The sequence below is a fragment of the Paracoccus zhejiangensis genome (genome assembly GCF_002847445.1).
Classification (GTDB): domain Bacteria; phylum Pseudomonadota; class Alphaproteobacteria; order Rhodobacterales; family Rhodobacteraceae; genus Paracoccus; species Paracoccus zhejiangensis.
The window spans coordinates 1566333-1795079 of sequence record NZ_CP025430.1 but is presented as its reverse complement, the minus strand read 5'-3'; the positions used below and the strand labels follow the sequence as shown (position 1 = coordinate 1795079).

The following is a 228747-nucleotide window of genomic DNA, read 5'->3' as shown; positions in this document are numbered from 1 at the left end:
GGTAACACAGACCCGCGCGCGCGTCGGCAGTGACGGCTCTGTCGGCGAACGAGCCGCCGCCGAGGCCCGGCTGGGGGGCGCGCTGGCTGGGCTAGTCGCCTTGGCCGAGAACTATCCCGATCTGAAGGCCAGCCAGAATTTCCGCGACCTGCACGCCTCGCTGGACGAGATCGAGCGCGATATCCAGCACGCCCGACGCTACTACAACGGCGCGGTCAGGGTGCTGAACACCAAGGTCCAAAGCTTCCCCTCGAACCTAGTCGCCGCGCGTTTCGGTTTCGGTCTGGCCGAGTATTTCGAACTCGACTCGCCGACCGAGCGGCAGGTGCCCGGCGTTTCCTTCTGACCATGCTGCGGGTTCTTCTCGCGGGGGTTCTGGCGCTGCTCATGCTGGCGGCGCAACCGGCGCGGGCCGAGGAACGCATCCTCGCTTTCGACAGTCTGGTGGAGGTTCAGCCGAACGGCGATTTCCTCGTCACCGAGACGATCCGCCTGCGCGCCGAGGGCGACCAGATCAGCCGCGGGATCTATCGCGATTTCCCCATCGTCGCGCGCGACGGGCTGCGCAACCTGCGGCTGGGGTTCACGCTGATTTCGGCCGAGCGGGATGGTCAGCCCGAGATGAGCCGGGTCATCGAGGGCGGGCGCGCGATCCGCGTCTATCTGGGCGATCCCAAGCAGCTGATCTCGACCGGCGAACATGTCTATCGCCTGACCTATCGCACCGACCGCCAACTGCGCCGCTTTCCGGGTCATGACGAGGTCTATTGGAACGCGACCGGCACCGAATGGCTGTTCCTGATCGATCAGGCGAGCGCCACGGTCCGTCTGCCCGAGGGCGCGCGGATCGACGGTCTCGCCGCCTATACCGGCGCTTTTGGTGAGACGGGAACGGACGCGGACTGGCAGCAGATCGACGCCCGCAGCACGACATTTCAGACCACCCGCCCGCTGGAGCCGCGCGAGGGGCTGACCGTCGCGCTGCGCTTCCAGACCGGGCTGGTCCCGCCGCCCGACCGCGCGCGCCGGATCGACTGGCTCTGGCGCGATCACGGTCCCGGGCTTTGGGGGCTGGCCGGGCTGCTGGGGTTGGGGCTTGCCTATCTCGCGCTCTGGTGGGGCTTTGGCCGCGATCCGCGCGCTGATATCACTGTCCCGCGATGGGAGCCGCCGGCAGGCCTCTCGGCCGCGCTGACCCGCGCCACCTGGCGCGAGATGCGGCCTGAGGGCGATGAGGCGCTGTCGCTGACGCTGGTCGAGATGGCGGCGCGCGGGGTGATTTCGGTCACGCGCGAGGGCAAGGCGATGGTGCTGGCGCGGCTGGGGCAGGAGCTGCCGAAAGACCTGCCGCCGGAACAGCGGCTGGTCGTCGCGGCGCTGGACCGGGCGGGTGGAACGTTGCGCCTTGACCGGAAAAACGGGCGCGAGATCGTCAGCCTGCGCGACGGGGTGCGGGATAGCCTGCGGGCGCAATACAAGGCGCTTGGCAGCTATCGCCGCGCCGGGTTCGGGGTCTTTCTCGGTCTCTCGCTGACCCTTGTCCTGATGATCCTGATCCCTCTGCAACTGCCGCCACGGCTCGACGGGCTGATGATCTCCTTCGGCCTGCTCGCCCTGCTGGCGGCGGTCCTCTTGCGGCTGGTGGTGGCGCGGCGAAAGGGCCGGAAGACGGCGCGGACGGTCGGGTTCTTCGGGCTATTCATGCTGTCGCCTTTCCTCGGGCTGGTGGTGCTTGGCTATTTCAAGCAGGGGGGCGATCTCCTGATGCCGCTGGCGCTGGCCGGGATGGTGCTGGTGAACATGGTCTTCCTGCCGATCCTTGGCGGCCCGACGCCCGCCGGTCGCAAGCGGCTGGACGAGATCGCGGGCCTGCGGGATTACATCGCCATCGCCGAGGAGGACCGGCTGCGGCTCGCCGATGCGCCGCCCCCGTCGCGGCTGCATTTCGAACGCATCCTGCCCTTCGCCATGGCGCTGGACCAGGAACAGCTCTGGGTGGATCGGTTCCGCGACTGGCTGGCCGTCGGTGATGCGCCGGTGGCCGGTTCGACCCTCGGGCGGATGCAGCTGGAGGATGAGATCGGGTCGCTGTCCCGGCTCTACGAGGGCGGCGCTTCCTCCGGCGGAGTCCCGAGCGTCGAGCGGCAGCTTGCCGACAGCCTCACCTCGTCCCTGCCGGTCAGCAGTTCCAGATCCTCGGGCTTTTCCTCCGGCTCCTCCTCTTCTTCCAGCCGGTCCTCGGGCGGCTCGTCCGGCGGTGGCGGCGGGGGTGGCGGTGGGGGCGGCTGGTAGGGCGTCAGTGGAAATCCCGGCTGGGGAACAGCTTCTTGGCCTGGTCCCGGGGGTGATGCGCCCGGGGGCGGTGGCGCGGCGGGCGCGGCGTGTCATCGGCGCGGGGGGCGGTGATGCCGATCAGGTGGTCCAGCGGATGGCCCAGATCGGCCAGACGGTGCGACAGATCCTCGATCCGCTCGGCGATCAGATGGGTGACGATGCCGCTGCGCTCGATCTTGCCGGTGATGCGCAGCAGGCGGCCATCCATGACCTCGCGGCGGTGACGGTCGAAGACCCGTCGCCAGACGACGATGTTCGACACCCCGGTCTCGTCCTCGAGCGTCAGGAAGACCACGCCCGAGGCGGTGCCGGGACGCTGGCGGGTGATGACGAGGCCGCAGACCGAGATCCGCCCGGTCGCGGTCATCAGCCCGGCATGGGGCGTCAGGCCGGGGATCGAGGCGCGCAGCAGCTCCATCGGATGGGCGCGCAGCGTCAGGCGGGTGGCCACGTAATCCTCGACCACCTCCTCGCCCAGATGCATCGTTGGCAGCGCCACCTGCGGCTCGGCCAGCCCCTCGCCATCGATCGGATCGGCGAACAGCGGCAGCGGCGCCGGCGCCCGGATCGCCTGCACCGCCCAGAGCGCGTCGCGCCGGCTGAGCCCCATGCCCGAGAAGGCATCGGCCTCGGCCAGCCGTTTCAGCGCGGCGGGCTGCAGGCCGGTCCTCAGCCACAGGGTTTCCGGGTCGGGATAGCCATTGCCGCGCATCGCCACGATCCGGTCGGCATCGGCCTCGCGGAAGCCCTTGATCTGGCGGAACCCCAGCCGCAGCGACAACTGCCCGTCGGCGCGGCGTTCCAGCATGTTGTCCCAATGGCTGTGATCGACGCAGGCGGGGCGGACCTCGACATCATGCTCGCGCGCGTCGCGCACGATCTGGGCCGGGGCATAGAAGCCCATCGGCTGGCTGTTCAGAAGGGCGCAGGCAAAGATCGCCGGGTGATGGCATTTCAGCCATGACGACACATAGGTCAGCATGGCGAAGGCGGCAGCATGGCTTTCGGGAAAGCCGTAATCGGCAAAGCCCTCGATCTGGCCGAAACAGCGTTCCGCCACCTCGGGGCTGTAGCCATTGGCGATCATGCCGGCGATGAACTTGTCCCGATGCTCGCCGATCGTGCCCATGCGCCGGAACGAGGCCAGCGAGCGGCGCAGCTTGTCGGCCTCTTCCGCCGTATAGCCGGCACCGACCTCGGCGATGCGCATGGCCTGTTCCTGAAACAGCGGCACGCCGAGGGTGCGGCGGGTGATTTCTTCCAGCGCCGGGCCAAAGGGCTCGGCCACCTCCAGCCCCTGACGGCGGCGGATATAGGGCTTGACCATGCCGCCCTGAATCGGGCCGGGCCGGACGATGGCGACCTCGATCACCAGGTCATAGAATTCGCGCGGCAGCATCCGTGGCAGGAAATTCATCTGCGCCCGGCTTTCGACCTGGAACACTCCCACCGCATCGGCCCGGCACAGCATGTCATAAGTCGACTTGTCGCCCTGAGGCACGCTGGCCAAGTTGTGCTCGATCCCCTCATGCTGGCCCAAGAGGCCAAAGGCCTTGCGGATGCAGGTCAGCATCCCGAGGCTCAGCACATCGACCTTGAGGATGTGCAGCGCGTCGATATCGTCCTTGTTCCATTCGATGCAGGTCCGATCGGCCATGGCCGCATTCTCGATCGGGCAGAGTTCGTCCAGCCGGCCACGGGTGATGACGAAGCCGCCGACATGCTGGCTGAGATGGCGCGGAAAGCCGATGATCTCGCGGATCAGGGTGACGGTCTGGGCCAGCCGGCGATCCTCGGGGTTCAGGCCGAGGGCGCGGATCTGTTCGGGATCGGCGCCGCTGTTCGAGATGCCCCAGATCAGTCCCGACAGGCTGGCGGTCACGTCCTGCGACAGGCCCATGACCTTGCCCACCTCGCGGATCGCCGCGCGCGAGCGGAAATGGATCACCGTGGCGCAAAGCCCGGCGCGGTCGCGGCTGTATTTCTGATAGATCCACTGGATCACCTCCTCGCGGCGCTCATGCTCGAAATCGACATCGATATCGGGCGGCTCGCCGCGATGGCGCGAGATGAAGCGTTCGAAGACCATATGGATCAGGTCGGGGCTGACATCGGTGATGCCAAGCGCCCAGCAGATGATCGAATTGGCCGCCGAGCCGCGCCCCTGGCACAGGATGCCCTGCGACCGGGCATGGGTCACGATGTCATGGACGGTCAGGAAATAGGGGGCATAGGTCATCTCGGCCACCAGCGTCAGTTCCTTCTCGGCCAGTTGCCGGTGACGCTCGGGCACCACGCCGCCCGGATTGCGATGGCGCAGCCCTTCGTGGACCAGCCGCTCCAGCCGCGCCTGCGGGGGTTCGTCCCCCTCGGCCTCGTCGGGATAGTCATAGCTGAGTTCGCCGAGATCAAAGCTGCAGCGGGCGGCGATCTCGAGCGTGCGGCGGATCGCGCCGGGGTGGCGGTGGTAAAGCCGCGCCATCTCGGCCGGGGTTTTCAGCCGGCGCTCGGCATTCATCAGCGCGCGGGTGCCGATCTGGTCGATGGTGATGTGGTGGCGCATGCAGGTCAGCACATCGGCCAGCGGGCGGCGGGCGGCGCGGTGCATCAGCACATCGCCCACCGCCACCATCGGCGTCGCCGCGCCAAGCGCCAGCCGGGCGCAGGCATCGAACCAGTCCTGATCCGAGCCGTCATAGCGCGGCGCCGCGCCCAGAAAGACATTGCGGGGATAGCGCCGACCAAGCCGCTGCAGCGGCGCCAGCGCCTCGGACAGGTCGGCAAGGGGCAGATCGGCGGGCGGCAGGGCGATCAGGATCATCCCCTGGCAGCCCTGTTCCAGATCAGTGAGCGTCAGGTGGCAATCGGCCTTGCCGGTCCGGCGCTTGCCAAGCGTCAAGAGCCGCGACAGCCGGGCATAGGCCGGGCGGTCCATCGGCAGGGCGAGCCAGTCGAGCGGGCCATCCTGCAACACCAGACGTGCGCCGACGATCAGTCGCGGCAGCTTGGTCTCGGCCGGCCCCGGCAGGTCTCGCGCCGCCCCGACCTCTTGCCGGGCGCTGGGGTCATAGCTGGTGGTCGAGCGGATGCGCAGCGCCTCGCCGCTTTTCTCGGCCAGATTGCGCAGCGCAGACCAGGCCCGGACCACGCCGGCCAGCGAGTTCCGATCGGTGATGGCGATGGCTTTCAGCCCCAGCTCCGCCGCGCGCAGCACCAGTTCCTCGGGATGCGAGGCGCCGGTCAGGAAGGTGAAATTCGAGGTGACGCCAAGCTCGGCATAGGCCGGCTCGGGCGGGGCGGGCTGTCCGGCGGGCGGTGCATCAGGAGGGGCAGGTGGAGGGGTCACGAAAACTCTCCCTGCACGAACCAGCCGGGGCGCTGCGGGGTATGGAACATCCACAGCCGCCGCCCCTGTTTCGTCTCGACCCGCCAGTAATCGCGGATGCCAGAACGCCAGTCCTGATCATCGCCCCACCATTCCGGCGCGATCCGTTCCGGGCCGGTGGCGCGGCCGGTGGTCAATTGCATCCGCCGCCAGCGGAACCGCTCGGGCGGGGTAGTGCCACGGGCGGTGACGGGTTCGGGCGGGAACAGGCGCAAGGGGCGAGGGCGCGGCGCGGACCAGTCGCGGCAGGCCGGCGCCTCGGTCGCCGGCACCAGCCGAAAGCTGCGCTCGGGGATATGGCTGTCCAGCGGCTGGAAGCGGCGGATCTGGTCCAGCCCGATGCGGGTGCCAATGCGGGTCAGCAGGTTGTCCAGCTGCTCGGGCTGGGCTGCCCGGCTGTCGCCGATCTGCTGCAAGGGCAGGGGTTCGACCAGCGTGGCCGCCAGCCGCAGCTGATCGATGCCGAAGCCCGCATCGACGCCCTCGACCATGCGGGCGAAGAGGGGCAGGATCCGCGCCGGATCACGCATCGCCACCGCCAGCCGCAAGGGCAGGACCTGGCTGTTCTGGTCAACCCGGCGCAGGGTCAGGCTCAGCGCCCGCGCCCCGGCCTCATGGGCCTTCAGCTTGACGCAGAGCGCCTGCAACAGCCGGTCCAGCCCGGCCATCACATCGGCGGTCAGCCCGATCGGCTCGGGCAGGGTCAGGCGGGTGGCGAAATGGGGTGGGTCGGACCATGGGGTGATCGCCTCGGGCTGGTGACCCATGGCCTGATCCAGCCGGGTCAGCAGGTCCTGGCCAAAGCGGCGGGCCAGGGGCGCGCGGGGGGCGCGGGCCAGCGCGCCGATGGTCGGCAGGCCAAGGCGCTGCAGGGCGGTGGTGGTCTCTGGATCGATCCGCAGGGCGGCGACCGGCAGGCCGTCCAGCGCCGCCGCCGTGGCGCCGGGGGCTGCGACACCCTGACCATGATGCGCCAGCGCCCAGGCCGCGCCGCGGCTGTCGGCCAGCCCCAGCCGCACCCCGATCCCGGCGCGGTCCAGCCGGGCGCGCATGTCGTCCAGCAGCGGCTCCTCGCCGCCGATGAGGTGCGCCGCGCCGGTGATGTCCAGCACCAGCCCGTCCTCGCCCTCCAGCCCGACCCAGGGGCAATAGCGCAGCGCCCATCGACGAAGCCCGGCCAGAAAGCGCAGATCCCCCGACGGATCGGCCGGCCGGGTCTGCAGCGCCGGGCAGAAGGCGCGGGCCTCGGCAAAGGGCATGAAGCGGCTCAGCCCCTGCGCCTCGGCCTGCCAGTTCAGGTCATAGAGACGCTCGGTATTGGCCTGTCGCAGGGTCAGCGCGAAGGGGGCATCAACCGCGCAAAGCCGCAGCGCCCGGTCGGAGGCCAACCGGGGAAACCACATCGAGACGATGCGCCGCTGCGTCCCATCGAACATGCCAGATTCCTAATGTTCCCTTTTTGTTCTTGATAATCTCCCATTGCATCAGAGTCGAGTCGGCGCTGCGTCCGGGATCGAAAACCGGGCTGCACTGCCAGCGCGTCTCGGCGGCATTGCTGCCCATGCCCTCGGGGATCAGGCACAGCCCGGTGGCACCGCCCGCCTTGGCGGCCAATTGCAGCCGCCGCCCCTCGCGCAGGTTCAGCGGCCGGGTCATCTCGGCCACGACCAGCGCGACCGCGCCATCCTTCAGCGCCTCCTCGGCAATGGCCAGCGTGTCGGTCTGGTTCGCCGTATCGGCCAAGAGCAGCCGGCCCGGATCGGTGAAGCTTGCCAGCCCGGCGGGATCCAGCCGGGCCGTCTGCCAGTCCTCGCTGATCCAGAGCAGCGGACCCGGCACCTGCGCGCAGGCGAGGATGGCAAAACCGGCCGCGCCCGGCCCGCTGGCTTCATGCACGCGGCCGGCAAGCAGGGGAAAGGGCAGGGATGCGGGCAGCGGCGCGGACATGGGCGGCGGGTTCTGACAGGGTGAATGGGAACAATAGCAGAACATTCCGATCCGGCAACGAGTCGTTCCGGTCGCGGCGATGACGCTTTCGTGGTTCGCCTCAGCCCTGCGCCTGCACGCCAGTCAGAAAACCTTCAAGGCAATCGCCGATGACCGAAACCTGATAGCCGCCTTCCTGCACCACGAGGATCGGCATGTCCAAGCTGCCGATGATCTCGCCCGCCGCACGGAAGGCGGGGGTGGTGACATGGACCATGCTCAGCGGGTCCTCGACATGGGTGTCATAGCCAAGCGCCACGACCAGCGCCTCTGCGCCAAAGCGCCGGACGGCCTCGACGCCCTGCGCCGTGGCGGCAAGGAAGGCGTCATCGCCACTGGCGGGCGGCAGCGGGATGTTCAGGTTGAAGCCCGCGCCCGCGCCATGGCCGGTCTCGTTCCCGCGCCCGGTGAAATAGGGGTAATACTGGTCGGGATCGACATGGGTCGAGACGGTCAGCACGTCGCCCCGGCGATAGAAGATCTCCTGCGTGCCGTCGCCGTGATGGGCGTCGATGTCCAGAACCGCGACCTTGCCGAAGGCCCCGCGCAGGCGTTCGGCGGCGATGGCCGCATTGTTCAGATAGCAGAAGCCCGAGGCCCGGTCGGCGCGGCAATGATGCCCGGACGGACGGCAAAGCGCATAGGCCAGCCGCTCGCCCTGGATCAGCGCATCGGCGCCCGCCGTGGCGGTATGGGCGGATCGCAGCGCCGAAGTCCAGGTCTGCGGACCGACCGGCACGGCCAGATCACCCAGATAATAGCCGGTCTGGGCCAGCAGGTGGCCCGACGGGCAGGGCGGCCGCGCCTCGCGCCCCGGATCACCGCTCCAATAGGGGAAGGTGTTGGGCAATACCTCCGGCCCGTGATCGGGCAGGTCGGTCCAGCGCGCATAGGCCGATTGCAGGTAGTCGAGATAATGCGGCGCATGAACCGCCTCGAGGAGCGCGCGGCTGTAATCCTGAGGCGCCTCCGGTATCACCCCCAGCCGGTCCAGCGCCCTCAAGAGCTCGCTGGTCCGCGCCGGCACATCGGTCGCCTTGGAGATGCGGCCGAAGCGCATGAACTGCTGCGGATCATGCAGCGCCTGATCGGGGTGATAGAATGCGCGCATCTGCGGCCTTTCCCGGTTGCGGCGTCAGACTGCCGCTTCGACCTCGCGCAGCGATTTGGCCGTGATCTCGAAGATCTCGTCGGCCTGCGCCTTGGTCAGGATCAGCGGCGGGCAGAAGGCCACGGTATCGCCCATGTTGCGCGAGATCAGCCCGTTCCGCTGCATCGCCACGTTCATCATGCCGCCCAGCTGGCTGACGGTCGTGACCGATTTCGTGGCTTTGTCATTCACCAGTTCCATCGCCGCGATCAGGCCGACGCCGCGCACCTCGCCAACCAGCGGGCTGTCGGCCAGCGTTGCCAGCCGGGCGCGCAGATGGGCGCCGACCTCGCGGGCATTCTCGACCAGCCCGCGCTCGCGGATGACAGCGAGGTTTTCCAGCGCCACCGCCGCACCAAGGGGATGGCCGCCGCCGGTATAGCCATGGCCGAAGGTGCCGATGCTGTTGCTTTCATCGGCGATGGGATCGAAGAAGCGATCATTCATCACGATGGCCGAGAAGGGCACGTAGCTCGAGGTGATCTGCTTGGACAGCACCATCACGTCGGGGCGGATGTCATAGGTGGTCGAGCCGAACATCTCGCCGGTCCGGCCAAAGCCGCAGATGACCTCGTCGGCGACGAAGAGGATGTCGTGCTTCGCCAGCACCGCCTGGATCTTCTCGAAATAGGTCTTCGGCGGCACCACGACACCGCCCGCGCCCATCACCGGCTCGGCCCAGAAGGCGGCGATGGTATCGGCGCCCTCGCGCTGGATCAGCGCCTCGAGTTCCTCGGCGCAGCGGGTGGCGAACTGTTCCTCGCTTTCGCCGTCGCGGCCGTCCTTCCAGTAATGCGGTGCCATGGTGTGGAAGATGCCCGGCAGCGGCAGATCGAAGGAGCGGTGGTTATAGGGCAGGCCGGTCAGGCTGGCCGCGGCAATGGTGACGCCGTGATAGCCGCGATGGCGCGAGATGACCTTGCGCTTGCCCGGCTTGCCAAGCGCATTGGCGCGATACCAGACCATCTTCAAGACGGTGTCATTCGCCTCGGAACCCGAATTGGTGAAGAACACCTTGCTCATCGGCACCGGCGCGATCTCGACCAGCTGATCGGCCAGATCGATCGCGGGGCCGTGGCTCTTGTGGCCGAAATTGTGATAATAAGGCAGCTTCGCCGCCTGATCGCTGAGCGCCTTCAACAGGCGCGGCTCGTTGAAGCCGACGCCCACGCTCCACAGCCCGGACATGCCCTCGATGTAACGCTTGCCGGCATTGTCGAAGACATGGATGCCCTCGCCGCGCTCGATGATCATCGGGCCGATTTCCTGATGCCGGCGGGCATTGGTGTAGCCGTGGAAATGGTGGGCGATGTCACGGGCTTCGGGGGTGTCGCCGAAATTGTTCATCTCGTTCATCTCAAGCATCCTCAGCATGTCTCGGGGGATAGACCTGTTTCCGGCGTGCCATTCTGTCGCAGTCCGGTAAAGCCCCTGCTTGCGCGGGTGGGTATCTCTGTGCTTGACCAAAGTTTGACGATTCTCAAACCAAAGCGCAAGGAAGCCGCAGATGCAGCCGCTTGGCCGGGCCTTTCGGGGCAATCTGTCAAACACCGACATCGCCAGCCTGCGCGAATTCGTCGAGATCGTCGAGGCGGGCGGGCTGACCGCGGCGCAGGCGCGCCTCGGCAAGGGCAAGTCGGCGATCAGCCTGACGCTGGGGCGGCTGGAGGAACGGCTGGCGATGCGGCTCTGCGAGCGCGGGCGTTCGGGCTTCCGGCTGACCGAGCAGGGGCAGATGGTCCATTCCGCCGCCCTGCAGCTTCTGGACGAGATCGGGCGCTTCAACGATTTCATCGGCGCGGCCACCCAGAAGCTGGAGGACGAGATCTCGTTCTTCTGCGATGACAGCTTTCTGTACGAGTTCGGCGATCCCTTGGCCCGCGCCATCGCCCGGATCAGCGACCGCTTTCCCGGGGTGAAGCTGAACCTGCGCACCACCTCGCCCGATCATGTCTGTGCCGCGGTGCTGGAAGGCTCGGCCGACCTGGGCCTGACCGCGCTGAGCCGGCACAGCGAGGCGCTGGCCGCCGTCCCGGTCTTTGACGAGCGCATGGGGATCTTCTGCGGCAGGGATCATCCGCTGTTTGCCCGCGCCGGCGAGAGACTGTCGCCTGATGATCTGCGCGGACACGGCTTTGTTGCGGCCGAGGTGACGCAGGAGGAGGGTTATTCGGATTTTGTCAGTGGCCTGTCGATCACCGCGCGCGCGCCGACCATCCTGGCACGGATGTTCCTGGTCCTGTCCTCGCGCTACCTGGGGCTGATGCCCCTCGCCTTCGCCCGGACATGGGTGGCGAATGGCGATATCCGCGAACTGTCGGTCGATGGCGCCCGGATGGTAAACAGCTGCTCGCTGATCCACCGCAAGGCGCGGCCTCTGGGCATCGGGGCCGGCATCCTGCACGGCATGATCCTGGCCGAGTTTCGCGGCGCCGGCGGCTGAGGCCCGTCAGGTCGCCACGGCCGAGGCGACGAAGATCATGTGACGGCGCACCGCATCGCCGGCGGCGTCGGGGTCATTGCTGGCAATCGCCTCGAAGATCTTCTGGTGCTGCGCGCCCAGTTCGCCGATCATCTCGGGCACGTTGGTCTTGACCCGGCGTTCGCGCCAGCCGGCCTCGCGGCGCATCCCCCGCACGAGGTCATAGATTTCGAGGAACAGCGGGTTCTGCGACAGTTCGGCGATGCGATAATGGAACACCTCGTCGGCGCGGTCATACTCCGCCGGGTCGCGCGCCTCGCGGGTGCGGCGCATCAGCGCCTCGAGCTGCACCAGGTCGTCACGGTCGGCATGGATCGCGGCCAGCTGCGCCAGACGCGGTTCAAGCTGCAGGCGCACGTCCATCAGCTGATCAAGGCTGACCCGCCCGGCCAGCAGCCGATGACGGTCCTTGTCGGGATGGGGGGCCGGGGTGACGAAGGTGCCCTGACCGTGGCGGCGGAAGACCGCGCCCTGATGCTGCAATTCGTCCAGCGCCAGCCGCAGTCGGCGGCGCGGCACGTCCAGCAGTTCGGCCATGCTGCGCTCGGGCGGCAGGCGGCCGCCATCCTTCTCGGCAGCCTTCCTCAGCAGCGGGCGCAGGGTTTCGATCAGGTCCGAGATGTCGTCGCGAAGTGCGGGCATGGGGTGATGGCTAAACAGGTCGTTGGATCTACCCCGCGAGGATAACAACAGAAATCCATCAAAAGCCAGCGGCTGTGCTTCGGGCAGGGCACAGCCGCTGCGTTAGGACTGGCCCGTTCCGTTCGTCACGCGCTGACGAAGTCCCGCACGAAGGCCGAAGCCGGGCGGGCACGAATGTCCTGCGGCTTGCCGATCTGCTCGATCCGGCCCATCGACATGACCACCACGAGATCGGCCAGTTCCATCGCCTCTTCCTGATCATGGGTCACGAAAACCGTGGTCAGTCCGGTCTCGTCATGAATGTCGCGCAGGCCCTGACGCAGCTCCTTGCGGACCTTGGCATCCAGGGCGCCGAAGGGTTCATCCAGAAGCAGCATCCGCGGCTCGATCGCCAGCGCGCGGGCCAGTGCGACGCGCTGGCGCTGGCCACCGGACAGTTGGCTGGGATAGCGGTGGCCGATCTCCGGCAGCTGGATCAGGTCCAGAAGCTTCGTCACCCGCCGGGTGATCTCGGCCTTGGGCGGGCGGCTGGCGCGGGGGCGGGCCTTCAGGCCATAGGCGATGTTCTCGAACACGGTCATGTGCCGGAAGAGCGCATAGGACTGGAACACGAAGCCCGCGCGGCGGTCCTGCACGGTCAGGCCGGTGGCGTCCTGCCCGTTGAACAGCACCCGCCCCGAGGTCGGAAATTCCAGCCCGCCGAGGATGCGCAAGAGCGTGGTCTTGCCCGAGCCCGAAGGCCCCAGCAGCGCCACCAGCGCCCCCGAGGGGATGGCCAGCGAGACCGGATGAAGCGCCGTCGACCGGCCGAACTCCTTCGAGATTTCGTCGATTTCGATATCCATGATGATGTCCCTGATGGCGTCCTTAGTGACGGCGGGTTGAGGCAAGCTGATCGGCATGGCGGATCTCCAGCGCGGTTTTCAGCAAGAGGGTGACAAGGGCGAGAAGGGTCAGGACGGCGGCCATGCTGAAGGCCGCGACCGAGAGATATTCGTTGTAGAGCATCTCGATGGTGATCGGCATGGTCGCGGTCTGGCCGCGGATCTTGCCCGAAACGACGGCGACGGCGCCGAACTCACCCATGGCGCGGGCGTTACACAGAAGCACCCCGTAAAGCAGCGCCCACCGGATATTCGGCAGGGTGACGGTCCAGAAGGTCCGCCAGCCCGAGGCGCCAAGGGTCAGCGCGGCTTCCTCTTCGGCGCGGCCCTGTTCGATCATCACCGGGATCAACTCGCGGGCGACGAAGGGGAAGGTGATGAACATGGTCGCCAGCACGATGCCGGGCAGGGCGAAGACGATGGGATAGCCGTTGGCGACCAGCCAGCCGCCGACCAGGCTGTTGGTCCCGAACATCAGCACGATGCAGAGGCCCGCGACCACCGGAGAGACCGAAAAGGGTAGATCGATCAAGGTGATGAGGAAGGCTTTTCCACGAAAATCGAACTTGGTGATGAACCATGCAGCGGCGATTCCGAAGGCCGCGTTCAACGGCACGGCGATGGCGGCGATCATCAGCGTCAGCCGGATCGCCGATTGCGCATCGCGGTTGCCAAGACTTGCGATGGCGGCCTTCCATCCTTGCGCCAGCGCCTCGGCGAAGACCGCGATCAGCGGCGCAGCAACAAGGATGCCGAGGCCCAGCACGGCAAGGCCGATCAGGGCCCAACGGGCCAGCGGGGCTTCCTCGGTGGCAGAACGGAACTTGCTCGTGGTTGCATCAGACATAGCCAATCCTCCGGCGGCTCCAGACCTGGATGAGGTTGATGACCAGAAGGATCGCGAAGCTGATCAGCAGCATGGCGATGCCGATGGCCGTGGCGGCGTCATAGTTGAATTCCTCAAGCTGGATGACGATCAGCAGGGGCGCGATCTCGGTCTTCAGCGGGATGTTCCCGGCGATGAAGATGACGCTGCCATATTCGCCCACGGCGCGGGCCAGTGAGAGCGCGAAGCCGGTCAGCGCGGCGGGCATCAGCATCGGCAGGATCACCCGGCGCAGGGTGTGGAAGCGGCTGGCGCCGAGCGTGGCCGAGGCTTCTTCCACCTCGCGCTCGATCTCTTCGACCACCGGCTGGACCGTGCGGCTGACGAAGGGCAGGCCGACGAAGATCAGCGCAATGAAGATGCCCCATTGCGTATAGGCGATCTTCCAGCCGACCGCTGCCGCCAGCGAACCGAAAGGCCCGTTCGGGGCGTAAAGCGCGGTCAGGGCAATCCCGGCGACGGCGGTCGGCAGGGCGAAGGGCAGGTCAACCGCCGCGTCGAGGATGCGTCGGCCCGGAAAGCGATAGCGCACCAGCACCCAGGCCAGCATCACGCCGAAGACCAGATTGAACAGCGCCGCGAAGAAGGACAGCCGGAAGGACAGGAACAGCGCCGCCCAGATACGTTCGCGATTCACCGTCTCCCAGATATTGCCGGCGCCGAAGGCGGCGCCCTTCAGCAGAAGGGCGCCGATGGGCAGAAGCACGACCAGGGACAGCATCATCAGGGTGATCCCCATGCTGAGGCCAAGGCCGGGCATGGGGGAGCGGTGGATCAGGGGGCTGCGCATCCCGGGTCTCACTTCGGCACATAGATCTGGTCAAAGATGCCGCCGTCACCGAAATGCTCGGGCTGCGCCTTGGACCAGCCGCCGAAATGGTCGATGCCGACCAGTTCCAGCTTGGGGAAACGTGCCACGTCCTCGGGGTTGGCGGCGGAATCGTCCCAGGCCCGGTAGAAATGCTTGTAGGCCAGCGCCTGCCCCTCGGGCGAATAGAGGAAGTTCAGATAGCCGTCGGCCAGCTTGCGCTGCTCGTCGTTCTTGATGTTGCCTTCCACCAGCGCCACCGGCGGCTCGGCCAGCACGCTGACCGAGGGCACGATGATGTCGAACTGATCCTCGCCCAGTTCCTTCAGCGCCAGATAGGCCTCGTTCTCCCAGGCCAGCAGCACGTCACCGATACCACGCTGCGCGAAGGTCGTGGTCGAACCGCGCGCGCCGCTGTCCAGCACCGGCACGTTCTTGAACAGTTTGCCGACGAACTCCTGCGGGTCCTGCCCGTTCTTCTCGGCCCAGGCCCAGGCCGCGAGATAGTTCCAGCGCGCCCCGCCCGAGGTTTTCGGATTGGGGGTGATGACCTCGACGCCCTCGTTGACCAGATCGCCCCAGTCGGTGAGGCCCTTCGGATTACCCTCGCGCACCAGAAAAACGATGGTTGAGGTATAGGGCGACGAGTTGTGCGGCAGCTTCGATTGCCAGTCCGCCGGCAGCTTGCCCGCCTCGGCGATCTTGTCGATGTCCGAGGCCAGGGCCAGCGTCACCACCTGCGCATCCAGCCCGTCGATCACCGCGCGGGCCTGCGCGCCCGAGCCGCCATGGCTGGCCTCGATGGTCGGCGCCTCGTTGCCCTGATCGGTCCACCATTTCGCAAAGACCTCGTTGAACTCGCGATACAGCTCGCGGGTCGGGTCATAGCTGACATTCAGCAGAGTTTCAGCATGGACCGGGGCGGGGGCAGCGCCGAGACCGATCAGGGCGAGGGCCAGCGCCGACAAGGTGCCGCGCAGGCTGCTGCCGCCGGTCAGGACGGTGAGGCGACGGGCTGCGGCGATCGGCTCTTGCGCGGAGGGGGGGCCGGCAAGGGGGGGCGTGACGAACATGAACTTCTCCTTGGGTGACTGCGATGGGTGCAGCCGGGTGTTGGGTGCGGCGCAGGTCTGCTGTCCTCCGCCTCTATTCACCGTAATAACGACAGGAGAAGTCGAGTATTGCAACAGAAAATTCACGGCTAATTTGGTCGTGAAAAGAGAAGATCCTTCTCCATCGAACGGGCCGGGTGGTCGATTGACGGGCAGGCGATGCGCAAAAATATCGCGTTGAAACAAGGCCGAACTTCGGGCACGCCAAGATAGACGATAAATTTGATAGACATTTTATTCGAATGGTGCATCCTCTGCATCGCAACCGAGTGCCCCGGAAAGGCTGCGACTGCGATGACAGACCTGGACCTGATCGACCGCAAGATCGTCACCGAGCTGATGAACGATGCCACCCTGCCGATCGCCCAGATCGCCGACAAGGCCGGTCTGTCGCAGACGCCCTGCTGGAAGCGCATCCAGAAGCTGGAAAGCGCCGGCATCCTGACCGGGCGGGTGGCGCTGGCCGATCCGGCCAAGCTGGGCTTCGGGCTGACGGTTTTCGTCGGCATCGAGGCGGCGGACCACTCGGCCGAGTGGCGCGAGGCTTTCGGGCGCGCGGTGGCTGCGATCCCGGAGATCATGGAGGTCTATCGCATGGCCGGCGAGATGGATTATCTGCTGCGCGTCGCGATCTCGGACATGTCGGCCTTCGACGGGCTTTACAAGCGGTTGACCGATGCGGTGGTGCTGAAGAACGTCACATCGCATTTCGCCATGGAGCGGATGAAGTTCACCACCGCCTATCCGGTCGACACGCTCAATCGCTGAGGCGCAGGGGCGACCTGTGCGGCGGTGACGGCCGTGGCGGCGATGATGTCCTCGACCGAGGCGCCGCGCGACAGGTCATTGGCGGGGCGGGCGAGGCCCTGCAGGATCGGGCCGATGGCCGTCAGCCCGCCGAGGCGTTGGGCGATCTTGTAGCCGATATTGCCCGAGGCGAGATCGGGGAAGATGAACACGTTCGGACGGCCCGAGAGCCGGCTGCCCGGCGCCTTTTTCGCGCGGATCGCATCGTCCAGCGCGGCGTCGAACTGCAACTCGCCATCGACCTCGAGATCGGGATCGGCGGCGCGGATCAGGGCAAGTGCCTCGCGGATCTTGCCAAGGCTGTGATGATCGGCAGAGCCGGCGGTGGAAAAGCTGAGCAGGGCAACCCGCGGCGTTTCGCCCAGCAACTGCTGGCAGGATGCAGCTGCCGAGCGGGCGATTCCGGCGAGTTCTTTCGCATCTGGATCGATGATCAGCCCGCAATCGGCGAAGATCATCCCGCCCTTGATCGGGGCCGAGGGGCCGCAGGAGAGCATCAGGAAAAAGCTCGAGACCAGCGCCGCATCGGGCGCGCGGCCGATCACTTGCAGGGCGGCGCGGACGGTGTCAGCGGTGGTCGCCACGGCGCCGCCAACGGTGCCATCGGCCTGACCCAGGTGCACCCGCATTGCCGCCTGACGGATCGGGTCGCGCATCTCGGCCAGCGCGCGTTCGGCGGTCATGCCCTTCTTCGCGCGCTGCTGGTGCCAGTGCTCGGAAAGCTCCACGAGATCAGGGGCTTCGGACGGGTTCAGCGCGGTGACGCCGGGCAGGTCGGGGCCGTTCATCAGCGTGATCTGCGCCAGCCCTTCAGAGACCAGCCGGGCGGCGGCTTCGGCGACGCGGGGATCATCGCCCTCGGGCAGGATGATGTGGCGCGGCGCGCTGCGGGCGGTCTCGAAGATGCGGTCGAGCGGTTTCATGGCAGGGGCCTTTCAAGGAAGGGGCCAATCTGGGGGCGGCGGCGTCAGCCGAGGAAATGCAGGCCGGTGACGACGAAGCCGCCAAGGAAGATGGTTTCGGCGACCAGCAGCAGGATCGCGCCGGTGCCGACCTCGAGCATCCGCGCCAGCGAGGTCTTGATGCCAACGGCCGCGATGGCAATGAGCAGCGCCCAACGGCTGAGCGCACCGGCGGCATCGGCCACCACCTGCGGGATCAGGCCGAAGGAATTGGCCGCCGCCAGCACCAGGAAGCCGATGACGAAGCCCGGCAGCAGCGGCGGTTTCTTGCCCTGGCTGAGATCGGCCAGACCCATCTGCCGGATGGCCAGCGAGAAGCACAGCACCACCGGCGCCAGCATCGACACCCGGATCAGCTTGACCAGCGTGGCGGTCTCGCCAGCCTCGGGGCTGATCGAGAAGCCCGCGCCGACCACCTGCGCCACGTCATGGATGGTACCGCCGAGGAACACCCCGGCATCGCGGTCATCCAGATGAAAGACCTGCGCGATCATCGGGTAAAGCACCATGGCGACGGTCGAGAGCACGGTGACCGAGAGCACGGTGAAGACCAGGTCGCGTTCGGATTTCTCGTGCTTGGGCAGCACGGCGGCGATGGCCATGGCGGCCGAGGCACCGCAGATCGCCACCGAGCCGCCGGTCAAGAGCGCGAAGCGCCAGCTGCGCCCGACGAAGCGCGTCACCAGAAGCGCGAAGCCGATGGTCAGCACCACCCCGGCGATGACCAGCGCAATGGCCGGGCCGCCCAGTTCGGCCAGCATCTCGACGCTGATCCGCGCGCCCAACAGCGCCACGCCAAGGCGCAGCACGGTGCGGGCGGTGAACTCGATCCCCGGCGCGGTACGGGTGCCCTCTTCGGCGAGGAAGTTCAGCGCCAGCCCCAAGAGCAGCGCCAGCAGCATGGCCGGGGCGCCGTAATGCTCGGACAGGAATTGCGCGCTGACGGCGACGAGCACCGAGATGGCAAAGCCGGGAAAGAAGGGCTTGAGGGTCTCGATCTTCGGCAGACGCATGTCGATGCTGGCCATGGAAATCTCCTGCAGGATCATTGCCCGGCGGCAGGTGCGCCGCCGGGCAGAGGCTTGGTCAGGCCGCGCCTTTTTGCGGGCGCATGTCGCTGGCGCTGATCCCGGCGACACTGACGGGCTTCTTCATCGCATCGCGGCGGAAGGGCTCGCCCAGTTCCTGGTTCAGCAGAACCTCGATGAAGGTGGTTTCGCCCGACTTCATCTGGCGATCAACCGCCTCGTGCAGCGCATGGGTCAGTTCCTCGGTCGAGCTGACCTGAACGCCGTGGACCCCGCAGGCCCGGGCGATGCCGGCATAGGAGGTATCGCGGTCCAGTTCGGTGCCGACGAAGTTGTTCGAATACCACAGCGTCGTGTTGCGCTTTTCCGCGCCCCACTGGTAGTTGCGGAAGATCACCATGGTGATCGCCGGCCAGTCGTCGCGGCCACAGGCGGTCATCTCGTTCATCGAGATGCCGAAGGCGCCGTCACCGGCAAAGCCGATCACCGGGGTCTCCGGATTGCCGATCTTGGCGCCGAGGATCGAGGGGAAGCCATAGCCGCAGGGACCGAAGAGGCCCGGCGCAAGGTATTTCCGGCCCTTCTCGAAGGCGGGATAGGCATTGCCGATGGCGCAGTTATTGCCGATATCCGACGACACGATCGCCTCGGCCGGCACCGCCTGCATGATCGCCCGCCACGCCTGACGCGGCGACATCAGCCCGGCATCACGGGTGCGGGCCTCGGCATTCCATTCGGTGCCGGGATCGTCCTGCTCGTGATCGAGGCTCGACAGCTCCTGCGCCCAACGCGATTTTGTCTGGCTGATCAGCGTCTTGCGATCAGCCCGGCCGGCATCTCCGGCACCCGGCGAAAGCTGCGCCAGAATGCCACGCGCGACCTTGGCCGCATCGCCCTGGATGCCCACGGTGACCTTCTTGGTCAGCCCGATCCGGTCGGCATTGATATCGACCTGGATGATCTTGGCCTCTTTCGGCCAATAATCGATGCCATAGCCGGGCAGGGTCGAGAACGGGTTCAAGCGGGTGCCAAGCGCCAGAACCACATCGGCCTTGGCGATCAGCTCCATCGCCGCCTTCGAGCCATTGTAGCCGAGGGGGCCAACAGCCAGCGGATGCGAGCCGGGGAAACTGTCATTGTGCTGGTAGTTCGAGGCGACCGGGGCATCCAGACGCTCGGCCAGTTTCGCCAGATCCGGGATCGCGCCGGACAGAACCACGCCCGCGCCCGAGAGGATCACCGGGAACTTCGCTTCGCTCAGCAGCTTGGCGGCTTCGGCCACCGCCTCCTCGCCGCCCGAGGGGCGTTCGAAGGCCACGACCTGCGGCAGGTCCACGTCGATGACTTGCGTCCACATGTCGCGCGGGATGTTCATCTGCGCCGGGGCCGAGTTGCGCCAGGCCTGCATGATGACGCGGTTCAGCACCTCGGGGATGCGCGAGGCGTCGCGCACTTCCTCCTGATAGCAGACGCTGTCGGCAAACAGCCGCATCTGCTCCATCTCCTGGAAACCGCCCTGGCCGATGGTCTTGTTGGCGGCCTGCGGGGTCACCAGCAGCAGCGGCGTGTGGTTCCAGTAGGCGGTCTTGATCGGGGTGACAAAGCCGGTGACGCCGGGGCCGTTCTGTGCGATGGCCATCGACATCTTGCCGGTCGAGCGGGTGAAGCCATCGGCCATCAGCCCGGCATTGGTTTCATGCGCGCAGTCCCAGAAGGTGATCCCGGCCTTGGGGAAGAGGTCCGAGACGGGCATCATCGCCGACCCGATGATGCCGAAGGCATGCTCGATGCCGTGCATCTGCAGGACTTTGACGAAGGCTTCTTCAGTGGTCATTTTCATCGGTGTCGCTCCTTATTTGCGTTCGTCGCGATAATGGTAGAGGTGGTAGAGGCCCCATTGGCCAAGCCGTCGGAAGGGCGTCTTCCAGCCCTCATGCGGCAATTCGGAATTGAAGATCGGCAGGTCCGGCACCTGTTCGCCGGCGACCAGCTGGGCCATGCGGCGACCGGCCATGGCGGAATACATGACGCCATTGCCGCCATAGCCGAGCGCGTAGAAGGCGCCGGGCAGGTCGGGCAGGCCGGTGATGCGGGGCATCATGTCATGGCTGACATCGACCCAGCCCCACCAGCTGTAGTCCAGCTCGATCCCGCGCAGGGCGGGGAACTTGCGGGCCATGCCCTCGCGCAGCGCCGCGAGATGCGCCGGGTTGGCGGCGTCGCGACCGGTGATGGCAGCGCGCGAACCGATCTGCAGGCGGTTGTCGGGCAGAAGCCTATAGTAATGGCGCAGGGTGCGCGTATCGGTCAGCGGCGAGAGCTTCCGGATGCCGACCGAGTCAAGCTCGGCAGGCGTCAGCACGCGGGTCACCACGCTGTTCGACATGATCGGCATCAGCCGGTCCTTCAGCCGCGGATGCAGGCTGCGGGGCGCATAGGCGGCGGTCGCCACAGCCACGCGGCGGGCGCGGACCGTGCCGCCCGGGGTGCGCAGGTGGTGGATGCCGTTCTTCAGCTGCCATCCCGTCACAGGGCTGTCGGTATGAACCTTGGCGCCCAGTTCGCGGGCGATGCGCAGGTAGCCGAAGGCCAGTTTCGCGGCATGGATGCCGGTGCCATCAGGCTCCCACATGGCGCCGTGCGCCTCCATGTCGCGGGCGACGGTGTTGTGCAACTCGTCACGGGACATCATCCGCGCGCCATAGCCGAAGGTGTCGTTCAACAGGCGCGTTTCGCTGTCCAGCGCCGGCATGGCCGAGGCCTTGTGAGCGATGTAGTAATGCCCGCCGTCCTGCGGCTCGCAGTCGATGGCATGATCGCGGATCAGGCCACGGAACAGGTCGAACGCCTCGGTGATCTCGGCATGAAGGCCCTGCGCCACGTCGAGACCCCAGCGGGCGATCCATTGGCTGCGCTTCAGCCGGCCGGAACTGATCTGCGCCTGGCCGCCATTGCGGGTCGAGCAGCCGAAGGCGACGCCATTGGCCTCGAGCACCACGGCCTTGATGCCGTGCATCTTGGCCAGGTGGATCGCAGTCGAGAGGCCGGTATAGCCCGAGCCGATCACCGCGACATCCACGTCCATGTCGCCGCGGACCGGGCCATCGGCCTCGGGGGCGGGACCGGCGGTGCCGATCCAGTAGGTGGGGGCATAGTCGCTCTGCGGACCCAGCGAGGGCGCGGTCATCGGGTCATAGAGAGGATCGTAGGGGGATGATCCGGGGCGTCTGTTCATCGCGTTCATGGCGGGCTCACTTGGCGGGAACGGCAGGGCGCTGCTTGCGGATCGCCTGTTTCTCGACGATCTGGCCGTCCTTGATGCGGAACAGGTCCACCCCCTGAACTTCGGTGCGAGTGCCATCGGGGTTGGTGGCGCGGAAGGTCCATTGGCTGACGCCGCGGCTGCCATCCTCGCTGAGGAAATGGCTGTGATCGGCCCATTGCACGTCCGGCATGGTGGTCCAGACGCCCTCGAACGCCTTGGCGATGGCGGCTTTGCCCTCAATGCGGTTGCCGTATTCATGCTCGCCCGCGACGGTGAAGAAGACGCAGTCATCGGCGAAATGGGTCATCACGCCGTCGATGTCGTGGCGGTTGAAGGCGTCGAAGGTGGCCTTCAGATCGGCGGCGGTCAGGGCGCGGCGCGTCGTGGTGGCGGTCATAGGAAAGGTCCTTTCTGTTAGTAGCCCAGCATCCGCGGCACCCAGAGGGCGATTTCGGGGAAGCAGGCGATGAGGAAAATGGCTGAGACCGAGGCGGCGGCGAAGGGCAGGGCGCGCAGGCTGATCCGCTCGATCGAGATGCCCGAGATGCCCGAGGCGATGAACAGGTTCTCGCCCAGTGGCGGGGTCTGGAAGCCCACCGACAGCGTGCAGATCATCACGATGCCGAAGTGGATCGGGTCGATGCCCATCATGTAGGCCACCGGCAGCATCACTGGCACGAGGATCATGATCGCGGCCAGTGTCTCCATGAACATGCCGACGATCAGCAGCAGGCCGATGACCATGGCCCAGATGATGTAGAGGTTGTCGGTCAGCGACAGGATGCCGCCGGCAATGACCCCGGGGATGTTGTTCTCGACCAGCACCCGGCCGAAGATGGTGGCGGCGAAAAGGACCAGCAGCACGCGCCCGGCAAGCCAGGTGGTGGTGTCCAGCGACTTGACCACTTCGTTGAGGTCCAGTTCGCGGTAGATCACAACACCGACGAAGAGGGTGTAGAAGATCGCGACGATGGCGGCCTCGGTCGGGGTGAAGAAGCCGGAATAGATGCCGCCAAGGATCACCACCGGGGCCATCAGCGCCCAGAAGCCCTTGTAGCAGGCACAGGCAACCTTCCTGAGCGACAGCGGCTCGGCCGAGCCATGGAAGCCGCGCATCCGGCAGCGGATGTAGTTCATGATCAGCAGGCCGCCCGCCATCACCACACCGGGCAGGAAGCCGGCGATGAACAGTTTCGAGATCGAGACCGACTGGAACTGGCCATGCGCTTCGATCGCGGCGGGGTCGGGCTGCAGGCCCATGGCCGAGATGCCGTAGATGACCATCGGGATCGAGGGCGGGATGATGATGCCAAGCCCGCCGGCCGAGGCCGTGACCGCAGCCGCATAGCCACCGCCATAACCCTGGCGCACCATGGCCGGGATCATCAGCATGCCGACGGCGGCGGTGGTGGCGGGGCCGGAACCTGAGATCGCGCCGAAGAACAGGCAGGCGATGACGGTGGCGGCAGAGAGGCCGCCGGTGAACGGCCCGGCGAGGCTTTCGGCAACCGCGATCAGCCGGCGCGAGAGGCCCGCGGCCTCCATCAGCGCCCCGGCGAGGATGAAGGAGGGCAGCGCCATCAGCGGGAAGGACCCCACCGAGGACCAGGCCATCTGCACCATCTTGATCGGGTTGTCGCCGAGATAGAGCATCGCGGCCAGCGCCGAGACCCCCAGCGCCACGGTGATCGGCGCGCCCAGGACCATCAGCAGGAAGAACGACCCGAACAGGATCTCGATCAGCAGGTTGTCCATCAGTGGTTCCTCCGGTCGAAGGCGCGCTGTTCGTCCTCGGCCAGTTCCAGAACGGCCTCGACGGTCACCTTGTCGGGATCGGCCGGGTCGATGCCACGGACCAGTTTCAGATAGTTCACCTGCAGGATGCGCAGCGTCATCAGGGTGAAGGCGATGGGCAGCGCGAGGTAGACGTAGCGCATTTCCCAACCGAGGGTCTGGGCCTTCACGAAGGGCTTCAGCCGGCTGATGAAGGCGATCGACTGCCAGATGAAGACGACATTGAAGGCGATCCAGAAGGCGTCGCCGATGGCCTCGACGATGCGGGCGCGGGTGCGCGGCATCATGTTCAGGTGGAACGAGACGCGGTTATGCGCCGCCATGCGGGCGGCATAGGAGGCGCCGAAATAGGCGAACCAGACAAACAGGATGACCGACAGTTCCTCGATCCAGGTGATCGAGAAGCCGAAGATCTGGCGGGCGACGATCTGCACGAAAAGCAATGTCACGAACACCGCCAGAAGGATCCGGCACAGATGGCTTTCGAACTTGTCAAGGAACGACCAGAGCATAGACATGCAGGGCCTCCGGAAAGGGGCGCGTTGGGGGAAAGTCAGCGGAGGAAAAGTGGCGCGCAGGACCAGAGCCCGCGCGCCAGTCGGGGAGGAAAGCTATTCCGCGGCGGCGGGGCGCCCCAGCGAGGTCAGGACATTGTCCAGAACCTCCTTGCCGCCGATCTGGTCATAGAATTTCGGCCAGACAGCGGCCTCGGCCAGCGCGATGAATTCCTTCTCGCCATCGGCCGGCTCGGTGATTTCCATGCCGCGGGCGACCAGTTCTTCGCGGATCTTGGTCTCTTCGGCACGCAGGAACTCGGCCGAGGCCTTGGTCGCGGCTTCACCGGCGGCCAGCACCTGCGCCTGTTCCTCTTCGCTGAGGCCCTCGAACAGGGCTTCCGAAACGATCAGCGGCTCGATCGAGAAGATGTAGCGGATATTGGTGATGTATTTCTGAACTTCGTCGAACTTCATCGCGTAGACGGTCATGTAGGGGTTGTCCTGGCCGTCCACGACCTTCTGCTGAAGCGCGGCGAAGGTCTCGCCCCAGGCCATCGGGGTCGGGTTGATGCCCCAGCTCTTGTAGGTCTCGATCATGATCTCGTTCTTCGGCACGCGGACCACCAGACCCTGCAGGTCGGCCACGGTCGAAACCGGCTTCTTCGAGTTGGTCAGAACGCGGAAACCGGAATAGCCCCAGCCGATGATGCGCACGCCGGCATCCTCGATGGTCTGTTCGACCATCTGCTGGCCGATCTCGCCCTGGGTCACCTTCTCGGCGTCCTCCTGGCTCAGGATCACATAGGGCAGGGTCAGCGTGCCGACCGAGGGCGAGAAGGGGGTGATGTTGTTGATGGCGAGGATCGAGAAATCCAGCGTGCCGGTGGCGGCGGCGGTCACCGTGTCCTGCTCGTCGCCAAGCTGGCCGTTCAGGAAGAGTTTCGCGGTCATGTTGCCGCCGGACTGTTCTTCCAGCGCGGCGACGAAGGCCTTGCCCAGGGCCTCTTGCGTGCCGCCGGCGCCATCGCCCACGGCGACGCGGTATTCGGTGGCATGGGCGGGCAGCACCAGCGCGAGGGCGGTGGCGGCTCCGGTCAGAATGCGGGTCATTGCAGACATTGTTTTTCTCTCCCTGTGTATGGCCGCTGGGTGGGGGTGCGGCGACATGACACGGGTAAGATTGCAGAGCGGACAGGGCGATGATATGTCCAGTTTGATCCGAAGATAGGTCCAGATGCCGGCGCGACTTCCCGTTGATACGATCTTCCTGCGCGAGGGCGAGGCGCCGACGCTGCAGGGACGGCTGGCCGCTGCCATCGTGCGGGCGGTGCTGGAAAGCCGGGCGCGGCCGGGGACGCGGCTGCCCTCGAGCCGGCAACTGGCCGAGGTGCTGGGCATCTCGCGGATGACGGTGACGCTGGTCTATCAGGATCTGGTCAGCCAAGGTTACCTCGAGACAGCGCCACGCTCGGGCATTGCCGTGGCCGAGACGGTGCCGCACGGGCGTTTGCGGACGGCGCGGCCCGACCAGCCCCCCGCCCGGTCGCATGGCCAGCAGCCCGACTGGCGGGACTGGCTTTCGAGCCATCACATGCCGCGCCGGGTGATCCGCAAGCCGGCCGACTGGCGCGACTATCGCTTTCCCTTCATTTACGGGCAGGCCGATCCGGCGCTGTTTGACCACAATGCCTGGCGCGACTGCGCCCGCCGGGCGCTGGGCACCCGCGATTTCGCCGATCTGGCCGCCGACCGCTATGGCGCCGATGATCCGCTGCTGATCGATTACATCTGTTCGAACACCCTGCCGCGACGCGGGATTCATGCCCGGCCCGATGAGGTTCTGGTGACGCTGGGGGCGCAGAACGGGCTGTTCCTGGCGGTGGAACTGCTGTCGCGCGTCGACCGGCTGGCAGTGTCCGAGGAACCCGGCTATCCCGATTTCGCCGAGACCCTGCGCAGGGCGCAAAGCCCGACCACCTTTTTGCCGGTGGATGAAGGCGGGCTAAACCCGTCCGACCTGCCCGAGCAGACGCGGCTGGTCTTTGTCACCCCCAGCCATCACATCCCGACCGGCGTGACCATGCCGCTGGACCGCCGCCGTGACCTGATGGCGCGGGCCTCGGTGCAGGATTTCCTGATCATCGAAGACGATTACGATTTCGAGATGTCCTATCTCGCCCCGCCCGCCCCGGCTCTGAAATCCATGGATGAGGACGGGCGGGTGATCTATCTGGGCAGCTTCTCGAAGTCGCTGTTTCCGGGGCTGCGCATCGGCTACATGGTCGGCCCGGCGGAACTGATCGCGCAGGCCCGCGCGCTGCGCTCGATCATGCTGCGCCACCCGCCCAGCCATTTGCAGCGCATCACCGCCTATTTCCTCGCGCTCGGTCACTATGACGCCCATATTGCCCGGCTTCGAGCGGCGCTGAAGGGGCGGCGCGAGGTGCTGGAGGCGGCGCTTTATGCCCATGGCCTCCGCATCGCCGGGGCGCCGGTTGCGGGCGGGTCAAGCGTCTGGATCGAGGGGCGTGAGGGCATCGACGCGGGTGCGCTGGCAACGGCGCTACGCGAGGACAGCGTGCTGATCGAGCCGGGGGCGGTCTTCTTCGAAAGCCAGCCCGTCCCCTGTCCCTTCTTCCGCCTAGGCTATGGCTCGATCGCCGAAGAGGCGATCGCCACGGGGATCGGGCTGATCGCACGGCGGATGGCGCGGATCTAGCGCCTACTTCCCCTGCCAGACCGGATCGCGGCCCTCGGCGAAAGCGCGCGCGCCCTCGTGCAGATCCTCGGAGCCATAGAGCCGGTCGATGGTCGGCAATTGCCGGTTCATCATCCGCGCCATACCGGTGGCGAAATCCTCGGCCTCGGACACCCGCAGCACCTCCTTGATGGCGGCGAAGACGAGGGGCGGACCCGAGGCCAGCAGCCGGGCGACCTCCCAGACACGCGCCTCCAGCCGGTCCTGAGGCAGCACCTCGTTCACCAGCCCCCAGCGCAGCGCCTCCTCTGCCTCCATCCAGCGGCCCATTAGCAGCATCTCCATGGCGACGTGATGGGGGATGCGGCGCGGCAGCTTGATGGTGGCGGCATCGGCGATGGTGCCGGCGCGGATCTCGGGCAGGGCGAAGCGGGAATGGTCGGCAGCATAGATCAGGTCGCAGGACAGCGCCAGTTCGAAGCCGCCACCGACCGCCATGCCCGAAACGCAGGCAATGACCGGCTTGTTCAGATCAGGCAGCAGCTGCAGCCCGCCGAAACCGCCGATGCCGTAATCGCCGTCGATCTCGGCCCCCTCGGCCGCCGCCTTCAGATCCCATCCGGCCGAGAAGAACATCTCGCCCCCGGTCCTGACGATGGCGACCCGCAGCCCGGGATCGTCGCGGAAGGCGGCAAAGGTCCGCCCCATGGCGCGCGAGGTGGCAAGGTCGATGGCATTGGCCTTGGGCCGGTCCAGCGTAACCTCGAGGATCGCCCCCTCGCGGCGGGTGGTGATGAAGGCTTCGGCGGCGTCGGTCATGGTTCGGCCCCTCGTCAGGTTCTGCGACCCATCCTTGCCGACCACGGCTGTCCCGGACAGGGCAAGAACGACGCCTCGGCACAAGAAGGCGGTCAGACGATCCCGCGCTGCAGCACCTCGGCGCGCTGGCCGTCGGCCAGTTCGACAAAGGCGATGCGCAGCCCCGGCCCGGCTTCACGCGGGCCGATGATAATGCTCCCGCCCTCGGCGGTGACTGCGGCCAGATCGCTGTCCAGATCGTCGCTGGCCATGGCGAGATGATCGATGCCGGTGCTGCCGTCCGGGCTTTGCTCGACAAACAGGCTGAGGCCGGCGAGGTCGAGGACGATGCGCAGGCCATTGGCGGTAGTCACTTCCCTGACGCGCCGCGCGCCAAGTTGCAGATAGCCCGCCGCGCTGGCTTCGGGGTCAGTGGCATAGATGTGCAGGTGGTCGAGGCGCAGCGGCATGGCAGGTCCTTTCATGGTCAGGGCCAGCTATGCACGGATTGGCCGCAGAGGCCAGTTTCCGGCTGCGAGGTGGGTTCAGCGCCCGGTGATCGCCCGGACCAGGCCCGCGATCGGCGCGGTGGCCTGCGACCAGAGGCTGGTAAAGCCCTGGTCGGTCTCGATCCCGGCGCAGAGATTGCCGAGATCGGGGTTCTCGGGCGGCTGTGGCAAAGCGGGCTGGGCGATCCTGTCGGCGCAGACCATCAGCTCGGTCGGATCGAGGTGATAGTCGAACAGCTCGTTGGCGCGGATCGCCAGTACCTGCGGGCCGTCGCTGCGGAAGGCGATGCCGGTGGCATTGCCGTCGAAATCGGTGATCGTGCGGGGGCGGGCCTGCGCCTCGGGGTCCAGCACCCGCACCTCGCCATTCTGGATCATCGCGATCCAGCGGGCCTGGTCGCTGCCCCCGGTCGGCGGGCTGAGATCGAGGCTGCTGCGCCACAGATATTGCCCCTCATCCTCGAAAAGCCGGGTGACCTTGATCGTCTCGTCATCGCTGGCGCTGGCAAGGAAGCGGCCATCGCCGGTGAAGCTGAGATCGTTCACCGGCTCGAGATGCTGGGCGACGATGCGCGAGGAGACCGGGGCGCCGGGGCCAAGCTCGACATTCCAGGCCGACACGCGCCCATCCCAATCGCCGGTGGCGATCAGCGGACCGCCGGTCTGGTGCCCCAGCCGCGAGCGTGCCTCGGGTGTGATCGCCAGCGACACGACCGGCGCGCCATGTTCCAGCGTCTTCAGCAATTGGCCGTTGGTCACGTCCCAGATCCTGACCGTGCGGTCCCAGCTGGCGCTGGCCAGGTTGGCGGCCTCGCCTTCGCCGGGCAGGAAGCGCAGGGCCGAGACCCGGCCCTCATGCGGCAGGACCTGCAACAGACGGCCCGTCCGCCAGTTCCACAGCCGAACCACCTGGTCCCATCCCGCCGTCGCCAGCAGATCGCCGTTGAAGGCCAGCTCGGTCACCGCCTCGGCATGGCCGTCGAGGCGGCGCAGCATCAACCCGCTGCCGCTGTCCCACAGCGTCACCGACCCGTCCCAGCTGCCCGCCGCCAGCACCGCGCCATCGCCGCTGAAGCCCAGCACGTCGATCCGGGCGGGCCGGTCGGGCAGAGCCATCGGCTGCGTGGGCACGCCCGACGCCGTCAGCCCCCCGATCCGCAGCGATCCGTCCTCGCCCGCCGCCGCGATGCGGCTGCCGCCGGGCGCGATGGCAAGGGCCGAGACCTCGGCGCTCAGCTGCAGAACCGCGACCGGCGCCGGGGGCGGGCCAGAGGCCGGGATGGCCTGCAGGGTCACACCCCCGCCCGGCAGGCCGGCGGCGATCAGGCGGCTGCCGGGATCGCCGGCGATCTGGCTGGCGCGGGGCAAGAGCGGCTCCTCCGGCAGAACGCCCGAGCATTTCGGCGCGCCGCTGCCGGGCAGGGTCCAGAGCAGCGCGGCATGATCCAGCCCCAGCGACACCAGCCGCTCGGTCGTGGCCGGCTGGCCGCCCCCCGCCTCGGGCAGGAAGATCAGGCGCGAGACCGCGCGGCTGTGGCCGGTCAGGCTGCGCTGCTTTTCCAGCGCATTGACGGCGCGGTTCAACGCGCCTTCGGCCTCGGGCAATACCTGCCCATCATGGATCTGGGTCATGCAGATGGCGGCCTCGGCGGTGCGAATGCTGGCCAGCGGTTCGGTCGCCAAGGTGCCGATCGCCCGCAGCGCCTGTTCCCGCGCCCATGAGGCGCGCTCGGCCGACTTGGCCTCGTCCTCGTTCTTCAGCGCATAGCCGAGGAAGCCCAGCAGCAGCGCCGCGACCGTCAGGACCAGGTTGCGGCGGCGGCGGCCCTGCCGCTTGCGCATCGACTCGCTGGCCAGCACGAAGGCCTTGCAGCGGCGTTCCTCCTTCGAATTGCCCTCCAGCCCGCCGCGCCCGACCAGTTCCACCGCCTCGGACAGGCGCGCGCCGCGCCACAGGTAGTCGGGCTGGTGCCGGTGTTCCTCCCAGGCCGCGGCTGAATGGCGGATCTGCTGCTTCAGCTGCAACTCGCTGCGGTGATCCTCGAGCCATTGCGCCAGCGGTGCCCAGGCCCGGAACAGCGCCTCGTGGGCCACCTCGACCACCCGCTGATCGCCCTCGGCGCGCGAGATCAGCAGGCGGCGCTCGATAAAGCGGTCGATCAGGTCCTGCACCGGCACCAGTTCCGGCTCGTCCAGCGCCAGAGGCTGGCGGGTGAACTGGCCGTCCTCGGCCAGCCGCACCATCTCGAGGAAGGCGGCGCGCAGTTCAGGTTCCTGACCCCGCTGGCGGGCGGTGGCGAGGATGGCATCGGCCTCGTTCGCCACCGCGCCTTCCAGCCCGCCAAGCCGGTCGTAATCGGCCAGCGTCAGCCGGCCCGCCTGATGCCCGTCTCGCCAGAGAAGATAGAGCGTGAACGAGAGAAGCGGCAGGGCGTCGGCGCTGCTCGCATCCGCCAGCAGACGGTCGGCAAGGCCCGCTTCCAGCTCGATCGCACCCAGCTTCGCCGGCGCCTCGATCACCCGCCGCATCCCCTCGACCGGCATCGGCCCCAGCGACAGAGTGGCGAAATCCATGCCGTGATGGGCGTTGACGGTCTGGAAGCTTTCCAGAAAATCCGACCGCATCGTCGCCACCACGGTCAGGGGCGAGCCCTCGGCGGCGAGCGAGGCGGCGATGAGGCCAAGGAAGCGCGCGGCCTCGCCCTCGGGGCTGTCGGTGCCCAGAAGCTCCTCGAACTGGTCGATGACCAGCAGCACGCGGGCGGTGGTGTGGCCGGCGCTACGGCGCAGGTCCGCGATCAGGTCCAGCAGCGGGGTGGCTGCGCTGCCGCCATGACCCGGGGCCGGATGGCGACCGAAGATGCGGCGCAGGTCAGTCAGGCTCCAGTCGAGGAATTCCAGCAGCGAGGCCTCGCGCGAGGCCGGCTCCTGCCGTTTCAGCGCCTCCAGTTCGCTGATCAGCCGGCCAAGCCGCGACGGATCGACGGGAGTGGCACCGACCTGCGCCGGCTCGGCACTGCGCCGCTGTTTCGAGACCTCCTGCCAGTCGCGCAGCCGGTCGCCAAGTGTCCCGGCCTCGTGCAGCGCCGGGGGCGCATCGGGGGCATAGCGGCGAAAGCCCTGGCCGATGACCTGCGCCAGCTCGGCAAAGGGATCGCGGCCCGGTCGGAACGGGTCGAGCACGATCCAGCGCTCCGGCTCGCGGCGCAGGCGCGGGATAAGGCCGGCGCGGGCCAGCGAGGATTTGCCGCTGCCCGACGCACCGATCACGAGGATCAGCCCCGGCGCGCCGCGGTCGACCAGCTCGATCGCGCCCCGGATCTCATCCTCGCGCCCGAAATAGACCGGCGCGTCCTTTTCCTGATAGGCGTTCAGGCCGAGATAGGGCGAGGCAGTCGGGTCCCAGTCCCCGACCGCGCCCAGAAGGTCCAGCTCCTTCAGCCCGCGCCACAGCCGCTGATAGCCGGTTTCGGGATCGCGGCGCAGGTCGATGAACTGCCGCTCGGTCAGGATCGAGGGCAGGCGGCCCGGGTCGCTGATCGGGTCGGCGACCAGCGCGATGATCTGCTTGCCCTCCATCCGCGCCAGCGCGATCTCGGCAAAGCACCAATGCGAGGCCAGGTAGCTGTCGGTGCAGATGGCGATGACCGCCCGGCAGGCGCGCAGCTTGCGATAGAGCGTGCGTTCCCAGCTGATGCCGGCGACGATGCCCTTTTCCGGGTCGAGGTCCAGAAAGACGCAGGTATGGCCCTGCGCCCTCAGCCGCGCGGCGAGATCCTGTGCCAGCGTATTGTCGGCCGAGCTGTGACTGAGGAACAGCGTGCTCATCAGCACCCCTCCTCGTAATAATGGTCGGTGGCGCGGGCAAAGGCCTCGTAAAGCGGTGGCAGGGTCAGCCCCCAGCGGGCCAGAGTGGGGGTGCAGACCTGCACGATGAATTGCTTGGACACCACGACTGGCAGGCTTGCGGGGGGCGTGCCGTCCAGCAGCTCCAGGGCCAGCGCGGCGGCGACCTCGCCCTGTTCGAAGGGCGAGACCGACACGGTCAGCATCGACCCGTCCTCGCTGTTGGTGGCGCCCATGCCGATCGCCGGCACGGTCGCATGTTCGGCGGTCCATTGCATGACCTGCGCCGCCGGGCGCAGGAAGGGGCCATCCGCGCCGTCGCGGATATTGCGGTAATTGGTGACAAGGATCACATCGGCCTCGCGCCCCGCCCGCTCGACTGCCACTTGCCAATCGGCGAATGTGTCGACCTGCACCGGCGGCAGGAAATCGGCCGGCGACCAGTCGAAACTCTCGTAAGAGGGAATCTCGGCGGTGATGGACGAGGAATGATCGCCGATGAACTGGATGCGCGGGCGGGCGCGGGGCGGTCGTGTCGCGCTTTCCAAGGCGATGGACAGCGCGGCATCGCGGATCGCCGGCAGGGGTTTGCGTTCAAGGATGCCGGTCACCTCGGCGCCCGGCGGGTAATAGTCTGCGGGCTCGCCATTCACCCCGCTGAAGACCACCCGCACCCCCGGCGCGCCCGGTGCCGGCGCGACCACCGCCTTGCCGACCAGCGCCTGCGCCTCGTCATCGACCAGCACCAGCACATCGGGCGCCCAGCTGCTGACCGCGTTCAGCGCCAGCGTCGCCGCGCGCTCCTTGAACGCGGCATCGGTATGGTTCTTCAGGTCCATGTAGTGATAGCGGAACAGGATGTTCCGCCGCCCCTCGAAGCCGCGCGTGAGCCCCTCGTTCACCGAGGCGACCCAGGGATAGGCCGGATCGTTGCTGTGGATGATCAGGATGCGCGCGGTCTGGGATTTCTGCACCACCACCAGCGCGAAGAACAGGCAGGCAAAGACCAGCATCACGGCCAGCCGCAGATGGCGGCGGGTCATGACAGCAGGTCCAGATGCTGCCAGAAGCGCAGGCTGCCATAGATTGCCCCGATCCTCAGCGCGATCATCACGACATTCGCGGCGATGATCCGCCGCTCGTCCAGGACATGGGCGAGGCCGCGGGCCTCCAGATCGCTGCGCAGCTTGAGGTAATAGGAGCTTTGATAGGGAAAGACATAGGTGTCGGCCACGGCGAGGATGATGAAGCCGATGAGCCAGAGCGACAGCCCCTGCGCCGCCGCCAGTGGAAACAGCGCCGTGGTGAAGAGGATCACCGTCACCCCGGTCGGCAGGGCCAGCCGCACCGCGAGGATCATCCCCGAGACCATCAGGATGAAGCGCGGGAAATCCGACCTCATCGACTCGCCCAGCCATGTCAGATGCGTGACGATCACCTGATCGAGGCCGGTGATGGCCGCGACCGGGACCCAGCCGATGATGGTGCCGAGATAGATCAGGATTGGCCAGTCGATCTGCGCCCGGATCGCCTCGCGGCCAAGCGTGCCGAACATCATCAGCGTGACAAAGATCGCCAGCGCGATCCACGCGACGTCGATGCGATGCGACGGCCCGGTCAGGATGCCGCCAATCATGGCGAGCACCGCCAGCGCCGCCGCCCATTCCGGCGCCGAGACCGGGCCCAGCAGCCGGCGCTGTTCCCGGATGGTGGCGCGCGGCAGGCTGAAGCTGCGCGCGCGGCCGAAGATCAGCGCCGAGACCAGCCAGAAGCTAGCCAGCACGATCAGCCCGAAGACCGAGGCGGCGTAGAGCCAGGCGATCCAGCCGAAGGCGAACTGGGTCTGCGCGTCGAAAAGCCCATAGACCACGAGGTTCGGCACCGCCGCCGTCAGGAAGATCGGCACGAAGATCGAGGCGCCCGAGAGCAGGCTGAAGATCAGCCGGTTGGCAAAGCGATCGTGCGCCTCGGGTCTGGAGATCTCGATCAACTCGATCATCAAGGGCGTGATGATGCTGACCCGCCCGACCACCGAGGGGATGACGGGCGACAGCACCATGCCGATGCCGAAGAGGCTGAGGTTATAGCCGAAGGGCGTCGCCGGAACCTTGCCCAGCACCCAGAGCGAGAACCGATAGGTCAGCCCCGACGAGACCATCAGCGCGCCGATGCCGAAGATGCTGAGCGTCACGAAGAAACTGTCCGAGCGGAAGCCCGACAGCACCTCGGCGGGCGGCGCCACATCCAGCAGGATCATCGCCAGCGCGGCAAAAAGCGGCGGCACGTATTCCGGCACCAGCCCGAACAGCCACATCACCACGGCAACCATCACGATGGCCAGGAAATCCGTCGCGGCAGGGTCCAACGGCAGCCGCTCTGCGACGAGGTAGACGGCGAGGGGCAGGGCGATGGTCAGCAGCCAGCCCAGCAGTGGGCCGAGGCCCTCGGCGGTGGGTTGGGGCTTGTCGGGCGCTGCGTGGGGCGTGGCCTGAGCCTGTCCGTCATAACGTCCGGCATAGGCGCGAAAGAACGCCTCGCGAAGGTCGCGGCGGCGGCCGGCGAGATGGGCCAACTGGCCCGCCGGGATCGCCAGCACCGTGGTCTCGGTCTCGGCCATGGCGCTGGCGCTGTGGCTGCCGAGGCCCAGCAGCGCCTCCTCGCCGGCGCAGCCCTCGACCTGTCGGGCGCTGCGACCCTGCCCGTTCTCCAGCCGCAGCGCGCCGTTCTGGATCAGGAAGACGGTATCGGCTGGCTCGCCGGCGCGGTAGAGGAAGTCCCCGGCGGCGATCACCCGGCGCGTCACATGCGGGATCAAGGCCGACAGCGCCATACCCTCCAGCCGCCCGAGGATCGGGTCGGCCAGCAGCGCGTCTGCGGGCAACGGCAGCGTGGCCGGCGCAGGGGCGGGGGCGGGCGTCAGTTCTCCCTCCCTCGCGAGACGCGGTAGATCGGGCGGGTGACCGGGCCAACATGGGTCGGGAAGCGGCCGATCAGCTGAAAGCTCAACCCCTCGCAGGTGGCAAAGATCGCCAGTTCGTCCTCGGGCAAATGGCGCGCCCAGTCATAGCCGGGCGGTGGCACCTCGGAGCGCAGCGCCAGTTCGACATAGAGGACCGGGATGCGCGCGGTCAGCGCCTGCATCATCGCCTGCACATAGGCCAGTCCCCGTGTCTCGATCACATGGTGCAACATGCTGAAGAGAAAGCCGTAATCATGGCTGCCCGGTTTCATGGCCTCGACCATCTCCCGGGACAGTTCCCCTTGTTTGAACCGCGCCTCGCCCGGCGTCCATCGGCTGATCTCGCGGCATAGCGCGACATTGCGCGGGTCGATGTCGATGCCGGTGCCGGTCATGCCGCGATCGACGAACCACAGTGTATTATAGCCAAGCGAACAGCCCATGTCCCACAGCCGCCGCCCGGCGACGGCCCCGCCCATGCTGGCCTCGACCGCGCGGCAGCGGTCGGCGCAGGGGCGGAGCGCCGCGAACGCCTGCGGATAGGGATAGTTGTAAAGCGGTTGGTAGACGTTCTTGCCCTGCCGCAGCAACGCATCGACGCGCTGGCGGTGGGCGAGGTCATCATCGGTTGCCTGATCGGTCATCTTGTCTCACACATGGGTTCCGGTTGGGCAAAGCTGGGGCTGGCGGACCGCCGTGACCCGGCGCCCCGCGTCGATGGACAGGACCAGATCGGCCCTAGCTGCATTGGGCGCGACCCAGTTTGCGATGCTGGGGCCAAGCGCTTCGTCCCAGAAGGCCTGCATCACCTCTTCGGGAAAGCCGACCGTGCCGTCGCTTGCGGCGCGCAGCTTGCGTTCCCGCTCGAACCGCCAGCGTTTCAGCAGCGGCGTGGGCAGGTCGAGGAAGATGAGAAAGTCGAGCCGCCGCGCCAGCCGGTCATAGCCGGGCAGGGGCGAGCCCACCATCGCGCCGTCGAAGATGCAGATGTCGGGTTTGCCGCTTACCACCTCGTCGGCCCTTGGGACATCGCGCCCGAGATCATAGCGCGGCACAGTCAGGGTGCCAGTACCGGGCCGGTCCAGCGCCGCAAGAACATCCGCCATCCGCTCGGTGTCATGGGTTCCGGGCAGGGTGCGCCATTTGAAACCGCGGCGCAGGCGTTCCTCTTTCGGGCGGTAGAAATCGTCGATGGAGAGGCTGAGGCAGCGGGGCGCGGGCGCGATCATCGCCTGCAGACAGCAGGAGAGGAGCCGCGACAGCGTGGTCTTGCCGGCCCCCGGCCCTCCCGCCAGCCCGATGAGATAGGGCGCACGCCCGGCGGGGATACGCTGGCGGAAAAAGCGGGTCAGCGGCAGGATCAGGTCGAAGAGATAGGCGTCCTGCGGCTCTGGAAGGCCCAGATCCGCCATGGCCGCGCGATAGACCGGCAACAGCGCGTTGAAGCCCTGCAGGTGATCGGCGAGCCGGTCGGCATCAGCGCCGAACAGCGCCCGCATCAGCGGATTGCCTGCCAGCCGCTGCGCCAGCAGCCGGCTGGCCTCGGGGTCACCCGCCTCGGCGCGCAGGGCAAGCCCGGCAAGGATTCGATCGCTCATGCCCGCCTCGTCACGGGCTTGGCGACGCTGCGGCGCCGTCCTTCAGGCATTCGCGGTATTCGCGGATGCTGTTCTGGAAGAAGGCGTTCAGATCGGGCGTCGAGCAATAGGCATTGGCGATATCCTGATCCTGGTACAGCACATCCATGTATTCCGCATGGTTGAAGGCCCGGAAGCTGTCGGAATCGAAGGCCTTGCGGAACACCCATTCCAGGAACTGCCGCCGCTCGGGTGGCACGTCGGCGGGGATGAAGAAGCCGCGATAACGGTAATAGATGGCGCAATGCTCGCTGCCCTTCTCGGGGAAGGATGCGGTGGCACCAAGCCTTGCGCGCAGGTCGGCGGCAACCTCGCGGTTCAGGTCCTGTTCGGGCAGGAAGGTGAAGATCGGCTTGATCAGCCCGCCATTGATCAGCCGCGCCACATCGCCCGGCTGCTCGATCAGCGCGTCGACCCGGCGCCCGGTCTCGGCCGAGGCGCCGAATAGCGAGAAATAGCGCGCCGATCCGCTTTCGAACCCCACCGGCCCCAGGGCCAGTTCCGGGGCGGGGGGCGTGGTCGCGGGGGCTTCCCCCGCTGCATCGGGCGCGGCCTCGGCGACGCTGGTGGCGGTCAGCGCGCCGGTGGCGAAATTGTCGGCGAATTTCTCCAGCAGGATATCCTCGAGCCCGAACTGCTCGCCCTTGGTGCCGAACAGGGCGATCTGCACCGGCGCGGCCTCGGCCTCGGAGCCGCGCGCCGAGGCATAGCTGATGAAGCCATCGAGATCCGAGAAATTCGGATCGTTCCTGCGGATGTAGAGCTGGCTGAGGGTGATCTGCGCCAGCGCAAGCGGCACCAGCCGGTTATCCGCCGCCCCGGATTCCGCCGCCCCCGACTCGGCCAGCGTGCTGGCATAGGTGTCGGTCAGCTGGATGACGTTATAGCCGTTCGGCGGCAGGTCGAAGAAATAGTCCAGCGCCGCATGCAGGTCGCCGCCGAACTTGAACAGGGTGTTGACCCGGATATTCAGATCATTGCCGTTTTCATCCTTCAGCCCTCGGATCGCCTTGGCGATTTCCTCGTTCAACCCGAGGGAACCCGAGGCGCTGCTGCGCGGAATGAATATGTTTATCGGCTGATCTGGAAAGTCCGCTGGCTTCACCGGATCGGCAAGGTCGCAAATCTGTGCCGATGCCGGAAAAGTTCCGGCTAGGACAAAAAGCGACATAAGCACAATATGTCGAAGTGTATTCATCCTCCCGAACTCGACTTTTCTGGACAATGAAACTCTCCGGTTTATTCTAGTTTTCGCGCGTAAGATGTGTTACGTCAAGGCTGAACTTGACCTAGGGTAAGGCGGTTCGGGCAGGGTTTCCGATGTGGCGGGGGGGTGAAGGAAATGCCACATCAACGCGGAAGTCCAGCGCCCGGATGCGCCGTGCTTGACGAAGGTGCCGACCCTCTGGCCTAGTTAAAAAAACAAATTGTCATAGATGGTTAGCGATTCGCATTGCCGATTGACGCGGGTGCCGGGCGAGGGCGCCGGTGGATTTTCGCGGGTAGAACCCATCCGCCCGGTCAGCCGGTGGGCTTGGGCGGCGCGGGCAATGATCGCTGACATGAAACGGCAATGCCATACTGAAAGGGCTGCAAGCATGTGTTTCCGTCGTTTTTCCCTATGCTCGACCGCTATCATCCTTGGGTTGTATCCGCTGACGGTTTCGGCCAATGGCTATCAAAACCTTCACCAAAGCGCGCAGGGGCTGGGAACGGCCTATGCCGCAAATGGCACATCTATCGACGATATTTCCGCGATTTATTCTAACCCGGCCTCGCTGACGCGCTTTCCGGGTACGCATGGATCCTTCGGCCTGACCTATATCATGCCAAGGGATACATTCGAAAACCTCTCGGCAACGGCGCTTGGCGGCGCGCCGGTCACCGATGGTTCGCCCGCGGTGCCGTCGCAATTTCTCGACAATACCGTTTCGGGCTACTGGTATCTGGGCCGCCAGCTGAGCGACCAGCTGTATTTCGGCCTCTCCTTCAACGCGCCCTGGGCGACGGAATCCGATTACACCGATACGGCCGCCTCGCGCTATACCGCCACCACCACCGCGCTGACCGCCTATAACCTCAGCCCGATGCTGGCCTACAAGGTGAATGACCGGCTCAGCGTCGCGGCGGCGCTGAACATCCAGTATTACACCTCGGAATTCGCCACCAACCTGGCCCTGAACCCTGCAGCGCCCTCGGCCGATACCGATGCCTCGGCCGATTTCGAGGGCAATGACCTGGCCTTCGGCGTGACCCTTGGCGTCGAGTATCAGGCGAACGACCAGTGGCGCTATGGCCTCTCCTATCGCTCGAAGATCGACCACGGCTTTGACGGGGATGTGGTGCTGTCCGGCCCCGACGCGACCATGGGCGCGCTGGCGCTGGCCGGGATCTCAGCCGAGGGCAGTGCCAGATACGACATCGCCACGCCCTGGATGCTGCAACTGGGCACGCATGGCCAGTTGACCGACAAGCTGGAAGTCTATGGCTCGGCCACGCTGACCGGCTGGAGCGCCTTCAAGGATACCGTCATCGAGACCTCGAATATCGGCACCCTGCGGGTCCGGAATGGCTGGGACGATGCCTGGTATATCGCCGTCGGCATGGGCTACCAGGTCACGCCCGAGACCAAGATCTTCGGCGGCATCGCCTATGACGAGACCCCGACGCCCACCGAGGTGCGCAACCCCCGCGCCCCCAATGCCGACCGCTACTATGTCGCGCTTGGCGTGGCGCATGAGTTTCGCCCCGGGCGGACGATCAAGCTGGGCTGGTCGCATACCTTCTTTGACGATGCGCCGATCCGGCTGACGGATGAGAACAACCCGGGGCGCGGCACGCTGAACGGCGATATCAAGATCGATGCCGACATCATCATGGCGCAATACATCCACGAGTTCTGATCCCGTGGACCGGCAAGGCGGCAGGCGGTCAGAGCGCGGCCGGGTCGATGATGACCCGATGCCGCCAGCCTTCCGTCGCCTCGGCGATCTCGGCGGTGCCGCCCTTGCCATCGGGATCGCGCCCGTCCCAGACGATCAGCGCATAGGGCTCATCGCCCCCGGCGGCTTTCCGGGCCTCGGCCAGCATCCGCGCGTTATTGGCGGCGAAGGGATGGGCGCCGTCATCTGCCTCCGGTCCCTCGGCCGGGCAGTCATCAAGCAGCCCGAAGAACCGCGCCTCCCAATCAGAGTCGAGTTCGTCGGGCAGGCGCACCGAGGCCTCCAGAAAGGTCGCGACCGGCAGCGGCAGGAACAGCGACACCCGCGCGCCGAGCGCAAGGCACTGTTCGGCGAAGATGATATCCCCGCCGCGCGCCGCACCGCAGATGCCGGTATCACCGGGTCCGACCTGCCAGTCTTGCAGCGCGGACCGGATCGCGGTGCGGACCTGCGGCTCGAGCCAGGCCGGAAAGCGCGGTTCGGGCCGGTTCGGCCCGTCGGTCATATGCCCGCTGAAAAGAATGATCTTGCCCAATCCGATGACCTTTCCCTGCCGCATCGCCGGGGGAGACCCTGTTTCATCGCCCCAGCGGCGTCAACCGCCTTACCCAAGCATCCCTGCCGGGCCGACCGTGGCCGGCGTTGAAAGGACCAGAGACATGTCGAAAGACCTGAACGCGCATCTGTTCGGCCCCGGCCCCAAGCGGATTCTGGCGTTGGATGGCGGCGGCATTCGCGGCATCCTGACGCTGCAGATGCTGCGCAAGATCGAGGCGCTGGTGCGGGAACGCAGCGGCAATCCCGATGCGGTGCTGGCGGATTATTTCGACCTGATCGGCGGCACCTCGACCGGCGCGATCATCGCCGCCGCGCTGGCGCTTGGCTGGCCGGTGGATCGGGTCGATGCGATCTATAGGGAACTCGGCAACGACATCTTCAAATCCAGCATGTTCCGCAAGGGTCTTCTGCGACCGAAATTTTCGGCCAAGGCCATCCGCGAGGGGCTGGAGCGCGAGTTCGGCGAGATCTGTCTTGGCGGACCCGAGCTGAAGACCGGCCTTGCCGTGGTGGTGAAGCGGCTGGATACCGGCAGCCCCTGGGTGATCCACAATTGCCCGAAAGGCACCTATTTCAACCAGCGCGAGGGCACGGGCTCGATCGCGAACAAGGATTTCCTCTTGCGCGAGGTGGTCCGGGCCAGCGCCGCCGCGCCGACCTATTTCGAGCCCGAGCGTATCCGCGTCTCGGCCGATCTTGAGGGCGCTTTCGTCGATGGCGGGGTCAGCCCGCATAACAACCCGGCGCTGCAACTGCTGATGCTGGCGGCGCTGAAACGTCACGGGCTCGACTGGCCGACCGGCAGCGACAAGCTCCTGATCGTCTCGCTGGGGACCGGCACCAAGACCGCCGCGCTGGACCAAGAGAAGGTGATGATGATGCCCGCCGCCGAACTGGGTGTGCGCGGCCTGACCTCGCTGATGGACGATGCGGCGGCGCTGAACGAGCTGTTGCTGCAATGGATGTCCGACAGCCCGACCGCGCGCGAGATCGACAGCGAGATCGGCGATCTGAAAGAGGATCTGCTGGGCGGGGGCAATCCGCTCTTGACCTATCTGCGCTACAATGTCGAGTTCGATCAGGACTGGCTGAAGGACCGGCTGGACCTCGATTTCACCGCGGACCAGCTCGACTCGCTGGCGCAGATGGACAAGCCCGAGAACATGGACCAGCTGATCCAGATCGGAAAGGCGGCCACCGCGCTGATCGACCCCGCGCATTTCGACGCCAAGTTCGACATCGCCTGAGCAGGGGGCAGCATGACCGACCCGCAACTGACCTGCTTCTTGGTCACCGGCTTTGGCCGAAAGACCGATTATCCGACCGGCCGGGTACTGAACCTTGACCAGACCTTCCGGCAACTGGTGCAACCGGCCTGCGATCTGGCCGGGATCAATGCCTTCCGCGCCATCGATGCCAATCTGACCGGGCAGATCGATGCGGTCATGTATCGCTGGATCTTTCAGGCCGATCTGGTCATCGCAGACCTGTCGACGCTGAACCCGAACGTGTTTTACGAGCTGGGCGTGCGCCATGCGCAGCGCCCGAACACCACGGTCATCATCGCCGAGAGCCTGCTGCTGCAGCGCATTCCCTTTGATCTCAGTTCCTTCGTGATCCACCAATACGCCCATGGCGGGGACGAGATCGACGGCGAGGAACAAGCGCGCTTCGTGCCCTATCTGGCCGATCTTCTGCGCAAGATCGCCTCGGTCGAGGAGCGGCGGCGCGCCGCCGTGCCGGGGCTGCAGGCCGAATCCGACAGCCCGGTCTTCAAGTCGCTGATCGGCATGACCCCGCCCGCCTATGCCGCTGACAGCTTCATCCTGCCTCCGGATTATGTCGACCCCGCCACGCGCCAGCAGGCCGCGCCGGTCAGCGGTCCGAACCTTGCCGCGATGATGGACCGGGCCGAGGCGGCGATCCGGGCCAAGGATTTCGAGACGGCGATTGCCGAGTTGCGACAGGCGATGGCGATGCAGGCTGGGCCGGATGGCCGCCGCAAACCCGATCTCTTTCTGGTGCAGCGCCTCGCACTGGCGACCTACAAGGCCGGAGAGGTGCGCGATGCAAACGGGCAGATCGACCGGAACCGCGCGCTGGCGGCACTGACCGAGGCCGAAGCTTTGCTTGAAACCCATGCCGCGCCGCGCCTGTCGACCGCGCCGGAGACGCTTGGTCTGTCGGGTGCGATCAGCAAGCGGCTTTATGATCTGACCGGTGACGCGGGCGATCTGGACCGGGCTATCCGCTTCTATGAGCGTGGCTTCCACATCGCGCAGGATTATTACAACGGCATCAACCTGGCCTTTCTCTACACGCTGAAGGCCAGCCTGACCGAGGATGATACCGATGCCATCGTCAGCCATGGTTACGCCAATATCGTCCGTCGGCAGGTCGCGGAAATCTGCGAGGGGCTGATCGGCGACGAGGATGGATTTGCCAAGCGCGGCGATCGGGAATGGATCTATCTGACGCTGGCCGAAGCCTATCAGGGCATGGGCCGCAGCGCGGACGAGGCGCGGCTGGACCGCAAGATCGAGGGCCTCGCCAGCCCCTTCGCCCGCGCCAGCCGCGAGGAGCAGCGGCAGAAGCTGGCGGTGGCGCTTGCTGCCTATGAACAGGCGACGCCGACGGCGGCACGGTTGCGGGCGGCCTCGACGGCCGAGATGCCGTCAGCCTCAAATCATCGCGCGGAAACCGGGCCGGACGGGCTGATCACCATCCGCCCCGTGCTGGAACCGGGCAGGGCGGTCCGTTCGATCGATCTCAGCCTGCATATCGACTACGATTGAGGCCGTTCAGCGGTCGAACTCGAGACGGAAATGCTGCGGATGGGGCGTCGGGCCGGTGTCGATCTGGCCCGCCGCACCCCGCGCGCGGCGCAGGTTCTTCTGCGCCAGCACCGGCTTCAGCACCGCCGGGATCACCGCCTCGTTGATGGCCGCGCCAAAGCAGGTATGCATGCCATAGCCCCAGATGATGTAGGTCTCGAACCGCCGGTCGGTGCGGAACTCGTTCGGGGCTTCGACGGCATATCGGTCGAACATCGCCGAGGCCGTGGCGGCAAAGACCATCTGGCCCTTCGCCACCTTCACCTCGCGCAAGGTATCGCGGGCGATCACCGTATCCCGCGCCGCGCGGCGATAGATGACCGGGTTATGCGGGGTGAAGCGCAGCGCCTCCCAGATGCAATTGGCCAGCAGCGCGTCATCGCCATCAACCGCCGCCTGATGCGCGCGGGCCAGCATGTCCGGGCGGTTCAACAGCTCGTCCATCGCATAGCAACTGGCCTTGGAAATCGTCGGGATCGCGCCGATCAGCAGGCCCAGCAGGTTGTTGCGGATGCCCAGATTGCTCATCCCCGGCGTGCCGGCGGATTGCAGCGAAAGGCAGCGGTTCAGGATGTCGGGCGTCTCGGTGGGGCTGGCCTTGCGTGCGGCGATGGCCCCGTCGAGATAGTCGCGCATCCCCTTGGCCGCCGCCATGGCGCGGCGGTCCAGTTCGGGATCGGCGGGCAGGTCCTCGAAGAGATACCAGAAGAGGATGGTGGTCCATTCCTTCATCGTCGCCGCATCCGGGCCGCCCACGCCGAAATAGCGGTCGGTCATGTCCCAGGGCACCTGCAGTCCCAACTGCGCCGGCAGGTCCAGTTTGCCGCCACTGGCCGCGACCAGTTCGCCCGCCAGTTCAGTGGCGCGGGGCAAGACGATCTCGGCCACATCGGTCCGCCGCGCGGCAAGGCGCATGGCCGAGGTGTCGCGGGTATAATCCCAGCCCGGCTGCATCCCGAGAAAGAAGTTCTCGCCATCCGTCAGCTTGCGCATCCGGCTGCCATAGACGACCTCGAAATCCTCGTTGCGGTTCAGCACGTCGAGGCAGTCATCGCTGCGGGTGACGATGACGGTGCCGCTGTTGTCATAGGCTTTCACCAACTGCCGCTTCAGCGACAGGTTCGGCCAGAAGGCGCGCAGCACCTGGAACACCTTGCGCTGCGTGGCCGGCTGCTTGAACGTCTCGGCCAGCTTGGCCTTGCCGCCCATCGCGGCCTTCGCCCCAAGGGCTAGCACCTGCAGCAGCCCCCACAGCCCCTCGAGCCAGACGGTCAGCACCGCGAGGGGCGTCATGACCGCGTTGCGAATGGCAGAAATCATGCCCGTCTCCTTGTGGGGGGCTTCAGGTCGGGTCGATGATGCCCATCGCCATCATCCTCAGCGATGTCAGCGAGGGGACGAAGAAGTAATCCCCGCCCCGGCATTCCACGAAGGTTCGTAGTTTGCTCATGATGAAGGGCGGCTTGCCCGAGGCCGGGTCGGACTGGATCGAGAAGCGCTTGTGCTGGTGGTGATTGCCCAGCATCGGGCAGGTGTCATTGCCCTGATGGAAATCCAGCCCGTATTGGATCCATTGCTGCTGCACGAATTCGAACTGCCGCTGCAGGCTGGCGCACATCGAGATCATCGCCACGCCCTGTTCAGTCTCGTCGGTCTTCTCTGCCCCCGGCGGCGGGCCGTAGGGCAGGCCGCGGCGCAGGATGCGGCGGCGCTTGTTCAGCCCGTGGGTGGCATTCGGATTGGCGAACTGGCAGCCGGTCGCCGGGTCGATGCCGGTCTGGTTCAGCGGGTCCATGTAGTCGCGGGTGTTCATCCGCCGGATATGCGCGCCAAGCGGGGTCTTGTAGCCCAGCATGTCATCGGCATAGCGGAAATTCGACGCCTCGGGCGAGCGGATGTAGTTCAGCTTGTTCCACAGCGCCTGAACCGGATCGGCGACGTTGAAGCCCAGCTTCTCGCTCATCGCCTGCCATTCGGCATAGGTCGGCGCCTGCGCCAGCGGCACCCCGTCCGACCAGCGCCCGCACATCTTGGCGCGCAGGGTCTCGCGCGCCTCGGGCTCGTCGATGGCCTGCAACTTGGCATAGGTCCGGGCTTCTTCCGCCACCACCGCCTCGAACGAGCCGACATTCTGGTGCAGCTTGCGATAGGACATGAAGGTGCCGTTGGTCATGAATTCCGGCGGCCGCGCGATGGGCGGCAGTTCCTGGCTTTCATCGGGATGACCAAGCACGAACTCGCCCGGCTCGATCGGCTGCCAGCCGGTCTTGGCGTTCATCCATTTGCCGGTGCCGATGACGGCGTCCTTCGCTTCGGCATCGCTCAACTGCCCGCGAAAGACCGGGTCGCCGATGGCGTCGGTAAAGCCGAAATGCTCGTTCGGCGTCGGGATCAGCTTGTCGCCGCGCTGGACGAAAAGAACCGAGCCCTCCTGGTATTCCTGATCGCCCGCCCGGCCGTTATGGGGAATGATGCGGACGCCGCCGGCCAGATGGTCGCAAAGATCGCGCAGCCACTGGCATTCCTTTTCCAGCTCGTCGACCGGCTCGGCCTTGCCGAGTTCCTTCAGCTGGGCGTTGAAGGACACCCAGATATGGACGTTGTCATTGCCGATATCGCCGTCACCGATGCGGTTCTGCTGCCAGATCGGGTCCCAATGCGCGTCCCAGCCCTTGGCCTCGGCCTCGGTCTTGCCGGGGTCGCGGTCACCCAGCAGGAAGGCCCGGTCGCGCATGCCCGAGATGAACTCTTCCGGCATGTCGCGCAGGGTACGCTGCGGCACCAGAAGCTTGTAGAGGCCGAAGAAGGTGAAGCCGATATTCACCGTGCAGCGCGGCTTGGTGGCCTCGGTCCAGGTCGCGCTGGTGGTGACCTTCTTGCGCACCGCATCGACGAATTGCCGGCCCTTGCCGCAGTCCTGAATGTTCAGGAAGAAGGATCGCGAGAAGGGGAAGGCATAGCGCCCATAGGCGCGGGTCACGTTGCCCTGTATGTCGTCCAGGTCCAGGCTGCGTTGCATAGGCGAGGTCCAGTCTTAGAGGGTGATGCCGCCCTCGGCCCTGATCGAGATCACGCCGGGGGTCTGGGTCGGGGACATCTTGTTCTCGGGTCGGTGCCGGGCGAGGTAATCGCCAAAGGCGCGGTGCAGCTCGTTCGGCTCGGCGGCCTGATGGTCGATGACGAAATCCGAGAAGGTCTGCTGCACATATAGCCCCTTCAGAACCGAGGGGAGGTCGTCATGTTTCGCCGGTGGCAGGGGCTTCGCCCCGTTTCGCAGCGCATAGGCGATGGCCAGCAGCGCCACGACCACTGTCACCACGGCGGCGACCACGAAGGTCCAGAAGGTACTGAAGCCCAGCATCGGCAGGTGCAGCATCCCGAAGATGCGCAACAACAGCGACAGGACGGCAATCGCCGCCGGCACCAGGACCGCGCCCAGGAGAAGCTTGGTGTTCAACTCGTTGAACTTGGGCAGGTCGAGGTAATAGTCGTGGAAGGGCATGGTGGTCTCGACATGGCATTTGTCGAGATAGGCGGCGAAATCATCCGCCGTCTTCACGCCCTCGAAGCCGACGCAGTTCTGGTAGATGTCCTGCAGCTCGTCTCCCATCGTATCCCACAGCTTGCGCGCATAAGAGGCCCGGACCGCCTTTTGCTGCGCCTTCGTCAGGTTGTGGGGCAGGGGGTCGCCGTCATTCACGATGGCATCCACATCGGCGCAGAAGACCAAGTAGGCGGTGCTCAACTGGTCGATGGGCAGAGGGTCCACCGGGTCGATCCCCTTGGCCGTGGCGACCAGCGGGTTCTGAGGGTTGCGGCCGTTATAGACGATATCGCTCAGCACGAACATCCGCGCCAGGTGGGTGCGCCGGTTCCGGGCTAGGGGGCTGTTGATGCCAATGCCTTGCGTTGCCGGTGATTGCAGCGCGGTGGGCAGCTGCGCCAGCGCAATCCGCACCCGCTGCTCGTGCGAGATGCCGGTGCCGCTTTCGGCATTCACGCCCTTGATCGGGGCGAGCGTGGTCAGGAAGATGTGCCCGCTGTCAAGATCCGCCATGTCAAAGCCCCTGCATGTGGTTGCTCATGCGCCGTAGCTATCGTCGCTGCGATAGGCGCCGCGGTTGATATCGGCGCGCTCGGTATCGAGGCTGGCCACCGGGCCCAGCCCCGGTTCGCCCAGGGAATGCTGGATCTTGAACATGGCGGTGCGATAGGTTTTCGCGAACTCCTCGGGCGTCTGGGTCTTGTGGGCCTCGGCCAATTCCAGCACCGCGTCATAAACGCGCAGCCCCGCCTTCACGTCGCGCTGCGCCGAGCCCGGAGTCGCGTTATAGTAGAAATCAGTATTGATCTGATTATAGGTGATATAGCGTTTGAAATCGGTGATCGGAATCGATTGCGGATATTTTGTCGCAGAGTACCAGAACAGGTTCAGCCCCTTGGGGATACCGTCGGAAAACGCGTCGATATATTGATCCCAGGTACCGTTGAAGTTCGAGCAGAACAGGACATAGTCGTTTTTCAGGTTCTGCTTGCCCTGTCCCAGATCGGGCCAGTCCTTCGGCCGGATGATCACCCACCGGGCGAAGTGAATGATCGAAAGCCCCAGCAGTCCAAGCAAATTTCGCGGCAGGCCGCGCGCCGCCATAAACAGAAGCCGGTTGGTCCAGGTGATCCTGGGGCTGCTCGGCGTGATGACGTTCATGGCATAGGCTTTACCAGCGATGTTCGACATGAACGTCCCCTGCGCGGAATTTACGGCCTTTGGCCGGGCCGGATTCACCTTTTTCCGGTGATTAAGTCATTGTAATTAACGTAAGGTAAACCGTCAATGGCCTAGCCCGTCAGGATTGTGCAGGATCTGCAATACTCGCGTTGAATGGATCGCAGACATGATACAACCTATGGTAATTGAACAAATCAGGCGTCCGGCCGAGTGAACCGTGACGGCACTGCGCGCTGCAGTTGTGATCCATTCCGTTAATTCCCTTGACTCGAATCGTCATTTTCTTGACCATCCGGCCAGAATTACCCCTGATTTTTCACCGCTCGCGCAGTCACGGCCCCGGAACCCTTCGCGGAAGTCCCGGCAGTGGCTTCTCGATCTGTGGGATCAGGGGCGTTTGGGTAGACAGCAGTCCCCGGTTGCCGCGTTGCTCCGCTTTCGCATCCAGAACTTGTCTCGACAACCGGGCGGGCCGGATCGGCGCTGACGGTGCCTTTGCTTGCACATGCTGCACTTCACAGGACGGGAGTCACGAAGATGGCCGTATCCGTTTCCTATCCCGGGGTCTACATTCAGGAGGTGCCAAGCGGGTCGCGCGCGATTGCCGCGGTGCCGACCTCGATCGCGGCCTTCATCGGCTATACCGCCCGCGGCCCGGTCGACGAGGCAAGGCAGGTGTTCAGCTTCGCCGATTTCGAGCGCGCTTTCGGCGGCCTCGATCTCGACAGCGACCTGTCCTATGCGGTCAGCCATTTCTTCCTGAACGGCGGCGGCACGGCCTGGATCGTCCGCGTGGCCGAAGGGGCGCAGGCGGCCTCGGTCAGCCTCGAGGCGGCGAACGGCTCGGTAACCCTCGTGGCCGAGGCGTCGAGCGAGGGGGTCTGGGGCAACAACCTGATCCTCTCGGTCGATTACGCCACCGCCGATCCGGTCAATAGTTTCAACCTGACCGTGGCCGAGCTGGGCGAGCGGAACGGGCGGCTGGTGGCGCTGCGGACCGAGACCCATCGGAACCTGTCGATGAACGACCTCGCGCCGACCTATGCCATCGCTGCCGTCAATGCCGCCTCGGACCTGATCCGGCTGACCGATGGCGGGCTCGCCGGCACCATCAATGCCAGTTCCACCAGCGGCGAGACGCTGACCAATGCCGACGTGACCGGGCTGACCGCCGATACGCGGCGGCTGAATGTCTCGATCGATGGCGGGCCTTCGACCGAGATCCGGCTGTTCGATGCGGCGAATGATCTGGCCGATGTGGCGGCGCTGCGCGCGCGGCTGGAGCAGCGGATCAACGCCATCGACGGCGTGACCGGGGTGACGGTGACGAATACTGCCGGCGTGCTGTCGGTCGTCTCGGGCAGCAGCGGGCGGCAATCCTCGGTCATCCTGCGTAATGCGGCCAGCCAGAATGCGGCGGCGGTGCTGGGGCTTGGCACGGTCAATGGCGGGCACGAGATCGCCGGCGCGCGCGAGACCCGGCCGGTGGCCAGCGGCACGACGGGCGACCGTATCCCGGATTTCTCGGCGCTCGGCCTCAGCCTGAATGACCCGGTGAACATCCATCTGGTGAACCTGACCGCCGCCGGCGCGGTCTCGGGCGCGGCCATCGCCACGGTGACGGTGCTGCTCAATCCGGTGCCTGCCTCGCTAGGCGCAGCGCGGGCGCAGATCCAGGCTGGGCTCGCGGCCAGCGGTCTGCCGGGGTTTGCCGGGGCGCGGGTCGAGATCGTCGATGACACGCTGGTCCTCATCCCGGCGCAGGCCTCGGTGCCGGGGCAGGGCTTCGACTGCGACGGCGCAGGGGCGGCGGAACTGGGGCTGACCGGCGGAGCGGCGGCGCCTGACAACACGTTCATCCGCAACATCGCCGCGTGGCAGCCGGGGATCGGACTGTCGGCAGGCTCGCAGCAGGCGGGAACGCCCGGCAGCGACGGCGCGCCGCCCGCCGCCGATGCCACCTTCATCGGCGACCGCACGGCAAAGACCGGCACTTTCGCGCTGGAGGATGCCGATCTCTTCAACATCCTGCTTTACCCCGGCACCCATTCCATTCCGGTTCTCGCGGCTGGCGTCGCCTATGCCGAGGAACGCCGGTCGATGCTCATCGTCGACATCGATCCCAATGTGGACACGCTGACCGAGGCGCGGGACTGGGTGAATGATGCGGCCAATACCTCGCTGAAATCAAACAACGCAGTGGCCTATTTCCCCCGCATCCGCCTGTCCGACCCGCTGCAGAACGGCCGGCTTCGATCCTTCCCGAATTCCGGGCTGATGGCCGGGCTCTGGGCGCGGACCGATGGCGCGCGGGGGATCTGGAAGGCACCCGCCGGGATCGAGGCAGGCCTGAGGGGCGTGCAGGCGCTGGATTACGTGCTGACCGATCAGGAAAACGGCGTGCTGAACCCGTTGGGGCTCAACTGCATCCGCAGCTTCCCGGTCTTCGGCACCGTCAGCTGGGGCGCGCGGACGCTGGTCGGGGCGGATGCGCGGGCGAGCGAGTGGAAATATGTTCCGGTGCGGCGCGTCGCGCTGTTCATCGAGGAAAGCCTCTATCGCGGCACGCAATTCGCGGTGTTCGAACCCAATGACGAGCCGCTCTGGGCGCAGATCCGGCTGGCCGTGGGGTCGTTCCTGCAGAACATGTTCCGCCAGGGCGCCTTTCAGGGCGCCACCCCGCGCGAGGCCTTCTTCGTGAAATGCGATTCCAGCACCACCACGCAGGCCGATATCGATCTGGGCATCGTCAACATACATGTCGGCTTCGCGCCGCTGAAGCCGGCGGAATTCGTCGTCATCTCAATCCAGCAGATTGCTGGGCAAAGCCAAGTCTAGCGCGAGGGAGCAGGTCACATGGCCGAATTCAGCGTCAATACGCAGCGCTTCGACCCTTATAAGAACTTCAAGTTCCGCGTCCGGTGGGATGCCCGCTTCGTCGCCGGCATCTCCAAGGTCAGCGCCTTGAAGCGCACGACCGAGGTGGTGGAACACCGGGTGGGCGGCGATCCCTCGACCGGGCGCAAGTCGCCGGGACGGTCCAAGTTCGAGCCGATCACGCTGGAACGCGGCGTGACCCATGACCCGGAATTCGAGGCCTGGGCCAACAAGGTCTGGTCCTTCGGCGCGGGTCTGGGGGCGGAAAGCTCGCTCAGCAACTTCCGCAAGGACATCATCCTCGAGATGTATAACGAGGCCGGGCAGCTGGCGATCGCCTACAAGATCTATCGCTGCTGGGTGTCGGAATATCAGGCGCTGCCGGAACTGGACAGCAACGCGAATGCCGTCGCCATCCAGAGCCTGAAGCTGGAAAACGAGGGCTGGGAACGCGACGTGGACGTGCAGGAACCGGCCGAACCGGCCTTCTGACGCCGCCCGTTGGGGCGGCGGATTGATCCAAGCAAGAAGAGGCCATCATGGCGTCGCGCCTGTCCGCATCGGGATGTCTCGCCGCATGGGAAACCGGCGCCGGGCGAAGCCCGCTGGACCGGGCGCTGGCGATGCTCTGGGCCGCCGAGGATGACCAGCCTTTCGCAGGCGATCCGGCCGACCTGCCGCTGGCCGAGCGGGATCGGCGCCTTCTGGCGCTCTGGTGCGGCAGTTTCGGCCCCTCCATGGCGGGGCGTGCAAGCTGTCCGGATTGCGGGGCGGAGTTGGAGCTGGATCTGGAGGCGAGCGCGCTGGCCGCGCTGTTGCCTGACGAGCCGGGGCAGGGGCTGCGCCCGATCAGCAGCCGGGATCTGGCTGCCGTGGCGGAGCTTTCCCCCGAGCGGGTCGCGGCGGGCCTGCGTGACCGCATCGCCGGGCCGGGGCTCACCGGCACTGCAGCTGCCGAGGCCGAGCGCGCCATCGCCGAGGCCGCCGAACGCGCCGAGCTGTGCATCCGCCTGACCTGCGCCGCCTGCGCCCGCGAATGGACCGAGATTCTGGACCTGCCGCACTTCCTCTGGGCGCGGGTCGAGACCTCGGCTTTGGCGCTGATCGGTCAGGTCGCCACCCTCGCCGCCGCCTATGGCTGGGCCGAGCGTGACATCCTCGCCCTCAGCCCCGCGCGGCGGCTGGCCTACCTGCAACGGGCAGTCGGGCCATGAGCGGGATTTTACAGCGGCTGGTCGGGCGGGCGACCGGGGCCGAAACACCGGGCCTGCGCCCACGCCTGCCGGGGAGGTTCGAAGGCGGCGCTGGCGAGCTGGGTTTTCGCGAAGTCGCCGACGAGGTGGTCGCGCCGCAGATTCCTGACGCAAAGCAGGCTGAGGAAGTCCCGGCAGAGGGACAAGGCCGCCCTTCCGCACCCGCAGAACCCGCCGCCTCGCCAATCCGCCCTGCGCCGCTTCTTCCCCCGGCTCACGCCCCATCACAGCCGCGCGTCGCCGCAGCAGAGCCCGCCACCGCCGAGCCTCCTGCCATCGCCGGTCACGCGCCCGCCGCACCGCTTGAGGCCGCAGAGCCCCGCGTTTCGACTGTGACCCCATCCCTCGCACCCGATCCGATACGCTCCGCGCCGCCGCCGCTTCTGCCGGTCCAGCCCCATGAACGCCTCGAACAGGCCATCACCACCCGTCTTGTCGAGCACACGCCCGCGCACCCGCATTCCGTCCCGCTGCAACTCACCGAGGCCGCCCCGGAACCCGAGATCACCATCCATATCGGCCGGCTCGACATCCGCTCGGACACCCCGGCGCCCCGGCCGGCTTCCCGCGCACCGCAACAACCCAGCCTGCCCAGCCTCGCCGATTACCTGCGCGGGGGGCGAAGATGAGCAATGTCCTCGCCATCGCCGCCGTCACGCAGCTCTTGAAGGATCTGCTGAACGACACGCTGATCAACGGCGATGTCTCGACCGCGCTTGGTGCCGATTTCACCGTCACCGCGCTGCCGCTCGACCGGGTGGTGACCGAGACCGGCGACCAGCCGACGCAGCTGAACCTGTTCCTCTATGGCGTGGCGCCCAATCCGGCGCTGCGCAATGCCGACCTGCCGACGCGGGGGCGCGACGGCACGCTGAAGCGGCGGCCGACCCTGGCGCTCGACCTGAACTATCTTCTGACCGCGCTCTCGGGCGAGGAGCTTCATGCCGAGATCCTTCTGGGCTATGCGATGCAGCTGTTCCACGAACAGCCGATCCTTGCCCGCGAGACCATCCGCGCGGCGTTGGCCGCCGCCGCCATCGACCAGATCCTGCCGCAGCAGTTCGACCCGATCCGCGCCTCCGAGCTGGCCGACCAGATCGAGCTTCTGAAGATCACCCCGCGCCCGCTGTCGCTGGATGACATGTCCAAGCTCTGGACCGCCTTTCAGGCCAGTTACCGCACCTCGGTCGCCTATGATGTGAGCCTTGTGCTGATCGAGCGCGAGCTGCCGGTGCGGGTGCCGTTGCCGGTGCTGTCGCGCGGCGGGCTGTCTGATCCCCTGACCGGGCGCGATCCCGGGGTGCTGGTGCGGCCGAGCCTGCTCGGCTCGGCGCCGGTCATGACCGCAGCGCGCGCAGGTGACGGCCATCCGGTGATGCGCCTTGGCGGGCGGGTCGAGATCACCGGGCTGCAACTGGATGGCGGGCAGGGGGCCGAGGTCACGGTCCGCTTCTTGGAACCGGGCGGCGGGCGAGTGCTGGCACTGGCACCCGAGATGCCGGTGGCGCCTGACCGCCTGCTGGTTCGGCTGCCCGCCACCACGCCGCTTGGCGCGGGCAATCCTGCGCTTGGGACAGCAAGCGATCCGGCAAGCTGGCGGGTCGGGCCCTATCTGGTCGATGTGCTGATCCGCCAGCCGGGCGGGCGCGAGATGGTCTCGAACGCGCTGCCGCTGGCGCTGGCACCGGCCTCGACGCCTTCGGTCGTCGCCGCCGCGCCGGGGGTGGACCTGACCCTGACCTGCGCCCCGCCGATCCGGGCGGGGCAGAGCCTTGCGATCCTTGCCGGGCAGGCCATGGCGGTGCTGTCTACGCCCGCCGCGCCGATCACCACAGCCAGCGCGCATTTCGACGGGCTGGCCTCGGGCAGCGAGGTGCCGGTGCGACTGCGCGTCGATGGCATCGACAGCCCGGTGATCGACCTGTCCGCCACGCCGCCCCGGCTCATCACGGTGACCATCCCATGACCGCCGGCATCAAGCAAACGCCCGAGATCCGCCTTGCCCTGCAGCGCCAGGGTCTGGACGAGGTGCTTGACCAGATCGCCCTGCATCTGGAGGCGCCGGCCTCGGATGAGGCGCGGGGTTTCGGTCCGATGCCCGAGGTCTCGGCGCTGACCATGCTGGGCCGCATCTTCGGCCTCGATGGCAGCGAGCAGTCCTTGCTGGCAATGGCAGCGGGGCAAGACCTGTCGCCCCGGATCGGCGCGGCGCTGGTAGGGCTGACGGCGACGGGGGTGATCGACACCGAGTTCTGCGTCCGAATCTTCGGTGCCGGTGCCTGGGACATGCTGTCACCGGGCGCGCCGCTGCGCCGCTGGCGGCTGATCGACAGCTTTGGCAATGGACCGCTGCGCCAACGCCCGCTGCGGATCGACGAGCGCATCCTGCATTTCCTTCTGGGCAGCAGCTATCTCGACCCGCGGCTCGACGGGCTTTTGCGCGTGCTGCCCCCCGCCAGCCTGCCCGCCGAAGGGGCAGTGGCCGATCTGGCGGAACGGATCGTGGTGGCTTGGGCCGGGGAAACGCTGCCGCCCGTCCTCTTGCTCGGTGGTCGCGACCGGGCGGGCAAGCGCGTGGCCTTGGCCGAGGCGGCGGCGCGGCTGGGGGTGCTGGCGCTTCTGGTCAGCGCCGATGACCTGGCTGGGCGCGAGGCGTTGGCAACCCTGCTCGACCGGGAACTGGCGCTGTCGGGTGCCGTTCTGCTGATCGAGGCCGGGCCGGATCAGGGTCGCGCCGCCGCGCGACTGGCCGACCAGATCACCGGCCCGACGCTTATTTCTGCCGATGACCCATTGCCCCCCGACCGTGACCCGCGCCTGCGGTTGGACCTCGATCCGCCCGCCGTCCCGGCCCGCGCCGCGCTGTGGCGGCAGGCGCTGGGGGACAATGCCGAGAATGCCGATCTCTCGCGGCTCGCCACGCAATTTGCACTGGATGCCGGGGGGATCGCCGCCGCCGTCGCCGAGGCCGGGGCGGACGCGGATTTCGGTTCGAGCCTCTGGCAGTCGGCACGGCGGCAGGGGCGGCGGGCGCTGGACGGGCTGGCCACGCGCATCGACAGCCGTGCGGTCTGGGCCGATCTGGTGCTGCCCGCCGATCAGATCGAGACGCTGAAGGACCTCGCCCGGCATCTCGGCCAGCAATGGCGGGTCAATCAGGACTGGGGCTGGGCGGCGAAGGGCGCGCGGGGGCTGGGTACGGCGGTGCTGTTCGCCGGGCCATCGGGCACCGGCAAGACGCTGGCCGCCGAGGTGCTGGCGGGAGAGCTGTCACTGGACCTCTATCGCATCGACCTGAGCCAGGTGGTCAGCAAGTATATCGGCGAGACCGAGAAGAACCTTGCCCGCATCTTCGACGCCGCGGAGGCCAGTGGGGCGATCCTGCTTTTCGACGAGGCCGATGCGCTTTTCGGCAAGCGCTCCGAGGTCAAGGACAGCCATGACCGCTATGCCAATGTCGAGGTCAGTTACCTGCTGCAGAAGATGGAGGCCTATCGCGGGCTGGCGATCCTGACGACGAACCAGAAATCGGCGCTGGACCCGGCCTTCCTGCGCCGGCTGCGCCATGTGGTCAGCTTTCCCTTCCCCGATGTCGAGGCGCGGGCGGCGATCTGGCAGGGGGTGTTCCCGCCCGAGACGCCGACTGCGGGCCTTGATCCGGCGGCGCTGGCCCGGCTGAACCTGTCGGGCGGCTCGATCCGCTCGGTCGCGCTGAATGCGGCCTATCTGGCGGCGGGCGAGGATCAACCCGTCACCATGCGGCATGTCCAGCGCGCGGCGCGGCGGGAATATGCCAAGCTGGAAAAACCCTTCACCGCCGCCGAACAGGGGGTGTTCAGATGACGCGGATCACGCTTCGCATCGACCGGATCGTGACTGATGGGCCGGGGCTTGACCGCGCCGCGCTGGAACGGGCGATCAGGGCCGAACTGACACGGACGGCTGTGACGGGCGGGGCAGGGGCCTTTGGCGCGGGTCGCGCGCGTCCGCTCGTCTCCGCCACCCTGCAGAAAGGCGGCGGGCCGCTGACCGCGCAGGTAGCGGCGGCTGTGGCCACGGCGGTGACGCCATGAGGGCTCATGCCGCCGTTACAGCTGACACCAGCCCCGCCGTGATCCGCCGGTCCTGCGCCTGTCACGCCAAGACCGCGAGCGATGATCTCTGCCCCGACTGCGCCGCCAAGGCCGCCGGGGTGCAGCCCCGTCTGGCGATCGGTCCGGTCGATGATCCGTTTGAGCGCGAGGCCGATGCCATGGCCGAGGCCGTGGTGGCCGGGCGGCCGGCGCCCGCGCTGAACCATGGCGTCGGCCCGGCGCTTCAACCCAAGGCCATCGCTACACCACATCAGTCCGCAGCCCCCGCCGCTGCCGGGGCGGTGGCGCAGGGCGGCAGGCCGCTGTCGCCCGCCGAGCGCGGTTTTTTCGAGCCGCGCTTTGGCCGCGATTTCGGCCATGTCCGGCTGCACACCGATGCGGCGGCGGGGCAGGCGGCGCGGGCGATCGGCGCGCGGGCCTATACGCTGAAAAACCACATCGCCTTCGGCGCCGGCGAGTTCGCCCCCGCCACCCGCGAGGGGCGCCAGCTGATGGCGCACGAGCTGACCCATACGCTGCAGCAATCCGGGGCAACCCTGCGGCGCTTGCCAATCGATTTGCTGGCCGACCAGCCCTTTGAAGGCTCGGTCGATCAGGGCTTCGGCATGGCGGGACCGGGCGGCGGACAGAAACAACCCGGCAGGCTGATCATGACCTATGCCGAGGCGCGGGCGCTGATGGAGTGCCAGAAGGTCATGGGCTTTGACGACATCGCCAAGGCGGAATGCGCCGCGACCGTGCTGGGCGTGCCGGTGCCCGAATGGAAGACCGTGCCGGGGATTTCCTCGCCGGTGCCGTTCCGCGCCGGGGTCGCCGCCACCGGCGAAGCGACGACGAAGATCGGCACGGTCAACCTGACGATCCTTCCCGACACCACCTCATCCGACCCGGCCATGGCCAACGGCGCCAAGACCGACATCAACCTTTCGCCGCTGCCGGCGGGCATGAATTTCGTTGACTGGGTGCTCTCACCGCGCGGCACGATCAGCAGCTTTACCTTCAATCAGGATGTCTTCTCGATGAGCATCCAGACCACCTATGGTCCGGGGGCAAGCACTGGCGGCACCTCGGGCTATGGCCGCGGCACCACCACCGAGGACAAGGCCTCGAGCGGGACCAGCACCCTCGGCTTTCACGAGGGCGAGCATGGCCGGGATTTCATCACCCATCTGCAGAACAACCCCTATCCGGTCTTCGCCGGCAAGACCGGGCAGGCGGTCGCAACCTTCAGCACCCATGCAACCAATTTCAGCAATGCCATCACCGCCTATATCAAGACGATGGTCCGGATCTCGGAATTGCGCACCGATTGCGCCGGCAAGTCTATCGACACCAGCAATGCCGAGAAGGGCAAGGTGACCACCATGTGCGTCCGCAAGCCGGGCGATCCGACGCCATGAGGTGATGATGAGCGGGTTGTCCTCCTCTCCCAGACTGATCCGTGCCGGCCTTGTGCTGATGGCGCCGGATACGGGCGCGGTCAGCCGCATCATCGCGCTGCAATACGCGCCCGAGACGCTGACCCGCGAGGTCAAGGCGCAGGCCATCGCCGACGGCCAGAACCGCTCGCAGGCCCTGCGCCTGACCGGGCCGGCCAGCGAGACGATCAGCCTCGATGCGGTGATCGACGCCACCGACCAGCTGGAATTTCCCGACCGCAATCCCGATGCCGCGCGGCTGGGCATTTTTCCGGCACTGGCGGCGCTGGAGACGCTGCTTTACCCTACGTCAGCCCAGCTTGAACGGCAGAAGGCGCAGGGGGCGGCGGGCAGCTTCGAGATCACCCCGGCCGAGACGCCCTTGGCCCTGTTCGTCTGGTCGGCGCAGCGAATCGTGCCGGTCCGGCTCGACAGTCTGCAGATCACCGAGGAGTTCTTTGACCCGAACCTGAACCCGATCCGGGCCAAGCTGTCCTTGTCGATGAAGGTGCTCTCGGTCGATGATCTGGGCTTCACCCATCGCGGCTCGGGACTGTTCATGGCCTATCTGCAGGCCAAGGAGCAACTGGCCGCCAAGGCGCAGGCCGGCACGCTGGATGCGCTTGGCGCGGGAGGTTTGCGGTGAAGAACCCGATCCAGGCGATGTACGAGGCGGGCGTGGTCGAGGCCACGGATTTCCCCGCCGACAGCCGCTATCACGGCATCCCGACACGCAGCTTCACCGCCCCCGACGGGCGGCAGTTTCCCTATCTCGCCCGCCGCTTCGCCCCACCGCCCGAGGTCTTTGCCACCATCGGCTGGCGGCAGCTGGCCGAGGGCGAGCGGCTGGACCAGATCGCGGCAGAGACCATCGGCAACCCCGAGGCCTTCTGGCTCATCTGCGACGCCAACCGCGCGCTCTGGCCCGAGGATCTGGCCGCCGCCGGAACCGAGCTGCGCCTGACCCTGCCCGCCGGCGTCCCCGCGCCCGAGGAGGAGTGATGATAAAGGGCATCGACCTCACCGTCCTTTTCGGACCCGGCGTCCCGCTTCCCGCGCCCCGCGCGGTGATCGAGGCGCTGCAATCGGTGAAGATCGAGGAGAACTCGGGCGAGGTGCAATCGGGGTTCGAACTGGTCTTCGCGCTGGAGAAAAACTCTCCGCTGAACACGCTGTTCCTGCTGGCGGGCGGTGCGGCGTTGCCGATCCTCAGGGTGGCGCTGGTGGCGACGATGAACGGGCAGGCCATCTCGCTGATGAACGGCGTCGTCACCAAGGCCGATCTCGCCCCCGGCGCGGGCGGCGCGCCCGCCACGCTGTCGGTGAAGGGCAAGGACCTGACCGCGACGATGGAGACCTTCGACTTCTCGGGCCTGCCCTATCCGGCCATGCCGCCCTTTGCCCGGGTGGCGCTGGTGCTGGCGAAATATGCGTGGCTGGGGGTGATCCCGCAGGTGATCCCCAGCATGGAAAGCGCGCCTTTGCCGACCGAGAAGATCCCCCGGCATCAGGACAGCGATCTGGCCTATATCCGGGCCTTGGCGGCCGAGGCGGGCTATACCTTCTTCCTGAAGCCCGGACCTGCGCCCGCGACCAGCTTTGCCTATTGGGGTCCCGAGATTCGCATCGGCGAGGTGCAGCCGGCGCTGACCGTCGACAGCGGCTTTGCCACCAATTGCGACGAGCTGTCCTTCTCGTTCGACAAGTCCGAATTCGAGATCCCCATCGTGTTCATCCAGAACCCGCAGACCAAGGCGCCGATCCCGATTCCCATCCCCTCGGCCATCCCCTTCTTGCCGCCCCTGGGGCTGGTGCCGCCCTTGCCACCCAAGATCAACCGGATGAAGGACACCGCGCGGCTGAACCCGTTCGAGGCGGTGGCACGCGGTTTCGCCCGCGCGGCGCAGCGGAGTGACGCGGTGCGGGGGCAGGGCTCGATCGACGTGGTCCGCTATGGCCGCATCCTTCGCGCGCGCAACCTCGTGGGGGTGCGCGGGGCCGGCATGGCCTTTGACGGCATCCATTACATCGACAGCGTCACGCATGACCTGTCGCGCGGCAGCTACACGCAGAAATTCACCCTGAAACGCAGCGGGCTTCTGCCCTCCAGCCCTTCGGTGGCGGTATGACCGAACAATACTTCGGCAAATTCCGCGGCACGGTCATCAACAACATCGACCCGATGATGGTCGGCCGGATTCAGGCGATGGTGCCCGATGTCAGCTCGGTGGCGCTGACCAGCTGGGCGATGCCCTGCTTTCCGATGTCGGGCATCCAGACCGGGGTGCTGGCGGTGCCGCCGATCGGCGCCGGGGTCTGGGTCGAGTTCGAGCGCGGTGATCCCGATTACCCGGTCTGGACCGGCTGTTTCTATGGCACCGTGGCCGAGGTTCCGGCGCTGCACCAGCTGACCCCGCCGGGGCTCAGCGCGGTGACCATCCAGACCATGCTGCAGAACGGCATCACCGTCACTGACCTGCCGGGACCGACCGGCGGCATCGTCATCAAGACCGCGACCGGCGCCTCGCTGATCGTGAACGACACCGGCATCTACATCCAGAACGGCAAGGGCGCCTCGATCATCATGACCGGCCCGACGGTCACGGTGAACAATGGCGCGCTGGTGGTGATCTGAAGAGGAAGGGAGAGAGCGATGAGCGGACCCATACTGCATCTCGGCGCAACCGTCATGTGTTCGCATGGCGGGCAGGCCCTGCCGACCACGCCCTCGGCGCGGGTGCTGCTGTCTGGCCAGCCGGCGGTGGCGCAGAGCTCGGTCTGGACCGTGGCCGGCTGCCCCTTCGTGCCCTCGGCGGGCAATGGCCCCTGCGTGACCGCCACTTATGTCGTCGCCGCGACAAGGGTGCTGATCGAGGGCGCGCCCGCCGTGCTGATGTCGTCTACCTCCGTCTGCACGCCCACCGGCACGCCGCTGGTGCCGGTGCAGGCGCAGACCCGCGTGATCGGGATCTAGGCCATGCAGCTTGATTTCCCCTATCATTTCGACGGCAGCCAGCGAACCTCGGGCACGTCCGAGGCCGACCATATCCGCGACCTGATCGAGCAGATCCTGTTCACCAATCCGGGCGAGCGGGTGAACCGCCCTGATTTCGGCGCCGGCATCTATCGCCTGCTGTTCGCGCCAGTCAGCCCCGAACAGGCCGCGACCACCGAATTCGTCATCCGCGCGGCGCTGCAGCAGCATCTGGGGCGGCGGATCGAGGTGACCGAGATCCGGGCCGAGGCCGTGGATGCCGCCATCCTCATCACCATCACCTATCGCCTGTTGCGGAGCGGGGCCGAGGCCTCGGCCAGCTTCCGGCTGGGGGATGGGTCATGATCCATCACAGCTGCGATCCCCGCCGCCGCGAACGGGTGCTGACCCGGATCGGCGAGGGCATGGCGATCAACGGCATCGATTTCCTCGAGGTGCTGGACCGCGAGGCCCCTTCGGACACCCCGGCGCAGCGCACGCTGCTGCTGCGGTTTCTCGATGCCGCCCCGGCGCTGACGCTGGACAATTTCGAACTCTCGGGCGGCGAGCGGATCGCCGATGTGACGCTTCTTTGGGTCACCCGCGCCGATGCCCCCGACGCCACCCTGGCCGAGCCGGGGCTGATCGGCTGGCTGGCGACTCTGCCCGACCCGGCGCAGGTGCTGGTGCTGCGCACAAGCTCCTCGGGTGATTTCTCGCCCTATCTCCTGCGGCTGGTCGCCTCGCCCGGCGCGCTCAGCCCGCCGGCGGGGATCGACCGGGTGCTGTCCGAGGTCAGTTTCTCGTTCAAGGTCGAATGCCCCGCCGATTTCGACTGCGCCCCCGCCGAGATCTGCCCCGAGGAGGTGCCCGAGGCGCCCGCGCTCAGCTATCTGGCCAAGGATTACCAGTCCTTCCGACGGCTGATGCTGGGACGGATGGCGCAGATCATGCCCGACTGGCGCGAACGCTCGCCCGCCGATCTGGGCATCACGCTGGTCGAGGCGCTGGCCTATACCGCCGATCGCCTCTCCTATGCGCAGGACGCGGTGGCGACGGAAGCCTATCTGGCCACGGCAAGGCTGCGCAGCTCGGTAAAGAAGCTGGCGCGGCTGGTCGATTACCGGATGCATGACGGCGCCAATGCGCGGGTCTGGATTCAGGCGGCGACCGGCGTGGATGGGATCACGGTTCCAACCGGCACGCGCTTCCTGACCCGGCTGCCGGGCTTTCCGCCGGTGGTTGTGTCGGGCAATGCCGAACGCGATGCGCTGAACCTGCGCCCCACAGTCTTCGAGGCGCTGCACGACAAGGCGCTGCACCCGTCGCTGAACGCGATGGCCTTCCACGAGTGGTCCGATGCGGAATGCTGCCTTCCCAAGGGCGCGACGCGGGCGACGCTGGCCGGGGACATCCCCGATCTCGTCGTGGGCGATGTGCTCATCTTCGAGGAGCGTCTGGGGCCGCGAACCGGTCGCGCCGCCGATGCCAACCCCGCGATCCGTCACGCGCTGCGGTTGACGGCGGTCGAGGCCGGGTTGACCGACGATCTGGAAGGCGCGCCCATCACCGAGATCCGTTGGGCCGAAGAGGATGCGTTGCCCTTTCCCTTCTGCCTCTCGGCGCGGCTGGACGAGGCGGCAGGCGGCGGCTTGCAGCGCGGGATCAGCCATGCGCTTGGCAACATCCTTCTGGCCGATCACGGGCAAAGCGTGACGGGCGAGGATCTGGGCCGCGTCCCGGCGCCGCATCTGCATCTGATCCCCGAAGGCTCGGATGCCCCTTGTGATCATCCCCAGCCGGTCGCCGTGCCGCCCCGCTATCGCCCCCGCCTTGCCGAAGGGCCGGTCAGTCAGGTCGCCCCCTTCGATGCTGCTGCGCCTTCGGCCTTTGCCGCCACCAACCTGTCGCTTGGCGCGCGCCAGCCTGCGGTCCGGCTGCTCTCGGGTCAGGCCCCCGCACAAGAGCTTTGGTCGGCTCAGCCCGACCTGTTGCAATCGCTGCCCGAGGACCGGCATTTCACCGTCGAGACCGAGGCCGATGGCAGCGCCCGGCTGCGTTTTGGCGATGACCAGAACGGCCGCCGCCCGGCCAGCGGCACCGGTTTCGCCGCGACCTATCGCGTCGGCAATGGCCGGCGCGGCAATGTCGGTGCCGATGCCATCGCCCATGTGCTGACCGGCTTCAGCCAGATCACCGGCATCCGCAACCCGCTGCCGGCCAGCGGCGGCATTGATCCCGAAGGGATGGAGGCGGCGCGGCAAGCCGCCCCCTTCGCCTATCGCCGGCAGGAGCGCGCGGTGACCGAGGCCGATTACGCGGCGATGGCCGAGCGTCACCGCGACGTGCAGCGCGCCGCCGCGACCTTTCGCTGGAATGGCCATGGGCACACCGTCTTCGTCACCGTCGACCGCTTCGGCAATCGGCCCGTCACGCCGGAATTCGAGGCCGAGCTGCGCGAGGATCTGAACGGGCTGCGCATGGCCGGCTATGATCTCGAGATCGACGCCCCGCGCTTCGTCGCGCTGGAGATCGCGCTGTTCGTCTGCACCCATCCCGAGCATTTCCGCACACAGGTCCGGCAGGATGTGCTGCGCGCGCTGTCGGCCACGCGCAATCCCGATGGATCGACGGGCTTCTTTCATCCCGATGCGCTCAGCTTCGGCACCCCGGTCCATCTCAGCGCGATCTATGCGCGGGTCATGGCGATCGAAGGCGTCACCTCGGTCAAGGCCACGCTGTTCCGGCGCCGGGGCACGACCACCACCGTGCCGCTACAGGATGGTGTCCTGACCTTTGGAAGGCTCGAGATCGCCCGGTTGGAGAATGACCGCAACTTCCCCGAGCGCGGTTCGCTCGAGGTGACGATGGGAGGCGGGAAATGAGTCAGGCACCGATCCGCATCGGCCATCCCGACCTGCCGCTGGGGGATGGCTGCGGCTGCTGCGATGGCACCGAGCTGTCGACGCTGCGCCCGACCGAGAACCGCCCGAACCTGACCGCGATTGCCTTCCGCGTCGGCGATCATGCCAGCTTCAAGTCCTCGATGCTGACCGGCCTTGCCTCGGCGGCCCACCCGGCGCTGGCGGGGCTGGGCACGCGCGCGGATGATGATTTCTCGATCGCGCTGATCGATGCCTGGGCCGCGGCCTGCGACGTGCTGACCTTCTACCAAGAGCGGCTGGCGAACGAGGCCTATCTGGGCAGCGCGACCGAGCGGCTGTCGGTCGCGGAACTGGGCCGGCTGACCGGCTATCGCCTGCATCCGGGCGCCTCGGCCGAGACCGATCTGGTGATCCTGATGGAGGACCCGCCGGGCGCCCCCCCGGATGTGACCGATCTTCTGGTTCCCGCCGGGACGCGGGTGCAGTCACAGCCGGGGCCGGAGGAGGTGGCGCAGACCTTCGAGACGATGGACGATCTCGACACCCGCGTCGCCTGGAACCGCCTCACCCCGCGCCTCTCGCGTCCGCGCCTGCCGCGAAACGGCGACAGCGCGGCATGGGTTGTGGGCCTGCCGTCGCTGGCGGTGGGCGATGTGATCCTCTTCGTCTCGCGCGAAAGGGGCGACCCTGCCTTTGCCGGGTTCGACGATGATTCCCCGCTCTGGGACCTGCGCCGGATCACCGGGGTCGAGCCGGCACGCGACGGCAGCCGCACCCGGATCACCTGGAACGCGGCGCTGGACAGTGTCGACAGCGGGCCTGACGGGCCAACGCCGGGGCTGGTGCTGCACCACTTGCGCGACCGGGCGGCGCTTTTCGGTTTCAACGCTCCGCATCCTCTGGTGCTGACCGCCGACCAGCGGGCGGGTTTCGGCTATGCTGACGCGCCCATCGCCACCTCGCCCTCGACCATCGGCGGCAGCGCGGCGGCGCCGGGGGATTGGGTCTTTGCCTTCTCGGGGACCACCCGCATCCATCTGGATAATCTCTACAAGACCTTCCTGCCGGGGGGCTGGATGGTGCTCGACAGCCCGAACGGCGTGACCCAGCCGTTCCGCATCAGTGCCACCCGCGATGACAGCCGCGCCGCCTTCGCCATCTCGGGCAAGGCGCAGCGCGTCGACACGGATACCAATGGCTCGAACCTCGCGCTGATGCTGCCCAGTTATCGCGGCATCGCAGCCTATGGTGGCAGCGCCGAGATCGCGCTGGCCGAGACGCCAGAGACGGTCTGGATCACCGGCAGCGAGATCGAGCTGTCGAACCGGGTCGATGACCTGCCTGAGGGCCGGCGGCTGATCGTCCGGGGCCGGCGTGCCGTGTTGGAACTGGTCCTGCAAACGCTTGCCATCAGCTATGACGACGGCGGGATAGGGCAGCTTTTGCGCGGGGACCGCATCACGCTGATGGACGGACCCACGCCCGCGAACCTCTGGCCGGTCCGCGACGGCGAGTGGCGCAGCGGCTGGGTGATCGCCGAAGAGACCGCCTTCCGCATCATTCCCGCCCCCGAGGATGCAGAGATGCTGGCGATCCCGGTGCTGCTGCGCGAGGGGCAGGCGAGCGATGCCAGCCATTCCACATTGATCCTCGAGGACGCGCTGGGTGCCGCGCTCGACCGGGCTTCGGTGGTGATCCATGCCAATGTCGCCCGTGCCGCCCATGGCGAGGGCAGCGTGGAAATCCTTGGCGGCGGCGATCCTGCGCGCCCGTTTCAGAAATTTCTGCTGAAACAGGCACCGGTCAGCCAGCGTCAGGCCCCGACCGAGACCGGCGTGGCCAGCACCCTGACCCTGAGGGTCGACGGGGTGAAATGGGACGAGGCGTCCGATCTCTACCAGCGGGGCGCAACGGCGCGGGTCTATCGGACCTCGCTGACCGACACGGGCGAAACGGTGGTGGAATTCGGCGATGGGGTGTCGGGCGCGCGTCCTCCGGCTGGCCGCGACAATATTCAGGCCGAATATTCGCGCGGGCTTGGCGCGGCGGGGAACCTGCGCGCCGGGCAGTTGAAGCTGCCGCTGGACCGCCCGCTGGGGCTGAAGGAAACCGACAATCCGCTGCCGGCGACGGGCGGGGTCGATGCCGAAACCGCCAGCGACGCGCGGCGCAATGCGCCCTTGCACACGCTGACCTTGGGCCGGGTGGTGTCGCTGACCGATTACCGCGACTTCGCACTGGGCTTTCCCGGCATCGCCAAGGCCGAGGCGCGCTGGATCTGGCAGGGCGATCTGAGGCGCATCGTGGTGACGGTGGCGGGCGAGGGCGGCAAGACCATCCCGCCCGGCTCTGCCCCCCATGCGAACCTGCTGGCGGCCTTCCGGGCGCTTGGCGATCCGCTGGTCTCGGTCGATCTGCTCAGCTATGCGCCGGCAAGTTTCCGGCTGGGGCTGCGGGTCAAGATCGATCCGGCCCATGACAGCGACACGGTTCTGGCCGCGACCGAGGCGCATCTGCGTGACGCTTTCGCCTTCGCCGCGCGCGATTTCGCCCAATCGGTCCAGCTGAGCGAGGTGGCGCAGGCCGCCCATCAGGTCGCCGGGGTCGCGGCCATCGATGTCGATCTGCTCTACCGCAACGCCGCGCCCCAGACCGCCGCCATCGCCCATGACCGGCTGGTCTCGCTTGGTGGGCGGAGCGGACCGGGCGGGGGGCTGCTGCCGGCCGAGATCCTGACACTGGATCCCGCCCCGCTGGCCAAGCTGGAGATCATGGCATGAACCGGATCACGCCCGAGGCGCTGTATACCCTGCTGCCCGCCATCCACCGGCTGCGCGATGCCGGCGAGGGCGAACCGCTTCGCGCGCTGATGGCGGTGCTGGCCCGCGAGGGGGCGGTGGTCGAGGAAAACATCGAACAGCTGCTCGACAACCTCTTCATCGAGACCTGTGCGGACTGGGCCGCGCCCTATATCGGCCAGACCGTCGGCTATCGGGCGCTCTACCAGATCGAAGGCAGCGATGTCGGCACACGCGCCGAGGTCGCCAATACCATCGCCTATCGCCGCCGCAAGGGCACGGCGGCGGTGCTCGAGGCGCTGGCCCGCGACGTGACCGGCTGGCCCGCCCATGTGGTCGAGTATTTCCAGACCACGGCGACCTGCCAGCGCATAAATCATGTCCGGCCCGATCACCCGTTTGCCCCTGACCTGCGCGACCCCCTGCCGCTCGAGCCGGTGGAACGGGCGTTCGACCGGGTGACGCAACTGGCCGACATGCGCTCGATCCAGCAGGTGCCGCCGCGCCGGTCCAGCGGCGGCCGGCACGGCTTCCCGAATATCGGCCTGTTCCTCTGGCGGCTGATCCCGATGGCGCAAACCCGCGTGCCGGCGACGCGGGTGGACAGTCGGCGCTGGCGCTTCGATCCGCTCGGCGCCGACCGGCAGCTGGTGAACCTGCCCGCGCCCGAGGCCGGGATCGGTTCGATCTCGCGCCCCGAACATGTGCCGGGGGCGATCACAAGACGGATGCTCGATGCCGATCCAGCCCTGTGGTATCCCCGCGCCTTCCAGATCTTCGTCGATGACGTGGCGGTGCCGGTGGCGCTGATCAAGGCCTGTGACCTCTCGGATGATGGAGCCGGCTGGAACCATCCGCCCCATGCGGGCGCACGGGTCCGCGTCGACCCGATGCTGGGCCGGATCGCCTTTCCCGCCGATCAGGCCGGACGCATCACCGCCTCGTTCCATCTGGGCTTTCCGGGCCGGATCGGCGGCGGGGAATATAATCGCGCCGCCACCCTGACCATTGACCCGGGGCAGGCGATCTTTCCCTGCCCGACGATCGAATTTCCGACAGTGCAAAGCGCCCTCGACGCCGCAGCCCCGCTTGGCGGCATTGTCGAGATCACCACATCGGACATCTTTGCCGAGAACATCACCTTGACCGCCACGGCGGGGACCGAGCTGATCCTGCGCGCCGCCAATGGCCAGCGCCCGATCCTGCGGCCCGCGCAGCCGGTGGCGGTGTCGGGTGGTGAGGATGCGCGGATCATTCTTGACGGGCTGGTCATCGACGGCCAGCCGGTCGAGATTGCGCCGAATGGCGACGGCGCCTCGCCGGCCTCGGTCACGCTGCGCCACCTGACGCTGATCCCCGGCCTGTCCTTCACCGCGACGGGCGACCCCGCCAGCCCCGGCGCGACGAGCCTCATGGTGACGACCACAGGGGTCGAACTGCTGCTGGATAAGGTCATCACCGGCCCGCTGCGTCTGGACCAGACCACCAATGCCACGATCCGCGACAGCATCGTCACCGCGGCCGCCCTGCCGGCACGCGACAGTGCCGAGGGGCTGGCCATCGCCGGACCGGCGGGCGAGGGCGATCCGGGCGCTGCGCTGACCATCATCGCCTCGACCGTGCTGGGCCGCATCCTCGCGCGCAGCTTCCCGCTGGTCTCGGACTCGATCCTGCAGGCCCGCACCACCGACGGAAGCCCGCCCATCCGCGCCATCCGGCGCCAGCAGGGCTGCATGCGGTTCTCCTTCGTCCCCGAGGGCTCGATCACCCCCCGCCGCTATCGCTGCCAGCCGCAGCTGGCCATCGACAGCGCCATTGCCTTGGCCGAGGAGGCCGCCGGCGGTCCGATCCCGGCAGCGGCGCGCGCGCTGATCCGCACCCGCATCCGCCGCAGCCTGCGCCCCGGCTTCGAGGCGCAATCCGCGTCCCATCCCGCTTTCTGCCAGTTGCGCCGCGCCACGCCCGCCGAGATCCGCATGGGCGCCTCGGACGAGGGCGAGATGGGCGCATGGCACCTGATTGCCGCCCCGCATCGCGAGGCGAACCTGCGGATCCGGCTTGAGGAATACCTGCGCTTCGGACTGGAAGCCGGGATCTTCTTCGAGACATGACAGTGAAGGAGTGAGCCGATGAGTGGCGACTATAGCCGGGACAGTTTCGACGCGCTGCGCAGCTTTGCCGGCGTTTTCCTGCAGCAGGGTCGCGCGGTTCTGGACAGCGACTGGAACGAGATGGTCGCCATTTTCGAGCGCCGCATCCGGGCCGAGACGGTCGACATCATCGGCCGCGCCGTGGTGCCGCGCGAAACAGAACAGGCGTTCGAAATCTCGCTGACGCCCGGCGGAATGCAGTTCGGGCGGGGCCGGATCTATGTCGACGGGCTGCTGGCCGAACATTTCGGAACCGCCGATTTCGATGGCAGCGATCCGGCCCGTCCGGCGCCGGTCTTTGATCGCGGGCGAATCGAAGCGGGCCGGGCCGAGGGTGTGCTGGACGAAATGATCTCGCCCGCCGCCGGCGATCTGACCAACTATCTCGAACAACCCTTCTGGCCGACGCCGACGCCCCTGCCGCAGGGCGGGGGGCCGCATCTGGTCTATCTGGCGGTCTGGAACCGCGAGGTGACGCCGACCGAAAACCCGGCGCTTCTGGAGCCGGCGCTGGGGGGGCTGGACAGCACGACCCGCTGGCAGACCGTCTGGCAGGTGCGGGTGCTGCCGAATGTGGGCGCCAATGCGACCTGCCAGACGCCGGGGGGCGAGCTGCCGGGCTGGGTCGCGATCACCGCGCCCTCGACCGCGCGGCTGACCACGGCGACCATCGATATCGACGAGCCGGAAAACCCCTGCCTGGTGCCGCCGACCGATGGCTATACCGGTCTGGAAAACCAGCTGTACCGGATCGAGATCCATGCCCCGCTGAACGCCAATGGCGATCCCGCCGCGCAGACCAGCTGGGGCTTCAAGTTCAGCCGCGAGAATGCCTCGGTCCGGGCTGCGGTCAAGGCCATCGCCGGTGATGGCGAAAGCCTGACGGTCAGCCGGATCGGGCGCGATCAGGTGCTGCGCTTCGCGCCCGGCGACTGGGTCGAGCTGACCGACGACCGCCGCGAGTTCAACCACCTCTCCGGCCAGATGCTGCGCGTGGCCGAGGTCGATGCCGAGACGCGCGAGATCAGCTTTGAAACCACCATCGCCGCCGATCTGCGGCCGGGGGGCGTGGGCGAGGACACGCTGGCGGCGCGGCATACAAGGCTGATCCGATGGGATCAGCAGGGCATCATCCGGCGCGCCAATGGCACGCAATGGGTCGATCTGGACGCTGCCGGATCCAATGGGCTGATCCCGGTGCCGCCTGCCGGGACCGTGCTGGTGCTGGAGAGCGGCATCACCGTCAGCTTCTCGACCGCCGCCGGGCCGGGGCGATTCCGGGCGATGGATCACTGGCGCTTTGCCGCCCGCACCGCCGGCACCCAGATCGAGATCCTGCGCGCCGCCCCGCCCGAGGGGGTGCAGCGCCATCACGCGAGACTGGCGATGATCCGCCCCGCCGCCACGGGCGCAGGGGGGCAGGTGCTCGACTGCCGCACCCTCTGGCCGCCGCTGATGCAGGGCGGGGACGAGTGCTGCGCCTGCACCGTCTGCGTCACTGCCGAGAGCCATAACTCCGGCGCGCTGACCATCCAGCAGGCCATCGATCAGGTGGGCGGTAATGGCGGCACGGTCTGCCTCGAGGCCGGGCAATACCGGCTGGCCGAGCCGGTGCGGATCATCGGCCGACGGGCGATCACGCTGCAGGGGCAGGGGCTGGGCACCCAGCTTCTCTATCAGGGGGCGGGCGGAGCCATTCAGGTGACCGGCTCGGTGGACATCCAGCTCGAGCGGTTCACCGTCTTCGCGGTGCCAGCGGATGGCGGGGTGCCGGTGCATGGCATCGCGGCGCAGAACTGCGCGCTGCTGGCGCTGCGCCGGCTCGCCGTGCTGGTCATCGGGCCGAACCCCGAGGACAGCTTTGCCTTTGGCATCGCGCTGGACGGGATGCAGATCGGCTGCAAGATCGAGGAATGCCTTGTCATCGCGCCCCATGCGCTTGGCTCGCGCTCCTCGTTCCTGCGCGAGACCGACGACCCGCCGCCCTTCGCCGCCTTTGCCGAGTTGCGGGTGCTGGACTCGATCCTTTTCGGCGCGCGTGCTGGCGTGCTGATCGACCGCGCCGCGCTGAATCTGGCCAGCGCGATCCTCTCGCGCAATCTGGTGCTGTCGCGGGGCAGCGGCGTTCGGGTCAACTGGGTCGAGCTTCCGGCGGCGGGGCTGTCCATCGACGCCTCGACGGTGATCGCGGATGCCACGGCGATCAGCCTTTCCGCCGGGACCATGCGGGTCACCGATTGCGAGATCTCGGGCGGGGATGAGGCGGGGGACGGCATCATCCTGACGCCCAACATCCTGCCGCAGATCCGCACGTCGGGGCAGATCATCGGCAATACCATCTTCGACCTTGCCGGGGCGGGCATCCGGATCGCGGGCGCGCATGACACCCTTTTCATCAAGCGCAACATGATCCGCGACACCGGACAGGCGGGCATCGTCACGGATCCGGCGGCGACCGTGCGGCATCTGGCGGTGGACAACAATTCCATCCAGCGGATCGGGTTGAATACCGGCGCGAGCGCCATCGGCATCGGCCTCACCTCGGTCGAGACCGCGCAGGTGGTCGGCAATTCGGTCCGAACGGTCGGCAATGCCGGTGGCAATGGTCAGATTCATCTGGGCATCGGGGTGCAAGGCGTCGGAAGCGTCGATATCGGCTCGAATGTTCTGTCCGAGATCGGCGGTGGGCAGGTGGAAAGCCGGGCGGTCGGCATCCTCGGCATGGCGCCCTATCTGGGGCTGGTGCTGGGGGGGAACCGGATCTTCGGCGATGCCGAACAGGGTGAGGGCCGGTCGGACTGGCGTGCGATCCGCGTGGGCCAGCTGATCGAGGATGCCGATCTTGACCGGGGCGATCCCGGCGTGGCGGCCAACGGCTTTCCCGGCGCGCTGCCGCAGGCGGGCGGGGGCGACTATGCCTATGTCAATGTCGCGGGCAACAGCTGGGCGGCCTCCGCCAGCCATTTCGCCGTCTTCCAGCCGGTGCGCGCGGGGCAAGTCTCGGCCAGCGCCAATCAGATGCGCTGTGGCCAGCAGGTAACCGGGGCGATCGTGTCGATGGTCGAGCCGCACGGCGCGCTGTCCTTCGCCGGCAACCAGTGCGAGTTGCAGTCGCAGAGCGGGCTGCGCGAGGTGGTGATGCTGGCCGCGCCGCGCGTCTCGGCGCAGGGGAACACCGTCACCCATGTCTCGGACAAGATCTCGCTGCACATCCTGACCGGACGCACCGGTGCCGCCACCCCGGTCGGCAATATCGTCTCGTCCATGGTCGAACTGCGCCCGAACGGGCTGAAACCGCCCTTCGACGCGCTGAACATCAAGGTCTGAGGAAAGGAACGTGCCATGTCGACACGCATCGCAAAGCTGGGCCGCGAACGCACCATCGCCACCCTGGTCAAGCGGGTTTACGAGATCCCCGAAGGGGCCACGCCTGATCTGCTGCGCCGGGCCGAGGCGCAGCTTCTGGCCGCCAATCCAAGGCTGGCGACAGCCGAGGGTTTCGCCTCGGGTGCCAGCATCCTGGTGCCGGCGGTTCGAGGGCTGAAGCGACTTGGCCCCAAGGCCGAGGCAGAGGTTTCGGGCGAGGGGCTCACCGGCGAGATGGCGGCGCGGCTCGAGGCGTTGCAAAGCCGGATCGACGACGCGCTGCACCGCGCCGCGCTGACCCGCCGCGAGACGCAGGAGCGGCTGGGGGACCGCGCCTTCGTGGCCGAGGCGCGCAAGGCCCTGCCGCAAGTGACGGAATTCATGTCCGCCGCCAAGGCCCGGCTGGCCCGCGAGGAGGCCGAGGAGGGCGAGACCGCCGAACGGCTGAAGGCGGCGGTCTCGGGCGCGCTGGAAGGGCTGAAGCAGCTTGATGCGCTGATGCGCCGGGGCTGAGGCCCGCGCTCAGATCAGCCCGTCGCGCACCGCCTTGACCACCGCCGTCATGGTGTTGCGGCTGCCCAGCTTCTTCTGCGCCCCGGACAGCCGCAGCTTCAGCGCCGAGACACTGATATCCAGCTTCTCGCTGGCCTCGGCATGGGTCAGCCCGTCGCGCATCAGCCGAAGCGCCTCGATTTCCTTCTCGGACAGCGCGACATGGCTGCGGGCGAAAAGATGCGCCCAGAGGTCCAGCTTGACCCCCAGCATCGCCATCTCGGCATCGGTGAATTCACGGTCGGGACGGGCCATGGACATGAAGGACCGCTTGCGGTCGACCTTGGCCACGAAGGTCGCGCCATAGCGCAGCCCGTATTTCGCCGCCTCGCTCATCACGTCGAAGGGATCGGGGATGCTGACCTCGGACCAGCGGGTCTTGCCGATCCGCGCCATCGTCCAGATCGCCAGCGGGTCGCGGAAGAAGTAGTTGTCCTCTTCGTACTTCTGCGTCCATTTCGCCGGATAGCGGTTGATGATCAGGTCTGGGCGACCGAATCGCAAACCGAAACCCATGAAATAGCCCGATGGCGCGAGCAGGGCGATCTCGGCAAGTTCCTGCTCGTGGTTCGGGATAATCGCTTCCAACATCTTCCAATACCGTTCTTGCGGGCCGCAACCCGTGGTGTCTGGCCAATGAGACTGGCTAATCAGACAGGTGTCTGTCAATTGCAAATTGTATGGGATACGGTCAATTTACCGCAACGAAAGCGCGGACCATTGGGGGTGTTATGGAATCCATATCTGACAGGGTGACCGTTGGCTATTTGCCGCTAGTCGCGAAAGCAGACTTTACCATCGACATGGTCAGGAACCTGCTTTTGATGTTCGAGGTTCGCGAAAGCGATAATCCCGTCACCATAGAGCTTCGAGAATGGGGCGTATGGGCGGTTACGGCAGAGGGTGTGCGGCTATTTATCGGTGCAACCAAGGAAATGCCCAATCATGCTGCTCGAGAAACACTTCCCAATTGAATGGAAACAGAACCCAGGCCTTTCTCCTGAATATAGCGTCAAGATCGTCAGAATCCCGGATGATATTTCATCCTGGCATTTGGTTCATGACTATCTGAAATTGCGAAAACAGGTATTTGTCGATCGGCTGGAATGGCCGCTCTTTTATGCCGATGATGTCGAATTCGAGCAATATGATTCGCTCGACACGACTTATGTGATTTGTCTCGAGGGCGACGAGGTCATCGGCGGGGCGCGGTTGCGCCGGACCGACCATTACAGCGGGCATGGCAGCCTGCGCTATTCCTACATGATCCGCGATGCCTGCCTGGGTCATCTGCCGGGCCTGCCGGACGATCTGTGCGACGAGGTACCGCCGTCCGATTCGCGGACCTGGGAGCTGACGCGGATGATCGTGAACGGTCCGAAATCGCTGACCGAGCGGGTGCTGGAAGAGGTGAACCTGTTCCTGCTGAGCGAGGGGGCGACGACCTGCCTGTTCCTCGGCTCGCCCGCCTTCCTGCGCATGGCCCGCCGGCTCAGCTGGCCGGCACAGCCGCTGGGGCCGGTCTGCGGCAATGCCGATGGCCGCTTCCAGGTGATCGAGGTGCCGGTGCGTCCGCTGGCGACCCCGGTTCATCCGCATCTGGCCGAGACGCGACTGAGGCCTGTCCCGGTCTCCTGACGGGGCCATGATCCATGCGCGGCCCTGTCGGCCTCGCGCCTATCCTATCTGGTTTGTGCCGAGTTTAGGCCCGCCCCTTACCGGGCGGGCTATTTCTTGGCGCCGATGCGGGGCTCGGTTCCGTCCAGCAGGCGCGCGATATTGGCCTTGTGGCGGATGAAGATCAGCACCGTCATGAACAGCGCCGCGGCCATCAGCTGCGGTTTCCCCAGAGCCCAGGCATAGACCGGCGCCATCGCCGCCGAGATCAGCGCCGAGAGCGAGCTGATCCGGGCGATCAGCGCCACCAGGGCCCAGGTGGCGCAGCACATCAGCCCCACCCGCCAGTCAAGCGCGATCAGCGTGCCAAGGAAGGTGGCCATGCCCTTACCGCCGTTGAAGCCCAGCCAGACCGGGAAGCAATGGCCCAGAAAGGCCGCCGCGCCCGCGACCAGCGCGGCGCTCTCGCCGGCGAAATGGCGCGCCAACAGCACAGCGATGGCGCCCTTGCCGGCATCCAGCAGCAGCGTCGCCAGCGCCGCCGGCTTGTTGCCGGTGCGCAGCACATTGGTTGCGCCGATATTGCCCGAGCCGATCTGGCGCAGGTCGCCAAAGCCAAGGGCGCGGGTGATGACCAGCCCGAAGGGCACGGACCCCAGCAGATAGCCCAGCACCGCCCAGATCAGAATGCTCATCCAAAGACCCTTTCGCCTGCCACCCAGGTGCCGAGCACCTTGCCCTGCATCCGGGCGCCGTCAAAGGGGGTATTCTTCGATTTCGAAAGAAGCGCGAAACGGTCCAGCACGAAGGGCGCATCCGGGTCGAACAGCACCAGATCGGCGGGCGCGCCGACAGCCAGCCGTCCGGCCTCCAGCCCCAGCCGCCGCGCCGGGTTCAGCGACATGGCGCGCCACAGTTCCGGCAGCGCCAGCCCGCCCTGATGGTAAAGCCGCATCGCCGCCGGCAGCAGCGTCTGCAGGCCCACCGCGCCGGGGGCCGCGACCTCGAAGGGCAGGCGCTTGCTTTCCTCGTCCTGCGGCGTGTGGAAGCTGGCGATCACGTCGATCTCGCCCTCGGCCACGGCCTCGACCATGGCCAGCCGGTCATCCTCGGACCGGAGCGGCGGGGTGAAGCGGAAGAAGGTGCGGTAATCACCCACGTCGAATTCGTTCAGCGTCAGGTGGTGGATCGAGGTGCCGGCGGTCACATCGAGCCCGGCGGCCCGCGCCCGGCGCAGGGCGGGCAGGGCCGCCGCCGTGGTGATCTGGTCGGCATGCCAGCGGCAGCCGGTCATCGCCACCAGCGCCAGATCGCGATCGAGCCCCATCACCTCGGCCATGGGCGAGACGGCGGGGATGCCATAGAGCGAGGCGAACTTGCCGCTGGTCGCCGCCGCGCCCTTGGACAGGCTCGGATCCTGCGGATGGCCGACGATCAGCGCGCCGACGCCCTTGGCATAGCTCATGCAGCGCCCCAGAAGCTTGCTGTCACCCACGACCCGCACGCCATCGGTAAAGGCCACGGCACCGGCATCGGTCAGGAAGCCGATCTCGACCATCTCGCGCCCCTCGCGGCCCTTGGTCAGGGCGGCCATGTGGCGGATGTTCACCGGCGCTGCCGAGGCGCGGCGGGCGACGAATTCCAGGTCCTCGGGCGTGTCGATCGGCGGCAGCGTGTCGGGCCGCACGATCATCGTCGTCACCCCGCCCGCCGCAGCCGCCAGCCCGGCGCTGCGAAAGCTCTCCTTGTGCCGCTCGCCCGGCTCGCCGATCTTGACGCCCCAGTCGACGATCCCCGGCGCCAGCGCCCGGCCGTTGCAGTCGATGACGGTGGCCCCCGCCGGGGCCTCGCCGTCGCGGGCGACGATCCGGCCCTCCTCAACGGTCAGCGAGCCGCTGGCGTCAGATTGTGCCTCGGGGTCGATCAGGCGGGCATTCTGGAAGTGGATCATCTGGGTACCTCTGTTTGCCCGGTGCGCATGGTCCTTGCGGTCTGGATGGCGGCGAAAAGCTCTCGCTGCACCGTCTCGGGAATCTTGCGGATCAGGGTCCTGCCACGTGCCTGCGGCGGCTCGATGCGCAGATTGCCGTATTGGATCACCATGGGACCTTCACGCAGCGAGAAAGACTCGATCGATCCATCCCAATCGAGGCGCAGCAGCCGGGTCGGGGTCAGCAGGTAGCTGCGATAGGAGTTGAACCTGTTGTCGTTCAAACCCGACAGCAGGTCACGGACAAGGGGGTGATTGCCGAAGCCGAACAATTTCATCACCGCCAGGAATATCGTGACAACGGCCAATCCGGCCCAGAACCCGCCTCCGCGGCAGCGCCGCTCGAGGCAGTAATCCGAGCCGTAATTCAGCCAGACCGCAAATCCCGCGATCGCCAGCAAGACGGCGAGATGTGTCCAGCTGAAGAGTTCCCGGCGGACCGGCGGCGTACGATCATGCTGGCCGTCGGCGGACCAGCGCCAGAGGATGGGTTCGTTCACGGCGAAACTGTCGCCCGGCAACTCACTCATCCCGGGCGCCTCGGTGTCAGCGCCGCCTGCCGGATCGTTGCCGCCATTCCGCCGATATCCGGCACGCCGCGCACGGTCAGCGACAGCCGGCCCTGCTGGCGCAGGCGCAGGGCGAAGATCAGCGGGCGGACCTTGAGGTCCGGGCCGAGGTCGAGGCTGCGGCCATTGGGGGCGATCACCCGGCGGTCGGTCATCACCCATTCGCGGTTGCGGTCCAGAAGGAAGCCCGAGGCCAGCATGATCGCGGCAAAGATCGCGATCGAGATCAGGAAGCGCCGCGTGTCAAAGCCACCCTCGGCGTCGCGCGCGATGAACAGCAGCAGCGCGGTCACCAGCGCAGTGGCAATGCCGACGCTGCGCAGGATGGCGGTATCGCTGCTGCGCCAGACCTGCACGACCTTCTCGCCCGGTTGCAGATCAGCCATCCCACAGCCCCGGTCCGGCCAGAACGCGGCCGCGTTCGGTGCGCAGGTTCCGCGCCAGAAGGTCCATCGCCGCCATGCGCACGGCCACGCCCATCTCGACCTGATCCTGGATGACAGAACGGTTGATGTCATCGGCGATGGTGCCGTCGATCTCGACCCCGCGATTCATCGGGCCGGGATGCATGACGATGGCGTCAGGCTTGGCCAGCGCCAGCTTCTCGGCATCGAGCCCCCAGCGGTGGAAATACTCGCGCTCGGACGGGATGAAGCCGCCATCCATGCGCTCTTTCTGAAGCCGCAGCATCATCACCACATCGGCGCCTTTCAGCCCCTCGCGCATGTCCTCGTAGACCTCGCAGCCGAGATCGGCGACGCCCGCCGGCATCAGCGTGCGCGGCCCGATCAGGCGCAGGCGGTTCTCCATCTTGCCCAGAAGGATCAGGTTCGAGCGCGCCACCCGGCTATGCGCGATATCGCCGCAGATGGCCACGGTCAGGCGCTGGATGCGGCCCTTGGCGCGGCGGATGGTCAGCGCATCCAGCAGCGCCTGCGTCGGATGTTCGTGCCGGCCATCGCCCGCATTAATGACGGCGCAGTTCACCTTTTCCGCCAGCAGGTTCACAGCGCCGGAATTAGGGTGCCGCACGATCAGCAGGTCCGGATGCATGGCGTTCAGGGTCAGCGCCGTGTCGATCAGCGTCTCGCCCTTCTTCACGCTGGAATGGGCGACCGACATGTTCATCACGTCGGCCCCCAGCCGCTTGCCGGCCAGTTCGAAGCTCGATTGCGTGCGGGTCGAGTTCTCGAAGAACAGGTTGATCTGGGTCATCCCGGCCAGCGCATCGGCATGTTTCACCGTGCGCTGGTTCAGCTCGACATAGGTTTCGGCCAGATCGAGAAGGGTGGTGATCTCCTGCGGGGCAAGGTGATCGATGCCAAGCAGATGGCGGGCGCGAAAGGTCATGTCGGGCTCCGGTGTCGTCGGGGCTGTCTATCGCAGATGGCGGCGGATGCGGCAAGCACTTGCCCAAGGATGTCATGCCGCTTGCTGCCTGCAGATTGTGCAGATATGGGCGAGGGATGGATATCGCCCGCCTTCGCCCCGAACTGACCGCCACGCTGGCGCTTGGCCTGCCGATGATCGGCAGCCATGTCGCGCGCATGGCCATCGGCGTGGCCGATACGGTCATGGTCGGCTGGTACGGGGTCGAGGCGCTGGCGGCGCTGGTCCTGGCCAGCTCGCTTTACATGCTGCTGTTCCTTCTGGGCGGTGGCTATTCCATCGGCGGATCGGGGCTGATCGCCGGGGCCCGCGCGCGCGGCGATGATGTCGAGGTGCGGCGCGTGACCCGCATGGCGATCTGGCTATCGATGCTGCACGGCTTGCTGATGGCGCCGCTGATGTGGTGGTCGGGGCCGATCCTGACCTTTCTGGGGCAACAGCCGCAGATCGCCGCGCTGGCGCAGGATTATCTGCGCATCATGATGCCGGCCATGCCGCTGGTGCTGGGCGGGATGGTCATCAATTCCTATCTCTCGGCGCTTGGCCGGCCCAATGCGGTGATGTGGATCACGCTGGCGGGGCTGCCGCTGAACGTGTTGCTGAACTGGCTGCTGATCTTCGGCAACTGGGGCTTTCCGGAACTGGGCGTGGCCGGCTCGGCCATTGCCAGCCTGATCGTGAACGGGCTGCAATTGGTCGGCCTCTTGGCCTATGCGCTGTGGCTGCCCGAGGCGCGGCGCTATCGGCTGATGCAGCGATTCTGGCGTCCCGACTGGCCATTCTTCTTCAGCGTCTTCCGCCTTGGCCTGCCGATTGGTCTGGCGATCGTGGCCGAGGTGGCGCTGTTTGCCGGCAGCAACGTGATGATGGGCTGGATCGGCACCACCGAACTGGCCGCCCATGGCATCGCACTGCAGATCACCTCGATCGCCTTCATGGTGCATCTGGGCCTGTCCAATGCCGCAACCATCCGCGCCGGCGAGGCTTTCGGGCGCCGCGACTTCGCTGGCTTGCGCGACGTGGCGGCAGCGGTGATCCTCATGTCGCTGGGTTTCGCGGCGGTGGTGATCGTGATCTTCATCCTCTGGCCCGCGCCGCTGGTGCAGCTTTACCTCGACCAGACCGACCCGAGCAGTGGGGCGATCCTGGTGGTCGCGGTGGGGCTGATGATCTGGGCGGCGATGTTCCAGATCGCCGATGCGATGCAGGTGATCCTGCAGGGCTTGCTCAGGGGCGTGCAGGACACGCAGATCCCGCTCTATCTCGCCATCGTCGGCTATTGGGCGGTGGGGATGACCACCAGCTATGTCTGCGCCTTCACCCTCGGCATGGGCGCGCCGGGCCTCTGGGCCGGGCTTCTGGCGGGGCTCTCGGTCTCGGCGGTGCTGCTCTACTGGCGCTTCTATCACGGACTGCGGCGCGGGGGCTGGACCCGGGCGGCGGCGGCGGGCTAACCTGCCGCCATCACCCCAGTCCGAGGTTTCCGATGCGCCCCGTCTTCGTCCAGTTCCGCTGCACCCCCGGCAAGACCTACGAGGTCGCCGATGCCATCTATGACCGCGAGGTCGTCAGCGAGCTTTACTCGACCAGCGGCGAATATGACCTGATGGCCAAGGTCTATATCCCCGAGGAGGAGGATGTCGGCCGCTACCTGGCCGAACGCCTGTTCGATATCGAGGGCATCAGCCGGACCCTGACGACGATGACTTTTAAAGCATTCTGAGGCGGGCCTGCGGCCCGCGTATCGGGCCCGGGCTGGTTGAAACCCCCGCCCTGCCTTGACGCAGGACAACCCCCTCTGGCAGCATCCGGCGCAGAGGAGAGCCGCCATGCCGAAAAACAACGTGACCGTCGACGGACGGGATCTGATGATCTCGCGCCAGATCAATGCTTCGCCCGAGAAGATCTGGCGGGCCTGGACCACGCCCGACCTGTTGAAGCAATGGTTCGCGCCGAAGCCGGTCGAGGTGACACGGGCCGAGATCGACCCGCGCCCCGGCGGCGCCAGCAATATCACCATGCGCCTGCCCGATGGCACCGAGATGGATAATCCCGGTTGCGTGCTATTGGCCGAGCCTAATCACAAGCTGGTCTTCACCGATGCGCTCGGCCCCGATTTCCGCCCGACCGGCGGCGGCTTCATGACCGCGATCATCCTGATGGAGGCGGACGGAGAGGGCACCCGCTATTCCGCTCGGGTGCTGCACAAGGACGAGGACGACCGCAAGCGGCACGAGGAGATGGGCTTTGCCGAGGGCTGGGGGCAATGTCTCGACCAGCTGGCAGAGCTGGTCGAGAAGTAGGCTTCAGATCGTCCGGCCGCCATCCACCTCCAGCACCACGCCGGTGATGAAATCCGCCTCGTCCGAGGCCAGGTAAAGCGCCGCATTGGCGATGTCGCGGGGCTGGGACAACCGGCCCATCGGGATGGTGGCGATGAAGCGTTCGCGGTTCTCGGGCGTGTCGGGCACGCCCATGAACTGCTCCAGCAACCCGGTCGCGCCCATCACCGGGGCGATGCAGTTCACCCGGATCTTGTCGGGCGCCAGTTCCACCGCCAGCGAGCGGCTCATCAGGTTCACCGCACCCTTCGAGGAATTGTACCATGTCAGTCCCGGTCGCGGGCGGATGCCGGCGGTCGAGCCGACATTGATCATCACCCCGCCGCCCTGATCGCGCCAGACCGGCACGCAGCTTTTGGTCATGTGAAAGATCGACATGACGTTGATGTCGAGGATCTTGCGATAGGTTGCTTCGTCCGTCTCCATCAGCGGACGGTTCGGATTGGTCCAGCCGGCATTGTTGACCACGATGTCCAGCCGGCCAAAGGCGGCGCGGGCGGCCTGCACGGCAGCCTCGACCTGATCGCCCTTGGACACGTCGCAGGCGATGGCGATGGCGTCACCGCCCAGTTCCGCCGCCACGGCCTGCGCCCCCGCCTCGTTCAGATCGACCACCGCCACCTTCGCGCCTTCCCGCGCGAATGTTTCTGCGATGCCCTTGCCAAAGCCCGAAGCCGCGCCGGTCACCAGTGCCGTTTTTCCCTGCAATCTCATATCCCTGCCTGCCTTTCTTACCCGTGATTGTTCACGATGGTCTTGATCTGCGAAAATTCATACAGCGCCGCAAAACCCTTCTCCCGGCCATGCCCGGATTTGCGCACCCCGCCGAAGGGCAGTTCAACGCCCCCGCCCGCGCCGAACCCGTTGATATAGACCTGCCCACAGCGCATCGCCTTGGCCACCCGCTGCTGCCGCCCGCCATCGCGGGTCCAGACGGCGGCGACCAGCCCGTATTCGGTGCCATTGGCAATGCGGATCGCCTCGGCCTCGTCGTCGAAGGGGATGACGGCGAGGACCGGACCAAAGACCTCTTCCTGCGCCAGCCGCGACGCCGGATCGACCGGGCCAAAGACCGCCGGCGCGACATAGAAGCCGCCCGGTGGCGCATCGGCGCGGATGCGGCCTTGCGCGATCAGCGGCGCGCCCGCCTCGGAGATATAGGTTTCCACTCGCTTTTTCTGCCGGGCAGAGATCAGTGGGCCGAGCAACGCTTCTTCGCCCGAGGCCGAGGCCTCGATCTCGGCAAATCGTTTTGCAAGCAGCCCCGACAGCTTGTCCAGAATGCCGCGCTGGACCAGAACCCGGCTGCCCGCCGAGCAGGTCTGACCGCCGTTCTGGACGATGGCATTGACCAGGTAGGGCAGGGCAGCGTCCAGATCGGCATCGTCGAAGACGATCTGCGGCGACTTGCCGCCCAGTTCCAGCGTGCAGGGGATGAAATTCCGCGCCGCCGCGATCTGGATCATCACGCCAACCTCGGGCGAGCCGGTGAAGGTCAGGAAATCCAGCCCGCGATGTTCCGACAGGGCCTTGCCCGCGACCTCGCCCCGGCCGGTGACGATGTTCAGCGCGCCAGGCGGAAAGCCTGCCTCGACCGCCAACTCGCCAAGCCGCAGCACCGACAGACAAGCATCCTCGGCCGGTTTCAGCACCATGGTATTTCCCATGGCCAGCGCGGCGGCGACCACCCGGCCATAGATCTGCGCCGGGTAATTCCACGGGATGATCGCGCCGACGACGCCATAAGGTTCGCGGTGCACGGCCACGTCATAGCCATTGAGAAAGGGGATGATCTCGCCATGCACCTTGTCGGCGGCCCCGCCATAGAATTCGAAATAGCGCGCGGTGGCGACCATGTCGGCGCGCGCCTGCTTGATCGGCTTGCCATTGTCGCGGGTTTCCAGCTGTGCCAGCGCCTCGATGTTGTCGGCGATCAGCCGGGCATAGGTCATCAACAGCCGCCCGCGTTCCGTCGCCGTCAGGCGCGACCAGTCGCCACCATCGAAGGCGGCGCGGGCGGCGGAAACGGCGGCATCGACATCGCTGGCATCGCTGTCGGCGATCTCGGTGAAGGGCGCGCCATCGATCGGTGACAGCACCGGCATCGACCGCCCCGAGCCGGCGGGAACCCACACATTGCCGATCAGGTTCAGCGGCTGCGGCAGGGTCAGATTGTCGGGCTTCCTGTTCATCGCGGGCTCCTTCTCCTCGGCAGCGGCGGGACCATGGTTCGACGTTCTGCGGGGAATTGCAATCCGCCCGGCCGGCTTTCGCCTAGTCCTAAGGGTGGACCTTCCCCGCCTGACGGCTGGCCCGCCGCGAAATCCTCCCTAAGGTGGGGAAAACGGCAGGAGGAGCCGAATGGAGGATGCCCGCACCGAATGGGATGCCGTCGCCAGCCTGCGCGAGCAGGTGGGGGCGGGGCTGATCGGCCATGCGCGGATGGTCGAGCGCCTGCTGATCGCGCTGCTGGCCGGTGGCCATGTATTGATCGAGGGGCCGCCCGGCGTGGCCAAGACCCGCGCCGTCACGCTGCTGGCGGCGCATCTGCCGGGCGATCACGCCCGCATCCAGTGCACGCCCGACCTGCTGCCCTCGGACCTGACCGGTACGCAGGTGTTTCGCCCCGAGACCGGAGCCTTCGATTTCGTCCCCGGCCCGGTCTTTCACAGCCTCGTGCTGGTCGATGAGATCAACCGCGCGCCGCCCAAGGTGCAATCGGCGCTGCTCGAGGCCATGGCCGAGCGGCAGGTGACCGTGGGGGGCGTGACCCGGCCCTTGCCCGATCCCTTCATGGTGGTGGCGACGCAGAACCCGATTGAACACGAGGGCACCTTCCCGCTGCCCGAGGCGCAGCTGGACCGCTTCCTCTTGCACCTGTCGCTGGACCTGCCGGATGCCGAGATCGAGCGGCAGATCCTCGATCTTGTCGAGGCCGAGGCGATGGCCCCGCCGGTGCTGGCCGGGGCGCCCCTGACGGCTGCGCAGATCCGGGCCGCGCGGGCCGAGGTGGCGCGGGTGCATCTGGCGCCGTTGCTGAAGGACTACATCATCCGGCTGGTCATGGCGACGCGGGCTGGGGGCGCGGTGGCCGCTGATGTGGAACATGCGGTTTCGCCGCGCGGCACGCTGGCGCTGGCCGCCGCCGTGCGGGCGCGGGCCTGGCTGAATGGCCGCGATCACGGGCTGCCCGAGGATGCCGAGGAGCTCGCTGGCGACGCGATGTCGCACCGTCTGGTGCCCAGCTGGGCCGCCGCGAGCGAGGGCCGCAGCGGCCGCGACCTGATCGCCGCGGCACAGGCCGGGATCAAGCCGTGGTAGCCCTGCCTTCGGCGCTGGACCGGCCCGGCCTGCGCCTGCTGGCCGCCGAGATGCTGGCCTTGCGCAGCGAAGCGCAATCGACCGCCCGCCACCGCCCGGCCACCCGCCGCCCCGGCGCGCTGCCGGCCCGGCCACCGGGCGCGGGCATGGATCTGCGCGAACTCAGGGCCTATGTCGAGGGCGACGATCCCCGCCGCATCGATCCCTCGGCCACCGCCCGCACCGGCATTCCCCATATCCGCAGCTTTCACGAGGATCGGGACGACACCACCCTGCTGATCGCTGATTTCCGCGCGCCGATGCTGTGGGGCACGGGAACGGCACTGCGCTCGGTCCGGGCCGGACTGGCGCTTGCTCGGCTTGGCTGGCAGGCCGTGATGCGCGGCGGCAATGTCGGCGCGCTGGCGTTGACCGAGGCCGGGATCGGCGCGATCGCTGCGGGGCAGGGCGACCGGCAGATGGCGGCGATTGCGCGGATGTTTCAGGGCGAACATGATCTGGCGCTGACCCGGCCCGAGCCGGCGGGTCTCGGGCTGGCGGCGCTGGCGGGGCGGGCCGCGCGCATGGTGCCGCCGGGCAGCCGGCTGCATCTGGCGACCGAGGCGCAGGCGATCACCGAGGCTGATGCCCCGGCGCTGGCACGGTTGGCGCGGGGGCGGCGGCTCACAATCTCGCTGATCGTCGATCCGGCCGAATCCGCCCCGCCCGCAAAGGCGCTGGCCGTGACCGATGGCGCGGGTTTCCGGCTGGGGCGGCTCAGGGCGCTGGACCTTGCGGGCGATCTCGCGCGACTGCGCGCGCTTGGCGCGACGGTCGAGCAGGTGCTGCCATGACCCGCGAGGACTTGCTGGAGGCGCTGGCCCCGATCCGCCTGCCCGCCGCCATGCGGGTGCTTGAGGGGCGCGAGATGCTGGCGCTGCTCGGGCTTGGCCTGCTGGCAGCGGCGCTGATCGCGCTGGTCCTCGGCCCGCTGCTGACCCGCCGCGCCTCGATCCGCCAGCGCCTTCGCGCCACCCGCGACCTGCCGGCGGGCGAGCGTCTGCTGGCCATCGCCCGGATCACCGGCCGCCTGCCGCCTGATCTGCGCGAAGCCGCCTATCGTGCGACCCCGCCAAATGCCGACGAGATCGAGCGCGCCAGCCGCAGGCGGTTTCACCGATGAACCTTGCCGCGCCCTTCGTCCTGATCCTGCTGCCGTTGCCGCTGATCCTGCGCTGGCTCTGGCCCGCACCGGAACGCCCGCGCCCGGCCTTGCACGTGCCGGCGCCGGTCTTTGCCGGAGCCGAGCCGGGGCAGGGGCGGCAGGCCGACCGCGCCGGGCTGCTGATCGCGGCGCTCGCCTGGGTGGCGCTGGTGATCGCGCTGGCAGGGCCACGGATCAGCGAGGTTTCGGACATGCTGCCGGCCTCGGGGCGCGAGATCGTGCTGGCGCTGGATCTGTCGGGCAGCATGGTGAAAGAGGATTTCCGGCTGGACGGCCAGCCGATCTCGCGGCTCGAGGCGGTGAAGCGCACCGCCAGCGCCTTTGTCGAGGCGCGGAAGGGCGACCGGATCGGGCTGGTGATCTTTGGCGACCGCGCCTATTTCGCCGCGCCCCTGACCTTTGACGTTGGTACGGTGTCTCGGGCCATCGACGAGGCGCAGATCGGCATCTCGGGCCGCTCGACGGCGATTTCCGACGGGCTGGGGCTGGCGCTGAAGCGGCTGGCGGACAGCGAGGCGCCAAGCCGAGTGGTGGTGCTGCTGTCCGACGGGGTGAACACCTCGGGCGAGGTGCCGGCGGTCTCGGTGGCGCGGCTGGCGGCGGGAAAGGGCATCCGGGTCCACACCATCGCGCTGGGGCCGGACGATCTGGAAAGCCAGCCGCAGTCACGCGATGCGGTCGATGCCAAGACCCTGCGCGAGGTGGCCGAGGCCAGCGGCGGGGCCAGCTTCCGGGTTCGCGACATGGCCGATCTTCTCGCCATGGCCCGCACGCTGGACCGGCTGGAACCGGGGCAATCCGAACGTCCGCCCTTGCGCTTCTGGCGCAGCCTCTGGGTCTGGCCCGCCGGTCTTGCCGCTTTGTGCCTGCTGGTCCTTGGCCTCAGGAGGCCGCGATGAGCGGGCCGCTGATCCTGCTGCGCCCGGGATGGCTGCTGCTGATCCTGCCGCTGATCGCGCTGGCGTTGTGGCAATGGCAGCGGCGGCCCGATGCCGGGGGCTGGCAGGCGGTGATGCCGCCGGCGATGCTGGAGGGGATGCGGCAGCTCGGCCATCTGACCATCGGCGGCAGCGGCTGGCGGCGCTTCCTGCCGCTGATGGGCGGGGCGGCGCTGATGATGGGGCTGGCGGGACCGGCCTTGCCGCGCGGCGATGCGCCGGTGCTGGCGCAGGTCGATGCGGTGATCCTTGCGGTGGACCTGTCGCCCTCGGTGGCCGAGGGGCCGGCTCTGGCCGAGGCCCAGATCGCCACCGCCGGGCTGGTGCAGGCGCTGGCCGGGCGGCCGGTCGGGCTGATCCTCTATGACGGCGAGGCCTTTGCCGTCTCGGCGCCCACCATGGACGGGCGGGTGCTGGAAACCCAGATCGCCGCCATGGCGCCGGGGCTGATGCCGGGGGATGGCAGCCGTCCCTCGGCGGCACTGGGCCTTGGGGGCGAGATGCTGGCGGGGATGAAGCGGGCCGATCTGGTGCTGATCTCGGATGGCGGCGGCATCGATGCCACCACGCGCGGCGCCGCCGACCGTCTGGCCGAGCGTGGTATCCGCCTGTCGACGCTGGCGCTGGACCGGGTAGCCCCCGATGCGCCGCAGCCCGCGCCCGAGGCGCTGGCCGAACTGGCCCGGCTTGGCGGCGGGGCTTCGGGCAGCGCCGCCGATCCGGCGGCGGTCGAGCGGCTGCTGACCCGCCCCGGCCTCAGCGCCCGCGATCCGGCGCTGGCCGCCACGCAATACCGCGATCTCGGGCCTTTCCTTGCCGCGCTGGCCCTGCTGCCGCTGCTGTCGCTGCTTCGGAGGGCGAAATGAACCGGCTCTGGCTCATCGCCGCCGCGGGCCTTGCCTGCCTTGCCCTCGCCGGTCCCGATGCCTGGGGTCGGCTGGCGCTGCGCGCCGGGGCCGAGCGGCTGGCCATGCCCTTTCTCAGCGATCCGGCGGCCGAGGGCATGGCGCTCTATCGGCTTGGCGACTGGCAGGCGGCGGATGACGCCTTTGCCCGCGCCGGGCGGTCCGAGACCTATAATCGCGGTCTGTCACTGGCCGCCACCGGCGATTACCCGCTGTCGGTCGCCTATTTCGATGCGGTGCTGTTCTCGAACCCCGCCGATGCCGAGGCGCGGCGGAACCGCGATCTGGTCGCGGCGATGTATCCGCCGGAACAGGGCGACAGCGTTGCACCGGGGCGGCTGTTGGGGGCAGGCGGGAAACAGGGCGATGGCACGCCGCCGCTGCCCGGCCTCGCCAATCCGATCGGGCGCAGCAACCCTGACTGGCGGCGGATGATGCAGGCGCGCGGCGTTGCGGCCAGCGAGGACTGGCTGGCGACCATTTCGGACGACCCGGGCGAGTTTCTGGCGCTGCGGCTGCAGGCCGAATACCGGCGGCGCGAGACGCTTGGTCTGATCCGCCCGCGCGAGGGTCAGCCATGGTGAAATGGTTCGTTGCCCCGCTGATCGCTGTGCTGGTGCTGCTCATCTGGTCCCTACGCCCCGCCCCGGCGCAGGAGATGCGGCTGGCCATCCTGCATCCGCATGGCAACCCGGTCGCGGGCGAGATGATCCCGCTGACGCTGAGGGCCGAATATGATGCGACGGTGAACCTGTCGGAACTGATCTTTCCAGACAGCCCCGGCTATGACTGGATGCAGCTGGATACTGACAAATGGTACCGCGAGCGGATCAAGGGCCGGATGTGGCAGATTTTCGAGCGCAAGCTGGCGGTCTTTCCACGCGAGGCCGGGCCTTTGACCATCGGGCCGCTGACTCATGACCTGACCATCACCGGGGAGGATGGACGGCAGCGCAAGATCCAGGTGACTTCGCCCGCCATCACCATCGAGGTGAAACCCTTCCCGGCGGATGCGCCGCCGCTTTCGGCCCATCGCCTGACCCTGACGGACGAGCTGTCCACCGATCCGGCCAAGCTGCAGGACGGTGAATTGCTGATCCGCCGGGTCACCATCCGGGCCGAGGGCGCGCTGTCCCATCAATTGCCGCCGCGCCCCGACCTGCGCGAGCGCTGGTTGAAAAGCTTTACCCAGCCCGAACAGCGCAGCACCCAGCCAACGCCAGAGGGGCCGGTTTCCACTGTGGTCTGGGAATGGACAATGCAGCCGATCACCGGTGAGCCGGCGGTGCTGAAGGCCTTCGCGTTCCCCTGGCTCGATACGGAAACCCGGCAGATCGAGGTGGCGGCGATGAAGCCCATTCCCTTCGGCTTCGCCAGCTTTGCCGCCAATATTGCCGATGCAGGTCAGGCCCGGATGCGGCTGGCGCTGACCGCCACGGCGATGCTGCTGCTGGGCGGGGCTGCAGGGCTGGTGCTGCTGTTCTGGGGGCGCGGCTTTCGCCCACCGGCGGCGATGCGGCGCGCGGTCCTGCGCTGGCGCCCGAGTCCGCATGTCGGGGAGATGCGCAAGGCGGCGGGCGAGGGGCGGCTGATGGAGTTGCTGCACGCGGCGGGGGCGCATCTGCGGCTGCGCGGGCATGATCCGCAACAGGCGCCGGTGATCCGGGCGCTGGAGCGGCAGATCTATTCCACCGATCCCGACCGGAACTTCGATGCCGCAGAGACGGTGCGCGCGGTCATCCGGCAGGGGCGCAAACGCCCGCCGGATCAGGCCGAGGGAGCGCAGACCCTCTGGTCGATCAGCAGCACGCCGCCAAAGCGCACGGCCAGCAGGACGACGACCGGCTGATTCGGCTGGCCGCTGATGCCAGACAGATCGCTGGCCCGGCAGATGTCGATGGTCTGCACCTCACCGCGCGGCTCGCCCGCCAGCACCGCCACCACCTCGCGCCGGATGGCGGCGATGGTGCCGCCGCTGGCCGCGACCTCTTGCGCGCGGTCGAGCGAGCGGCTGAGCACCGGGGCCGCCGCGCGATCCTCGGGGGTGAGGCGCTGGTTGCGCGAGGACATGGCGAGCCCGTCGGCCTCGCGCACGGTCGGCACCGCGATGATCTCGACCCGCGTGTTCAGGTCGCGCACCATCTGCCGCACCAGCGTCAGCTGCTGGTAATCCTTCTCGCCAAAGGTTGCCGCATCGCAGCCGGTGATGTTGAACAGCTTGGTCACCACCGTCGCCACGCCGCGAAAATGACCGGGGCGCAGCTTGCCCATCAGCACGCGCGAGAGGCCGGTCACGTCAACGATGGTCTGCGCGCCGGGCAGATAGATATCGGCAACACCCGGCAGGAAGATCGCATCCACCCCGGCGCCAGAGAGCAGCGCGGTATCGGCCTCCTCGGTGCGGGGATATTTGGCCAGGTCCTCGGCCTCGCCGAATTGCGTCGGATTGACGAAGATCGAGGTGACGACCCGCCCGCCGCCGCGTTCGCTGAGCCAGTCCCGCGCACGGCTGACCAGCGTCAGATGTCCCTCGTGCAGCGCGCCCATGGTGGCGACCAGCACGATGGGCTTGCCCTCGGCCCGCCAGCGATCAGAGAGCGCGATCATCGAGCCCGTGTCGCGACAGATTTCCATGGCTGCACCTCCCCCGCGCAATTCCGGGAAAGATAAGGGAAATTAACGGATTCGCGCAAGTGCTGCATCGCAGCATAGGTGCGGGTGACGGAGGGTATGTCGTTTTCGCGCCGGGATATGTCGGGCCATGCTATGCGCCTGCGGCCTTGTCTGGCACTACGGTTTGCAAGATCTGAGCAGGGGATTCGCGCAATGAAGACGCAGGTTAAGGTTCTGGTGGTCGGTGGCGGCGCCGTCGGATGTGGCATCGCCTATCATCTGGCCAAGGCCGGCTGGGACACGCTGCTGGTCGAGCGCGACGAGCTGACGGCGGGCTCCACCTGGCACGCGGCGGGCCTGCTGCCCTTGTTCAACATGGGTTACGCCACCAGCCATATCCACGACTATTCGGTCAAGCTCTATGCCAGCCTCGAGGCCGAGACCGGTCTGAATGCCGGCTTCACCCGCTGCGGCAACCTGCGCATGGCGCAGACCGATGCGCGGATGGATGAATACATGCTCTATTCCGCCACCGCCGAGACGGTCGGGGTGGAACATGAATTCCTGACGCCCGCACAGATGAAGGACCGCTGGCCGCTGCTGCGCACCGACGATCTGAAGGGGGCGCTGTTCCACCCGACCGACGGCTATATCAACCCCGCCGACGTGACCCAGGCGCTGGCCAAGGGCGCGCGCATGGCGGGGGCGGCGATCGAGCGCAAGGTGCAGGTCAACGGCTATCGCTGGAGCGGCGATGACTGGGTCGTGACCTGCGAGCGCATGGTCGAGAAGGGCGGCCGGCTGGTGCCCTCGGGCGAGGTCTTCGAGATCCGGGCCGAGCATGTGGTGACCGCGACCGGCAACCACGCGCAGCGCACCGCGCGCCTTCTGGGCATCAAGATCCCGGCCATCCCGGTCGAGCACCAGTATATCGTCACCGAGCCCGACCCGGCACTGGCCGCCTGGCGCGCGGCGGGCAACCCGGAACATCCGGTGCTGCGCGATGCCGATGCGAAATGGTATGTGCGCGAGGAACGCGGTGGCTGGATACTTGGCCCCTACGAGGAGGGCGCACCGGCGCGCTTCCCCTATGATGTGCCCGAGACTTTCCGCGCCGACCTGTTCCCGCTGGACCTCGAGCGGATCGAGGAAGAGTACATGTCGATGATCCACCGGCTGCCCTCGTCGGAAACCGTGGGCCTGAAGGACGATTTCAACGGCCCGATCTGCTATACCCCCGACGGCAACCCGCTGGTCGGCCCGGCGCCGGGCCTGCGCAACATGTGGCTGGCAGAGGGTTTCAGCTTTGGCATCACCGCAGCGGGTGGGGTGGGTCATTACCTGACGCAGATGATGACCCAGGGCGAGGCCGAGATCGATATGGCCAGCCTTGATCCGCGCCGTTATGGCAAGTGGATGACCACCGAATACGCGGTGACGAAGAACGAGGAATGCTATTCCCATGTCTTCATCCTGCACCATCCCGATGAGGAGCGTGAGGCCGCCCGGCCGCTGCGCACCGCCCCCGCCTATGACCGCCAGATCGCCGCGGGCGCGCAGATGGGGCAGGTGAATGGCTGGGAGCGTCCGAACTATTACGGCCCGAAGGACGCGCCGGCGGATTTCGACCACAAGGCCCGCAGCTTCCGCCGCGGTGGCTGGTGGCAATATGCGCGCGACGAGGCGCAGGCGATCCGTGACACCGCCGGGCTGATTGACGCCTCGGCCTTTGCCAAGCATTCGGTCTCGGGTCCCGGCGCGACGGCGTTCCTCGACTGGTTCACCACCAACAAGCTGCCCAAGCCCGGCCGCATCAACCTGACCTATGCGCTGACCGAGGCCGGCACGACGCGGACCGAATACACCATCGTCCGGCGCGGCGAGAATGAGTATTACCTTGTCTCGGCCGGGGCCTGGGCGGATTACGATTCCGACAACCTGCGCAAGCTGGCCGAAGAGATGGGCGGCGAGTTCGGGCCGGTGCATATCCATGATGTGACCAACCAATATGGCGTCTTCGCGCTGGCGGGGCCGAACAGCCGCGCGATCCTGGCCGAGCTGATCCGCGATGCCGACCCGGCCACGGCGCTGTCGAACAAGCGGTTCCCCTGGCTCTCGGCCAAGGATATCGAGCTGGGCATGTGCCCCACCATGGCGATCCGCGTGGCCTATACCGGCGAGCTGGGTTGGGAATTGCACCACCCGGTCGAATTCGGCCGCTATCTCTGGGACCAGCTGGTGAAGGCGGGCGAGAAACACGGGCTGAAGCTGGTCGGCGCGCGGGCGCAGAACTGGCTGCGTCAGGAAAAATCCTATCGCGCCTTCGGCACCGAACTGGGCCGCGATGCCACGCCGCTGGAGGCGGGGCTGGATCGTTTCGTCGATCTGGACAAGGAGTTCAACGGCAAGGCCAAGATGCTGGCCAAGGGCATTCGTTCGAAATGCGTCACCCTGCTGATCGACGGGCCGGCGGATGCAGATCCCTGGGGTCGCGAGGGGTTGTTCCTTGATGGCGAGCGTGTCGGGCGGCTGACCTCGGGCGGCTGGTCGGTGGCATTCGGCAAGCAGATCGGCATGGGCTATGTCCGCCCCGAACTGTCCGTGCCGGGCACGAAGCTGAAGGTCCGCATGTTCCGCGAACTCTATGACGCTGAAGTGGCCGAGGACAGCCCCTTCGATCCGTCGAACGCTCGCATCCGCCAGGACGGCTGATCAGCGCGCTGGTTCGCCCTCGGGGCGGACCAGCATCCGCAGCAGGGTCTCGTAGGACGGCACCTGGGCCGGGGCGTTGGGCCTCGGCTCGGCCATGCCAAGCGCGACATAGCCATGGGTCAGCGCCCAGACCGCGCTTTCGAAGGCCGCCGGATCGCGATCACCGCAAAGCGGCCGGCATTTTTCCTGCAGCACGCCATAGCAGCGCATCGCCGCCAGCCGCAGCGGCGGGGTGGAATGCTCGACCTCGACGAACATCAGCTGGAACAGCGCGCGGTGGCAGCGCGCGAACTCGACATAGGCGCTGTTCGCCGCCATCAGCTGCGCGAAGGGGTCATCCGAGGTCTCGGCCTTGCAACGCTGGTCCAGATGGGCGTGGAACATCTCGAAGCCGCGCAGGGCAATCTCGGCCAGCAGGCCGGGCAACCCGTCGAAATGATGCGCCGGGGCGGCATGGGACACGCCCGCCCGCGCCGCCGCCTTGCGCAGCGTCAGGGCGCCGGGCCCGCCCTCGGCCAGCAGCGCGATGCTGGCCTCGACCAGCGCCTCGCGCAGATTGCCGTGGTGATGTGATTTTGTCGCAGCCATCACCGGGTCCTGCAGTCTGCGCAATTGACAGTGTAAAGTTCGGTGCTAGAAGGACCGCGCCCTGACGTTTCCCGAGTCAGCAGCCTGCTGTGGCAAGTAGGTCCTGCGATCAGTGTACGGGTTGTGGGCAACTTGCCGCTCGCCTCGGTTTGGTTTGGTTCACGCTCGCATCGGTAAAAAGTCACCAGACCGGGGCGAGTTCCCTGTCCTGTCCCAGCATAGGCCGGAACCTGCCACCACACCTTGCTGCAAATCAAAAAAGCCGGCCTTGCGGCCGGCTTTTTGAATTGGAGCGGGCGATGAGATTCGAACTCACGACCCTAACCTTGGCAAGGTTATGCTCTACCCCTGAGCTACGCCCGCACTCCGTCCCGGTGGTCTTTCATCCGCCGGTGGAGGGTCATCTATAAGGGCGCGCGGGGGGCTGCAAGAGGAAAATCCGACCATCGGCGAATTTTTTGCAGGTTGACTTGGCCTGCCCCTGCGGCATCGTTCCCCGGACGCGAGAGAACGTCATCGGGAGGCGTGATGAAGGCAGCCGAGGCCTTGTCGGAATTCGTCCATGCGGGGCTGGCCAGCGGCGCAGACCGGCCGGCCATGGTGCAGGCGCTGAAGGGCGCCGGATGGGCTGAGGCCGAGATCGAGGCGGCGCTGGCGCAATGGGCCGATGCGCCCGGCCTGCCGCCGGTGCCGCGCCCCAGCGCCTATGTGTCGGCGCGCGAGGCGCTGCTCTATGGCCTCCTGTTCATCGCGCTCGGCGTGGTCAGCTCGCATATCGTCATGCTGGGATTCGGCATCATCGAATATCTGCTGCCCGATCCCTACGAGTCCTATCCGGGCGATGGCGGCTGGCTGCGCTGGCCCATCGCCACGCTGATCGCTTTCCTGCCGCTGTTTCTCTATCTCAACCGTCAGGCCAACCGCCACGGCGCCGACGAGACCCGGCGTCAGCGCTCGCTGGTCAGGCGCTGGGTCGCTTCGGTCACCATGCTGATCGCGCTTCTGGCGCTGCTCTGCGACGTGGTGACGGTGGTTTACGTGTTTCTTGGCGGCGACCTGTCGGCGCGGTTTCTGGCCAAGGCGCTGCTGGTGGCGGTCATGGGCGGGCTGGTGCTGGCCTATTACAGGGACGAGATGGAATGAGAGGGCTGAGCAAGGGCTGGGCGACCCATGCCATCACCGCGCTTGGCGTGGCGGCGATCGTCGGCGGCTTCCTGATCGCCGGCGGGCCGGGGCAGGGCCGGGCGGAACGCCGCGACGACATGCGGCGCAGCGATCTGTGGTCGCTTCAGGCGCAGCTGGATTGCCTCGCGCGCGAGCGCAGGGTGCTGTCGCCGATGATCGAGAGCACCGCCGCCTGTCCGTCCACCCCGCGCCTGTCGGACCCGGCCACCGGGCAGGCCTATGTGGTCGAGCAGATCGATGACGAGAACCTGCGGCTTTGCGCCAGTTTCGAACTTGCGCCGGAAGATCCGAACCGCCCGCGCTATGCGGGGCAGGCCGGGTTCGACGAGCGGGGCTGCATGGTGATGAACCTGCCCAGGTCGCAATACCAGCCCGGCGGCTAGCCCTCGCCGCGCCCGATCCGGCCCAGATGGGTGATGCGAAACCCCTCGGGTGATTTCAGCCCATAGCCAAGTGCCCGGTCGAAGCCGATATGCGCCAGCCATAGCCCGCCGATGGCAATGAGAATCGGCAGGCCCGAGACCACGCCCAGCACCGCCAGCATCAGTGCAAGCCCGTAGAGATGCGCGGCGTTATACAGCGCCGCGCCGAGACGCGGCCCGGCCAGATAGCCTGTGATTGCCAGATCGGGCGCCAGCAGGATCAGCGGCCAGAGCCACCAGGGCCAGCCGGGCTGCACCGCAAGGGCGATGCCCAGACCGGCCAGCGCGACCAGCGCGCCCTCGGCCTTCTGCCAGCCAACAGCGATCACTCGGCGGCCTTGATCCGCGCCGGGCGCAGCATCGGGCCGAGATAGCGGCCGGTATGGCTGGCCTCGATCCCGGCCACGTCTTCGGGCGTGCCGGTGGCGACGATCTGCCCGCCGCCATCGCCGCCCTCGGGTCCGATATCGATGATCCAGTCGGCGGTCTTGATGACGTCAAGGTTATGCTCGATGACGATCACCGTATTGCCCTCGTCGACGAGGTGATGCAGCACCTCGAGCAGTTTGCGCACATCCTCGAAATGCAACCCGGTGGTCGGCTCGTCGAGGATATAGAGCGTCTTGCCGGTGGACCGGCGGCTGAGCTCCTTCGACAGCTTCACCCGCTGCGCCTCGCCGCCTGACAGCGTCGTCGCCTGCTGGCCGACCTTCACATAGCCAAGCCCGACCTGCATCAGCGCGTCCATCTTTTCGCGGATCGAGGGTACGGCGGCGAAGAACTGCTGGGCATCCTCAACCGTCATGTCAAGAACGTCGGCTATGCTCTTGCCCTTGAAACGAATTTCCAGCGTCTCGCGGTTGTAGCGCTTGCCCTTGCAGGTCTCGCAAGTGACGTAGACATCGGGCAGGAAATGCATCTCGATCTTGATGACGCCATCACCCTGACAGGCCTCGCAGCGGCCACCCTTGACGTTGAAGCTGAAGCGGCCGGGCTTGTAGCCGCGGGCCTTGGCCTCGGGCAGACCGGCGAACCAGTCGCGGATGGGCGTGAAGGCGCCGGTATAGGTGGCGGGGTTCGAGCGCGGCGTGCGGCCGATCGGGCGTTGGTCGATGTCGATGACCTTGTCCAGCTGTTCCAGTCCCTTGATCGTCTCGCAGGGAGCCGGGGTCTGGCGCGCGCCATTGAGCCGCATCGAGGCGGTCTTGAACAGCGTCTCGATAGTCAGGGTCGACTTGCCGCCGCCCGAAACGCCGGTCACGGCCACGAATTTCCCCAGCGGGAATTCGGCGGTCACGTCCTTGAGGTTGTTGCCGGTGGCGCCGACCACGGTCACGGATTTGCCCTTGCCCTTGCGGCGCTCCGAGGGCACCGCGATCTCGCGCGTGCCCGACAGGTATTGCCCGGTCAGGCTGGCTGGGTCGGCGGCGATCTCCTCGGGCGTGCCCTTGGCGACGACGGTGCCGCCATGGACGCCCGCGCCCGGACCCATGTCGAAGACGTAATCGGCATGGCGGATGGCATCCTCGTCATGTTCCACCACCAGCACCGAATTGCCCTGATCGCGCAGGTTCATCAGCGTTTTGAGCAGCCGGTCATTGTCACGCTGGTGCAGACCGATCGACGGTTCATCCAGCACATAAAGCACCCCGGTCAGGCCCGAGCCGATCTGGCTGGCCAAGCGAATCCGTTGGCTTTCGCCGCCCGACAGCGTTCCGGCGGCGCGCGACATGGTCAGGTAATCGAGGCCGACATTCACCAGGAAACCCAGCCGTTCGCGGATCTCCTTCAGGATCGCACGGGCGATCTCGTTCTTCTGATTGCTGAGGCTGGCGGGCGCCTTCTCGACCCAGTCCAGCGCCTCGCGGATCGACAGTCGCACCACCTCGCCGATATGGGTTCCGGCGATCTTGACCGCCAGCGCCTCGGGCTTCAGGCGATAGCCGTGGCAGGCGCCGCAGGGGCGGTTGTTCTGGTAGCGCTCGAATTCCTCGCGCACCCAGGCGCTGTCGGATTCGCGCAGACGGCGCTCCATGTTCGGGATCACGCCCTCGAAGACGCGGGTGACCTCGTAGACGCGGCCGGCATCGTCGAAGCGGAACTTGATCTGTTCCTTGCCCGAGCCATAGAGGAACAGTTTCTGCGCGGTTTCCGGCAGATCCTTCCACGGGGTCTTCTTGTCGAAGCCATAATGACTGGCCAGCGCGTTGATGGTCTGGGTCAGATAGGCGGATTTCGACTTGGCCCAGGGCGCGATGGCGCCCTTGGCGACCGACAGGGCGCTGTCAGGAACGATCAGGCGTTCGTCAAAGAACAGCTCGACTCCCAACCCGTCGCAGACCGGGCAGGCGCCGAAAGGCGCGTTGAACGAGAACAGCCGCGGCTCGATCTCGGGGATGGTGAAGCCCGAAACCGGGCAGGCGAAATTCTCGCTGAAGGTGATGCGCTCGGGATCACCCTCGGCCGGGGCCGTCTCCAGCACGGCGATGCCGTCGGCCAGATCCAGCGCGGTGCGCAGACTGTCGGCCAGCCGCGTCTCCAGCCCCTCGCGCACGACGATGCGGTCGACGACCACGTCGATGTCATGGCGGAATTTCTTGTCCAGCACCGGCGGCTCGTCCAGTTCGTAAAACTGGCCATCTACCTTGACCCGCTGGAAGCCCTGCTTCCTGAGCTCCAGAAATTCCTTCTTGTACTCGCCCTTGCGGTCGCGGACGATCGGGGCCAGCAGATAGGCCCGGCTGCCCTCTTCCATGCCCATGATCCGGTCAACCATGTCCTGCACCTGCTGCGCCTCGATCGGCAACCCGGTCGCCGGCGAATAGGGCGTGCCGGCGCGGGCGAAGAGCAGCCGCAGGTAGTCATAGATCTCGGTGACGGTGCCGACGGTCGAGCGGGGGTTCTTCGAGGTGGTCTTCTGCTCGATGGAAATGGCCGGGCTGAGACCGCTGATATGGTCCACATCCGGCTTGCCCATCATGTCGAGGAACTGCCGCGCATAGGCCGACAGGCTTTCGACATAGCGGCGCTGGCCCTCGGCATAGACCGTGTCAAAGGCGAGGCTGGACTTGCCCGAACCCGACAGGCCGGTGATCACCACCAGCTGATCGCGCGGAATGTCCATATCCACGCCCTTCAGGTTATGCTCGCGCGCGCCGCGCACTTCGATGAACTTCTGTTCCATAGGCGTGCCCCAATCGACCAAGCGCATCACATAGTCACCCCGGACCAAAAGGCAACATGAAACGCGGAACATAGCAAGAACAAAACATCATTTGCGGCGGGAACGCGCCCGGCGACGAGCGCGGGCAGGGCGCCGCCGCGGGGATGTGCCGGCACGCAGGAGAGCCGTTGACCCGGTTTCCCGAACGGGGCAGCCTTTGCACGACAGGAGGAACGACAATGGCGAAACAGCATTATTCCGGCAGTTGCCAATGCGGCGCGGTGGCTTTCGAGGCCGATCTGGATCTTGACCGCACGGTCACCTGCAACTGCTCGCGCTGCCGCAGGCTGGGCTCGGTCCTGACATTCACCCCGGCGGGTGATTTCAAGCTGACCAGCGACGGGACGACGACCGAATACCGCTTCAACAAGGAGGCGATCTCGCATCGCTTCTGCCCGGTCTGCGGCATCCAGCCTTTTGCCTTTGGCGAGAAGGACGGGGCGAAGATGGTGGCGGTGAATGTCAATTGCCTCGACGGGGTGGATGCCCGCGCGCTCGACTCGCAGCATGTGAACGGGGCGGCGAACTAGCCGGTTGGCCGCGCCCCGCATCTGTCGGGAAACAATCTTCCGCTGCCGAACGAGATGGTTTTCTTTTCTTGCGCCGCACCGCCGCTGGCGGGTATCTGCGTTGCGATTATCCGTCGCGGATGCCCGGTGAAAGCTTGCGCTGCGTTGCAGCATCGCTAGGATGCCGCGAACTTCAGAAGGGGGACCGGCATGTTCAACAAGATCCTTGTTGCCAACCGTGGCGAGATTGCCATCCGCGTCATGCGCGCCGCGAACGAGCTGGGCAAGAAGACCGTCGCCGTCTTCGCCGAAGAGGACAAGCTGGGCCTGCACCGCTTCAAGGCCGATGAGGCTTACCGGATTGGCGAGGGGCTGGGCCCGGTCGCGGCCTATCTGTCCATCCCCGAGATCATCCGGGTCGCCCGCGAAAGCGGCGCCGACGCGATCCACCCGGGCTATGGGCTTCTGTCCGAGAACCCCGATTTCGTCGATGCCTGTGCCAAGGCCGGCATCACCTTCATCGGCCCCAAATCGGAGACCATGCGCGCCCTTGGCGACAAGGCCAGCGCCCGGCGCGTGGCGATTGCCGCCGGCGTGCCGGTGATCCCGGCGACCGAGGTGCTGGGCGATGATTTCGATGCGATCAAGCTTGAAGCCGCCGAGATCGGCTATCCGCTGATGCTGAAAGCGTCGTGGGGCGGCGGCGGTCGCGGGATGCGACCGATCAACGGCCCTGAGGAGCTGGTGGAAAAGGTCCGCGAGGGCCGGCGCGAGGCCGAGGCCGCCTTTGGCAATGGCGAGGGCTATCTGGAAAAGATGATCCTGCGGGCGCGCCATGTCGAGGTGCAGCTTCTGGGCGATACCCATGGCGGGCTCTATCACCTCTACGAACGCGACTGCACCGTGCAGCGCCGCAACCAGAAGGTCGTCGAGCGCGCGCCCGCGCCCTATCTGACCGCCGAACAGCGGGCCGAGGTCTGCGAGCTGGCGCTGAAGATCGGTCGCGCCGTCGGCTATCAGAACGCCGGCACTGTCGAGTTCCTGATGGATATGGACAGCCAGCAGTTCTACTTCATCGAGGTGAACCCGCGCGTCCAGGTCGAGCATACGGTGACCGAGGAAGTCACCGGCATCGACATCGTGCAATCGCAGATCATGATCGCCGAGGGTGCCACTCTGGCCGAGGCGACCGGCGTGCCGAGCCAGGACGAGGTGCGGCTGAACGGCCATGCGCTGCAATGCCGGGTGACGACCGAAGACCCACTGAACAACTTCATCCCCGATTACGGCCGGATCACCGCGTATCGCAGCGCAACCGGCAACGGCATCCGGCTGGATGGCGGCACCGCCTATTCGGGCGGCGTCATCACCCGTTTCTACGATTCGCTCTTGGTCAAGGTCACCGCCCATGCGCAGACGCCGGAAAAGGCCATCGCGCGGATGGACCGGGCCTTGCGCGAGTTCCGCGTGCGCGGAGTGGCGACGAATATCGAGTTCGTCATCAACCTCTTGAAGCATCCGACCTTCCTTGATGACAGCTATACCACCAAGTTCATCGACACCACGCAGGACCTGTTCACCTTCCGCAAGCGCCGTGACCGGGCGACCAAGATCCTGACCTATATCGCCGACATTTCGGTCAACGGGCATCCCGAGACCGCCGGCCGCCCGCTGCCCCCGGCCGAGGCGCGCATCCCCGTGCCGCCCGCCGCCAAGGCCGATCCGGCCCCCGGCACGCGGCAATTGCTCGAGGAAAACGGCGCGCAGGCGGTGGCCGACTGGATGGCCGCGCAGCAGCGCCTGCTGATCACCGACACGGCCATGCGCGACGGGCACCAGTCGCTTCTGGCGACGCGGATGCGCTCGATCGACATGATCCGGGTCGCGCCCAGCTATGCGGCGAACCTGCCTCAGCTTTTCAGCGTCGAATGCTGGGGCGGGGCGACCTTCGACGTGGCCTATCGCTTCCTGCAGGAATGCCCGTGGCAGCGGCTGCGCGACATCCGCAAGGCCATGCCCAACCTGATGACCCAGATGCTGTTGCGCGCCAGCAATGGCGTGGGTTACACCAACTATCCCGACAACGTGGTGCAGGCCTTCGTGAAGCAGGCGGCGACCACCGGGATCGACGTGTTCCGCGTCTTCGACAGCCTGAACTGGGTCGAGAACATGCGCGTCGCCATGGATGCCGTGGTCGAGAGCGGAAAAATCTGCGAGGGTACGGTCTGCTATACCGGCGATATCAACGATCCCGACCGGGCCAAGTATGACCTGAAATACTACGTCGAGACGGCGAAATCGCTGCGCGAGGCCGGGGCGCATGTGCTGGGCCTGAAGGACATGGCAGGCCTCTTGAAGCCCACCGCCGCCGCCAAGCTGGTGCGGACGCTGAAGGAAGAGGTCGGCCTGCCGATCCACTTCCACACTCATGACACATCGGGCATGGGCGGCGCGACCATCCTTGCCGCCGCCGAGGCCGGGGTGGATGCGGTCGATTGCGCCATGGATGCGCTGTCCGGCAATACCAGCCAGCCGACGCTCGGCTCGGTGGTCGAGGCGCTGGCGCGCACCCCGCGCGATACCGGCCTCGACATCGCCGCCATCCGCGAGATCAGCAATTACTGGGAGCGCGTGCGCGAGAATTACACCGCCTTCGAATCCGGCCTGCAGGCCCCGGCCTCCGAGGTCTATCTGCACGAGATGCCGGGCGGCCAGTTCACCAACCTCAAGGCGCAGGCGCGCAGCATGGGGCTGGAGGATCGCTGGCACGAGGTGGCGCAGACCTATGCCGACGTGAACCAGATGTTCGGCGATATCGTCAAGGTCACGCCCTCGTCCAAGGTTGTGGGCGATATGGCGCTGATGATGGTGGCACAGAACCTGACGCCTGCGGATGTTATGGACCCGGCCAAGGACGTGGCCTTCCCCGATAGCGTGGTCGACATGCTGCGCGGCAATCTTGGCCAACCGCCGGGCGGCTGGCCCGAGGCGCTGCAGAAGAAGGTGCTGAAGGGCGAGGCTCCGATCACCGATCGCCCCGGCGCGCATCTGCCGCCCGTCGATCTGGAGCAGACCCGCGCCCGCGTCCGCGACGAGCTGGAGGGCAAGGAGGTCGATGACGAGGACCTGAACGGCTATCTGATGTATCCGAAGGTGTTCATGGATTACATGGGCCGCCACCGTGTCTATGGCCCGGTCCGCACCCTGCCGACGCGCACCTTCTTCTATGGCATGGAGCCGGGGGAAGAGATCACCGCCGAGATCGATCCGGGCAAGATCCTCGAGATCCGGTTGCAGGCGCTGAGCGAGACCGACGAGAAGGGCGAGGTGAAGGTCTTCTTCGAGCTGAACGGCCAGCCGCGCAACATCCGCGTGCCGAACCGTCTGGTGAAGGCCGAGACCGTCGCCCGCCCCAAGGCCGACCCGGCGAACCCCTCGCATATCGGCGCGCCGATGCCGGGCGTGGTCGCCTCGGTCGCCATCGCGGCGGGGCAGGCGGTGAAGCAGGGCGATCTCTTGCTGACCATCGAGGCGATGAAGATGGAAACCGGCCTCTCGGCGGAACGCGACGGGGTGGTCAAGGCCGTCCATGTCAGCGCCGGACAGGGGATCGACGCCAAGGACCTGCTGATCGAGCTGGAGTGAAGCAAAGGTTAGGCCCGGAGCAAGGTACGCGGTGCCGCCGGGCCTGACTTTGCGAATCTGTCGTATTGGTTTCTGTGGCGAGTCCGTCGAGGCCGGGGCTGCGATCCACTCCCTTGTGCCGACGCCGGTTGGCCTGATCATCCAGCAAAAGACCGCCCAATCGGGCGGTCACATTTCTCTACCCACAGCGCCGAGCAGCCGTTTGGTGATCCGGCACCATAGTTGACCCTGTTTACGCGCAGGCAACGGCCACCGCTTTGGCCGCTGCCCCTCTGTCGCTCTTACGCGGCCCGCGCAGCCACAGTCGCCTTGGTCCACCACACCAGATCGGCCAGCGTCGCGTCGAGCGAGCCTTGCAGGTGATCCTCGATGGTCTCGATCGGCTGGTTGCCACCGAGCGGCGAGGTGGCGAAGAAATCGCCGCCGCCGATATGCACGGCGCTGCGCACCGGCACCATCTGCAGCTCGACCGCCATCAGGCGCAGCTGTTCCAGCGCGCGGGCACCGCCCATCGCGCCATAGGCCACCGCCGCCATCGGCTTGTGGTTCCATTCCTTGTAGGCTTGATCCAGCGCGTTCTTCAGCGCCCCGGTGATCGAGCGGTTGTATTCCGCCACGATGAAGACATAGCCGTCATATTCCGCCAGCTTGTTCTGCCAGGCGACGGCATTGGGATCCGAGGAAGGCATCCACAGGTTCGAGGCCGGCTCGTCGAAGAACGGCAGGTTGAAATCGCGCAGGTCGAGCAGCTCGAAATCCAGATCGGGATTGTCCTTGACCTTGCTCATGAACCAGTTTGCCGGCTTGTCGGCAAAGCGGGTGGCGCGGGTCGAGCTGATGATAACGGCGATTTTAGGTTTGGTGGCCATGGAATGTCCCCTGATCTCGTGCTGTGACGTTCTGTCGCGGTGAACATGGCGCGAGGATTCAGTTTCTGCAATCCGGTCGCGCGCACAACCGCCCCTGCAGCCGCGCACAGAGCCCCGTTGACCCTTGCTCCGCGCCGCGCAGGGTGCTCTATGGAAGGCATGAAAAAGTCCGACAACCCCGCCGATCCGTTCAAGAAGGCGCTGACCGAGGCGACCCGCGCGCTTGCCGATGATGCCGAGCTGAACGTGACCTTCACCGCCGACCCCTCGGGGGTTGCGGGCGACCAGATGCGTCTGCCGCAGGTCAGCCGGCGGATGACGCGCGACGAGGTGCTGCTGGCGCGGGGCACGGCGGATGCGCTGGCCATGCGCTTGCGCCATCACGACCCGGCCACCCATGCGAAATTCGCCCCCTCGGGGCCGATGGCGCGCGAGCTTTACGAGGCGCTGGAGACGGCGCGGGTCGAGGCGCTTGGCGCGCGCGAGATGCCGGGCGCGCTCAGCAATATCGACGCCAAGATCGCCGCCGACGCCGAGAAGAAGGGCTATGCCCAGATCAAGGCGCCCTCGGATGCGCCGCTGTCGGTTGCGGCGGGCTACCTGGTCCGCCAAGCCGCCACCGGGCGCAAGCTGCCGGCGGGGGCCGATCACGTGGCGGACCTTTGGCGTCCCTTCGTCGAGCAGCAGGCGGGCGCGACGCTGGAAAGCGTTCGGTCGGCGCTGGCCGACCAGGCGGCGTTCTCGCGCCTCTCGCGCCGGATCATCAGTGATCTCGGCTATGGCGACCAGCTGGGCGACGATCCCGACGAGCCCGAGGACGACGACGCCGACGAGAATGCCGAGCAAGACGAGGAATCGGGTGACAACCAGTCGCGCGAAGAGGATGACAGCGATGATGCCGAATCCTCTCCCGAGCGCAGCCAGGAACAGCAGCAGGACGAGCGTCAGGCGCAGGTCAGCATGGATGACCAGTCCGACGACGAGTTGGCCGACGAGGCCGAGATGCCCGAGGCGGAAAGCCCGCCCGACATCCCGCCCCCGGTCAGCGAGGCCAGCGCCGATTACAAGGTGTTCAGCCAGGCCTGGGACGAGGAGATCAAGGCCGAGGATCTGGCCGAGCCGGCGGAGCTGGAACGGCTGCGCGCCTACCTGGACAAGCAGCTTGAACCCCTGCGCGGTGCGGTCTCGCGGCTGGCGAACAAGCTGCAGCGCCGCTTGCAGGCGCAACAGAACCGCAGCTGGGAATTCGACAAGGAAGAGGGCGTGCTGGATGCCGGGCGTCTGGCCCGCGTGGTCGCCAACCCGACCACGCCGCTGAGTTTCAAGGTCGAGAAGGATACCGAGTTCCGCGATACCGTCGTCACCCTCTTGATCGACAATTCCGGCTCGATGCGCGGACGCCCCATCTCGATCGCCGCCATCTGCGCCGATGTCATGGCCCGCACGCTGGAGCGGATCAGCGTGAAGGTCGAGATCCTCGGCTTCACCACCCGCGCCTGGAAGGGCGGGCAGGCGCGCGAGGACTGGCTGAAACAGGGTCGCCCGGCGCAGCCCGGCCGCCTGAACGACCTGCGCCACATCATCTACAAGGGCGCCGATGCGCCCTGGCGGCGGGTGCGGCCGAATCTCGGCCTGATGATGAAAGAGGGCCTGCTGAAGGAGAACATTGACGGCGAGGCGCTGGAATGGGCTCATCGCCGGCTGGCCCGCCGTCCCGAGGCGCGCAAGATCCTGATGGTGATCTCGGATGGCGCGCCGGTCGATGATTCGACCCTGTCGGTCAACCCGGCGAACTACCTGGAAAAGCACCTGCGCGACGTGATCGCCATGGTCGAGAAGAAGAAGCAGGTGGAACTGCTGGCCATCGGCATCGGCCATGACGTGACCCGCTACTACGACCGGGCGGTGACCATCACCGATGTCGAGCAACTGGGCGGGGCGATGACCGAGCAATTGGCAGCGCTCTTCGACAACGACCCGAGGAAGCGCGCGAGGGTGCTGGGGATGAACGCGGCGCGTCGGCTCGGCTGAAGAGGGCGCGCACCCCGCGACCAACCGCCCCCTTGTGCGAAGACCCGGCCCGCGCTTTCATGCGGCCTCATGAGCAGCCGCAGCGCCACCCACATCCTGACCGGCACGCGCATCCGCGAAAGGCGGCTGGCGCTGTCGCGGAAGCAGGCCGATGTCGCGCAGGCGGCAGGCATTTCGCCCGCCTATCTCAATCTCATCGAGCATAACCGCCGCCCGGTTGGGCAGGAATTGGTGGCGCGGCTGGCCGCGGCGCTGGACGTGCCGCGCGCGGAATTGGAATCAGGGCGGGAAGAGGCGCGGCTGGCGGCGCTGCGCGAGGTGGCGGCGGGGCTTGACCAGCGGCCGGAACCGGCGCGAGGCGGCAGCGCGCCCGAACTGGACCAGATCGCCGAGTTTGCCGCGCGTTTCCCGGGCTGGGCCGATGCGCTGGTGACGCTGTCGGGGCAGAACCGGGCGCTGTCGCGGCGACTGGTCTCGCTGTCCGACCGGATGACGCAGGATCCCTACCTGCTGACCACGCTGCACGAGGTGCTGTCGGCGGTGACGGCGCTGCGCTCGACCGCGGCGATTCTGGCCGAGGGCGACCAGGGGCTGACGCCCGAATGGCGGGCGCGTTTCCATGCCAATCTCGACAGCGACAGCCAGCGGCTCTCGACCACGGCGCAGGCGCTGGTGGCCTATCTCGACAGTTTCGAAGCCGACAGCACCATGCTGACACCGCAGGATGAGGTCGAGGCCTGGCTGGCCGCCGGCGCGCCGCCGCTGGATCAGGCGACCGACCTGGCCTCGGATGCAGCGCGGGTCATGGCGGCGGCGCATCTGGAACGGCTCGCGCTCGAGCGCCGGCTCTTGGCCGATGCTGATCTGGCCAGCGCCGCGGATGTTGCGCCCGATCCGCTGGCCATCGCGCAGCGCCTCGGTCGGCCACTTGATCTGGTCATGCGGCGGCTCGCCGTGCTGCGGCCTGTCGGCTACGAGGGGGCCGGGCTTCTGATCTGCGACGGGGCCGGCGTGCTGACCCTGCGCCGCGCGGCCGAGGGTTTTGCCCTGCCGCGGCAGGGCGAGGCCTGCGCGCTATGGCCGCTGTTTCAGGCGCTGGCAAATCCGCAGGCGGCGATTCAGGCGAGGGTCGAGATGCCCGGCGGAGCGCGCTTTGACACGCTCAGCTTTGCCACCCGCGCCCAGCCCGGCGGGCTCAGCGGCCCGCTGCTCAGCACCGCGCAGATGCTGATCCGGCCGGCGAGTGCCGAGACGGCGGCCGAGCCGGTGCTGCGCATCGGCCCGACCTGCCGCATCTGCCCCCGAAGCGCCTGCCCGGCGCGGCGCGAGCCTTCGATCCTGCAGGCGGGCTGAGGAGGGACGGGCATGGCACGAACAGCTTTGACACATTGGCCCTCCCTTCTGCACAATGCCACCGGATCTGGCGTCGGGCCGGGACAGAGGGGCAAAGCGGATTGAGCGACAGGACCGACATCCTGCTGGTCGAGGACGAGCCCAATATCGCCGAGGCGGTGCGGTTCATCCTGTCGCGCGCCGGCTGGCAGGTCGAGGTCATCGACGATGGTGCCAAGGCAATGCCGGCCATTCGCACGATCCGGCCCCGGCTGGTGATCCTTGACCTGATGCTGCCGCACCGCTCGGGCCGCGAGATCCTGATGGAGTTGCGGCGCGAGACCGATCGCGCGCTGGCCGCGACCCGGGTGCTGCTGCTGACTGCGCAGGGTCAGGCGGCGGATACCGCCCGGCTGGCCGAGGCCGATGCGGCGCTGTCGAAGCCCTTTGCCAATGACGATCTGAGGGCGCTGGTCCAGCGCCTGATGGCCTAGCGCGGCGCCGGGATGAAGCAGCGCCAGCCCCTGTTTCTCGAACGCGCCTCCTATCGCCGGCGGCGGCTGGGGGATGCAGCACGGATCCTGCCGGTGCTGGCCTTGATGCTGCTGTTGCTGCCGGTCTGGTGGATGCCCGGGCTGGTCAGCCTGACCGGCGGGGCGATCTGGCTGTTCTGTCTCTGGGCCGGGATGATCGGTTTGACCGCGCTGCTGCACGCGCTGCTGGGGGCCAGCGACCGCAAGGCCCGGTGGGCGGCGGATGCCGGCGGCGATGCCGAGGACGAGGGCGACGATGACCGTTGATCTCCTGGTCGGGGTCTGCCTTGGCTATGTCGTCCTGATGTTCATCGTGGCCTTCGCTGCCGATCGCGCGGCGCTGCGGGGCCGCGTCCGCTGGCTCGATTCGCCGGTGGTCTATACCCTGTCGCTCTCGGTCTATTGCTCGGCCTGGACCTTTTTCGGCGCGGTCGGATACGCCACCCGCTCGGGTCTGGAATTCGCCACCATCTACCTTGGCCCGACGGTGATCTTCTGCGGGGCGTGGTGGGGGCTGAGGCGGCTCGTCAGGGTCTCGCGAATGCATCACGTCACCTCGGTCGCCGATCTCGTCTCGGCCCGCTTCGGGAAGTCCAACCCCTTGGCGGCGCTGGTGACGCTGATCGGGGTGATGGCCGCAACGCCCTATATCGCGCTGCAGTTGCAATCGGTCAGCCTTTCGTTCCGCGCCTTCACGGTCGAGCCTGACAGCGCCAGCCAGGGTGGCACGGCGCTGTGGGTTGCCTCGGGGCTGGCCTTGTTCACCATCCTCTTCGGGACCCGCAACCTGGCCGCCGACGAGCGTCACCACGGCGTCGTCACCGCCATCGCGCTCGAGGCGCTGGTGAAGCTGATCGCCTTTCTGGCCTTGGGGATCTTCGTCGTCTGGGGGCTGGCGGACGGGCCGATGGATATTGTCGCCCGCATCGCCCATGCCACCGCCACCGATCCCGATCTGGCCGCCGGCTGGCAATTGCAGCCCGACCGCTGGACCGCGCTGATCGTGGTCTCGGGCATCGCCGTGGTGACCCTGCCGCGGATGTTCCAGGTGATGGTGGTCGAAGCCGCCGACGAGGACCGGCTGCGGGTCGCTGGCTGGGCCTTCCCGGCCTATCTCTTCGCCATGTCGCTGTTCGTCTTGCCCATCGCCATTGTCGGGCGCGAGCTGTTGCCCGCCGGTTCGAATCCCGACCTGTTCGTCCTCAGCCTGCCACTGTCGCAGGGCCAGAACGCGCTGGCGCTTCTGGTCTTTCTGGGCGGCTTCTCGGCGGCGACCTCGATGGTGGTGATGAGCGCGATCGCGCTGGCCACGATGATCTCGAACCACTGGCTGGTGCCCTTGTGGCTGTGGATGCGGCGGCGGCCCGATGTCGGCGATGCCGAGGATCTGGGCGAGTTCGTGCTGAACGCGCGGCGGCTGGCGATCTTGGCCGTGGTCGGTGGCGGCTGGGTCTATCATCAGGCCTCGGGCGGGTCGGCGGCGCTGGCGGCGATGGGGCTTGTGGCCTTTACCGGCGTGGCGCAGGTCTTTCCGGCCATGCTGGGCGGGCTTCTGTGGCGCGGGGCCACGCGCACCGGCGCCTATGCCGGGGTCGGCACCGGGCTGGTCTTGTGGACCGTGCTGATCTTCCTGCCCTCGGTCGGCATCGGCGCGCTGCCACGTTATCCGGCGGGCGTGGATTCGCTGGCCGGTTCGATCGCGCTGTCGATGGGGGCCAATATCCTCGCCTTCCTGATCCTGTCGCTGACCAGCTTTCCTGATCCGGTCGAGCGGCTGCAGGGCCTGTCCTTCGTCCATGCGGTCGAGCCCGATGCCCCCGGTCGCTCGGGCAGCGGCTCGGCGCGGGGGGCGGAATCGCTCCTCGCCCTCTCGCGGCGCATCTGGGGTGCCGATCCGGCGCTGCGCTTCTTTCAGGCCGAGGCGGTGGCGCAGGGGAAATCCGGCTTCCTGCCCGATCTGACCCCGCGCTTCCTGACCCGGCTCGAGCGGCGGCTGGCCGGCTCGGTCGGTGCCGCAACGGCGCACGCGATGATCGGGCGGGTGGGTGGCGGCTCGGGCCTCAGCGTGTCGGACCTGATGGAGGTTGCGGGCGAGGCCAGCCGCGCCAAGGAAGAGGCGCGGCGGCTGGAGACGGCGCGCGCCGAACTGGCCCGCACCGCCATGCAATTGCGCGAGGCCAATGAGAAGCTGACCGAGCTCTCGGTGCAGAAGGACAGCTTTCTGGGGCAGGTCAGTCACGAGTTGCGCACACCGATGACCTCGCTGCGCGCATTCTCGGAACTGCTGAAGCTGCCCGATCTGCCCGAGGCCGATCGCAGCCGCTTTGCCTCGATCATCCATGACGAAACCGCGCGGCTGACCCGGCTGTTGAATGACCTTCTGGACCTGTCGGTGCTGGAAAGCGGGCAGGTGCGCTTGGGCATCTCGGCGGCCAACCTGCATGACCTGATCGACCGGGCGCTGGATGCGGCTTCCTCCAGCGGTCCGGGGCGCGATTTCACCATCGACCGCGACCTGCCGGGCGAGCATCTGCCGGTGCTGACAGATACCGACCGGCTGCTGCAGGTGCTGATCAACATCATCAGTAATGCCCGCAAATACTGCGACGCGCCGCGGCCCGAATTGCGCATCCGCGCGCGCCGCCGCCCCGACCGGACCACCGAGATCGACTTCATCGACAATGGCTCGGGCATCGACCCGGACCGGCAGGCGCTGATCTTCGAGAAGTTCTCGCGGTTGAACGACCCGATGCGGGCGGGCGGCGCAGGGCTGGGGCTGGCCATCTGCCGCGAGATCATGACGGCGCTGGGGGGCAGCATCACCTATCTGCCGGGACAGGGGGGCGCGGCCTTCAGGGTGACGCTGCCACGCCGGCCGCCGACGATGCGGCGGGACGGCGACGCGGCGGCAGGTGCAGGACGATAAACGGAATCTCAACCTGTCTCGCCGATGATCCGCACATGGATGATCGCGATTCGGCAGGGTGATGGCAGAGGATCAGGGGCAGGAGAGCGGGCACGGCGTTCTGGGCCGGCTGCTCAGGATTCGTGACCAGTCGCGCCTTGATCAGGGCGCCGCAGCTGCGCTGCCCCGCCCGCAACCGGTCACAGCCATCCGCGCCGCGACCAACGCCGTCGCCCGCACGGTCGAGGGGCTTTACGGTCTGCCGGTTGCGCCTCTGGAGGTCACGCCCGCCGCGATCACGCTGGCCGAGATGGCCGAACTGCTGCCTCGCCCGGCGCTGCTCTCGGTGGTCGAAGGTGCCGGCGAGGCCATCGGTGTCGTCGCCCTCTGCCCGACCCTGATGACCGCGCTGATCGAGGTGCAGACACTTGGCCGAGTCACCTCCCGGCCGGTCGAGGCGCGCCGGATCACGCGCAGCGACGCGATGATCTGCTCGGATTTCGTCAATGCCCTGCTGGCCAGACTGGGCGACGAGATGACCCGCATCGATGGGTTCGATGGGTTCGGCGGCTTTCGCTATGCCAGCTTTCTGGACGATCCCCGGCCCTTGCTGTTGATGCTCGAGGACAGCCCCTATCGCAGCCTGCACTATCGCCTGCGCCTCGGACAGCCTCCGGGACGCGAGGGCGAGATTTTCGTTGCGGTGCCGCAAAGGATCTCGGCTTCGTCGCAAGCCCCGGCGAAGGAAGCCCAGACCGGGATCGGGCGGGACAGGGGCGAGGCAGCGTCCATCGCGCCGGCCGAGCCGGGACCGCTCGACCCTGATCTTGCGCTCAGAGTGCGTGAGGCACCCATCGAGGTCGTGGGTGTGCTTTGCCGCCGGCGCCTGCGTCTTGGTGTGCTGCGCCAGTTAAAGCCCGGGCAGATCCTGTCGCTGCCCCGCGTCGATCTGGCCGAAACACGATTGGAAACCCGTCTCGGAAAGGTTCTTGCCACCGGGAAACTGGGCGAAGCTGGTGGCTATCATGCCGTCCGGCTGAGCGGCGCGGGTGAGGTTCCGTTCGCCTCGGCGAGCCTTTCGGCCCGGGCCAGCAACGGTGAGGATGGCGCGTGGTCCGGCAGGGACGGCGGTGCCGGCGTCTCGAGCGTCGCCGGCCTGCCGGTCGAGCCGCCCATTGCCGATCTTGATCGCCCCGACAGTTTCCGCGCACCCTTGCGAGACGCTGCTTCGTCGGAGGATTTCGCGGATGCGGCACGGAAAAGCGCATTATCCGGCTGAGCCTGTGCTTTGCCCTTGAAAAAAACATGTTTCCGCCGCATGTAACAGCGGCCTCGCAGAGTCGGGGGGAAATCAAGACGGAGTGACCATGGCCAAGGAAGAAATGCTCGAATTTCCCGGCGTCGTGAAGGAACTCCTGCCGAATGCGACGTTCAGGGTCGAGCTGGAAAACGGCCATGAGATCATCGCGCATATGGCAGGAAAGATGCGGAAGAACCGCATCCGGGTTCTGGCCGGGGATAAGGTCCAGGTGGAAATGAACACCTATGACCTGTCCAAGGGACGCATCAACTATCGCTTCAAATAGGGCAGCAATGCCGGATTCATGCCAGCCAGGCCTCGCCCCCGCGCGGCCCGTTTTGCGTTTGATTCTGGGCTCTGCCAGTCCGCGCCGGCTGGAGCTGCTGGCCCAGATCGGCATCGTGCCGGCCGAGATCCGGCCCGCCGATATCGACGAGACGCCAGGGCGGGATGAAGGCGCCCGCGACTATGTCCGCCGCATGGCGGTGGAAAAGGCCGCAGCCGTGCCGCTGTCGCCGGGCGAAGCCGTGCTGTGCGCGGACACCACTGTGACCGTCGGTCGCCGCATCCTTGGCAAGCCCGAGGACGAATCGGAGGCTGCCGAGTTCATGCGGCTGATGTCGGGCCGCAGGCACCGGGTGCTGACCGCCGTGGCCCTGCGGGATGAAACCCGCAGCCGCGTTCGTCTGGTCGAGACCACGGTGAAGATGCGGGTGATCGATCCGCCGTCGCTGGCGCGCTACCTCGCCACGGGCGACTGGCGCGGCAAGGCCGGCGGCTATGCGATCCAGGGCCCGGCCTCGGCCTTCATTCCCTGGATCCAGGGCAGCTATTCCGCCGTGGTCGGCCTGCCTCTGGCCGAAACGGCCACGATGCTGGCCGCAATCGGCATCACCGGAGGTGAAGCATGAAGGGTCGCCAGATCGTACTGGGCGAATTGTTCGGGGCCGAGGCCGCCGCGCTGGTGGTGGATGGCCAACTGACCGACCTGATCGCCGATGCATCGCTGCTGACGCCGCTGGTCCCCGGCGCGATCTGCCGCGCCGTGGTCGACCGGCTGGTCAAGGGGCAGGGCGGCGTCTTCCTGCGCCTGCCCGATGGCGCGCGCGGCTATCTGCGCGACCGCTCGGGCCTCAGCGAAGGCCAGCGCGTGCTGGTTCAGGTCAGCGGCGTGGCCGAGGAAGGCAAGGCCATCCCGGTCACCTCGCGCCTCCTGTTCCGTGGCCGCTTCGGCATCCTGACGCCGGGCAAGCCGGGGGTAAACGTCTCGCGCAGCATCAAGGACGAGGACACCCGCGCAGCGCTGACCGCACTGGGCGAGGGGCTGGTCGCCGACGCGCCGGGTCTGGGCGAGGATTGCGGGCTGATCCTGCGCTCTGCCGCCGGGCTGGTCGATGATGCCGAGATCCGCGACGAACTGGCGCCGCTGGTCGAACTGGCTGCGAGCATCCTGTTGGAAACCGAGGGCGCGCCGGAACTGCTTCTGGATGCGCCCGGCCCCCACATGGCCGCCTGGGTCGATTGGGCCGAGCCCGCGCCCGACCAGGTGGACGAGGGCGAGGATGCCTTTGACACCCTTGGCGTGACCGAGATGGTCGACGCCCTGCTGTCGCCCGAGATCGCGCTGACCGGCGGCGGGTCCGCCCTGCTGCAGCCGACCCGCGCGCTGCTGGCGATCGATGTGAATACCGGCAGCGACACCTCGCCTGCGGCGGGGCTCAAGGCCAATATCGCGCTGGCCCGCGACCTGCCGCGGCAGTTGCGGCTGCGCGGTCTTGGCGGGCAAGTGGTGGTCGATTTCGCCCCAATGCCCAAGCGCGACCGGGCGACGCTGGAGCAGGTGCTGCGATCCGCCTTCAAGTTCGAGTCGGCTGAAACCGTTCTGATCGGCTGGACCAAGATGGGCCTCTTCGAGATCAGCCGCAAACGCGACCGCGCGCAACTGGCCGCATTGGCCGCCGCAGGCGGCGAGGGGGCGTGATGGCTGGCTGTCCGATTTGTGGCAAGCCCGGTGCGCCGGACTATCGCCCCTTCTGTTCGCGCCGCTGCGCCGATGTCGATCTGGCCCGCTGGCTCAGGGGCGACTATGTCATCCCCGGACCGCCCGCCGACACCGCCGATGGCGAGGAAAAGCCGAATCCTGACGGCAACTGAAGAATTGTCGATTTCGGGTCTGGACAGCGCCGCGAGCCACCACTAAACACCCCACACCCAAGGTCGAGAGACCCCCGGGGCCCGGATAGCTCAGTTGGTAGAGCAGCGGATTGAAAATCCGCGTGTCGGCGGTTCAAATCCGTCTCCGGGCACCATTATTTCAGATAGCAAACGGCATTATCCGCGGCGATCACGTAGCCTTCTGGCGTGTCACGCGATGCGGGCTTGCAATCATGCCCGTCAGTCTGTCCGCTGCCTCAGCGCCTCCATGATGACGCGGAAGGCCGGCCGGTTCTGGCGCCGGCTGGGGTAGTAGAGGAAGTAGCCGTCGAAAGAGGGCGACCAGTCGTCCAGCATCAGGATCAGATCGCCTGAGGCGACGAGGTGATCGGCCATGCTGTTCGGGACAAAGGCAATGCCCAGCCCGGCCAGCGCCGCATCGACCATGGGATAGGAATTGTTGAAGGTCAGCTGGCCACTGACCCGCACATTCAGTGCCTGCCCGTCCTTCTCGAACTCCCAGGCATAGATGCCGCCTCGCGTCGCCTGACGCATTCGCATGCAATTATGGGCCAGCAATTCCTCGGGGTGCCGGGGCAGGCCGTGGGCTGTGGCATAGGCGGGCGAAGCGACGGCCAACATCCGCCAGTCGGGGCCGATCCGGACCGCGATCATGTCCTTCTCGACGCTTTCGCCAAGCCTCACCCCGGCATCGAACCCGTCCTCGACGATATTGCGAAAGCCGGTGTCGAGGCTGAACTCGACCTGGATGTCGGGATAGGCCGCCAGCACCGGCGCGAGCTTCGGCCAGACCACCGTGTTGAGCGCGTGGTCCGACAGCGTCAGCCGCACCTCGCCCGAGGGCCTGTCGCGAAATTCCATCAGGGTGGCGATCTCGTCCTCGATCTCGGCGAGCCTCGGGGCGATGGTGGCCAGCAGGCGCGCGCCGGCCTCGGTCGGGGCGACATTGCGGGTGGTGCGGGTCAGCAGGCGGATGCCCATGCGGGTTTCCAGCCGCTTAATCGTGTGGCTCAGCGTCGATTGCGCCACGCCCAGCTTGGCGGCGGCGCGGGTGAAGTTCTGCTCCTCCGCCACCACGCGGAACCACATCAGGTCATTGAAATCGGTGCGGGGCATCGGGGGACTCGGCTGTGGCTTTGCGCCAGATTAATCGATGCCGTCGATTAGTCCATGCCGTTTTGCCCGGCTAATCTGATCGCCTGACATCCGCTATCTCCCTCGTCGAACGACAAGGATGATAACGATGACATATGCAACCTATGGAGATTTCGAGGCCCGCCCCGCCGCCGCCTGGGGCGCGGTCCTGTCGATGACGCTTTGCGTGGCACTGCTGATCGCGGCCGAGTTCATGCCGGTCAGCCTGCTGACTCCGATGGCCGAGGGGCTGGGCGCGACCGAAGGCCAGACCGGGCAGGCGATCTCGATCAGCGGGCTTTTCGCGGTGCTGGCCAGCCTGCTGATCACCACCCTGGCCGGCCAGTTGAACCGCAAATGGGTGATGGTGGGGCTGACCGCGCTGATGCTCGCCTCGCTGGTGCTGGTCGCGCTGGCGCCCAGTTTCACCGTGCTGATGGTGGCGCGCGCGGCGCTTGGCATCTGTGTCGGCGGTTTCTGGGCGCTGGCGACAGCGGTGATCATGCGGCTGGTGCCGGAACGCGACGTGCCGCGCGCGCTGTCGCTGATGTTTGGCGGGCAGGCGATGGCGGCGGCCTTTGCCGCGCCGCTTGGCAGCTATCTGGGCGGGATGCTGGGATGGCGCGAGGTCTTCTGGCTGTTGACCCCGCTGGTTGCCGCCAATCTGGTCTGGCATGTGATCGCGCTGCCCTCGCTGCCCGCACGCGGCCGCCAGAGCCTTGGCGCGCTGACCGGCTTGCTTAGCCGCCCCTATTTCCGGCGCGGGCTTCTGGCGGCGATGCTCAGCTGGGGCTCGGCCTTCACCATGTTCACCTATCTGCGCCCGTTCCTGGAGCAGGTGACGGGTGTCGATGTGACGGTTCTGTCGGTGCTTCTGCTGGTCCTCGGTCTGGCCGGCTTCATCGGCACCTGGGCGGCGGGTCGCATCAAGGGCGCCCATGTCGCGCGGCTGTTGATGCTGCCCGCGCTGGTCATGGGCGGGGTGACGCTGGCCCTGCTGCTGGTCGGCGGCTCGGTTCTGGCCACCGGCGCGCTGCTGGTCGTCTGGGGCGCGATGAACACCGCCATGTCGGTGATCTGGATGAGCTGGATGGCGCAGAATGCGGGGGACGCAGCCGAGGCGGCGGGCAGCCTGATGGTCGCGGCGATCCAGATCGCGATCCTGCTGGGCGCGGTCGTGGGCGGTCTGCTGCTGGATGGGCTGTCGATCAGCGCGACCTTCCTTGGCAGCGGCGCGCTGGCGGCTGCGGCGATCCTGCTGATCGGCAATGGTCAGCGCCTGTTGAGGCCGGCCCGATGACCGCGCGGCCCCACCGCCGGGCGATCCTGACCGCAGCTCTGGCCGGTCTCATCGCCCCCCGCAGCCTTTCTGCCCAGACAAGGAACAAACCCATGCGCCTTCGCTGCCGCTTCGCCGATCAGGATTTCACCTATCGCCTGATCGACAACCCGACCACGCGCGACCTGATCTCGCTCCTGCCGCTGGAGCTGACCATCGAGGACTTTTCCAGCAACGAGAAGCTGGCGCATCTGCCGCGCCGGCTGGATGAGGGCGGGCTTGCCGACTACGCCGACGAGGCCCCGGGCGATCTCTGCTATTTCCGCGGCTGGGGCAATCTGGCGTTCTTCCACGGTGATTACGACTATCGCGGCGACCTGATCCGGCTTGGCCGCATCGAGGGCGGCACAGCGCCCCTGCTGACCCGTGGCAGCCATGCGCTGCGCATCGCATTGACTGAATAGGAGACCATCATGCTTGCCACCGTTCTGCACGGCCCCGGCGACATCCGCTTCGAGCGTGTCGAGGACCCGAAGATCCTGAAACCGACCGACGCCATTATCCAGCTGTCTGCCACCTGCATCTGTGGTTCGGATCTTTGGCCCTATCGCGGGCTGCAACCGCAGGCTCAGCCCATGCATATGGGCCATGAATGTGCTGTCAGTTTAATGCGAACTGGTCTCTGTTTCTGTTGGTGCGCCGTGTTCAGGCTGCAGCCAGTTGCCGCCACTCGGCCAGTGCGGCGGTACGGTTCTGTTTGAAGTGCTGGCGGCGGGCGAGGGATCGATCAAGGTTGAAGTGGTTGGAGACGGAGGCGTGGATGGCGACGAATTTCTGCAGGCTGCGCATTCGGCGAAAGCGCAGCATCGCCCGCTCTCGTCGCCGGAAGGGCAGATGGGAATTTTCGGCCCGGTTGTTGAGATGTTTTCCCGTGACATGCAGGTGCGAGGCGCCGAGTTCGCGCAGCGCGGCGCCATAGGAGCGCAGCAGATCGGTGACGATCTCGCTGGGAGATCCGTATCGCTTCATCATTTTCCGGAGGAATTTCAATGCGGCCTTGCGATCGCGGGACTTGCTGACAAACCCCTCGAGCACCTCGCCCTCGTGATCGACGGCGCGCCAGAGATAATGCCGCTCGCCATTGATCTTCACGAAGACCTCGTCGAGGTGCCAGCGCCATTGCGGTCCGGCGCGCAGGCGGGAGACGCGCTTCCTGCGGATCTCTGCGGCGAAGATCTGTCCGAATCGCATCCACCATTGCCGAACGGTTTCATGGCAGATGTCGATGCCGCGCTCGTGGAGGAGATCCTCGACATCGCGCAATGACAACGGGAACCGGACATAGAGCATGACCGCCAGGCGGATGACTTCGGGCGATGTCTTGAAATAGCGGAATGGCGAGCGCTGGGTCATGGCCGGAAGGCTAGGGCGGTGCCCGTCGCCCCGCAAGCCCGGTTCCCTTGACAGAGCCCTTCCGAGCCAAGCCGAAGCATGAATGTCAGTTGGACAAACTTCCTCTGCCAACACCGGTGCCGCGAAATGCGCGACCGATCCGAGACATGAATGGTCGCTTGTCGTCTCGTACGTTATCCGTCGGGTCAACTTGAGGAATTCCGGCCGAAGATCTCGAGAACGCAAGCGAGACCTCGGCGGCCAACTCCTCTGGTGCAAGGAAGGAAAGATCGATGATTTGGTTGCGCAACCTGAGCAGCTTGGTGGCTCGCCTCATGACATCTTCCATCCGAGCCCGACCAATTCGATCAGCCGTAGTCAGCCAGCCTTCAGCAATGGCGCGGGCAAAGTTGGGATCGGACGCAATGGAAGCGCGCTCGAATATCTGGACCATTGCATCCTCGCTAAGGCCCTCGAGCAATCGCCATCGCCTCGAACCCGCCTCTTCGCCCAGATCAAGTGTCCGCCCACGCATCCAGAGCCTCTGCAGGGTGTTTCTGACGCCGCCAGCAAATCGTGCTCTCTGCCGCGCCGAGTAGCGCCAGACGACCAGTTCCTGGAGCATCACGCACGTCTGAAAAGCCCAAACGTCGTCGCGCAGCAATTCCGGGGATGCAAGGTGTTGATGTCCTGCAAGCCATCTGGCCGCATCGAAATCAAAACTGGACTTCTTTTTTTCGGAGGCTCGCTCAGGATACCCATGACGCGTCGCAATCGCGGTCTGTTGATTTCCACCCAGAACTGACCCGGGTTGGCGCGTAATTTCCATTGAGATTTGACCCATGTGACCCTTCCCCAACGCGATCAGCGGCGGGGAGCAACGGAGTGATCCACATGGGACTTTTGAATATCATCCGGCGGATGGCGCTGCGTGAGAAGCTGCCGATCCGCGAGATAGCCCGCCGGACCGGGCTATCTCGGAACACCATCAAGAAGTATCTGAACGCGGGCACGATCGAGCCGAAGTTCTCGGTGCCTGAGCGCCCGAGCAAGATCGATCCGTTCGCCGAGAAGCTCGCGGCTTGGCTGAAGACTGAGACGACGAAGTCGCGCAAGCAGCGCCGGACATTGAAGCAACTCTACGCCGATCTGGTCGCGCTCGGCTATACCGGTTCCTACAATCGCGTCGCCGCCTTTGCTCGTGACTGGCGCGCCGACCGGCAACGCGAGCAGCAGACCACGGGACGCGGTACCTTCGTGCCGCTGGCCTTCCGCCCGGGGGAGGCCTTCCAGTTCGACTGGAGCGAGGATTACGCGGTGTTGGGCGGAGAACGCACCAAGCTGCAAGTCGCCCATATCAAGCTGTCACACAGCCGGGCTTTCCTGGTTCGCGCCTATCTGCTGCAAACCCACGAGATGCTGTTCGACGCCCATTGGCATGGCTTTCGCGTCTTCGGCGGCGTTCCTGGGCGGGGAATCTACGACAACATGAGGACCGCTGTGGATCGCGTTGGCCGCGGCAAGGAGCGTCAGGTCAATATGCGCTTCCTCGCCATGGCCAATCACTATGTCTTCGAGCCGGAATTCTGCAATCCGGCGTCGGGCTGGGAGAAGGGACAGGTCGAGAAGAACGTCCAGGATGCGCGCCCGCGGCTGTGGCAGCCAATGCCCAACTTCCCGGACCTGGCAGCCCTGAACGCCTGGCTGGAGCAGCGCTGCATGGAACTGTGGCGGGAGATCCCACATGGAACCCGTGCCGGCAGCATCGCCGATGCCTGGACCGAGGAGCAGGCCGCGCTGATGGCCCTGCCGCCTGCCTTCGATGGCTTTGTCGAGCAAAGCAAGCGCGTCTCACCGACCTGCCTGATCAGCTTCGAGCGCAATCGCTACAGCGTGCCGGCGTCTTTTGCCAATCGCCCTGTGAGCCTCAGGATCTATCCCGAGCGCCTGGTCATTGCCGCCGAAGGGCAGATTTTGTGCGAGCATGAGCGGGTGATCGAGCGCTCGCACCACCTGCCGCCGCGCACCATCTACGACTGGCGGCATTACCTCGCCGTCATCCAGCGCAAACCCGGTGCCCTGCGCAACGGAGCCCCGTTTGCCGAGTTGCCCGCTGCCTTCAAACGGCTGCAGGAGCAGATGCTACGGCGGATTGGCGGTGATCGCGAGATGGTCGATATCCTGGCCTTGGTCCTGCATCACGACGAGCAAGCGGTGCTGACCGCGGTCGAACTTGCCCTGTCCGAGGGCGTCGCGACCAAGACCCATGTGCTGAACATTTTGCACCGCCTGATCGACGGAAAGACCGACGGACCACCCATCGACACGCCCCAGGCTCTGCATCTGCGCCGAGAGCCCAAGGCCAATGTCGAACGCTATGATGGCTTGCGCGCGCACATGACCGGAGGCCGCCATGCGTCATGATCCTGCCAGCGGCGCCATCGTGATCATGCTCCGCAGCCTCAAGATGCATGGCATGTCGCAAGCCGTCACCGATCTGATCGAGCAAGGCGCACCAGCCTTCGAAAGCGCCGTGCCGATCCTCACCCAACTGCTGAAGGCCGAAATGGCCGAGCGAGAAGTTCGCTCAGTCGCCTATCACATGAAGATCGCCCGCTTTCCCGCCTATAAGGACCTGTCAGGCTTCGACTTCTCGGCCAGCGAAGTCAATGAGGCGACTGTGCGCCAGCTGCATCGCTGCGAGTTCATGGGCGGCGCCGAGAACATTGTCCTGATCGGCGGCCCAGGCACCGGGAAGACCCATGTCGCAACCGCCATTGGCATTCAGGCCATCGAGCATCATCGCCGTAAGGTCCGGTTCTTCTCGACCATAGAACTGGTCAACACGCTCGAGCAGGAGAAAGCGAGAGGCAGGACCGGCCAACTGGCTGAAACCCTGATGCGGCTGGATCTCGTGATCCTGGACGAGTTGGGATACCTGCCGTTCAGCGCATCAGGCGGCGCATTGCTCTTTCACCTGCTGAGCAAGCTTTACGAACGCACAAGCGTCATCATCACCACCAATCTCAGCTTCAGCGAATGGGCGACGGTCTTTGGCGATGCCAAGATGACCACCGCGCTACTCGATCGCCTGACCCACCGCTGTCACATCCTGGAAACCGGCAATGACAGCTTCCGCTTCAAGGCAAGCTCGGCTGCTGCGACCAGAAAAAAGAAGGAGACCTCTGATGTCTTGACCCGGTCATGACCCGACCAACATAATCTCAAGGTGGGTCAATTCTCGATGGAAAACCCGGGTCAGTTCTGGGTGGAAATCAACAACGTTCACGTAGGATGCCGGTCCAGAAGAAACGGGCGCGGGCGCCCGGACCTGAATGCTACGTTGTGCGCATTATGTAGCCTACGGAATCGTACATGTCAATCACCGTCACGGGAACCGCCGTCTCCTTCGGAGACCGCTTGGTCTCCGCTCGCGAAGCACGCCGGTTGAACCAGAGCGAACTGGCCCGCAAGGCCGGGCTGCAGCCGGCCGCCATCGGGCATTTCGAGAAAGGGCGGCGCAACCCGTCCTTCGCCAATATCCGCGCGCTGGCGCGGGCGCTCGATGTGTCTGCGGACTATCTGCTGGGGACGAGCGCTAGCCTCACCGGCGCGACCACGGCGTTTCGCAACGAGGAGCACCTGAGCGGTGCCGATCGCGCGCGTATCCAGGTCATGATCGATGCGCTGGCCGCGCAGGGAGTGTCCGGGTCGTGACCATGCGACCCGCTGCGGCGCGGGAGGACCTGGCCCAGAAGACCGGTGAGCGCGTGGCCCGCGCTTATGGGATGACGCAATTGCCGATCGATCCCTTTGCCATCGCCGCCGCCGAGCAGATCGAGATCTCCGCCCTTCCTGCAGGGGAAGGCGGGGTCAGCGGCGTGTTCCTGATGTCCGGTCTCCAGGCGGCGATCCTCTATCGGGCCAGCCCGCGCCATCCCGGCTTCGAGCGGTTCTCGGTCGCCCATGAGCTTGGGCATTACTTCATCGAGGGTCATCCCGAGATGATCCTGTCTGGCGGCGGACGGCATGAATCGCGGGCCGGGTTCCGTGGCACGCGATCAGCGGTCGAGGTGGAGGCCGATCATTTTGCTGCCGCATTGCTGATGCCGCCGCCGGCGGTCCAGGCGGTCCTGGCCCGTGCTCCGATCGGATTGGAGGCGGTGCGGCGGCTGAAGGCCGAGGCCATCGTGTCGATGACGGCGGCGGCGATTGCCTGCGCGCGCCATGCCGCCCATCCGATGGCGATCATCGTGAGCCGGGGGCAGGCGGTTGATTATGCCTTCCTGTCGCCAGGATTCCGTCGGCTTGGGCGGCTGATCTTTCCGCGCAAGGGCGATCCGCTCCCGGCCGGGGCGACGGCGTCGTTCAACCTGGATGCGGCAAAGGTGCGCAAGGCGGCCACCGCCACCGGTCACTGCCGGATCGGCGACTGGTTCGACATCGATCGGGACATCGATCTCGACGAGGAGATCATCGGGCTCGGTCGCTCGGGCCGGACGCTGACGGTACTGAGCAGCGAAGACCTGCCGGCGGAAGACCTGTTCGGATCAGAGCCGCCCGGTTCGGACCAGCCCTGGTCGCCGCGGTTTCGGTAGACCGGCCTTGTGGGGCGAGGTGAGGGGATTGCGTCGCTCCCCGATCGTATCCGATGGTCCGATCGCCCGATGGGGTGTCGCCGGATCGTGCCTGTGGCCTCGGAATGCGGGTGGATCACGAACTGAACCGATGCGTTCAATATTCATCGCCTTTGCATGCAGGGGACAATTCGTCGCCTTGGCCATGGTCGAGACTGGACTTCGTGGCGGGTGTGAGCGTGACTGGATGGAGGCCCGGGTGAGATTCGGGCCCGTCTCGGTAGCAGACCGGCGCGGGTGCCGGTGGCAACCGGAGACAGAAGATGAGCCCAGATCGAGGCGAGACGGCGGTGCTGCCGCAGACGGCGCAGATGACAGCGAAGGATGAGATAGCGCACCTTGATCGGGCCGGTCTCGCCGGGCTGTGGCAGGAATGGCATGCGGCGCCGCCGCCCCGGTCGATCAGCCAGCCGCTCCTGCGCCGGATCCTGGGCTTCGACGGGCAATTGCGAGCCGCCGGCGGCTGGCCTGCCGGCATGGAAGCCCGACTGGCGCGCGCCGGGGCTGGGGGCGGCAGGCCTCCCGCAGCGGTGCCTGCTCCCGGAGGCCGTTTGCTGCGCGCCTGGAACGGCACGACCCATGTCGTCGAGATCACCGATGGCGGCTATCTCTGGCAGGGTCGGACCTGGCGATCGCTCTCGGCCATTGCGCGCGAGATCACCGGGGCGCATTGGTCGGGGCCACGGTTCTTCGGGCTGGCCGGGACGCGCGGCAGCCAGCGACACGCTGCACCTGCCAGCGGGGATGCCCGGCCATGACAACGATCCGTTGCGCCATCTACACCCGCAAATCCAGCGAGGACGGGTTGGAACAGGGGTTCAACACGCTGGATGCCCAATATGAGGCCTGTGCCGCCTATGTGGCGAGCCAGAAGCATGAGGGCTGGCGGCTGGTGAAGGAGCACTATGACGATGGCGGCTTCTCGGGCGGCAATACAGAACGACCGGCGCTTCAACGATTGCTGACGGAGGTCGATGCCGGCCGAATCGGCATGATTGTGGTCTACAAGATCGACCGGTTGACCCGCTCGCTGGCGGATTTTGCGCGACTGGTCGAGCGGCTGGAGGCGAAGGGATGCTCATTCGTCTCGGTGACGCAGGCCTTCAATACCTCAAGCTCGATGGGCCGGTTGACGCTGAACGTGCTGCTCTCCTTCGCGCAGTTCGAGCGCGAGGTGGCTGGCGAGCGCATTCGCGACAAGATCGCGGCATCGCGCAAACGCGGTCTGTGGATGGGTGGCACCTTGCCCTTGGGATATGACCGTCACCCCGATCCGCGAGAGCAGGTGTTGGTGATCAATGCAAGCGAGGCCGGCACGGTGCGCCGGATCTTCGATCTCTACGAGGAGACCGGTTGTATGCGCCGGCTGACCGAGGCGACGGCGCAGTTGGGCCTGCGCTCGAAGTCGCGCAAGGGGCGGGATGGCCGTGAGATCGGCAATCGGCCCCTCGCCCGGGGCCAGTTGTATTACCTGCTGACCAACCCGGTCTATCGCGGGCGGTCGCGCCACCGCGGCACTGAGCATCCGGGCCAGCATCCGGAGCTCATCGGGGATGACCAGTGGCAGCGGGTGCAGGACCGGCTGCGGGCCGGGGCGGCCCGGTCGCGGGCGAACGGACCGGACGGGGCCATCGACACCGCCCCGTTGACCGGCAAGCTCTTCGACGAGACCGGTGACCGCCTGACACCGAGCCACACGAGCCGGGGCCAGCGGCGCTATCGGTATTACCTATCCAACCGGATGATCTCGGGCCCGGCCGATCCGTCCGGCTGGCGGCTGCCGGCCGGGATGCTGGAAGAGCAGATCGCGGCCTCGATCTCGATCCATTTGCGACGCCTGCTCGATGCACATCGACTGCTGGCCGATCCCGACCTGTCGCTGCAGGCCGCTCTTGTCGATCGACTCGCCGGCCTGACCGATGAGGCAATTCTGCGAACCTCCGAGGGACGTTGGCGCTTGCTGGACCTGCTCGAACAGGGCACGATTCAGCCGGAGCAGAGCATCCTGCGGCTGTCCCGGTCGCCGCTCGCCGCGGCCGCGGGGGTTACGCCGGACCTGCTGGCGGAGGATGCGCTGCGGATCGAGGCACCGACGCGGCTGCGACGACGCGGCGTCGAGGCGCGCCTGGTGATCGGCAGTCCCGCACGTCAGCCGGATGCGAAGCTGGTCGCCGCTCTCGGTCGTGCCCATCGCTGGCTGGCAAAGCTGCGGGCGGGTCACGATATCGCCAGTCTCGCCCGCGCCGATCATCTCTCCGAGGGCTGCCTGCGGGTCCATCTGCAACTGGCTTTCCTCGCCCCGGTCATCCAGGAGGCCATCCTCAACGGGACGCAGCCCGAAGCGCTGACCCTGCACCGTCTGACCCGACCCGAGATGCCCTCAGACTGGCAGGCGCAATATGCCCGCACCGGGATCCGACCGGGCTGATCTGGTCGAGTCCCCCGTCGTCGGGGCTTTCCCTGTTATTCCCTGCAGGCTTCCCTGTTCGGGTTGAATTTATTCCCTGTTCGACCCGATTTAATTCCCTGTTCGTGCGCGCAGGGAACTTGCACGTCAGGGCATTGAAAACGCTGCTACAATCTGAGGTCGTGAGGCGAGCCGGGCGGAGTCTGCGAAGCTATTTCCCTGTTAATTCCCTGTTCTCGCCAAGCGCCACGCAAAACCGCACGACCAGAACGCGTCTCCGAGACGAGGCGGGGCAATGCGTCAAACTGCAGGGAAATCACCAGTCTCAGATAGAAATGACCAGGCACAAGGCCCGGAAAACGCGGACCTATCCGCGCAGGGACGTGTGGAGATCAAGTTCAGGAAAACGGTTGGCTGGGGCGGTAGGATTCGAACCTACGGTACACGGTACCAAAAACCGATGCCTTACCACTTGGCCACGCCCCAACTGTGGGGGGCTGTCTAACCAAGCGCGCGGGGGGCCGCAAGTCGAAAATTCGCCGCCTTGCCGAACAATTGTGCTGCGGTTATGGCCGGCGCATGGATCAGGCGGATGTGGTCATTCTGGGGGCTGGGGCGGCGGGGCTGTTCTGTGCGGGCGAGGCGGTCGGGCGCGGCTTGCGGACCGTGGTGATCGAGCGTGCGGCGCGGCCGGGCGAGAAGATTCGCATCTCGGGCGGGGGGCGCTGCAACTTCACCAATCTCGCCACGGCGCGGGATCGGTTCCTGTCCCGGAACGCGCGCTTCTGCGCCTCGGCGCTGGCCGGGTTCAGCGCGCAGGAGTTTGTCGCCATGGTCGATCAGGCCGGCATCGCCTGGCATGAAAAGACGCTGGGGCAGCTCTTTTGCGACGGCAAGGCCACGCAGATCATCGACCTGCTGCTCAGCCGGATGCGCGGTGCCGATCTGCGGCTCGGCACCGCCGTGACCGGGGTCGAGCGGCGGGGCGAGGGGTTTCTGGTCGCCACCTCGGCGGGGCCGATCCTGGCGCGTCAGGTGGTGGTGGCGACCGGCGGAAAATCGATTCCCAAGATGGGTGCGACCGGCATCGGCTATGACATTGCCAAGGATTTCGGGCTCAGGCTGGTCGACACCCGGCCCGGTCTCGTGCCGCTGACCTTTGCCGAACAGGACCTGGATCTCTGCCGTCCGCTGGCCGGGGTCTCGGTCGAGGCCGAGATCGCCCATGGCGGCGGGCGCTTCCGCGATGCGCTGCTGTTCACCCATCGCGGGCTGTCGGGGCCGGTGATCCTGCAGATCTCCAGCTTCTGGCAGCCGGGCGAGGCGATCACCGTCGATCTCGCGCCGGGCGTGGACGTTGCGCGGCAGTTGAAGGAGACGCGCGGGCAGGCCGGACGGGTGGCGGTGGCGACGGCGCTGTCGCGTCTGCTGCCCGAGCGACTGGCGCAGGCTATCGCGTCCGAGGCGGGGCTGCCCGAGGCGCGGCTGGCGGACCAGCCGAATGCCGTGCTGGACCGGCTGGGGGCGCGGGTCAATCGCTGGGTGCTGCGGCCGGTCGGGTCCGAGGGCTATCGCACTGCCGAGGTGACGCTGGGGGGCGTCGATACGCGCGATCTGGACGCGAAAACCCTGCAGGCGCGTGACGTGCCGGGGCTGTTCTTCATCGGCGAATGCGTCGATGTGACCGGCTGGCTGGGCGGCTACAATTTCCAATGGGCCTGGGCCTCGGCGCGGGCCGCCGGTAAGGCGCTGGGGCAGCTGGCCTGACCTGACGGTTCAGCTGGCAGGCTCGGTCGCAGGGCGTTCCGGTCCGCGGCGCAGCAGATCGCGGCGGTCGCCGGTATTGTTGCGGCTGACCATCTCCTCGAAGGCCTGATCGGGGCGCAGATCGGTTTGCACCGGAATATCCTCGGGCGAGATTTCGGTCTGCGGCTCGGGGGCTGCGGGTTTGGCCGGCGGCTCGACCGCGACGCGATAGATCGGTTCCGGCACCGCAAATCCCGCGCCGTCCAGCGTCTGGCGCAGCACCCGGAAGGCCTCGCCGCGTGCCAGCTCGAAATCGGTGCCATCCTGCGAGACCCAGGCCGCGACCTTCAGGTCGATGCAAAGCTCGCTCGGGGCCTCGAACCAGGCGATGGGGTCGGGCTGTTTCAATACGAAATCCAGCCCCGAGACCGTGGCCAGCGCCAGTTCCCGGGCGCGATGGAAATCGGCGGTGGGGTCGATGGACAGATCGACGGTAAAGCGGCGTTCGGGGTTGCGGGTGAAATTGGTGACGACGGCCTTGTAGACGATCTGGTTCGGGATGCGGATATGGTTGCCGTCCAGCGTCAGCAGCGTGGTGCCGCGGCTGGTCATCCGCACCACCCGGCCGCGCTGGTTCTGCACCTCGATCAGGTCATTGTGGCGGAAGGGCTGGCGGATCGAGAGCAGCACCGAGGCCACGAAATTCTCGATCGTGTCGCGCATGGCAAAGCTGAGCGACAGGCCGAGGATACCGGCGGCGCCCAGCAACGTGCCCAGAAGCGCCGTCGCCTCCATCAGCCCCAGCGCCACGACCAGCGCGACGACCCAGCTGGTCAGCCGGATGAACTGGCCGACGAAATCTGAGATGAAGGGGTTCGGCGCGATATGGCGCAGGAAGGCCCTGCGCCGCGACAGCCAGCCGCCCAGCCAGACGATGACGGCACCGACCGCCAGTCCCAGTCCGATGAAGGGTAGCGCAGCCACCACCTGGTTGACCCGGGCCAGAAACCTGTCGCGGACCGAGACCAGCCTGATGCCGATATTCGTGGTCATGGTGACCTGGTTCTCGATCGCGACCACGCCATCGACGCGCGAGATCAGCCGGCTCAGCCGCTCGCGCGAGGCGGGGTCGGTCACCTCGCCGGTCAGGGTGACGATGCCCGCCGCAACCGTTACTTGGATATGGTCGAAATCGGGCACGCCGGCGAGGATGCTCTCGATCCGGTCGCGGATCGGGGCATCGGTGGTGGTGTTGTTGCCGACGGCGATGGTGCCGCTGGGTTGGCCGGGATTGGGGATGATCTCGGCATCCTGAGCCACCGCCGGTCCCGCGAGCACAAGCGGGGCGAGGCACAGCGCCAGCATCAGGGCCAGAGCCCTCAGCCAGTCGCTGGCCCGCCGCCTGCTCATATCCGGATCGGGTCCGCCTTGGCGAGGATGTCGAAGCGCATCAGCGTGCGCACCAGCGCCGGCATCTGATCGAGACGGATCATGTTCGGCCCGTCCGAGGGCGCATTGTCGGGGTCCTGATGGGTCTCGATGAAGACCCCGGCAATCCCCAGCGACACCGCCGCCCGCGCCATGACCGGGGCAAATTCGCGCTGCCCGCCCGAACTGCCGCCCTGGCCGCCCGGCTGCTGCACCGAATGGGTGGCGTCCATGATCACCGGATAGCCGGTCTTCTCGAGGATCGGCAGCGAGCGCATGTCGGTGACCAGCGTGTTATAGCCGAAACTCGAGCCGCGCTCGGTCAAGAGGATCTTGTCATTGCCGGTCGAGGCCACCTTGTCGGCCACATTGGGCATGTCCCAGGGAGCCAGGAACTGGCCCTTCTTCACATTGACCACCGCGCCGGATTCGCCGGCTGCCAGCAGCAGGTCGGTTTGCCGGCTGAGGAAGGCCGGGATCTGGATCACGTCGACGGCCTGTCCCGCCGCGCGCGCCTGTTCGGCGTCGTGAACATCGGTCAGCACCGGGCAACCGATGCGCTCGCGCACAGCGGCCAGCATCGCCAGCCCCTCGTCCATGCCGATGCCGCGCTTGCCCTTCAGCGAGGTGCGGTTGGCCTTGTCATAGCTGGCCTTGAAGACATAGCTGGCGCCCGCGTCCTCGCAGGCCTTGGCCATCGCCTCGGCGATCATCAGCGCATGGTCCAGCGTTTCCAGCTGGCAGGGGCCGGCGATCACGGTCAGGGGCAGGTCATTGCCGACCTGCAGACTGCCAACGGGGACGGTTTTCATCATGTCGATACCTGTTCGCGTAGGACGGAGGCTGTCAGAGACAGCATGAGATAGATACCCGAGAAGATCAGGAAGGCGACCAGCGTGTTCTGGAAGGCCTTCGGATAGCTCGGCTCGTCGGGTGGAATGGGGGCCACCGACATAGAGAGATAGCGAACCTGCTTGTTGGCTTCAATGCGCGCGGTCTCCAGCTGGGCGGCAGAGGCGGCCAGAAGCCCTTGCCGCGTGGCCAGATCGCCCTCGGCAATGCGCAGTTCGCCCGAGATCGAGGCCAGCGACGAGCGGGTCTCGTTGCCTTCGGTCAGCTGCAGCCGGGTATCGGAGATCATCTGCTGCAGCCGGACGATCTCGCCCCGGGTCGATTCGACCCGGCTCTGCTGCGGCCGGGCATTGGCCTCGAGCTGGCCCAGTTCCAGCTGCTTCTCGTTCAGCTGCATCTCGAGCTGGCTGATCTGCTGCATCACCACGCTGCCCTCGGCCACCGGATCGAGCACGCCAAGATTCTGCTGCAGCTGCTGCACGCGGGTCTGGGCGTCCAGCACCTTGCTTTCGGCATCGGCATAGGAGGCCAGCGCCCCTTCCATCTGGTCGTCGCGCAGGCGGGCGGTCATCTGGTCGACCTGGCCCTCGGCATATTTGATCAGCGCCAGCGAGAAATCCTGGCTCAGCTTCGGATCGGGGGCGATCACCTCCATGTTGATCATCCCCTCGGTCGGATCATAGCCGATCTTCACCGAATTCTGGTAAACCTTGTAGGCGGCCTCGTTCGTGGCATCGGGAGCCAGCCGCTGGATCGGGTCGATGGCCGGGTCCTGGAAGGCGCGCTTGAAGCCAAGGTCCTGGTCCAGCCGCAGCATGGCATCGCGCGAGGTCAGATAGCTTTGCACCCCGACGGAATCGGGGTTGGTCGCAAGCTGGGTGCCGGAAAACAGCCCGCCCAGATCGCCCGAGCTGGCGCTGTTGGCCTGCTGGATCTGGAACTGCGACTTGGTGGCATAAAGCGGCGTGGCGACGCTGAAGTAATACCAGGCGGCGATCAGCGTCGGCAGGAAGACGAAGAAGCCGAGCCGCAGGAAAACCATCGCCATGCGGCGGCGGCGTCGGCGGGCGATGTCGCGCTGGATGCGATAAATCTCGGCCGCGCGCTTTTCCTCTGTCAGTTCCTCGCGCGAGGGCAGGGGCTTCTTGGGGGCCGTCGCCGGGGGCGTTTCGGGCATCTCGGCCGGCAGGGTCGGGCGCTGCGGCACCACGCTGGGGACATTGGCGGGCGGCGCTGCCTGCGCCCGCGCGCCCTCGGCCGACAGAATGCGGCTGACCGCGCTGCGGTGCGAGGGGTCGATGCCGCGTTCGCGCAGGCGCAGCACCGCCTCGTGATCCGAGGCGACCTCGATCTGGTGCAGGCCGGCGATGCGGCGGGCGATGCGCAATTGCCGCTCGGTCAGGTTCTCGGCGCGGATGGCGGCCAGCTTCTCGGCCAGCGCCTCCGGAGTCTCGGCCGCAGACCCTGGCGTTGCGCCGGTGGTGGCCCTGGCGGGCTCGGCGGTCGCGCCCCCGTGCTGTTCGGCCCCCGGAAAGCGACGGTCGCCAAATCCGTCATCGGTCGGGCCGGTCTGCATCATCGCCTCGGCCGCGGCCCGGTCGGCATTGGGATCGGCACCCGCCGCATGATCGGGCTGGATCTGCTCTGCCCCGGTCTCGGCATTGCGCCGCACCGTCAGCCGGATGCCCGAGGGCGAGAAGGGCGCGCCGGTTGCATCCGCCGGGTGATCCTGCGCCCCCTGTGCATCATGACCCGCCGTGCGGGCCTCGCTGCTGTCGGTCGCGGGACCGACGCGGTCGATATGGAAGCGGCTGGCCTTAGGCGGTGTAGTCATAATACTGCTTGGCCTCGTCAAGTGTCTCGAACATGTACAGTTTTCCGTCGCGCATGATGGCGGCCGAGCGGCAGAATTTCTCGATCGTGCTGGGCTGGTGCGAGACGACGATCACCGTCGCCTTGCGCAGGCGGTCATAGAGGACCGAACCGGCCTTTCGGTTGAACTCGGCATCCGTCGATTGCGGCATTCCCTCGTCGATCAGGTAGACGTCGAAATCCAGCGCCAGCAGCAGAGAGAAGGTAAATCGCTGCCGCATCCCGGTCGAATAGGTGCCGATGGGCCGGTCGAAATATTCGCCGATATCGGTGAGCCAGCGGCAGAAGGCCTCGACATAATCCGGGTCCAGACCATAGATCCGGGCGATGTAGCGTGCATTTTCATTGGCCGAATGGCGATTGACCACCCCGCCCATGAAGCCGAGCGGGAAGGAAATCCGGCACTCGGCGCGGATATCGCCCTCATCGGGTTTCTCCAGCCCGCACATCATGTTGACCAGCGTGGTCTTGCCAGTGCCATTGGGGGCGAGGATGCCAAGGGAATTGCCACGCTCGACCCGGAAAGAGGCGCGGTCAAGGATCACCTTGCGCTGCTTGCCGGTCCAGAAGGACTTGGAAACATTGTCGAATTCCAGCATTCGCGGCGGTGTCCGTCATTCCTTGCTTGCCCGTTGCGGGGCCATTGCACCAATTGCCCGGCGGCTGCCAGCTGACCATAGGTCGCGGCCCCCATCCTGTCCAGTTTTGACCTGCCAGCTGCTGAGAAAACGTTACTGCCCGGGCGTTTTCTTGTGGAGAATGCAACCTATCTTGGAGCCATGATCGAAACCTCTGCCCCCGCCCTGCCGGCGCGCATCGCCGACTGCCGCCTCTGCGCCGGCAGATTCGCGCTGACCGCCACCGCCCATCGCCCGCGCCCGGTGGTCTGGTTTCGGCCCGGCGCACGGCTGCTGATCGTGGGCCAAGCGCCGGGGCTCAGGGTGCATGAAAGCGGCAGGCCCTTCACCGATCCTTCGGGTGACCGGCTGCGCGACTGGATGGGGCTGGACGAGGCCACCTTCTATGCCCGCGACCGGGTGGCGATCGTGCCGATGGCCTTCTGCTTTCCGGGCTATGACGCCAAGGGCGCCGACCTGCCGCCGCCGCCGCTTTGCGCCGAGACATGGCGGGCCGAGGTGATGGCGTGCCTGCAGCCGCGGCTGACCCTGCTGGTCGGCGGTTCCGCGCAGCGCTGGCATCTTGGAACGCGGGAGGTCACCGCCACGGTGGCGCGCTGGCGGGACTTCGGCCCGGAGGTCATCCCGCTGCCGCATCCCAGCTGGCGCAATACCGGCTGGCTGAAGCGCAATCCGTGGTTTGCCAACGATCTTCTGCCCGATCTGCGAAGCCGGGTCGCCGATTGTCTGGCCGATCAGACCGAGGCCGCGATCCGCCCGGCCAGATCCTGAAGGTAATCGCGGTAGCCGGTCCGGGCCGAGGGCTGGTCGGGGTCCGAGGTCATGGCGATGGCCAGCGGCGCGGCGCGGCCCTGGCGCGGGAAGACATAGATCATCTGCCCGCCATAGCCCCAACCATAGCGCAGATCGCGCCCGCCCGCCCGCGACAGGAACCAGCCATAGCCGTAACCCTGACCGCTGAAGATCGAGGCGGTGCGGCGCTGCCAGCTTGCCGCGATCCACTCGGCCGGCACCACTTGGCGACCCTGAACTTGCCCGCCATCCGCGTACATCGCGCCGAACTGCATCAGCGAGCGGGTGCTCATCGCCATCTGGTTGCCGCCCAGATAGATGCCCTGCGGGTCGCGCTCCCATCCGGTGATGGCAAAGCCGGGCAGGGGGGCGAGCCAGTCCTGCGCCAGGGCCAGCGTGCTTTGGCCGGTGGCGCGGGTCAGGATGGCCGAAACGAGATGTGTCGAGGCGGTGGAGTATTGCATTCCGCTGCCGGGGTTCTGCGTGAAGGGCGCGGCCAAGGCAGCGCGCACCCAGTTGCGGCTGCTGACCCAGCGACCGTAATTCGGGCCCGATTGCCGCTCTAGCCCCGCCTGCATCGATAGAAGATTGCCAAGCGTCACCTGCGACAGGCGGGGATCGGGATCCTGCGGCAAATCGTTTTGCAGCAGCGGGGCTATCGGCTGGTTCGGTCCCTGCAGCGCACCCTTGGCGATGGCGATGCCAGCCAGTGCCGAGACGATGGATTTCGAGGCCGACTTGATGTTGGTCGCGCGGTCGGGCGTCCAGCCGTGATAGCCACGGGCGGCGATCTCGGTCCCGTTCCGCCAAATGGCGATGGCGCGAAAGCGGTCCTGCGCCTCGATCTCGTCGAGGATCGGTGTCAGCCGGTCCTGCGCCAGCGCAGGCGCGGCGAGAAGGGTCGTGAGGAGGGCGGAGGCGATCAGGGTTCTACGCTGCATATGTCCGTTTTACCCATGCTGCGGCGAGGGCGGAAATCACGCCTGCGTGCGGCTTGCCCTTTGCCCGGTCGCGGTCTAGGCGGGGGCGGACCCTTGCATCCGGACCCCTGCCATGACCGCGCTGGACGATCTTGCCGCCATCCCCTTCCACGATGCCGATGCGCCCGCCCGCGCACGGATGCTGTCGCGTCTGGCCGACACGCAGTTGATCGTGGCGCTGGCGGCTGACCCGGTCAGCGATGATGTCGAACTGAAGCTGTTCCCGCTGGAAGGTGGTCAGGTGGCGCTGGCCTGCGATACCGAGGATCGGCTGGCGGGTTTCTTTGGCGCCGCCACGCCCTATGCCGGGATGCCGGGGCGAGTTCTGGCCGGGCTGTTGTCGCAGGCGGGGGCGGGGCTGCTGGTCAATCCGGGCCAGCCCTCGGAAATGCTGCTGGACCAGTCCATGCTGGCATGGCTGCAAACAGCGCTGGCCGCCGCGCCGGTCGAGGGCAGTGCGGCGCTGACCTTGCGCGCCCCCGCTGCGGAAACAGTGGCGGCACTGGCCGAACCGCTGGCCGAGCGTCTGGCCGACCTGCGCGGGATGATCGCCGGCGCGGCGCTGGTGGGTGCGGGTGATGCGGGCGAAAGCCCCGAAAGCCACGTCCTCATGATCGCCGGCGCGCCGTCGGAGGAACAGCCGGCTATCGCCAAGGCCCTCGCGGAAACCCTCGCCTTCCTGCCGCCGCAGCCGGGCGGAGTGGATGTCAGCTTTGCCGAGACCGCGCCGCCTGCCTTTGCCCTGCGCTTCGATCTGAGCATCGAGCAGGCAACCCCGGCGCCCGCGCGCCCGAAAGGCCCGCCGATCCTGCGCTGATCGGTTGCCTCTGATCCTGCAACCTGCGAGAACGGCAGTATGAATCCGCGTCTCAAGGCCCTGTCCGTCCATCTGCTGACCGCCACCGGCGTGCTCTTTTCGATGCTCGCCATGCTGGCGGCGGTCGAGGGTGACTGGTCGGAAATGTTCCTGTGGCTGCTGGTGGCCTTCGTGGTCGATGGTGTCGATGGCCCGCTGGCGCGGCGGTTCGATGTCAAGACCAACTGGCCGGCCTATGACGGCGTGCTGATGGACCTCATCATCGACTACCTGACCTATGTCTTCATCCCGGCCTTCGCGCTGTTCACTTCGGGGCTGCTCTCTGGCTGGACCGGCTGGTTCCTCAGCTTTGTCATCGTTTACGGCAGCGTCGTCTATTTCGCCGATACGCGCATGAAAACGAAGGATAATTCCTTCGCCGGCTTCCCCGCCTGCTGGAACATGGTGGTGCTGGTCCTCTTCGCCATCAAGCCGCATTGGACGGTGATTGCCTTCATCGTCATCACCCTTGCGGCGGCAATGTTCACCAATATCAAGTTCATCCACCCCGTCCGCACCGAACGCTGGCGGGCGATATCGCTGCCGATGGCGATCGCCTGGATGCTGTTCGCGCTCTGGGCCATCGCGGTTGATTTCCACCCGGCCAGTTGGGCGGTCTGGGGGCTGGTCATCACCTCGGTCTGGCTTCTGGTCGCGGGCGCGGTGCAGCAGCTGATCCCCGAAAGGGCTTGAACCCCGCACCCGCCCGGCCAATGATCCCTGCCAAACGGATCAAGGGGGCCGCCATGTTTCACAGAATGACATCCTCGGTTGCGGCGCTGGCGCTGATGGCCGGCACCGCATGGGCCGCGCCCGACGCGATCACCCTCGGCATGGTGCTGGAGCCGCCAAATCTCGACCCGACCGCCGGGGCGGCCGCCGCGACCGACGAGGTGGTCTATGCCAATGTCTTCGAGGGGCTGACCCGCTTCGGCAGCGACGGCGCGATCCTGCCCGCGCTGGCGTCAAGCTGGGATGTCGAGGAGGACGGCAAGGTCTATGTCTTCCATCTGCATCCGGGGGTGAAGTTCCACGACGGCGCCGATTTCACCGCCGAGGATGTGGTCTTCTCGCTGGACCGGGCGCGGGCGGCCGACTCGACCAATGCCCAGAAGGTGCTGTTCGAGGGCATCGAAAGCGTCGAGGCGGTGGACCCCGAGACAGTGCGCGTGACGCTGAGAGCGCCCGATGGCAATTTCCCCTTCAAGATGGCATGGGGCGATGCGGTCATGGTCGATGCGGCCAGCGCCTCTGATCTGGCGACGAAGCCAGTGGGCACCGGGCCGTTCCAGTTCGGCAACTGGGTGCAGGGCGACCGGATCGTGCTGAATGCCTTCGACGGCTATTGGGGCGAGAAGCCGGCACTGAAGACAGCCACCTTCCGCATCATCAGTGACCCCACCGCCGCCTTTGCCGCGATGATGGCCGGCGATGTCGATGCCTTCCCGAACTACCCCGCGCCCGAGACGCTGGCCCAGCTTCAGGCCGATCCGCGCTTCAAGGTGCTGGTCGGCACCACCGAGGGCGAGACTATCCTGGCGATGAACAACACGCAGCCGCCGCTAGACAATGCGAAGGTGCGCGAGGCCATCGCCCATGCGATCAACCGCGAGGACATCGTACAAGGCGCGATGTTCGGCTATGGCACGCCCATCGGCAGCCATTTCGCCCCGCATCATCCGGACTATGTCGACGAGACCGGCAAGTCGGCCTATGACCCAGAGGCCTCAAAGGCGCTTCTGGCCGAGGCCGGGGTCAGCGATCTGACCTTGCGGCTGGCGCTGCCGCCACCTCCCTATGCGAGGCGCGGCGGCGAGATCATCGCGGCGGAATTGCGCGAGGTCGGCATCCAGACCGAGATCACCAATATGGAATGGGCGCAATGGCTGGAAACGGTGTTCAAGGGCGGTGATTTCGACCTGACCGTCATCAGCCATACCGAACCCATGGACATCGATATCTATGCTAGGCCGGATTACTATTTCCACTATGCCAAGCCCGAGTTCGTGGCGCTGATGGACCAGTTGAAGGCCACGACCGATCCCGCAGCGCGCAGCGATCTGCTGAAGCAGGCGCAGGACATGATCGCCGACGATCACGTCAACGCCTTCCTGTTCCAGCTGGCCAAGACCGGCGTGGCCAATGCCAAGATCGAAGGGCTGTGGGAGAACGCTCCGACCCAGGCCAATGACCTGACCAAGGTGCATTGGATCGACTGAGGCGGATAGGGGCGGGGTGTCAGGCTCCGCCGCTCATCGCCAGCGCCGGACGGCGGCGCGGGGCGGTCAGCACCGCGAGGCATCCAATGATCAGCGCGATCCCGGTCCAGCCGATCGGCGACAGCCGCTCGCCGACGATCAGGATGGCAAGGATCGCCGCCACCACCGGCTCGGTCAGCGTCAGCGTGGTGGCGGTGCTGGCCGGGATGCGCGCGAGGCCATAGCCGAAGGCGAGATAGCCCAGAAACATCGGGACAAGGGCCATGTAGATGCCGACCGAGGCATTCTGCCAGGAGTGCAGGAATGGCCCGCCGGTGGCGATCAGCACCGGCAGAAGCAGCAACCCGCCAATGCCGAAGGTCGCCCCCATCGCCACGTCGGAGCGGATGCCGCCCAGCATCACCCGCCGCGCGGTCCAGGAATAAAGCGCATAAGTCAGCCCGCCGATCAGCCCCAGGAGGATACCCAGCAGCGCCTGATCGCCGCCCGCAGCACCGCCGCCGTGGCTGCCACCCTTGTCGAGACACAGAAGCGTCATGCCCAAGAGGCCGATCAGCGCCGCCGTGACCCAGCGGGCCGTGAGGCGGGTGCGGTCAAAGGTGAACTCGATCAGCGCGGTCAGGATCGGGGCCGAGCCGATGGTGACGACCGTGCCGATGGTGACGCCGGCCATCCGCATCGAGCCATAGAAGGCCAGCGGATAGATCGCCACTGCCAGCCCGCCCAGCAGCAGCATCACCCGGTGCTGCGCCAGCGCCGGCAGGTTGGCGCGGATGCTGCGCCCGGCATAGAGCGCCTGCATCAGCCCGCCGAGCCCCATGGCCGCCGCGCCGATGGCGGCGGCGCTGACCTCGGGCGCGAAGGTCGCCGCCGTGCCGGTCGTACCCCAGATGACCGAGGCAAACAGCACAGCACCGACGCCAAGCGCGTAGTCGCTGCCAAAGCGGCTCACAGCGTTACCAGCAGGTCGGCGGCCATCGCGCGCGCCTCGAGCAGTTGCGCGCTTGACCCTTCCAGCCCCGCCCGCGCCATCGCGCCTTCCAGAAGGAAAGACAGTTGCCGCGCCAGCCGCCCGGCCCGCGCCGGATCACCGGGCAGCAGTTCGGAGAGCGGCGCCAGCAGCAGCGCCTCGACCTCTTCCTTGTGGCGGCGCACCACCTGCCGACCGGGATCATCGGCGGTCAGTTCCGCCGCCGCGTTCAAGAGGCCACAGCCGCGGAAGCCGTGCTCATAGGCGAATTCGGCGTGATCACGATAGGCGTCGAAGACCGCGAGGATCTGGTCCTGCGGGGTCTGTGCACCCTCTTGCCGGGCATCGTTCAGCGCCAGCCATTCGGCATGGCGGGCCTCGAGATACTGGCTGACCAGATCGGCCTTGGAGGCGAAATTGTTGTAGAGGCTTTTCTTCGCCACACCGGCGCGCTGCACCACCGCATCGATGCCGGTGCCGGTGATGCCGTTGTCATAGAACAGCGCGGCCGCGGCGCGCAGCAGCTTGTCATGGGCGCTGGGGGGCTTCTGGGGTGATTCCATGGCGGTCTCTCGAAATAGGTAGGTCGGTATACCTATATCTCGGGCGAGATGGCAAGTGAGTTCAGAAACCCGCGCCGCAAAGAAAAAGGCCGGGCAGATGCCCGGCCTCGTCCTCAGGACCGAATGTCCCCGCTGGCGCGGCTCAGCGCGCGTTCAGCGCCGCGATCTCATGCGGCAATTGACCCATCCACCAGCTGCGGCGGGTCTTGCGGCTGCGCAGCATGTCCGAGAAGCGACCGCTGTAAAGTGCAACATAGCCAAGCATCGGTTTCTCCTTCCTGTGCTGTGGTTTCTGACAGGACCAAGGTCGATGCTGCGGCGCAGAAAATCAAGCGCCGGCGGTGGGAACCCGCCTTGCGCCCGGTGCAAGGGACATCACGTCTGGCTCACATGCTCGCGATTTTCGGACCTGAGATCGAACAGCCCGAAGCCTGCGACGACCAGGAAGCACAGCCCCGGCACGACATAGGAGAAGGCCGCGCCATAGGCATCCATCACCGCGCCATGAACCAGCGGCATCAGCGCGCCGCCAAGGATCGCCATGACGAGGCCAGCCGCGCCGAACTTGGTATCCTCGCCCAAGCCGTGCAGCGCGATACCATAGATCGTGGGGAACATCAGCGACAGACAGGCCGAGATCATCACGATGGCCCAGATGCCCGACATGCCGGGATTGAACGCGGCATAGAGGCACAGCGCGGTGCCGCCGAGCGCCATCATCGTCAGAAGCCCGGCAGGCCGGACAAAGCCCATCAGCCAGACCATGACGAAGCGCGAGATCAGGAAGACGATCAGGCTGGCTTGCAGGTACCAGCCCGCCTGCGCCTCGTCGCCGCCGATCGCCTCGATCACGTATTGAATGGTGAAGGTCCAGACGCAGGTTTGCGCCGCGACGTTGAAGAACTGGGCGATGACACCGAAACGGTAATGCCGGTTCCCCAGCAGCCGCCCCAGCGTGGCGGTGAAATGCACCTCGCGCGGGCCCTCGGCGCGGGCCTCGCGCTCGGTCGGCATCCGGGTCAGAACAATGGCGATCCAGATCGCCAGCAGCACGAAGGCAAAGCCGACATAGGGCGTCATCACCGCCTGCAACTCGTCGGTCTGGACCGCGTGCAGCGCCTCGGGCGCCATCGCCGCGCGCTCCTCGGGCGTGGCGGGGTTCAGCCGGGGCAGGATTAGCGTCGCCGCGAGGAACACCCCGATATTGGTGCCGACCGGGTTGAAGGCCTGGGCAAAGTTCAGCCGCCGCGTGGCATTGCCCTCGGGCCCCATGGCGATGACGAAGGGATTGGCCGAGGTCTCGAGGATCGATAGCCCGCCCGCCAGCGTGAACAGCGCCAGCAGGAAGAAGCCGAAGGTCATCGCCTGCGCGGCCGGGTAGAACAGGAAGGCCCCGGCAATGGCCATGCCCAGCCCGACCAGCACCCCGGTCTTGTAGCTGTAGCGGCGATTGATGAAGGCCGCCGGCAAGGCGAGGCAGAAATAGGCGCCGTAATAGGCAAACTGCACGAAGGACGCCTGAAGCGTGCTCATCGAGAAGATCTTGGAGAACACCTTGACCAAGGGGTCGGTCATGTTCGCGGCGATCCCCCAGGCCGCAAAGCAGGTCACGATCAGGATGAAGGGAAAGCGCATGTCGTCAAAGACGAATTTGCGTTCTGTGCTCATGGCATCGATCCACGGTTGAAAAAGGCCACTGTGGGTCAACCTTGGCACGGATCGGGGTGGGGCGCTTGCTTTTTCTGCAAGTTTTTTGGGGGGAGGGGGAACTCGGATCCGACGTGACGGATGCCGCGCCAACGAATAAACGGGAACACTGTGCATGAGCAGCACGCTGCGAAGTGTCGAACTGTCGAACTTTAGGCGCCTTGCAAGACATGCGCCCTACTAAGTATGCGGGAGAAAATTTTGATCTATTACGATGAGTTTGGAACTTGGGAAGCTTCTTTTGGAGACCGCATGAGGGATTTGGTCGGTCAGCCGACTATTGACGGTTTGATCGCTTCTGATTTCAGGTACGTTGAAGATGCAGGTGATTTTATTTCTAAGAGCACGAACATTGAGACCATCTCAACCGCAATCGGCGAATGGCTAGAAGAAAATGAGTTTTGTATTTTCCATGGAACCAGATTGCTTCCGGAAGAAAAACGTTCTGTTGTGCGTGATGGGCTTCGTCCCTTGGCGGCAACTGATCGCGAAGCGCGCCTAAAAGAAATCTTCAGCAGTCATCCCAGTTGGGTCTCTGTTGAAGGAAACCTTGCTTCGGTTATCGAGGATGTTGGACCAGGGGAACAGCAGGGAGGAAGGGAGGGACAAGTCCATTTTAGCCTATCCCGCGCAGGATTGGTCGACGGTTTCAATCACTATCTGACCCACGGGTCGGAGTTCGATCAGTGTGTGGCTAGGCGGTTGTTTCCTGATGGTACTGGTCTCCAGCTGCTTGAAGCACGGACAGATCCAGTTCTTGTCCATGTCCGGATTGAAGGTATTGAGCTTATTAAAGGTGCTCATCCATATTTTAGTTACAGAGAGATTGTGGAAATGGGGGAAATACCAGGGCTCGGGAGCACGTTCTTGAACACTTGGGCGTTTAAGGTTGCGAAACCAAGTTTTGATATTGCAACTTTGAAAACCGACTGCTGCATGATGCAGCGGCATCCCACCTCTCCGGAGAGAATTCTGAGAACTGAAGCTCTTGACCATCTGCTTTTGAAATAATCAGGTTGGCCGTTGAAAATTGAAAATTCCATTCGACTTTCAAGTCTTGAAGTTCAGGGTTAGCCAGAGGTGCATTATTTGCTAAAAAAGGTGTTGGCGAATTTAGGCCCCCAACCCAAAAAAACCCGGCCACCTCGCGGCAGCCGGGTCCATTCTCCAGTCCGTCCCGGCCCTCAAGCCGGATCAAACCCTCACTGGAACTTCTTGATCTCGCCCGACTTCAGCCGCGAGAGATAGCTGTGCATCTCGCGCTTCACGATCGGCATCAGCAGGTAAAGCGCGATGATGTTCACCACCGCCATGGCAAAGATCGCCGCGTCCGAGAAGTCGATGACCGGGCCGAGATTGGCGGCGGCACCGATGACCACGAAGGTGCAGAACATGATCTTGTAGGCCAGTTCCTTGGTCCGGCCCTCGCCGAAGAGGAAGGTCCAGGCTTTGAGCCCGTAATAGCTCCACGAGATCATGGTCGAGAAGGCGAACATGATCACCGCGATGGCCAGCACATAGCGGAACCAGTCAAAGGCGCTGCTGAACGCGGCCGAGGTCAGGCCGACGCCGCCGCTGCCATCCACGGTCTTGATCGCGGTGCCGGCCTCGTTCAGCACGAAGAGACCGGTCGCCGGGTCAGAGACCAGCTGGCCGGTGATGATGATGACCAGCGCCGTCATGGTGCAGATGACCACCGTGTCGATGAAGGGTTCCAGAAGCGAGACGAAGCCCTCGGTGATAGGCTCCTTGGTGCGCACCGCCGAATGGGCGATGGCGGCCGAGCCGACGCCGGCCTCGTTCGAGAAGGCGGCGCGGCGGAAGCCCTGGATCAGCGCGCCGATGGCCCCGCCGACTGCCCCGTCCCAGGTGAATGCGCCGACCCAGATCTGCCGGAAGGCGGTGCCGATCATGTCATAGTTCATGAAGATGATGATCAGCGCGGTGCCGACATAAAGGACGCCCATGAAGGGCACGATCTTCTCGGTCACATTGGCGATGGACTTGATGCCGCCGACGATGACCGCAAAGACCACGCCGGCAAAGACGAGGCCGGTGATCCAGCCCGGAAACTCGCCAAAGACGTTGACCAGCTGGGCATGGGCCTGGTTCGACTGGAACATGTTCCCGCCGCCAAGCGAGCCGAGGATACAGAAGATCGCGAACAGCACGGCAAGGATCTTGCCGCCGGGCAGGCCACGCTCGGCAAAGCCCTTGGTCATGTAATACATCGGACCGCCCGAGACGGTGCCATCCGCATATTCGTTGCGGTATTTCACGCCCAAGGTGCATTCGGTGAACTTGGACGCCATGCCCAGAAGACCCGCGAGGATCATCCAGAAGGTCGCGCCCGGTCCACCCACGCCCACGGCCACGGCGACGCCGGCGATATTGCCAAGGCCGACCGTTCCCGACAGCGCCGTTGCCAGCGCCTGGAAGTGGCTGACCTCGCCGGCGTCGTTGGGGTCGGAATAGTCACCCTTCACCAGCGCGATGGCATGGCCGAAGGCGCGGAACTGGATGAAGCCGAAATAGACGGTAAAGATGGTCGCGGCAACGACCAGCCACCCAACGATCCAGGGGAAGGTCGTGCCCGGGAAGTTCGAGAAGATCAGGTTCACGAACCAGCCGGTCGAATTGGCGAAGATGTGGTTCACCCGCTCGTCGAGGGTCATGGCCGCAGCGTCGGCGGCGGCCTCCTGGGCGAAGGCGGGGACGGTGGCAAGGGCGGTCGCCAGCAGCGCGGCGCCGGCAAAGCCGGTCTGTCGGATAAAGTGATTGGCCATTCTCTGTCCTTTCGCTCTGCTGGTCACGGTACGATGGTCACGGGGGCGGGCGCGATCTGCGCCAGCGATCCGGCGACCGATCCGAACAGGCGCGAGGCCATGTTGGAATGGCCGGTCCGGCCGATCACCACCTGCGCTGCCTGATGCTCGCTGGCGATCTTGCACAGGGTTTCGGCGATATGGCCGTATTTCAGCTCGGTCTCGATCGAGAGGCCGCTGCCGGCCAGCTCCTTGACCACCGGGGCGATCAGCGCGTTCTCGGCCCGGGAAAGCTCGTCGGTGCGGCGCTTGTGCCTCTCTTCCAGCTCGGTGGGCGTCAGGAACGAATAGGGCGACCATTCCAGCACGTGGGCGATCACCAGAGTTGCGCCGATGGCGCGGGCTCGATCAGCCGCGAAAGTCAGCGCGCGATGCGAACTTTCGCTGCCGTCGTAGCCGACGACAATCTTCTCAGCCATGCAGTTTCCTCCCTTGAATTGCATGTTGATCGGCGGCGTATGCAGGGCATTTCCCCATGCGCCAAGACAAAAATCACGCGTCTGTGAACGTGAACAAAACCGTGCCGATATGCGCAACTATCTGACCCAAACTAACAGATTTTTTACTCTTTTCATCCCCGCAGCTTGGCGGCATAGTCTTGGCCATGACTCGGACGCGACACATCGCCTCGGCCCAACACGCGCAAAACAGCGCGCCTTTGGCCGTGCACCTCCGCGGTCTGCTGCTTCTTACGCTGCGCTGAGCGGGTCCTGCCGGGCCGCCGCTCAGACAAGCGCAGCGCCCGGCGACCCCTGACAGCCTGAAGGAAGCACATCCATGACCGATCCCGATTACGTCCGTATCTTCGACACCACCCTGCGCGACGGCGAACAGTCGCCCGGCGCCACCATGTCTCATTCCGAGAAGCTCGAGATCGCCTCGATGCTGGACGAGATGGGCGTGGACATCATCGAAGCCGGTTTCCCCATCGCCTCGGAAGGCGATTTCGCTGCCGTCAGCGAGATCGCCAAGCGCTCGCAGAACAGCGTGATCTGCGGGCTGGCCCGCGCGCAGATCCCCGATATCGACCGCTGCTGGGAGGCGGTGAAACACGCCCGCCAGCCGCGTATCCACACCTTCATCGGCACCTCGCCGCTGCACCGGGCCATTCCCAATCTGGACATGGACCAGATGGCCGAGCGCATCGAGCAGACCGTGACCCATGCCCGCAACCTCTGCGAGGACGTGCAATGGTCGCCGATGGATGCCACGCGGACCGAACATGACTATCTGTGCCGGGTGGTCGAGATCGCCATCAAATGCGGCGCCACCACGATCAACATCCCTGATACGGTCGGCTATACCGCGCCGCTGGAATCGGCTGACCTGATCCGCATGTTGCTGAACCGGGTGCCGGGTGCGGACGGGGTGATCTTCTCGACCCATTGCCACAACGATCTGGGTATGGCGACGGCGAACAGCCTGGCTGCCGTGGCCGGCGGGGCGCGGCAGATCGAATGCACCATCAATGGTCTGGGCGAGCGGGCCGGCAATACCGCGCTGGAAGAGGTCGTCATGGCGATGCGTGTCAGGAATGACATCATGCCCTATGCGACCCGCATCGACACCACGAAGATCATGGGCCTGTCGCGGCGCGTGTCGCAGGTCTCGGGCTTTGTGGTCCAGCCGAACAAGGCCATCGTCGGCAAGAACGCCTTCCTGCATGAATCGGGCATCCATCAGGACGGCGTGCTGAAGAACGTCGAGACCTTCGAGATCATGAAGCCCGCCGATATCGGTCTCAACGAGGCCAATATCGCCATGGGCAAGCATTCCGGCCGGGCCGCGCTGCGCGCCAAGCTGAGCGAGCTGGGATATGAGGTCGGCGACAACCAGCTGAAGGACATCTTCGTCCGCTTCAAATCGCTGGCCGACCGCAAGAAAGAGGTCTTCGACGAGGATCTGGTCGCGCTGATGCAGGACAGCGCCGCCAATACCGCCGAGGATCATCTGCAGGTCAAGCATCTGCGCGTGGTCTGCGGCAGCGATGGGCAGTCAGCCGATCTGACCATGCTGGTCGATGGCGAGGAAAAGACCGTCCATGCCAGTGGCGACGGCCCGGTCGATGCCTGCTTCAACGCGGTGAAGCAGATCTTCCCGCACCAGGCGCGGCTGCAGCTCTACCAGGTTCATGCCGTGACCGAGGGCACCGATGCGCAAGCCACGGTTTCCGTGCGCATGGAAGAGGACGGTCGCATCGTGAACGGGCAGGCGGCGGATACCGACACGATCCTCGCCTCGGTCAAGGCCTATGTCGGCGCGCTGAACCACCTGATCGTCCGGCGCGAGCAGCTGGGCAAGGACGGCGATTCCAAGCAGATCAGCATGTATTCGCACTGATCCGCCTGACCACCAGTCAGGCTGCCGGGGGCGCCGTTCGGGTCTCGCCATCGCGGGGCCGATCGGCGCCCCCGCGTGTTTCCGGCCCCAGCAGGTTCAGCGGCGCGAGATAGGGGAATTCCTTGCGCAAGGCCCGGCGCAACTCCTGCTCGCCCGCCTCGCGTTCGGCCTTGCGGTTGATGCCCGGTCCCTTGTCGGTATCGCTGCCGGTCCAGCGTTGGTGGAAGAAATTCACATCGCGCGGATCCTGCAGCGAGGGCAGGTTGCGCGACAGGCCGACATGGCTGAAATGAAAGATCGACAGCCCGCGCGGCATCCGCGCTGCCGTGCCGATGCCGACGAAGGGCAGATGCGTCATCCTGAGCGCGCGCGGCGCGCCATCCCAGTTGTGCAGCGTCAGGCCCCGGCATTGCGAGATGGCATAGGTCTTGAAGCCGGCCATCTTGCGGGCATTCTCGCGCAGCCGGGCGATGAAGTTCACCGAGATCCCGTCATCATCATCGAGCCGCAACTGTACGAGGTGATCGGTCGTGGCGTTGAAGGCATCCAGCGGCTCAAGCAGGGCCTCCTCGACCGAAGGCGCGTCCGAGACCAGCAGCGTGGCGCCGGGCAGCGGCGCGATCAGGGCCGCCAGCCGATCCTGATGGTGCCGGGGCATCTCGGGCGAGGTCAGCAGGACAAACAGGAACTCCTTGTCGGTCTGGTTCATGAGAGAGGGCAGGGTGATGTGCTCGAAGGACCAGAAACGCCGCGCCATCCGCGCTTCGGTATAGAGCGCCGCGGCCACCGTTTCGGCATCGGTGCCGCCATGACCCTTCTTGCGCCAGCGCATCCAGTCACTGTGACCGATGAAGGAAAAGCGGATGAAGATCACGAAAACCGGGTTTGCTGTCACTGTCCTAGCCGCCAATGCCAAATCGGCCACCAGCTTCACCAAGCACCGCGCCGATTGCAACAAGCCAATGTGATCGCCGGGTGCCGTCGTGATCCTACGTCGGGTTCTCCCGGTCCGGAATGAGGGCTTTCGCCCGGGGTCCCGTGCTTTTATATGAGGCCAGTCGTGAGCCGGGGCCGATTCCCCCGGCCTGATGGCGATTCAGACGGGGCAGAGGCCGGGTCAACCGGCACGAAAGGATTACGGGCATGGCATTCGGCGGGTTGTTTTCGACCGATATCGCGATTGATCTGGGGACGGCGAACACGCTGATCTATGTCAAGGGCAAGGGCATCATCCTGAACGAGCCCTCGGTGGTCGCCTATCACGTCAAGGACGGCAAGAAGCAGGTTCTGGCCGTCGGCGAGGATGCCAAGCTGATGCTGGGCCGGACCCCGGGCAGCATCGAGGCCATCCGCCCGATGCGCGAGGGCGTCATCGCGGATTTCGACAGCGCCGAGGAAATGATCAAGCATTTCATCAAGAAGGTGTTCAAGCGCACGACCTTCTCGAAGCCGAAGATCATCGTCTGCGTGCCGCATGGCGCCACCCCGGTCGAGAAACGCGCCATCCGCCAGTCGGTCCTGTCCGCCGGTGCCCGCAAGGCAGGCCTGATCGCCGAACCTATCGCCGCAGCCATCGGTGCCGGCATGCCGATCACCGAGCCGACCGGCTCGATGGTCGTGGATATCGGCGGCGGCACTACCGAGGTCGCCGTGCTGTCGCTGGGTGATGTCGTTTACGCCCGCTCGGTCCGCATCGGCGGTGACCGCATGGACGAGGCGATCATCAACCACCTGCGCCGCAGCCAGAACCTGCTGATCGGCGACAGCACCGCCGAGCGCATCAAGACCTCGATCGGCACGGCCCGGATGCCCGAAGATGGCCGGGGTGCGACGCTGATGGTGCGTGGCCGCGACCTGCTGAACGGCATCCCCAAGGAAATCGAGATCAGCCAGGCGATGGTCGCCGAGGCGCTGACCGAGCCGGTGCAGGCCATCTGCGAGGCGGTGATGGTCGCGCTGGAAGCCACGCCCCCGGACCTCGCCGCCGACATCGTCGATCGCGGCGTGATCCTGACCGGTGGCGGCGCCATGCTGGGCGAGCTGGACCTGGCGCTGCGCGAGCAGACCGGCCTGTCGATCAGCCTCGCCGACCAGCCGATGAGCTGCGTGGCGCTTGGCACCGGCAAGGCGTTGGAATTCGAGAAACAGCTGCGCCACGTGATAGACTACGACAGCTGATCCAGCCCGTGCGGAGGCGCTGAATGGCGCGCAAGGGATATGATTTCGCCACACCCGTCCGGCGCGTGCTGATCGCGCTGCTGGCGCTGGTGTTGATCGCGCTGTTCCTGTTCTGGCGCATCGACAGCCCGCGGGCCGAGCGGATGCGCACGCAGATGATCGACCGCTTCGTGCCCGGCTTCGAATGGGCGCTGGTGCCGGTGACGCAGGTCTCCGAGATGATCTCGGGTTTTCAAAGCTACGCCCGTCTTTACGAGCAGAACCAGGAACTTCGCCGCGAACTGCAGAAAATGTCCGCGTGGAAGGAAGCCGCCGTCCAGCTCGAGCAGGAAAACGCCAAGCTTCTGGCGCAGAACAATGTCCGCATCGACCCGGCTCTGACCTCGGTCTCGGGCATGGTGCTGACCGACAGCGGCACGGCCTTCCGGCAATCGGTGTTGCTCAACGTGGGCCAGCGCGACGGCATCGTCGATGGCTGGGCGACGATGGACGGGCTGGGGCTGGTGGGGCGGATCTCGGGCGTTGGTCGCCAGACCAGCCGGGTGGTGCTGCTGACCGATCCCTCGTCGCGGGTGCCGGTGACGATCCAGCCCTCGGGCCGGCGGGCGCTCTTGACCGGCGACAACACGCCGCTGCCAGTGCTGGATTTCCTCGAGGGGATCGAGAACGTGCGGCCCGGTGACCGGGTGGTGACCTCGGGTGATGGCGGGGTCTTCCCCTCGGCGCTGTTGGTCGGGCAGGTGGTGCAGGCCAGTGACGGGCGCCTGCGCCTGCGCATGGCGGCCGATTACGACCGGCTGGAATTCCTGCGCGTGCTGCGCTCGCACCCGGCCGAACTGCTGGAGGATGCGGGCGCGCTGATCCCGCCGGGCGATGCCGGTTTCATCGGCCCGATGATGCCCGAGAACCCAGCCGCCGAGGATGCCACGGTCGGCAGCATCGGGGCCGGCAGCGATGGTTGACCCGCAGCTGCGCGAGGTGCTGGGGGGCGCGGCGCTTTATGTCCTGTGTTTCATGGCGATCCTGTTCCTGCGCATCCTGCCATTGAACCTCGGGTTCATGGGCTGGCCCGGACCCGATCTGGCGTTGTGCCTGACCTTCGCCTGGGTGCTCAGGCGACCGGACCGGCTGCCGGCGCTGCTCATTGCCGTGATGTTCCTGGTCGAGGACATCCTGCTGATGCGCCCGATCGGCCTCGGCGCCGCCATCGTGCTTGTGGCGACCGAGACCGCACGTCTGCGCGAGGCCCGTTGGCGGGACCAGCCTTTCATGGTTGAATGGCTGCGCGTCGGGCTGCTGCTCGGGGCGATGATGCTGGGCTACCGTTTCGTGCAGATCCTGTTCCTGCTGCCGGTACCGGCGCTGGGGCAGGTGATCCTGCAATTCATCGCCACGCTGGCCGCCTATCCGCTGGTGGTGGTCACGGCGCAGTGGCTGTTCGGACTGCGCCGTGTCAGCCCGGCGGAAGCCGACATGAACCGATACCGCTAGGAAGCAGGACGCCGCAGGATGCGCAAATCGCCCGCCGAGATTCTGGAAAGCACCCGCCTGATCGGCCGGCGCGGGCTGATGCTGGGCGGCATCCAGCTGGGCGTGGTCTCGGCGCTGGGGCTGAAGATGCGCTCGATGCAGCTCGACCATGCCGATGAATACCGGATGCTTTCCGACGGCAACTCGATCAAGCTCAGGCTGATCCCGCCGGCGCGCGGGCTGATTCATGACCGCAATGGCATCATCGTCGCCGGGAACGAGCAGAATTACCGCGTCACCCTGACCCGCGAGGATGCCGGCGGCGATGTCCGCACCGTGCTGGACCGGCTGGCGCATCTGATCCCGATCACGCCCGAGCGGATGGACGAGCTTCTGGCCGAGTTCCGCAAGCGCAGCGCCATCACCCCCATCGCCGTGGCCGACCGGCTGAACTGGGAGCAGTTCTCCTCGATCGCGGTCAATGCCCCCTCGCTGCCCGGCGTGACGCTGGAGGCCGGCCTGTCGCGGGTCTATCCGCGCGGTGGCGACCTGGCCCATGCGATGGGCTATGTTGGCCCGGTCTCGGATTACGACCTGTCGAAGATCGAGGACCCCGACCCGGTGCTGATGCTGCCCGAGTTCCAGCTGGGCAAGGTCGGCATCGAGGCCAAGCTGGAAGAGGTGCTGCGCGGCCATGCCGGCGCCCGCCGGGTCGAGGTGAACAGCGCCGGGCGCGAGATGCGCGAGCTGAGCCGGCAGGAGGGCCAGCAGGGCGCCACGGTGCAGCTGACCATCGATGCGAGGCTGCAGAATTACGCGGCGCAGCGGCTGGGGCAGGAAAGCGCGGCGGCCGTGGTCATGGATGTGCAGACCGGCGATATCCTGGCGATCTCCTCCTCGCCGGTTTTCGATCCGAACCTCTTCGTGCGCGGCATTTCCGGCCCCGACTACCGGGCGCTGATGGAGCACGACCACCGCCCGCTGGCCGACAAGACCGTGCAGGGGGTCTATCCCCCCGGCTCGACTTTCAAGATGGTCACGCTGCTGGCCGGGCTCGATTCCGGCGTGATCAATGGCGGCGCGGGCTATTACTGCCCCGGCTATACCGAACTCGGCACCCGGAAATTTCACTGCTGGCGCAACGGCGGACATGGCCATGTCGGCATTGTCGCCAGCCTCGAGCAAAGCTGCGACGTGTTCTATTACGAGCTGGCGCAGCGCGTCGGCATCGACCGCATCGCCGCCATGGCCCGCAAGCTGGGGATCGGTGTGCGCCATGACCTGCCGATGTCCGCCGTGGCCGAGGGCATCGCCCCTGACCGCGAGTGGAAGAAGGCCCGCTATGACCAGGAATGGCGGATCGGCGACAGCCTCAACGCCTCGATCGGGCAGGGCTATGTGCTGGCCTCGCCGCTGCAACTGGCGGTGATGGCGGCGCGCGTGGCGACCGGGCGCAATGTCCAGCCGCGGCTGATCCGCGCCATCGACGGCGTGCCGCAGCCCATGACCGAGGCCGAGGATCTGGGCCTGAACCCGGCGCATCTGGATCTTGCGCGCAAGGGCATGGATGCGGTGATGAACTCCAATCGCGGCACGGCGCAGCGCTCGCGCATCATCGCCCCGGAATGGCGCATGGCCGGCAAGACCGGCACCAGCCAGGTCCGCAACATTACCACCGCCGAGCGCGCCCGTGGCGTCACCAAGAACGAGCAATTGCCCTGGAATCGCCGCGACCACGCGCTGTTCGTCTGCTATGCCCCCTATGACAACCCGCGCTACGCGGTGTCGCTGGTGGTGGAGCATGGCGGCGGCGGCTCGGCCGTGGCCGCACCGGTGGCCCGCGACATCATGCTGTTCGCGCTGGCCGGTGGCCTGCCGCCGCTCTCGGCCGTGCCCGATGGCGAGCGCGCGGCGATGGAAGAGCGCCACAAGCTGATGACCCTGATTGCCCCCGACGACCAGCCCGCCTCGGGCAGCAGCCGGGCCTGAGAAACGCGTCATGTCCTATCTCGACTACAAGGTCGCCCAGACCCCGACCGGCATCCGAAAGATCCTTTACCTGAACTGGCCGCTGGTCTTCCTGCTGACCGCCGTCTCCTCGGTCGGTTTCCTGATGCTCTACTCGGTCGCCGGCGGCGATATCGACCGTTGGGCCCGCCCGCAGATGGAGCGGTTCGCCGTCGGCATGGTGGTGATGATGGCCCTGGCCTTCGTGCCGATCTGGTTCTGGCGCGGCATCTCGGTCGCGGCCTATGTCGGCTGCCTGCTGCTGCTGATCGCGGTCGACCTCTTCGGTGCCATCGGCATGGGTGCGCAGCGCTGGATCGACCTTGGCCCGATCCGGGTGCAGCCTTCGGAGCTGATGAAGATCGCCATGGTGCTGGTGCTGGCCGCCTATTACGACTGGCTGGATATCAGCCGGGTCTCGCGTCCGCTCTGGGTGCTTCTGCCGGTGGTGCTGATCATGCTGCCGGTGGGGCTGGTGCTGGCGCAACCCGACCTCGGCACCTCGGTCATGCTGATCGCCGGGGGAGGGATCGTGATGTTTGCCGCCGGGGTGTCGCTGTGGTATTTCGGCGCGGTCATCGCCATGGTCGTGGGACTGGTCACGACGGTGATGAAAAGCCGCGGCACCGACTGGCAATTGCTGCATGACTACCAGTTCCGGCGCATCGACACCTTCCTCGACCCGACCTCGGACCCACTCGGCGCGGGCTACAACATCATGCAAAGCCAGATCGCCCTCGGTTCGGGCGGCTGGTCGGGCAGGGGCTTCATGCAGGGCACGCAGTCGCGGCTGAACTTCCTGCCCGAAAAGCATACCGACTTCATCTTCACCGTGCTGGCCGAGGAATTCGGCTTCATCGGGGCCATGTCGCTTCTGGCGCTTTACGTGCTGATCCTCGGCTTCTGCCTGCATTCGGCGCTGACCAACCGCGACCGCTTCGCCAGCCTTCTGACCATCGGCATCGCCGGCACCTTCTTCCTCTATTTCGCCATCAACATGGCGACGGTGATGGGGATGCTGCCGGCCAAGGGCTCGCCCCTGCCGCTGGTCAGCTATGGCGGCACGGCCATGATCATCTTGCTCCTCGGCTTCGGCATGGTGCAGTCTGCGCATGTCCATCGGCCAAGATGAGGGGGCGAGGTAATCCATGAAAGTCCTGTTCGCCGCCCCGGAGAAACTGTGGTCGGACTGGTCGGATGCCATCGGCAATGCCTGTCCCGAGGCCGATCTGCAGCGCGCCGGCGATCCCGCCAGCTTTGACGTCATCATCTATGCCCCGGGCGGCGAGATCGAGGATCTGTCGCCCTATGTGAATGCCCGGCTGGTGCAAAGCCTCTGGGCCGGGGTCGAGCGGATCGTGACCAATCCGACGCTGACTCAGCCCTTGGCCCGCATGGTCGATCCCGGGCTGACCGAAAGCATGGCGGAATATTGCACGGGCTGGGCGATGCGCGCCCATCTGGGCATGGATCGCTATCTGCAGGACGGCAACTGGCGCAATGGCGTCATCCCGCCGCTGGCGCGCGACCGGCGGATCACCGTCATGGGCATGGGTGTTCTGGGCGGGGCGGTGGCGCAGATGCTGAAGGGGATCGGCTTTCGCGTCGCCGGTTACAGCCCCTCGGGCCGTGGCCCCGATGGCATCCCGGTCCTGGCCGATCTGGCGGCGGCGCTGGCCCGGGCCGAGATCCTGATCACCCTCTTGCCCGACACGCCCGGCACCCGCGACCTGCTGAATGCCGAGACCCTCGCGCGGCTGCCCAAGGGCGCATGGATCATCAATCCCGGTCGCGGCACGCTGATCGATGACGCGGCCCTGATCGCCGCGCTGGACATCGGTCACCTCGGCCATGCCGTGCTCGACGTGTTCCGCACCGAACCGCTGCCGCCCGACCACCCCTTCTGGTCGCACCCGCAGATCACCGTCACCCCGCATATCGCCGCCGAGACCCGCCCCGGCACCGCCGCCACGCTGGTCGCGGAGAACCTGCGCCGGGCGATGGCGGGCCAGCCGATCCTGCATCTCGTCGATCGCCAGAAGGGCTACTGAGCCTTAACTGTCGCGGGAACTGTCCGGGGCTGTCGCAGGGGGGACCGCGCTCCCCGGCCGCGCTTCCGCCTGCGCCGCCTGAATGGTCTTCAGTCGGGCGATCCGCTCTTCCATCTTCTTGGCGCGGCGCTTGTGGTAGGCGCGGATGATCGGCACGGTCAGGTAATGGCAGAGGGCGCCGAAGATCGTGCCCCAGATCACCCCGCCGATCATGTAGGGCCAGAAGATCTGGTCGAAGAAATCCGCCAGATGCCCCCAATGCGCCACCCGTGGCCCGAAGGGGGCGAGGACGTTGTTCCACAATTCCTCGCTGGCGCGGGCAAATTCGCCAAAGATCATCTGCGGTCCCAGATCGCCATGCTGCCCCAGCAGGAAACGGCCGGTGGTCAGGGCGAGGACGGCGACGAAGGGCACGGTGACCGGGTTGATGGCGAATGTCGCCAGCAGTGCCGCCAGCACATTGCCGCCGATCAGCCAGCCGACCGCGCCGGCCGAAACGAAGTGAAAACCGAACAGCGGCGTGAACGAGACCCCGATCCCCGCCGCCACGCCACGGGCGATGCGATGGGGCTGGTCGGGCAGGCGGCGCAGGCGGTGCCAGACATAGGTGCCCGCCCGGCGCCAGCCGCCGCGCGGATAGATCATGTCACTGGCAATCTGCCCGTAGCTGCGAGGATCTCTGCGTTTGAACACGTCTTATTCTCTTTGACTGCTGCCGGGCCAACGCAGGCCGCAGGTCTAGGGTTTCAACGCCGGGTCACGCACACGGTGAACCTGCGCCACGTCGCTTTCCGCCTCGAGCGCGGTCAGCAGGTTGTGCAGATGCTCGCGGTCGCGCAACTCGACCTCTACCCTCAATCTGTAAAAATCCGGTTTCCGGTCGATGAACTCGAGATCCGAGATATTGGCGCCTTGCGTGCCGATCAAGGTGCAGATCCGCCCGAGGACCCCGGCGTCATGGCGGATGGTCAGCGACAGGAAGGTCGAATAGGCCGCCGGATGGCGTCCCTCGTGCCATTGCAGGTCGACCCAACGCTGCGGGCTGTCCTCGAACTCGGCCAGCACCGGGCAGTCGATCGCGTGGATGACCACGCCCTTGCCGCGATAGGTGATGCCGACGATGCGCTCGCCCGGCAGCGGGTTGCAGCAGGGCGCGCGGGTGAAGGAGGCATCCGCATCCAGCCCGGCGATGGGGCGGGTGGCGTCGATGCTGTCCTGCTTGTCGGCCAGTTCCGGGTAGAGCGCGGCCAGCACCTCATGCGCCGAAACTTCGGCGCTGCCGATCCGCGCCAGCAACTCCTCGGCCGAGGTCAGGCCCATCTGCTTGGCGGCAGTGCGCAGTGCCTTGTCGGTGACTCGGCGCCCGACATGTTCGAAGGCCACGCGCGCCAGTTCGCGCCCGAGCCGCACGAAGCGGTCGCGGTCCTCGTCCCTCAGCGACTTTCGGATCGCGGCCTTGGCCCGGCCGGTGACGACAATGTCGAGCCACGTCGCCTGCGGCCGCTGACCCGAGGCCGAGATGATGTCGACCGATTGCCCGTTCTTCAGCCGCGTCCACAGCGGCACGCGGATGCCATCGACCTTGGCGCCGACGCAACTATTCCCCAGACGGGTATGAATTGCATAGGCAAAATCGATCGGTGTCGCCCCGCGTGGCAGCTGGATCACGTCGCCCTTGGGCGAGAAGCAGAAGACCTGATCCTGATACATCTCGAGCTTCACATGCTCGAGGAATTCGTCGTGATCCTCTTCGCCGAAGCGGTCGGTCAGCGCCTCGATCCATTGCCCCGGATCGACGGCGAAGGGGTTCTTGGTGCGCACGCCATCGCGATAGGCCCAATGCGCCGCGACCCCGGCCTCGGCAACCTCGTGCATCTGCCGGGTGCGGATCTGCACCTCGACCCGCTTGCCGTCGCGCCCCGAAACCGTGGTGTGGATCGAGCGATAGCCGTTCGATTTCGGCTGGCTGATGTAATCCTTGAACCGCCCCGGCACCGCCCGCCAGCGATGGTGGATCACCCCCAGCGCGCGATAGCAATCCATCTCGCTGCGGGTGATGATGCGGAATCCATAGATGTCCGACAGCCGCGAGAAGGCGAGCTGCTTTTCCTGCATCTTGCGCCAGACGCTGAACGGACGCTTGGCCCGGCCAAAGACATCGGCCTCGATCCCCTCCTTCTCCAGCACGCTGCGGATATCGGCGGTGATCCGGCTGATCACGTCGCCCGATTCCTTCTGCAGGCTGACGAAGCGGCGGATGATCGAGTTGCGGGCCTCGGGATTGATGACCTTGAAGGCCAGATCCTCCAGCTCCTCGCGCATCCATTGCATCCCCATGCGCCCGGCGAGCGGCGCGAAGATGTCCATGGTCTCGCGCGCCTTCTGCACCTGCTTGTCGGGGCGCATCGACTTGATCGTGCGCATGTTGTGCAGACGGTCGGCCAGCTTAACCAAGATCACCCGAAGATCGCGCGACATGGCCATGAACAGCTTGCGGAAGTTCTCGGCCTGCTTCGACTGCGCACCCGACAGCTGCAGGTTGGTCAACTTGGTGACACCATCGACCAGGTCGGCGACTTCCTTGCCGAACAGCTGGCTGACCTCGCTATAGGAGGCGCGGGTATCCTCGATCGTGTCATGCAGCAGTGCGGTCACGATGGTCGCATCGTCCAGCCGCATCTCGGTCAGGATGGCGGCGACGGCGACGGGATGGGTGAAATAGGGTTCGCCGGAATGGCGGAACTGCCCCTCGTGCATCCGCATGCCGTATTCATAGGCGTCGCGGATCAGCGTCGAATTGCTGCGGGGGTTATAGTTGCGGACAAGCGCGATAAGGTCTTCGACGTCGATCATCTGATGCCGAAGACCCCGCTCGTTCCTGTCAGCCGCGCTCGTTGGCTTCCAGCATCATGCGCAGCATGCGCTCTTCGCTTTCATCGTCAACGGGCTTCGGCCGGTCGATCTCGGCACCCAGAAGCAGCGCCATGGCGTCTTCCTCGGGCTCGTCAACCTCGATCTGGGTCTGGGTCGACTCGATCATCCGCTCGCGCAGATCATCGACGGGCTGGGTCTCGTCCGCGATCTCGCGCAGCGCGACGACCGGGTTCTTGTCATTGTCGCGGTCGATGGTGGGGGCGCTGCCGGCAGCGATCTCGCGCGCACGATGGGACGCCAGCATCACCAGGTCAAAACGGTTGGGAACCTTGTCGACGCAGTCTTCGACGGTCACGCGGGCCATATCTTACCCCTTTGGCTTGCGAATCGGATATCCAGTGCGAAACCGGATAAGTGATGGCGGATCGGCGGAATGTCAAGTTTTGTTGCGCAGATCGCCCAGCATTTCCGCCACCGTCCGCCCGATCAGCGGGTGGCGCCAGCCCGGGGCGATCTCGGCCAGCGGGGCCAGCACGAAATCGCGGTCCTGCATCCGGGGATGGGGCAGGATCAGCGCTTCGGGCGCGCGGCGTGCCTGGTCCCCCGGCGCAAGCGCGCGCCAGGCCTGCTGCACGCTTTCGTCGGGCAACACCCGATCTCCTGCAGCGATCAGGTCCAGATCGACCGGCCTCGCCTGCCAGCGCCCGCCATCTTCGCGCCGTCGGCCAAGTTCCGCCTCGACCTCGTGCAATCGCGCCAACATCGCCTCCGGCACAAGCATAGATTGCAGCGTCAGGGTGGCATTCACGAAGTCCGGTCCCGAGCCCGGCGGAAAGGCGGAAGTCCGGTGAAACCGGCTCAAGGCGGTGATTGTAATATCCTGATAAGAGTGCAAGATTGATACTGCTGCCCGCAGCGTTTCTGCAGGGCCGCCAAGGGCAGAGGGCAAGTTGCCGCCAAGAGCAACACTGTAGTCGATCACCTGTGTCATCCGTCTTCTCCTCCGCCCCGGTCTGACTGCCCATCCGCCGAGGGTGCCCTCACGCCTGACCCGGATGTCTATTCAATGGCTTCATTTCGGAAGGCTATACAGATGTTCTACAAGGATGACAGGTTGGCCCTGTTCATTGACGGTGCCAATCTGCATGCAGCGGCGAGGTCGCTGGAGTTCGACATAGACTACAAGCTGCTGCGGCAAGAGTTCCAGCGCCGCGGCAAGCTGGTCCGGGCCTACTATTACACTGCCCTGTTGGAGAGCGAGGAATACTCGCCGATCCGGCCGCTGATCGACTGGCTGAACTATAACGGCTACGCCCTGGTGACCAAGCCCGCCAAGGAATATACCGACACGATGGGCCGCCGGAAGATCAAGGGCAACATGGATATCGAACTGTGTGTCGATGCCATGGAGCTGGCGCCGCGCCTGGACCATATCGTGCTGTTCTCGGGCGACGGCGATTTCCGGCCGCTGGTCGAGGCGTTGCAACGGATGGGTGTTCGCGTCACCGTGGTCTCGACCATGCGCAGCCACCCGCCGATGATCGCCGATGACCTGCGCCGGCAGGCCGACAATTATATCGAGCTCGACGACCTGCGCGAGGTGATCGGCCGTCCTCCGCGCGAACCGGCTCAGGTCAGTGCCTGATCGCCGCCGCTTGCGGTGAATTCCAAGGGCTTGCCGGGCCGATTTGTCCGGCAAGCCGATCCCAGAACGGGGCAGGCCGCGCCTTGCCGCGTTCCCCATGAGACAGCCCTTCGCCCGGCTCAACCGTCCGAAGCCGGAACAGCGTTCCTGAAATGATCGTTTCGGGCTGGCCTTCCCCGGAGCGGGCCAATAGGAAAACTCCACCCTACCTGAAAACCGGAACCGCGGCTCGGTGAGGCGGCATGCTTGAAATCCTCTCGATCACCGGCGTGATCTTCCTGCTCATGGCGACGGGCTTCGTGTCGGTTCGTCTTGGGGTGTTTTCCCCGGATGACATCAAGGCGCTGGGGAAGTTCGTGGTCAACCTCGCCCTGCCGGCCTTGATCCTGCGCGCGGTGTCCTCGCGCTCGCTCGGCGAGATTGCCAATCTCGGCTATCTTGGCGCGGTTCTTTTCGGGTCGCTGGCGGTGTTCTGGCTCGGCTATCTGTGGCTCCGGCGGGTGTCGGGCGAGACGGCGGCGGCCAGCACCTTCGGCGCGATGGGCATGTCCTGCGCCAATAGCGGCTTCATCGGCTATCCGGTCCTGCTCATGGTCCTGCCCGAGGTGGCTTCGGTTGCGCTTGCCCTGAACATGATCGTCGAGAACCTTGTGATGATCCCTCTGGTTCTGATCATGGCCGAGTATACCCGGGGCGAGGGCGTCGCCGGGGGCAAGCTGCTGCGGCAGATCGCGTTGCGGCTGGCCCGCAATCCGATCGTGATCGCCCTGTTGCTGGGGCTCGCGATCTCGGTTTCGGGGGTGACGCTGCCAAGCGTGATCGCGCGCCCCATCGACATGTTCGCCTCGGCCAGCGCCGCCGTTTCGCTTGCCGTCATCGGCGGCACCCTTGCCTCGCTGCGGCCAAGCGCGCTCAGCGCCTCGGTTCTGGCGGTGGTCGCCGGAAAACTGGTCATCCACCCGCTTGCTGTCGCCCTGGGTCTTGGCCTCATGGTCGTGATCGGGCTGGGGGTCGGGAATGCGCAGCTGGCGGCGGCGGCGGTCATCATTGCCTCCACCCCTGTCATGGCCATCTACCCCATTCTTGCGCAGCGCTATGGCGAGGATCAGTCGGCCTCGCTGGCGATGTTGGTCATGACGGCGCTGTCCTTTCTGAGCATCAGTGCCGTTCTGGCGATCCTGATCGGCTGAGGCCCCGAACAGCGTCAAACCGGTGCACCCGCTGTGCACGCTCTGTGCCTGCGAATTCCAGCATTTTCTTGCGCTTTCACCTCCGGCCCGCGCGACCGTTGCACAAGCACCGAACGTTGCGCGATCTGGACTGTCGGCGCGCTTCGCGCTAGGGGCTAGGCCATGGACCAGATGCCCAGATCGCCGCTTACCCTCTATCTCGCCGCGCCGCGTGGTTTCTGCGCCGGTGTGGACCGCGCCATCAAGATCGTCGAGATGGCGATCCAGAAATGGGGCGCCCCGGTCTATGTCCGGCACGAGATCGTCCACAACAAGTATGTGGTTGATTCCCTGTGCGAAAAGGGCGCGATCTTCGTCGAGGAACTGGACGAATGCCCGGATGACCGGCCGGTGATCTTCTCGGCCCATGGCGTGCCGAAAGCCGTTCCCGCCGAGGCCCGCCGGCGCGAGATGGTGTTCCTCGATGCCACCTGTCCCCTGGTCTCCAAGGTCCATGTCGAGGCCGAACGGCATCATTCCAATGGCTTGCAGATGGTCATGATCGGCCATGAGGGCCACCCGGAAGTCCTTGGAACCATGGGGCAATTGCCCGAGGGCGAGGTGATCCTTGTCGAAACCGTCGAGGATGTCGCGACGATCACCCCCCGCGATCCCGAACGGCTGGCCTTCATCACCCAGACCACGCTGTCGGTCGATGACACCGCCGCCGTCGTCGCGGCGCTGCAGGCGCGCTTTCCGGCGATCATCGGACCGGCCAAGGAAGACATCTGTTACGCCACCACCAACCGGCAAGCGGCGGTGAAGGCGGTAGCCCCGAAAATCGATGCGCTGCTGGTGATCGGTGCCGAAAATTCCAGCAACTCGAAGCGTCTGGTCGAGGTCGGCCGGGCCGCCGGCTGCGCCTATTCGCAGCTGGTCATGCGCGCCGACCAGATCGACTGGCGGGCAATCGCCGGCGCCCGCGCCGTCGGCGTGACCGCCGGGGCGAGCGCCCCCGAGGTACTGGTGAACGAGGTGATCGAGGCCTTCCGCGCCCGCTATGACCTGACCGTCGAGGTGGTCGAGACGGCGCAGGAAAACGTGGAATTCAAGGTGCCGCGCATCCTGCGCGAACCGGCCTGAACCGGGCAAGCTGCGGCCCGGATTTCGGGATCATTCTGACCAATGCAGGGGTGATGAACTTGCGTCTCTATTCCATGCCCTCCTCGGGAAACAGCTACAAGATCAGGCTCCTCCTCGCCCTGACCGGGCGGCGGGTCGAGGTGATCGATTGCGAATACGGCTCGCCCGCTTTGGCCGAGGCCAAGCTTGCAGGTGCGCTGCCTTATGGCAAGGTGCCGGTCCTGTCGCTGCGCGACGGCACTCAGCTGGCCGAGTCGAACGCGATCCTGTGGTATCTGGGCGAAGGCTCGAACTTCATGCCCGACAGCCCGGTGGTCCGGGCGCAGATGCTGGGCTGGATGTTCTGGGAACAGTACAATCACGAGCCGGTCATCGCCGTGCGGCAGGCGCTCTTGAACTATCCCCATCGCGCCGCCGATGCGACGCCTGCGCGGTTGGCCGAACTTCTGGAGCGCGGCCATACCGTGCTCGAGGTGATGGAGCGGCAGCTGGCCGTCTCGGACTGGCTGGCAGGGAGCGAGATCAGCTTGGCCGATATCTGCCTCTATGCCTATACCCACACCGCCGGAACGCGCGGCGGCTATGCCATGGACCGATTCCCCGGGATCAGCGCATGGGCCGACCGGATGGCATCCATGCCGGGTTACAAGGGCTTGCACGGATGATCGCGCGCACTTTCACGGCTGGCACGAGCGCATGAGCGATCTCTTTGCCTGGACCGACGGGGCCTGCAGCGGCAACCCCGGCCCCGGGGGCTGGGGCGTGCTGATGCGCGCCATGAAGGGCGACGAGGTCGTCAAGGAACGCGAGCTGAAGGGCGGCGAGGCCGACACCACCAACAACCGCATGGAATTGATGGCCGCGATCGCCGCGCTCGAGGCGCTGACCCGGCCCAGCCAGATCACCATCACCACCGACAGCGCTTATGTGAAGAACGGCGTGACCGGCTGGATCCATGGCTGGAAGAAGAACGGCTGGCGCACCGCGGCGCGCAAGCCGGTGAAGAACGAGGATCTCTGGCGCCGGCTGGACGAGGCGCAGGCCCGCCACCAGGTGCGGTGGGAATGGATCAAGGGCCATGCCGGCCATGCCGAGAACGAACATGCCGATGAGCTGGCGCGGGCCGGGATGGAGCCCTTCAAGTGAATTTCGCTGCCAACCTGTCAACGCTGGTCTGGGTGCTGGATTACGCTTCGGTGCTGATCTTCGCGCTGACCGGGGCGCTGGTGGCCAGCCGGCAGCAGCTTGATCCGGTCGGCTTCATCTTCATGGCAACAATGACCGCCGTGGGCGGTGGCACGCTGCGCGACCTGCTGCTGAACCGCGATGCGGTCTTCTGGGTGGCGCGTCCGAGCTTTGTCATCCTGACCGCGACGGCGGCGATGGTGGTCTTCTGGACCGCGCATCTGATGGAAAGCCGCTATCGCGTGCTGTTGTGGCTCGATGCGCTTGCGCTGTCGGTGGCCGTGCCCGCGGGTGTCGGCGTCGCCATGGCCGCCGGGGTGCATCCCATCGTCATCATCATCATGGGCGTCATCACCGGCACCTTCGGCGGGCTGATGCGGGATGTGGTGGGCAACGAGGTGCCCCTGGGGTTGAAGCAGGGCGAACTGTACCTCACCGCCGCCTTTGGCGGGGCGACGGCCGCCGTCGGGCTGGTCTGGCTCGGCCTTGGCAAGGCCGAATGCCTGTGGATCTGCGGCGTCGTCACCTTCGTCCTGCGCGCCGGCAGTATGCTCTGGGGCTGGATGCTGCCGGTCTATCGCCCGCGTCCGCCGCGCAGTCGCGGCTAGCGCAGGCTGGATCACCGAAGGCTGGGAATGCTGCTGGCCGGCCGAGCCAGATCCTCGACCCCAAGGCGCAGCCCGCGACCGATGCGATGGGCCAGCGCCGACCATTGCGCGGCAGGCTCGGGCGTCAGCGTCCGGCGCAGCGTCTCGTCGAACAACGCCAGCCAGATGGCGAAATGCTCGGGACGCACATCGCCCGCCGCCATATGCACCTGCATCGGATTGCCGTCATAGCCCGGCTGGTAGAGGATCGCCTTCTTCCAGAAGCTGGCGATCTTGGCCTCGTGGCTTGGCCAGTCCCTCACATGACCGCCAAAGACCGGGCCCAGAACCTCGTGCCGGCGGATCGCGGCATAGAAGACCGCGACCACGCGGTCGATCTGCTCGGCAGTGATGTCGAAACGGGACAGCATGGCGGCAATCTGGGTGCAATCACCCGGCCCCGCAAGGGGCAGGGTGACGCAGGAAGCGGGCTCAGCGGAAGACCGAGGGCAGCCACAGCGACAAAGCGGGGATGTAGGTGACCAGCATCAGCGCCACGAAGGCCGCGCCATAGAAGGGCCAGATCGTCCGCATCGCCTGCCAGATGCTGATCCGCCCGACGGCGCAGCCGACGAACAGAACCGCCCCCACCGGCGGGGTGCAGAGACCGATCCCGAGGTTCAGGATCAGGATCACCCCGAAATGCACCGGATCGACGCCAAAGGCCTGGGCCACCGGCAGGAAGATCGGCGTGGTGATGACGATCAGCGGCGACATGTCCATGAAGGTGCCGAGGATCAGCAGGATCACGTTCATCAGAAGCAGGATCACCAGCGGGTTGTCCGACACGCTTTCCAGAAGTGCGACCAGCTGCGCCGGCACCTTGAGATAGGCCAGAAGCCAGCCGAAGCAGGCGGCGCAGCCGATCACCAGAAGCACCATCGAGGTGGTCCGCACTGCGCCCTTGGTGGCCTCGACGAACTCGGCCCAGGGCAGGCTGCGATAGACCAGCGCGGTGACCAGCAGCGCATAGACCACGGCGATGTTCGAAGATTCCGAGGCAGTGAACACGCCCGAGCGGACGCCGCCGAAGATGATGGCGATCAGGATCAGGCCGGGCAGGGCCGAGACGAAGAGATGGCCCATCATGGCGAGGCCGGGGAAGGGATCGGTCGGATAGCCGCGCTTGCGGGCAACATACCATGCGGCGACCATCAGCAGGGCGGCCAGCAGCAGCCCGGGCAGGATGCCGGCGGTGAAGAGATCGGCGATCGACAGCCGGCCACCGGCCGCGATCGAATAGATGATCATGTTGTGCGAGGGCGGGATCATCAGCGCGATGATCGAGCTGACCACGGTGATGTTGACCGCGTAATCGACGTCATAGCCGCGCTTCTTCATCTGCGGCACCATCAGCCCGCCGACCGCCGAGGCATCGGCCGCCGCCGAGCCCGAGACGCCGCCGAACATCAGCGAGGCCATGATGTTCACCTGCCCCAGCCCGCCGCGCAGATGGCCGACCAGCGCCCCGGCCAGCGCCACCAGTCGCCGGGCAATGTCGCCCCGGACCATCAGGTCGCCGGAATAGATGAAGAAGGGAATGGCCATCAGCGCAAAGACCGAGATGCCCGAATTCAGCCGCTGGAACACCACCACCGGCGGCAGCCCCAGGTAGAGCACGGTAAAGAAGCTCGCGGCGCCAAGGCAGAAGGCGACCGGCGTGCCGATGAGCAAAAGGAAGGAGAAGCTGCCGAAGAGGATCCAGTATTCCATCGCCCTAACCCTTGTCGTGATGCGTGTTCAGCATGTCCCTGGCCTCCGGGCCTTGGGCATGGGCGTCGATCAATCCGTCCGCGGCATCGTCCAGCTCGCCAAAGCGCACGGTCTTCAGGCCGGCGGCGCGGCGCAGGATGCGCTCGGCCGAGAACAGGATCAGCAGCACACCGCCGCCGATCACCGGGGCGAAATCCCAGATGCGCGAGATGCCGAGGCCGGGGATGACGCCGCTTGCCGCCTTGGCGGCCAGTTGCCAGCCATACCAGCTCATGCCGAAGCCGAAGGCGGCGACGACGAGGTCCGAAAGGCTGTGGAACCACGGGCGCCAGCTGTCCGGCACCAGCATCAACCCCACGTCGAAGGAAAGGTGATAGCCCTCCTTCACGCCCACCGCCGCGCCGATGAAGATGAACCAGCCCATCAGCATGACGCTGGCCGGCTCGGCCCAGAACAGGCTGGAGCCGATGACATAGCGATAGAAAACCTGGGCAAAGACGAAGGCGGTCATCAGGACCAGCCCGATCCCCGCGACCCACAAGCCGGCGCGGGCGATCCACCCGGTCTGCTCGGCCAGTTTCAGCATTCCGTCGCGCATCGGGCGAGCTCCCCTGCAGGATGTGACCGCCCGCCGGAGGGGCGAGCGGTCGGGTCGTTTACTCGGTCGCCTGGATGCGCTCGACCAGGTCCTTGGCTTCGGGCGTGGTCACGTATTTGTCGTAGACCGGCACCATCGCCTCGATGAACGGGGTCTTGTCGATGTCCTTGATGATCTCGGCACCGGCGGCCACGACCTTCTCTTCCGAGGCCTTTTCCTGATCGGCCCACAATTGCCGCTGCACGGTCGCCGAATTGCGCGCGGCCTCGCGCAGGATCGCCTGATCCTCGGGGGTCAGCTTGTCCCAGCTTGCCTTCGAGATCGCCACCAGTTCCGGCACCATCAGATGCTGGTCCAGCGTGTAGTACTTGGCTACCTCGGCATGACCCGAACTGTCATAGCTGGGATAGTTGTTCTCGGCCCCGTCGATGACCCCGGTCTGGATCGCCGAATAGACCTCGCCATAGGGCATCGGCGTCGCGTTGGCGCCAAGCGCGGCCATCATGTCGACGAAGACATCGTTCTGCATGACACGGAACTTCATGCCCTTCAGATCCTCGATCGAGGCGATGGGCTTCTGCGAATTGTAGAAGCTGCGGGCGCCACCGTCGTAATAGGCCAGCGCCACCAGGTCGCGCTCCTCGAAGGACTTGCCGATCTCCTCGCCGATCGGGCCGTCCATGACGTTATGCAGGTGGTCTTCCGAACGGAACAGATAGGGCAGGGACAGCAGCTGCGTCACCGGCACGATGTCGTTGAACGAGCCGAACGAGGCGCGAACCATGTCGATCACGCCGAACTGGGTCTGTTCGATCGTGTCCTTTTCCTCGCCCAACTGCGACGAAGGGAAAACCTCGATGCAGATGCGGCCCTCGGTCTTGGTCTTGACCTCTTCGGCCATGGCCTTGACCCCCTCGACAGTCGGGTAGCCGTCGGGATGGGTGTCCGATGACCGCAGGGTCACCTCGCAATCCGCCGCAGCGGCGGCCGAGACAAGTGCGGCCGAGGCCAAGAGCCCCGCCAGAGTCGATGTAATGTACTTCATGTGTTCCTCCCTTGGTGATCTTGAAGCCGCTGGTTCCCTGCGGGCTGGCATCCGGCACATTCCCGGCGCTGGTCGAACCTCCCTCGTCAGCGCCATCGATTCTCCCGGTTCGACTTGCGGTCCTTCTAATCATCTAATATGCTAGTTGTAATTCGGGGTCAACCGGGAGGGTTTCACGATGCCGCAATCCGACAGCAGCACCCTGACGGCCCTGCCGGCGCTGGACGAGATCCGCCAGCCGACGGTGACCGAACAGGTGTATGACGCGCTTTACGACCGGATTGTCGATCTGACCCTGCCGCCGGGTGCGCGCCTGTCCGAGGCCGAGGTGGCGGCGCAGATGGGGGTGTCGCGCCAGCCTGTGCGCGATGCGTTCTACCGGCTCTCGCAATTGGGCTTCATCCTGATCCGGCCGCAGCGCGCCACCGTCGTCACGCAGATCTCGGAAGAGGCGATCCGACAGGCGAAATTCATCCGGCTGTCGCTCGAGCTGTCCTGTATCCGCGAGGCCGCGCAGCGCCTTGGCGAGGCGCAGCTTGACCGGCTCGCGGCGGTGCTGGACGGTCAACAAGCGGCGATCGATGCGGGTCGGCGGGACGAGTTCCATCATCTCGACGAGCAATTCCACCATGACATCGCCGCCTTTTCAGGGCTGGAATTCGTCTGGACGCTGGTGAAGGACAAGAAGGGCCATATGGACCGGGCGCGCTACCAGTCGCTGCCCTATAATGCCGAAAACGCGCTGGCCGAGCACCGGCAGATCCTCGCCGCCCTGCGTGACCGCGACGCGGAAGCGGCGGTCGCGGCCATGACCGGGCATCTGTCGCGCATCGACGATCTGCTGGCACGGCTGCGCAACGAGCGGCCGGAGGTTCTGGGCGCCTGACCGCAGGTCGACGGCAGCCGGGGTCTCAGCCCTGAACTGCCAGCGCGCGGCCTTCCTGCGCCGCGGATGCCTCGGCGCGGTCCAGCAGCACCTGCAGCGCGGCACCCCGGGCAAAATCGGGCTCGGCCGGGCCCTGACCCCTGATCGCATCGATGAAGCGGGTATAGATCGGCGGCACCGGCGGGCAATCGACCTCGTGCCAGCGGGCCGCCTCGAGATCTGGCGACAGGCAGGCGCGCAGCCGGCTGACGGCGTTCTCGAAGCTCACCTCCAGCCCGCCCCTGTCGCCATAGATCCGCAGCCGCAGGTCGTTCAGATGACCGCTGGCAAAGCGGGTCGCGGCAACCGTGCCAAGCGCGCCATTGGCCAGCCGCAGCTGCATGGTCGCGCTGTCATTTGCATCCAGCACATAATCGCCGATCCGCCCGCCCGGCGCCTTGTCGAAGGTCGCCAGCCGGCACGAGATATCGGCAACGTCCTGACCGGCGATGAAGGTGGCGAAGTCGAGAATATGGATGCCGACATCGCCCAGCACGCCCTTGGAGCCATGCGCGGTGGACAGCCGCCACAGCCATTGGTCCTCGGTCTTCCAGTCGCCCCAGGCCGGCTGGGTCAGCCAGCTTTGCAGATAGGAGGCCTCGAGATGGCGGACCGTGCCGATCTGCCCATCCTGAACCATCCGCGCCGCCTGCTGCAGCGCCGGGACATTGCGATAGGTCAGATTGACCATGTTCACCACGCCGGCCTCTGCGGCAGCACGGGCCATGGCCTCGGCATCGCGCGCATTGGTGGCCAGCGGCTTTTCGCACAGCACATGCTTGCCCGCCGCGATCAGCGGCAGGGTGGTGGCGAAATGGGCCGCATCGGGGGTGACATTGGTGGCGGCGTCGAACTGGCCCCAGGCCAACGCCTCGTCCAGCGAGATAAAGCCATGGGCGATGCCGTGGGTCTGGCAGAAGGCCTGCAGCTGTTCGGGCCGCGTATCGACGCCGGCAACGATCTCGACCCCGGGCAGCCTGGCAAAGCCATCGGCATGGTTCCTGGCCATGCCGCCGGTGCCAAGGATCAGAAGCCGGACATTCTGCATCAGCGATACCCCGCTTCGCCGTCCTGATGCAGCCGCGGGCCGCGTTCTTTGATCGGCTCCAGCGCCTCGGTCACCGGCACATTCGGCGCGGCATTGGGATCGGCAAGACGCGCCGCCGGGTTGTAGGCCCAATGTGCAGCGTTCCGCAGGACAGTCTGCACATTCGCGTCGTGATAGGTGGGATAGGTTTCGTGGCCGGGGCGGAAATAGAAGACATTGCCGGCGCCGCGCTTGTAGGTCAGGCCCGAGCGGAACACCTCGCCCCCGGCGAACCAGCTGATGAAGACCGTTTCCAGCGGTTCGGGCACGCCGAAGGGCTCGCCATACATCTCCTCGTTCTCGAGCTCGAAATGGTTGGGCAGTCCGGCGGCGATGGGGTGGTTGGGCGAGGTCAGCCACAGCCGCTCGCGCTCGCCCGCCTCGCGCCAGGTCAGGTTGCAGGGCGCGCCCATCAGCCGCTTGAACGGCTTCGAGAAATGGGCCGAATGCAGGAAGACCATGCCCATCCCGGACCAGACGGCATCGCAGACCCGCTCGACCACCGCATCCTCGACCTCGCCATGCGCGGCATGACCCCACCAGAACAGCACATCGGTCTGGGCCAGCGTCTCGGCGGTCAGCCCGTGTTCGGGCTGTTGCAGCGTGACCGTTCCGGCGCTGATGCCGGGATCGGTGTTCAGCGCATCGGCGATGGTCTGGTGCATCCCCTCGGGATAGATTGAGGCGACGATCCTGCTTTTCTGTTCATGGACGTTCTCGCCGAAAACGGTGACGCGGATACTCATTATACCCTCCTTGCTGATCGCGGCCCTGCCGGGGCTGGCTGATCCTTCGCGGATATAGCCTGCAGCTTTGGAATACCATCGTGATCGCGTGGCCCGCAGACGGGCAGGGCGCGTTCGATGAAGACGGGCAGGCGATGCCCTGCTGCATCAACCCCGCTTCCTTGCCTCGGCCATTGGCAGGCAGAAAGCGGGGCGTTCTCGATCAGGGTTTGCGCGCAGGCTCAGCCGTCTGAGCGGGCCGTCTGATCGGGATAGCTGACGGCCCGGCGATAGAGGTGCCAGGTCGCGTGACCAAGGATCGGCAGGACGATGATCAACCCTGCAAAGAACGGGATCATGCCGAGCAACAGCGCCACGGCCACGACCAGCCCCCAGAGCGCAGTGGTACCCGGGTTCTCGCGCGCCACCGCCAGCGAGGTCGCCAGCGCCACCGGGACGCCCACGGGACGGTCGATCAGCATCGGGAAGGACACGAGACTGATGCAAAGCACCACCGCCGCGAAGACGAAGCCGACGCCCATCCCGACGACGATCATTGCCCAGCCCGCGCTGGTGCTGAAAGTGTCCTGCAGGAAGGCGCGCAGGCCCACCGAGGGTTCGGGGCCAAGGGTCGCGGCCCAGATCGCATGGGCGGCGAAAAGCCAGAGCACGAAGATCGCCATCAGCAGCATCGCAAGCATCAGCACCGGCCCAAGGACCCGGCCCCTGAGCGTGGACAGGGCTGCGCGCCAGTCGGTCTCCTTGCCCTCTTCGCGCCGCCGGCTCATCTCGTAAAGCCCGATGGCCGCGACCGGCCCGATCAGCGGAAAGCCTGCCGCCAGAGGAAAGAGCAGGTGCACCTGCCCGGCATTGAAGGTCCAGACCGCAAGGATGAAGCCGATCACCGGGTAGAGCACCATGGCCGCGATCACGTCCGAGCGCAGCGCGGCGAAGTCGCTGGCCCCTGCGCGCAGTGCCGCGCGCAGGTCTGCCGGGCCGATCCGGTTGATCTTGGGTCGCGTCATCGCGTGGCTGCCGATTCCGTCGACGGCCTCGCCGAGGCCGCGACCGATACCGGCCAGGCTCTGCGCGCTCCAACTCAGCGGGTTTCCAATTGTCTGTCGGGTCATGGCTGCATCCTCCCTCTCTGGAGGGCCCGAGGCGGGTCGAGGCATCAGCCGGAGAACCCGGCTTCCGCCCGCAGATCCACCGGGCCGAACCGTCCTCTGGCCTGAGGATAGCAGATGTGGGCTGGCGTTGCACCTTCGGAGTGGGGCGCGCGATGCAGGGTGAGGGTCTGGCTGGATTTATCTCCTGAGCTCGTCCAAAATCTGGCACGCGCTGTTCCGACCCCGGTCCGCCCCTCATTCCCTGACCTATCGCAGGACTGCCCCGATGACTGTCGACATGTCGGACCTGATCGCAACGCTTGCCCTCTTCGAGGCCGAGGACCGGCTGGCGTTGCTTGACATGGCGGGTTACCCGAAAACCGGCGTGCTGCGCTGGCTGTTCGCTCTGCAGGCCGGCTTCTATTTCGGCAATGACCGGCGCGATGATCGGCGCGCGGCCATGATCGATCTTGCCGAGCATTATTACGATCGCACCGACGGGCGCTGCAATTTCATGGATCTGAACGACCGGGCGTTCAGGCTCTCCGAACGGCAGGATATTCGCGAGCGTCTGACAGAAGGGCGGACGGCCGAAGCCTATCGCGATACCCGGCAGAATTTCGGTCTTGTCATCGAGCACATGAACAAGTCGGTCATGCAGACCATGGACCCCCGGCATGACCGATTCTCGGCCCTGTTGCCGGGTGCGATATCAGGAGCCGGGCTGTTGACCTATTCCGCGCGCTTGTCCGCGCTTCGGGATGATCCAGTCGGGCAGGTCCGGGCGTTTGTCGAGGCCTGCGAACGGTTGCAGGTGTTCTACGCCGTCGCCGGCTTCAGCATCATTCCCCGCACCATGTCCTCCCGAACGCAGGGCGATCTTTACCCGGTGCTCCGCCGCTTTCCCGGGATTCTCTACGAAGACGGTGTAGGCTTCTCGTTGGAGATCGAGGACCGCACCGATGTCATTCGCGACGTGAACTGGCTGACGGCGATCGATGACGCGATGCTGGCCCACCTCGGCGGGCTCGAGCGCGTCCGGGGCAGTTTGTCGGGTGCGGTGGAGCTGCATGCCTATGCCGGCGGGATCGTGTTTCAGGCCGGCCCCGCCCCCCGGATCGGCGACGTGGAAGGCGGCGGGACCCCCATGGCTTACCAGGAGGTCAATGACCTGCTGAAGCCGCTACGCTTCAGCGATTGGGTGATGCCCTATCTCTGGACGCCCGATGGTGTGGACCGGATGGACGCCACCGAGGAATGGGTGCGGCGCTTCGACTGAGGATCGAGATTGCCATCGCGCGCGCGGCTGGCCGAGCAGGCTGTGCGGCGCAAGAAAGGCCAAGCGGTCCCACGGAACCAGAATCGTGGGACACCTGCCGCGGTTTCGGCAGATAAATCAACAATTTGGGATTAAAGTGGCAGCCCGTAGGGGAGTCGAACCCCTCTTCCCAGGTTGAAAACCTGGTGTCCTAACCGATAGACGAACGGGCCACCTTTGACGCTTTCGGACAGTGCCCGTCGGCGTGGAGCGGTGTTTAGGCGAGGGCTCGGAGAGGCGCAAGGGGAAAAATCGGCGGCTTGCGCAAAAACTTTCAGGTCCCCCGATTCAGCCCGCCAGCGAGGTTGCCAGCATCAGCCACAGTGGCAGGGTCAGGGCGGACAGAACCGTCTGCCAGGTGAAGGTATCGGCATAGAACTCGGCGTCGCCACCCATCTGCCGGGCGAGGATATAGCCGACCGAGGCGCCGGGGGCCGCCGTCAGCAGCAGCCCCGAAGCGATCTGTGCGCCTGAAAGCTGCATCAGCAGTGCCAGCATAAGGAAGATCAGCGGGCAGGCGACCAGCCGCGCGGCCACCGCGATCCACATGGCGGCGTCGCTTTTCCACAGCCGCCGCACCTCGATCCCGGCGCCGACGGTCAAGAGGCCCACCGCCAGCGCCCCCTGACCCAGCCAGTCCAGCGGCGAGAGAATCGCGCGCGGCAACTCGGCCCCCGAGAGGTTCAGGATCAGCCCGGCGGCGCAGCCGAGGACCAAAGGGTTGCGCATGATCTCGGCGCTGATGCGGCGCAGCGCCTGCGCGCGCGAAGGGCGCGGCGCCTCGGCATTTTCGGGCGGGAAGGCGGTCAGGGCGATGATGGCGCTGATGTTGAAGGCGGGAATCAGGAAGGCCATGGCGACGGCAAGGTCGCTGACCGCAGCCGGCCCCAGGCCCTGCGCCGCCACCGCCAGCACCAGGAGCGAGTTGAAACGCATGGCCGACTGGAAGAACGAGGTCAGCCGGGGATTGCTGAGCCCAAGCGGCCGACGCAGCACGAAACTGCTGACGCCGATGGCGAGGAAGGCCAGCGAGGTTGCCAGCACATAGGGGCCGACCCGGCCAAGCGACAGGTCCGAGCGATAGATCGAGGTCAACAGGATCGCCGGGAACATCAGCCGGAAGCCCAGTTGCTCGACCCCCGGCCAGTTCGAGGGCGCGATGATGTTCCAGCGCCGCGCGCCGTAACCAAGCGCCACCAGCGCGATGACCGGAAGGATGGAGAGGGCGGCTTGCATGGGGACTCCGCGGGGCGGCTGATGTTTGCAGGATGTGCAAGTTGTTTAGACTGCAGGCCGGGGGAAGGAAAAGCCGCAACGGCTGTCGCGGCTCGGATCAGGCAAAGCCTGTGTCGCCTGCGCCATCAACGCCGACTTTGCGAAAACGCGACCGCTTCTTGCACCGCCGGGACGTGGCCTGTAAATCCGCCCCAAGCGAAAGGATCACCCATGTCCATCACCGAAGACGAGGCGCGCAAGGTCGCGCATCTGGCCCGCATCCGGGTCGAGGACGCCGCCCTGCCGGCGCTGGCCCGCGAATTGAACGGCATCCTGCAATTCATGGAGCAGCTGAACGAGGTCGATGTCGAGGGCGTCGAGCCGATGACCGGCGTCACCCCCATGCGGCTGAAACGGCGCGAGGACGTGGTGGGCGCGGGCGAGATGGCCGACAAGATCCTGAAGAATGCGCCCGACGCCCGCGAGGGCTTCTTTGCCGTGCCGAAGGTGGTGGAATGAGCGATCTGAACAAACTGACCATCGCCGGGGCGCGCGATGCGCTGGCCAAGGGCGAGACCACCTCGGTCGAACTGACCGAGGCCTGCCTGACCGCCATCGAAGGCGCCGGCGCGCTGAACGCCTTTGTCCACAAGACCCCCGAGGTCGCGCGCGAGATGGCCCAAGCGGCGGATGCCCGGATCAAGGCCGGCAACGCCGTGGCGATGACCGGGATTCCGCTGGGGATCAAGGATCTCTTCTGCACCAAGGGCGTCGAATCGCAGGCGGCCAGCCGCATCCTCACCGGCTTCCGCCCGGAATATGAATCGACCGTCACCCAGAACCTCTGGGATGCCGGTGCGGTGATGCTGGGCAAGCTGAACATGGACGAGTTCGCCATGGGCAGCTCGAACGAGTCGAGCGCCTATGGCAATGCCGTGAACCCGTGGAAAGGCAGGGACGGGGCCGACCTGACGCCCGGCGGGTCCTCGGGCGGCTCTGCGGCGGCGGTCGGGGCCGATCTCTGCCTCGCGGCCACCGGCACCGATACCGGCGGCTCGATCCGCCAGCCTGCGGCCTTTACCGGCACGGTCGGGCTGAAGCCGACCTATGGCCGGGTCAGCCGCTGGGGCGTCATCGCCTTCGCCTCGAGCCTCGATCAGGCCGGGCCGATGACCAAGAGCGTGCGCGACGCGGCGATCATGCTGGGCGCCATGGCCTCGGTCGACGAGAAGGATTCGACCAGCGCCGAGATTCCGGTGCCGGATTTCGAGGCGGCGCTGACCGGCGACATTCGCGGCAAGAAGATCGGCATTCCGCGCGAATACCGCATGGACGGCATGCCCGACGAGATCGATGCGCTGTGGCGGCAGGGGGCCGAGATGCTGCGCGATGCCGGGGCCGAGATCGTCGATATCTCGCTGCCTCATACGAAATATGCGCTGCCGGCCTATTACGTCATCGCGCCGGCGGAAGCCTCGTCGAACCTCGCCCGCTATGATGGCGTACGCTATGGCCTCAGGGCCAAGCTGGGGCAGGGTGACGGCATCACCGACATGTATGAAAAGACCCGCGCCGAAGGCTTTGGCCCCGAGGTGCAGCGGCGCATCATGATCGGCACCTATGTGCTGTCGGCGGGCTTCTATGACGCCTATTACAACCGCGCGCGGCGGGTGCGGGCGCTGATCAAGCGCGATTTCGATCAGGCCTATGCCGCCGGCGTCGATGCGATTCTGACCCCGGCCACGCCGTCTTCGGCCTTTGCGCTGGGATCGATGGCCGATGCCGATCCGGTCGCGATGTATCTGAACGACGTCTTCACCGTGACGGTGAACCTGGCCGGTCTGCCGGGGATCTCGGTCCCGGTCGGGCAGGATGCGCAGGGGCTGCCCTTGGGGCTGCAACTGATCGGCCGGCCCTTTGAAGAGGGCGATCTGCTCAACCAGGCGCTGGTGCTGGAACGGGCGGCCGGATTTGTGGCCAAGCCGGAACGCTGGTGGTAGGGTTCACTGTAACAAGGACAGGGTCAGGGACAGAATGATGCGCAAATTGATCGTGATCGGGGTTCTGGCCCTGGCCGGCTGTAACGAGAACGAAGGTTGGAATCCGAATTACCGGATGTCGGATTCGGCCTATGGCAAGCATCTTCAGGCGCGTGAAGTGGCGCTGATGACCGGCTCGGAACCGCCCTCGACCATCCCGGTCGCGCTGCCGTCCCGCGCCCCTACGCCCGAGGAAATCCGCGGGCCGAAGGCGATGCAGACCGTTGCCGCCAGCTACCGCGTCGAGACCGCGCAGGCCGAGGGCAAGGCCCCGGCTGCGGCTGATCTGCCGGTCGTGACCTCGGGTGAATATCCCGGCTCGACCCCGGTTCTGGTGCGCTATGCCTTTGCGGCCCAGCACGCGCCGGGCACCCGGGTCTGGGCACGCAGCGGCGGCTCGCCGAGCGCGGCGGCGCAGGCCTGCCGCAGCTATCCCGACAGCGACCGGGCGCAGATGGCTTTCCTCGCCGCCGGCGGACCCGAGCGCGACCCGCGCGGCATGGACCCCGATGGTGACGGCTTCGTCTGTGGCTGGGATGCGGCGCGGCATCGCGTCAACCAGCTGTGATCCTGCGCAAAGGCAGCGTGGCCGGGCAAAAGATCGAAGGCTCGGCCCCGCGCATCGAGGAACGTTTCGGCGATATCGCCGGGACCCGCATCCTCGGCATCAATATCGTGACGCTGGAACCGGGGCAGAAGTCCGCCAAGCGGCACTGGCATTCGGGCAGCGACGAGTTCGTCATGGTGCTGGAGGGCAGGGCCACGGTCATCGACGACGATGGCCCGGTCGAAATCGGCCCCGGCGACATGGCGATCTGGTCGGCTGGAACCGAGAACGCCCATCACATCGTGAACCGCTCGGACGCGCCCTTGCGCTATCTCTGTGCCGGCACCAATCCCGAAGCGGAAACCGTGCGCTATCCTGATGACGGCGAGACGTTGCACTGGATCAGGCCGAACTGGCATGTGTTGGGCGATGATGGGGTTGTCCGCCGCAGCGGATCGGAATGAGCCATCCCTCGCCCAATCACGGCGACCGGCGCGGGCAGCGGGTCGAACTGATCGTGCTGCATTATACCGGCATGGCCGACGGCGCTTCCGCCCGCGACCGGCTCTGCGATCCCGAGGCCGAGGTTTCGGCGCATTGGCTGGTGCACGAGGATGGCCGGGCCGAGGCGTTGGTGCCCGAGGATCGCCGCGCCTGGCACGCAGGCGCAGGGTCGTGGCAGGGCCGGGACGACGTGAACTCGCGCAGCATCGGTATCGAGATCATCAATCCCGGCGACCGGCCCTTTCCGATGGCCCAGATGGACGCGCTGGTTGACCTTGTGCGCGCCATTGCCGCGCGTCACGGGCTTGGCCCGGCCGCGGTCATCGGCCATTCGGACATGGCGCCTGACCGCAAATGCGACCCCGGCCCGCGCTTTGACTGGGCGCGGCTGGCGCGCCAGGGGCTGGCGCTCGCGGCGGGCGAGGGTGCGGACCGGCCGCTGGCCGAAAGCCTCGACGCCATCGGCTATCCGCCTGCCGATCCCGAAATGCGGTTGGCGGCTTTCCGGTTGCGATTCCGGCCTTGGGGGCGGGGGCCTGAAAGCCCGGCGGATCGGCAGGCGGCGGCCTCGGTCGCGGCATTCGCCGAAAAAGCCGCGGCGGAGAGTTGACGGCAGCTGAGGAGGCTGAGGATGAACCCGGATATCAGCGAGATCGACGGAGCCTGTCACTGCGGCGCGGTGCGGTTTCGGGTGCGGCTCAGCGACGGGCTTAACACTGCGCGGCGATGCAATTGCAGCTTCTGCCGGATGCGCGGTGCCGTGGCGGTCAGCGCGCCGCTGGACGGCCTCAGCATCCTTCAGGGCGGCGACGACCTGGTCCTCTACCAGTTCGGCACCCGGCAGGCCGAGCACAATTTCTGCCGCCACTGCGGCATCTATACCCATCACCGCCGCCGCTCGAACCCGAACCAGCTGGGGGTCAATATCGCCTGCCTCGAGGGGCTGAGCCCCTTCGACTTCACCGAGCTGCCGGTGATGGAAGGCGTGCGCCATCCCAAGGACGGTGGCGGCGGGATTGCCGGGACGCTGCGTTACGTCCCCAGTGCCTGATCCAGCGGCTTGCGGTTGACCCGGCGAGCAATCCCGGCCATATGCGCGCTTGCGCGGAGGGCTGGATGACCGCGTGGGTCGCAAGGCCCGCGAGGAAAGTCCGGACTCCACAAGGCAACGGTGCCGGGTAACGCCCGGCGGGGGCAACCCCAGGGAAAGCGCCACAGAGAAGAGACCGCCCGCGTCCGCGCGGGTAAGGGTGAAACGGTGGGGTAAGAGCCCACCGGGGGGCTGGCAACAGACCCCGCATGGCAAGCCCCACCGGGAGCAATGCCGAATAGGGATCTCGCGCCCCGGCAACGGGGCAGGGCGGTCTTGCCCCAGAAGATCCGGGTTGGCAGCTAGATCCCGTCGGTAACGGCGGGGGCAGAGGAATGGTCATCCAAAGGGGGCAACCCCTTGGACAAAATCCGGCTTACAGGCTCTCCGCGCGTCTCTGGAATTAACAAGAGTTTCATATCCATTGCGGCATGAAACTGCTAACCTGCATGAGATTGCTGCTGCATCATCCAGCGAACCGGGGGAGAGAGGCCATGAGCCTGTCAGGTGCCGATGGGGCGAATCTGCATGTCATTTCGGGGACCGACGACAGTTCTCTGCGGTCGGCGCGATCGGGCGACGATGGCGGTCGTCTGGTCGGGGCATCGCTGGCCCTGGCGCTGCTGCGCACCATCCGCGAGGCCGCCTATGTGATGGATTGCGATGGCCGCGTGACCTTCATCAACGCGGCCGGCCTGACGCGCCTCGGCAATCTGAACCATCCGCAGCGGGTCTATGGCAGCTTCCTCTGGGATCTCTGGCTGGACGCACCCGCCGACGATCTGCGGCGTGCCGTCGGCGAGGCCGCCGAGGGCGAGGCGACGCTGCTCGAGGCGGTGGACTGCCCCGGTTCGGGCACCTGCAGCGTCGCGGTCAGCCCGGTCGAGGATGCCACGGGACGGGTGATGAAGATCCTGGTGCTGGTGCGCGAGGACTAGGCCGACAGGGCTGCCACAGCCGGCGGGAATGCGGGGTTTTGCTGTTGACTCTGCCGGTTCGGGCTGTAAAAGGCGGGCTTCAATCGAATTCCACGGGGCCGCCATGCGCGCGCTGCCGCAGCAGGAGCAGATGATATGGCGAAGCCGACGACGATCAAGATCCGCCTGAACTCGAGCGCGGGCACCGGGCATTTCTACGTGACCAAGAAGAACGCCCGCACCATGACCGAGAAGATGACGGTCAACAAGTACGACCCGGTCGTGCGCAAGCATGTCGAATACAAGGAAGGCAAGATCAAGTAAGATCGCCTTTCGAGACAGACAGGATAAACCGCGCCTTAGGCGCGGTTTTTTCGTTTCCGGAGAGCTCTGGGTTCAAGAAGAACGGCCGGGCGATTTGCCCGGCCGTTCCTCGGTCAGCTGACCAGTTCGCGGCGGTTCTGCTTGTGCCGCACTGCCAGCTTGCGGGCCATGCGCCCCGAGGTCAGGGGCCGGGCCGCGCGCGGCGGATCGGTTTGGAAGTCCCGGTCGCGCAATTCGGGGAATAGCGTCAGGATCTCGTCGCGGGCCGCCGGTCCGACGGATTTCAACGCCTCGGCCCCGGTATAGAGCGATTCCGTCTCGGCCCCATCCGAGACCACGATCTCGTGCTGGTCGAAAAGCAGGTGGAAGTAATCGACCTCTTCCAGATCCTCGGCGATGTCGATCCCGTCGAGCTGCAGCAACTGCTTGGCCGCGACCAGCACCTCGAAGGTGCCGAACAGCCGCTGCGCGATCTTCGAGCGCACCAGGATCCGATGCTGCGGCGAGACCACCAGGTCACGCAGCGGCAGGTCCCGGCCTAGCGCACCGGCACGAATGCGGATCGGGCGCAGGTTCGGATAGGCCTGCAGATGCAGCGCGCCCAGATGGCGTGATCCGGTCCACACCAGCGGCTTCAGCCCGTTGTCGCGGGTCCAGACCTTCATCTCGGGGCACAGCTTCTCGACCGGTAGGGGGCCGAACTCGGTTTCGATCATCGTGCCGCGGCCGAAGCAGGGAAAGCAGCTGCGATCGGTGAAGACGCTCTTGGTGCAGAGGTCATAGCAGTCGCGCTCGGTCGGGAACGTGACCGAGACGATGGGCTTGCTGGTCATCGCCTCGATCTCTTCGCGCGAAGCGCCCTCGGGCGGCGGCATGATGAAGGTATTGCCGGCATCGTCCTGTATCACCCGGACGGTGGTGCAGATCGTGCTGGTCGTGCCATCCTCGTTCAGCACCGTGACCTCGGTGTCGCGGGCGAGGAAGCTGGTGTCGATCTTGTAGTCCCGGCTTTCCGCCGCGGCGTCATGGGTGATGGTCTCGGATTCGCCGGCATTGTCGGGCCGGATGACGCCATCGCCGTTCTCGTCGTTCATCGTGACCTGCACCAGGTCGTGATAGAGCGGGTCGCTGCCACTGCCATAGGTTTGTCCGCCGACGGTCTGCACGGCCCGATCGGCCAGCAGATTGCTTTCGTCCGCGTCCATATCCGGCAGTTTCCCGATATAGATCATCTTCTCGCAGCCGGGCGCTTCGGGGCCGCAGGTGCAGCCGTCATGCGGGGGCGTCGGGTTGTCGTTCATGGTCATCACTCGCTACTGACTGAGGGGCGCAGGGCCCGGTTCCAAGCCTGAACCCGCGCTTCGCCCAATGCAGGCAGAAGCCGGGTGGCAGCCCTGTCGTCCCGGCTCTGCGGGACGTGGTGATCGGCTGCCTTGGAACCAGTAGAACGCGAATGGTTAACGAATTGCAGGGGCGGTTTTCGAACTTTTCAGTTTAATATTATAGAAATCAATGTACTAGCAAAATGAGCGAGTCGATGACGGCGAAAAACCGTTAACCTTTTAGGCGCCACTGGGCGGGGTCTCGCCGAACCGCCCGGTCCGGATGCAACAAGGCCGGGCGATTGGCCCGGCCTTGCGATTCGGTTCAGTCTGGTCTGGGCGAAGCGATCAGTCGCGCGACTGGCCCATGAACTGCATCAGGAACATGAACAGGTTCAGGAAATCCAGATACAGGGTCAGCGCACCCATGATGGCCGACTTGCCCAGGAAATCCTGGTTCGAATTGGCCAGCGCCAGATAGGTGTTCTTGATGTTCTGCGTGTCATAGGCGGTCAGCGCCGCGAACAGCAGCACACCGATCGCCGAGATCGCGAATTGCATGGCCGAGGACTGCAGGAAGATGTTCACGATCATCGCGACGATCAGGCCGATCAGACCCATCATCAGGAAGGTGCGCATCCCCGACAGGTCGCGCTTGGTCGTGTAGCCATAGAGCGACAGGCCGGCAAAGGCGATTGCGGTGATCAGGAAGGTCTGGACGATCGAGACCGAGGTATAGACCAGGAAGATCGAGCTGATGGACAGACCCATCAGCGCGGCGAAGCCGTAGAATACCAGCGTCGCGGTCGCGGTCGACATGCGGTTGATCATCGCGCCGAAGGCAAAGACCACCAGCAGCGGTGCGAACATGATCACCCATTTCAGCGGCGAGCCATAGATCGCGTAACCCAGCTGCGTCGCCTGCCCGTCGGGCCCAACGGCCATTGAGCTGATCCCCCAGGCAAAGGCGGCCGTGACCGCCATGCCCACGGCCATCAGACCATAGACCTTGCTCATATAGGCCCGAAGGCCCTCATCGATCGCCGCCGAGCGGGTCGCATGGCCCTGCGCGGTCCGGATCGTGTTGTAATCTGCCATCGATGTCTCCCCTGGCGGTTGCCGGATGGCCTGTCCGCCACCCAATCATTCGTGTCGGAATATTGGCAGAGACAGGCCCGGATTCAATCCTGCGAGGGCGAAAAACGACTGCAAACCGCTAAAATCGGCGTCATCTACAGCCGGATGATGATCTTGCCGACCGCCTTGCGCTCGGCCAGCAGGCGATAGCCCTCGGCGATCCGGTCCAGCTCCAGCGCCTCGCCGACATGGGGATGCAACTTCCCGGCGGCATAGAGATCGAAGACCGTGGTCAGGCTGTCGCGCAGGGCGGCGAGGTCAAGCTGGCGGTAGCCGCCCCAGTAGAAGCCGTGGATGGTGATGTTCTTGACCAGCGCATGGTTCAGCGGCAGGCGCGGCGGCTTGCCGCCGGCAAAGCCGATGACCAGGAAGCGCCCGCCCCGGTTCAACGCACCGAATGCCGCCAGCCCCGGCTCGTCGCCCACCGGGTCATAGACCACATCGACCCCACCCAGTTCGCGCAGGCGCGCCTTGAGGTCGGGGGTGGCGTCGCTGTCGATCATCTCGTCGGCGCCGGCCTCGGCCACCACGCGCAGCCGCTCGGCCCCGCGCGCCACCGCGATCACCCGCGCGCCCATCGCCTTGCCGATCTCGACCGCCGTCAGCCCGACGCCGCCGGCCGCGCCCAGAACCACCAGCGTCTCGCCGGGGGCAAGCTTGGCGCGGTCGGCCAGGGCCAGATGGCTGGTGCCATAGGCGATCTGCAGCCCCGCAGCCTCGTCAAAGGACATCGCATCGGGGATCCTGAGGCAACTCGTGGCCGGGACTGCGACGATTTGAGCCATGGTGCCCGGCTGCCAGACCGCGACGCGATCTCCGGCCCGCAATCCGCTGCCCTCCGGCGCCGCGATCACCTCGCCCGCGCCCTCGAGCCCGGGGACGAACGGAAAGGCCTCGGCCTCCTGATACTGTCCCCGGCTCTTGAGAATATCAGCAAAGTTCAGGGCTGCGGCGCGCATCCGCACCAGCACCTGTCCTTTGTCAGGGTGCGGCGCCGGGGCGCTGCTGATCACGGGCAGTGATTCGCGCTCGGGAACATGTGCGATTCGAATGTCTTCCATCATCGATCCTCTCGGCTGTCCTTTTGGACAAGTGCAGCAAAGGCTGCGTCAGAAAGCTTGCAGACTGCGCAGTTTCAAACCTGTCTTTTTGGTCAGAAACAGGGTGCTCCCCCATCATCGGTATCGAAAAGTGAGCGCCAGTAAGCTACTGCCCTCATAGATTGAGTGAGGTGAGTTATGAAGCATGGTGTAGATGTTCACGTCGGAAAACGTATCCGTCATCGTCGCTGGATGATTGGTATGACCCAGCAGCAGCTGGCCGAAGCTGTCGGAATCAAGTTCCAGCAGATCCAGAAATACGAGACCGGCATGAACCGCGTCTCGGCCTCGCGCCTGTGGGATATCGGGCGGGCGCTGGAAGTGCCGGTCAGCTTCTTCTTCGACGGCCTGCATGAAGACAGCATGGCCGCCGGCGTCGAGGGCGACATCCTCGGCGACAAGGAAGCGCTGCAACTGGTGCGTGCCTATTACGCCATGCCGGTCGCACAACGCCGCCAGATCTTCGAACTCGCGAAGGTGCTGTCGGACGCGGCTTGAATGAGCCGCGGCGCATCTGACGAATAGGGCGCGAACTCCTCGCGCCCTGCGTCTTCCCTGATGCAGCCGCTTGCACTATGACTGCCCGTGACCGGAGAGCGGAGGCGGGCATGACCGACAGCACTGACATTGTCGCAACCGCGCATCTGATGGCGGACGCGGCCCGGGCGGCGATCCTGCCGCATTTCCGGGCTCGCGACCTGCAGTCGGACAACAAGCGCGCGGCTGGTTTCGATCCGGTGACCGAGGCCGACCGTGCCGCCGAACGCGCCATGCGCGCGGTTCTGGCGGAACGCCGGCCCGAGGATGCCATCATCGGCGAGGAATTCGGCACCGAGGCCGGGCGTTCGGGGATCAGCTGGATCCTCGATCCCATCGACGGCACCCGTGCCTTCATCTGCGGGGCGACCAGCTGGGGCGTTCTGATCGGCGTCAGCGACGGGTCCGGCATGGTCTATGGCCTGATCGACCAGCCCTATACTGGCGAACGGTTCGAGGGTGGCTTTGGCATCGCCCGACTGACCGGACCGCGCGGGGTCGAACCCCTGCGCACGCGCACCGGCGTGACGCTGGATCAAGCCAGCCTGATGACCACCTTTCCCGAGGTCGGCACGGTCGAGGAGGGCGCGGCCTTTCGCCGGGTCGCGGAAAAGGTGCAGCTGACCCGCTATGGCCTCGACTGCTATGCCTATGCGCTGCTGGCGCTGGGGCAGATCGATCTGGTGATCGAGGCCGGGCTGCAAAGCTATGACATCGCCGGGCCTCTGGCCGTTGTGCAGGCGGCGGGCGGGATCGTCACCGACTGGCAGGGCGGGCCGGCGCATCAGGGCGGGCGTGTCCTTGCTGCCGCTTCGCCCGAAATTCACGCCGCCGCATTGGATTTGCTGCGCGGCTGACATAAACCCCCGGAAAACCAGTCCCACAGGAGGCCGTCGCATGACCGATCAGAACACCGATCAGCCGACCGAACCCGGGGATGACGAGGATTTCACCCCCCGCCGCGAGCTGTTGCGCCAGATCGACGAGGCGCTGGACGCCGGCGATGCCGCCCGGCTGGAAGCCCTGCTGGAACCGATGCACGGCGCCGACATCGCCGACATCATCGAGCGACTGACGCCGGCAGAACGTCGCAAGTTCCTCGAGCTTTACTCGATCGAGATGGACGGCGAGATCCTGTCCGAGATCGACGAGGCGATCCGCGACGAGGTCATCGAGGCCCTGCCCAAGGAGGTTCTGGCCGAGGCCGTCCGCGAGATGGACAGCGACGATGTCGTCGACCTGGTCGAGGACATGGACGAGGGCGAGCGCGAGGAAATCCTCTCCGCGCTGGACGATGCCGACCGGATGGCGGTCGAGCAGTCGCTGACCTATCCCGAGTACTCCGCCGGCCGCCTGATGCAATCCGAGGTGGTCACTGCCCCTGAACACTGGACCGTGGGCGAGGCCATCGATTTCCTGCGGGCCGAGGACTGGCTGCCCGAACAGTTCTACCACGTCATCCTGGTCGATCCGCGCCGCCACCCGGTCGGCTATGTCGCGCTGGGGAGGCTGCTGTCGGCCAAGCGTTCGGTCAGGCTGAAGGACATCACCGAGGACAGTTTCCGCACCATCAGCGCCTATGCCGACGAGGGCGACGTGGCCTATGCCTTCAACCAGTATCACCTGATCTCGGCGCCGGTGGTGGATAATGACGACCGGCTGGTTGGCGTCATCACCATCGACGACGCCATGTCGGTGCTGGACGAGGAGCATGAAGAGGACATCCTGCGCCTCGCCGGTGTCGGCGATGAATCGGCCATCACCGACTCGGTCATGGAGACGCTGTGGCAGCGCCTGCCCTGGCTGATGATCAACCTGGTCACTGCCGTCGTCGCCTCGCTGGTCATCGCCATCTTCGAGGGCACCATCCAGAAGATCGTGGCACTGGCGGTGCTGATGCCCATCGTCGCCTCGATGGGCGGCAATGCCGGCACCCAGACCCTGACGGTCGCGGTCCGCGCGCTGGCAACGAAAAGCCTGACCGGCAGCAATGTCTGGCGCGTGGTCCGACGCGAGGCCATCGTCGGGTTGCTGAACGGGCTGGCCTTTGCCGTGGTCATGGGGATTGTGGCCTGGATCTGGTTCGACGGGGTGAACCTTGCCGCTGTCATCGCCATCGCCATGGTGGTGAACCTCTGCGTCGCCGCGCTGGCCGGTATCCTAATCCCCCTGGGGCTGGAGAAGGCCGGGGCCGACCCGGCGCTGGCCTCGGGCACCTTCGTGACCACGGTGACGGATGTGGTCGGCTTCTTCGCCTTTCTGGGCCTCGCCTCGGCGGTGCTGGTATGAGCGCGGCGGAAAAGGCGGCGCTGCGCAAACAGGCTCTGGCGGCGCGTGGGCAGGGCGGCGATCAGTCAGAGATTGACCGGCATCTGATGCAGGTTCTGGCCCCGTTCGAGGGGCAGGTGCTGTCGGGCTATGTCGCCATGCGCGGCGAGGCTGATCCCGGCGCGGCGATGGCGGCGCATCGCGGGCCGCTCTGCCTGCCAGTCGTGACCGGCAAGGCGGTGCCGCTGGTCTTTCGGGAATGGGATGGCGGGGCTCTGGTGCCCGGCCCCTTCGGTACCTCGCACCCGGCCGAGACCGCGGCGGTGCTGACCCCGCATGTGCTGATCGTGCCGCTGGCGGGCTTTGACCGGCACGGCAACCGCATCGGCTATGGCGGCGGCTACTACGACCGCACGCTGCAGCTTCTGCGCGGCATGGGTCCTGTGGCGGCCATCGGCCTCGCTTTCGGGGTGCAGGAACTGCCCGAGATCCCGGCCGAGCCTTTCGATCAGCCGCTCGACCTGATCGTCACAGATCGCGAGATCATCCGCTTCTGAGCGGGTGCCTTCGCCCAGCACCTACCAGATTTTGTGTCTGCTCCTGTCACCTGACCGTCACAGGGCGATTCCCGGGTGATTCCCCGACTTATCCACCGATCCCCGTGGATAAGCCTGTGGAAAACGCGTGAATCCCCCGGCGGAAACCCGCCAAAACATTGAATTTTCCAATCAAGTTAATGGTTTATTAACAGTTTCGATGCGGCGGCGCAGCATCGTTCGGGCCTCGCCAAGCCCCCGGGATGTCAACAGAAAAGAATGCGCCCAAGGTGCAATAAATCTGTTGAATCATGCTCACGGACACGTCAGTTTGTGTGATGCGGCCAAGGCGCACACAACATGTGGTGGCACCCTCAAGGATCACCAGGCGCGGCACGGCCCTATCATGAAGTGAGTTCGGATCAGGCGCGATGGTGCCTGAACGGCCCCGGTTTTGCGGGCCGATGGGCCGACTCGGCAGCGCGCGACACACCGCAAAGCGGGACAGGGACAAAGAGGGCAGGCATGAAGATCGAACGGCGTTTTACCACCGAAGCCAGCGGCGCCTATGGCGACATCGAGTTTCGGACCACGGTCAGCGAGATCCGCAATCCCGATGGCAAGATCGTGTTCCAGAACGAGAACGTGGAAGTGCCGAAAAGCTGGAGCCAGGTCGCCAGCGACGTGATCGCCCAGAAATACTTCCGCAAGGCCGGCGTGCCGGCGGCGCTGAAGCGGGTGAAGGAAAAGGGTGTGCCCGAATTCCTCTGGCGCTCGGTCCCCGACGAGGATGCCCTGGCCGCGCTGCCCGCAGACCGGCGCTTCGTGGGCGAACAGAGCGCGCGGCAGGTCTTTGACCGCCTGGCCGGGGCCTGGGCCTATTGGGGCTGGAAGGGCGGCTATTTCACCACCGAGACCGATGCCCGCGCCTATTACGACGAGATGCGCCACATGCTGGCCCGCCAGATGGCCGCGCCGAACTCGCCCCAATGGTTCAACACCGGGCTGCACTGGGCCTATGGCATCGACGGTCCGGGGCAGGGGCATTTCTATGTCGATTACAAGACCGGCAAGCTGGTCAAGTCCGACAGCGCCTATGAGCATCCCCAGCCCCATGCCTGCTTCATCCAGTCGGTCAGCGACGATCTGGTGAACGAGGGCGGCATCATGGACCTGTGGGTCCGCGAGGCGCGCCTGTTCAAATACGGCTCGGGCACCGGAACCAACTTCTCGAGCCTGCGGGCCGAGGGCGAGAAACTGTCGGGCGGTGGCAAGTCCTCGGGTCTGATGGGCTTCTTGAAGATCGGCGACCGGGCGGCCGGGGCGATCAAGTCGGGCGGCACCACCCGCCGTGCGGCCAAGATGGTGATCTGCGACATGGATCACCCCGATATCGAGGCCTTCATCAACTGGAAGGTCATCGAGGAACAGAAGGTCGCCTCGCTGGTCGCCGGCTCGAAGATGCACGAGCAGAAGCTGAACGACATTTTTGGGGCAATCCGGGGCTGGGATGGCAGCATCGAGGATGCAACCGACCCGGCCAAGAACGACGCGCTCAAGACCGCGATCCGCGCCGCCAAGAAGGTAATGATCCCCGAGACTTATGTGAACCGGGTTCTGCAATATGCGCGGCAGGGCTTTGATTCGATTGAATTTCCGACCTATGACACCGATTGGGACAGCGAGGCCTATATCACCGTCTCGGGCCAGAACTCGAACAACTCGGTCCGCGTGACCGACGCCTTCCTTGACGCCGTGCGCGGTGACAAGCCGTGGGAGCTTCTGCGGCGGATCGATGGCAAGGTCGCCAAGACCGTCTCGGCCCGCGAGCTTTGGGACCAGATCGGCCATGCGGCCTGGGCCTGCGCCGATCCCGGCATCCAGTTCCACGACACCGTCAACGCCTGGCACACCTGCCCGGAAGACGGGGCCATTCGCGGCTCGAACCCGTGCAGCGAATACATGTTCCTCGACGATACGGCCTGCAACCTCGCCTCGATGAACCTGCTCACATTCTATCACGGCGGGCAGTTCGACGCGGATGCCTATGTCCACGCCACGCGGCTCTGGACGGTGACGCTGGAAATCAGCGTTCTGATGGCGCAGTTCCCGTCGAAAGAGATCGCGCAGCGCAGCTATGACTATCGCACGCTGGGTCTGGGCTATGCCAATATCGGCGGATTGCTGATGAACATGGGGCTGGGTTACGACTCGGCCGAGGGTCGCGCGCTCTGCGGTGTGCTGACTGCGATCATGACCGGCGTCTCCTATGCGACCTCGGCCGAGATGGCCGGCGAGTTGGGTGCCTTCCCGGGTTATGCGCGCAATGCCGAGCATATGCTGCGCGTCATCCGCAACCACCGTGCCGCCGCGCATGGCAAGGGCGGCTATGAGGGAGTGAACGTGAACCCGGTGGCGCTGGACGCCGCGAACTGCGCTGACAAGCGGCTGGTCGCCATGGCCCGCGAGGCCTGGGACGAGGCGCTGCGTCTGGGTGAGAAGCACGGCTATCGCAACGCGCAGGCCACCGTCATCGCGCCGACCGGCACCATCGGTCTGGTCATGGACTGCGACACCACCGGCATCGAGCCCGATTTTGCGCTGGTGAAGTTCAAGAAGCTGGCCGGCGGCGGTTACTTCAAGATCATCAACCAGTCGGTTCCGGCGGCGCTGGAAACCCTTGGCTATGGCTCGGCCCAGATCGAGGAAATCGTCGCCCATGCCGTCGGTCATGGCAGCCTCGGCAATGCCCCGGGCATCAACCACACCGCGCTGGCCGGCCACGGCTTCGGCCCGCGCGAGATCGAGAAGGTCGAGGCGGCGCTGGCCACGGCTTTCGACATCCGCTTCGTCTTCAACCAGTGGACCTTGGGCGAAGATTTCTGCAAGGGCACGCTGGGGATCCCGGCGGCCAAGCTGAACGATCCGAGCTTTGACCTGCTGCGCCATCTCGGCTTTACCAAGGCGCAGATCGATGCGGCGAACGACCATGTCTGCGGCACCATGACGCTGGAGGGTGCGCCCTTCCTGAAGGCCGAGCATTACGCCGTCTTCGACTGCGCCAATGCCTGCGGCAAGACCGGCAAGCGTTACCTCTCGGTCGACAGCCACATCCACATGATGGCGGCGGCGCAAAGCTTCATCTCGGGCGCGATCTCGAAGACGATCAACATGCCCAACAATGCCAGCATCGCCGATGCGCTGGCGGCCTATGAACTGTCCTGGTCGCTGGGGATCAAGGCCAATGCGCTTTACCGCGACGGCTCGAAACTGAGCCAGCCGCTGGCCTCCGCTCTGGTCGAGGATGACGGGGAGGCCGAGGAAATCCTCGCCACCGGCAGCCTGCAGGAAAAGGCCGTGGTCATCGCCGAGAAGGTGGTCGAGCGGATCATCGTCAAGGAAATGATCCGCCACCACCGCGAGAAACTGCCGCAGCGCCGAAAGGGTTACACCCAGAAGGCCATCGTCGGCGGTCACAAGGTCTATCTGCGCACCGGCGAATATGACGACGGCAAGCTGGGCGAGATCTTCATCGACATGCACAAGGAAGGTGCCGGCTTCCGGGCGATGATGAACAACTTCGCCATCGCGGTCTCGGTCGGCCTGCAATACGGCGTGCCGCTGGAAGAGTTCGTCGATGCCTTCACCTTCACCCGCTTCGAGCCGGCGGGGATGGTGCAGGGGAATGACAGCATCAAGAACGCCACCTCGATCCTTGACTATGTCTTCCGCGAACTGGCCGTCAGCTACCTGGACCGCACCGACCTGGCCCATGTGAAGCCGCAGGGCGCCAGCTTTGACGAGCTGGGCGAAGGCGAGGGCGAAGGCCGCCCGAACGTGAGCCCGGTCAGCGACAGTGCCGAGCTGAAATCGCTGACCATGCTGAAGCAGATCAGCAGCGCCGGCTATCTGAGAAAGCGCCTGCCGCAGGAGTTGATGGTGCTGCAGGGCGGGGTTTCGTCGGCCGCTGTGGCGACCGGCATGGCAGAGGGTGCCGCCAGCTTCCAGGCGGTCGAGGTTGCCGCCGTGACCACGATGGATGCGCGCGCCAAGGCCAGGATGCAGGGCTACGAGGGCGATCCCTGCGGCGATTGCGGCAATTACACGCTGGTCCGCAATGGCACCTGCATGAAGTGCAACACCTGCGGCGGGACGTCGGGGTGTAGCTGAGGAGATTGGGTTGGGGCGCGAAGGTTCCAGCTTCGCGCCCCGGCCGCCCCACGTCGAATGTACCGCGTGGGGCTCGCCATTCCTCGGTCCGATTAGGGCCGATGGTTCGAAAGAACAGTATCGGAATGGCGGATCAATAGGTGCTCAAACAGTCCACAGGCTTACCCCGAGAAAAATCAGGCGCCCTGTGGATAAGTTGTGGAGACTAAACATGGCTGGCAAAAAACCAGGCGGAAATTCCGGTAACTCCGGTGGTATTTTCAAGAGCAAGGACCACGTGGAGGGCTGAAGAAGAACTATTCGACAGTGCCTGACAACAGGACCATGCCACCGACGAGTAAGCCTGGCTCAACGTGGGTGCCTGTCAAGAGGACGCCCGACAGTAAGCGTTAATCAGAATAGAGGGGGGCGGGCGCCCGGCCCCCATCCTTCCGTCAGGCCAAGGTCGCGGTGCCCCTTTTTTCCGCGCCCCTATCGCAGCAGCCAGCCGCCCGGCAAGAGGCGCAGCCTGACCCCAGCCCCCCGCCGCGTGGCAGCGCAGCGGGGGGCGCCTTCTTTTCGGTGGATGCGAAGTGTCCGGCCCGGAATCAAGCGCGAAGCGCGCCGGGCCAGCGTCCGACCGCCCCCTCGGGCGGACGCTCTTTCACCGGCCAGCGCCGAACAGCCGTTCGATATGCTGGTGCCATAAGTGCGAGCGTCCAACCGCCCGAGCGTCCACCCGGCGGTCGCACGCTGGCCCTCTGCCGCGCCTATGCCCACCGATCCGGATGCGCCGCCGCGAAGGCCTGGATCGCGGCCAGCCTCTCCGCCACCCGCCGGATCTTCGGCATGTCAGCCAGATCCACCTGCCAGCGTTGGGCATTATAGACCTGCGGCATCAGGCAGAGATCGGCCAGCGTCACGCCCTCGGCCCAGCAAAAATCACCGCCGGGCAACATCGCCTCGACCGCGGCCAGTCCCCGACCGATGAAATGCTGCATCCAGCCCTCCATGGTGATCGCACCGTCCGAGGCGCTGACCGCATGGCGCGCGGTGCCGAGGTTGCAGATCGGGTGGATGTCCATGGCGATGGCATGGGCGATAGCACGCACCCGCGCGCGGTCGGCGGGCGTGGCGGGCAGCAGCCCAAGGCCGCGGGTCTCGTCCAGATACTCGACAATTGCCAGCGATTGCGTCAGCCGCAGCCCGTCGATCTCGAGCACCGGCACCAGCCCTTGCGGGTTCCGGGCCAGATGCGCGGGTGTCTTGTGCTGGCCTTCGACCAGATTGACCGCCACCGCCTGCCAGTCGAGCCCGGCCAGCCCCAGCGCGATGCGAACGCGATAGCTGGCGGACGAGCGCCAGTAATCATAGAGCGTGATCATGGGGTCTCGGCCTCCAGCCTGGTCAGCGCGGCGTTCAGAGCGGCGAGATGGGGGCCCAGGGCCGCTTCCAGCCGCGCCTGGTAGGCGATGGCCAAGGGCAGCAACTCGGCCATCAGTGCACGGCCCCGCTCGGTCAGCGCGAGGCTGACCAGCCGCCGGTCGGTCTCGTTCACCGTCTTCGAGATCAGGCCGTCATCGGCCAGCCGCGTGGTCGCCCGGCTGACCTTGGATTTCTCGAGGTTCACCCGCGCGCCCAGATCTCCGACCGAGACCTCGCCCGAATCCGACAAGTGCACCAGCACCCGCCATTCCGGCCCCGAGATCCCGTGCCGGTCGCGATAGGCCTGCGCCAGCCCGGCGCTGGTGCGCTGCGCCGCCACCGACAGGCGATAGGGCAGGAAGGCGGAGAGGTCGAAATCCGGCAGGTCCTGGCTCATGTCGGGCGCATCCTTTCCCTTGGTCTTGGCGGCAGAGTCCCGCGAATTCATCTCATCTGCAACAAATATCTTGACTTCATTGCAAATGCAACGAATACTCGCGGCAACAGATTCAGGCCCGGTCCCGGGCCTCGTGAGGGGGAATCAGGATGACCAGACAGGAACTGCCCTCGGGCATGGTCCGCGCACCGGGCATTGCCGGGCCGCATGACGGCTACATGCCGGGCTTCGGCAATGATTTCGAGACCGAGGCACTTCCCGGCGCGCTGCCGCAGGGCATGAACAGCCCGCAGCGGGTGAATTATGGCCTCTATGGCGAGCAGCTGTCGGGCACCGCCTTCACCGCGCCGAGCCACCAGAACGAACGCACCTGGTGCTATCGCATCCGCCCCTCGGTGAAGCATTCGGGCCGCTATCGCGCGATCGATCTGCCCTATTGGAAGACCGCGCCGCATGTGCCGCAGGGGGTCACCTCGCTGGGGCAATATCGGTGGGATCCGGTGCCGCTTGGGGCTGAGAAACTGACCTGGCTCACCGGTATGCGCACCATGACCACGGCGGGCGACGTGAACATCCAGGTCGGGATGGCGAGCCATATCTATCTGGTCACGCAATCCATGGTCGACGCCTATTTCTACTCGGCCGACAGCGAATTGTTGGTGGTGCCGCAAGAGGGTCGCCTGCGCTTTTGTACCGAGCTGGGGGTGATCGATCTGGAACCGCAGGAGATCGCCGTGATCCCGCGCGGCCTCGTCTATCGCGTCGAAGTGCTCGAAGGGCCGTGTCGCGGTTTCGTCTGCGAGAATTACGGCCAGAAGTTCGAACTGCCCGGCCGTGGCCCGATCGGCGCGAATTGCATGGCGAACCGTCGCGATTTCAAGACCCCGGTCGCCGCCTTCGAAGATCGCGAGGTGCCCTCGAAACTGACGATCAAGTGGTGCGGCCAGTTCCACGAAACCGAGATCGGCCATTCGCCCTTGGACGTGGTGGCGTGGCACGGCAATTACGCGCCGGTCAAATATGACCTCAAGACCTATTGCCCGGTCGGCTCGATCCTCTTCGATCACCCCGATCCCTCGATCTTCACCGTGCTGACCGCGCCCTCGGGGGTCGAGGGCACGGCGAATATCGATTTCGTGCTGTTCCGCGAGCGCTGGATGGTGATGGAAGACACCTTCCGTCCGCCGTGGTACCACAAGAACGTCATGTCCGAGCTGATGGGCAATATCTATGGCCAGTACGATGCCAAACCGCAGGGCTTCGTGCCCGGGGGCATGAGCCTCCACAACATGATGCTGCCGCACGGCCCCGACCGCGACGCCTTCGAAAAGGCTTCGACCAGCGCGCTGGAACCGGAGAAGCTGGACAACACCATGTCCTTCATGTTCGAGACCCGCTTTCCCCAGCACCTGACCGAATTCGCCGGACGCGAGGCGCCGCTGCAGGATGATTACGTCACCTGCTGGGACGGGATCGAGAAGAAATTCGACGGCACGGCCGGGTTGAAGTGAGCGAAGCCGGGGGGCCTTCAGCCCCCCGAGCCCCCCGAGGATATTTGCATGAAGAAGAAAGGGGACAGCATGTCCTTGATCCGGTCATGGGTCGCAAGTGCCAACAGCGCGGACACCGATTTTCCGCTGAACAACCTGCCATACGGCGTCTTTGACGATGGGCAGGGCGCGCGGATGGGCGTGGCCATCGGCGAGCAGATCCTTGATGTCTCCAAGGTCGATCACGGGCAGGACCCGGCGCTGTTCGCGGAACCCGCATGGAATGCCGTCATGGCGGCGGGTCCGGCGGTCTGGGCGGCGCTGCGGGCGCAGCTGATCGGATTGCTGTCGGACGAGGCCCATCGCGCCGCTGTCGAGCCGCATCTGGTGCCGATGGAAGGGGCCCGACTGCTGATGCCCTTCCGGGTCAGTGAATATACCGACTTCTACGCCAGCCGGCATCACGCCACCAATGTCGGTACCATGTTCCGCGGGGCCGAAAACGCGCTGCCGCCGAACTGGCTGTCGATCCCCATCGGCTATAACGGCCGGGCCTCCTCGGTCGTGGTCTCGGGGACCGATGTGATCCGCCCGTGGGGTCAGGTGAAGGCGCCGGATGCGGACCTGCCGCGCTTTGCGCCCTCGGCCCGCTTCGATCTGGAGCTGGAGATGGGGGCGATCATCGGGAAACCCTCGTCGGGCATGGTCTCGGTGGCCGAGGCGGACGAGATGATCTTTGGCTATGTGCTGCTGAACGACTGGTCGGCGCGGGATATCCAGGCGTGGGAATATCAGCCGCTCGGCCCCTTCCAGTCCAAGGCCACGGCCACGACGATCAGCCCCTGGATCGTGACCCGCGCGGCGCTGGAACCGTTCCGCGCGGCGACGCCCGAGCGCGAGCGCCCGCTGCTGCCCTATCTGAGTGAACCTGGGCCGATGCTCTATGACATCGCGCTGGAGGTCGGGCTTCAGCCCGAGGGCAAGCCCGAAACGGTGATCGCGCGGACGAACTACAGCCAGATGTATTATTCCGCCGCCCAGCAACTGACCCATCACACCACCAGCGGCTGTTCGATGCGGGTGGGCGATCTCTTGGGTTCGGGCACGATCTCGGGTCCGGAGAAGGATGCCCGTGGCTCGCTTCTGGAACTGAGCTGGGGCGGGAAGGAACCGATCACGCTGGCCGGCGGTGAAAGCCGCAGCTTCCTCGAGGATGGCGACCGGTTGACCCTGCGCGGCGCGGCCATCGGTGACGGCTATCGCGTGGGCTTTGGCGAGTGCACCGGCGTGCTGCGTCCGGCAGTGGGCCTGCCGGACTGGGCCAAGGCGTAACGATCACGCCGCTTGCGTTTCCGCGCGACGCCAGCGCGGGAAGGGGTCGGTCATGCCGGACCAGGCCTTCGGGTCCTCGCCAGCCTCTTCGCCGATCAGGCAGGCATCGAGCCGATGGCGCAACCCGTCCTCGTCCATGTTGTTGCCGATGAAGACGATCTCCTGCCGCCGATCACCCCAAGGCTCCGCCCAGTTCTGGCGGATGATGGCGCGGTCCTCGCCCCGGCTTGGCCAGCGCGCCTCGGGGATCGCAGCCCACCATTGGCCGAGCGGGCGGATGCTGGAGAGCGACCCCACCAGCGAAAACTCCGCCACCCAGTCGGGTTGCGTGGCGATCCAGAAATGGCCCTTGGCGCGCAGGACACCGGGCAGGGGACCCGAGAGCAGGGCGTGGATCTTGCGCGGGTCAAACGGCCTGCGGGCGCGATAGACGAAGGAGCTGATGCCGTACTCCTCGGTCTCCGGGGTGTGATCGGCGTGGCCATAAAGCTCTTTCACCCACATCGAATGATCATGCGCCCGGTCGAAATCGAAAAGGCCGGTGTCAAGGATCGCCGCGGGCGGGACCTGCCCGTGATCGGCCTCGATGATGCGGGCATCGGCGTTCAGGCTGCGGATGATCCGGCGGCCGATCTCGACCGCTTCCGGCCCGGCATCGCGCGCCTTGTTCAGCACCACCACATCGGCAAACTCGATCTGTTCGGCCAGCAGCGACACCAGTTCGCGCCGGTCATCCGGCCCTGCCACCTCGCCGCGATCGGACAGAAGGTCATGACTGGCGAAGTCCCCTGGCAGGTGGATCGCGTCGGCCACGGTGACCATCGTGTCCAGCCGGGCCACGTCCGACAGGCTGTCGCCGCGTTCATCGGTGAACTCGAAGGTGGTCGCCACCGGCAGGGGTTCCGAGATGCCCGAGCTTTCGATCAGCAGATAGTCAAAGCGCCCCGCCAGCGCGAGCCGGCGCACCTCGACCAGCAGGTCATCGCGCAGCGTGCAGCAGATGCAGCCGTTCGACATCTCGACCAGTGTCTCCTCGGTGCGGGACAGGTCGCTGTCCGCGCGGATCAGGTCGGCGTCGATATTCACCTCGGACATGTCATTGACGATGACCGCGACCCTCAACCCGGCGCGGTTGTTCAGGACATGGTTCATCAGCGTGGTCTTGCCCGCCCCCAGGAAGCCCGAGAGCACGGTGACGGGAAGGCGGTTGAAGGCGGTCATGGGATATCCTGTGACTGGGGCGGTTGGTTTATGGGCCGATAGTATTATGTAATAACATAACATAATTCAAGATCGAATCCGCCCCGCCGGCCAGAAGGCGCAACGGGCCATTGACGACCCGCGCCGCTTCAGCCATGCCCCGACCATCATGTTGCGCATCGACGATATCTCTTATTCCATCTCGGGCCGGCCGCTGTTTGACGGCGCCACGGCCACGATTCCCGCCGGCCACAAGGTCGGCCTTGTCGGTCCCAATGGCGCCGGCAAAACCACGCTGTTCCGGCTGATCCGGGGCGAGCTGTCGCTGGATGGCGGGTCCATCAGCCTGCCGAACCGCGCCCGCATCGGCGGCGTGGCACAGGAAGCGCCGGGCACCGAGACCTCGGTTCTCGAGACCGTGCTGGAGGCGGATGAGGAACGCGCGGCGCTGCTGATCGAAAGCGAGACCGCCACCGATCCCCATCGCATCGCCGAGATCCAGACCCGGCTGGCCGATATCGATGCCTGGTCGGCAGAGGCGCGCGCGGCTTCGATCCTTGACGGGCTCGGCTTCTCGACCGCCGATCAGGCCCGGCCGAGCGGCGATTTCTCGGGCGGCTGGCGGATGCGGATCGCGCTGGCCGGGGTGCTGTTCAGCCAGCCGGATGTGCTCCTGCTGGACGAACCGACCAACTACCTGGACCTGGAAGGTGCGCTCTGGCTGGAAGGCTATCTGGCGCGCTATCCCCACACGGTCATCGTCATCAGCCACGACCGCGGCCTTCTGAACCGCGCCGTCGGCCATATCCTGCATCTCGAGAACCGCAAGCTGGTGCTTTATACCGGCGGCTATGACAGCTTTGCGAAGCTCAGGGCCGAACGGCGGGCGCTGCAGGCGGCCGAGGCGAAGAAGCAGCAAGCCCGCCGCGACCATCTGCAAAGCTTCGTCGACCGCTTCCGCGCCAAGGCCAGCAAGGCCCGTCAGGCGCAGTCGCGGGTGAAGATGCTGGAAAAGATGACGCCGATCACCGCCCCGGAAGAGGCGAAATTCCACCGCTTCAGCTTTCCCCAGCCCGAGGAACTGTCGCCGCCGATCATCGCCATGGAAGACGTGGCGGTCGGCTATGGCACCCGCGCCGTGCTGAAACGGCTGAGCCTGCGCATCGATCAGGACGACCGGATCGCGCTTTTGGGCCGGAACGGGCAGGGGAAATCGACCCTGTCGAAACTGCTGGCCGAGCGCCTGCCGGTGATGGAAGGCACGCTGACCCGGTCGAGCAAGCTGCGCATCGGCTATTTCGCGCAACACCAGGTGGACGAGCTCTATCTGGACGAAACCCCGCTGGATCACATCCGCCGCTTGCGCCCCGACGAGGCGCCGCCCCGGCTGCGGGCGCGGCTGGCAGGCTTCGGGCTGATGGAGGCGCAGGCCGGCACCAAGGTCGGGCAATTGTCGGGCGGGCAGAAGGCACGGCTGTCGCTGCTGATCGCCACCATCGACGCGCCGCATATCCTGATTCTCGACGAACCGACCAACCACCTCGACATCGAAAGCCGCGAGGCGCTGACCGAGGCGCTGAACGACTATACCGGCGCGGTGGTGCTGGTCAGCCATGACATGCATCTGCTGGGTCTGGTCGCCGACCGGCTGTGGCTGGTCAAGGATGGTGCGGTCAGCCCCTGGCAGGGCGATCTGGACGATTATCGCCAGTTCCTGCTGCAGGGCGATGGCTCTGGCAAATCGCGCGCCGCCCCGCCGCAACCCGTTGCCGCGCCCGCGCCGAAACGCGCCAGCCGCGACGAGGTTCTGGAACTGCGGGCCGAGGCGCGCCGGGCCGAGGATCGCGTCGGCAAGCTGAGCGAGATGCTGGCGAAGCTGGACCAGAAACTGGCCGATCCGGTCATCTACCAGAACCCGGTCGAGGCCGAGAAATGGGGCCGCAAGCATGCCGAGGCTGTCGAGGCCATGTCACGGGCGGAGAACCTGTGGCTGAAGGCGATCGAGAACCTCGACATGGCGGAAAAGGGCTAGGGATTGTTGCTAATTTGCGCCGCTGGTCCACGGATCGTGTAAACTGGCGGTGCTGACCTTGCGCGTGTGCCTGATTCGCTTCTAGGACGATTTCAAGTTGCGTAAGACCTTTGCGGGGATAGCCCTATGAAACACATCCTGATGCTTGCCCTGCTGGCCGCTCCGCTGGCCTCGGTCGCGTCGGCGCAGGACATGAGCCTGGGCAATCGCTGGGGCACGCTGTCGGCCGATGTCGGCCTTGGCGTCAGCTATGGTCCCAAATATCCCGGTGCCGAGGATCACGAGGCAAGCCCCTGGCTGATCCTGCGCAATGCCAGCTTTGGCGAGCCGGGCAAGGGCAATCTTGACGGATTTTCGATCCTGCCGGTGTTCGGCCTGGTGGGCGAGCGCAACGAGGATGACGATGCCGCGCTGGCCGGCATGGGTGATATCAGCCGTGCCTATGAGCTTGGTGGCCAGCTGAGCTATGGCCAGGGTCCGGTGAACGGCTATCTGCGCGCCCGCCAGGGCTTCGGCGGCCATCACGGCGTGACCGGCGAGCTGGGCGTGCGCTATCGCAGCGAGGTCAATGACAAGCTGACCATGTGGTCGAGCCTCGAGATGACCTATGGCGACAGCGAATATGTCGAGACCTATTTCGGCGTGACCCCCGACCAGTCGGCCTCGAGCGGCAATGCCGCCTACAGCCCCGGCGGCGGCTTCACCAAGGCGGCGGCCAAGCTGTCGGCGCGTTATTCGCTGAACGACAAGACCGCGCTTCTGGGCGAGATCGAATATGGCCGCCTCGTCGGCGACGCCGCCGACAGCCCGCTGGTGCAGGACAAGGAACAGCCCTCGGTGCGGCTGGGGATCGTGCGGAACTTCAGCTTCGGGTTCTGAGCCGGATTGAAATGGGGATGAAGAGGGGCGCTTGGCGCCCCTTTTTTGTTGCAGTGATGCGTCAGGATGTCGAGCAAAGGTCTTGATCTTGCTGCTGCCCGATCCCGCGACCGGCCCGGGGACAAGGGCGAAGCCCGCCCGGGCCAGCGCCTGCCCGTTCCGGCGGGCTGGCGCTTTGGTGCCGCTGGTCCTGCGTTCAGGCAGGAGAGGGACTTGGCACCATAAAGCGCCTCGACGGACTGTCACGGCGCCATCCCACGGGCAGGCGCTTGCCCTCTGATCGGCGAAAGCGGAGCCATGCAAAAGCCTCGCAGCGGCCTTGCAGCAGCCAGCGCGATCGCACGAAAACAAAAAAGGCCGCCCCGAGGGACGGCCTTTCGCATTTCGCGCTGAAGAACCGGATCAGTTCTTCGCGTAATATTCGACGACCAGGTTCGGCTCCATCACGACGGCATAGGGCACGTCGCCGAGCGCCGGGGTGCGCACGAAGGTGGCAGTCAGCTTGTTGGTGTCGACTTCCAGATAGTCGGGCACGTCACGCTCGGCCAGGCCCACGGCTTCCAGCACGATGGCCAGCTGCTTCGAGCGGTCGCGGACGGCGATCACGTCGCCTTCCTTCACGCGGTAGGAGGCGATGTTCACGCGCTGGCCGTTCACGGTCACGTGGCCGTGGTTCACGAACTGGCGGGCGGCGAAGATGGTCGGGACGAACTTGGCGCGGTAGACGACGGCGTCCAGGCGGCGCTCGAGCAGGCCGACCAGGTTCTCACCGGTATCGCCCTTGACGCGCTCGGCCTCGGCATAGATGCGACGGAACTGTTTTTCCGTCAGGTCGCCGTAATAGCCCTTCAGCTTCTGCTTGGCGCGCAGCTGGGTGCCGAAATCCGACAGCTTGTTCTTGCGGCGCTGGCCGTGCTGGCCGGGGCCGTATTCGCGGCGGTTCACCGGGGATTTGGCGCGGCCCCAGATGTTTTCGCCCATGCGGCGGTCGATCTTGTACTTGGCAGACGTGCGTTTGGTCACGGCTGATCTCCTTTTGTGTGTTTCAAAAGGGCGTTGTCCTTTGGGTTTCCCCCGACAGGCATCCCCTTGCAGGGGCCACCAACACCAATGAAGGCTGCGCTTATAGAGGGGATTCGGGTGGTGTCAAGATGCTGCGGCTGCACGGTAAACCGCGTCAGCCGCGCAGCCTCGGCAGATCGGCCAGCGCCTCGGCCCAGGGGCCGGTCAGCGCCGGCTCGGGCTGGAACTCGGCGGCGGTCTCGGGCGGGGTCAGCACCTCTTCGCCGGCGCCGGTTGCGGCCATCAGGCCAAGACGCGCGGCACCGAAGGCGCCCCCGGCCTCGGCTCCGGCGGGGCGCAGGATCGGCAGGCCGGTTGCCTGCGCAAGCATCGAGAGCCACAGGTCCGAACGCGCGCCGCCACCCATGGCGATCAGCGCATCCGCGCCACCGCCTGCCGCCTTCAGCGCAGCCATGTTCTCGGCCAGCGCCAGCGCCACGCCTTCAAGCACCGCGCGGGTCAGGTCGTTGCGGCGATGCGCGGCGGCGAGGCCAAGGAACTGCCCCCGGATCGCGGTGTCGTTCAGCGGCGTCCGCTCGCCCGAGAGATAGGGCAGGAAGCGCACCGCGCCCGGCGCGGCCACCGGGCCAAGCCCGGCCAGCAGATCGCCGGGCTTGCCGCCCACGATCCGCGCCCACCAGTCCAGCGCCGAGGCGGCGGACAGCATCACCCCCATCTGGTGCCAGCGCCCCGGCAGGGCATGGCAGAAGGCGTGGACGGCGGTTTCGGGAGCGGGGCAGAAGCGGTCGGTGGCGGCGAAGATGACGCCCGAGGTGCCAAGCGAGACAAAGCCGAGGCCGGGGCCGGAGATCCCGGCGGCGATGGCGGTCGCGGCATTGTCGCCCGCACCGCCCGCAACCGGGATACCGGCGGGCAGGCCCAGCTCGGCGGCGAGATCGGCGCGCAGCCGGCCCGAGGGCGCGCTGCCCTCGACCAGCGCCGGCATCTGGGCGCGGGTCATGCCGGTGGCGGCAAGCAGTTCGTCGGACCAGTCGCGGGCGGCGGGGTCAAACCAGGCCGTGCCCGAGGCATCCGACATCTCGCCCACATGCTCGCCGGTCAGCCACAGCCGCAGGTAATCCTTGGGCAGCAGCACCCGTGCGGTGCGGGCGAACAGATCTGGCTCGTGCCGGGCCATCCAGACCAGCTTGGGCGCGGTGAAGCCGGCGAAGACGATATTGCCGCTGATCCGGCGAAAGCGCGGGTCGGCGTCCAGCGCCGCCGCCTCGGCATGGGCGCGGCCATCGTTCCACAGGATCGCCGGGCGCAGCACCGTATCGCCCGCGTCGAGGCAGACCGCGCCATGCATCTGGCCCGAGAGGCCGATGCCGGCGACCCGGTCCAGCGTCACGCCCAGTTCAGCGATGGCGCTGCGACAGGCGGCGATCCAGTCGGCGGGGTCCTGTTCGGACCAGCCGGGTTGCGGATTGCTGACGGACAGCGCGGCGTGGCCGGTGGCAATGATGGCCTGATCGTCACCGATCAGCGCCGCCTTTACCCCTGAGGTGCCAAGATCAAGACCCAGAAACATGCTGACGGTTATCGGCGATTTGCGCAGCCTGCGCCAGAGGGTGCGGCAGCGACAGCGCGCCATCGGGCAGGAAGACATGCGACAGGGGTAGGGCCGCTGCGCCAAGGGTGCGGGCGGCGCGGCCAAGGCTGCCGGTCAGCACCGGAAGCGGGTCCAGTCCCGCCGCAGGCAGGCGGGTGATCGCCGCACGGGTTTCCTCGACCAGCAGGTCGCGCGTGCGGGGCGGCAGGGCGCCATCGATCACCACCGCGCCAAGATCGGCAAGGGCGGCGCTGGTCACGGCGGCCCAGGCCATGGCCTCGCCCGCCTGCCGCGCCCAGTGCCGTTCCGTCTCGGGCGGCGCGGTCCAGCCGGCATTGTCCGGGGGCAGGTGGGTCCCGATCATCCCCTCGAGTTGCAGGACCGAGGCATGGTCCAGCACCTGCCCGCCCATCGGTGCCGGCATCGAGCCGATAGCCCCGGCATTGCGATGCGGGCCAAAGCGCAGCTTGCCGTCCAGCACCAGCCCGCCGCCGGCAAAATGGGCGATATAGATATAGAGGAAATCATCCGGCAGATCGCGGCGACCAAAGGTCAGCTCGGCCGCGCAGGCACAGGTGCCGTCATTTTCCAGCCAGACCGGGAAGGGCAAGCCTGCCGCCAGCTCGCTGCGCAGGTCGCGACCGCGCCAGCCCGCCATTTCGGCGCCCCAGTCCCACAGCTGGAAGGGGCTGGCAATGCCAAGCCCGGCGATCCGGCCCCGCTGCTCGGGGGGCAGGGCGTCGATGAAGCTGGCGATGGCGTTGCGGGCGAAGCCGGCCACCCGGTCGGGGTCGGGATGGGGATGCACCTCTTGCCGGTGCATCCGGATGGTGCCGGTGAAATCGACCAGCGCCAGTTCCACCAGCCGCCGACCGACCTTGAGGCCAAGGAAGAAGGCGCCATCCCCCGCAAGCGACAGGGGCGTCGAGGGCTGGCCGACCCGGCCGCGAATCGCCTCACCCTCGCCGATGAGGCCGAGATCAATCAACTGCCTTGAGATATTTGTCGCCGACTGCGCCGAAAGCCCCGTGGCTGCGGCAATTTCCGCGCGGGATTTTGGTCCTTCGCGACGCAGCAAAGCCAGAACAAGCCGTTCATTATTGCTGAATTTTGCCTCTGGCATGGTCACTTGCGGCATGGTCCGTCCCCCTTCCATTATTAATTCAACCAAATTGATTTATTGACAAGAGGGAATCGAATGTGGTTGCTTGTTCCTGTCGCGGGACAACGATTCCCGTATCGGGTTGGAGGAGAGAACATGACCCTGAAGACGATTTTCCGCGCCTCGCTGGCCGGTTCGATCCTGGCTTTCGCGGCCAGCGGCGCCTTAGCGCAGGATGCGGTGAAGGCCTGCCTCATCACCAAGACCGACACCAACCCCTTCTTCGTGAAGATGAAGGAAGGGGCCGAGGCCAAGGCGGCCGAACTGGGCGTCGAGCTGAAATCCTATGCCGGTCAGGTCGATGGCGATAACGAGGCGCAGGTCGCCGCGATCGAGGCCTGCATGACCGATGGTGCGAAGGGCATCCTGATCACCGCCTCGGATACCGCCGCCATCGTCGACTCGGTCAAGGCCGCGCGCGATCAGGGCATCCTGGTCATCGCGCTCGACACGCCGCTGGACCCGATCGATGCGGCTGACGCGACCTTTGCCACCGACAACTTCGCCGCCGGCGAGCTGATCGGCAAATGGGCCGCCGCCACGATGGGGGCCGAGGCTGCCAATGCCAAGATCGCGTTGCTGGACCTGGCGATCTCGCAGCCTTCGGTCGACGTGCTGCGCGACCAGGGCTTCCTGCAGGGCTTTGGCGTCGATCTGGGCGATGCCTCGAAATGGGGTGACGAGACCGATCCGCGCGTGGTCGGCCATGAAGTCACCGCCGGCAACGAAGAGGGCGGGCTGAAGGCGATGGAGGCGCTGCTGGCCAAGGACCCGGACATCAACCTTGTCTATACCATCAACGAACCTGCCGCGGCCGGTGCCTACGAGGCGCTGAAGGCCGTGGGCAAGGAAGGCTCGACCCTGATCGTGTCGGTCGATGGCGGCTGCCCGGGCGTGGCCAACGTCAAGGACGGCATCATCGGCGCCACCTCGCAGCAATACCCGCTGCAGATGGCCTCGCTGGGGATCGAGGCGATTGCCGCCTATGCGAAAGACGGCACCAAGCCGGCCCCGACCGAGGGCAAGGATTTCTTCGACACCGGGGTGACGCTGGTCACCGACAAGCCGGTCGATGGCGTCGAGTCGGTCGATACCGCCAAGGGCACCGAGCTTTGCTGGGGCTAAGACCGGCGGACCGCCCCGGCGGTCGCGCATGAATCGATGAAAGGGCGGCCATCGCGCCGCCCTTTGCACAGGGTCCGGGGTGCAGAAGAAGGAGGGCTCCCATGACGGATAATACCAAGCCGGCGACAGGGTTCGAGGAGGGGCTGAAAGGCGCCTCGGAGACCGTCGCGGAATTTCGCGAGGAGAAGTCCCTCGTCAAGAAGATCCAGCACTGGCTGCACCAGACACCCTCGGCCGTGCCGATGATCGTGCTGGTAATATCGGTGCTTGTTTTTGCGCTTTTGTCGGAGAACTTCTTCCGCGCCACCACCATGTCGACCATCCTGCAGCAGATTGCCATTGTCGGCATCATCGGCTGCGCCCAGACCATCGTGATCCTGACCGCGGGCATCGACCTGTCCGTCGGCGCCATCGCGGTGTTTTCCTCGGTGCTGATGGGACAACTGACCTTCCGCTTCGGCATCCCCGCGCCACTGGCCATCGTGATGGGGCTGGCGCTTGGCACGGCGATGGGGGCGCTGAACGGCTATCTCATCTCGCGTCTGAAACTGCCACCCTTCATCGTGACCCTGGGGACCTGGCAGATCTTCCTGTCCTCGAACTACATCTTCTCGAAGAACGAGACCATCCGCAGTCAAGACATCGCCGAGGCCGCGCCGGCCCTGCAGTTCTGGGGCAATGCGATCCAGCCGGGCGGGGTCAAGGTGCTCTACGCCGTGTTCCTGCTGATCGTGCTGGTCGCGGTGATGGCCTATGTGCTGCGCCATACCGCCTGGGGCCGGCATGTCTATGCGGTCGGCGACGATGCCGAGGCCGCCAAGCTCGCCGGGGTGCAGACGAACAAGATCCTGTTGCAGGTCTATGCGCTGGCCGGCTTTTTCTGCGCCATTGCCGGCTGGGTGATGATCGGCCGCTTCGGCTCGGTCTCGCCGACCGCCTCGACCGGGGTTCTGGGCAATATCCAGTCGATCACCGCCGTGGTGATCGGGGGGATCTCGCTTTTCGGTGGGCGCGGCTCGATCGTCGGCATGTTCTTCGGGGCGCTGATCGTCGGCGTCTTCGAGATGGGCCTGCGGCTTGTCGGCACCGACCCGCAATGGACCTTCTTCCTGATCGGCGTGCTGATCATCTTCGCCGTCGCCGTGGACCAGTGGATCAGAAAGGTGTCGTCATGACCGAGCCCATTCTTTACGCCCGCAATCTCGTCAAGCGCTATGGCAAGGTGACGGCGCTGGACCATTGCGACTTCGACCTGATGCCGGGCGAGATCCTTGCCGTGATCGGCGATAACGGGGCGGGCAAGTCCTCGCTGATCAAGGCGCTGTCCGGCGCGGTCCAGCCCGACGAGGGTGAGATCACGCTGGAAGGCCAGAAGGTGCAGTTCGGCTCGCCCATCGACGCCCGCGCCCATGGCATCGAATGCGTCTACCAGACGCTGGCCATGTCGCCGGCCCTGTCCATCGCCGACAACATGTTCATGGGCCGCGAGCTGCGCAAACCCGGCATCATGGGCCAGTGGTTCCGCCAGCTTGACCGCCCGCGAATGGAAGCTTTCGCCCGCGCCAAGCTGAACGAGCTGGGGCTGATGACCATCCAGAACATCAACCAGGCGGTGGAAACGCTGTCGGGTGGCCAGCGCCAGGGCGTGGCGGTGGCGCGTGCGGCGGCCTTCGGCTCGAAGGTGGTGATCCTCGACGAGCCGACGGCGGCGCTGGGGGTCAAGGAAAGCCGCAAGGTGCTGGAGCTGATCCGCGATGTGCGCTCGCGCGGCATTCCGATCATCCTGATCAGCCACAACATGCCGCATGTGTTCGAAGTGGCGGACCGTATCCACATCCACCGGCTTGGCCGGCGCTTGGCGGTGATCCGGCCGAACGATTACTCGATGTCGGATGCGGTGGCGTTCATGACAGGTGCCAAGGTCCCGGAAGAGGTCGCGGCATGAGGCAGGCGGGGGACGGGGGGCAGGTGCCCCCGTCCCTCGGGCTTGCCTCGGATTATTTCGAGCAAGGCGAGGGACAGTCGCTCTTGGCGCGGCTCGGGCAGATGCCCGGGCCGCGTTCGGTCGTCGCGCTGGCCGGCGCACCGGGGTCGGGGAAATCGACCCTGGCCGAGGCGCTGGTCGCGCGTCTGCCGGGGGCGGTCTTGCTGCCGATGGACGGGTTTCATCTGGACGACCGGGTGCTGGACGCGCGGGGCTTGCGCGCGCGCAAGGGTGCGCCCGAGACCTTCGATGCGGCGGGCTTCGTCGCGCTGCTGGGCCGGGTGCGGGCGGGTGGCGAGGTGGTGTTTCCGATCTTCGACCGCAGCCGCGAAATCGCCATTGCCGGGGCAGGGGTGATCGCGGCCGAAACCCGGCTGGTGGTGGTCGAAGGAAATTACCTGCTGCTCGACCGCGACCCGTGGCGGGCGGCCAGCTATGACCTGACGGTCATGCTGGACGTGCCCGAGGCCGAGCTGCGCCGTCGGCTGACGGCGCGCTGGCAGGGTTATGGCGCGGATGTCGAGGCGCATCTGCAGAATGACATGACCAACGCGCTGACCGTCATCCGCGAGTCGCGGCCGGCCGATCTAGTCGTCTAGCCGGGTCATCAACAGCCAGGCCAGCCCCGAACAGATCAGCGTTGCCGTCATGATCGGCAGCGCCGTGCCGTTGTACAGAAGCCCGATCGGTGCCGCAATCAGCGTGGCAAGGATGGTCGAGATCGCCGCAACGATCGAGGCCGCCATGCCGGCGATATGGCCCATCTGCTGCAATGCCAGCGCGTTCAGGTTGCCGAAGGTGACCCCGGCCATCGAGAAGACGCTGACCGCCCAGATGAAGAAGAACGGGAATTCCAGCCCCGGCGGCAACAGTCCGCCGGCGAACAGGATCAGCATGACCGAGGACACGATGGTCTGCATGACATAGGCCCATTTCGCCATGCGGCGCATGCCCACCTTGACGACGTAGACCGCGTTCAGCACCGTGCCGAGGCCCGAGATCAGCGCCATGGCCGCGAACCAGGCGGGGAACTGGTCGCCGCGCCCATAGGCCTCGCCGAAAAGCTGCTGGGCGCTGCTGAGCAGGCCGAACATCTGGCCGAAGCCAAGCGTCATGATGACCGTGGCCAGCATCACCTGCCGGTTCGACAGCACCTCGCGCGCGGCGCTGGCCAGCGTCGCGACCTTCAGCGGGCGACGGCGGGACGGCGGCAGGGTCTCGGCCTGGCGCAGGTTCAGCCACAGCCCGCCGACCAACGCGAAGACGAGGAAGGCGCCGAAGACGCCATGCCAGCCGGCGAACCAGATGATCCCCTGGCCCATGGCCGGGGCCAGCGCCGGCACGATGATGAAGATCATCATGACGAAGCTGGTGATCCGCGCCATCTCGCGGCCCTCATAAAGGTCGCGCACCAGTGCCAGCCCGACGATGCGCGGACCGGCCGCGCCCAGGCCCTGCACGAAGCGGCAGATGAGCAGGAATTCCAGCGAATTGGCGAAGATCGCGGCGATGGCGGCGGCGGCATAGATGATGAAGCCGAGTGTGATCGCCCGCTTGCGGCCGATGGCGTCGGAGATCGGGCCGGCAAACAGCGTGCCGATGCCCATGCCCGCCACGAAGGAGGTCAGGATCAACTGCGCGCGGTTCACGTTGTCGGGCGTCAGCGCCGTCGCGATCTCGGGCAGCGCGGGCAGCATCGCGTCGATGGAAAAGGCGATGGTGGCGAAGAGAAAGGCCAGCATCGCGATGAATTCAGGCAGCGGCAGCCGTTCGACCGGATGCGCCTCGAAATGGGTTTTATGGGACGAGTCCATGGCAATCGCCTTTCGGATAGACCGCGGCACTTACTTCCGGATTGCAGATTCTGCAAGTCCCGTTGTGTCAGCCGGGATTTTGGGCTGTCTCGGACAGCTCGTCGATGACATTCTGCCAGAGGCTCGCGGGCTGGGCACCGCTGACGGCGTGGCGGTCGGCGATGATGAAGGTGGGGACCGAGTTGATGCCGCGCTCGCGGGCATGCATCTCGCGCGCGGCCACGGTGTCGCGGTCGGCATCGCTGGCCAGAAGTCGGGCCAGCATCTCGCCGTCCATGCCGGCCTTGGCGCCGATCTCTGCCAGCACGCCCGCATCACCGATGTCGCGGCTGTCCTGCCAATGTGCTTTCAGCAGGCCCGACATGACCCGGCTCTGCGCGCCCTCGATCCCGGCCCAGTGCATCAGCCGATGCGCATCGGTGGTGTCGGGCTGGCGCAGCACCGGGGCGAGGTTGAGGCCCAGTGCCGCCGCGCGTTCGGCCACTGGAGCCATGACCTCGGCGGCACGGTCGCCGAACTTGGCGCGCAGGTAATCACCCCGGTCCATGCCCTCGCGCGGGAATTGCGGGTTCAGGCGGAAGGGATGCCAGATCAACTGGAAGGGATGATCGGGGCGGCTTTCCAGCGCCCGGTCCAGCTCGGCCTTGCCGATCAGGCACCAGGGGCAGACGGGATCGGCGAAGATGTCGAGGGTGACGGGCTGGCTGGTCATGACAGGGCCTTGCTATGGGCGTCGCGCAGGGCGCGGCGGTTGATCTTTCCGGTCGGCGTGCGGGGCAGCGCGTCGAGATGGATGTATTCGCGCGGCTGCTTGTAGCGGGCGAGGGCGGATTGTGCCAGTTCGCGCAGCTCGGCCTCGGGGGCGGGGCCGGTCCAGAAGGCGGCAATGATGGAACTGCCGGGGCCGACGGTCAGCTCGGCGGCGGCCAGGTCACCGGCGCCGGGATGGGTCGCCAGCAGTTCCTCGATCTCGGGCGGGGCGACGCGGAAGCCGCCGGCATTCATGATGTCATCGGCCCGGCCCAGCATGGTGATGGCGCCTTCCGCATCCATCTGCGCCTGATCGCCGGGAATGAACCAGTCGCCGCGAAAGCGGGCGGCGGTCTCTTCGGGCTGGTGCAGATAGCCGAGAAACAGGCCCGGATCGTCTCGCGCGACCGCCAGCAGGCCGGGTTCACCGGCAGGCAGGGGCTGGCCCTGCTCATCGACCACGACGACCCGCCGGCCGGGCTGGGCAAAGCCTGCCGTGCCATCGCGCGCGGGGCGGGCCGGGCTGCCCGAGATGAAGGTCGACAGTTCCGAGGCCCCCATCGCCTCGTGCAGATCGGTGCCGGTGCGCGCACGCCAGTCGGCGCGCAGCCCCGGGTCCAGCCGCTCGCCCGCCGTCAGCCCGTGGCGCAGGGCGGCGGGCGTGGCCCAGTCCGCGCGCAGCATCCGGCGGAAGATGCCGGGCGCGCCGGCCAGGATGGTCGCCCCGTGGCGTGCCGCCAGCAGCGGGATCTGCTCGATCGCCACGCCCTCGGCCGGGATCAGCGCGGTGGCGCCCAGTGTCCACGGGTCCATCAGCCCGGTGCCAAGGGTGAAGGTCCAGTTGAAGGCGCCGCCATGCATCAGCCGGTCAGCGGGTGTCAGCCCGTACCAGCCCTCGAACATCATCTGCCGGGCCAGAATGGCCCGATGGGCGTGCATCACCGCGCGAGGTTTGCCGGAACTGCCCGAGGTATAGATGATATAGGCCAGCCGTTCGGGATCGCCCTCTGCAAACTCGGCCGGGGGCAGCGTGGCGAATTCTGACAGCGCGGCTTCGGTCAGGACCGGGGCCGGATGTTCGGGCAAGGCGACACCCTCGCCCGCGACGACCAGCGCGGGATCGATCTCGGCGGCCAGCTTGGTGATCTCGGGCCCGGTCAGCATGGCCGAGGTCGGCACCGGCACGATGCCGGCAGCGATGGCGCCCAGATAGGCAATGGGGAAAGCGGGGCGATTGCCAAGGCGCAGCAGCACCCGGTCGCCGGGGCGCAGACCCGCCTCAAGAAACCCGGTCGCCGTACCGCGCACCGCCGCGATCAGGCGGGCATAGGACCAGCGGTCGGCCCGCGAAAGCCCGACCACGGACAAGGCCAGCTTGTCAGGCGTTGCCGCGCCGGCGCGGAGGACATGTTCGGCCAGGTTCATGCGTGATCATCCCGTTGACTGCGCCGCGACCTTGGCAAAGATTCCCGCGGCCTGCAAATGCACCGGGCTGCAGAGGCCCCCAAAAGCGAACGGCCCGCGGGGGGGCGGGCCGTTCAGTGTGAATAATTCGGCTGGTTTGGATCAGAGCAGCTGAAGATCGCTGGCCGAGGCCCGGCCATCGCGGCCCGCCTGCAGCTCGTAATTGACCTTCTGATTGTCCTGCAGTCCTTTCAACCCGGCGCGCTCAACCGCCGAGATATGAACGAACACATCCTTGCCGCCATCATCAGGGGCGATGAAACCATAACCCTTGGTGGCGTTGAACCATTTCACAGTGCCGGTAGCCATTACCCGTCTCTTCCTTTTCAGTGTTCCCCCGGCGAAATTGCCGAAGGCCGTGCAGCCAGTCTTTCGATCGTCCGGCTGCCCAGTCAAACGGGAGGCGGTATGGTAGAAAGGCGCTCACAGGGGCGCAGGATGAACGAATCGTGATAAAACGCAAGCAATAATGGCGCCGCGAGTTACCTCGCGGCGTTAACAACTGTTCATCTCGGCGCAATTCAGCGCAGGTCAGGCGGCGTGGCCTCGGACGCTAGCTGATTTGTAACTTCTTCCAGGGACAAGTTCTGACTGCCCTGATTATCCAGCCGGCGCATCGAGACAGTGCGAGTCTCGACCTCTTTCATTCCAATTGCAAGAATTACAGGAACTTTCGCTACGGAATGTTCCCGCACCTTGTAGTTGATCTTCTCGTTCCGGGTGTCGGCCTCGGCCCGGATGCCCCGTGCCTGCAACTGGGCGACGATCTCGTGAACGTAATCATCGGCGTCCGAGACGATCGAGGCGACCACCACCTGGCGCGGCGCCAGCCACAAAGGCAGCTTGCCGGCGAAGTTCTCGATCAGGATGCCGATGAAGCGTTCGAAGCTGCCAAGCGTGGCCCGGTGCAGCATGACCGGGCGGTGCTTGGCCCCGTCCTCGCCGATATAGCTGGCATCCAGACGCTCGGGCAGGACGAAATCGACCTGGTGCGTGCCGCATTGCCAGTCGCGGCCGATGGCGTCGGTCAGCACGAATTCCAGCTTGGGCCCGTAGAAGGCGCCTTCGCCGGGATTGACCTCGGGTTCGATGCCGGCGGCGCGGGTGGCCGAGAGCAGGGCGGATTCCGCCTTGTCCCAGGTTTCATCGCTGCCGGCGCGGTGTTCCGGCCGCGTGGCGAATTTCACCCGGAAACTGTCAAAGCCGAGGTCGCGGTAAATCGCCGAGAGAAATTCAATAAACCGTTTCGTTTCGGCTTCGATTTGATTCTCGGTGCAGAAGATATGCGCATCGTCCTGCGTGAATCCGCGCACCCGCATGATGCCGTGAAGCGCACCCGAGGGTTCGTAACGGTTGCAGGATCCAAACTCGGCCATGCGCAAAGGCAGGTCGCGATAGGATTTCAAACCGACATTGAAGATCTGCACATGGCAGGGGCAGTTCATCGGCTTCAGCGCATTGACCGTCTTGGTCTTGGCGTGTTCCTCGTCCACCTCGACGATGAACATGTGATCCTGGTAGTTTTCCCAGTGACCGCTTTCTTCCCACAGCTTGCGGCTGACCACCTGCGGCGTGTTCACCTCGACATAGCCGCCGGCGCGCTGGCGGCGGCGCATGTAATCCTGCAGCGCCACGTAGATGTTCCAGCCGTTCGGGTGCCAGAAGATCTGGCCCGGCGCCTCTTCCTGCATGTGGAACAGGTCCATCTCGCGGCCCTGCTTGCGGTGGTCGCGCTTGGCGGCCTCTTCCAGCATGGTCAGATGCGCCTTGAGGTCGTCGCGGTTGCGGAAGGCCACGCCGTAGATGCGCTGCAGCATCGGCCGCGTGGCATCGCCCAGCCAATAGGCGCCGGCCAGGTGGGTCAGCTTGAAGGCGTCGGCGGGCAGCTGCCCGGTATTCTGCAGATGCGGACCACGGCAGAGATCCTGCCAGTCGCCATGCCAGTACATCCGCAGATCCTCGCCCTCGGGGATGCGGTCTATCAGCTCGAGCTTGAAGGGCTCGTTCTGGTCCTTGTAATAGGCGATGGCGCGGTCGCGGTCCCAGACCTCGGTGCGGACCGGGTCACGGGCGGCGATGATCTGCTTCATCTCGGCCTCGATCGCGCCCAGATCCTCGGGCGTGAACGGCTCGGCGCGGTCGAAATCATAGAACCAGCCGAAATCGCGGACCGGGCCGATGGTGACCTTGGTATCGGGCCACAGCTTCTGCACCGCCCGCGCCATGACATGGGCGAAGTCGTGGCGGATCAGTTCCAGCGCCGGGGCCTCGTCCTTCATCGTGTTGATGGCGATCGTGCCGCTGGACGTGATCGGCCAGGCCAGGTCGATATGCTTGCCATCGAGGCTGGCGGAAATGGCGCGCTTGGCGAGGCTGGGCGCAATGCTTTCAGCCACTTCGGCGGCGGTGATGCCGGCCGGATAGTCGCGCGCATTGCCATCGGGGAAGGTCAGGGAGATCTGGGACATGCAAGTCCTCCTCGTCGGTTTGGCGCCCACGGAACGCCCGGTTGCGGGTTATGCTCTGAAAACATAGCGAAAATCTACAACTCGTCACTGAAATTAGGACGCGATGCGGGATACGCCGCTGCTCTCGAGCGTCTGTTACCGCACATGGTTGGGGTCGTATAGCCACAATTTCTTCACGTCATGGCGATGCCTACCGGGTCTGTCGGACAGACCCTAGCTGACAAGCGGTGACCTCCAGACCTTCTATTGGGCACCTCTAAAAATTGCGCCGCCATTGCCGCGGCGGTATGACCGCGGGGGGCATCGAGGGCTTGGGGTCTGACAATGGTTCGTCCATTCAGACCTCCCTTTGGGAGGCTTGAATCTGAAAGCAGGCAGTGTGGGATTCCTGAATGTCCACGGACCCTAACTAACATTACAGTTGCAATTTGAGACGCATAGCCGCCGCAACCCCTTCAGCACCCGGGTGCAGTTCGTAGGTAACCAGCGGCCCATCCTTGCCGGCGGAATAGTCGAGGCACAACGTGTTCGGGCCCTGCAGGACCGGATTGCCGCTGAGCCAGTAGTGACCGAAGAAGACGGGGCGTTCGTCGGCGGGATAGGCCTGCGCCATCAGGGTTCCCGGTAGTGGGACATCGGGCAGATCATCCGGAACAGGCACCGAGATTGCGATGTCACGCCAGGTCCGGGCCCCCGTATTCCACCATTGCAGTCGGACGTGATCGCGGTGGGTGCCGTCCTTGTCGCGGAATGCAATCCCATCGGGAAGCTGGTGTTCGGGCCCCTTCGTGATTTCCTCGGCAAGGTGGAAAAGCTCGTCGGCAGGGTCAGCCGCGCGGATCAACTGCTCTTCGGACAGAACGCCGTCGTCGGTGAGCGCCCGCACGCGGTCGATTGTGGGGTCGACCCAGCAGGCATGCACGGCGCGGAATCCCTCAGCTTCCAGAAACAGCGGGAGGCTGCGCATCCACGCCAGCGCCTCGTGGGTCTCGCCGGCACCGACGGGGAACTCCGCCAGGAAGCTTGCGTGCTGGCGGAGGTTCTTTTCCGAATGAGCGCGGAGGGGCTGGCCGGTCTCGGAGTGGGCCGTGTGGAAGTGAAGCGCATTAAGCTCGTGGTTGCCCATGATCGCGCGGGCCTTGCCGCTGTCGATCAGGTCGCGCACCAGGTGAATGACGGCCCGGTTTTCCGGTCCGCGGTCGATGAAGTCGCCCAGAAAGACGATGGTCCGCTCGGGGTCGGGATGGCTCCAGCCCGCCGGACTCCGCCGCCATCCGAGGGCATCGAGCGCTCCCCGTAGTTTGGCGATCTGCCCGTGGATGTCGGGGATGATATCGACTGTTCCCATGCACTCTCCTGAAAATCGTTCCCTATGCTGATGGCTGGTTTGCAAGTGCCGTCGGTCACCGCCCCGCACCCTGTAACGCTAAAGAATTCAAGTCCTTTTGTCGTCGGGGTTTTCCGGCTATCGTCACGGGCGGACACCGCCACCGCTACGCGCCACTCGGCCAGCGCACCCACCGGCTGCGCCTCTTGCGTGTTGCGGCTCTGTTCCCCTCGGAGACGATTGACACGATGGGCAAAGTTTTGGCGGTGTTGAAAGTCAGGCCATTGGAAAGACGCCGAAAAATCCGACCGAACCGAATTCGGCGAGGTTCGCCCGAACAGAGACGGAGCGTCGATCAGAGCCCGGAACGGGCCTGGCGCGCGGTCTCGGAGGTTCGCATGGGGGAGGCAAAGCCCTTTGTAAACACGACTATTTCAGCGCCGCGATGGGCGCATGTCCGTGTTCGCAACAGGGATGATGGCGGAGGGAATGAGTCATCGAAAATCTCGACTCAGAGTCCCGCAGTCACGCGCTGGCAGAACTGCACGAGAGCGCTCGTCTCCGAGCGATTATTGATCGCTTTCTCTGGGTTACGTCCGTTCGGAACTTCCCAAGACCTGGGCGCTGATCGCCGCTTGGAGGCCCCGCCGTCGCCAAACCAGACGCAATGCGCGGAATTGCGCAACCAACTGACTTGCCTCGCATTTTCTTTCACGCCTTCGTTTGGACGCAACCACACCGAGTTGCTCGAATGGAGGAAGACATGAAACGGAACTGCATGACCCAGAAAGAACTCGCCGACCGCTGGACCATCTCGCACCGCACCCTAGAGCGGTGGCGGTGGGCTGGCGAAGGCCCGGCATACATGAAGCTCGGCGGACGCGTCGTGTACCGCGTCAGCGACATCGAGGCGTTCGAGCAAGAGGTCATTCAATCCACAGCTGACCAGCGGATCGCCGCGTTCTGACGCCATTGGCAACTTCCCGGCCGCAAGTCACGCTCCAAAGCTCTGATTTGCGGCGCATTTCGATTGCGCCACCTTCCCGGCTCGGCTAGCCTCGGCTTAGGCCCAGTAAATGGGCGCGCATAGTTATCGTGCGCATCGCCCGAGCCGGGAGAGCGTGATGGAGAGCGACAGGTCGGAACTTCGCTGGGGCGTCGAGCAGCGCCTCGAGTTCATTGAGTTCCGCCTGTTCTGGGAGGGGCATGTGAACCGAAGCGATCTGATGGACCAGTTCGGGGTCTCGGTGAACCAGGCGTCCACCGACCTGAACCGTTACATCGGCTTCGCGCCGGAGAACATGGTCTATGACAAGAGCGCTCGGACCTATGTCCGTGGCTCAGGCTTCAAGCCCCAGTTCCTCGAACCTGACGCCAGCCGCTACCTCGCGCAGCTGCGATCGGTGGCGGACGGGATCCTCGACCGCGAGGATTCCTGGATCGCGGGTCTCCCGCCCTATGCGGCCGCGCCGACGCCGGTGCGCGGGGTCAATCCGGTGACGCTCCGCTCCGTGGTCGGCGCCATCCGTCGCTCCGAGGCGATCGAGGTCAAATATCAATCCCTGTCCAGCCCCGAGCCGCAATGGCGCTGGATTGCACCTCACGCCATCGCCTTCGACGGCTTCCGCTGGCACGCGCGGGCGTTCTGCCTTAACGACGAAAGCTTCAAGGACTTCCTGCTCTCACGGATCCTCGACATCCGCGGATCGCGGGAGAGCGACACCTCGGCCGAGAATGACCGCGACTGGCACTCAGAGGTCACCCTAGAAGTCGCCCCCCACCCAGACCTATCGGAGACGCAGGCGAAGGTCATCGCGCTCGACTACGGCATGCGGGCCGGCAAGGCGAAGATCATAGTCCGGCGGGCATTGCTGTACTACGCGCTCAGGCGTCTCGGGCTTGATACTGATCCCGGCGCTAGGAAGCCGCAAGACCAACAAATCGTGCTGCTGAACGCCGCAGAGCTCAATGCACGAGCGTCGTCTCTTATCGGCGCTTCAGGGAGTGGGGCTGGCAGATGATTGAGAGACTTGAGAAGCTTGTCGACGACATCACCAGCCTGAACAGCAAGCTGGTGCTTCTGATCGGTCCGCCTCGGTCCGGCAAGACCGCTCTGCTTGCGCAGCTGTCTCAGCGCAGGAACGTCCCTGTCTTGAATGTAGGGGCAGCGCTCGGGCGACAGCTTCTCACAGTACCCAGCACGCGTCGTCACCTTCAGGCAGCAGACCTGATGAAGGATCTAACCGACGAGACAGCGCGCCAAGGACTGCTGCTGCTAGACAACATTGAGCTGCTTTTCGACCGCACGCTGCTGCTCAATCCGCTCGACTTTCTGAAGCGACACGCCCACGCGCGGCGCGTCATTTGCGCGTGGCCGGGGGAGGTTCGAGACGGTCGACTTTCCTATGGCAGGGCGGGCCATCCAGAGTATCAGGACTACGGCATCAATGGCCTGGTCCCATTCGAAATTAAGTGACGGGGGAAGGCGCGATGTCGATGCGCTATAGTGATCTTATTCAGTTCGAGCCGATCGAGTCAGTCATCCAGCTGTTGGACGCCAATCGTCCAGATGAAGGGAAGAAACTGGTTTCGACCTACGTCATGTCCGATGACATGGCCGAGCGTATCGCGAAGCTCATGATCCCTCAGCTGTCATTTGACGAGGCGGTCGACCATACCGGTGTTCTCGTCGTTGGCAACTACGGGACCGGTAAATCGCACTTGATGTCGGTGCTGTCGTTGGTCGCCGAGGACGCCGCTTATGCTCAGCTGATTCAGCACGCCAAAGTCGCTGAGGCAGCAGAAGCCATTGCCGGCAAATTCAAGGTCCATCGGATCGAGATTTCGAGCCAGATGTCTCTCCGGGATATCATCACTCAGCAGCTCGAGCTGTTCCTCGAAAAAAACGGCGTCAGCTACGCATTCCCGCCCGCCGACAGGGTCACGAACAACAAGGCGGCTTTTGAGGAGATGATGGCGGCGTTTGCCGAGGTTCATCCGAACCAAGGCATTCTTCTCGTTGTGGACGAGTTCCTCGACTACCTTCGCTCCCGCCGTGATCACGATCTGGTGCTCGATCTGTCCTTCCTGCGCGAGATCGGCGAAGTAACCAAACACCTGCGCTTCCGGTTTGTGGCCGGCGTGCAGGAAGCGATTTTCGACAGCAGCCGCTTTCAGCATGTCGCCGACAGTCTGCGTCGCGTGAAGGACCGCTTCACTCAGGTCCTACTGGCGCGTCAAGACGTGAGCTTCGTGGTGGCGGAACGCTTGCTGAAAAAAACATCCGACCAGCAAGACAAGATCCGAGGATATCTCACCCCCTTCGCCAAGTTTTACGGCTCCATGAACGAGCGCATGGACGAGTATGTCCGGCTGTTCCCCGTCCATCCCGATTACATCGGCACCTTCGAACGGCTGGTGTTCACAGAGAAACGCGGCGCTCTTGTAACGCTCCGCGACCAGATCCAAGCGATCCTGGACGACGAGGTGCCGGAAGATCGGCCGGGCCTCATCGGCTACGACAAGTTCTGGGATACGGTGAAGTTGAACCAAGTCCTGCGAGCGGACCCGAACATCGGCCCGGTGCTCAAGGTTTCGGAGGTGCTGACGGAGCGCGTAACCAAGGCGTTCACCCGCCCGGCCTACAGGCCCATGGCGCTGCGGATCATCAACGGGCTTTCGGTTCACCGCCTGACGACCGGCGGTGACATCTATGTGCCTGTCGGCCCGACCGCGGAGGAGCTCCGCGACGCGCTTTGCCTGTATCAGCCAGGCATCGAGGACATGGGCGGCGATCCTGAGGCTGACCTTCTCTCTCAGGTCCAGACCGTGCTTCGAGAGACGCTTAAGACTGTCAACGGCCAGTTCATCTCCAAGGCGCCCGACACCGAGCAGTACTATCTCGACCTCAAAAAGGACGTCGACTACGACGCCCAGATCGAAAAGCGCGCTGAAACCCTTTCCGACGATGCGCTTGATCGCGCCTACTACAGCGCGATCCGCCGACTCATGGAACGCACCGACGAAGCCAGCTATGTCACAGGTCACCAGATCTGGCAGTATCAGGTCGAGTGGCAAGAACGCAGGGTCGAGCGAGACGGCTACCTGTTCTTCGGCGCTCCGAACGACCGGCCGACCGCCCAGCCCGAGCGGGACTTCTACATTTACTTCATCCAGCCGTTCGAGCCGCCGCGCTTCCGCGACGACCAAAAGCCTGACGAGGTATTCTTCCGCCTGAAGGGCCTCGACGATGCGATCCGTCGCTACCTTTCCTTCTATGCCGCAGCGCAGGACCTTGCGTCGACAGCCAGTGGTGGCGCGAAGTCAATCTACCTCGACAAGGCCAATGACGCTCTGCGCGACATGAGCAAGTGGCTGCAGGAAAAGCAGATGACAGCCTACGAGGTCACCTATCAGGGCAAGGCCAAAACTCTGCAGGAGTGGACCAAGGGCGTCTCGCTTCGCGACAAAGCACGTCTAGGCCCCCAGGAGCGCATCAACTTCAGGGATGTGGTAAACATCATCTCTGGCTTGGCGCTCAAGCACCAGTTCGCCGACGTGGCGCCCGATTATCCGACGTTCTCGGCGCTGGTAACGGAATCCAACCGGAAGCAGCTTGTCGGGAACGCGCTGCGCGCGCTCGCCGGCGGGAACCGCACCAAGGATGCCATAGTCATCCTCGACGGTCTGGAGATGCTGGACGGCGATCGCATCGAGCCGGCACGCTCGCGTTATGCCCAGGAGGTGCTGTCGCGTTTGAAGGGCAAGGGGCACGGCCAGGTGCTGAACCGCGCGGAGCTGCTCAGCGGAGATAGTGACGTCGAGCACTTCGCCCCGCTTAAATTCCGCCTCGAGCCGGACCTGCTCGTCACAGTGCTCGGTGGGCTGGTCTATGCGGGTGACATCGTCCTCGCCATCACCGGCGACAAGATCGACTCCGGCAAGCTCACGCTGCTGGCTGAACGGTCTCTGGACGACCTGAGGCAGTTCAAGCACATCGAAGCACCGAAAGAAATCAACGTCGCAGTCCTTCGCTCGCTGTTCGAGATGCTCGATCTGCCGCCCGGCCTCGCCCAGCAGGCGACGCAAGGCTCGGATGAGCCGGTCAAGCGGCTCCAGGAGGAAGTCAGCAAGCTCACGCGTCGGGTGCTCAGCGCCACGACCGACATGCAGGGCCGGCTTAGCTTCTGGGGACAGCCGCTTCTGCGCGAGGAGGAGATCGCCGACTGGCGCACCAAGCTCGAAGCGCTGAAGAGCTTCTCTGAGAGCCTTGCGCCCTACAACACCGTCGGCAAGTTGAAGAATCTGCGTATCGGATCCGACGACATCGCGGCCCAGAAGAAGAACCTCGAGGTCTTGGGCGCGGTCGAGCGGATGCTGGAGTTGGTCGGTGAGCTTGGAAGCACGGCGAGCTATCTCTCCCTGGCCGAAACGGTGCTTTCGCCCGACCACGACTGGGTGAAGAAGGCTCAAGACACGCGAAAGCAGGTCCTCGAAAAGCTGACTGCGGACCGGACCGCGCAGCACGCATCCGATTACAGGCAGACGCTCGGCCAGCTCAAGAAGGACTACATCTCCGCCTACACGGCGCAGCACAGCAAGGCCCGGCTGGGCGTGGCAGAAGACAAGACGAAGGCTTCGCTGCAGAAGGATCCGCGGCTCGTCTCGATGCGTGCTTTGGCGGGCATCTCCCTATTGCCGACCAGCCAGCTCACGAGCTTCGAGGAGAAGCTGAACAAGCTGAAAAGCTGCGCGGCCCTCGTCGACTCCGAGCTCGCGGCCAGCCCGGTCTGCCCGCATTGCAACTTCCGGCCCGCCAATGAACAGGGCGATTTGCTGCCCGCTGGAAACGTGCTGAAGCAGCTCGACGACGAGCTCGACCGACTACTCGAGAGCTGGGTCCAGACGCTGGTCGACAACCTCGAGGACCCGATCATTCAATCAAATTTCGAGCTGCTGAAGCCCTCGTCCCGCAAAATCGTGAGCGGCTTTGCTGAAACCGGAGCGCTGCCCGACATGGTCACGCCCGAGTTCATCGCAGCCGTTCAGGAGGCGCTCTCGGGACTGGAGAGGATCACCGTGACCGACGAGGAGATCAAGCAGGCGCTGCTCCAAGGCGGGTCCCCAGCCACACCCGAAGATCTGCGCAAGCGCTTCGAGGGATTCCTGAACGACCGCTGCAAGGGCAAGGACACCACCAAGTTGCGCTTCGTGGTGGAATGATCATGAGCGTCAGCGTTGGCCATTCCGACATCGATAGCCTTGTGCTGGCAGTCAGAGACCGAGAGGCGCGTCGCCTCATTGGTGAAGCCATCACGGCCTATCGCGGCGGAGCGCTGCGCTCGGCCATCATGTCGACCTGGATTGCGGTCGCCTACGACATTATTGCAAAGGCGCGCGAACTGGCCGGCCAAGGTGAAGCCGCGCCTCGAGCCTTGGTAACGGACCTCGATGCCGCCATCGCGGCGAAGGATAAGCGGAAGCTTCAGTCAATCGAAAGCGAGCTGCTCGATAAGGCCAACAGCGATCTGGAGCTTCTGGCGCCACATGAGTATTCGGCGCTCGCACGGCTACAGGAGGACCGGCACCTCTGCGCGCATCCTGCTTTTGTCGTTGAAGACGAGTTGTTTCAACCATCACCTGAACTCGTTCGGGCGCATATCGTTCATGCCCTACAGCACCTTCTTATTCACGCCCCACTGCAGGGTAAGAGTGCCATAGCTCGGTTCGACGCAGATCTTCTCGGCCCTGCGTTCCCTGCGACTGCCGAAGACATCGGTACGTTCCTCCGTGCCCGTTATCTCGACCGAGCGAAAGACGTGCTGGTCGTCAATCTCATTAAAGCGATCATCGCGGCGCCTTTCGGCGCGGAACGGCCGAAGTATGCTTCAAAAGTTAGAACGCTTGCCGTCGTCCTTCGGGAAATCGCCAAATCGAAAACAGCAATCTACGACGGCATTATGCCGGCCTTTGTCGCCGCGAAAGTTGGGCAGATACAAGACGATGTATTGCTTAGCATTTGTCCGTTTCTCGAAAGCGATGCTCGGCTTTGGGACTGGATGTTGGAGCCGGACCGGATGCGGATCCGGCGACTTCTGGAAACCGCCGACGTGGAATCCCTGAAGGCGCATGCGGCATTCGACGCGTTCGCCATTCCCCCACTGTCGGCGGTTCTACTTGAGCGGTTCAACGGTTTCGATCTGACAACGCAGATAAGTGTCGTTTCCGAGCATCCGCGGCGTGAACTCGTGCAGCCTGCTATTGATCTCTACTCCGGCGCAGGAAGCTTTCGCGGTGCAGAAATGCTTGGGCAGTCCGTGATTTTGCCAACTGCACCCTTCTTTGAGCAGGCCGATGTTGAGGCGCTCTTAGGTGCGGTCAGGGAAAACGATCAGATTTGGTATGCCGGCGGAACTCCTGACGTTCTCGAGCAAGTGTTCGACCTGACAAAAACAATACTCGGGCTAACGCGCGAATACTGGCAAGCATTCGTAGATGGACAGATTGCACGAATGGAAGGCGACGCTTCCGAATACTATGCGTATCCTGGCCTTCAACAAAAACTGGCCGAGAACCCTTAAGGCGATGACATCATGAACGACTTACTTCACACGAAGAACGCCGCCGGTTCGGTTGAATGCCTTGGCGTGACATTCCCGAGCGAGGACGCGCGGCGGGAGCATTTCCTCGGGTTGCTGGCCGAGAAGCTGAAGGATCCGGCGTTCCGGAACCAAGAGGGATTTCCGCAGGGATCGGATGAGGCGATCCTCGCGATGTCGGATCCGCCCTACTACACGGCGTGTCCAAACCCATGGCTGGCGGATTTCGTCGAGCATTATGGGAAGCCCTACGATCCGGGCCATGAGTATTCCCGCGAGCCGTTGGCGATTGATGTGTCAGTGGGAAAATCGGACCAAGTCTACCAGGCACATGCCTATCATACGAAGGTTCCTCATCTTGCCATTGTGCCGTCCATTCTTCACTTCACTGACCCGGGAGACACGGTACTTGATGGGTTTTCCGGCTCCGGAATGACAGCCATAGCTGCACAGTGGTGCGACGCCGCACCTCTGGCATATCGCCATCAAATCGAACTTGAGCGACACAAGGCAGGTCTTCCCGCACCAAGATGGGGCGCCAGGCGAGCAATAGTAGGCGACCTAGCCCCTGTTGCTACATTTATCTCCGCTAATCAGACGATTCCTTTTGATGTGCCTGGCTTTGAGGTGGAGTTTGAGAAACTTCTTGAAGCAACTAGCCAAAAAATTGGCTGGATGTACGAGACGCTTCACTCAGATGGAAAGACTAAAGGCAGAATTGAGTACACTATTTGGAGTGAAGTATTTACCTGTCCAGAATGCAGCGCAGAGATAAACTTTGTAGCTGAGGCGATGGATCAGGAAACGAAGAAGGTTAGAGATAGTTTCTCCTGTCCGTCTTGCAATGCTGAACTCACGAAGAAGAGGCTCGACAGGCTCTACACCAATCAGTTTGACGCTGCCATTGGCGAAAACGTAAAGACTCCGAAACGGGAGCCGGCCCTGATTAGGTATACCGTAGGGGGCGAAAAGTACGAAAAGAAGCCGGATAATTCTGATCTGAAGATTATTCAGAGAATTGCTGAGATTGATATCCCAAGCTCGGTGCCAAAATCTTTGATACCGCCAATGCATATGACGCATGAGCGAGCAAGGATGGACTATTCAGGCATCACTCATATTCATCATTTCTTCCTACCCAGAGCGGCACACGCACTAGGTACGATGTGGGATTTGGCAGATTCCAACGTCGACGAACGAATGAAACGGGTGCTGCTCTATGTCGTTGAGCAAGCAATTTGGACCATGTCCGTGCTAAACCGGTTCCAGCCCCAAGGCTTCAAGCAAGTCAACAAGTACTTGCCTGGTGTATACTATGTACCGTCGCATACCTGTGAGGTTTCACCCTGGTATGCTATTGGAGCACGTGGAAAACGTCTTGCGCGCACGTTTTCAAAGTTTGAGCCAGTTCCCGGTACTTCGATTATATCCACAGGCAGCGCCACGCAAATCGATATTCCTGATGATTCCGTCGACTACATATTCACTGACCCTCCCTTTGGCGAGAACATTTATTATGCCGACCTCAACTACTTGATCGAGGTTTGGCACGGTGTAACCACAGATGCGACTCCCGAGGCGATCATTGATCGATTCAAGAAAAAAGCTCTGCCGGACTATCAGCACCTTATGCAGAGGTGCTTCGCAGAGTACCATCGTGTGTTGAAGCCGGGTCGCTGGATGACGGTTGTATTTTCAAACAGCAAGGCTGCAGTGTGGAATGCAATCCAGGTTGCGCTGCAGCAGGCAGGCTTCGTTGTAGCGGAAGTGACGGCACTCGATAAAGTACTCGGAAGCTATCGCCAAGTTACGTCCACTACCGCTGTGAAACAGGATCTCGTCATCTCGGTCTATAAGCCGAATGGAGGTCTCGAGACACGCCTGGAAGAACGTGGAGCTGCGCCCGAGTCTGCCTGGGACTTTGTTGAGACACATCTCAGGCAACTACCTGTTTCGAAGGTGAACAGCGGGATCCTCGAGATCGTCGTCGAGCGCGATCCGCGGCGCATCTACGACCGGATGGTGGCGTGGTTCGTTCGCCACGACTTCCCTGTTCCGCTCTCGACAGAGGAATTCCTCGACGGGCTACGCAACCGCTACCCCGAGCGCGACGGGATGGTGTTCCTACCCGAGCAGGTTGCCGACTATGACCGAAAGCGCGCGCAAGCGGCCCAAGCTCCTCAGATCGAACTCTTCGTCTCGGACGAGCGTTCGGCCATCGACTGGCTGACGGACTTCCTGCGCAAGCGCCCGTCCACCTATCAGGACGTGCATCCCGAGTTCACGGTCCAGATGGGCGCCGGGTGGCGCAAGCATGAAGAAAAGCCCGAGCTTGCCACACTGCTCGAAGACAACTTCCTGCAGTATGACGGCAAAGGCGAAGTCCCGAACCAGATCCACAGCTACCTTTCGACGAACTTCAAGGATTTTCGCGGGCTGGAGAAAGACGATCCACGTCTGAAGGCGAAGGGCAAGGACCGCTGGTACGTCCCCGACCCGAGCAAGGCGAAGGACCTGGAGCAGAAGCGCGAACGGTCGCTGCTGAAGGAGTTCGAGAGCTACAAGTCCGCCCCCGGCCGCCGGCTCAAGGAGTTCAGGCTCGAGGTGCTGCGCGCCGGCTTCAAGACCGCCTGGGCAGCGAGGGACTACAAGACGATCATAGGCATTGCCCAGAAGATCCCGGAAGAGGCGTTGCAGGAGGATGAGAAGCTGCTGCTCTGGTACGACCAGGCGCTCACGCGCATGGAGGCCAATGCGTGACGCATGCGGACGGCGGACCTGGCATCGGCGCGTGGTGCTGGCATGAGAGACATGCCGCACCCTGCCGTGTAGTCGACTGCGAGGAGATCTGGGGCGAGACGACCTATCGCGTCTGGCTGCCGGACAAGGACGCCGTCGTTCGCGCCCGTACCGCCGACCTAGCCTCTCTTGATACCGTCCAGCCTACGGTCGAGCATATCCTGCACACCGCCGCGGCGGCGAAGCTGCTCGACGCGCTGGAGGAAAACCTTCTCCTCGCGCCTATCCAGTCGAGCGTCGTGCCGCTGCCCCACCAGCTCTATGCGCTCAACCGAGCCATGAGCCGCGACCGGATCCGATACCTGCTGGCCGACGAGGTGGGGCTCGGCAAGACGATCGAAGCCGGTCTAATACTGCGCGAGCTCAAGTTGCGCGGTATGGCGAAGCGGATCCTTGTGGTGGCGCCGAAGGGGCTGGTCCGGCAGTGGCAAGCCGAGATGCGGCTGCATTTCGGGGAACACTTGCAGTTCATCGAACCGGCCGAGCTTTCCGCCTTCCGGCAATGGCGCAACGACGAAGAGAACCTGTGGCGTCTGCATGATCAGGTGATCTGCTCGCTCGATTCCGTGAAGCCGCTCGAAGGCCGGCGCGGCTGGAGCCTCGAACAGCTCAGCACCTACAACCGCGAGCGCTTCGAGGATCTGATTTCGGCATCTTGGGATCTGGTGATAATCGACGAGGCCCACCGCATGGGTGGGAGCACAGACCAGGTCGCACGCTACAAGCTGGGCGCGGCGCTGGCGGAAGCCGCTCCCTACATCCTTCTCCTGTCGGCGACCCCGCATCAGGGCAAGACCGACCAGTTCCATAGGCTGATGCAGCTGATCGACCGAGAATCCTTTCCGGATGAGAGCAGCATAACGAGCGAGCGTGTGGCTCCGTTCGTGGTACGCACGGAAAAGCGCGTTGCGATCGATGCGGAGGGCAATCCCCTTTTCAAGCCGCGCATCACCCGGCTTCAGCCCGTCGCCTGGCAGGACCGGCACGCGGCGCAGCAGAAGCTCTACGAGGCAGTCACTGACTATGTGCGCCACGGCTACAACCAGGCCATGGCGGCGAAGCAGCGACACATCGGCTTTCTGATGATCCTGATGCAGCGGCTGGTGACCTCCAGCACGGCGGCCATTCGCACGACGCTCGAAAAGCGCCAGGCGCTGCTCGATCAGCCGCAGCTCCAACCATCCCTTTTCGAGACAGCCGACGTCGACGAATGGGCCGAGCTCGACGGCCAGACACAGGTGGACCTGGCCGTCCAGACTCGCGGCTGGGAGATGGAGAAGGCGGAGGTCGGCACCCTGCTTGAACTCGCCCGCTCCACCGAGGCGCAGGGCACGGATGCCAAGGCCGAAGCGATGTTGGAGCTGATCTACAAGCTTCAGCAGGAGGAGAACGATCCGGAGCTGAAGGTGCTGATCTTCACTGAATTCGTGCCGACGCAGACAATGCTCGCGGATTTCCTTGAAAGTCGCGGCTTCTCGGTCGCCACGCTCAACGGCAGCATGGATCTCGATGCGCGCACCCGGGCCCAGCAGGCGTTCTCGCGCGATGTGCGCGTTCTTGTCTCCACCGATGCTGGCGGCGAAGGCCTTAACCTGCAATTTTGTCATGTCGTCATCAATTTCGACATGCCGTGGAATCCGATGCGGGTCGAGCAACGCATCGGCCGCGTCGACCGTATTGGCCAGCCACATGTGGTTCGCGCGATCAACTTCGTTCTGGAGGATACGGTCGAGCACCGTGTCCGCGAGGTTCTCGTGACCAAGCTCGCGGTCATCGCGGAGGAGTTCGGCGTCGACAAGGCCGCCGACATCATGGACTCGGTCGAAGCCGAACCGCTGTTCGATGAACTTTTCGTCCAGAGCCTGCAGAACCCTGACGCCATCGAAACCGAGTGCGACGCCGTCGTATCGGAGCTTCGCTCAATCATCACGGAGAGCCGCAAGAGCGAGGAGCTCCTTCCCGCTGCTCATGAGCTTGATGCCGATGAAGCGCGCAAATGGCGCGATCACCCAGCGCAGTTCTGGTTGGAGCGGGCGATCACGACCGGGCTACCCGCGCGGGGAGGCGAAGCAAGCAAAGACGGAGAGGCATGGCGCGTGCGCTGGGCGGATGGCAGCGAGTCTGCCAAGGTTTGCTTCGATGCCCGCACTGCCGAGGAACACCCGGATGTCGAATGGGTAACCTTGGAGGATCCTCGAGCCCGGGCCGTGATCGGCGAGCTGCCGCGTTGCGTACCCGAGTTGCCGGTTCCTATCGTGCGGATCTCCGGACTGCCGGACACCGTTAGCGGGGTTTGGTCGCTGTGGGAAATCAGCCTGTCGGCCGACGACTACAGCCGGCGTCGTTTCCTGACCGTGTTCATAAACGAGGCAGGGCGCACCTTCCTGCCTACGGCAAAGCGGATCTGGGACCTCCTTCTCACGGAGCAAATCGAACTGACCGGGACGTCGGTCATGGAAAATGCCGATGGCTGGTTCGATCGGTCCAAGACCGCCGCTCTGGCTCAGGGTGAGGGTGCTTTCGCCGAGCTGGTGGGCGAACATAGAACCCGCATTCAGGAGGAGCGCGAGCGCGCCCAATACGCCTACGACGCCCGACACAAGGCCATTGGCCGCATCGGCCTGCAGAATGTGCGGGACTATCGCCGCAAGCGCCTGAAAGCGGACCATGAAACCCGCATGGCCCAACTCGACGCGGCCGGGGCCTATGCTCCCGATCTCAATGCGATCCTGATGCTGCGCGTCGGCGAAGAGAAGGCAGACGCGTCATGAGCGCTTGGGTCGACCGCATCCTGCGGGAGTTTCCCGCCGACCTGGCCCGCTTCTGGATTGCCTGCGATCCAGACAATCTCCTATTGGACGAGCGCATCCTTCACAGCCTTCGGGAACGCGGCTTCGAAGTGTTGCCATTCGAAGATTCCATCGCGTTCCGAACGGAATACGAAGAACGCTACCGCACGGCTTGGGACCGAGGCGAGGATGGATCCGCGAAAGCACTGGTCTTACAGTTGCGCGGAACTGACATGAACGCGATCCCGTGGGACTATGTCCGCGAGGGCCGAAAGGTCAGCCTGAGCCTGGCGGACCTTTTCCCCAAGCTGAGCTACGGTGTTATCCGGCACATCGCCTCGGAACATCACGAGGCTCTTTTCGAGGCGCACAACAGACATGCGACGCAGCTATTGGGTGAAGGGGCGACAAAGGAGTTCATCCTCACACACATCTTCCGGATCAGCCCACACTTGATCAGCCGGGCGGAGGAATTCTGGCGCGAGCTTCTGCGCCTGCATTACCGTGGAACAAGCTTGCCTCCGTTGCTCGCCGATCATGTCAACAGTATTTTGGCTGAATTCCCGGATCTCAAAGACCTGCCGGTCGCCGATTTGCTCTCGTCGAGGAGCCTTACTGTGCGGGTGCTGCAGGATTCCTGGGATCAGTTTCTGGCCCAGAACGGCGTCCGCAGCCAGCGGTCTACCGACAACGATCGAGACGATGCCCGCGCGTTTTCCATCCCGTTCGATCATCCAGAGGTTCGGGTCGTTGTCGACAACATGTTCTTTGAGGGCACGCTGCAGCCGGTCGACATCGAGGGGGACCCGTCGAACCTTCCCGAGTGGGCGAAAGTTGGGCTGAAAAGCGATGCGAATTCTCTGAGAGATCTGGTCGCCCAGGGGGTAATAAGGGTCGGCCAAGAGCTGCCCGGGCCGGACTCGTCACACCGGGATTGGAGTGATTTTGCCCGTCGTCTGGGCGAGATCATTTTTCGTTTTCATAGCCTGAGCGCACAGCAAGCGCACGACGTCCACGAGAAAGTCCACGCCCTCCAGCGTGATGCGGATGCTCGCCTGACGGATTGGGCTTCAAAGCACTTTGCCGATCTACCGTCGCTGCCGGCGGCGAAGGGGCCGGTCATGGTCCACCACGTGCCGCGATACTTAGCGATGCGCCGCAGTGCAGGCGAGGAACGCATCGCTCTGCTCGTGTTCGACGGCCTCGCGATGGATCAATGGTTTCAGATCCGCGAGCACCTTGCGGCGCGTGCTCCGAATCTGATTGTGGATGAAAATGCGTGCTTCGCGTGGCTCCCCACTCTCACCTCGGTTTCACGCCAGGCTCTGTTCTCCGGACTCAAGCCACGTGAGTTCTCCGATTCTATCGAAACAACCAGCAAGGAGCCGTCTCTGTGGACACGGTTCTGGCAGGAAAACGGTTTACGCAAGCCGGAAATCTTCTATCGGAAGAGCCTCAAGCGATCTGGGCAGCTGGATGATCTGGCGGATGCGCTCTCGCAACCGTCCATCAAGGTCGCTGGCATCGTCGTGGACATGATTGATGAGATCGTACATGGGGCAAGGCTGGGCAAACGCGGGATTAGTAGTCAGATCGCCGAGTGGTGCGCCACAGGCTTCCTCGAGCGGCTGTTCTTCCTTCTCGCCGAACATGGATACAGTGTTTATGTCACCGCAGATCATGGGAATGTCGAAGCGAGTGGTATTGGCCGCCTTAACCAAGGAGTTATTCCTGGGCTGCGGGGCGAACGAGTTCGTGCCTACCGCAGCGCCGCCCTTGCCGCGTCGATCCCGGACGACATCGACGCCTTCCGCCTCGATCTCGCTGGACTACCGCCCGACTTCTTGCCGCTATACGCCGGAACTCGAGGGGCATTCGTATCGCAGGGAGACCAAGTCGTCGCTCACGGCGGGATATCCGTCGAAGAGCTGATTGTTCCCTTTGTCAAAGTTTCGGTTGAGAATGAAAAACAATGAATTCCATAAAACCGCAAATCGGATTTGACCGCTTTATACAGTTGGACTGGGCTGCAGCTGCGCTACGCGTGAGAGCGGGTGTGTCCAATCTCGATGAGCTGACAGAACTCATCGACGCAACACACTCAGGGCCTGCAGCCAAGAAAAAGACCCGAACGGTTCTGAACCGCCTCTGGTTGGCGCCACGTGCCGATCTGGCAGATTTCGCCGAGCGCGGGGTGGAAATATATCGCGAAGCACCGGACACGCCAATTTCAGCGCTAACATGGGGGATGGCCCTGGCAACCTACCCGTTCTTCGGCAAGGTGGCTGAAATTGTCGGACGTCTCACCTCGTTACAAGGTGACTGCACTTCTGCGGAGGTCCATCGGCGAATGGCTGAGATATTCGGTGAGCGCGAAGGCACTCGCCGGATGACCAACATGGTGTTGCAGTCCCAAGCGAGTTGGGGGGGCATCGAGAGGCTCGACAAGGGCAAGCGCATTGTCCGGGCTCCTGCAATCGAACTGGACGCATCTCCCGCCGCAGCATGGCTGGCAGAGGCGTGTGTGCGATATGCGGGCCGCTCCCTTTTGGTGGCCGGCATTGGCTCCAACCCCATCATCTACCCATTCTCGCTCACAGGCTCGAGTTCGTATCTCTTGTCCAATTGTCGCTCCCTCGAAATGCTGGTCGACAGCGCGGGCAATCAAGTTGTCGGACTAGCAACTTGACCGATCCCCCCTAGCCAAGCTCATTACGAAAGCTCCGCCCCAACATGCGCGCGCCCGATCCCGCGTCATCGCTTGGGCGCTCAGCGTTTCCGCGCTCGCAGGTTCCACGGACCGTTGGGTGACACGGTGATGCTCCCTCATCCGATCTTCGCGCCCCAGAAGGACGTTTGGTCGGCAGCGAAATAGCCGTCCGCGGCGCGGAAGTTGCCTTGCAGCTCGACAGTATCGCCCGCAGTCAGCGGCACCATCGTCTGCAGCCAGAGCGCCGTGGCCTCGGAGACATGCGCCCCGCTGATCTCGCCGAACGAGCCGCGGATCTCGGTCGTGCCGTTCAGCGCGAGCCGACCGCTCATCCGCGCCGACGTGCTCGCGTTCACCTTGTAGAGCAGCGTCGCGCCGAAGAGGTAGGTGCCGTCCACCGGCGCCACGAAGCGGTTATTCGCGGCGTCGAAGCCGCCCTGGTCGTTGTAGTCGGTGTTGTTGAGGCCGATCTTCGTCCAGGTCCCGATGCCGACGTAATTGTCGTAGTTCGTGTAGGCCTTGAAGCGCGGAAGCCGGGGCTGGTCGACAATGCCGGTTGCGTTGTCGACGCTGAGCCCGTCGAAGAAGGTGCTGCCATCGGCCGAGACCGCCAGCCGGAAGCGGTCGGAGCCGAAGAGGCCGACCAGCGCCTTGGTGACAAAGTTGGTCTGCAGCGTCAGCCCGAGATCGTCGCCCGCCGCCTCCTTGTTCATCGTGTAGAACAGATCGCCGGTGCCGCCCTCGGCCACGGTCCTGGCGGTCCAGAGCGCGGCGTTCAGCTTGGCCGAGAACGGGTTCGAGGCGTCCGCGGTGGTGCCCAGCCCGAGCAGCGCCATGTTCTGCAGCACCGCGGGCGTGGTGCCGACCCAGCCCGCGCCGTCGTAGACCAGCAGCAGGCCCTCGTCCTCGACCCACGCCCGCCAGCCAGTGCGCGGCGGCAGGCGCAGCCACGCGCCGTCCGTCCAGAGCGCGACGTTCAGGTCCCAGCCCGCCCAGTCGCCACTCGCGCCTGAGGCGACGATGTAGCGGTCGCCGTCGACGGGGCTCGCAGGGGGTGCTGCCAGGTCCCGATCGATAACAGAGAGCTGGACGAGCCCGTCGAGGATCAGCAGCGCCTCGTTGTGGGTGACATGCTTCTGGGCCTGCGCCGCAAGGATGTAGGGCAGCAGGAGATGGGTCGTGGTGTCGGACATGGGATGGCCTTCAGAGTATCAGCGTGACGGTCTTGGGCGCGCCCCGCCCGACGAGGGCGGAGAGCTGGAAGATGCGGACGGTGAGGTTGTCGCCAGGGGCGAGCGGCGCGCCCCAATCGGCGGTCTGGCCTGCGGCGGAGTAGACCGCGCTGGACGTGGTCGTGCTCAGCACCCGCTTCACGGCGGCACCGTCGAGGATCTCGACCTCGTAGGCTTCGATTTCGTCGCCGAGCGGCACTTCGAGCCCGCCCCAGCTGTCGGCCGCGAGGGCTCGGGACCGGCGTATCCAGCGGATCGTGAGATCGCCGGCGGTGCGCGGCTTGCGCCACGGCTGCTCGACATGCGCGACCGAGAAGGGCCGCAGCCCAACACCCTCGGGCGTGAAGGCGTGCGCGACATAGGTCTCGTCGCTGACCGGACGGCTGGCCGGGCCGATGCGCCAGTTCCACGGGATGCCGAGGTCGGCCTCGGTGATCGGCAGGGACGCCAGCGCAGTGTCCAGCACCACGACCCGGGCGCCGGCGGGCGCCGGGTTGCGCATGGCACCCTCGGTCCCGCGCTGACCCCGCAGCAAGCGGGTCAGCCGATACCGGCCAAGCGCCAGCAACTCCGCCGCGCCCGCCTGGACGATCTCCCAGACGCCGGGCGCGCTCTCGATGGCGACTGCATTGGCGCCGCCGAACAGCGTGAGGTCGGTGACGCTTTCCAGCGTGCCGGTCAGAAGATCGACCACCAGCGCATTGCCGAGATCGAAGCGCGAGGTGGGGCCCGCGAAGAAGTCGGAGACCAGAGCCCCGATCCGGGCGCGGCTGCCGAACGTGGTCAGCAGCTCGAACCCGTCCGTCGAGGGGCTGCGGAACACCGCCATCTCGCCCGGCCAGGGAACGGCGTGCGCGGCGACCAGCGGCCGATGCGGGGGCTGGTCCTCGGTCAGCTGCGGCAGGTCCAGCAGCACCGCGTCCGGCGCGCCGAACACGACAGCGCGCGTCAGTGAGGCTGCGCGGGGATCGCCAGGCGGCAGGTCGTAGGTCGCGCGGTCCGAGCGCACCGCCTCGATGCCGCGCGCCTCGGCATCGGCGATGGAGACGAGCCGCAGATCGACGAGCCGTCCGTCATGGGCGAGCCGGATCGCGTCAGCCGGGTCCAACGCCAGCCGCGAGGGCGGCAGACGGAATGCCGCGGTCTCGCGCCCCACCCATGCCTCCATCAGCGCGCGGCGGCAGCGCCGCTCGGCCTCCTCGGGCGGGACCGCCATCGGGAAGGACTCCGAGGTGACGCGCGTCGAGTCCACGGTGATGCGCCGCGCTTCGACGAGGGACGCGTCGTAATCCTCGTCCGCCCGCGCGACCTGCCATTTCAGCGCCTGCGGCAGTTCGGTCTCCTGGCCGCGCGTCAGCTCCAGCACGTCGCCCTCGCGGGCGGCCACCAGATCGTCGGGCGCGAGGGTCGCGACGGACGCCCGGCCGCGCATGACGAAGCGGATCACCCCTTCGGTCTCGATGGCGTCGAAGCCGAAATGCCGCGACAGTGTGGTGATCGAGGCGCGCGGGCTTTCCAGCGCGGTGATGGCGTAACCCTCGACCGCACCCCAGAGGCCGGAGACGTCGACCCGGGACTCGGGCAGCCCGGCGCGCAGGCAGAGGTGCCGGACCAGTGCGGCCAGCGACACCGCGCCGAGACGCCCGGTCAGCCAATGCCCAAGCCGCCAGTTCGCGCCGTCCGTCCAGACGTCGGTCAGCGCCGGAAAGAACGGATAGCACCGACCGCTCGTAGGCCAGCACACGTTCCTCTCCCGCGCGACCGAGGACACGGTTACGCTCGTCGCGGCCGGCCACGTCGGACTTCCTGGCGATCCGCAACATCAGGTCCAACTCCTGCGGTGGCGGCTGGTTCGACAGCGTCGGCGGCGGCCCGATCCAGATCTGCGCCGCATCGTGAAGGCCGGTCGGTGGTTGGTTGCCGGGGACCCGCAGGACCCACTCCGGATGCGAGTTCATCCATCGCAGAACGGCATCCTCAAGCGAGCTCTGGAAGTTGAAGGCGGGTGCGAGGCCAGTCAGCCACGTCTCGCCCAACGCCTTCAGCACGGCGCTGATGTTCTGGTGCTTGTACTCGATTGCCTTCACGGAGCGATTGATCCGATCTGCAAGCTGTCGATATGATGCTGCCTTGTTCAGGGGTTTCGCCGCGAGATCATCGACCAGCATCGCGAAGTAATCCGCGACGATCAGGTCGTTCTCTTCATCCGTCCAAGGCCCGTTCGACATTCCGCCAGGCTATGGGCGTGAAGTCCTTTTGTCATCACGGCTTTCCAGCTTGACCCCGGCAAATCACCGTCATCGCTACGCGCCATTCGGCCAGCGCACCCAGCAGCTGCGCCTCTCGCGTGTTGCGGCTCTGTTCCTCTCGAAGGGGATCAACACAAGGACCGAAGTTTTGGCGGGGTGGAAACTCAGGCCATTGGAAATGCGTGGAAAAATTCGACCGAACCGAATTCAACGAGGTTCGCCCGAACAGAGACGAAAGGCCGTTCAGAGCCCGGATCGGGCCTGAGGCGCAGTCTCACAGGTTCGCATGGGGGAGGCAAAGCCCTTTGAAAACGCGACTATTTCAGCGCCGCGATGGGCGCCTGTCCGTGTTCGCAACAGGGATGATGGCGGAGCATGCGGGATTCGAACGCTCAGTTCGGTCGACTATGTTTATGCCCACGTGTCGAAAAAAAAATGATCGTTGGCATCCAACCCCCGCAACCAACGCTCCCACTGACCACT

At 65.9% G+C, this 228747-nt stretch carries 200 protein-coding genes, 4 tRNA genes, 1 other RNA gene and 2 pseudogenes (1 of these 207 cut by a window edge); 115 read left to right on the top strand and 92 right to left on the bottom strand.

The genetic code is table 11. The features are described from left to right. Together CX676_RS08790 and CX676_RS08785 are read left to right on the top strand one after the other, a co-directional pair. Positions 1 to 346, top strand: the 3' portion of a protein-coding gene (locus CX676_RS08790; RefSeq protein ID WP_101752278.1) for a LemA family protein. The gene continues 215 nt to the left of window position 1, outside the view; only the last 346 of its 561 coding nucleotides appear in the window; its start codon lies beyond the left edge, outside the window; its stop codon occupies positions 344 to 346. A 2-nt stretch (positions 347 to 348) separates the two neighbouring features. Beyond that, on the top strand, positions 349 to 2292 hold the full coding sequence (locus tag CX676_RS08785; protein ID WP_101752277.1) for a DUF2207 domain-containing protein: 1944 nt from the start codon (positions 349 to 351) through the stop codon (positions 2290 to 2292). 4 nt (positions 2293 to 2296) lie between these two features. Here the strand turns inward: CX676_RS08785 and CX676_RS08780 are convergent, their stop codons facing one another. From CX676_RS08780 to CX676_RS08760, 5 genes are all read right to left on the bottom strand, one after another. Further along, positions 2297 to 5680 carry an error-prone DNA polymerase gene (locus CX676_RS08780; protein ID WP_101752276.1) on the bottom strand — a complete coding sequence of 1128 codons (3384 nt, stop codon included), beginning with the start codon at positions 5678 to 5680 and terminating at the stop codon, positions 2297 to 2299. Then, on the bottom strand, positions 5677 to 7155 hold the full coding sequence (locus CX676_RS08775; RefSeq protein ID WP_101752275.1) for a Y-family DNA polymerase: 1479 nt from the start codon (positions 7153 to 7155) through the stop codon (positions 5677 to 5679). The genes CX676_RS08780 and CX676_RS08775 overlap by 4 nt, the downstream gene beginning before the upstream one ends. Continuing rightward, complete coding sequence (locus CX676_RS08770; protein WP_101752274.1) at positions 7070 to 7666, bottom strand: ImuA family protein; 597 nt, start codon at positions 7664 to 7666, stop codon at positions 7070 to 7072. The genes CX676_RS08775 and CX676_RS08770 overlap by 86 nt, the downstream gene beginning before the upstream one ends. Positions 7667 to 7766: 100 nt before the next feature. Then, positions 7767 to 8816, bottom strand: coding sequence for a histone deacetylase family protein (locus CX676_RS08765; protein WP_101752273.1), 1050 nt, complete (start codon positions 8814 to 8816; stop codon positions 7767 to 7769). Between the two features lie 24 nt (positions 8817 to 8840). After that, the gene (locus tag CX676_RS08760; RefSeq protein WP_198590341.1) at positions 8841 to 10202 is read right to left on the bottom strand and encodes an aspartate aminotransferase family protein; all 1362 of its coding nucleotides are present in this window, start codon (positions 10200 to 10202) and stop codon (positions 8841 to 8843) included. Positions 10203 to 10362: 160 nt separating this feature from the next. Here CX676_RS08760 and CX676_RS08755 point away from each other — a divergent pair, with 160 nt between their 5' ends. Further along, positions 10363 to 11298 (top strand): LysR family transcriptional regulator, encoded by a 936-nt coding sequence (locus CX676_RS08755; protein ID WP_101752272.1) that lies wholly within the window; start codon positions 10363 to 10365, stop codon positions 11296 to 11298. 6 nt (positions 11299 to 11304) lie between these two features. On the opposite strand, the gene CX676_RS08750 is transcribed toward CX676_RS08755, so the two are convergent. The 5 genes from CX676_RS08750 to CX676_RS08730 all read right to left on the bottom strand — a co-directional run bounded on the left by CX676_RS08750 (position 11305) and on the right by CX676_RS08730 (position 15630). After that, the gene (locus CX676_RS08750; protein ID WP_101752271.1) at positions 11305 to 11979 is read right to left on the bottom strand and encodes a FadR/GntR family transcriptional regulator; all 675 of its coding nucleotides are present in this window, start codon (positions 11977 to 11979) and stop codon (positions 11305 to 11307) included. A gap of 125 nt (positions 11980 to 12104) precedes the next feature. Then, on the bottom strand, positions 12105 to 12824 hold the full coding sequence (locus tag CX676_RS08745; RefSeq protein WP_101752270.1) for a sulfate/molybdate ABC transporter ATP-binding protein: 720 nt from the start codon (positions 12822 to 12824) through the stop codon (positions 12105 to 12107). A 22-nt stretch (positions 12825 to 12846) separates the two neighbouring features. Continuing rightward, positions 12847 to 13710, bottom strand: a complete 864-nt coding sequence (cysW, locus tag CX676_RS08740) for a sulfate ABC transporter permease subunit CysW (RefSeq protein WP_101752269.1) — start codon at positions 13708 to 13710, stop codon at positions 12847 to 12849. Next, the gene (gene cysT, locus CX676_RS08735; RefSeq protein WP_101752268.1) at positions 13703 to 14539 is read right to left on the bottom strand and encodes a sulfate ABC transporter permease subunit CysT; all 837 of its coding nucleotides are present in this window, start codon (positions 14537 to 14539) and stop codon (positions 13703 to 13705) included. Before cysT ends, cysW begins: the two co-directional genes overlap by 8 nt. Positions 14540 to 14547: 8 nt before the next feature. Beyond that, positions 14548 to 15630, bottom strand: a complete 1083-nt coding sequence (locus CX676_RS08730) for a sulfate ABC transporter substrate-binding protein (protein ID WP_101752267.1) — start codon at positions 15628 to 15630, stop codon at positions 14548 to 14550. A 333-nt stretch (positions 15631 to 15963) separates the two neighbouring features. On the opposite strand from CX676_RS08730, the gene CX676_RS08725 reads away from it, so the two are divergent. After that, a complete protein-coding gene (locus CX676_RS08725) occupies positions 15964 to 16437 on the top strand; it encodes an Lrp/AsnC family transcriptional regulator (protein WP_101752266.1) in 474 nt (157 codons plus the stop codon). Here CX676_RS08725 and pta read toward each other — a convergent pair. The 8 genes from pta to CX676_RS08685 form a co-directional block, all read right to left on the bottom strand. Then, positions 16410 to 17399, bottom strand: coding sequence for a phosphate acetyltransferase (pta, locus tag CX676_RS08720; RefSeq protein WP_101752265.1), 990 nt, complete (start codon positions 17397 to 17399; stop codon positions 16410 to 16412). The two genes, CX676_RS08725 and pta, sit on opposite strands and share 28 nt — an antisense overlap. 44 nt (positions 17400 to 17443) lie before the next feature. After that, positions 17444 to 18466: a YeiH family protein gene (locus CX676_RS08715; protein ID WP_232816628.1), complete on the bottom strand. Its 1023-nt coding sequence runs from the start codon at positions 18464 to 18466 to the stop codon at positions 17444 to 17446. Between the two features lie 58 nt (positions 18467 to 18524). Continuing rightward, the gene (gene xsc / locus CX676_RS08710; RefSeq protein ID WP_101752264.1) at positions 18525 to 20306 is read right to left on the bottom strand and encodes a sulfoacetaldehyde acetyltransferase; all 1782 of its coding nucleotides are present in this window, start codon (positions 20304 to 20306) and stop codon (positions 18525 to 18527) included. A 12-nt stretch (positions 20307 to 20318) separates the two neighbouring features. Further along, positions 20319 to 21710, bottom strand: a complete 1392-nt coding sequence (locus CX676_RS08705; RefSeq protein WP_101752263.1) for an NAD(P)/FAD-dependent oxidoreductase — start codon at positions 21708 to 21710, stop codon at positions 20319 to 20321. Between the two features lie 7 nt (positions 21711 to 21717). Further along, the gene (locus CX676_RS08700; protein ID WP_101752262.1) at positions 21718 to 22128 is read right to left on the bottom strand and encodes a nuclear transport factor 2 family protein; all 411 of its coding nucleotides are present in this window, start codon (positions 22126 to 22128) and stop codon (positions 21718 to 21720) included. 17 nt (positions 22129 to 22145) lie between these two features. After that, complete coding sequence (locus CX676_RS08695) at positions 22146 to 23486, bottom strand: TRAP transporter large permease (protein WP_101752261.1); 1341 nt, start codon at positions 23484 to 23486, stop codon at positions 22146 to 22148. Beyond that, the gene (locus CX676_RS08690; RefSeq protein ID WP_101752260.1) at positions 23486 to 24043 is read right to left on the bottom strand and encodes a TRAP transporter small permease; all 558 of its coding nucleotides are present in this window, start codon (positions 24041 to 24043) and stop codon (positions 23486 to 23488) included. Before CX676_RS08690 ends, CX676_RS08695 begins: the two co-directional genes overlap by 1 nt. A 93-nt stretch (positions 24044 to 24136) precedes the next feature. Continuing rightward, the gene (locus CX676_RS08685; protein ID WP_101752259.1) at positions 24137 to 25141 is read right to left on the bottom strand and encodes a TRAP transporter substrate-binding protein; all 1005 of its coding nucleotides are present in this window, start codon (positions 25139 to 25141) and stop codon (positions 24137 to 24139) included. A 115-nt stretch (positions 25142 to 25256) separates the two neighbouring features. Between CX676_RS08685 and pdxR the strand changes: the two genes are divergently transcribed. Beyond that, a complete protein-coding gene (pdxR, locus tag CX676_RS08680; protein WP_101752258.1) occupies positions 25257 to 26741 on the top strand; it encodes a MocR-like pyridoxine biosynthesis transcription factor PdxR in 1485 nt (494 codons plus the stop codon). A 3-nt stretch (positions 26742 to 26744) separates the two neighbouring features. Here the strand turns inward: pdxR and CX676_RS08675 are convergent, their stop codons facing one another. From CX676_RS08675 to CX676_RS08640, 8 genes are all read right to left on the bottom strand, one after another. Then, entirely contained in the window at positions 26745 to 27539 is a 795-nt protein-coding gene (locus CX676_RS08675; RefSeq protein WP_101754228.1) for an enoyl-CoA hydratase-related protein, read from the bottom strand. A gap of 92 nt (positions 27540 to 27631) precedes the next feature. Continuing rightward, complete coding sequence (locus CX676_RS08670) at positions 27632 to 27988, bottom strand: VOC family protein (protein WP_101752257.1); 357 nt, start codon at positions 27986 to 27988, stop codon at positions 27632 to 27634. A gap of 75 nt (positions 27989 to 28063) precedes the next feature. Further along, positions 28064 to 31855 carry an nSTAND1 domain-containing NTPase gene (locus CX676_RS08665; RefSeq protein WP_157935888.1) on the bottom strand — a complete coding sequence of 1264 codons (3792 nt, stop codon included), beginning with the start codon at positions 31853 to 31855 and terminating at the stop codon, positions 28064 to 28066. Beyond that, positions 31855 to 32916, bottom strand: coding sequence for an ABC transporter substrate-binding protein (locus tag CX676_RS22530; protein ID WP_157935887.1), 1062 nt, complete (start codon positions 32914 to 32916; stop codon positions 31855 to 31857). Before CX676_RS22530 ends, CX676_RS08665 begins: the two co-directional genes overlap by 1 nt. Continuing rightward, the gene (locus tag CX676_RS08655) at positions 32913 to 34754 is read right to left on the bottom strand and encodes an anion permease (protein ID WP_101752255.1); all 1842 of its coding nucleotides are present in this window, start codon (positions 34752 to 34754) and stop codon (positions 32913 to 32915) included. The genes CX676_RS22530 and CX676_RS08655 overlap by 4 nt, the downstream gene beginning before the upstream one ends. A 35-nt stretch (positions 34755 to 34789) precedes the next feature. Next, the gene (locus tag CX676_RS08650) at positions 34790 to 35476 is read right to left on the bottom strand and encodes a class I SAM-dependent methyltransferase (RefSeq protein ID WP_101752254.1); all 687 of its coding nucleotides are present in this window, start codon (positions 35474 to 35476) and stop codon (positions 34790 to 34792) included. Between the two features lie 6 nt (positions 35477 to 35482). Then, positions 35483 to 36430, bottom strand: coding sequence for a hypothetical protein (locus tag CX676_RS08645; protein WP_101752253.1), 948 nt, complete (start codon positions 36428 to 36430; stop codon positions 35483 to 35485). Positions 36431 to 36440: 10 nt separating this feature from the next. Then, on the bottom strand, positions 36441 to 37499 hold the full coding sequence (locus CX676_RS08640; protein WP_101752252.1) for a type 2 periplasmic-binding domain-containing protein: 1059 nt from the start codon (positions 37497 to 37499) through the stop codon (positions 36441 to 36443). Between the two features lie 406 nt (positions 37500 to 37905). On the opposite strand from CX676_RS08640, the gene CX676_RS08635 reads away from it, so the two are divergent. Beyond that, on the top strand, positions 37906 to 39372 hold the full coding sequence (locus CX676_RS08635) for an OmpP1/FadL family transporter (RefSeq protein WP_101752251.1): 1467 nt from the start codon (positions 37906 to 37908) through the stop codon (positions 39370 to 39372). A 28-nt stretch (positions 39373 to 39400) separates the two neighbouring features. Here the strand turns inward: CX676_RS08635 and CX676_RS08630 are convergent, their stop codons facing one another. Beyond that, on the bottom strand, positions 39401 to 39946 hold the full coding sequence (locus CX676_RS08630) for a hypothetical protein (protein ID WP_157935885.1): 546 nt from the start codon (positions 39944 to 39946) through the stop codon (positions 39401 to 39403). A gap of 124 nt (positions 39947 to 40070) precedes the next feature. Here CX676_RS08630 and CX676_RS08625 point away from each other — a divergent pair, with 124 nt between their 5' ends. Together CX676_RS08625 and CX676_RS08620 are read left to right on the top strand one after the other, a co-directional pair. Beyond that, positions 40071 to 41216, top strand: coding sequence for a patatin-like phospholipase family protein (locus tag CX676_RS08625; protein WP_101752249.1), 1146 nt, complete (start codon positions 40071 to 40073; stop codon positions 41214 to 41216). Positions 41217 to 41228: 12 nt separating this feature from the next. After that, on the top strand, positions 41229 to 42764 hold the full coding sequence (locus CX676_RS08620) for a TRAFs-binding domain-containing protein (RefSeq protein ID WP_101752248.1): 1536 nt from the start codon (positions 41229 to 41231) through the stop codon (positions 42762 to 42764). A gap of 6 nt (positions 42765 to 42770) precedes the next feature. On the opposite strand, the gene CX676_RS08615 is transcribed toward CX676_RS08620, so the two are convergent. From CX676_RS08615 to CX676_RS08600, 4 genes are read right to left on the bottom strand one after another with little or no spacing between them, the layout of a single operon-like run. After that, positions 42771 to 44123, bottom strand: coding sequence for a cytochrome P450 (locus CX676_RS08615; RefSeq protein ID WP_101752247.1), 1353 nt, complete (start codon positions 44121 to 44123; stop codon positions 42771 to 42773). 22 nt (positions 44124 to 44145) lie between these two features. Further along, positions 44146 to 45822: a Dyp-type peroxidase gene (locus tag CX676_RS08610; protein ID WP_101752246.1), complete on the bottom strand. Its 1677-nt coding sequence runs from the start codon at positions 45820 to 45822 to the stop codon at positions 44146 to 44148. A 15-nt stretch (positions 45823 to 45837) separates the two neighbouring features. Further along, positions 45838 to 46860, bottom strand: coding sequence for a hypothetical protein (locus CX676_RS08605; RefSeq protein ID WP_101752245.1), 1023 nt, complete (start codon positions 46858 to 46860; stop codon positions 45838 to 45840). A 24-nt stretch (positions 46861 to 46884) separates the two neighbouring features. Further along, complete coding sequence (locus CX676_RS08600; protein ID WP_232816627.1) at positions 46885 to 47586, bottom strand: hypothetical protein; 702 nt, start codon at positions 47584 to 47586, stop codon at positions 46885 to 46887. A gap of 480 nt (positions 47587 to 48066) precedes the next feature. Here CX676_RS08600 and CX676_RS08595 point away from each other — a divergent pair, with 480 nt between their 5' ends. From CX676_RS08595 to CX676_RS08505, 19 genes are read left to right on the top strand one after another with little or no spacing between them, the layout of a single operon-like run. Next, entirely contained in the window at positions 48067 to 50367 is a 2301-nt protein-coding gene (locus tag CX676_RS08595; protein WP_101752243.1) for a phage tail sheath C-terminal domain-containing protein, read from the top strand. A gap of 18 nt (positions 50368 to 50385) precedes the next feature. Then, positions 50386 to 50898, top strand: coding sequence for a phage tail protein (locus CX676_RS08590; protein ID WP_101752242.1), 513 nt, complete (start codon positions 50386 to 50388; stop codon positions 50896 to 50898). Positions 50899 to 50945: 47 nt separating this feature from the next. Next, positions 50946 to 51620, top strand: coding sequence for a hypothetical protein (locus tag CX676_RS08585; protein WP_101752241.1), 675 nt, complete (start codon positions 50946 to 50948; stop codon positions 51618 to 51620). Continuing rightward, on the top strand, positions 51617 to 52288 hold the full coding sequence (locus CX676_RS22525; protein WP_157935884.1) for a hypothetical protein: 672 nt from the start codon (positions 51617 to 51619) through the stop codon (positions 52286 to 52288). Before CX676_RS08585 ends, CX676_RS22525 begins: the two co-directional genes overlap by 4 nt. Further along, entirely contained in the window at positions 52285 to 53625 is a 1341-nt protein-coding gene (locus tag CX676_RS08575; RefSeq protein WP_101752239.1) for a DUF4255 domain-containing protein, read from the top strand. The genes CX676_RS22525 and CX676_RS08575 overlap by 4 nt, the downstream gene beginning before the upstream one ends. Beyond that, a complete protein-coding gene (locus tag CX676_RS08570) occupies positions 53622 to 55502 on the top strand; it encodes an ATP-binding protein (RefSeq protein ID WP_101752238.1) in 1881 nt (626 codons plus the stop codon). Before CX676_RS08575 ends, CX676_RS08570 begins: the two co-directional genes overlap by 4 nt. Then, a complete protein-coding gene (locus tag CX676_RS08565) occupies positions 55499 to 55732 on the top strand; it encodes a hypothetical protein (protein ID WP_101752237.1) in 234 nt (77 codons plus the stop codon). The genes CX676_RS08570 and CX676_RS08565 overlap by 4 nt, the downstream gene beginning before the upstream one ends. After that, positions 55729 to 57153 (top strand): eCIS core domain-containing protein, encoded by a 1425-nt coding sequence (locus tag CX676_RS08560; protein ID WP_101752236.1) that lies wholly within the window; start codon positions 55729 to 55731, stop codon positions 57151 to 57153. Before CX676_RS08565 ends, CX676_RS08560 begins: the two co-directional genes overlap by 4 nt. 7 nt (positions 57154 to 57160) lie before the next feature. Continuing rightward, positions 57161 to 57817: a hypothetical protein gene (locus CX676_RS08555; RefSeq protein ID WP_101754227.1), complete on the top strand. Its 657-nt coding sequence runs from the start codon at positions 57161 to 57163 to the stop codon at positions 57815 to 57817. Continuing rightward, the gene (locus CX676_RS08550) at positions 57814 to 58173 is read left to right on the top strand and encodes a hypothetical protein (RefSeq protein WP_198590307.1); all 360 of its coding nucleotides are present in this window, start codon (positions 57814 to 57816) and stop codon (positions 58171 to 58173) included. Before CX676_RS08555 ends, CX676_RS08550 begins: the two co-directional genes overlap by 4 nt. Next, positions 58173 to 59300: a hypothetical protein gene (locus tag CX676_RS08545; RefSeq protein ID WP_101752235.1), complete on the top strand. Its 1128-nt coding sequence runs from the start codon at positions 58173 to 58175 to the stop codon at positions 59298 to 59300. The genes CX676_RS08550 and CX676_RS08545 overlap by 1 nt, the downstream gene beginning before the upstream one ends. Next, entirely contained in the window at positions 59297 to 59806 is a 510-nt protein-coding gene (locus tag CX676_RS08540; RefSeq protein ID WP_101752234.1) for a phage baseplate assembly protein V, read from the top strand. The genes CX676_RS08545 and CX676_RS08540 overlap by 4 nt, the downstream gene beginning before the upstream one ends. 18 nt (positions 59807 to 59824) lie before the next feature. Beyond that, complete coding sequence (locus CX676_RS08535; protein ID WP_101752233.1) at positions 59825 to 60145, top strand: hypothetical protein; 321 nt, start codon at positions 59825 to 59827, stop codon at positions 60143 to 60145. 3 nt (positions 60146 to 60148) lie between these two features. Next, entirely contained in the window at positions 60149 to 60511 is a 363-nt protein-coding gene (locus CX676_RS08530; protein WP_101752232.1) for a GPW/gp25 family protein, read from the top strand. After that, positions 60508 to 63030: a putative baseplate assembly protein gene (locus CX676_RS08525; RefSeq protein WP_101752231.1), complete on the top strand. Its 2523-nt coding sequence runs from the start codon at positions 60508 to 60510 to the stop codon at positions 63028 to 63030. Before CX676_RS08530 ends, CX676_RS08525 begins: the two co-directional genes overlap by 4 nt. After that, positions 63027 to 65810, top strand: a complete 2784-nt coding sequence (locus CX676_RS08520; protein WP_101752230.1) for a baseplate J/gp47 family protein — start codon at positions 63027 to 63029, stop codon at positions 65808 to 65810. Before CX676_RS08525 ends, CX676_RS08520 begins: the two co-directional genes overlap by 4 nt. Then, entirely contained in the window at positions 65807 to 67939 is a 2133-nt protein-coding gene (locus CX676_RS08515) for a hypothetical protein (RefSeq protein WP_101752229.1), read from the top strand. Before CX676_RS08520 ends, CX676_RS08515 begins: the two co-directional genes overlap by 4 nt. 18 nt (positions 67940 to 67957) lie before the next feature. Further along, the gene (locus tag CX676_RS08510; RefSeq protein WP_101752228.1) at positions 67958 to 71305 is read left to right on the top strand and encodes a DUF6519 domain-containing protein; all 3348 of its coding nucleotides are present in this window, start codon (positions 67958 to 67960) and stop codon (positions 71303 to 71305) included. Positions 71306 to 71320: 15 nt separating this feature from the next. Continuing rightward, entirely contained in the window at positions 71321 to 71857 is a 537-nt protein-coding gene (locus tag CX676_RS08505) for a hypothetical protein (RefSeq protein WP_101752227.1), read from the top strand. 9 nt (positions 71858 to 71866) lie between these two features. On the opposite strand, the gene CX676_RS08500 is transcribed toward CX676_RS08505, so the two are convergent. Then, positions 71867 to 72487 carry a helix-turn-helix transcriptional regulator gene (locus CX676_RS08500; RefSeq protein WP_101752226.1) on the bottom strand — a complete coding sequence of 207 codons (621 nt, stop codon included), beginning with the start codon at positions 72485 to 72487 and terminating at the stop codon, positions 71867 to 71869. A 161-nt stretch (positions 72488 to 72648) separates the two neighbouring features. On the opposite strand from CX676_RS08500, the gene CX676_RS22520 reads away from it, so the two are divergent. Next, positions 72649 to 72870, top strand: a complete 222-nt coding sequence (locus CX676_RS22520; RefSeq protein WP_232816626.1) for a hypothetical protein — start codon at positions 72649 to 72651, stop codon at positions 72868 to 72870. Positions 72871 to 72970: 100 nt separating this feature from the next. Further along, positions 72971 to 73534 (top strand): acyl-homoserine-lactone synthase, encoded by a 564-nt coding sequence (locus tag CX676_RS08495; protein WP_157935882.1) that lies wholly within the window; start codon positions 72971 to 72973, stop codon positions 73532 to 73534. Positions 73535 to 73623: 89 nt separating this feature from the next. On the opposite strand, the gene plsY is transcribed toward CX676_RS08495, so the two are convergent. Genes plsY through CX676_RS08470 form a run of 5 tightly spaced genes read right to left on the bottom strand, consistent with a single transcriptional unit; the run spans position 73624 to position 77422 of the window. Beyond that, complete coding sequence (gene plsY / locus CX676_RS08490) at positions 73624 to 74208, bottom strand: glycerol-3-phosphate 1-O-acyltransferase PlsY (RefSeq protein ID WP_101752224.1); 585 nt, start codon at positions 74206 to 74208, stop codon at positions 73624 to 73626. Further along, positions 74205 to 75464 (bottom strand): dihydroorotase, encoded by a 1260-nt coding sequence (gene pyrC / locus CX676_RS08485; RefSeq protein ID WP_101752223.1) that lies wholly within the window; start codon positions 75462 to 75464, stop codon positions 74205 to 74207. The genes plsY and pyrC overlap by 4 nt, the downstream gene beginning before the upstream one ends. After that, positions 75461 to 76024 (bottom strand): hypothetical protein, encoded by a 564-nt coding sequence (locus tag CX676_RS08480; protein WP_232816625.1) that lies wholly within the window; start codon positions 76022 to 76024, stop codon positions 75461 to 75463. Before CX676_RS08480 ends, pyrC begins: the two co-directional genes overlap by 4 nt. 5 nt (positions 76025 to 76029) lie before the next feature. After that, positions 76030 to 76458 (bottom strand): hypothetical protein, encoded by a 429-nt coding sequence (locus CX676_RS08475; RefSeq protein WP_101752221.1) that lies wholly within the window; start codon positions 76456 to 76458, stop codon positions 76030 to 76032. Next, positions 76451 to 77422 carry an aspartate carbamoyltransferase catalytic subunit gene (locus tag CX676_RS08470; protein WP_101752220.1) on the bottom strand — a complete coding sequence of 324 codons (972 nt, stop codon included), beginning with the start codon at positions 77420 to 77422 and terminating at the stop codon, positions 76451 to 76453. The genes CX676_RS08475 and CX676_RS08470 overlap by 8 nt, the downstream gene beginning before the upstream one ends. Positions 77423 to 77538: 116 nt before the next feature. Between CX676_RS08470 and CX676_RS08465 the strand changes: the two genes are divergently transcribed. The 3 genes from CX676_RS08465 (at position 77539) to CX676_RS08455 (ending at position 79764) form a co-directional block, all read left to right on the top strand. Next, positions 77539 to 78915, top strand: coding sequence for an MATE family efflux transporter (locus tag CX676_RS08465; protein ID WP_101752219.1), 1377 nt, complete (start codon positions 77539 to 77541; stop codon positions 78913 to 78915). 32 nt (positions 78916 to 78947) lie between these two features. Next, entirely contained in the window at positions 78948 to 79184 is a 237-nt protein-coding gene (locus tag CX676_RS08460; RefSeq protein WP_101752218.1) for an Lrp/AsnC family transcriptional regulator, read from the top strand. Between the two features lie 106 nt (positions 79185 to 79290). After that, positions 79291 to 79764 carry an SRPBCC family protein gene (locus tag CX676_RS08455; RefSeq protein WP_101752217.1) on the top strand — a complete coding sequence of 158 codons (474 nt, stop codon included), beginning with the start codon at positions 79291 to 79293 and terminating at the stop codon, positions 79762 to 79764. 3 nt (positions 79765 to 79767) lie between these two features. On the opposite strand, the gene CX676_RS08450 is transcribed toward CX676_RS08455, so the two are convergent. Together CX676_RS08450 and CX676_RS08445 are read right to left on the bottom strand one after the other, a co-directional pair. Further along, complete coding sequence (locus tag CX676_RS08450; protein WP_101752216.1) at positions 79768 to 80517, bottom strand: SDR family oxidoreductase; 750 nt, start codon at positions 80515 to 80517, stop codon at positions 79768 to 79770. Positions 80518 to 80534: 17 nt separating this feature from the next. Then, entirely contained in the window at positions 80535 to 81995 is a 1461-nt protein-coding gene (locus CX676_RS08445) for an aldehyde dehydrogenase family protein (RefSeq protein ID WP_101752215.1), read from the bottom strand. A gap of 169 nt (positions 81996 to 82164) precedes the next feature. Between CX676_RS08445 and CX676_RS08440 the strand changes: the two genes are divergently transcribed. The 7 genes from CX676_RS08440 to CX676_RS08410 are packed head-to-tail and all read left to right on the top strand — an operon-like array spanning position 82165 to position 88020. Then, positions 82165 to 83124, top strand: coding sequence for an AAA family ATPase (locus CX676_RS08440; RefSeq protein ID WP_101752214.1), 960 nt, complete (start codon positions 82165 to 82167; stop codon positions 83122 to 83124). Beyond that, entirely contained in the window at positions 83118 to 83957 is an 840-nt protein-coding gene (locus tag CX676_RS08435) for a DUF58 domain-containing protein (protein WP_232816624.1), read from the top strand. Before CX676_RS08440 ends, CX676_RS08435 begins: the two co-directional genes overlap by 7 nt. Then, a complete protein-coding gene (locus CX676_RS08430) occupies positions 83954 to 84286 on the top strand; it encodes a hypothetical protein (RefSeq protein ID WP_101752213.1) in 333 nt (110 codons plus the stop codon). The genes CX676_RS08435 and CX676_RS08430 overlap by 4 nt, the downstream gene beginning before the upstream one ends. After that, the gene (locus CX676_RS08425; protein ID WP_101752212.1) at positions 84283 to 85227 is read left to right on the top strand and encodes a VWA domain-containing protein; all 945 of its coding nucleotides are present in this window, start codon (positions 84283 to 84285) and stop codon (positions 85225 to 85227) included. The genes CX676_RS08430 and CX676_RS08425 overlap by 4 nt, the downstream gene beginning before the upstream one ends. Further along, positions 85224 to 86132: a vWA domain-containing protein gene (locus CX676_RS08420; RefSeq protein WP_232816623.1), complete on the top strand. Its 909-nt coding sequence runs from the start codon at positions 85224 to 85226 to the stop codon at positions 86130 to 86132. Before CX676_RS08425 ends, CX676_RS08420 begins: the two co-directional genes overlap by 4 nt. After that, positions 86129 to 86755 carry a tetratricopeptide repeat protein gene (locus CX676_RS08415; protein ID WP_101752211.1) on the top strand — a complete coding sequence of 209 codons (627 nt, stop codon included), beginning with the start codon at positions 86129 to 86131 and terminating at the stop codon, positions 86753 to 86755. Before CX676_RS08420 ends, CX676_RS08415 begins: the two co-directional genes overlap by 4 nt. Continuing rightward, positions 86749 to 88020, top strand: coding sequence for a BatD family protein (locus tag CX676_RS08410; RefSeq protein WP_101752210.1), 1272 nt, complete (start codon positions 86749 to 86751; stop codon positions 88018 to 88020). Before CX676_RS08415 ends, CX676_RS08410 begins: the two co-directional genes overlap by 7 nt. On the opposite strand, the gene panC is transcribed toward CX676_RS08410, so the two are convergent. Next, the gene (gene panC, locus CX676_RS08405; RefSeq protein ID WP_101752209.1) at positions 87939 to 88805 is read right to left on the bottom strand and encodes a pantoate--beta-alanine ligase; all 867 of its coding nucleotides are present in this window, start codon (positions 88803 to 88805) and stop codon (positions 87939 to 87941) included. The two genes, CX676_RS08410 and panC, sit on opposite strands and share 82 nt — an antisense overlap. A 192-nt stretch (positions 88806 to 88997) precedes the next feature. Between panC and CX676_RS08400 the strand changes: the two genes are divergently transcribed. Beyond that, a complete protein-coding gene (locus CX676_RS08400; protein ID WP_101752208.1) occupies positions 88998 to 91496 on the top strand; it encodes a GcvT family protein in 2499 nt (832 codons plus the stop codon). Here the strand turns inward: CX676_RS08400 and CX676_RS08395 are convergent, their stop codons facing one another. Next, positions 91497 to 92084, bottom strand: coding sequence for a TetR/AcrR family transcriptional regulator (locus tag CX676_RS08395; RefSeq protein ID WP_101752207.1), 588 nt, complete (start codon positions 92082 to 92084; stop codon positions 91497 to 91499). 288 nt (positions 92085 to 92372) lie between these two features. Then, positions 92373 to 92447: transfer RNA gene (locus tag CX676_RS08390), tRNA-Gly, on the bottom strand. 165 nt (positions 92448 to 92612) lie between these two features. Between CX676_RS08390 and CX676_RS08385 the strand changes: the two genes are divergently transcribed. Further along, positions 92613 to 93227, top strand: a complete 615-nt coding sequence (locus CX676_RS08385) for a DUF5671 domain-containing protein (protein ID WP_101752206.1) — start codon at positions 92613 to 92615, stop codon at positions 93225 to 93227. Beyond that, a complete protein-coding gene (locus CX676_RS08380; protein WP_101752205.1) occupies positions 93224 to 93652 on the top strand; it encodes a hypothetical protein in 429 nt (142 codons plus the stop codon). The genes CX676_RS08385 and CX676_RS08380 overlap by 4 nt, the downstream gene beginning before the upstream one ends. Here the strand turns inward: CX676_RS08380 and CX676_RS08375 are convergent. Next, positions 93649 to 94020, bottom strand: a complete 372-nt coding sequence (locus tag CX676_RS08375) for a DUF4260 domain-containing protein (protein WP_101752204.1) — start codon at positions 94018 to 94020, stop codon at positions 93649 to 93651. The two genes, CX676_RS08380 and CX676_RS08375, sit on opposite strands and share 4 nt — an antisense overlap. Then, positions 94017 to 96875: an excinuclease ABC subunit UvrA gene (uvrA, locus tag CX676_RS08370; protein ID WP_101752203.1), complete on the bottom strand. Its 2859-nt coding sequence runs from the start codon at positions 96873 to 96875 to the stop codon at positions 94017 to 94019. The genes CX676_RS08375 and uvrA overlap by 4 nt, the downstream gene beginning before the upstream one ends. 218 nt (positions 96876 to 97093) lie before the next feature. Between uvrA and CX676_RS08365 the strand changes: the two genes are divergently transcribed. Both CX676_RS08365 and CX676_RS08360 read left to right on the top strand, forming a co-directional pair. Further along, positions 97094 to 97444 carry a GFA family protein gene (locus CX676_RS08365; protein WP_101752202.1) on the top strand — a complete coding sequence of 117 codons (351 nt, stop codon included), beginning with the start codon at positions 97094 to 97096 and terminating at the stop codon, positions 97442 to 97444. Positions 97445 to 97633: 189 nt separating this feature from the next. Then, entirely contained in the window at positions 97634 to 101068 is a 3435-nt protein-coding gene (locus CX676_RS08360) for a pyruvate carboxylase (protein ID WP_101752201.1), read from the top strand. Positions 101069 to 101349: 281 nt separating this feature from the next. Here the strand turns inward: CX676_RS08360 and CX676_RS08355 are convergent, their stop codons facing one another. Next, entirely contained in the window at positions 101350 to 101937 is a 588-nt protein-coding gene (locus CX676_RS08355; RefSeq protein WP_101752200.1) for an NADPH-dependent FMN reductase, read from the bottom strand. Positions 101938 to 102096: 159 nt separating this feature from the next. Here CX676_RS08355 and cobT point away from each other — a divergent pair, with 159 nt between their 5' ends. The 11 genes from cobT (at position 102097) to CX676_RS08300 (ending at position 112347) form a co-directional block, all read left to right on the top strand. Further along, positions 102097 to 103968, top strand: a complete 1872-nt coding sequence (cobT, locus tag CX676_RS08350) for a cobaltochelatase subunit CobT (protein ID WP_101754223.1) — start codon at positions 102097 to 102099, stop codon at positions 103966 to 103968. A 69-nt stretch (positions 103969 to 104037) separates the two neighbouring features. Next, the gene (locus tag CX676_RS08345) at positions 104038 to 105321 is read left to right on the top strand and encodes a short-chain fatty acyl-CoA regulator family protein (protein ID WP_101752199.1); all 1284 of its coding nucleotides are present in this window, start codon (positions 104038 to 104040) and stop codon (positions 105319 to 105321) included. A gap of 101 nt (positions 105322 to 105422) precedes the next feature. Further along, positions 105423 to 105794 carry a response regulator transcription factor gene (locus CX676_RS08340; protein ID WP_101752198.1) on the top strand — a complete coding sequence of 124 codons (372 nt, stop codon included), beginning with the start codon at positions 105423 to 105425 and terminating at the stop codon, positions 105792 to 105794. Between the two features lie 12 nt (positions 105795 to 105806). Beyond that, positions 105807 to 106100: a hypothetical protein gene (locus tag CX676_RS08335; RefSeq protein ID WP_101752197.1), complete on the top strand. Its 294-nt coding sequence runs from the start codon at positions 105807 to 105809 to the stop codon at positions 106098 to 106100. Continuing rightward, positions 106090 to 108759, top strand: coding sequence for an ATP-binding protein (locus CX676_RS08330; RefSeq protein ID WP_101752196.1), 2670 nt, complete (start codon positions 106090 to 106092; stop codon positions 108757 to 108759). Before CX676_RS08335 ends, CX676_RS08330 begins: the two co-directional genes overlap by 11 nt. Before the next feature lie 61 nt (positions 108760 to 108820). Continuing rightward, positions 108821 to 110017, top strand: a complete 1197-nt coding sequence (locus tag CX676_RS08325) for a FliM/FliN family flagellar motor switch protein (protein ID WP_101752195.1) — start codon at positions 108821 to 108823, stop codon at positions 110015 to 110017. An 88-nt stretch (positions 110018 to 110105) separates the two neighbouring features. After that, entirely contained in the window at positions 110106 to 110324 is a 219-nt protein-coding gene (gene infA, locus CX676_RS08320) for a translation initiation factor IF-1 (protein ID WP_036636451.1), read from the top strand. 52 nt (positions 110325 to 110376) lie between these two features. After that, the gene (locus CX676_RS08315) at positions 110377 to 110949 is read left to right on the top strand and encodes a Maf family protein (protein WP_232816622.1); all 573 of its coding nucleotides are present in this window, start codon (positions 110377 to 110379) and stop codon (positions 110947 to 110949) included. Next, complete coding sequence (locus CX676_RS08310) at positions 110946 to 112019, top strand: ribonuclease E/G (protein WP_101752193.1); 1074 nt, start codon at positions 110946 to 110948, stop codon at positions 112017 to 112019. The genes CX676_RS08315 and CX676_RS08310 overlap by 4 nt, the downstream gene beginning before the upstream one ends. Further along, positions 112019 to 112192, top strand: coding sequence for a DNA gyrase inhibitor YacG (locus CX676_RS08305; protein ID WP_101752192.1), 174 nt, complete (start codon positions 112019 to 112021; stop codon positions 112190 to 112192). Before CX676_RS08310 ends, CX676_RS08305 begins: the two co-directional genes overlap by 1 nt. A 79-nt stretch (positions 112193 to 112271) precedes the next feature. Further along, positions 112272 to 112347, top strand: a tRNA-Phe gene (locus CX676_RS08300). Positions 112348 to 112432: 85 nt separating this feature from the next. Here the strand turns inward: CX676_RS08300 and CX676_RS08295 are convergent. Further along, positions 112433 to 113329 (bottom strand): LysR family transcriptional regulator, encoded by an 897-nt coding sequence (locus CX676_RS08295; protein WP_101752191.1) that lies wholly within the window; start codon positions 113327 to 113329, stop codon positions 112433 to 112435. Between the two features lie 127 nt (positions 113330 to 113456). Here CX676_RS08295 and CX676_RS08290 point away from each other — a divergent pair, with 127 nt between their 5' ends. Together CX676_RS08290 and CX676_RS08285 are read left to right on the top strand one after the other, a co-directional pair. Next, a complete protein-coding gene (locus CX676_RS08290) occupies positions 113457 to 114647 on the top strand; it encodes an MFS transporter (RefSeq protein ID WP_101752190.1) in 1191 nt (396 codons plus the stop codon). Positions 114648 to 114739: 92 nt separating this feature from the next. Then, the gene (locus tag CX676_RS08285; protein WP_101754222.1) at positions 114740 to 115090 is read left to right on the top strand and encodes a cyclophilin-like fold protein; all 351 of its coding nucleotides are present in this window, start codon (positions 114740 to 114742) and stop codon (positions 115088 to 115090) included. A gap of 241 nt (positions 115091 to 115331) precedes the next feature. Here the strand turns inward: CX676_RS08285 and CX676_RS08275 are convergent, their stop codons facing one another. Then, a complete protein-coding gene (locus CX676_RS08275) occupies positions 115332 to 116039 on the bottom strand; it encodes an IS6 family transposase (protein WP_101752188.1) in 708 nt (235 codons plus the stop codon). Between the two features lie 85 nt (positions 116040 to 116124). Continuing rightward, the gene (locus CX676_RS08270) at positions 116125 to 116862 is read right to left on the bottom strand and encodes a DUF6339 family protein (protein WP_157935881.1); all 738 of its coding nucleotides are present in this window, start codon (positions 116860 to 116862) and stop codon (positions 116125 to 116127) included. 50 nt (positions 116863 to 116912) lie between these two features. Here CX676_RS08270 and istA point away from each other — a divergent pair, with 50 nt between their 5' ends. The 6 genes from istA to CX676_RS08240 all read left to right on the top strand — a co-directional run bounded on the left by istA (position 116913) and on the right by CX676_RS08240 (position 123083). Continuing rightward, positions 116913 to 118442: an IS21 family transposase gene (gene istA, locus CX676_RS08265; protein ID WP_101752186.1), complete on the top strand. Its 1530-nt coding sequence runs from the start codon at positions 116913 to 116915 to the stop codon at positions 118440 to 118442. Further along, complete coding sequence (istB, locus tag CX676_RS08260; protein WP_101751536.1) at positions 118432 to 119226, top strand: IS21-like element helper ATPase IstB; 795 nt, start codon at positions 118432 to 118434, stop codon at positions 119224 to 119226. Before istA ends, istB begins: the two co-directional genes overlap by 11 nt. A gap of 167 nt (positions 119227 to 119393) precedes the next feature. Beyond that, positions 119394 to 119735 (top strand): helix-turn-helix domain-containing protein, encoded by a 342-nt coding sequence (locus CX676_RS08255; protein ID WP_101752185.1) that lies wholly within the window; start codon positions 119394 to 119396, stop codon positions 119733 to 119735. A 2-nt stretch (positions 119736 to 119737) separates the two neighbouring features. After that, positions 119738 to 120616, top strand: coding sequence for an ImmA/IrrE family metallo-endopeptidase (locus CX676_RS08250; protein ID WP_101752184.1), 879 nt, complete (start codon positions 119738 to 119740; stop codon positions 120614 to 120616). 302 nt (positions 120617 to 120918) lie between these two features. Continuing rightward, on the top strand, positions 120919 to 121413 hold the full coding sequence (locus CX676_RS08245) for a DUF2924 domain-containing protein (protein ID WP_232816621.1): 495 nt from the start codon (positions 120919 to 120921) through the stop codon (positions 121411 to 121413). Continuing rightward, positions 121410 to 123083: a recombinase family protein gene (locus CX676_RS08240; RefSeq protein WP_101752183.1), complete on the top strand. Its 1674-nt coding sequence runs from the start codon at positions 121410 to 121412 to the stop codon at positions 123081 to 123083. The genes CX676_RS08245 and CX676_RS08240 overlap by 4 nt, the downstream gene beginning before the upstream one ends. A 390-nt stretch (positions 123084 to 123473) precedes the next feature. Here the strand turns inward: CX676_RS08240 and CX676_RS08235 are convergent. Next, a tRNA-Gln gene (locus CX676_RS08235) sits at positions 123474 to 123548 on the bottom strand. Positions 123549 to 123641: 93 nt separating this feature from the next. Here CX676_RS08235 and CX676_RS08230 point away from each other — a divergent pair. After that, positions 123642 to 124829, top strand: a complete 1188-nt coding sequence (locus CX676_RS08230) for a BaiN/RdsA family NAD(P)/FAD-dependent oxidoreductase (RefSeq protein ID WP_101752182.1) — start codon at positions 123642 to 123644, stop codon at positions 124827 to 124829. A gap of 9 nt (positions 124830 to 124838) precedes the next feature. On the opposite strand, the gene CX676_RS08225 is transcribed toward CX676_RS08230, so the two are convergent. The 4 genes from CX676_RS08225 to CX676_RS08210 are packed head-to-tail and all read right to left on the bottom strand — an operon-like array spanning position 124839 to position 129559. Further along, complete coding sequence (locus CX676_RS08225; RefSeq protein WP_101752181.1) at positions 124839 to 126218, bottom strand: mechanosensitive ion channel family protein; 1380 nt, start codon at positions 126216 to 126218, stop codon at positions 124839 to 124841. Beyond that, a complete protein-coding gene (gene kdsA / locus CX676_RS08220) occupies positions 126215 to 127048 on the bottom strand; it encodes a 3-deoxy-8-phosphooctulonate synthase (RefSeq protein WP_101754220.1) in 834 nt (277 codons plus the stop codon). Before kdsA ends, CX676_RS08225 begins: the two co-directional genes overlap by 4 nt. Continuing rightward, a complete protein-coding gene (locus CX676_RS08215; protein ID WP_101752180.1) occupies positions 127048 to 128922 on the bottom strand; it encodes a capsule biosynthesis protein in 1875 nt (624 codons plus the stop codon). Before CX676_RS08215 ends, kdsA begins: the two co-directional genes overlap by 1 nt. Next, on the bottom strand, positions 128906 to 129559 hold the full coding sequence (locus tag CX676_RS08210) for an ABC transporter ATP-binding protein (protein ID WP_101752179.1): 654 nt from the start codon (positions 129557 to 129559) through the stop codon (positions 128906 to 128908). Before CX676_RS08210 ends, CX676_RS08215 begins: the two co-directional genes overlap by 17 nt. Before the next feature lie 180 nt (positions 129560 to 129739). Between CX676_RS08210 and CX676_RS08205 the strand changes: the two genes are divergently transcribed. Further along, positions 129740 to 130369, top strand: a complete 630-nt coding sequence (locus tag CX676_RS08205) for a uracil-DNA glycosylase family protein (RefSeq protein ID WP_101752178.1) — start codon at positions 129740 to 129742, stop codon at positions 130367 to 130369. Here the strand turns inward: CX676_RS08205 and CX676_RS08200 are convergent. Next, positions 130333 to 131331, bottom strand: a complete 999-nt coding sequence (locus CX676_RS08200; RefSeq protein ID WP_101752177.1) for a serine hydrolase domain-containing protein — start codon at positions 131329 to 131331, stop codon at positions 130333 to 130335. The genes CX676_RS08205 and CX676_RS08200 overlap by 37 nt on opposite strands. A 112-nt stretch (positions 131332 to 131443) precedes the next feature. Here CX676_RS08200 and CX676_RS08195 point away from each other — a divergent pair, with 112 nt between their 5' ends. Genes CX676_RS08195 through CX676_RS08185 form a run of 3 tightly spaced genes read left to right on the top strand, consistent with a single transcriptional unit; the run spans position 131444 to position 134445 of the window. Continuing rightward, positions 131444 to 132187 carry an SseB family protein gene (locus tag CX676_RS08195; protein ID WP_101752176.1) on the top strand — a complete coding sequence of 248 codons (744 nt, stop codon included), beginning with the start codon at positions 131444 to 131446 and terminating at the stop codon, positions 132185 to 132187. Positions 132188 to 132226: 39 nt separating this feature from the next. Further along, a complete protein-coding gene (locus CX676_RS08190; RefSeq protein ID WP_101752175.1) occupies positions 132227 to 132919 on the top strand; it encodes a CDP-alcohol phosphatidyltransferase family protein in 693 nt (230 codons plus the stop codon). 53 nt (positions 132920 to 132972) lie between these two features. Beyond that, positions 132973 to 134445 carry an ABC transporter substrate-binding protein gene (locus CX676_RS08185; RefSeq protein ID WP_101754219.1) on the top strand — a complete coding sequence of 491 codons (1473 nt, stop codon included), beginning with the start codon at positions 132973 to 132975 and terminating at the stop codon, positions 134443 to 134445. A gap of 19 nt (positions 134446 to 134464) precedes the next feature. Here the strand turns inward: CX676_RS08185 and CX676_RS08180 are convergent, their stop codons facing one another. The 4 genes from CX676_RS08180 to fucP all read right to left on the bottom strand — a co-directional run bounded on the left by CX676_RS08180 (position 134465) and on the right by fucP (position 137646). Then, on the bottom strand, positions 134465 to 135397 hold the full coding sequence (locus tag CX676_RS08180; RefSeq protein WP_198590306.1) for a DMT family transporter: 933 nt from the start codon (positions 135395 to 135397) through the stop codon (positions 134465 to 134467). Continuing rightward, on the bottom strand, positions 135394 to 135978 hold the full coding sequence (locus CX676_RS08175) for a TetR/AcrR family transcriptional regulator (protein WP_101752174.1): 585 nt from the start codon (positions 135976 to 135978) through the stop codon (positions 135394 to 135396). Before CX676_RS08175 ends, CX676_RS08180 begins: the two co-directional genes overlap by 4 nt. 142 nt (positions 135979 to 136120) lie before the next feature. Next, positions 136121 to 136243 (bottom strand): hypothetical protein, encoded by a 123-nt coding sequence (locus CX676_RS23205; RefSeq protein WP_269801963.1) that lies wholly within the window; start codon positions 136241 to 136243, stop codon positions 136121 to 136123. A gap of 110 nt (positions 136244 to 136353) precedes the next feature. Next, on the bottom strand, positions 136354 to 137646 hold the full coding sequence (gene fucP / locus CX676_RS08170) for an L-fucose:H+ symporter permease (protein ID WP_101752173.1): 1293 nt from the start codon (positions 137644 to 137646) through the stop codon (positions 136354 to 136356). Positions 137647 to 137886: 240 nt separating this feature from the next. On the opposite strand from fucP, the gene CX676_RS22510 reads away from it, so the two are divergent. Beyond that, a complete protein-coding gene (locus CX676_RS22510; RefSeq protein WP_157935879.1) occupies positions 137887 to 138696 on the top strand; it encodes a hypothetical protein in 810 nt (269 codons plus the stop codon). 191 nt (positions 138697 to 138887) lie between these two features. Here CX676_RS22510 and CX676_RS08160 read toward each other — a convergent pair whose 3' ends face one another. Both CX676_RS08160 and CX676_RS08155 read right to left on the bottom strand, forming a co-directional pair. Beyond that, complete coding sequence (locus CX676_RS08160) at positions 138888 to 140471, bottom strand: alanine/glycine:cation symporter family protein (protein ID WP_101752171.1); 1584 nt, start codon at positions 140469 to 140471, stop codon at positions 138888 to 138890. A gap of 23 nt (positions 140472 to 140494) precedes the next feature. Next, positions 140495 to 140929, bottom strand: coding sequence for a universal stress protein (locus CX676_RS08155; protein ID WP_101752170.1), 435 nt, complete (start codon positions 140927 to 140929; stop codon positions 140495 to 140497). A gap of 358 nt (positions 140930 to 141287) precedes the next feature. On the opposite strand from CX676_RS08155, the gene CX676_RS08150 reads away from it, so the two are divergent. After that, entirely contained in the window at positions 141288 to 142850 is a 1563-nt protein-coding gene (locus CX676_RS08150; protein WP_101752169.1) for a 2-isopropylmalate synthase, read from the top strand. A 16-nt stretch (positions 142851 to 142866) separates the two neighbouring features. Here the strand turns inward: CX676_RS08150 and CX676_RS08145 are convergent, their stop codons facing one another. Further along, positions 142867 to 143724, bottom strand: coding sequence for a glycosyltransferase (locus CX676_RS08145; protein WP_157935878.1), 858 nt, complete (start codon positions 143722 to 143724; stop codon positions 142867 to 142869). Positions 143725 to 143993: 269 nt separating this feature from the next. Here CX676_RS08145 and CX676_RS08140 point away from each other — a divergent pair, with 269 nt between their 5' ends. From CX676_RS08140 to CX676_RS08115, 6 genes are read left to right on the top strand one after another with little or no spacing between them, the layout of a single operon-like run. Continuing rightward, the gene (locus CX676_RS08140; protein WP_101752167.1) at positions 143994 to 145028 is read left to right on the top strand and encodes a rod shape-determining protein; all 1035 of its coding nucleotides are present in this window, start codon (positions 143994 to 143996) and stop codon (positions 145026 to 145028) included. Positions 145029 to 145051: 23 nt separating this feature from the next. Further along, complete coding sequence (gene mreC / locus CX676_RS08135) at positions 145052 to 145990, top strand: rod shape-determining protein MreC (RefSeq protein ID WP_101752166.1); 939 nt, start codon at positions 145052 to 145054, stop codon at positions 145988 to 145990. Further along, positions 145983 to 146519, top strand: coding sequence for a rod shape-determining protein MreD (locus CX676_RS08130; protein WP_101752165.1), 537 nt, complete (start codon positions 145983 to 145985; stop codon positions 146517 to 146519). The genes mreC and CX676_RS08130 overlap by 8 nt, the downstream gene beginning before the upstream one ends. An 18-nt stretch (positions 146520 to 146537) precedes the next feature. Next, entirely contained in the window at positions 146538 to 148487 is a 1950-nt protein-coding gene (mrdA, locus tag CX676_RS08125) for a penicillin-binding protein 2 (protein WP_101752164.1), read from the top strand. 10 nt (positions 148488 to 148497) lie between these two features. Continuing rightward, positions 148498 to 149637, top strand: a complete 1140-nt coding sequence (gene rodA / locus CX676_RS08120) for a rod shape-determining protein RodA (RefSeq protein ID WP_101752163.1) — start codon at positions 148498 to 148500, stop codon at positions 149635 to 149637. Positions 149638 to 149653: 16 nt separating this feature from the next. Continuing rightward, on the top strand, positions 149654 to 150556 hold the full coding sequence (locus CX676_RS08115; protein WP_101752162.1) for a 2-hydroxyacid dehydrogenase: 903 nt from the start codon (positions 149654 to 149656) through the stop codon (positions 150554 to 150556). 3 nt (positions 150557 to 150559) lie between these two features. Here CX676_RS08115 and CX676_RS08110 read toward each other — a convergent pair whose 3' ends face one another. The 4 genes from CX676_RS08110 to folK all read right to left on the bottom strand — a co-directional run bounded on the left by CX676_RS08110 (position 150560) and on the right by folK (position 154421). After that, positions 150560 to 151249, bottom strand: a complete 690-nt coding sequence (locus tag CX676_RS08110) for a DUF2062 domain-containing protein (RefSeq protein ID WP_101752161.1) — start codon at positions 151247 to 151249, stop codon at positions 150560 to 150562. Positions 151250 to 151294: 45 nt separating this feature from the next. Further along, positions 151295 to 153409, bottom strand: coding sequence for a RelA/SpoT family protein (locus CX676_RS08105; RefSeq protein WP_101752160.1), 2115 nt, complete (start codon positions 153407 to 153409; stop codon positions 151295 to 151297). Between the two features lie 28 nt (positions 153410 to 153437). After that, positions 153438 to 153794 carry a DNA-directed RNA polymerase subunit omega gene (gene rpoZ, locus CX676_RS08100; RefSeq protein WP_101752159.1) on the bottom strand — a complete coding sequence of 119 codons (357 nt, stop codon included), beginning with the start codon at positions 153792 to 153794 and terminating at the stop codon, positions 153438 to 153440. A 72-nt stretch (positions 153795 to 153866) separates the two neighbouring features. Next, a complete protein-coding gene (folK, locus tag CX676_RS08095; RefSeq protein ID WP_101752158.1) occupies positions 153867 to 154421 on the bottom strand; it encodes a 2-amino-4-hydroxy-6-hydroxymethyldihydropteridine diphosphokinase in 555 nt (184 codons plus the stop codon). Between the two features lie 102 nt (positions 154422 to 154523). Between folK and CX676_RS08090 the strand changes: the two genes are divergently transcribed. The 6 genes from CX676_RS08090 to CX676_RS08065 all read left to right on the top strand — a co-directional run bounded on the left by CX676_RS08090 (position 154524) and on the right by CX676_RS08065 (position 159180). Further along, positions 154524 to 155075: a LabA-like NYN domain-containing protein gene (locus tag CX676_RS08090; RefSeq protein ID WP_101752157.1), complete on the top strand. Its 552-nt coding sequence runs from the start codon at positions 154524 to 154526 to the stop codon at positions 155073 to 155075. A 242-nt stretch (positions 155076 to 155317) separates the two neighbouring features. Then, positions 155318 to 156265 (top strand): AEC family transporter, encoded by a 948-nt coding sequence (locus tag CX676_RS08085; protein WP_101752156.1) that lies wholly within the window; start codon positions 155318 to 155320, stop codon positions 156263 to 156265. A gap of 171 nt (positions 156266 to 156436) precedes the next feature. Next, a complete protein-coding gene (gene ispH / locus CX676_RS08080) occupies positions 156437 to 157387 on the top strand; it encodes a 4-hydroxy-3-methylbut-2-enyl diphosphate reductase (protein WP_198590338.1) in 951 nt (316 codons plus the stop codon). A 53-nt stretch (positions 157388 to 157440) separates the two neighbouring features. Next, positions 157441 to 158052 carry a glutathione S-transferase family protein gene (locus CX676_RS08075; RefSeq protein WP_232816620.1) on the top strand — a complete coding sequence of 204 codons (612 nt, stop codon included), beginning with the start codon at positions 157441 to 157443 and terminating at the stop codon, positions 158050 to 158052. A 31-nt stretch (positions 158053 to 158083) separates the two neighbouring features. Next, a complete protein-coding gene (gene rnhA / locus CX676_RS08070) occupies positions 158084 to 158533 on the top strand; it encodes a ribonuclease HI (RefSeq protein ID WP_101752154.1) in 450 nt (149 codons plus the stop codon). After that, entirely contained in the window at positions 158530 to 159180 is a 651-nt protein-coding gene (locus tag CX676_RS08065) for a trimeric intracellular cation channel family protein (RefSeq protein WP_232816619.1), read from the top strand. Before rnhA ends, CX676_RS08065 begins: the two co-directional genes overlap by 4 nt. Positions 159181 to 159191: 11 nt before the next feature. Here CX676_RS08065 and CX676_RS08060 read toward each other — a convergent pair whose 3' ends face one another. From CX676_RS08060 to CX676_RS08045, 4 genes are all read right to left on the bottom strand, one after another. After that, positions 159192 to 159590, bottom strand: coding sequence for a group III truncated hemoglobin (locus CX676_RS08060; RefSeq protein WP_101752153.1), 399 nt, complete (start codon positions 159588 to 159590; stop codon positions 159192 to 159194). 61 nt (positions 159591 to 159651) lie between these two features. Beyond that, complete coding sequence (locus CX676_RS08055; RefSeq protein WP_101752152.1) at positions 159652 to 160932, bottom strand: TRAP transporter large permease; 1281 nt, start codon at positions 160930 to 160932, stop codon at positions 159652 to 159654. A gap of 4 nt (positions 160933 to 160936) precedes the next feature. After that, positions 160937 to 161530 (bottom strand): TRAP transporter small permease, encoded by a 594-nt coding sequence (locus CX676_RS08050; RefSeq protein WP_101752151.1) that lies wholly within the window; start codon positions 161528 to 161530, stop codon positions 160937 to 160939. A gap of 58 nt (positions 161531 to 161588) precedes the next feature. Continuing rightward, a complete protein-coding gene (locus CX676_RS08045) occupies positions 161589 to 162575 on the bottom strand; it encodes a TRAP transporter substrate-binding protein (RefSeq protein ID WP_101752150.1) in 987 nt (328 codons plus the stop codon). Between the two features lie 178 nt (positions 162576 to 162753). On the opposite strand from CX676_RS08045, the gene CX676_RS08040 reads away from it, so the two are divergent. Further along, a complete protein-coding gene (locus CX676_RS08040; protein WP_101752149.1) occupies positions 162754 to 163461 on the top strand; it encodes a GntR family transcriptional regulator in 708 nt (235 codons plus the stop codon). A 25-nt stretch (positions 163462 to 163486) separates the two neighbouring features. Here CX676_RS08040 and CX676_RS08035 read toward each other — a convergent pair whose 3' ends face one another. The 3 genes from CX676_RS08035 to CX676_RS08025 form a co-directional block, all read right to left on the bottom strand. Beyond that, the gene (locus CX676_RS08035; RefSeq protein WP_101752148.1) at positions 163487 to 164548 is read right to left on the bottom strand and encodes a Gfo/Idh/MocA family protein; all 1062 of its coding nucleotides are present in this window, start codon (positions 164546 to 164548) and stop codon (positions 163487 to 163489) included. Next, positions 164548 to 165333 carry a ThuA domain-containing protein gene (locus CX676_RS08030; RefSeq protein ID WP_101752147.1) on the bottom strand — a complete coding sequence of 262 codons (786 nt, stop codon included), beginning with the start codon at positions 165331 to 165333 and terminating at the stop codon, positions 164548 to 164550. The genes CX676_RS08035 and CX676_RS08030 overlap by 1 nt, the downstream gene beginning before the upstream one ends. A gap of 221 nt (positions 165334 to 165554) precedes the next feature. Continuing rightward, positions 165555 to 166442, bottom strand: a complete 888-nt coding sequence (locus CX676_RS08025; protein WP_101752146.1) for a DUF2189 domain-containing protein — start codon at positions 166440 to 166442, stop codon at positions 165555 to 165557. Between the two features lie 265 nt (positions 166443 to 166707). On the opposite strand from CX676_RS08025, the gene CX676_RS08020 reads away from it, so the two are divergent. Further along, positions 166708 to 167700 carry a type VI immunity family protein gene (locus tag CX676_RS08020; protein ID WP_101752145.1) on the top strand — a complete coding sequence of 331 codons (993 nt, stop codon included), beginning with the start codon at positions 166708 to 166710 and terminating at the stop codon, positions 167698 to 167700. Positions 167701 to 167837: 137 nt separating this feature from the next. Here the strand turns inward: CX676_RS08020 and CX676_RS08015 are convergent. After that, positions 167838 to 167912, bottom strand: a tRNA-Glu gene (locus tag CX676_RS08015). 115 nt (positions 167913 to 168027) lie between these two features. Continuing rightward, a complete protein-coding gene (locus CX676_RS08010; RefSeq protein WP_101752144.1) occupies positions 168028 to 168975 on the bottom strand; it encodes an AEC family transporter in 948 nt (315 codons plus the stop codon). A gap of 210 nt (positions 168976 to 169185) precedes the next feature. Here CX676_RS08010 and gatC point away from each other — a divergent pair, with 210 nt between their 5' ends. From gatC to rpmG, 9 genes are all read left to right on the top strand, one after another. Continuing rightward, a complete protein-coding gene (gene gatC, locus CX676_RS08005) occupies positions 169186 to 169473 on the top strand; it encodes an Asp-tRNA(Asn)/Glu-tRNA(Gln) amidotransferase subunit GatC (RefSeq protein ID WP_101752143.1) in 288 nt (95 codons plus the stop codon). Further along, positions 169470 to 170954 carry an Asp-tRNA(Asn)/Glu-tRNA(Gln) amidotransferase subunit GatA gene (gene gatA, locus CX676_RS08000; protein ID WP_101752142.1) on the top strand — a complete coding sequence of 495 codons (1485 nt, stop codon included), beginning with the start codon at positions 169470 to 169472 and terminating at the stop codon, positions 170952 to 170954. Before gatC ends, gatA begins: the two co-directional genes overlap by 4 nt. Positions 170955 to 170991: 37 nt before the next feature. Next, the gene (locus CX676_RS07995; protein ID WP_101754215.1) at positions 170992 to 171561 is read left to right on the top strand and encodes a hypothetical protein; all 570 of its coding nucleotides are present in this window, start codon (positions 170992 to 170994) and stop codon (positions 171559 to 171561) included. Further along, positions 171558 to 172004 carry a cupin domain-containing protein gene (locus tag CX676_RS07990; RefSeq protein ID WP_157935877.1) on the top strand — a complete coding sequence of 149 codons (447 nt, stop codon included), beginning with the start codon at positions 171558 to 171560 and terminating at the stop codon, positions 172002 to 172004. Before CX676_RS07995 ends, CX676_RS07990 begins: the two co-directional genes overlap by 4 nt. Beyond that, on the top strand, positions 172001 to 172654 hold the full coding sequence (locus CX676_RS07985; RefSeq protein WP_101752140.1) for an N-acetylmuramoyl-L-alanine amidase: 654 nt from the start codon (positions 172001 to 172003) through the stop codon (positions 172652 to 172654). The genes CX676_RS07990 and CX676_RS07985 overlap by 4 nt, the downstream gene beginning before the upstream one ends. Before the next feature lie 21 nt (positions 172655 to 172675). Continuing rightward, positions 172676 to 173095: a GFA family protein gene (locus tag CX676_RS07980; protein ID WP_101752139.1), complete on the top strand. Its 420-nt coding sequence runs from the start codon at positions 172676 to 172678 to the stop codon at positions 173093 to 173095. Between the two features lie 53 nt (positions 173096 to 173148). Beyond that, positions 173149 to 173529: RNase P RNA component class A (gene rnpB, locus CX676_RS07975), an RNA gene on the top strand. Between the two features lie 99 nt (positions 173530 to 173628). Further along, a complete protein-coding gene (locus CX676_RS07970; protein ID WP_157935876.1) occupies positions 173629 to 174072 on the top strand; it encodes a PAS domain-containing protein in 444 nt (147 codons plus the stop codon). Between the two features lie 135 nt (positions 174073 to 174207). Further along, on the top strand, positions 174208 to 174375 hold the full coding sequence (gene rpmG / locus CX676_RS07965) for a 50S ribosomal protein L33 (RefSeq protein WP_101752137.1): 168 nt from the start codon (positions 174208 to 174210) through the stop codon (positions 174373 to 174375). 113 nt (positions 174376 to 174488) lie between these two features. Here rpmG and CX676_RS07960 read toward each other — a convergent pair whose 3' ends face one another. The 3 genes from CX676_RS07960 to CX676_RS07950 all read right to left on the bottom strand — a co-directional run bounded on the left by CX676_RS07960 (position 174489) and on the right by CX676_RS07950 (position 177895). Then, positions 174489 to 175682, bottom strand: a complete 1194-nt coding sequence (locus CX676_RS07960; RefSeq protein ID WP_101752136.1) for a Hint domain-containing protein — start codon at positions 175680 to 175682, stop codon at positions 174489 to 174491. A 363-nt stretch (positions 175683 to 176045) separates the two neighbouring features. Continuing rightward, positions 176046 to 176795: a Bax inhibitor-1/YccA family protein gene (locus CX676_RS07955; protein ID WP_101752135.1), complete on the bottom strand. Its 750-nt coding sequence runs from the start codon at positions 176793 to 176795 to the stop codon at positions 176046 to 176048. Positions 176796 to 176929: 134 nt separating this feature from the next. Next, positions 176930 to 177895, bottom strand: a complete 966-nt coding sequence (locus CX676_RS07950; RefSeq protein WP_232816618.1) for an NADPH:quinone oxidoreductase family protein — start codon at positions 177893 to 177895, stop codon at positions 176930 to 176932. A gap of 177 nt (positions 177896 to 178072) precedes the next feature. On the opposite strand from CX676_RS07950, the gene CX676_RS07945 reads away from it, so the two are divergent. The 5 genes from CX676_RS07945 to CX676_RS07925 all read left to right on the top strand — a co-directional run bounded on the left by CX676_RS07945 (position 178073) and on the right by CX676_RS07925 (position 185445). Beyond that, a complete protein-coding gene (locus CX676_RS07945) occupies positions 178073 to 178432 on the top strand; it encodes a helix-turn-helix domain-containing protein (protein WP_101752133.1) in 360 nt (119 codons plus the stop codon). A 110-nt stretch (positions 178433 to 178542) separates the two neighbouring features. Next, positions 178543 to 179328: an inositol monophosphatase family protein gene (locus CX676_RS07940; RefSeq protein ID WP_232816617.1), complete on the top strand. Its 786-nt coding sequence runs from the start codon at positions 178543 to 178545 to the stop codon at positions 179326 to 179328. 40 nt (positions 179329 to 179368) lie between these two features. Continuing rightward, positions 179369 to 180760 carry a magnesium transporter gene (gene mgtE / locus CX676_RS07935; RefSeq protein ID WP_101752131.1) on the top strand — a complete coding sequence of 464 codons (1392 nt, stop codon included), beginning with the start codon at positions 179369 to 179371 and terminating at the stop codon, positions 180758 to 180760. After that, entirely contained in the window at positions 180757 to 181296 is a 540-nt protein-coding gene (locus CX676_RS07930; protein ID WP_101752130.1) for a 5-formyltetrahydrofolate cyclo-ligase, read from the top strand. Before mgtE ends, CX676_RS07930 begins: the two co-directional genes overlap by 4 nt. Positions 181297 to 181800: 504 nt before the next feature. Next, a complete protein-coding gene (locus tag CX676_RS07925; protein WP_101752129.1) occupies positions 181801 to 185445 on the top strand; it encodes a vitamin B12-dependent ribonucleotide reductase in 3645 nt (1214 codons plus the stop codon). A gap of 749 nt (positions 185446 to 186194) precedes the next feature. Here the strand turns inward: CX676_RS07925 and maiA are convergent. Next, positions 186195 to 186809, bottom strand: a complete 615-nt coding sequence (gene maiA, locus CX676_RS07915; protein WP_101752128.1) for a maleylacetoacetate isomerase — start codon at positions 186807 to 186809, stop codon at positions 186195 to 186197. Beyond that, a complete protein-coding gene (locus CX676_RS07910; protein ID WP_101754214.1) occupies positions 186806 to 187246 on the bottom strand; it encodes a MarR family winged helix-turn-helix transcriptional regulator in 441 nt (146 codons plus the stop codon). Before CX676_RS07910 ends, maiA begins: the two co-directional genes overlap by 4 nt. Before the next feature lie 149 nt (positions 187247 to 187395). Here CX676_RS07910 and hmgA point away from each other — a divergent pair, with 149 nt between their 5' ends. Both hmgA and fahA read left to right on the top strand, forming a co-directional pair. Further along, the gene (gene hmgA / locus CX676_RS07905) at positions 187396 to 188757 is read left to right on the top strand and encodes a homogentisate 1,2-dioxygenase (RefSeq protein WP_101752127.1); all 1362 of its coding nucleotides are present in this window, start codon (positions 187396 to 187398) and stop codon (positions 188755 to 188757) included. Between the two features lie 69 nt (positions 188758 to 188826). Then, complete coding sequence (gene fahA / locus CX676_RS07900) at positions 188827 to 190068, top strand: fumarylacetoacetase (RefSeq protein ID WP_101754213.1); 1242 nt, start codon at positions 188827 to 188829, stop codon at positions 190066 to 190068. A 3-nt stretch (positions 190069 to 190071) separates the two neighbouring features. Here fahA and CX676_RS07895 read toward each other — a convergent pair whose 3' ends face one another. After that, positions 190072 to 191289, bottom strand: coding sequence for a GTP-binding protein (locus CX676_RS07895; protein ID WP_101752126.1), 1218 nt, complete (start codon positions 191287 to 191289; stop codon positions 190072 to 190074). Positions 191290 to 191437: 148 nt separating this feature from the next. Here CX676_RS07895 and CX676_RS07890 point away from each other — a divergent pair, with 148 nt between their 5' ends. Continuing rightward, positions 191438 to 193300, top strand: a complete 1863-nt coding sequence (locus tag CX676_RS07890) for an ABC-F family ATP-binding cassette domain-containing protein (protein ID WP_101752125.1) — start codon at positions 191438 to 191440, stop codon at positions 193298 to 193300. A 126-nt stretch (positions 193301 to 193426) separates the two neighbouring features. After that, the gene (locus CX676_RS07885) at positions 193427 to 194179 is read left to right on the top strand and encodes a MipA/OmpV family protein (RefSeq protein ID WP_101752124.1); all 753 of its coding nucleotides are present in this window, start codon (positions 193427 to 193429) and stop codon (positions 194177 to 194179) included. Positions 194180 to 194581: 402 nt separating this feature from the next. Here the strand turns inward: CX676_RS07885 and rpsD are convergent, their stop codons facing one another. The 3 genes from rpsD to CX676_RS07870 all read right to left on the bottom strand — a co-directional run bounded on the left by rpsD (position 194582) and on the right by CX676_RS07870 (position 197916). Next, complete coding sequence (rpsD, locus tag CX676_RS07880; protein ID WP_101752123.1) at positions 194582 to 195202, bottom strand: 30S ribosomal protein S4; 621 nt, start codon at positions 195200 to 195202, stop codon at positions 194582 to 194584. Between the two features lie 154 nt (positions 195203 to 195356). Continuing rightward, on the bottom strand, positions 195357 to 196772 hold the full coding sequence (gene xylB, locus CX676_RS07875; protein WP_101752122.1) for a xylulokinase: 1416 nt from the start codon (positions 196770 to 196772) through the stop codon (positions 195357 to 195359). Further along, on the bottom strand, positions 196756 to 197916 hold the full coding sequence (locus CX676_RS07870) for an ROK family transcriptional regulator (RefSeq protein ID WP_232816643.1): 1161 nt from the start codon (positions 197914 to 197916) through the stop codon (positions 196756 to 196758). The genes xylB and CX676_RS07870 overlap by 17 nt, the downstream gene beginning before the upstream one ends. A 135-nt stretch (positions 197917 to 198051) precedes the next feature. Here CX676_RS07870 and CX676_RS07865 point away from each other — a divergent pair, with 135 nt between their 5' ends. The 4 genes from CX676_RS07865 (at position 198052) to CX676_RS07850 (ending at position 201663) form a co-directional block, all read left to right on the top strand. Then, entirely contained in the window at positions 198052 to 199080 is a 1029-nt protein-coding gene (locus CX676_RS07865) for a sugar ABC transporter substrate-binding protein (protein WP_101752120.1), read from the top strand. Positions 199081 to 199181: 101 nt separating this feature from the next. Further along, positions 199182 to 200255, top strand: a complete 1074-nt coding sequence (locus CX676_RS07860) for an ABC transporter permease (protein WP_101752119.1) — start codon at positions 199182 to 199184, stop codon at positions 200253 to 200255. After that, positions 200252 to 201025: an ATP-binding cassette domain-containing protein gene (locus CX676_RS07855; RefSeq protein WP_101752118.1), complete on the top strand. Its 774-nt coding sequence runs from the start codon at positions 200252 to 200254 to the stop codon at positions 201023 to 201025. The genes CX676_RS07860 and CX676_RS07855 overlap by 4 nt, the downstream gene beginning before the upstream one ends. 101 nt (positions 201026 to 201126) lie before the next feature. Continuing rightward, on the top strand, positions 201127 to 201663 hold the full coding sequence (locus tag CX676_RS07850; protein WP_101754212.1) for a nucleoside/nucleotide kinase family protein: 537 nt from the start codon (positions 201127 to 201129) through the stop codon (positions 201661 to 201663). Here the strand turns inward: CX676_RS07850 and CX676_RS07845 are convergent. From CX676_RS07845 to CX676_RS07820, 6 genes are all read right to left on the bottom strand, one after another. After that, positions 201652 to 202878: a multidrug effflux MFS transporter gene (locus tag CX676_RS07845; protein WP_232816616.1), complete on the bottom strand. Its 1227-nt coding sequence runs from the start codon at positions 202876 to 202878 to the stop codon at positions 201652 to 201654. The genes CX676_RS07850 and CX676_RS07845 overlap by 12 nt on opposite strands. Before the next feature lie 67 nt (positions 202879 to 202945). After that, positions 202946 to 203590, bottom strand: a complete 645-nt coding sequence (locus CX676_RS07840; protein WP_101752117.1) for a DsbA family oxidoreductase — start codon at positions 203588 to 203590, stop codon at positions 202946 to 202948. Further along, on the bottom strand, positions 203587 to 205053 hold the full coding sequence (locus CX676_RS07835; protein WP_101752116.1) for a class I adenylate-forming enzyme family protein: 1467 nt from the start codon (positions 205051 to 205053) through the stop codon (positions 203587 to 203589). The genes CX676_RS07840 and CX676_RS07835 overlap by 4 nt, the downstream gene beginning before the upstream one ends. A gap of 141 nt (positions 205054 to 205194) precedes the next feature. Continuing rightward, positions 205195 to 205401: a cold-shock protein gene (locus CX676_RS07830; protein ID WP_101752115.1), complete on the bottom strand. Its 207-nt coding sequence runs from the start codon at positions 205399 to 205401 to the stop codon at positions 205195 to 205197. A 212-nt stretch (positions 205402 to 205613) separates the two neighbouring features. Beyond that, positions 205614 to 207560 carry a threonine--tRNA ligase gene (gene thrS, locus CX676_RS07825; protein ID WP_101752114.1) on the bottom strand — a complete coding sequence of 649 codons (1947 nt, stop codon included), beginning with the start codon at positions 207558 to 207560 and terminating at the stop codon, positions 205614 to 205616. A gap of 415 nt (positions 207561 to 207975) precedes the next feature. Further along, a complete protein-coding gene (locus tag CX676_RS07820) occupies positions 207976 to 208908 on the bottom strand; it encodes a metallophosphoesterase (protein WP_101752113.1) in 933 nt (310 codons plus the stop codon). Positions 208909 to 209665: 757 nt separating this feature from the next. On the opposite strand from CX676_RS07820, the gene CX676_RS07815 reads away from it, so the two are divergent. The 9 genes from CX676_RS07815 (at position 209666) to CX676_RS07775 (ending at position 224762) form a co-directional block, all read left to right on the top strand. Then, positions 209666 to 209854: a helix-turn-helix transcriptional regulator gene (locus tag CX676_RS07815; protein ID WP_232816615.1), complete on the top strand. Its 189-nt coding sequence runs from the start codon at positions 209666 to 209668 to the stop codon at positions 209852 to 209854. Between the two features lie 157 nt (positions 209855 to 210011). Then, positions 210012 to 210908: a WYL domain-containing protein gene (locus CX676_RS07810; RefSeq protein ID WP_198590305.1), complete on the top strand. Its 897-nt coding sequence runs from the start codon at positions 210012 to 210014 to the stop codon at positions 210906 to 210908. Then, complete coding sequence (brxF, locus tag CX676_RS07805) at positions 210905 to 211363, top strand: BREX-3 system P-loop-containing protein BrxF (protein ID WP_101752112.1); 459 nt, start codon at positions 210905 to 210907, stop codon at positions 211361 to 211363. The genes CX676_RS07810 and brxF overlap by 4 nt, the downstream gene beginning before the upstream one ends. A gap of 14 nt (positions 211364 to 211377) precedes the next feature. Then, entirely contained in the window at positions 211378 to 215109 is a 3732-nt protein-coding gene (locus CX676_RS07800; RefSeq protein ID WP_198590304.1) for a DUF6079 family protein, read from the top strand. A gap of 2 nt (positions 215110 to 215111) precedes the next feature. After that, entirely contained in the window at positions 215112 to 216467 is a 1356-nt protein-coding gene (locus tag CX676_RS07795) for a hypothetical protein (RefSeq protein WP_157935875.1), read from the top strand. Between the two features lie 12 nt (positions 216468 to 216479). Continuing rightward, positions 216480 to 219245, top strand: a complete 2766-nt coding sequence (locus CX676_RS07790; protein WP_101752110.1) for a DNA methyltransferase — start codon at positions 216480 to 216482, stop codon at positions 219243 to 219245. Further along, positions 219242 to 222055 carry a DEAD/DEAH box helicase gene (locus CX676_RS07785; RefSeq protein ID WP_101752109.1) on the top strand — a complete coding sequence of 938 codons (2814 nt, stop codon included), beginning with the start codon at positions 219242 to 219244 and terminating at the stop codon, positions 222053 to 222055. Before CX676_RS07790 ends, CX676_RS07785 begins: the two co-directional genes overlap by 4 nt. Continuing rightward, positions 222052 to 224049 carry a BREX-3 system phosphatase PglZ gene (gene pglZ / locus CX676_RS07780; protein ID WP_101752108.1) on the top strand — a complete coding sequence of 666 codons (1998 nt, stop codon included), beginning with the start codon at positions 222052 to 222054 and terminating at the stop codon, positions 224047 to 224049. The genes CX676_RS07785 and pglZ overlap by 4 nt, the downstream gene beginning before the upstream one ends. Next, positions 224046 to 224762 carry a hypothetical protein gene (locus CX676_RS07775; RefSeq protein ID WP_101752107.1) on the top strand — a complete coding sequence of 239 codons (717 nt, stop codon included), beginning with the start codon at positions 224046 to 224048 and terminating at the stop codon, positions 224760 to 224762. Before pglZ ends, CX676_RS07775 begins: the two co-directional genes overlap by 4 nt. A 137-nt stretch (positions 224763 to 224899) precedes the next feature. Here the strand turns inward: CX676_RS07775 and CX676_RS07770 are convergent, their stop codons facing one another. The 3 genes and pseudogenes from CX676_RS07770 to CX676_RS22935 form a co-directional block, all read right to left on the bottom strand. After that, positions 224900 to 225976, bottom strand: coding sequence for a DUF2793 domain-containing protein (locus CX676_RS07770; RefSeq protein WP_101752106.1), 1077 nt, complete (start codon positions 225974 to 225976; stop codon positions 224900 to 224902). 10 nt (positions 225977 to 225986) lie between these two features. Beyond that, positions 225987 to 227810 (bottom strand): annotated as a pseudogene (locus CX676_RS07765) (phage tail protein); the annotation flags it as partial. Further along, a pseudogene (locus CX676_RS22935) lies at positions 227731 to 228243 on the bottom strand (DUF3883 domain-containing protein); the annotation flags it as partial. The pseudogenes CX676_RS07765 and CX676_RS22935, both read right to left, overlap by 80 nt. Positions 228244 to 228747: the final 504 nt, after the last annotated feature.

Excerpts from the sequence above, each read along its gene's own strand:
- CX676_RS07855 (WP_101752118.1), top strand. The coding sequence starts at position 200,252 with ATGACCGAGCCCATTCTTTACGCCCGCAATCTCGTCAAGCGCTATGGC.
- CX676_RS08675 (WP_101754228.1), bottom strand. The coding sequence starts at position 27,539 with ATGACCGACGCCGCCGAAGCCTTCATCACCACCCGCCGCGAGGGGGCG.
- CX676_RS08540 (WP_101752234.1), top strand. The coding sequence starts at position 59,297 with ATGACCGAACAATACTTCGGCAAATTCCGCGGCACGGTCATCAACAAC.
- CX676_RS08085 (WP_101752156.1), top strand. The coding sequence starts at position 155,318 with ATGCTTGAAATCCTCTCGATCACCGGCGTGATCTTCCTGCTCATGGCG.
- CX676_RS07795 (WP_157935875.1), top strand. The coding sequence starts at position 215,112 with ATGAGCGTCAGCGTTGGCCATTCCGACATCGATAGCCTTGTGCTGGCA.
- cobT (WP_101754223.1), top strand. The coding sequence starts at position 102,097 with ATGAAAAAGTCCGACAACCCCGCCGATCCGTTCAAGAAGGCGCTGACC.
- folK (WP_101752158.1), bottom strand. The coding sequence starts at position 154,421 with ATGACACAGGTGATCGACTACAGTGTTGCTCTTGGCGGCAACTTGCCC.
- cysT (WP_101752268.1), bottom strand. The coding sequence starts at position 14,539 with ATGCGCAGCCCCCTGATCCACCGCTCCCCCATGCCCGGCCTTGGCCTC.
- plsY (WP_101752224.1), bottom strand. The coding sequence starts at position 74,208 with ATGAGCATTCTGATCTGGGCGGTGCTGGGCTATCTGCTGGGGTCCGTG.
- ispH (WP_198590338.1), top strand. The coding sequence starts at position 156,437 with ATGCCCAGATCGCCGCTTACCCTCTATCTCGCCGCGCCGCGTGGTTTC.
- CX676_RS07885 (WP_101752124.1), top strand. The coding sequence starts at position 193,427 with ATGAAACACATCCTGATGCTTGCCCTGCTGGCCGCTCCGCTGGCCTCG.
- CX676_RS08760 (WP_198590341.1), bottom strand. The coding sequence starts at position 10,202 with ATGAACAATTTCGGCGACACCCCCGAAGCCCGTGACATCGCCCACCAT.
- CX676_RS08555 (WP_101754227.1), top strand. The coding sequence starts at position 57,161 with ATGAGCGGGTTGTCCTCCTCTCCCAGACTGATCCGTGCCGGCCTTGTG.
- CX676_RS07925 (WP_101752129.1), top strand. The coding sequence starts at position 181,801 with ATGAAGATCGAACGGCGTTTTACCACCGAAGCCAGCGGCGCCTATGGC.
- CX676_RS08160 (WP_101752171.1), bottom strand. The coding sequence starts at position 140,471 with ATGGCCAATCACTTTATCCGACAGACCGGCTTTGCCGGCGCCGCGCTG.
- CX676_RS08705 (WP_101752263.1), bottom strand. The coding sequence starts at position 21,710 with ATGAACGCGATGAACAGACGCCCCGGATCATCCCCCTACGATCCTCTC.
- CX676_RS08330 (WP_101752196.1), top strand. The coding sequence starts at position 106,090 with ATGACCGTTGATCTCCTGGTCGGGGTCTGCCTTGGCTATGTCGTCCTG.
- CX676_RS08415 (WP_101752211.1), top strand. The coding sequence starts at position 86,129 with ATGAACCGGCTCTGGCTCATCGCCGCCGCGGGCCTTGCCTGCCTTGCC.
- CX676_RS07985 (WP_101752140.1), top strand. The coding sequence starts at position 172,001 with ATGAGCCATCCCTCGCCCAATCACGGCGACCGGCGCGGGCAGCGGGTC.
- CX676_RS07835 (WP_101752116.1), bottom strand. The coding sequence starts at position 205,053 with ATGAACCTGGCCGAACATGTCCTCCGCGCCGGCGCGGCAACGCCTGAC.
- CX676_RS08290 (WP_101752190.1), top strand. The coding sequence starts at position 113,457 with ATGACATATGCAACCTATGGAGATTTCGAGGCCCGCCCCGCCGCCGCC.
- hmgA (WP_101752127.1), top strand. The coding sequence starts at position 187,396 with ATGACCAGACAGGAACTGCCCTCGGGCATGGTCCGCGCACCGGGCATT.
- CX676_RS08755 (WP_101752272.1), top strand. The coding sequence starts at position 10,363 with ATGCAGCCGCTTGGCCGGGCCTTTCGGGGCAATCTGTCAAACACCGAC.
- cysW (WP_101752269.1), bottom strand. The coding sequence starts at position 13,710 with ATGTCTGATGCAACCACGAGCAAGTTCCGTTCTGCCACCGAGGAAGCC.
- CX676_RS08765 (WP_101752273.1), bottom strand. The coding sequence starts at position 8,816 with ATGCGCGCATTCTATCACCCCGATCAGGCGCTGCATGATCCGCAGCAG.
- CX676_RS08535 (WP_101752233.1), top strand. The coding sequence starts at position 59,825 with ATGAGCGGACCCATACTGCATCTCGGCGCAACCGTCATGTGTTCGCAT.
- CX676_RS08725 (WP_101752266.1), top strand. The coding sequence starts at position 15,964 with ATGACAGACCTGGACCTGATCGACCGCAAGATCGTCACCGAGCTGATG.
- fahA (WP_101754213.1), top strand. The coding sequence starts at position 188,827 with ATGTCCTTGATCCGGTCATGGGTCGCAAGTGCCAACAGCGCGGACACC.
- CX676_RS08040 (WP_101752149.1), top strand. The coding sequence starts at position 162,754 with ATGCCGCAATCCGACAGCAGCACCCTGACGGCCCTGCCGGCGCTGGAC.
- CX676_RS07810 (WP_198590305.1), top strand. The coding sequence starts at position 210,012 with ATGGAGAGCGACAGGTCGGAACTTCGCTGGGGCGTCGAGCAGCGCCTC.
- CX676_RS08325 (WP_101752195.1), top strand. The coding sequence starts at position 108,821 with ATGGCAGAGGATCAGGGGCAGGAGAGCGGGCACGGCGTTCTGGGCCGG.
- CX676_RS08670 (WP_101752257.1), bottom strand. The coding sequence starts at position 27,988 with ATGCCGCTGCGCCTCGACCACCTGCACATCTATGCCACTGACCCCGAA.
- CX676_RS22530 (WP_157935887.1), bottom strand. The coding sequence starts at position 32,916 with ATGACCCGCCGCCATCTGCGGCTGGCCGTGATGCTGGTCTTTGCCTGC.
- istB (WP_101751536.1), top strand. The coding sequence starts at position 118,432 with ATGCGTCATGATCCTGCCAGCGGCGCCATCGTGATCATGCTCCGCAGC.
- CX676_RS07850 (WP_101754212.1), top strand. The coding sequence starts at position 201,127 with ATGCCCGGGCCGCGTTCGGTCGTCGCGCTGGCCGGCGCACCGGGGTCG.
- CX676_RS08425 (WP_101752212.1), top strand. The coding sequence starts at position 84,283 with ATGAACCTTGCCGCGCCCTTCGTCCTGATCCTGCTGCCGTTGCCGCTG.
- CX676_RS08595 (WP_101752243.1), top strand. The coding sequence starts at position 48,067 with ATGGCCGTATCCGTTTCCTATCCCGGGGTCTACATTCAGGAGGTGCCA.
- CX676_RS08610 (WP_101752246.1), bottom strand. The coding sequence starts at position 45,822 with ATGCAACGCAGCCTGGACCTGGACGACATACAGGGCAACGTGACCCGC.
- uvrA (WP_101752203.1), bottom strand. The coding sequence starts at position 96,875 with ATGGAACAGAAGTTCATCGAAGTGCGCGGCGCGCGCGAGCATAACCTG.
- CX676_RS08020 (WP_101752145.1), top strand. The coding sequence starts at position 166,708 with ATGACTGTCGACATGTCGGACCTGATCGCAACGCTTGCCCTCTTCGAG.
- CX676_RS08730 (WP_101752267.1), bottom strand. The coding sequence starts at position 15,630 with ATGTTCGTCACGCCCCCCCTTGCCGGCCCCCCCTCCGCGCAAGAGCCG.
- rodA (WP_101752163.1), top strand. The coding sequence starts at position 148,498 with ATGTCCTATCTCGACTACAAGGTCGCCCAGACCCCGACCGGCATCCGA.
- CX676_RS08750 (WP_101752271.1), bottom strand. The coding sequence starts at position 11,979 with ATGCCCGCACTTCGCGACGACATCTCGGACCTGATCGAAACCCTGCGC.
- CX676_RS08520 (WP_101752230.1), top strand. The coding sequence starts at position 63,027 with ATGAGTCAGGCACCGATCCGCATCGGCCATCCCGACCTGCCGCTGGGG.
- rpoZ (WP_101752159.1), bottom strand. The coding sequence starts at position 153,794 with ATGGCCCGCGTGACCGTCGAAGACTGCGTCGACAAGGTTCCCAACCGT.
- CX676_RS08090 (WP_101752157.1), top strand. The coding sequence starts at position 154,524 with ATGTTCTACAAGGATGACAGGTTGGCCCTGTTCATTGACGGTGCCAAT.
- CX676_RS08240 (WP_101752183.1), top strand. The coding sequence starts at position 121,410 with ATGACAACGATCCGTTGCGCCATCTACACCCGCAAATCCAGCGAGGAC.
- pyrC (WP_101752223.1), bottom strand. The coding sequence starts at position 75,464 with ATGATCCACTTCCAGAATGCCCGCCTGATCGACCCCGAGGCACAATCT.
- brxF (WP_101752112.1), top strand. The coding sequence starts at position 210,905 with ATGATTGAGAGACTTGAGAAGCTTGTCGACGACATCACCAGCCTGAAC.
- CX676_RS07970 (WP_157935876.1), top strand. The coding sequence starts at position 173,629 with ATGAGCCTGTCAGGTGCCGATGGGGCGAATCTGCATGTCATTTCGGGG.
- CX676_RS07960 (WP_101752136.1), bottom strand. The coding sequence starts at position 175,682 with ATGACCATGAACGACAACCCGACGCCCCCGCATGACGGCTGCACCTGC.
- CX676_RS08385 (WP_101752206.1), top strand. The coding sequence starts at position 92,613 with ATGAAGGCAGCCGAGGCCTTGTCGGAATTCGTCCATGCGGGGCTGGCC.
- CX676_RS07950 (WP_232816618.1), bottom strand. The coding sequence starts at position 177,895 with ATGGAAGACATTCGAATCGCACATGTTCCCGAGCGCGAATCACTGCCC.
- CX676_RS07790 (WP_101752110.1), top strand. The coding sequence starts at position 216,480 with ATGAACGACTTACTTCACACGAAGAACGCCGCCGGTTCGGTTGAATGC.
- CX676_RS08155 (WP_101752170.1), bottom strand. The coding sequence starts at position 140,929 with ATGGCTGAGAAGATTGTCGTCGGCTACGACGGCAGCGAAAGTTCGCAT.
- CX676_RS08295 (WP_101752191.1), bottom strand. The coding sequence starts at position 113,329 with ATGCCCCGCACCGATTTCAATGACCTGATGTGGTTCCGCGTGGTGGCG.
- CX676_RS08440 (WP_101752214.1), top strand. The coding sequence starts at position 82,165 with ATGGAGGATGCCCGCACCGAATGGGATGCCGTCGCCAGCCTGCGCGAG.
- CX676_RS07830 (WP_101752115.1), bottom strand. The coding sequence starts at position 205,401 with ATGGCTACCGGCACTGTGAAATGGTTCAACGCCACCAAGGGTTATGGT.
- CX676_RS08620 (WP_101752248.1), top strand. The coding sequence starts at position 41,229 with ATGACCGACCCGCAACTGACCTGCTTCTTGGTCACCGGCTTTGGCCGA.
- CX676_RS08715 (WP_232816628.1), bottom strand. The coding sequence starts at position 18,466 with ATGGCCAGCATCGACATGCGTCTGCCGAAGATCGAGACCCTCAAGCCC.
- CX676_RS08275 (WP_101752188.1), bottom strand. The coding sequence starts at position 116,039 with ATGACCCAGCGCTCGCCATTCCGCTATTTCAAGACATCGCCCGAAGTC.
- CX676_RS08010 (WP_101752144.1), bottom strand. The coding sequence starts at position 168,975 with ATGCAAGCCGCCCTCTCCATCCTTCCGGTCATCGCGCTGGTGGCGCTT.
- CX676_RS08645 (WP_101752253.1), bottom strand. The coding sequence starts at position 36,430 with ATGAGCGATCGAATCCTTGCCGGGCTTGCCCTGCGCGCCGAGGCGGGT.
- CX676_RS08140 (WP_101752167.1), top strand. The coding sequence starts at position 143,994 with ATGGCATTCGGCGGGTTGTTTTCGACCGATATCGCGATTGATCTGGGG.
- CX676_RS08130 (WP_101752165.1), top strand. The coding sequence starts at position 145,983 with ATGGTTGACCCGCAGCTGCGCGAGGTGCTGGGGGGCGCGGCGCTTTAT.
- CX676_RS08695 (WP_101752261.1), bottom strand. The coding sequence starts at position 23,486 with ATGGACAACCTGCTGATCGAGATCCTGTTCGGGTCGTTCTTCCTGCTG.
- xylB (WP_101752122.1), bottom strand. The coding sequence starts at position 196,772 with ATGTTTCTGGGTCTTGATCTTGGCACCTCAGGGGTAAAGGCGGCGCTG.
- CX676_RS07775 (WP_101752107.1), top strand. The coding sequence starts at position 224,046 with ATGAATTCCATAAAACCGCAAATCGGATTTGACCGCTTTATACAGTTG.
- CX676_RS07955 (WP_101752135.1), bottom strand. The coding sequence starts at position 176,795 with ATGGCAGATTACAACACGATCCGGACCGCGCAGGGCCATGCGACCCGC.
- CX676_RS08615 (WP_101752247.1), bottom strand. The coding sequence starts at position 44,123 with ATGATTTCTGCCATTCGCAACGCGGTCATGACGCCCCTCGCGGTGCTG.
- CX676_RS08585 (WP_101752241.1), top strand. The coding sequence starts at position 50,946 with ATGGCGTCGCGCCTGTCCGCATCGGGATGTCTCGCCGCATGGGAAACC.
- CX676_RS08210 (WP_101752179.1), bottom strand. The coding sequence starts at position 129,559 with ATGCTGGAATTCGACAATGTTTCCAAGTCCTTCTGGACCGGCAAGCAG.
- CX676_RS08115 (WP_101752162.1), top strand. The coding sequence starts at position 149,654 with ATGAAAGTCCTGTTCGCCGCCCCGGAGAAACTGTGGTCGGACTGGTCG.
- CX676_RS08460 (WP_101752218.1), top strand. The coding sequence starts at position 78,948 with ATGCGCCCCGTCTTCGTCCAGTTCCGCTGCACCCCCGGCAAGACCTAC.
- CX676_RS08335 (WP_101752197.1), top strand. The coding sequence starts at position 105,807 with ATGAAGCAGCGCCAGCCCCTGTTTCTCGAACGCGCCTCCTATCGCCGG.
- maiA (WP_101752128.1), bottom strand. The coding sequence starts at position 186,809 with ATGATCACGCTCTATGATTACTGGCGCTCGTCCGCCAGCTATCGCGTT.
- CX676_RS08515 (WP_101752229.1), top strand. The coding sequence starts at position 65,807 with ATGAACCGGATCACGCCCGAGGCGCTGTATACCCTGCTGCCCGCCATC.
- CX676_RS08605 (WP_101752245.1), bottom strand. The coding sequence starts at position 46,860 with ATGGCGGATCTTGACAGCGGGCACATCTTCCTGACCACGCTCGCCCCG.
- CX676_RS08500 (WP_101752226.1), bottom strand. The coding sequence starts at position 72,487 with ATGTTGGAAGCGATTATCCCGAACCACGAGCAGGAACTTGCCGAGATC.
- CX676_RS08345 (WP_101752199.1), top strand. The coding sequence starts at position 104,038 with ATGAGCAGCCGCAGCGCCACCCACATCCTGACCGGCACGCGCATCCGC.
- CX676_RS08035 (WP_101752148.1), bottom strand. The coding sequence starts at position 164,548 with ATGCAGAATGTCCGGCTTCTGATCCTTGGCACCGGCGGCATGGCCAGG.
- CX676_RS07910 (WP_101754214.1), bottom strand. The coding sequence starts at position 187,246 with ATGAGCCAGGACCTGCCGGATTTCGACCTCTCCGCCTTCCTGCCCTAT.
- CX676_RS08455 (WP_101752217.1), top strand. The coding sequence starts at position 79,291 with ATGCCGAAAAACAACGTGACCGTCGACGGACGGGATCTGATGATCTCG.
- CX676_RS07770 (WP_101752106.1), bottom strand. The coding sequence starts at position 225,976 with ATGTCCGACACCACGACCCATCTCCTGCTGCCCTACATCCTTGCGGCG.
- CX676_RS08285 (WP_101754222.1), top strand. The coding sequence starts at position 114,740 with ATGCGCCTTCGCTGCCGCTTCGCCGATCAGGATTTCACCTATCGCCTG.
- CX676_RS08195 (WP_101752176.1), top strand. The coding sequence starts at position 131,444 with ATGACCGCGCTGGACGATCTTGCCGCCATCCCCTTCCACGATGCCGAT.
- CX676_RS08205 (WP_101752178.1), top strand. The coding sequence starts at position 129,740 with ATGATCGAAACCTCTGCCCCCGCCCTGCCGGCGCGCATCGCCGACTGC.
- CX676_RS08105 (WP_101752160.1), bottom strand. The coding sequence starts at position 153,409 with ATGATCGACGTCGAAGACCTTATCGCGCTTGTCCGCAACTATAACCCC.
- CX676_RS08650 (WP_101752254.1), bottom strand. The coding sequence starts at position 35,476 with ATGACCGATCAGGCAACCGATGATGACCTCGCCCACCGCCAGCGCGTC.
- gatC (WP_101752143.1), top strand. The coding sequence starts at position 169,186 with ATGTCCATCACCGAAGACGAGGCGCGCAAGGTCGCGCATCTGGCCCGC.
- CX676_RS08060 (WP_101752153.1), bottom strand. The coding sequence starts at position 159,590 with ATGCTGTCCCGTTTCGACATCACTGCCGAGCAGATCGACCGCGTGGTC.
- CX676_RS08690 (WP_101752260.1), bottom strand. The coding sequence starts at position 24,043 with ATGTCTATGCTCTGGTCGTTCCTTGACAAGTTCGAAAGCCATCTGTGC.
- CX676_RS08150 (WP_101752169.1), top strand. The coding sequence starts at position 141,288 with ATGACCGATCCCGATTACGTCCGTATCTTCGACACCACCCTGCGCGAC.
- CX676_RS08590 (WP_101752242.1), top strand. The coding sequence starts at position 50,386 with ATGGCCGAATTCAGCGTCAATACGCAGCGCTTCGACCCTTATAAGAAC.
- CX676_RS07840 (WP_101752117.1), bottom strand. The coding sequence starts at position 203,590 with ATGACCAGCCAGCCCGTCACCCTCGACATCTTCGCCGATCCCGTCTGC.
- CX676_RS08450 (WP_101752216.1), bottom strand. The coding sequence starts at position 80,517 with ATGAGATTGCAGGGAAAAACGGCACTGGTGACCGGCGCGGCTTCGGGC.
- CX676_RS08665 (WP_157935888.1), bottom strand. The coding sequence starts at position 31,855 with ATGAGCACGCTGTTCCTCAGTCACAGCTCGGCCGACAATACGCTGGCA.
- CX676_RS08025 (WP_101752146.1), bottom strand. The coding sequence starts at position 166,442 with ATGACCCGACAGACAATTGGAAACCCGCTGAGTTGGAGCGCGCAGAGC.
- CX676_RS08430 (WP_101752213.1), top strand. The coding sequence starts at position 83,954 with ATGACCCGCGAGGACTTGCTGGAGGCGCTGGCCCCGATCCGCCTGCCC.
- CX676_RS07800 (WP_198590304.1), top strand. The coding sequence starts at position 211,378 with ATGTCGATGCGCTATAGTGATCTTATTCAGTTCGAGCCGATCGAGTCA.
- CX676_RS22525 (WP_157935884.1), top strand. The coding sequence starts at position 51,617 with ATGAGCGGGATTTTACAGCGGCTGGTCGGGCGGGCGACCGGGGCCGAA.
- panC (WP_101752209.1), bottom strand. The coding sequence starts at position 88,805 with ATGGAAATCTGTCGCGACACGGGCTCGATGATCGCGCTCTCTGATCGC.
- CX676_RS08355 (WP_101752200.1), bottom strand. The coding sequence starts at position 101,937 with ATGGCCACCAAACCTAAAATCGCCGTTATCATCAGCTCGACCCGCGCC.
- CX676_RS08305 (WP_101752192.1), top strand. The coding sequence starts at position 112,019 with ATGGCTGGCTGTCCGATTTGTGGCAAGCCCGGTGCGCCGGACTATCGC.
- CX676_RS08410 (WP_101752210.1), top strand. The coding sequence starts at position 86,749 with ATGGTGAAATGGTTCGTTGCCCCGCTGATCGCTGTGCTGGTGCTGCTC.
- CX676_RS08395 (WP_101752207.1), bottom strand. The coding sequence starts at position 92,084 with ATGGCTGCGACAAAATCACATCACCACGGCAATCTGCGCGAGGCGCTG.
- CX676_RS08360 (WP_101752201.1), top strand. The coding sequence starts at position 97,634 with ATGTTCAACAAGATCCTTGTTGCCAACCGTGGCGAGATTGCCATCCGC.
- CX676_RS07890 (WP_101752125.1), top strand. The coding sequence starts at position 191,438 with ATGTTGCGCATCGACGATATCTCTTATTCCATCTCGGGCCGGCCGCTG.
- CX676_RS08635 (WP_101752251.1), top strand. The coding sequence starts at position 37,906 with ATGGTTAGCGATTCGCATTGCCGATTGACGCGGGTGCCGGGCGAGGGC.
- CX676_RS08785 (WP_101752277.1), top strand. The coding sequence starts at position 349 with ATGCTGCGGGTTCTTCTCGCGGGGGTTCTGGCGCTGCTCATGCTGGCG.
- CX676_RS08510 (WP_101752228.1), top strand. The coding sequence starts at position 67,958 with ATGAGTGGCGACTATAGCCGGGACAGTTTCGACGCGCTGCGCAGCTTT.
- CX676_RS08215 (WP_101752180.1), bottom strand. The coding sequence starts at position 128,922 with ATGACTACACCGCCTAAGGCCAGCCGCTTCCATATCGACCGCGTCGGT.
- CX676_RS08775 (WP_101752275.1), bottom strand. The coding sequence starts at position 7,155 with ATGTTCGATGGGACGCAGCGGCGCATCGTCTCGATGTGGTTTCCCCGG.
- CX676_RS07865 (WP_101752120.1), top strand. The coding sequence starts at position 198,052 with ATGACCCTGAAGACGATTTTCCGCGCCTCGCTGGCCGGTTCGATCCTG.
- CX676_RS08310 (WP_101752193.1), top strand. The coding sequence starts at position 110,946 with ATGAAGGGTCGCCAGATCGTACTGGGCGAATTGTTCGGGGCCGAGGCC.
- CX676_RS07980 (WP_101752139.1), top strand. The coding sequence starts at position 172,676 with ATGAACCCGGATATCAGCGAGATCGACGGAGCCTGTCACTGCGGCGCG.
- CX676_RS08255 (WP_101752185.1), top strand. The coding sequence starts at position 119,394 with ATGTCAATCACCGTCACGGGAACCGCCGTCTCCTTCGGAGACCGCTTG.
- CX676_RS08420 (WP_232816623.1), top strand. The coding sequence starts at position 85,224 with ATGAGCGGGCCGCTGATCCTGCTGCGCCCGGGATGGCTGCTGCTGATC.
- CX676_RS08055 (WP_101752152.1), bottom strand. The coding sequence starts at position 160,932 with ATGGAATACTGGATCCTCTTCGGCAGCTTCTCCTTCCTTTTGCTCATC.
- CX676_RS07895 (WP_101752126.1), bottom strand. The coding sequence starts at position 191,289 with ATGACCGCCTTCAACCGCCTTCCCGTCACCGTGCTCTCGGGCTTCCTG.
- pdxR (WP_101752258.1), top strand. The coding sequence starts at position 25,257 with ATGCCGGCGCGACTTCCCGTTGATACGATCTTCCTGCGCGAGGGCGAG.
- CX676_RS08565 (WP_101752237.1), top strand. The coding sequence starts at position 55,499 with ATGACGCGGATCACGCTTCGCATCGACCGGATCGTGACTGATGGGCCG.
- CX676_RS07930 (WP_101752130.1), top strand. The coding sequence starts at position 180,757 with ATGAGCGCGGCGGAAAAGGCGGCGCTGCGCAAACAGGCTCTGGCGGCG.
- CX676_RS08250 (WP_101752184.1), top strand. The coding sequence starts at position 119,738 with ATGCGACCCGCTGCGGCGCGGGAGGACCTGGCCCAGAAGACCGGTGAG.
- CX676_RS07940 (WP_232816617.1), top strand. The coding sequence starts at position 178,543 with ATGACCGACAGCACTGACATTGTCGCAACCGCGCATCTGATGGCGGAC.
- CX676_RS08400 (WP_101752208.1), top strand. The coding sequence starts at position 88,998 with ATGAAGACGCAGGTTAAGGTTCTGGTGGTCGGTGGCGGCGCCGTCGGA.
- CX676_RS08475 (WP_101752221.1), bottom strand. The coding sequence starts at position 76,458 with ATGGCTGATCTGCAACCGGGCGAGAAGGTCGTGCAGGTCTGGCGCAGC.
- CX676_RS08365 (WP_101752202.1), top strand. The coding sequence starts at position 97,094 with ATGGCGAAACAGCATTATTCCGGCAGTTGCCAATGCGGCGCGGTGGCT.
- CX676_RS08505 (WP_101752227.1), top strand. The coding sequence starts at position 71,321 with ATGTCGACACGCATCGCAAAGCTGGGCCGCGAACGCACCATCGCCACC.
- CX676_RS23205 (WP_269801963.1), bottom strand. The coding sequence starts at position 136,243 with ATGCTTGGCTATGTTGCACTTTACAGCGGTCGCTTCTCGGACATGCTG.
- CX676_RS08685 (WP_101752259.1), bottom strand. The coding sequence starts at position 25,141 with ATGTCTGCAATGACCCGCATTCTGACCGGAGCCGCCACCGCCCTCGCG.
- mgtE (WP_101752131.1), top strand. The coding sequence starts at position 179,369 with ATGACCGATCAGAACACCGATCAGCCGACCGAACCCGGGGATGACGAG.
- CX676_RS08030 (WP_101752147.1), bottom strand. The coding sequence starts at position 165,333 with ATGAGTATCCGCGTCACCGTTTTCGGCGAGAACGTCCATGAACAGAAA.
- CX676_RS08445 (WP_101752215.1), bottom strand. The coding sequence starts at position 81,995 with ATGAACAGGAAGCCCGACAATCTGACCCTGCCGCAGCCGCTGAACCTG.
- thrS (WP_101752114.1), bottom strand. The coding sequence starts at position 207,560 with ATGTCCCAGATCTCCCTGACCTTCCCCGATGGCAATGCGCGCGACTAT.
- CX676_RS08575 (WP_101752239.1), top strand. The coding sequence starts at position 52,285 with ATGAGCAATGTCCTCGCCATCGCCGCCGTCACGCAGCTCTTGAAGGAT.
- CX676_RS07860 (WP_101752119.1), top strand. The coding sequence starts at position 199,182 with ATGACGGATAATACCAAGCCGGCGACAGGGTTCGAGGAGGGGCTGAAA.
- CX676_RS07945 (WP_101752133.1), top strand. The coding sequence starts at position 178,073 with ATGAAGCATGGTGTAGATGTTCACGTCGGAAAACGTATCCGTCATCGT.
- CX676_RS08465 (WP_101752219.1), top strand. The coding sequence starts at position 77,539 with ATGGATATCGCCCGCCTTCGCCCCGAACTGACCGCCACGCTGGCGCTT.
- CX676_RS08225 (WP_101752181.1), bottom strand. The coding sequence starts at position 126,218 with ATGAGCAGGCGGCGGGCCAGCGACTGGCTGAGGGCTCTGGCCCTGATG.
- CX676_RS08185 (WP_101754219.1), top strand. The coding sequence starts at position 132,973 with ATGTTTCACAGAATGACATCCTCGGTTGCGGCGCTGGCGCTGATGGCC.
- CX676_RS08245 (WP_232816621.1), top strand. The coding sequence starts at position 120,919 with ATGAGCCCAGATCGAGGCGAGACGGCGGTGCTGCCGCAGACGGCGCAG.
- CX676_RS07845 (WP_232816616.1), bottom strand. The coding sequence starts at position 202,878 with ATGGACTCGTCCCATAAAACCCATTTCGAGGCGCATCCGGTCGAACGG.
- CX676_RS08570 (WP_101752238.1), top strand. The coding sequence starts at position 53,622 with ATGACCGCCGGCATCAAGCAAACGCCCGAGATCCGCCTTGCCCTGCAG.
- kdsA (WP_101754220.1), bottom strand. The coding sequence starts at position 127,048 with ATGAAAACCGTCCCCGTTGGCAGTCTGCAGGTCGGCAATGACCTGCCC.
- gatA (WP_101752142.1), top strand. The coding sequence starts at position 169,470 with ATGAGCGATCTGAACAAACTGACCATCGCCGGGGCGCGCGATGCGCTG.
- CX676_RS08625 (WP_101752249.1), top strand. The coding sequence starts at position 40,071 with ATGTCGAAAGACCTGAACGCGCATCTGTTCGGCCCCGGCCCCAAGCGG.
- CX676_RS08230 (WP_101752182.1), top strand. The coding sequence starts at position 123,642 with ATGGATCAGGCGGATGTGGTCATTCTGGGGGCTGGGGCGGCGGGGCTG.
- CX676_RS08770 (WP_101752274.1), bottom strand. The coding sequence starts at position 7,666 with ATGTCCGCGCCGCTGCCCGCATCCCTGCCCTTTCCCCTGCTTGCCGGC.
- CX676_RS07820 (WP_101752113.1), bottom strand. The coding sequence starts at position 208,908 with ATGGGAACAGTCGATATCATCCCCGACATCCACGGGCAGATCGCCAAA.
- CX676_RS08045 (WP_101752150.1), bottom strand. The coding sequence starts at position 162,575 with ATGAAGTACATTACATCGACTCTGGCGGGGCTCTTGGCCTCGGCCGCA.
- CX676_RS08270 (WP_157935881.1), bottom strand. The coding sequence starts at position 116,862 with ATGGGTCAAATCTCAATGGAAATTACGCGCCAACCCGGGTCAGTTCTG.
- CX676_RS08470 (WP_101752220.1), bottom strand. The coding sequence starts at position 77,422 with ATGACCTTTCGCGCCCGCCATCTGCTTGGCATCGATCACCTTGCCCCG.
- infA (WP_036636451.1), top strand. The coding sequence starts at position 110,106 with ATGGCCAAGGAAGAAATGCTCGAATTTCCCGGCGTCGTGAAGGAACTC.
- rnhA (WP_101752154.1), top strand. The coding sequence starts at position 158,084 with ATGAGCGATCTCTTTGCCTGGACCGACGGGGCCTGCAGCGGCAACCCC.
- CX676_RS08560 (WP_101752236.1), top strand. The coding sequence starts at position 55,729 with ATGAGGGCTCATGCCGCCGTTACAGCTGACACCAGCCCCGCCGTGATC.
- CX676_RS08200 (WP_101752177.1), bottom strand. The coding sequence starts at position 131,331 with ATGCAGCGTAGAACCCTGATCGCCTCCGCCCTCCTCACGACCCTTCTC.
- CX676_RS08525 (WP_101752231.1), top strand. The coding sequence starts at position 60,508 with ATGATCCATCACAGCTGCGATCCCCGCCGCCGCGAACGGGTGCTGACC.
- CX676_RS08190 (WP_101752175.1), top strand. The coding sequence starts at position 132,227 with ATGAATCCGCGTCTCAAGGCCCTGTCCGTCCATCTGCTGACCGCCACC.
- CX676_RS08545 (WP_101752235.1), top strand. The coding sequence starts at position 58,173 with ATGATAAAGGGCATCGACCTCACCGTCCTTTTCGGACCCGGCGTCCCG.
- CX676_RS07870 (WP_232816643.1), bottom strand. The coding sequence starts at position 197,916 with ATGCCAGAGGCAAAATTCAGCAATAATGAACGGCTTGTTCTGGCTTTG.
- istA (WP_101752186.1), top strand. The coding sequence starts at position 116,913 with ATGGGACTTTTGAATATCATCCGGCGGATGGCGCTGCGTGAGAAGCTG.
- CX676_RS07815 (WP_232816615.1), top strand. The coding sequence starts at position 209,666 with ATGACCCAGAAAGAACTCGCCGACCGCTGGACCATCTCGCACCGCACC.
- pglZ (WP_101752108.1), top strand. The coding sequence starts at position 222,052 with ATGAGCGCTTGGGTCGACCGCATCCTGCGGGAGTTTCCCGCCGACCTG.
- CX676_RS08700 (WP_101752262.1), bottom strand. The coding sequence starts at position 22,128 with ATGACCGCCACCACGACGCGCCGCGCCCTGACCGCCGCCGATCTGAAG.
- CX676_RS08380 (WP_101752205.1), top strand. The coding sequence starts at position 93,224 with ATGAGAGGGCTGAGCAAGGGCTGGGCGACCCATGCCATCACCGCGCTT.
- mreC (WP_101752166.1), top strand. The coding sequence starts at position 145,052 with ATGGCGCGCAAGGGATATGATTTCGCCACACCCGTCCGGCGCGTGCTG.
- xsc (WP_101752264.1), bottom strand. The coding sequence starts at position 20,306 with ATGAAAATGACCACTGAAGAAGCCTTCGTCAAAGTCCTGCAGATGCAC.
- pta (WP_101752265.1), bottom strand. The coding sequence starts at position 17,399 with ATGAAACCGCTCGACCGCATCTTCGAGACCGCCCGCAGCGCGCCGCGC.
- rpmG (WP_101752137.1), top strand. The coding sequence starts at position 174,208 with ATGGCGAAGCCGACGACGATCAAGATCCGCCTGAACTCGAGCGCGGGC.
- fucP (WP_101752173.1), bottom strand. The coding sequence starts at position 137,646 with ATGAGCACAGAACGCAAATTCGTCTTTGACGACATGCGCTTTCCCTTC.
- CX676_RS08530 (WP_101752232.1), top strand. The coding sequence starts at position 60,149 with ATGCAGCTTGATTTCCCCTATCATTTCGACGGCAGCCAGCGAACCTCG.
- CX676_RS08050 (WP_101752151.1), bottom strand. The coding sequence starts at position 161,530 with ATGCGCGACGGAATGCTGAAACTGGCCGAGCAGACCGGGTGGATCGCC.
- CX676_RS08075 (WP_232816620.1), top strand. The coding sequence starts at position 157,441 with ATGAACTTGCGTCTCTATTCCATGCCCTCCTCGGGAAACAGCTACAAG.
- mrdA (WP_101752164.1), top strand. The coding sequence starts at position 146,538 with ATGCGCAAATCGCCCGCCGAGATTCTGGAAAGCACCCGCCTGATCGGC.
- CX676_RS08175 (WP_101752174.1), bottom strand. The coding sequence starts at position 135,978 with ATGGAATCACCCCAGAAGCCCCCCAGCGCCCATGACAAGCTGCTGCGC.
- CX676_RS07995 (WP_101754215.1), top strand. The coding sequence starts at position 170,992 with ATGCGCAAATTGATCGTGATCGGGGTTCTGGCCCTGGCCGGCTGTAAC.
- CX676_RS08745 (WP_101752270.1), bottom strand. The coding sequence starts at position 12,824 with ATGGATATCGAAATCGACGAAATCTCGAAGGAGTTCGGCCGGTCGACG.